189 protein-coding genes, 1 tRNA gene and 1 pseudogene (2 of these 191 only partly in view) are annotated in these 230,686 nt (G+C 58.7%); 120 read left to right on the forward strand and 71 right to left on the reverse strand.

The window, feature by feature from the left end; genetic code table 11:
- From mutY to GTQ55_RS01500, 6 genes are all read right to left on the reverse strand, one after another.
- Positions 1-536, reverse strand: the start of a protein-coding gene (mutY, locus tag GTQ55_RS01475; RefSeq protein WP_161857125.1) for an A/G-specific adenine glycosylase. It extends 589 nt beyond the left edge of the window; 536 of the gene's 1,125 nt are visible here — the first part of the coding sequence; it begins with the start codon at positions 534-536; its stop codon lies off the left edge, out of view.
- A 72-nt stretch (positions 537-608) separates the two neighbouring features.
- The gene (locus GTQ55_RS01480) at positions 609-2,723 is read right to left on the reverse strand and encodes an AsmA family protein (RefSeq protein ID WP_161857126.1); all 2,115 of its coding nucleotides are present in this window, start codon (positions 2,721-2,723) and stop codon (positions 609-611) included.
- A 153-nt stretch (positions 2,724-2,876) separates the two neighbouring features.
- A complete protein-coding gene (locus tag GTQ55_RS01485; protein WP_161857127.1) occupies positions 2,877-4,037 on the reverse strand; it encodes a lipase family protein in 1,161 nt (386 codons plus the stop codon).
- 30 nt (positions 4,038-4,067) lie between these two features.
- Positions 4,068-4,550 (reverse strand): DUF6795 domain-containing protein, encoded by a 483-nt coding sequence (locus GTQ55_RS01490; protein WP_237567767.1) that lies wholly within the window; start codon positions 4,548-4,550, stop codon positions 4,068-4,070.
- Positions 4,551-4,783: 233 nt separating this feature from the next.
- A complete protein-coding gene (locus GTQ55_RS01495) occupies positions 4,784-6,910 on the reverse strand; it encodes a TonB-dependent receptor (protein ID WP_161857129.1) in 2,127 nt (708 codons plus the stop codon).
- A gap of 114 nt (positions 6,911-7,024) precedes the next feature.
- Positions 7,025-7,315 (reverse strand): hypothetical protein, encoded by a 291-nt coding sequence (locus GTQ55_RS01500; protein WP_161857130.1) that lies wholly within the window; start codon positions 7,313-7,315, stop codon positions 7,025-7,027.
- A gap of 146 nt (positions 7,316-7,461) precedes the next feature.
- On the opposite strand from GTQ55_RS01500, the gene hisB reads away from it, so the two are divergent.
- From hisB to hisF, 4 genes are read left to right on the forward strand one after another with little or no spacing between them, the layout of a single operon-like run.
- The gene (hisB, locus tag GTQ55_RS01505; RefSeq protein WP_161857131.1) at positions 7,462-8,049 is read left to right on the forward strand and encodes an imidazoleglycerol-phosphate dehydratase HisB; all 588 of its coding nucleotides are present in this window, start codon (positions 7,462-7,464) and stop codon (positions 8,047-8,049) included.
- 23 nt (positions 8,050-8,072) lie between these two features.
- Positions 8,073-8,717, forward strand: a complete 645-nt coding sequence (gene hisH, locus GTQ55_RS01510; protein WP_161857132.1) for an imidazole glycerol phosphate synthase subunit HisH — start codon at positions 8,073-8,075, stop codon at positions 8,715-8,717.
- Between the two features lie 29 nt (positions 8,718-8,746).
- The gene (hisA, locus tag GTQ55_RS01515) at positions 8,747-9,490 is read left to right on the forward strand and encodes a 1-(5-phosphoribosyl)-5-[(5-phosphoribosylamino)methylideneamino]imidazole-4-carboxamide isomerase (protein ID WP_161857133.1); all 744 of its coding nucleotides are present in this window, start codon (positions 8,747-8,749) and stop codon (positions 9,488-9,490) included.
- Between the two features lie 27 nt (positions 9,491-9,517).
- On the forward strand, positions 9,518-10,279 hold the full coding sequence (gene hisF, locus GTQ55_RS01520) for an imidazole glycerol phosphate synthase subunit HisF (protein WP_161857134.1): 762 nt from the start codon (positions 9,518-9,520) through the stop codon (positions 10,277-10,279).
- Between the two features lie 113 nt (positions 10,280-10,392).
- On the opposite strand, the gene GTQ55_RS01525 is transcribed toward hisF, so the two are convergent.
- The 4 genes from GTQ55_RS01525 to gpmI all read right to left on the reverse strand — a co-directional run bounded on the left by GTQ55_RS01525 (position 10,393) and on the right by gpmI (position 15,050).
- The gene (locus GTQ55_RS01525) at positions 10,393-10,638 is read right to left on the reverse strand and encodes a DUF6316 family protein (protein WP_161857135.1); all 246 of its coding nucleotides are present in this window, start codon (positions 10,636-10,638) and stop codon (positions 10,393-10,395) included.
- Positions 10,639-10,767: 129 nt separating this feature from the next.
- Entirely contained in the window at positions 10,768-12,165 is a 1,398-nt protein-coding gene (locus GTQ55_RS01530; protein WP_161857136.1) for a S41 family peptidase, read from the reverse strand.
- 161 nt (positions 12,166-12,326) lie between these two features.
- Positions 12,327-13,472 (reverse strand): murein hydrolase activator EnvC family protein, encoded by a 1,146-nt coding sequence (locus GTQ55_RS01535; RefSeq protein ID WP_161857137.1) that lies wholly within the window; start codon positions 13,470-13,472, stop codon positions 12,327-12,329.
- A 33-nt stretch (positions 13,473-13,505) separates the two neighbouring features.
- Positions 13,506-15,050 (reverse strand): 2,3-bisphosphoglycerate-independent phosphoglycerate mutase, encoded by a 1,545-nt coding sequence (gene gpmI, locus GTQ55_RS01540; RefSeq protein ID WP_161857138.1) that lies wholly within the window; start codon positions 15,048-15,050, stop codon positions 13,506-13,508.
- A gap of 318 nt (positions 15,051-15,368) precedes the next feature.
- Here gpmI and GTQ55_RS01545 point away from each other — a divergent pair, with 318 nt between their 5' ends.
- The 6 genes from GTQ55_RS01545 (at position 15,369) to smrA (ending at position 18,837) form a co-directional block, all read left to right on the forward strand.
- Complete coding sequence (locus tag GTQ55_RS01545; RefSeq protein WP_161857139.1) at positions 15,369-15,779, forward strand: rhodanese-like domain-containing protein; 411 nt, start codon at positions 15,369-15,371, stop codon at positions 15,777-15,779.
- A gap of 49 nt (positions 15,780-15,828) precedes the next feature.
- Positions 15,829-16,080: a glutaredoxin 3 gene (gene grxC / locus GTQ55_RS01550; RefSeq protein WP_161857140.1), complete on the forward strand. Its 252-nt coding sequence runs from the start codon at positions 15,829-15,831 to the stop codon at positions 16,078-16,080.
- A 130-nt stretch (positions 16,081-16,210) separates the two neighbouring features.
- On the forward strand, positions 16,211-16,708 hold the full coding sequence (gene secB / locus GTQ55_RS01555) for a protein-export chaperone SecB (protein ID WP_161857141.1): 498 nt from the start codon (positions 16,211-16,213) through the stop codon (positions 16,706-16,708).
- 136 nt (positions 16,709-16,844) lie between these two features.
- Complete coding sequence (locus tag GTQ55_RS01560; protein WP_161857142.1) at positions 16,845-17,288, forward strand: acyl-CoA thioesterase; 444 nt, start codon at positions 16,845-16,847, stop codon at positions 17,286-17,288.
- A 39-nt stretch (positions 17,289-17,327) separates the two neighbouring features.
- The gene (locus tag GTQ55_RS01565) at positions 17,328-18,191 is read left to right on the forward strand and encodes an SDR family oxidoreductase (protein ID WP_161857143.1); all 864 of its coding nucleotides are present in this window, start codon (positions 17,328-17,330) and stop codon (positions 18,189-18,191) included.
- A 46-nt stretch (positions 18,192-18,237) separates the two neighbouring features.
- Positions 18,238-18,837 carry a DNA endonuclease SmrA gene (smrA, locus tag GTQ55_RS01570; RefSeq protein WP_237567768.1) on the forward strand — a complete coding sequence of 200 codons (600 nt, stop codon included), beginning with the start codon at positions 18,238-18,240 and terminating at the stop codon, positions 18,835-18,837.
- Between the two features lie 211 nt (positions 18,838-19,048).
- Here the strand turns inward: smrA and GTQ55_RS01575 are convergent, their stop codons facing one another.
- The 3 genes from GTQ55_RS01575 to GTQ55_RS01585 form a co-directional block, all read right to left on the reverse strand.
- Positions 19,049-19,588: an META domain-containing protein gene (locus GTQ55_RS01575; RefSeq protein WP_161857145.1), complete on the reverse strand. Its 540-nt coding sequence runs from the start codon at positions 19,586-19,588 to the stop codon at positions 19,049-19,051.
- A 156-nt stretch (positions 19,589-19,744) separates the two neighbouring features.
- The gene (locus GTQ55_RS01580) at positions 19,745-20,233 is read right to left on the reverse strand and encodes an META domain-containing protein (RefSeq protein ID WP_237567769.1); all 489 of its coding nucleotides are present in this window, start codon (positions 20,231-20,233) and stop codon (positions 19,745-19,747) included.
- Between the two features lie 678 nt (positions 20,234-20,911).
- Positions 20,912-23,101, reverse strand: a complete 2,190-nt coding sequence (locus tag GTQ55_RS01585; RefSeq protein WP_161857146.1) for a TonB-dependent receptor — start codon at positions 23,099-23,101, stop codon at positions 20,912-20,914.
- Positions 23,102-23,281: 180 nt separating this feature from the next.
- Between GTQ55_RS01585 and GTQ55_RS01590 the strand changes: the two genes are divergently transcribed.
- The 5 genes from GTQ55_RS01590 to GTQ55_RS01610 all read left to right on the forward strand — a co-directional run bounded on the left by GTQ55_RS01590 (position 23,282) and on the right by GTQ55_RS01610 (position 31,588).
- Positions 23,282-26,674 carry a hybrid sensor histidine kinase/response regulator gene (locus GTQ55_RS01590; protein ID WP_161857147.1) on the forward strand — a complete coding sequence of 1,131 codons (3,393 nt, stop codon included), beginning with the start codon at positions 23,282-23,284 and terminating at the stop codon, positions 26,672-26,674.
- Positions 26,675-26,741: 67 nt separating this feature from the next.
- Positions 26,742-27,941: an MFS transporter gene (locus GTQ55_RS01595; RefSeq protein ID WP_161857148.1), complete on the forward strand. Its 1,200-nt coding sequence runs from the start codon at positions 26,742-26,744 to the stop codon at positions 27,939-27,941.
- Positions 27,928-28,875, forward strand: coding sequence for an alpha/beta hydrolase (locus GTQ55_RS01600; RefSeq protein WP_161857149.1), 948 nt, complete (start codon positions 27,928-27,930; stop codon positions 28,873-28,875). The genes GTQ55_RS01595 and GTQ55_RS01600 overlap by 14 nt, the downstream gene beginning before the upstream one ends.
- A gap of 109 nt (positions 28,876-28,984) precedes the next feature.
- Positions 28,985-29,623: an HdeD family acid-resistance protein gene (locus tag GTQ55_RS01605; RefSeq protein WP_161857150.1), complete on the forward strand. Its 639-nt coding sequence runs from the start codon at positions 28,985-28,987 to the stop codon at positions 29,621-29,623.
- A gap of 162 nt (positions 29,624-29,785) precedes the next feature.
- On the forward strand, positions 29,786-31,588 hold the full coding sequence (locus GTQ55_RS01610) for an aminotransferase-like domain-containing protein (RefSeq protein ID WP_161857151.1): 1,803 nt from the start codon (positions 29,786-29,788) through the stop codon (positions 31,586-31,588).
- Between the two features lie 23 nt (positions 31,589-31,611).
- On the opposite strand, the gene queG is transcribed toward GTQ55_RS01610, so the two are convergent.
- Entirely contained in the window at positions 31,612-32,733 is a 1,122-nt protein-coding gene (gene queG / locus GTQ55_RS01615; RefSeq protein WP_161857152.1) for a tRNA epoxyqueuosine(34) reductase QueG, read from the reverse strand.
- Between the two features lie 108 nt (positions 32,734-32,841).
- On the opposite strand from queG, the gene GTQ55_RS01620 reads away from it, so the two are divergent.
- The 14 genes from GTQ55_RS01620 to GTQ55_RS01685 all read left to right on the forward strand — a co-directional run bounded on the left by GTQ55_RS01620 (position 32,842) and on the right by GTQ55_RS01685 (position 48,991).
- The gene (locus GTQ55_RS01620; protein ID WP_161857153.1) at positions 32,842-34,368 is read left to right on the forward strand and encodes an NAD(P)H-hydrate dehydratase; all 1,527 of its coding nucleotides are present in this window, start codon (positions 32,842-32,844) and stop codon (positions 34,366-34,368) included.
- Positions 34,369-34,379: 11 nt separating this feature from the next.
- Entirely contained in the window at positions 34,380-34,892 is a 513-nt protein-coding gene (gene tsaE / locus GTQ55_RS01625; RefSeq protein WP_161857154.1) for a tRNA (adenosine(37)-N6)-threonylcarbamoyltransferase complex ATPase subunit type 1 TsaE, read from the forward strand.
- 58 nt (positions 34,893-34,950) lie between these two features.
- Positions 34,951-36,306, forward strand: a complete 1,356-nt coding sequence (locus GTQ55_RS01630) for an N-acetylmuramoyl-L-alanine amidase (RefSeq protein WP_161857155.1) — start codon at positions 34,951-34,953, stop codon at positions 36,304-36,306.
- 111 nt (positions 36,307-36,417) lie between these two features.
- The gene (gene mutL / locus GTQ55_RS01635) at positions 36,418-38,322 is read left to right on the forward strand and encodes a DNA mismatch repair endonuclease MutL (RefSeq protein ID WP_161857156.1); all 1,905 of its coding nucleotides are present in this window, start codon (positions 36,418-36,420) and stop codon (positions 38,320-38,322) included.
- 129 nt (positions 38,323-38,451) lie between these two features.
- Positions 38,452-39,411 carry a tRNA (adenosine(37)-N6)-dimethylallyltransferase MiaA gene (miaA, locus tag GTQ55_RS01640; protein WP_161857157.1) on the forward strand — a complete coding sequence of 320 codons (960 nt, stop codon included), beginning with the start codon at positions 38,452-38,454 and terminating at the stop codon, positions 39,409-39,411.
- Positions 39,412-39,591: 180 nt separating this feature from the next.
- Positions 39,592-39,876 carry an RNA chaperone Hfq gene (gene hfq / locus GTQ55_RS01645; RefSeq protein ID WP_161857158.1) on the forward strand — a complete coding sequence of 95 codons (285 nt, stop codon included), beginning with the start codon at positions 39,592-39,594 and terminating at the stop codon, positions 39,874-39,876.
- A gap of 186 nt (positions 39,877-40,062) precedes the next feature.
- Entirely contained in the window at positions 40,063-41,400 is a 1,338-nt protein-coding gene (gene hflX / locus GTQ55_RS01650) for a ribosome rescue GTPase HflX (protein WP_161857159.1), read from the forward strand.
- A 111-nt stretch (positions 41,401-41,511) separates the two neighbouring features.
- The gene (gene hflK / locus GTQ55_RS01655; RefSeq protein ID WP_161857160.1) at positions 41,512-42,663 is read left to right on the forward strand and encodes an FtsH protease activity modulator HflK; all 1,152 of its coding nucleotides are present in this window, start codon (positions 41,512-41,514) and stop codon (positions 42,661-42,663) included.
- Between the two features lie 11 nt (positions 42,664-42,674).
- Positions 42,675-43,553: a protease modulator HflC gene (hflC, locus tag GTQ55_RS01660; RefSeq protein ID WP_161857161.1), complete on the forward strand. Its 879-nt coding sequence runs from the start codon at positions 42,675-42,677 to the stop codon at positions 43,551-43,553.
- 228 nt (positions 43,554-43,781) lie between these two features.
- Positions 43,782-43,967 (forward strand): DUF2065 domain-containing protein, encoded by a 186-nt coding sequence (locus tag GTQ55_RS01665; RefSeq protein ID WP_161857162.1) that lies wholly within the window; start codon positions 43,782-43,784, stop codon positions 43,965-43,967.
- 63 nt (positions 43,968-44,030) lie between these two features.
- Positions 44,031-45,221, forward strand: coding sequence for an ATP phosphoribosyltransferase regulatory subunit (locus GTQ55_RS01670; protein ID WP_161857163.1), 1,191 nt, complete (start codon positions 44,031-44,033; stop codon positions 45,219-45,221).
- A gap of 118 nt (positions 45,222-45,339) precedes the next feature.
- Positions 45,340-46,662 (forward strand): adenylosuccinate synthase, encoded by a 1,323-nt coding sequence (locus GTQ55_RS01675; RefSeq protein WP_161857164.1) that lies wholly within the window; start codon positions 45,340-45,342, stop codon positions 46,660-46,662.
- Between the two features lie 291 nt (positions 46,663-46,953).
- A complete protein-coding gene (trhA, locus tag GTQ55_RS01680) occupies positions 46,954-47,622 on the forward strand; it encodes a PAQR family membrane homeostasis protein TrhA (protein WP_161857165.1) in 669 nt (222 codons plus the stop codon).
- Between the two features lie 139 nt (positions 47,623-47,761).
- Positions 47,762-48,991 (forward strand): lytic murein transglycosylase, encoded by a 1,230-nt coding sequence (locus tag GTQ55_RS01685; protein WP_161857166.1) that lies wholly within the window; start codon positions 47,762-47,764, stop codon positions 48,989-48,991.
- Positions 48,992-49,112: 121 nt separating this feature from the next.
- Here the strand turns inward: GTQ55_RS01685 and GTQ55_RS01690 are convergent, their stop codons facing one another.
- Positions 49,113-50,132, reverse strand: coding sequence for a succinylglutamate desuccinylase/aspartoacylase family protein (locus GTQ55_RS01690; protein WP_161857167.1), 1,020 nt, complete (start codon positions 50,130-50,132; stop codon positions 49,113-49,115).
- A gap of 178 nt (positions 50,133-50,310) precedes the next feature.
- Here GTQ55_RS01690 and GTQ55_RS01695 point away from each other — a divergent pair, with 178 nt between their 5' ends.
- From GTQ55_RS01695 to GTQ55_RS01720, 6 genes are all read left to right on the forward strand, one after another.
- Entirely contained in the window at positions 50,311-51,507 is a 1,197-nt protein-coding gene (locus GTQ55_RS01695) for a multidrug effflux MFS transporter (protein ID WP_161857168.1), read from the forward strand.
- Between the two features lie 390 nt (positions 51,508-51,897).
- Complete coding sequence (locus tag GTQ55_RS01700; protein WP_161857169.1) at positions 51,898-52,152, forward strand: hypothetical protein; 255 nt, start codon at positions 51,898-51,900, stop codon at positions 52,150-52,152.
- 182 nt (positions 52,153-52,334) lie between these two features.
- On the forward strand, positions 52,335-52,700 hold the full coding sequence (locus GTQ55_RS01705; protein WP_161857170.1) for a DUF2750 domain-containing protein: 366 nt from the start codon (positions 52,335-52,337) through the stop codon (positions 52,698-52,700).
- 159 nt (positions 52,701-52,859) lie between these two features.
- Positions 52,860-53,303, forward strand: a complete 444-nt coding sequence (locus GTQ55_RS01710; RefSeq protein WP_161857171.1) for a hypothetical protein — start codon at positions 52,860-52,862, stop codon at positions 53,301-53,303.
- A gap of 116 nt (positions 53,304-53,419) precedes the next feature.
- On the forward strand, positions 53,420-53,797 hold the full coding sequence (locus GTQ55_RS01715; RefSeq protein WP_161857172.1) for a hypothetical protein: 378 nt from the start codon (positions 53,420-53,422) through the stop codon (positions 53,795-53,797).
- 179 nt (positions 53,798-53,976) lie between these two features.
- Positions 53,977-54,882, forward strand: coding sequence for an alpha/beta hydrolase (locus tag GTQ55_RS01720; RefSeq protein WP_161857173.1), 906 nt, complete (start codon positions 53,977-53,979; stop codon positions 54,880-54,882).
- A 212-nt stretch (positions 54,883-55,094) separates the two neighbouring features.
- Here GTQ55_RS01720 and GTQ55_RS01725 read toward each other — a convergent pair whose 3' ends face one another.
- The 3 genes from GTQ55_RS01725 to GTQ55_RS01735 form a co-directional block, all read right to left on the reverse strand.
- The gene (locus GTQ55_RS01725; protein ID WP_161857174.1) at positions 55,095-56,552 is read right to left on the reverse strand and encodes a lytic polysaccharide monooxygenase; all 1,458 of its coding nucleotides are present in this window, start codon (positions 56,550-56,552) and stop codon (positions 55,095-55,097) included.
- A gap of 184 nt (positions 56,553-56,736) precedes the next feature.
- Entirely contained in the window at positions 56,737-59,889 is a 3,153-nt protein-coding gene (locus tag GTQ55_RS01730) for a DUF6531 domain-containing protein (RefSeq protein ID WP_161857175.1), read from the reverse strand.
- A gap of 277 nt (positions 59,890-60,166) precedes the next feature.
- Positions 60,167-61,033: a Stp1/IreP family PP2C-type Ser/Thr phosphatase gene (locus GTQ55_RS01735; protein ID WP_161857176.1), complete on the reverse strand. Its 867-nt coding sequence runs from the start codon at positions 61,031-61,033 to the stop codon at positions 60,167-60,169.
- A gap of 290 nt (positions 61,034-61,323) precedes the next feature.
- Here GTQ55_RS01735 and GTQ55_RS01740 point away from each other — a divergent pair, with 290 nt between their 5' ends.
- The 17 genes from GTQ55_RS01740 to tssH all read left to right on the forward strand — a co-directional run bounded on the left by GTQ55_RS01740 (position 61,324) and on the right by tssH (position 84,852).
- Complete coding sequence (locus GTQ55_RS01740) at positions 61,324-62,022, forward strand: transposase (protein ID WP_237567770.1); 699 nt, start codon at positions 61,324-61,326, stop codon at positions 62,020-62,022.
- The gene (locus GTQ55_RS01745; RefSeq protein WP_161857178.1) at positions 62,019-63,545 is read left to right on the forward strand and encodes a type VI secretion system contractile sheath domain-containing protein; all 1,527 of its coding nucleotides are present in this window, start codon (positions 62,019-62,021) and stop codon (positions 63,543-63,545) included. Before GTQ55_RS01740 ends, GTQ55_RS01745 begins: the two co-directional genes overlap by 4 nt.
- Positions 63,546-63,617: 72 nt before the next feature.
- Complete coding sequence (gene tagH / locus GTQ55_RS01750) at positions 63,618-65,393, forward strand: type VI secretion system-associated FHA domain protein TagH (protein ID WP_161857179.1); 1,776 nt, start codon at positions 63,618-63,620, stop codon at positions 65,391-65,393.
- A gap of 46 nt (positions 65,394-65,439) precedes the next feature.
- Complete coding sequence (tssJ, locus tag GTQ55_RS01755; RefSeq protein WP_237567771.1) at positions 65,440-66,036, forward strand: type VI secretion system lipoprotein TssJ; 597 nt, start codon at positions 65,440-65,442, stop codon at positions 66,034-66,036.
- Between the two features lie 78 nt (positions 66,037-66,114).
- A complete protein-coding gene (tssK, locus tag GTQ55_RS01760; protein WP_161857181.1) occupies positions 66,115-67,452 on the forward strand; it encodes a type VI secretion system baseplate subunit TssK in 1,338 nt (445 codons plus the stop codon).
- A 1-nt stretch (position 67,453) separates the two neighbouring features.
- Positions 67,454-68,305, forward strand: coding sequence for a type IVB secretion system protein IcmH/DotU (gene icmH, locus GTQ55_RS01765; RefSeq protein WP_161857182.1), 852 nt, complete (start codon positions 67,454-67,456; stop codon positions 68,303-68,305).
- 52 nt (positions 68,306-68,357) lie between these two features.
- Positions 68,358-71,897, forward strand: a complete 3,540-nt coding sequence (tssM, locus tag GTQ55_RS01770; RefSeq protein ID WP_161857183.1) for a type VI secretion system membrane subunit TssM — start codon at positions 68,358-68,360, stop codon at positions 71,895-71,897.
- A 7-nt stretch (positions 71,898-71,904) separates the two neighbouring features.
- Positions 71,905-72,576, forward strand: coding sequence for a type VI secretion system-associated protein TagF (gene tagF / locus GTQ55_RS01775; RefSeq protein WP_161857184.1), 672 nt, complete (start codon positions 71,905-71,907; stop codon positions 72,574-72,576).
- Positions 72,577-72,845: 269 nt separating this feature from the next.
- Positions 72,846-73,637 (forward strand): hypothetical protein, encoded by a 792-nt coding sequence (locus GTQ55_RS01780; RefSeq protein WP_161857185.1) that lies wholly within the window; start codon positions 72,846-72,848, stop codon positions 73,635-73,637.
- Between the two features lie 73 nt (positions 73,638-73,710).
- The gene (gene tssA / locus GTQ55_RS01785; protein WP_161857186.1) at positions 73,711-74,994 is read left to right on the forward strand and encodes a type VI secretion system protein TssA; all 1,284 of its coding nucleotides are present in this window, start codon (positions 73,711-73,713) and stop codon (positions 74,992-74,994) included.
- Positions 74,995-75,118: 124 nt separating this feature from the next.
- Positions 75,119-75,637 carry a type VI secretion system contractile sheath small subunit gene (gene tssB, locus GTQ55_RS01790; protein ID WP_161857187.1) on the forward strand — a complete coding sequence of 173 codons (519 nt, stop codon included), beginning with the start codon at positions 75,119-75,121 and terminating at the stop codon, positions 75,635-75,637.
- Complete coding sequence (gene tssC / locus GTQ55_RS01795; RefSeq protein WP_161857188.1) at positions 75,637-77,124, forward strand: type VI secretion system contractile sheath large subunit; 1,488 nt, start codon at positions 75,637-75,639, stop codon at positions 77,122-77,124. Before tssB ends, tssC (GTQ55_RS01795) begins: the two co-directional genes overlap by 1 nt.
- 85 nt (positions 77,125-77,209) lie before the next feature.
- Positions 77,210-78,730 (forward strand): type VI secretion system contractile sheath large subunit, encoded by a 1,521-nt coding sequence (tssC, locus tag GTQ55_RS01800; RefSeq protein WP_237567772.1) that lies wholly within the window; start codon positions 77,210-77,212, stop codon positions 78,728-78,730.
- Entirely contained in the window at positions 78,727-79,200 is a 474-nt protein-coding gene (gene tssE, locus GTQ55_RS01805; RefSeq protein ID WP_161857189.1) for a type VI secretion system baseplate subunit TssE, read from the forward strand. The genes tssC (GTQ55_RS01800) and tssE overlap by 4 nt, the downstream gene beginning before the upstream one ends.
- Entirely contained in the window at positions 79,200-81,029 is a 1,830-nt protein-coding gene (gene tssF, locus GTQ55_RS01810) for a type VI secretion system baseplate subunit TssF (protein WP_161857190.1), read from the forward strand. The genes tssE and tssF overlap by 1 nt, the downstream gene beginning before the upstream one ends.
- Positions 80,993-82,132, forward strand: a complete 1,140-nt coding sequence (gene tssG / locus GTQ55_RS01815) for a type VI secretion system baseplate subunit TssG (protein WP_161857191.1) — start codon at positions 80,993-80,995, stop codon at positions 82,130-82,132. The genes tssF and tssG overlap by 37 nt, the downstream gene beginning before the upstream one ends.
- 62 nt (positions 82,133-82,194) lie before the next feature.
- A complete protein-coding gene (tssH, locus tag GTQ55_RS01820; RefSeq protein WP_161857192.1) occupies positions 82,195-84,852 on the forward strand; it encodes a type VI secretion system ATPase TssH in 2,658 nt (885 codons plus the stop codon).
- Positions 84,853-85,126: 274 nt separating this feature from the next.
- On the opposite strand, the gene GTQ55_RS01825 is transcribed toward tssH, so the two are convergent.
- From GTQ55_RS01825 to GTQ55_RS01840, 4 genes are all read right to left on the reverse strand, one after another.
- Positions 85,127-85,420 (reverse strand): PAAR domain-containing protein, encoded by a 294-nt coding sequence (locus tag GTQ55_RS01825; protein ID WP_161857193.1) that lies wholly within the window; start codon positions 85,418-85,420, stop codon positions 85,127-85,129.
- 6 nt (positions 85,421-85,426) lie between these two features.
- Positions 85,427-86,002, reverse strand: a complete 576-nt coding sequence (locus GTQ55_RS01830; protein ID WP_161857194.1) for a DUF6931 family protein — start codon at positions 86,000-86,002, stop codon at positions 85,427-85,429.
- A gap of 11 nt (positions 86,003-86,013) precedes the next feature.
- Positions 86,014-87,918, reverse strand: coding sequence for a type VI secretion system Vgr family protein (locus GTQ55_RS01835; RefSeq protein ID WP_161857195.1), 1,905 nt, complete (start codon positions 87,916-87,918; stop codon positions 86,014-86,016).
- Between the two features lie 198 nt (positions 87,919-88,116).
- Positions 88,117-88,605: an Hcp family type VI secretion system effector gene (locus GTQ55_RS01840; RefSeq protein ID WP_161857196.1), complete on the reverse strand. Its 489-nt coding sequence runs from the start codon at positions 88,603-88,605 to the stop codon at positions 88,117-88,119.
- A 578-nt stretch (positions 88,606-89,183) separates the two neighbouring features.
- Here GTQ55_RS01840 and GTQ55_RS01845 point away from each other — a divergent pair.
- From GTQ55_RS01845 to GTQ55_RS01855, 3 genes are all read left to right on the forward strand, one after another.
- Positions 89,184-91,769, forward strand: coding sequence for a bifunctional serine/threonine-protein kinase/formylglycine-generating enzyme family protein (locus tag GTQ55_RS01845; protein ID WP_161857197.1), 2,586 nt, complete (start codon positions 89,184-89,186; stop codon positions 91,767-91,769).
- Positions 91,770-91,870: 101 nt separating this feature from the next.
- On the forward strand, positions 91,871-93,856 hold the full coding sequence (locus GTQ55_RS01850) for a ShlB/FhaC/HecB family hemolysin secretion/activation protein (RefSeq protein ID WP_161857198.1): 1,986 nt from the start codon (positions 91,871-91,873) through the stop codon (positions 93,854-93,856).
- A 62-nt stretch (positions 93,857-93,918) separates the two neighbouring features.
- A complete protein-coding gene (locus tag GTQ55_RS01855) occupies positions 93,919-103,122 on the forward strand; it encodes a two-partner secretion domain-containing protein (protein ID WP_237567773.1) in 9,204 nt (3,067 codons plus the stop codon).
- 116 nt (positions 103,123-103,238) lie between these two features.
- Here GTQ55_RS01855 and GTQ55_RS01860 read toward each other — a convergent pair.
- Positions 103,239-103,325 (reverse strand) — tRNA-Leu (locus GTQ55_RS01860).
- Positions 103,326-103,639: 314 nt separating this feature from the next.
- Here GTQ55_RS01860 and rnr point away from each other — a divergent pair.
- The 11 genes from rnr to dnaB all read left to right on the forward strand — a co-directional run bounded on the left by rnr (position 103,640) and on the right by dnaB (position 115,251).
- Positions 103,640-106,498 carry a ribonuclease R gene (rnr, locus tag GTQ55_RS01865; protein ID WP_237567774.1) on the forward strand — a complete coding sequence of 953 codons (2,859 nt, stop codon included), beginning with the start codon at positions 103,640-103,642 and terminating at the stop codon, positions 106,496-106,498.
- Positions 106,499-106,501: 3 nt separating this feature from the next.
- Positions 106,502-107,260, forward strand: a complete 759-nt coding sequence (rlmB, locus tag GTQ55_RS01870; protein ID WP_161857201.1) for a 23S rRNA (guanosine(2251)-2'-O)-methyltransferase RlmB — start codon at positions 106,502-106,504, stop codon at positions 107,258-107,260.
- A 306-nt stretch (positions 107,261-107,566) separates the two neighbouring features.
- Entirely contained in the window at positions 107,567-108,133 is a 567-nt protein-coding gene (locus tag GTQ55_RS01875) for an RNA polymerase sigma factor (RefSeq protein ID WP_161857202.1), read from the forward strand.
- 84 nt (positions 108,134-108,217) lie between these two features.
- Positions 108,218-108,880 (forward strand): anti-sigma factor family protein, encoded by a 663-nt coding sequence (locus GTQ55_RS01880; RefSeq protein ID WP_161857203.1) that lies wholly within the window; start codon positions 108,218-108,220, stop codon positions 108,878-108,880.
- Positions 108,881-108,920: 40 nt separating this feature from the next.
- Positions 108,921-109,520: a hypothetical protein gene (locus GTQ55_RS01885; protein ID WP_161857204.1), complete on the forward strand. Its 600-nt coding sequence runs from the start codon at positions 108,921-108,923 to the stop codon at positions 109,518-109,520.
- Positions 109,521-109,617: 97 nt separating this feature from the next.
- Entirely contained in the window at positions 109,618-110,928 is a 1,311-nt protein-coding gene (locus GTQ55_RS01890) for a tetratricopeptide repeat protein (RefSeq protein ID WP_161857205.1), read from the forward strand.
- Positions 110,929-111,554: 626 nt separating this feature from the next.
- Entirely contained in the window at positions 111,555-112,004 is a 450-nt protein-coding gene (gene rpsF / locus GTQ55_RS01895) for a 30S ribosomal protein S6 (protein WP_161857206.1), read from the forward strand.
- Between the two features lie 12 nt (positions 112,005-112,016).
- Positions 112,017-112,247, forward strand: coding sequence for a 30S ribosomal protein S18 (rpsR, locus tag GTQ55_RS01900; protein WP_010133305.1), 231 nt, complete (start codon positions 112,017-112,019; stop codon positions 112,245-112,247).
- Between the two features lie 46 nt (positions 112,248-112,293).
- On the forward strand, positions 112,294-113,130 hold the full coding sequence (locus GTQ55_RS01905; RefSeq protein ID WP_161857207.1) for a hypothetical protein: 837 nt from the start codon (positions 112,294-112,296) through the stop codon (positions 113,128-113,130).
- A gap of 34 nt (positions 113,131-113,164) precedes the next feature.
- Positions 113,165-113,611 carry a 50S ribosomal protein L9 gene (gene rplI / locus GTQ55_RS01910; RefSeq protein WP_161857208.1) on the forward strand — a complete coding sequence of 149 codons (447 nt, stop codon included), beginning with the start codon at positions 113,165-113,167 and terminating at the stop codon, positions 113,609-113,611.
- A 194-nt stretch (positions 113,612-113,805) separates the two neighbouring features.
- On the forward strand, positions 113,806-115,251 hold the full coding sequence (gene dnaB, locus GTQ55_RS01915) for a replicative DNA helicase (RefSeq protein WP_161857209.1): 1,446 nt from the start codon (positions 113,806-113,808) through the stop codon (positions 115,249-115,251).
- 218 nt (positions 115,252-115,469) lie between these two features.
- Here dnaB and GTQ55_RS01920 read toward each other — a convergent pair whose 3' ends face one another.
- Positions 115,470-115,961, reverse strand: coding sequence for a L,D-transpeptidase family protein (locus tag GTQ55_RS01920; protein WP_161857210.1), 492 nt, complete (start codon positions 115,959-115,961; stop codon positions 115,470-115,472).
- Positions 115,962-116,317: 356 nt separating this feature from the next.
- Between GTQ55_RS01920 and bioD the strand changes: the two genes are divergently transcribed.
- From bioD to GTQ55_RS01940, 4 genes are all read left to right on the forward strand, one after another.
- Entirely contained in the window at positions 116,318-117,019 is a 702-nt protein-coding gene (gene bioD, locus GTQ55_RS01925) for a dethiobiotin synthase (protein WP_161857211.1), read from the forward strand.
- Positions 117,020-117,198: 179 nt separating this feature from the next.
- Positions 117,199-118,974 (forward strand): acyl-CoA dehydrogenase C-terminal domain-containing protein, encoded by a 1,776-nt coding sequence (locus GTQ55_RS01930; protein WP_161857212.1) that lies wholly within the window; start codon positions 117,199-117,201, stop codon positions 118,972-118,974.
- A 117-nt stretch (positions 118,975-119,091) separates the two neighbouring features.
- Complete coding sequence (locus GTQ55_RS01935; RefSeq protein WP_161857213.1) at positions 119,092-119,319, forward strand: DUF3094 family protein; 228 nt, start codon at positions 119,092-119,094, stop codon at positions 119,317-119,319.
- Position 119,320: 1 nt separating this feature from the next.
- Positions 119,321-119,989 carry a nitroreductase family protein gene (locus GTQ55_RS01940; RefSeq protein ID WP_161857214.1) on the forward strand — a complete coding sequence of 223 codons (669 nt, stop codon included), beginning with the start codon at positions 119,321-119,323 and terminating at the stop codon, positions 119,987-119,989.
- A gap of 13 nt (positions 119,990-120,002) precedes the next feature.
- Here the strand turns inward: GTQ55_RS01940 and GTQ55_RS01945 are convergent, their stop codons facing one another.
- Positions 120,003-120,467, reverse strand: coding sequence for an EVE domain-containing protein (locus GTQ55_RS01945; RefSeq protein WP_161857215.1), 465 nt, complete (start codon positions 120,465-120,467; stop codon positions 120,003-120,005).
- Between the two features lie 134 nt (positions 120,468-120,601).
- On the opposite strand from GTQ55_RS01945, the gene GTQ55_RS01950 reads away from it, so the two are divergent.
- Positions 120,602-121,690 carry a sensor histidine kinase gene (locus tag GTQ55_RS01950; protein ID WP_161857216.1) on the forward strand — a complete coding sequence of 363 codons (1,089 nt, stop codon included), beginning with the start codon at positions 120,602-120,604 and terminating at the stop codon, positions 121,688-121,690.
- 52 nt (positions 121,691-121,742) lie between these two features.
- Positions 121,743-122,555: a LytR/AlgR family response regulator transcription factor gene (locus tag GTQ55_RS01955; protein ID WP_161857217.1), complete on the forward strand. Its 813-nt coding sequence runs from the start codon at positions 121,743-121,745 to the stop codon at positions 122,553-122,555.
- Positions 122,556-122,581: 26 nt separating this feature from the next.
- On the opposite strand, the gene GTQ55_RS01960 is transcribed toward GTQ55_RS01955, so the two are convergent.
- The 5 genes from GTQ55_RS01960 to GTQ55_RS01980 form a co-directional block, all read right to left on the reverse strand.
- Positions 122,582-123,202 carry a response regulator gene (locus GTQ55_RS01960; RefSeq protein WP_237567775.1) on the reverse strand — a complete coding sequence of 207 codons (621 nt, stop codon included), beginning with the start codon at positions 123,200-123,202 and terminating at the stop codon, positions 122,582-122,584.
- A gap of 41 nt (positions 123,203-123,243) precedes the next feature.
- On the reverse strand, positions 123,244-124,029 hold the full coding sequence (locus tag GTQ55_RS01965; protein ID WP_237567776.1) for a 3-hydroxybutyrate dehydrogenase: 786 nt from the start codon (positions 124,027-124,029) through the stop codon (positions 123,244-123,246).
- Positions 124,030-124,140: 111 nt separating this feature from the next.
- On the reverse strand, positions 124,141-124,527 hold the full coding sequence (locus GTQ55_RS01970; protein WP_161857219.1) for a hypothetical protein: 387 nt from the start codon (positions 124,525-124,527) through the stop codon (positions 124,141-124,143).
- A gap of 96 nt (positions 124,528-124,623) precedes the next feature.
- A complete protein-coding gene (locus GTQ55_RS01975; protein WP_161857220.1) occupies positions 124,624-124,860 on the reverse strand; it encodes a hypothetical protein in 237 nt (78 codons plus the stop codon).
- Positions 124,861-125,083: 223 nt separating this feature from the next.
- Positions 125,084-126,175: a hypothetical protein gene (locus GTQ55_RS01980; RefSeq protein ID WP_161857221.1), complete on the reverse strand. Its 1,092-nt coding sequence runs from the start codon at positions 126,173-126,175 to the stop codon at positions 125,084-125,086.
- 140 nt (positions 126,176-126,315) lie between these two features.
- Between GTQ55_RS01980 and serB the strand changes: the two genes are divergently transcribed.
- Positions 126,316-127,329, forward strand: a complete 1,014-nt coding sequence (gene serB, locus GTQ55_RS01985) for a phosphoserine phosphatase SerB (protein WP_161857222.1) — start codon at positions 126,316-126,318, stop codon at positions 127,327-127,329.
- A gap of 38 nt (positions 127,330-127,367) precedes the next feature.
- Here the strand turns inward: serB and GTQ55_RS01990 are convergent, their stop codons facing one another.
- The 7 genes from GTQ55_RS01990 to epmB all read right to left on the reverse strand — a co-directional run bounded on the left by GTQ55_RS01990 (position 127,368) and on the right by epmB (position 139,891).
- Entirely contained in the window at positions 127,368-127,544 is a 177-nt protein-coding gene (locus GTQ55_RS01990) for a hypothetical protein (protein WP_161857223.1), read from the reverse strand.
- 142 nt (positions 127,545-127,686) lie between these two features.
- Positions 127,687-130,806, reverse strand: a complete 3,120-nt coding sequence (locus GTQ55_RS01995; protein ID WP_161857224.1) for an efflux RND transporter permease subunit — start codon at positions 130,804-130,806, stop codon at positions 127,687-127,689.
- Positions 130,803-131,888 carry an efflux RND transporter periplasmic adaptor subunit gene (locus GTQ55_RS02000; protein ID WP_161857225.1) on the reverse strand — a complete coding sequence of 362 codons (1,086 nt, stop codon included), beginning with the start codon at positions 131,886-131,888 and terminating at the stop codon, positions 130,803-130,805. Before GTQ55_RS02000 ends, GTQ55_RS01995 begins: the two co-directional genes overlap by 4 nt.
- 269 nt (positions 131,889-132,157) lie before the next feature.
- Positions 132,158-134,167, reverse strand: coding sequence for a M1 family metallopeptidase (locus GTQ55_RS02005; protein ID WP_202620653.1), 2,010 nt, complete (start codon positions 134,165-134,167; stop codon positions 132,158-132,160).
- A 277-nt stretch (positions 134,168-134,444) separates the two neighbouring features.
- The gene (locus GTQ55_RS02010; protein ID WP_161857226.1) at positions 134,445-136,529 is read right to left on the reverse strand and encodes an EAL domain-containing response regulator; all 2,085 of its coding nucleotides are present in this window, start codon (positions 136,527-136,529) and stop codon (positions 134,445-134,447) included.
- 243 nt (positions 136,530-136,772) lie between these two features.
- Positions 136,773-138,656, reverse strand: coding sequence for a hypothetical protein (locus GTQ55_RS02015; RefSeq protein WP_237567777.1), 1,884 nt, complete (start codon positions 138,654-138,656; stop codon positions 136,773-136,775).
- Between the two features lie 185 nt (positions 138,657-138,841).
- Positions 138,842-139,891, reverse strand: coding sequence for an EF-P beta-lysylation protein EpmB (epmB, locus tag GTQ55_RS02020; protein ID WP_161857228.1), 1,050 nt, complete (start codon positions 139,889-139,891; stop codon positions 138,842-138,844).
- Between the two features lie 119 nt (positions 139,892-140,010).
- Between epmB and efp the strand changes: the two genes are divergently transcribed.
- A complete protein-coding gene (gene efp / locus GTQ55_RS02025; protein ID WP_161857229.1) occupies positions 140,011-140,583 on the forward strand; it encodes an elongation factor P in 573 nt (190 codons plus the stop codon).
- Positions 140,584-140,713: 130 nt separating this feature from the next.
- Positions 140,714-141,667, forward strand: a complete 954-nt coding sequence (gene epmA, locus GTQ55_RS02030) for an EF-P lysine aminoacylase EpmA (protein ID WP_161857230.1) — start codon at positions 140,714-140,716, stop codon at positions 141,665-141,667.
- Between the two features lie 25 nt (positions 141,668-141,692).
- On the opposite strand, the gene GTQ55_RS02035 is transcribed toward epmA, so the two are convergent.
- The 3 genes from GTQ55_RS02035 to GTQ55_RS02045 all read right to left on the reverse strand — a co-directional run bounded on the left by GTQ55_RS02035 (position 141,693) and on the right by GTQ55_RS02045 (position 144,510).
- On the reverse strand, positions 141,693-142,556 hold the full coding sequence (locus tag GTQ55_RS02035) for a GNAT family N-acetyltransferase (RefSeq protein ID WP_161857231.1): 864 nt from the start codon (positions 142,554-142,556) through the stop codon (positions 141,693-141,695).
- A 63-nt stretch (positions 142,557-142,619) separates the two neighbouring features.
- Complete coding sequence (gene cysE / locus GTQ55_RS02040) at positions 142,620-143,438, reverse strand: serine O-acetyltransferase (RefSeq protein ID WP_202620654.1); 819 nt, start codon at positions 143,436-143,438, stop codon at positions 142,620-142,622.
- A gap of 55 nt (positions 143,439-143,493) precedes the next feature.
- Positions 143,494-144,510: a serine/threonine protein kinase gene (locus GTQ55_RS02045; RefSeq protein ID WP_161857232.1), complete on the reverse strand. Its 1,017-nt coding sequence runs from the start codon at positions 144,508-144,510 to the stop codon at positions 143,494-143,496.
- A gap of 109 nt (positions 144,511-144,619) precedes the next feature.
- On the opposite strand from GTQ55_RS02045, the gene GTQ55_RS02050 reads away from it, so the two are divergent.
- Positions 144,620-144,934, forward strand: a complete 315-nt coding sequence (locus GTQ55_RS02050; RefSeq protein ID WP_161857233.1) for an antibiotic biosynthesis monooxygenase family protein — start codon at positions 144,620-144,622, stop codon at positions 144,932-144,934.
- 10 nt (positions 144,935-144,944) lie between these two features.
- Here GTQ55_RS02050 and GTQ55_RS02055 read toward each other — a convergent pair whose 3' ends face one another.
- Entirely contained in the window at positions 144,945-145,130 is a 186-nt protein-coding gene (locus tag GTQ55_RS02055; protein WP_161857234.1) for a CopG family transcriptional regulator, read from the reverse strand.
- A gap of 115 nt (positions 145,131-145,245) precedes the next feature.
- Here GTQ55_RS02055 and dauA point away from each other — a divergent pair, with 115 nt between their 5' ends.
- Together dauA and GTQ55_RS02065 are read left to right on the forward strand one after the other, a co-directional pair.
- Positions 145,246-147,021 (forward strand): C4-dicarboxylic acid transporter DauA, encoded by a 1,776-nt coding sequence (gene dauA, locus GTQ55_RS02060; protein WP_161857235.1) that lies wholly within the window; start codon positions 145,246-145,248, stop codon positions 147,019-147,021.
- Positions 146,990-147,220 (forward strand): hypothetical protein, encoded by a 231-nt coding sequence (locus GTQ55_RS02065; protein ID WP_161857236.1) that lies wholly within the window; start codon positions 146,990-146,992, stop codon positions 147,218-147,220. Before dauA ends, GTQ55_RS02065 begins: the two co-directional genes overlap by 32 nt.
- Before the next feature lie 69 nt (positions 147,221-147,289).
- Here the strand turns inward: GTQ55_RS02065 and GTQ55_RS02070 are convergent, their stop codons facing one another.
- Positions 147,290-148,435: a beta-ketoacyl-ACP synthase III gene (locus tag GTQ55_RS02070; RefSeq protein ID WP_202620655.1), complete on the reverse strand. Its 1,146-nt coding sequence runs from the start codon at positions 148,433-148,435 to the stop codon at positions 147,290-147,292.
- Between the two features lie 198 nt (positions 148,436-148,633).
- The gene (locus GTQ55_RS02075) at positions 148,634-149,356 is read right to left on the reverse strand and encodes a ComF family protein (RefSeq protein WP_161857237.1); all 723 of its coding nucleotides are present in this window, start codon (positions 149,354-149,356) and stop codon (positions 148,634-148,636) included.
- Between the two features lie 210 nt (positions 149,357-149,566).
- On the opposite strand from GTQ55_RS02075, the gene bioB reads away from it, so the two are divergent.
- The 3 genes from bioB to bioC are packed head-to-tail and all read left to right on the forward strand — an operon-like array spanning position 149,567 to position 153,455.
- Positions 149,567-150,634, forward strand: a complete 1,068-nt coding sequence (gene bioB, locus GTQ55_RS02080) for a biotin synthase BioB (RefSeq protein ID WP_161859959.1) — start codon at positions 149,567-149,569, stop codon at positions 150,632-150,634.
- Between the two features lie 14 nt (positions 150,635-150,648).
- Positions 150,649-151,854 carry an 8-amino-7-oxononanoate synthase gene (gene bioF, locus GTQ55_RS02085; RefSeq protein WP_161857238.1) on the forward strand — a complete coding sequence of 402 codons (1,206 nt, stop codon included), beginning with the start codon at positions 150,649-150,651 and terminating at the stop codon, positions 151,852-151,854.
- On the forward strand, positions 151,851-153,455 hold the full coding sequence (gene bioC, locus GTQ55_RS02090) for a malonyl-ACP O-methyltransferase BioC (RefSeq protein ID WP_237567778.1): 1,605 nt from the start codon (positions 151,851-151,853) through the stop codon (positions 153,453-153,455). The genes bioF and bioC overlap by 4 nt, the downstream gene beginning before the upstream one ends.
- On the opposite strand, the gene GTQ55_RS02095 is transcribed toward bioC, so the two are convergent.
- On the reverse strand, positions 153,452-154,240 hold the full coding sequence (locus GTQ55_RS02095) for a cyclase family protein (protein ID WP_161857239.1): 789 nt from the start codon (positions 154,238-154,240) through the stop codon (positions 153,452-153,454). The two genes, bioC and GTQ55_RS02095, sit on opposite strands and share 4 nt — an antisense overlap.
- A 69-nt stretch (positions 154,241-154,309) precedes the next feature.
- On the opposite strand from GTQ55_RS02095, the gene GTQ55_RS17820 reads away from it, so the two are divergent.
- On the forward strand, positions 154,310-154,456 hold the full coding sequence (locus GTQ55_RS17820) for a hypothetical protein (protein WP_237567779.1): 147 nt from the start codon (positions 154,310-154,312) through the stop codon (positions 154,454-154,456).
- A gap of 142 nt (positions 154,457-154,598) precedes the next feature.
- Here GTQ55_RS17820 and GTQ55_RS02100 read toward each other — a convergent pair whose 3' ends face one another.
- The 6 genes from GTQ55_RS02100 to GTQ55_RS02125 all read right to left on the reverse strand — a co-directional run bounded on the left by GTQ55_RS02100 (position 154,599) and on the right by GTQ55_RS02125 (position 161,894).
- Positions 154,599-155,249: a DUF6515 family protein gene (locus tag GTQ55_RS02100; RefSeq protein WP_161857240.1), complete on the reverse strand. Its 651-nt coding sequence runs from the start codon at positions 155,247-155,249 to the stop codon at positions 154,599-154,601.
- 172 nt (positions 155,250-155,421) lie between these two features.
- Positions 155,422-156,294 carry an agmatinase gene (gene speB, locus GTQ55_RS02105; protein ID WP_161857241.1) on the reverse strand — a complete coding sequence of 291 codons (873 nt, stop codon included), beginning with the start codon at positions 156,292-156,294 and terminating at the stop codon, positions 155,422-155,424.
- A gap of 45 nt (positions 156,295-156,339) precedes the next feature.
- A complete protein-coding gene (gene nspC / locus GTQ55_RS02110; protein WP_161857242.1) occupies positions 156,340-157,533 on the reverse strand; it encodes a carboxynorspermidine decarboxylase in 1,194 nt (397 codons plus the stop codon).
- Between the two features lie 69 nt (positions 157,534-157,602).
- A complete protein-coding gene (locus tag GTQ55_RS02115) occupies positions 157,603-158,796 on the reverse strand; it encodes a saccharopine dehydrogenase family protein (RefSeq protein WP_161857243.1) in 1,194 nt (397 codons plus the stop codon).
- Between the two features lie 105 nt (positions 158,797-158,901).
- Entirely contained in the window at positions 158,902-160,824 is a 1,923-nt protein-coding gene (gene speA / locus GTQ55_RS02120) for a biosynthetic arginine decarboxylase (protein ID WP_161857244.1), read from the reverse strand.
- 329 nt (positions 160,825-161,153) lie between these two features.
- Positions 161,154-161,894: a DUF6515 family protein gene (locus tag GTQ55_RS02125; protein ID WP_161857245.1), complete on the reverse strand. Its 741-nt coding sequence runs from the start codon at positions 161,892-161,894 to the stop codon at positions 161,154-161,156.
- A gap of 239 nt (positions 161,895-162,133) precedes the next feature.
- On the opposite strand from GTQ55_RS02125, the gene panC reads away from it, so the two are divergent.
- From panC to GTQ55_RS02145, 4 genes are all read left to right on the forward strand, one after another.
- The gene (gene panC, locus GTQ55_RS02130; protein WP_161857246.1) at positions 162,134-162,982 is read left to right on the forward strand and encodes a pantoate--beta-alanine ligase; all 849 of its coding nucleotides are present in this window, start codon (positions 162,134-162,136) and stop codon (positions 162,980-162,982) included.
- Positions 162,983-162,998: 16 nt separating this feature from the next.
- Entirely contained in the window at positions 162,999-163,388 is a 390-nt protein-coding gene (panD, locus tag GTQ55_RS02135) for an aspartate 1-decarboxylase (RefSeq protein WP_161857247.1), read from the forward strand.
- A gap of 325 nt (positions 163,389-163,713) precedes the next feature.
- Positions 163,714-165,594: a bifunctional acetyl-CoA hydrolase/transferase family protein/GNAT family N-acetyltransferase gene (locus GTQ55_RS02140; protein WP_161857248.1), complete on the forward strand. Its 1,881-nt coding sequence runs from the start codon at positions 163,714-163,716 to the stop codon at positions 165,592-165,594.
- 2 nt (positions 165,595-165,596) lie between these two features.
- Entirely contained in the window at positions 165,597-166,523 is a 927-nt protein-coding gene (locus GTQ55_RS02145) for a histone deacetylase family protein (protein ID WP_161857249.1), read from the forward strand.
- 64 nt (positions 166,524-166,587) lie between these two features.
- Here GTQ55_RS02145 and GTQ55_RS02150 read toward each other — a convergent pair whose 3' ends face one another.
- Positions 166,588-166,941, reverse strand: a complete 354-nt coding sequence (locus tag GTQ55_RS02150) for a cupin domain-containing protein (protein ID WP_161857250.1) — start codon at positions 166,939-166,941, stop codon at positions 166,588-166,590.
- 295 nt (positions 166,942-167,236) lie between these two features.
- Here GTQ55_RS02150 and acs point away from each other — a divergent pair, with 295 nt between their 5' ends.
- From acs to GTQ55_RS02170, 4 genes are all read left to right on the forward strand, one after another.
- Positions 167,237-169,174, forward strand: a complete 1,938-nt coding sequence (gene acs / locus GTQ55_RS02155; RefSeq protein WP_161857251.1) for an acetate--CoA ligase — start codon at positions 167,237-167,239, stop codon at positions 169,172-169,174.
- Positions 169,175-169,347: 173 nt separating this feature from the next.
- The gene (locus GTQ55_RS02160; protein ID WP_161857252.1) at positions 169,348-170,199 is read left to right on the forward strand and encodes a universal stress protein; all 852 of its coding nucleotides are present in this window, start codon (positions 169,348-169,350) and stop codon (positions 170,197-170,199) included.
- Between the two features lie 152 nt (positions 170,200-170,351).
- Positions 170,352-170,768, forward strand: coding sequence for a hypothetical protein (locus GTQ55_RS02165; protein WP_161857253.1), 417 nt, complete (start codon positions 170,352-170,354; stop codon positions 170,766-170,768).
- A 93-nt stretch (positions 170,769-170,861) separates the two neighbouring features.
- Positions 170,862-171,236 (forward strand): VOC family protein, encoded by a 375-nt coding sequence (locus tag GTQ55_RS02170; protein WP_161857254.1) that lies wholly within the window; start codon positions 170,862-170,864, stop codon positions 171,234-171,236.
- 169 nt (positions 171,237-171,405) lie between these two features.
- On the opposite strand, the gene GTQ55_RS02175 is transcribed toward GTQ55_RS02170, so the two are convergent.
- Positions 171,406-171,948 carry a PadR family transcriptional regulator gene (locus GTQ55_RS02175; RefSeq protein ID WP_161857255.1) on the reverse strand — a complete coding sequence of 181 codons (543 nt, stop codon included), beginning with the start codon at positions 171,946-171,948 and terminating at the stop codon, positions 171,406-171,408.
- A 337-nt stretch (positions 171,949-172,285) separates the two neighbouring features.
- Here GTQ55_RS02175 and alaE point away from each other — a divergent pair, with 337 nt between their 5' ends.
- From alaE to GTQ55_RS02195, 4 genes are all read left to right on the forward strand, one after another.
- A complete protein-coding gene (gene alaE / locus GTQ55_RS02180) occupies positions 172,286-172,858 on the forward strand; it encodes an L-alanine exporter AlaE (RefSeq protein ID WP_161857256.1) in 573 nt (190 codons plus the stop codon).
- A gap of 42 nt (positions 172,859-172,900) precedes the next feature.
- The gene (locus GTQ55_RS02185; RefSeq protein ID WP_161857257.1) at positions 172,901-173,608 is read left to right on the forward strand and encodes an aspartate/glutamate racemase family protein; all 708 of its coding nucleotides are present in this window, start codon (positions 172,901-172,903) and stop codon (positions 173,606-173,608) included.
- Positions 173,609-173,878: 270 nt separating this feature from the next.
- The gene (locus GTQ55_RS02190; RefSeq protein WP_161857258.1) at positions 173,879-175,273 is read left to right on the forward strand and encodes an ATP-binding response regulator; all 1,395 of its coding nucleotides are present in this window, start codon (positions 173,879-173,881) and stop codon (positions 175,271-175,273) included.
- A 100-nt stretch (positions 175,274-175,373) separates the two neighbouring features.
- Complete coding sequence (locus GTQ55_RS02195) at positions 175,374-175,727, forward strand: DUF4870 family protein (RefSeq protein ID WP_161857259.1); 354 nt, start codon at positions 175,374-175,376, stop codon at positions 175,725-175,727.
- A gap of 144 nt (positions 175,728-175,871) precedes the next feature.
- On the opposite strand, the gene GTQ55_RS02200 is transcribed toward GTQ55_RS02195, so the two are convergent.
- The 10 genes from GTQ55_RS02200 to hutC form a co-directional block, all read right to left on the reverse strand.
- Positions 175,872-177,131 (reverse strand): DUF945 family protein, encoded by a 1,260-nt coding sequence (locus tag GTQ55_RS02200; protein ID WP_161857260.1) that lies wholly within the window; start codon positions 177,129-177,131, stop codon positions 175,872-175,874.
- A gap of 77 nt (positions 177,132-177,208) precedes the next feature.
- Positions 177,209-178,129, reverse strand: coding sequence for a hydroxymethylglutaryl-CoA lyase (locus tag GTQ55_RS02205; RefSeq protein ID WP_161857261.1), 921 nt, complete (start codon positions 178,127-178,129; stop codon positions 177,209-177,211).
- A gap of 2 nt (positions 178,130-178,131) precedes the next feature.
- Positions 178,132-180,144, reverse strand: a complete 2,013-nt coding sequence (locus GTQ55_RS02210) for an acetyl/propionyl/methylcrotonyl-CoA carboxylase subunit alpha (protein ID WP_161857262.1) — start codon at positions 180,142-180,144, stop codon at positions 178,132-178,134.
- Between the two features lie 196 nt (positions 180,145-180,340).
- Positions 180,341-181,138 carry an enoyl-CoA hydratase/isomerase family protein gene (locus tag GTQ55_RS02215; protein ID WP_161857263.1) on the reverse strand — a complete coding sequence of 266 codons (798 nt, stop codon included), beginning with the start codon at positions 181,136-181,138 and terminating at the stop codon, positions 180,341-180,343.
- Between the two features lie 179 nt (positions 181,139-181,317).
- On the reverse strand, positions 181,318-182,925 hold the full coding sequence (locus tag GTQ55_RS02220; protein ID WP_161857264.1) for a carboxyl transferase domain-containing protein: 1,608 nt from the start codon (positions 182,923-182,925) through the stop codon (positions 181,318-181,320).
- 199 nt (positions 182,926-183,124) lie between these two features.
- Entirely contained in the window at positions 183,125-184,294 is a 1,170-nt protein-coding gene (locus tag GTQ55_RS02225; protein ID WP_161857265.1) for an isovaleryl-CoA dehydrogenase, read from the reverse strand.
- Between the two features lie 59 nt (positions 184,295-184,353).
- On the reverse strand, positions 184,354-184,746 hold the full coding sequence (locus GTQ55_RS02230; RefSeq protein ID WP_161857266.1) for a MerR family transcriptional regulator: 393 nt from the start codon (positions 184,744-184,746) through the stop codon (positions 184,354-184,356).
- A gap of 163 nt (positions 184,747-184,909) precedes the next feature.
- Entirely contained in the window at positions 184,910-186,460 is a 1,551-nt protein-coding gene (gene hutH / locus GTQ55_RS02235; RefSeq protein ID WP_161857267.1) for a histidine ammonia-lyase, read from the reverse strand.
- 82 nt (positions 186,461-186,542) lie between these two features.
- Positions 186,543-188,216 carry a urocanate hydratase gene (hutU, locus tag GTQ55_RS02240; protein ID WP_161857268.1) on the reverse strand — a complete coding sequence of 558 codons (1,674 nt, stop codon included), beginning with the start codon at positions 188,214-188,216 and terminating at the stop codon, positions 186,543-186,545.
- Between the two features lie 259 nt (positions 188,217-188,475).
- Positions 188,476-189,216: a histidine utilization repressor gene (gene hutC / locus GTQ55_RS02245; RefSeq protein WP_161857269.1), complete on the reverse strand. Its 741-nt coding sequence runs from the start codon at positions 189,214-189,216 to the stop codon at positions 188,476-188,478.
- A gap of 179 nt (positions 189,217-189,395) precedes the next feature.
- On the opposite strand from hutC, the gene hutI reads away from it, so the two are divergent.
- Positions 189,396-190,625: an imidazolonepropionase gene (gene hutI, locus GTQ55_RS02250; protein WP_161857270.1), complete on the forward strand. Its 1,230-nt coding sequence runs from the start codon at positions 189,396-189,398 to the stop codon at positions 190,623-190,625.
- The gene (gene hutG / locus GTQ55_RS02255; protein WP_161857271.1) at positions 190,609-191,562 is read left to right on the forward strand and encodes a formimidoylglutamase; all 954 of its coding nucleotides are present in this window, start codon (positions 190,609-190,611) and stop codon (positions 191,560-191,562) included. Before hutI ends, hutG begins: the two co-directional genes overlap by 17 nt.
- A gap of 13 nt (positions 191,563-191,575) precedes the next feature.
- Here the strand turns inward: hutG and GTQ55_RS02260 are convergent, their stop codons facing one another.
- Entirely contained in the window at positions 191,576-192,166 is a 591-nt protein-coding gene (locus GTQ55_RS02260) for an NUDIX hydrolase (protein WP_161857272.1), read from the reverse strand.
- Positions 192,167-192,352: 186 nt separating this feature from the next.
- On the opposite strand from GTQ55_RS02260, the gene ampC reads away from it, so the two are divergent.
- From ampC to GTQ55_RS02320, 12 genes are all read left to right on the forward strand, one after another.
- Positions 192,353-193,564: a class C beta-lactamase gene (ampC, locus tag GTQ55_RS02265; RefSeq protein WP_237567780.1), complete on the forward strand. Its 1,212-nt coding sequence runs from the start codon at positions 192,353-192,355 to the stop codon at positions 193,562-193,564.
- A 144-nt stretch (positions 193,565-193,708) separates the two neighbouring features.
- Complete coding sequence (locus GTQ55_RS02270; protein ID WP_161857273.1) at positions 193,709-194,482, forward strand: 4'-phosphopantetheinyl transferase family protein; 774 nt, start codon at positions 193,709-193,711, stop codon at positions 194,480-194,482.
- A 157-nt stretch (positions 194,483-194,639) separates the two neighbouring features.
- Positions 194,640-196,373: a phytoene desaturase family protein gene (locus GTQ55_RS02275; RefSeq protein ID WP_161857274.1), complete on the forward strand. Its 1,734-nt coding sequence runs from the start codon at positions 194,640-194,642 to the stop codon at positions 196,371-196,373.
- A 190-nt stretch (positions 196,374-196,563) separates the two neighbouring features.
- Positions 196,564-197,271, forward strand: coding sequence for a TetR/AcrR family transcriptional regulator (locus GTQ55_RS02280; protein ID WP_161857275.1), 708 nt, complete (start codon positions 196,564-196,566; stop codon positions 197,269-197,271).
- A gap of 123 nt (positions 197,272-197,394) precedes the next feature.
- Complete coding sequence (locus GTQ55_RS02285) at positions 197,395-198,627, forward strand: iron-containing alcohol dehydrogenase (RefSeq protein ID WP_161857276.1); 1,233 nt, start codon at positions 197,395-197,397, stop codon at positions 198,625-198,627.
- Positions 198,628-198,685: 58 nt separating this feature from the next.
- Complete coding sequence (locus GTQ55_RS02290; protein ID WP_161857277.1) at positions 198,686-199,126, forward strand: acyl-CoA thioesterase; 441 nt, start codon at positions 198,686-198,688, stop codon at positions 199,124-199,126.
- 156 nt (positions 199,127-199,282) lie between these two features.
- Positions 199,283-199,945: a pseudouridine synthase gene (locus GTQ55_RS02295; RefSeq protein WP_161857278.1), complete on the forward strand. Its 663-nt coding sequence runs from the start codon at positions 199,283-199,285 to the stop codon at positions 199,943-199,945.
- Between the two features lie 213 nt (positions 199,946-200,158).
- Positions 200,159-200,803, forward strand: a complete 645-nt coding sequence (locus tag GTQ55_RS02300) for a TetR/AcrR family transcriptional regulator (RefSeq protein ID WP_161857279.1) — start codon at positions 200,159-200,161, stop codon at positions 200,801-200,803.
- Positions 200,800-201,585, forward strand: a complete 786-nt coding sequence (locus GTQ55_RS02305; RefSeq protein WP_161857280.1) for an enoyl-CoA hydratase/isomerase family protein — start codon at positions 200,800-200,802, stop codon at positions 201,583-201,585. Before GTQ55_RS02300 ends, GTQ55_RS02305 begins: the two co-directional genes overlap by 4 nt.
- A 57-nt stretch (positions 201,586-201,642) precedes the next feature.
- Positions 201,643-203,166: an acyl-CoA synthetase gene (locus tag GTQ55_RS02310; RefSeq protein WP_161857281.1), complete on the forward strand. Its 1,524-nt coding sequence runs from the start codon at positions 201,643-201,645 to the stop codon at positions 203,164-203,166.
- Positions 203,167-203,192: 26 nt separating this feature from the next.
- Positions 203,193-203,594 carry a MaoC/PaaZ C-terminal domain-containing protein gene (locus GTQ55_RS02315; RefSeq protein ID WP_161857282.1) on the forward strand — a complete coding sequence of 134 codons (402 nt, stop codon included), beginning with the start codon at positions 203,193-203,195 and terminating at the stop codon, positions 203,592-203,594.
- Entirely contained in the window at positions 203,591-204,022 is a 432-nt protein-coding gene (locus tag GTQ55_RS02320) for a hotdog family protein (protein ID WP_202620656.1), read from the forward strand. Before GTQ55_RS02315 ends, GTQ55_RS02320 begins: the two co-directional genes overlap by 4 nt.
- 92 nt (positions 204,023-204,114) lie before the next feature.
- Here the strand turns inward: GTQ55_RS02320 and GTQ55_RS02325 are convergent, their stop codons facing one another.
- Together GTQ55_RS02325 and GTQ55_RS02330 are read right to left on the reverse strand one after the other, a co-directional pair.
- Positions 204,115-204,849, reverse strand: coding sequence for a hypothetical protein (locus GTQ55_RS02325; protein WP_161857283.1), 735 nt, complete (start codon positions 204,847-204,849; stop codon positions 204,115-204,117).
- 61 nt (positions 204,850-204,910) lie between these two features.
- Positions 204,911-206,305 carry a carbohydrate-binding protein gene (locus GTQ55_RS02330; RefSeq protein ID WP_161857284.1) on the reverse strand — a complete coding sequence of 465 codons (1,395 nt, stop codon included), beginning with the start codon at positions 206,303-206,305 and terminating at the stop codon, positions 204,911-204,913.
- 533 nt (positions 206,306-206,838) lie between these two features.
- Between GTQ55_RS02330 and GTQ55_RS02335 the strand changes: the two genes are divergently transcribed.
- Positions 206,839-209,022, forward strand: a complete 2,184-nt coding sequence (locus GTQ55_RS02335; RefSeq protein WP_161857285.1) for a heparin lyase I family protein — start codon at positions 206,839-206,841, stop codon at positions 209,020-209,022.
- Positions 209,023-209,151: 129 nt separating this feature from the next.
- Here GTQ55_RS02335 and GTQ55_RS02340 read toward each other — a convergent pair whose 3' ends face one another.
- Positions 209,152-211,503: a Tex family protein gene (locus GTQ55_RS02340; RefSeq protein ID WP_161857286.1), complete on the reverse strand. Its 2,352-nt coding sequence runs from the start codon at positions 211,501-211,503 to the stop codon at positions 209,152-209,154.
- Between the two features lie 296 nt (positions 211,504-211,799).
- Between GTQ55_RS02340 and GTQ55_RS02345 the strand changes: the two genes are divergently transcribed.
- The 5 genes from GTQ55_RS02345 to GTQ55_RS02365 all read left to right on the forward strand — a co-directional run bounded on the left by GTQ55_RS02345 (position 211,800) and on the right by GTQ55_RS02365 (position 218,200).
- Positions 211,800-213,044, forward strand: a complete 1,245-nt coding sequence (locus tag GTQ55_RS02345; RefSeq protein WP_237567781.1) for an efflux RND transporter periplasmic adaptor subunit — start codon at positions 211,800-211,802, stop codon at positions 213,042-213,044.
- Positions 213,045-213,046: 2 nt separating this feature from the next.
- Positions 213,047-216,181: an efflux RND transporter permease subunit gene (locus GTQ55_RS02350; RefSeq protein ID WP_161857288.1), complete on the forward strand. Its 3,135-nt coding sequence runs from the start codon at positions 213,047-213,049 to the stop codon at positions 216,179-216,181.
- A gap of 202 nt (positions 216,182-216,383) precedes the next feature.
- Positions 216,384-217,136 (forward strand): 16S rRNA (uracil(1498)-N(3))-methyltransferase, encoded by a 753-nt coding sequence (locus tag GTQ55_RS02355; protein WP_161857289.1) that lies wholly within the window; start codon positions 216,384-216,386, stop codon positions 217,134-217,136.
- 23 nt (positions 217,137-217,159) lie between these two features.
- A complete protein-coding gene (locus tag GTQ55_RS02360) occupies positions 217,160-217,522 on the forward strand; it encodes a hypothetical protein (RefSeq protein ID WP_161857290.1) in 363 nt (120 codons plus the stop codon).
- A gap of 18 nt (positions 217,523-217,540) precedes the next feature.
- Positions 217,541-218,200 carry an HAD family hydrolase gene (locus GTQ55_RS02365; RefSeq protein ID WP_161857291.1) on the forward strand — a complete coding sequence of 220 codons (660 nt, stop codon included), beginning with the start codon at positions 217,541-217,543 and terminating at the stop codon, positions 218,198-218,200.
- A 37-nt stretch (positions 218,201-218,237) separates the two neighbouring features.
- On the opposite strand, the gene GTQ55_RS02370 is transcribed toward GTQ55_RS02365, so the two are convergent.
- A complete protein-coding gene (locus GTQ55_RS02370) occupies positions 218,238-218,990 on the reverse strand; it encodes a hypothetical protein (protein WP_161857292.1) in 753 nt (250 codons plus the stop codon).
- 182 nt (positions 218,991-219,172) lie between these two features.
- On the opposite strand from GTQ55_RS02370, the gene GTQ55_RS02375 reads away from it, so the two are divergent.
- Complete coding sequence (locus tag GTQ55_RS02375; protein WP_237567782.1) at positions 219,173-219,781, forward strand: OmpA family protein; 609 nt, start codon at positions 219,173-219,175, stop codon at positions 219,779-219,781.
- A gap of 55 nt (positions 219,782-219,836) precedes the next feature.
- On the opposite strand, the gene metF is transcribed toward GTQ55_RS02375, so the two are convergent.
- From metF to GTQ55_RS02395, 4 genes are all read right to left on the reverse strand, one after another.
- Positions 219,837-220,676 (reverse strand): methylenetetrahydrofolate reductase [NAD(P)H], encoded by an 840-nt coding sequence (gene metF, locus GTQ55_RS02380; RefSeq protein WP_161857293.1) that lies wholly within the window; start codon positions 220,674-220,676, stop codon positions 219,837-219,839.
- Positions 220,677-220,771: 95 nt separating this feature from the next.
- Positions 220,772-222,148, reverse strand: coding sequence for an adenosylhomocysteinase (ahcY, locus tag GTQ55_RS02385; protein ID WP_446425741.1), 1,377 nt, complete (start codon positions 222,146-222,148; stop codon positions 220,772-220,774).
- 81 nt (positions 222,149-222,229) lie between these two features.
- The gene (gene metK / locus GTQ55_RS02390; RefSeq protein WP_161857295.1) at positions 222,230-223,450 is read right to left on the reverse strand and encodes a methionine adenosyltransferase; all 1,221 of its coding nucleotides are present in this window, start codon (positions 223,448-223,450) and stop codon (positions 222,230-222,232) included.
- Between the two features lie 84 nt (positions 223,451-223,534).
- On the reverse strand, positions 223,535-224,512 hold the full coding sequence (locus GTQ55_RS02395; protein WP_237567783.1) for a metalloregulator ArsR/SmtB family transcription factor: 978 nt from the start codon (positions 224,510-224,512) through the stop codon (positions 223,535-223,537).
- Positions 224,513-224,822: 310 nt separating this feature from the next.
- Between GTQ55_RS02395 and tkt the strand changes: the two genes are divergently transcribed.
- The 5 genes and pseudogenes from tkt to GTQ55_RS02420 form a co-directional block, all read left to right on the forward strand.
- Positions 224,823-226,823 (forward strand): transketolase, encoded by a 2,001-nt coding sequence (gene tkt / locus GTQ55_RS02400; RefSeq protein WP_161857296.1) that lies wholly within the window; start codon positions 224,823-224,825, stop codon positions 226,821-226,823.
- Between the two features lie 218 nt (positions 226,824-227,041).
- Positions 227,042-228,058 carry a type I glyceraldehyde-3-phosphate dehydrogenase gene (gene gap / locus GTQ55_RS02405; RefSeq protein WP_161857297.1) on the forward strand — a complete coding sequence of 339 codons (1,017 nt, stop codon included), beginning with the start codon at positions 227,042-227,044 and terminating at the stop codon, positions 228,056-228,058.
- 50 nt (positions 228,059-228,108) lie between these two features.
- Positions 228,109-228,660 carry a DsrE family protein gene (locus GTQ55_RS02410; protein WP_161857298.1) on the forward strand — a complete coding sequence of 184 codons (552 nt, stop codon included), beginning with the start codon at positions 228,109-228,111 and terminating at the stop codon, positions 228,658-228,660.
- A gap of 178 nt (positions 228,661-228,838) precedes the next feature.
- Positions 228,839-229,421, forward strand: a pseudogene (locus GTQ55_RS18090) (transketolase-like TK C-terminal-containing protein); the annotation flags it as partial.
- Between the two features lie 96 nt (positions 229,422-229,517).
- Positions 229,518-230,686: the 5' end (the start) of a TonB-dependent receptor gene (locus tag GTQ55_RS02420; RefSeq protein WP_161857299.1), read on the forward strand. The gene runs 1,462 nt beyond the window's last position; only the first 1,169 of its 2,631 coding nucleotides appear in the window; its start codon is at positions 229,518-229,520; its stop codon lies beyond the right edge, outside the window.

Here is a 230,686-nt window from a genome sequence, read left to right on the forward strand (position 1 = left end):
CGCTCGGCTATCTCCCACATTCGATTTGCCACGGCGGTCTGTCCGGGCCAGCCGTCGATCGCGTGAATCCGGGCCAGCACCCGTTTGACGTTGCCGTCCAGGATCGCCGCTTGCAGGCCCATGCTGATACTGGCAATGGCGCCGGCGGTGGAGCGGCCGATGCCGGGCAGCGCAGACAGGCCCTCGACACTTTGCGGAAATTCGCCGCCGTGCGCATCGACCACCGTCTGCGCGCATTTATGCAGGTTGCGCGCGCGCGCGTAGTAGCCGAGGCCGCTCCAGTGGGCGAGTACCCGATCCTGGCTGGCAGCGGCTAGCGCCTCTACCGTAGGAAAAGATTCCATGAAGCGTTGGAAGTAGGGAATGACGGCGGTGACCTGGGTCTGTTGCAGCATGATTTCCGACACCCACACCCGGTAGGGGTTGATGTCCTGCTGCCACGGCAGATCGTGACGGCCGTGCTGATCGAACCAGTCAAACAGGGTTTTCTGGAAGCGCGCAGGCGTCTTGGGCTTGATGGTGGAATTGGTGGGCATGTGTATAAATGAAAAGTGGGCACCGCGAAGGGTGCCCATGCTACCGGTATACAGGCGCGATAGGTAGCGCGATCAGTCGTCCCGGTTGAACAGGCCTTTGAATTTGTCCTTCAGCTTGTCCTTCAGTTCTTCGGTCTTCTTTTCCACCTTGTCACCGTACTTCTTCTCGGCTTTGTACTTCAGCTCCTCGCGGATCAGATCATCCAGGCGACGACTGTCGGGCTTGCAGGTGGTGGCGCCGGCCTCGCTGAACTTGGCTTTGCAGCGCAGTGGCAGGGCGCGATTGCGCCAGCGCTCGTTCTGCACGGAGCAGCCGTTGCCAGAGGTCTTCTCGCCGACCAGCGCCAGGCCAAGGGCAAAGTCGAAGTCCTGCTGTTCGAGGTTGACGGTGCCATCACCGGTCAGGGCGATGTTCTCGATGCCGGCATTGATTCCTTCCACCTTGGCCACGTCACCATTCAGGTTGATGCCGGCGCGCAGGTCCTGCAGGCGTGTTTGCTGGGGCCATTCCCGCTCGGGCATCGCGGTCTTCTCCGCGTAGCTGACCAGCTGACACATGCCTTTTTCCAGATTGAAGGGAGACAGCGCCAGTTCCGCGGCGTTGAGCTGTACTGCGGCGCGCAGGTTTTTCTGCAGGGCGAGGGTATCGGCACCGCGGGTCTGGCCTACCCAGGTGAGGTCGGTTTTGCCGGACAGGGTTACCTTTTTCTGGTCGGCGGCTTCCGGTTCGTCGCTGGCAAACAGCGCTTCCTGTACCTTGGAGATCTCGACCCCGCTGAGGCCGCCGCTCAGTTCTCCGCGTGCGGAATCCCCGCGGGCATTGAAAACACCAGTGCTGTTCAGGGTGCCGCCGTAAAGGCCGGCGGCCAGTTTGTTCAGCTGGTAAAGGCCGTTGTTTACGTTGACTGCCAGCTCCGGTTTGTCGATTTCGAAATCCAGGGCGTGTAGTTTTTTCAGGGTCAGATCCAGTTTGGCGTTGAAGCCGCGCATGGATTCCAGCGGCAGTTCCACCGGCTGTGCCGCCGCCACATCCGCACTCAGCTCGTCCTGTTGTGGTGCCGCGACTGGCGGTGGCAGGTAGTCATCGACATTTAGTTCACCACCATTCAGGGTGAGCGATACGCTGGGTACCGCCTTTGCAGAGGTGCTGGCCTGGTAGCTGGCGCTGCCATCAAAGCGGTTACCGTCCAGTGTCAGTTGCAGTGGTTCCAGAGACATCTGCTTGTCGGTGCCGCTTATATCGGACTCGATATGCAGTGTTTTCAAGGCGCTGCTGCTCTGGGGTTTGTACTCGCTGCCCACCGCCGCGAGCCAGCTGGTAATCGGCTCCACCTCCACATTCAGGTTGAGCTGGATCTGCCAGGGCGCATCTGCCTTGGCGTGGCGCACGTTACCGCGCAGATTGATCTCGGCCTTCGCGCCTTCGGCACTGGTGAGTTTGATGTTGGCAGGTTGCAGGCGCAGGCCGTGCAGACCGTCGTCGATGGCCAGGGTGCTGCGAATATCCAGACTGACCGGCTCGGGGAGGTCGCTGCCCGCCAGTTCGGCGCTCAGGCGTACGTCACCGGGTTTGCCGCCGGGCACCAGATTGTCTGCGGTAATACGCAACTTGTTGATCGCGTATTCCGTGCCGGCTTGCCTGTCGGTGTAGCGCAGCACGCCGTCTTCAAGGCGCAGTTTTTCCAGCGCCAGCTCCAAACCGCCAGAGGTCTGCTTTTCCTCTTTGGGAATATCCAGGGGTGGCGGGGTTTCGCGTTGCTGCTTTTCATCCAGCTCGGCTTTCGCTTCCATGGCGTCGGTGATCAGCTCCCAGTTGCCCTTACCGTTCTTGTCCACGGTCAGAGCTACCTGCGGGCCGAGCAGTACGATCTCTTTGGCTTCGATGCGCTTGTCGAGAAGCGGCATCAGCGCCACGCCGACGGCCACCTTGTCCGCTTCAAGCAGAGATTCACTCGGCAGGGCCAGCGGCGCCAGTTTCACGCCTTCGAGTTTGAGCGCGACATTGGGCCAGATCTGCCAGCCGATATCGCCGTCGAGGGTAAGGGCAATACCCTGCTCGGCAGCCAGCTGCACGATCTTGGGTTTGTACTGATTGGCGTCGACACCGGAAAGGAACCAGGCGACAACACCGGCGAAGAGAGCAAAAAGAATAACGAGGGTGATAAGTCCGCGTTTGATCCAGGCCATACAGGGCGCATCCTTATTCTGGAAATGGCGAGAAGGGGGCAGCGCCCGGAACCCGTGTTGCGGACGCTGCGGATGCGACTATTGAAGCAGTTGCCGGTCAGAAATGAAACCTCGGAGGGCGCTGTGCATGAAGGGGCGCGCCGGACCAGGTGATCAGTGATCCATGTGGCGCCCGGCACGCAGCACCAGTTCAGACACGGCGTTGTGCATGCGGATAAAAATTGTCCGGATCAGTGCGATGGTGATGTTGCTGCCGTCGGTCACCACGATGCCGATCAGTCTGCCGAGCCGGATCAGCAGTCGCGTGACCCAATGGGAAACCTTCTTGCCAAAATCGTGGGCTTTCTTGAGGAAAATCGCCAGCTGGTCCATCAAGGTAAATGTCGTGGACCCTCCGAGTACCAGCGCGATCCCTGCCAGCTCGACCACTTTTTTCAGCACCCACATCACCGCTTCTGCGGCTACCCAGGCGGTACTGAGGGTGAGCGAAAGCGGGCCGTCTGATTCGAGCCAGCTCTGAATACTCCGCTGAATGGGGGTCGGCGGCCGCTTCTTTCTCACCAGCGTCCAGTTGTGCTTCTCCTCGGTGCCTGACAGGGAAGCGATGTAATTGGCCATTTTATGGTATTCAGCCGGGTTGAGTGCCGCACTGGAGTCGAGCAGCAGGTCCCCGGGGCCGCTATCGGGGACATGCATAAATGGCCAGGTCGGCACCATGGGGACCGGATCGGTGCGGTGATACACGCGGAAGATGTTTTCACTTCCCAGGCGTCGACGGGCGCCGTCAGAGAAGAAATTCAGGCCCACGCGGGGGCTGCCAAAGGTGTACAGATTTACGGCCCGACCGCTTTTCGCTTTCAGGTAATCCGCGGTCAGCGTGGCGAGAGCGCCACCGAGGCTATGGCCCACACAGTGAATGGTGTGGATATTCTCGGGAATATTGCTGACGAAGCGATCCAGATCTGGAAGGAATGTCTGAAACGCGTAATAAAACCCCTGGTGGACCAGTCCTCCGGTTTTGAACTGTTTCAGGCCTGCGTTCAGATCGGTGAGCGCATCGTAGCCGTTGGAGGTGCCTTTCAGAGCAATCAGGGCCTCCCCTTTGCGCTGCTTGATCCCGGTGGCTGCGAGTCCCAGTGACTGCTCTTTCTTCAGCAGAATAAAAGCGCCGGTCTTGCCGCTCAGGTCGCTGTCCGTATCGAAGTTGAACTGGTCGGAATAGAGATCAAAAAACAGCTTGCGAGTATTTTTGTTTTTGATCAGGTAAATATCATTGGCGATATTGGCGCTGAGCTCTGGAGTAAGGTGTGCCACGTGAATTCCTTTTCAGCGTAAATGGTAGAGTCAGTTTTCGTTTTGCCAGGTGCAGCGTGTTCCCAGAATGGAGCCGAAAGCCCGTTGGGTTTTTGATTCGTCGGTCAGTTCGCAGGTGAGGCGTAAGGGCGAACCCTGCATTTCACTGTTGAACTCTGCATCCCGCTTTGCGTAATTCCAGATTTCGTACTCCTCACCCTCATATTGCACCGTCACATACTGCGCCGCGACAAACTCCATGGGGAAGGCTTTGAGAAGGTGGTTCTCGAATTCCGCGGGAAGGGTGACACGGCCATTGTCGTCTGCGGTGAACTGGTCGGTGTGCTCTTTCTTCCATTCGATAGTGCGGGTAATGGTTGCGCCTTTTGCGGGCTCACCCTTGAACAGAATGGAGATTTCCATTTCGGAAAAAGTGCAGGCTTTCAGTGGATTCATTTTCGACATGGCAGCTCCCGGCCAGGGCAGTGAAAGAATCAGAAGTGCTGTGATCAGGATGATGAAAAATTTTTGCACCGATTCCTCGTCCGTGATTTTAGGTTCAGCTGGTGATTGTAAGGCGAAATGCGCACATGTCGAGAGGTGAGTTGTCGGATGGTTTAGGTGGTACTTTCGTGCAATGCATTATCGTTTGTACTTTGGGGTGGAGAGTGCGGAAGGTGGGGAGATTTCAAGGCGAGGAATTAAAGGGAGATACAAAAATGCCCGCGCAATACCAGTCGGCGTTGCGCGGGCAGGATTAACGCGCGTTAGAAGTGGAGGCGCACACCTGCTTCAATACTGCGTCCCGCTTCCGGCGCGAAGTCGCGCAGCAGGGAAGTCGCGTTGCGGATCTCTTCGTCCAACAGGTTGCGGGCGTTGGCGAAGACGACGGCGTCGTTGCCGGCCAGCTTGAAGTTGTACTGCGCGGTTAGGTCCATGCGGGTGTAGGCGTCGGTAGTTTCTTCAAAGGCGCCGGGGCGCTGCTGGGCGGTGGCGTGGGTGTTGCGCCATTGCCAGTTCCAGTTGGCGTAGTCGCCACCCAGTGCAAAACCATAACGCAGTGGCGGCAGGCGCGGCACTGACGTCGACTGGCCGGGGATGCGGTTGTCGAAGCTCGCGCGCACGCTGTCACCAAACAGGGTCAGGCTCAGGCCGCTGGCGAGCGGAAACTGCACCGAAGCCTCGGCGCCATAGAAGGTGGCGTCGCGGTTCTGGTAACCGTAAATGGCGAACTCGCTTTCCTCGTCTTCCAGGCCGGTATTGGCGGCATAGATGTAGTCACCGATGCGGTTGTAGAACACATTGGCTTCCACTTTGGCTGCATGCCAGCCACTGGCATCCTGGTTGTGATGGTGGTAACCGAGCTCCAGGTTGACGGAGTTTTCCTTGTCGAGATTTGCGTCGCCGATCAGGTAGCGGGACTCCGCCAGGTGTGCGCCGTCGGCAAACAGCTCTTCCGCGACCGGCGCGCGCTCGGCGCTGGTGAGGCCCACACTCAGGTGCTGGTGCTCGGCAAGGAAGTACTGCAGCGCACCTGACAGGGCGACCAGGTTGAAGTCTCGGTCGCTGCCGTATTCCGGATCAATGGTGACATTTTCCAGGCGTGCGCCCAGGTCCAGGTGCCAGTTTCCCCACTCGCGCTCTTTCATGCTGAAGGCGCCGATGCTGTCGGTGATGGACGGGCGAATGAACGCCTCCTCGCCAATCGCCGCGAAGTCCTTGCGGGACAGTTGCAGGCCATAGGCGCCACGCCACTCACCGCCGGCGTCGTGCGTCACTTCCACGCGACTTTCCCAGGCGTCGTTGGTGAAGCGGGTGCCTTCATGGAAGTGACCGTCGTGTCCCTCCAGCTCCACATGCTCGTAGTTGTTGTGGCCGAGGCGGAAGCTCACCTTGTCCCAGTACTCGCTGTTGAAGCGGTGCTCGCCTTTCAGGTCGTAACGGGTCTGGGCCAGATCAATGCGCACCGGTTCGGCGCCGTGCTCTTCATGTTCATCGTGCCCCTCTTCCAGTGTGTGTTCGTCACCCTCGTCCTCGTGATGAACGTGCGTGCCGAGGGGGATGCCGTAATTGTTTTCCAGCCGATTTACGGACAAGCCAGCAAAACCACTTTCGGTCACCCAGGACAGGCCAGCACTGCCGCTCTTGGCGCGCGCGCTGGTATTGCCCACAAAGCCGTCGGTGTTGAACGCCTCTTCGTGCTGTTCGACTACCGCGTGTTCTTCGTGGTCCTCGTGGGCATGGATAGCGAGACCGGGGATACGGGTGTTGCCGTTCTCCCGGTAGACCCCGTCCAGGTACCAGGCCAGGTTGCCGGCACCGCCCTGCAGGCGGAATACGCCAGCGTCCTGGCTGTTGGCAGTGTCGTGGCGCATTTCAACCGCGCCGTCCATCTGTTCCGGCACCGCGGTTGGGATACGCCCATCGATCACGTTCACCACGCCACCGATGGCGCCGCTGCCATAGCGCAGAGTGGCAGGTCCGCGCAGGATCTCGATACTCTCGGCCAGCAGGGGCTCGATGCTGGCGGCATGGTCAGAGCTGGTGTTGGAGGCGTCGGCGGTATCCAGGTTGTCGCTCAGCACCTTCACCCGGTTGGCACTCTGGCCCCGAATCACCGGCAGGCCCACACCGCTACCGAAGGCGGCGTTGGCCACGCCCAACTGGCTGTTGAGGGTCTGGCCCAGGGTAGAGGCGGCCGCCTTGCGCAGCTCGTCGCCGCCCAGTACGGAAACCGGCGCCGCCACCGCGTCTGCGGGCTTGGCCAGAGGCGAGACGGTGACATTCACCTCCTCGATGGACTCATTGGTGGTGGCCTGGGCGGAAACCGCGGAAGACACAGCAGAAGACAATGCGCAGGCAACGGCCAGCGCCAGAGTATTTACTCGGTACATTTCGAATTATTCCTGTCAATCACGGGCAGCGGCCATCCACAAAGGCCGGTGCCGCAATACATAAGCGTTAGTACCGCTAACCCGGTCGTTGTAAGTCTGGGTTGGCGGGCGTGATCAGCTGAGTGACAGGAGTGCGGGCGGGCCGCGGGCGGACTGGCGTTCCGGCTGGCAATCGAGGGCCACCGGGGCCTGCTGCTCGATATACAGCGGGGCCAGGTCTTCGGTAGAGAAGGTAAATTCACTGCCCACGGGCGCGGGCGTGTGGTTGTGGGACAGCTCGCACAGCTCGTGCGACTTGTCATCGATATGGATATGCTCCGCCAGCACCGGCTGCGCGAGCATCAGCGCGAACAGCAGTACAAGGCTGACCCACACGGGGGTCTTGTGGCGGGGGTACATAGTCATGGGGCGTATGATATTTGATCTTTGCAGCGAATCAAGTTTCATCTGACACTATCGCCCAAATTCCGGTGCATTTGGGCGTATAATTCGCGCCTTCTGTCCCAGCGGGGCCATTGCATGCCCCAACCGTCATCAAGGATGTAAAGCCCATGCGCACCGCCAGCGTCACTCGCGACACCCTGGAAACCAAAATCAAGGTCAGCGTCAATCTCGACGGCAAAGGCACCGGCAAATTCGACACCGGTGTGCCCTTCCTCGAGCACATGATGGACCAGATTGCCCGCCACGGCATGATCGACCTGGACATCACCTGCGATGGCGACACCCATATCGACGATCACCACACGGTGGAAGATATCGGCATCACTCTCGGCAAGGCCATCACCGAAGCCGTCGGCGACAAGAAAGGCATGACCCGATACGGCCACAGCTACGTCCCCCTGGACGAGGCGCTGAGCCGTGTGGTTATCGACTTCTCCGGCCGCCCGGGCCTCACCCTGAATGTGCCGTTCACCCAGAAGCGCATCGGCAACTTCGACACCGAGTTGTTCTATGAATTCTTCCAGGGCTTCGTCAACCACGCCCTGGTCACCCTGCACATCGACTGCATCCGCGGCTTCAACGCCCACCACCAGATCGAAACCGTGTTCAAGGCCTTCGGCCGCGCCCTGCGCATGGCCCTGACCCCGGACCCGCGCATGGAAGGCGCCATGCCCTCCACCAAAGGCGTACTGTAAAGTCAGCAGGAGGAGCCAGCACCATGCAGAAGATCGTCGTCCTCGACTACGGCATGGGCAACCTTCACTCGGTTGCCAGCGCCCTGCAAAAAGTCGCCCCCGGTGACCAGGTCGTTCTCGCCACCACCCCGGAACAGGCCGAGGGCGCCGACCGCCTCATCGTTCCGGGCGTTGGCGCCATCCGCGATTGTGTGGAGGGATTCATTCGGCCGGGCTTCGTGCCGCTGCTGAATCAGTGCATCGAATCCGGCATGCCCATTCTCGGCATCTGCGTCGGCATGCAGATCATGATGGCGCGCAGCGAAGAAAACGGCGGTGTCGATTGCCTCGGTATCTTTCCGCAGCCGGTAAAGTTTTTCGGTACCGATCTGCATGAAAACGGCGAGCGATTGAAGGTCCCGCATATGGGCTGGAATCGCGTGTACCAGAAAATCGACCACCCGCTATGGCGCGATATTGAAAGTGGTAGCCGCTTCTATTTTGTGCACAGCTACTATGTGCCCGCGGAGGGCAACGACGCCGTTGCCGGCGAGACCGACTATGGTGTTCAGTTCGCATCCGCGATTACCCGAGATAATATTTTCGCCACCCAGTTTCACCCGGAAAAAAGTGCGGATGCAGGCATGCAGCTGCTGAAGAATTTTGTCGGTTGGAACGGCAGCAATTAATAAAAGCTGGCAACAGGAAGTTAAACAAAATGATCGTAATCCCGGCCATTGACCTTAAAGACGGCGAATGTGTGCGCCTGCGTCAGGGTGAAATGGAAGATGCCACCGTCTTCTCCGACGACCCCGTCGCCACCGCCGAACACTGGCTCAACCACGGTGCCAAGCGACTGCACATTGTCGACCTCAACGGTGCCTTTGCCGGCAACCCTGTCAATGGCGATGCCGTCAATGCCATCGCCCGCCAGTTCCCACAGTTCCCCATCCAGATCGGCGGTGGTATCCGCGATCTCAAGACCATCGAATGGTATCTGGACGCCGGTGTCAGCTGGACCATTATCGGCACCGCCGCGGTAAAAAATCCCAAGCTGGTGCGCGAAGCCTGCCGTGAGTTCGAAGGCCATATTATCGTCGGCCTCGACGCCAAAGACGGCCTCGTGGCCACTGAAGGCTGGGCCGAGGTCTCCGACGTAAAGGCCACGGAACTCGCCAAAGAATTTCAGGACTGCGGTGTTAGTGCCATCGTCTACACCGACATTGCCCGTGACGGCATGATGCAGGGCGTCAACCTAGAGTCCACCATGGACCTCGCCCGCGCTGTGCAGATTCCGATTATTGCCTCCGGCGGTGTCAGCAGTATCGAAGACATCGAAAAACTGCTCCAGGCAGGCGACGGCAAAACTGAAATTTTTGGTGCCATCACCGGTCGTGCCATCTACGAAGAAAAGCTCGATCTGCGCGCTGCGCAGGAACTGTGCGACAACTGGACCAAGTAATTAAAATTAGGTAAGCGGAACAACTCAATGGGCCTCGCCAAACGCATTATTCCCTGTCTCGACGTCGACGCCGGCCGTGTGGTCAAAGGTGTTAATTTCGTCGACATCCGGGACGCCGGTGACCCGGTGGAAATCGCCCGTCGCTACAATGAAGCCGGTGCCGACGAAGTTACCTTTCTCGACATTACCGCCACCCACGAAGGCCGCGACACTACCTTGCACACCGTGGAAAAAATGGCCTCCCAGGTATTTATTCCTCTCACGGTTGGTGGTGGCGTGCGCGAGCTGCAGGATATCCGTAACCTGTTGAATGCAGGCGCCGACAAAACCGCAATCAACTCCGCCGCGGTATTCAATCCGGACTTTGTGCGCGAAGCCGCCGACCGCTTTGGTAGCCAGTGCATCGTCGTCGCCATCGATGCCAAACAGGTAGGGGAAGGCAAGTGGGAAATCTTCACCCACGGCGGGCGCAAACCCACCGGTATTGATGCGGTGGAGTGGGCGAAAAAAATGGACAGCTACGGTGCCGGTGAAATCCTGTTGACCAGTATGGATCGTGACGGCACCAAGAACGGATTCGACCTGGCCCTTACCCGCGCCATCTCGGACGCTGTCACGGTGCCGGTGATCGCCTCCGGTGGTGTGGGCAACCTGCAGCATCTCGCCGACGGCGTGCTAAAGGGGGGTGCCGATGCCGTACTCGCCGCGAGCATTTTCCACTTCGGCGAATACACAGTGGGCGAGGCCAAGCAGTTTATGCAGGATGCCGGCATCGAAATGCGGATCTGATTACGGTGAGGCAGCCTGGCGTGAGCAGTTTGATATAGGCCGGCTGGCGGGGGGCAGAAACCTGTCGGGCTAAGTCGCGAGCATTCCCGCGTTTTTTTCCTTAAATCGGTATTTCAGAATTTGTGCGCATTATGCCAGCGCCGTGCGCGCAGACTGCCAAACGGGCGTACATTGCCGGTATATTTCTTGAGTGGGTTGAGGAAGTTGTCTACCGCGTTTTGCGCCTCTTCACGGCAAGTGTAGGGGCCGAAGGTCCTGCCTCCGCGCACGGTGAAATACCAGTCGTTATCCAGTTTGAAAAAACGATCTGCGCGAGGTGGGATGGATCCTCCCTGTTCGCCACGACGATACTGCTGCATGACAACCTCCCACCGCTACATCTGATACCACTTTCGCCGTTTCCACCGCTGGGTGTTCAGCATCGGAAAACCGCACCCAATTAAAAGACTAGCCAATAATCGGGTGCCGGCCTCTACATCTGGCTGAATTTACAGGTCTTCAGCGCGAATCTGCGCAACTTGATCCTTTTTCGCCGGTGAGCTGCTTTCCTCGCTGCCTTGCGGGGCGCGGCGAACATAAAGGTTCAGGCCTTTGAGTACATTCAGTGCTTCAAATACCTGGTTGTCGCGGCTGTACCAGTCGTCCTGACCGGCCTTGGCTTTCTTGCGATCTTCTGAACCGCTTTCCTTGCCGCCATTGCCATTACCCAGATGCCCGGCCAGGTCCGCTTCGGTGGTGCGCGCACGACCATCCAGGCGGGTGACCTGCACGCGTTCCACGGTGATATCCGGCTTGATGCCCTGAGCCTGAATCGAACGCCCCTTGGGCGTAAAGTACAGGGCCGTGGTGAGTTTGATCGCGCGGTCTTCGTTGATCGGGATCACCGTCTGCACTGAGCCTTTGCCGAAGCTGTCGGTGCCCATCACTACGGCGCGACGATGGTCCTGCAATGCACCAGCCACGATTTCCGCGGCGGAGGCGGAGCCGTCGTTAATCAGTACCACCAGCGGTGCACCGTTGGTGATGTCACCGGAACTGGCGGAGTAGCGCAGGTTGGAGGATTCGTTGCGACCCTCGGTGTAGACCACCAGACCGTCTTCAAGAAATGCGTCGACAACTTCCACCGACGACTGCAATACGCCACCGGGGTTGTTGCGCAGGTCCACCACCAGGCCCTTGAGCTCGCCTTCCTTCTTGAGCTTTTTCATTGCCCGCATCAGGTCGCCACCGGTATCCAGCTGGAACTGGCTGATCCGCAGGTAGCCGTAGCCGTCTTCGAGCATCTCGCCACGCACACTGTACACGCGCACCTTGTCGCGCTTGACGGTGACATCGAAGGGCTCCTTGTGCCCCTTGCGGCCGATGGTCAGGACCACCGACGAGCCGACCGGGCCGCGCATTTTTTCCACCGCCTGGTCTAGGCTCACACCGCGCATGGATTTTCCCGACATGCGCAGAATCACGTCCCCGGCGCGCAATCCTGCGCGCTCGGCTGGAGTGTCGTCCATCGGGGTAATGATGGTGATGTAGTCGTCTTCGATGCCCACCTCGATACCCAGGCCGGCAAATTCGCCGGTGGTATGGGCTTGCAGGTCGTCGAAGGAGCGACTGTCGAGATAGGCGGAGTGCGGGTCCAGCCCCTGGAGCATGCCCTTGATCGCGTATTCCAGCAGGGTGCTGTCGTCCACTTCATTGACGTAACCCTGGCGGATCTGCTCGAACACTTTGGCAAAGCTGCGCAGGTCTTCCAGTGGCAGGCGGGATTCGGCTTCAAGCGAAGTGCGCTCGGCACTGTCGCCTTGACCGCCCTGGCTGAGTCCCATCAGCGGCAGAGCGGTGAGAGCTGCGGCACCGATCACGCGGGCCACCATTTTCGGGGTGAACATAGTCTGCACGTCCTTGGCATTTATCGTTACTGTCCAAGAAGAATTGTAGACCCGGCACTCCCTAGGGGTTTGAACTTGGCGGGGAAGTAAACTGGCGTGTGTGCGGAGGGAATATAAAGTGCAAAGGGATCTGTGCTAGGGCGGGGCGCTTGAGCGCCGGCTCAGCCCCGGCACCAGATGGTCGGATCCTGCGGTTTGCCGTGGCGGCGAATCTCGAAATACAGGCCCGGCTGGCTGAGGCCGCCGGTATTTCCCACTTTGGCGATGGTGTCACCGCGCTCCACCCATTCACCGATAGCGCGGGTAAGGGACTGGTTGTGACCATACAGGCTCATGTAGCCGTCACCGTGGTCGAGAATGATCAGCATGCCCTGGCCGCGCAGGTAATCGGCAAACACCACCCGGCCGCGGTGAATCGCATTGACCGGTGCACCTTCGTTGGCGCGAAGGGTTATCCCGGTCCAGGTGATGCCGTTGGCGCGGCGCTGGCCGAAGGCATTGGCGCGGCGGCCGCTGGTGGGCCACTGCATGCGCCCGCGCTGCTTGGTGAAGGGGGTCTGGTCGCTGGGGTTGATCAGGCTGGCGATGGCGCGGCCGACCTCGTCCACCAGGCGCTGCAGTCGGCTGCGGTCGCTGTGTAGCTGGTTCAACTCGCCGCTTTTGCTGGCGAGCTGCTGTGCGAGTTTGTCCAGGGTGCGCTGGCGGCTCTGCTGGGCACTTACCAGGGCGCGGCGCTTGTCCTCCAGCTGGCTGCGCTCACGGGCAAGGGTGTCCTGCTCACGCTGGATGCCGGAGCTGACGGTGCTGAGCTGGCTGAGGGTGCTGACGTAATCGTCGATGACGCGGCTGCGTTGTTTGAGGAAGTAGTCGTGGTAGCGGAGTTGGCGGGCGATGTGCTGGGGATCTTGCTGGTTGAGGAGCAGTTTGATCTGCTCCTGGCGACCGAGTCGGTAAGCGGCGGCGACTTCCTGCTCGACCCGCCGCTGCATACTTCGGCGGGATTCCTCCAGCTGTTTTTCTTCCCGCTTCAACTCCTGCAGCTTCTCGCCGCGGCTCTGCATGTCCGACTTGATCTTGTCGATCCGCTGCAGCAGCTCCGAGATGTCTTTCTCGTTGGATTCCAGGTCCTTGAGCAGCTGGTCGCGGTCGCTTTTGACCTGGTTGAGCTCCTGCTGCAGGGACTCGATACGTTGCTTGATTTCCGCCAGTCGCGCCTGCTGTTCTTCGTCCGCCGCCTGCGCGAAGCAGGCGGGGACCAGTAGCAATGAGGACAGCAGGGCTGCGATGACAACTGCAGAAATTTTCATGGAGACTGTTTTACCTCGTGGGATCAGTCCGGATTAATTCAGTTTTACCAGCGGCTCGCCGGTCATTTCCACCGGCTGCGGCAGGCCCATCAATGCCAGCATGGTGGGTGCCACATCCGCGAGGCTACCGCCATCGCGCATGGTCACATTGCGCTCGCCCACATACACAAAGGGTACCGGCAGGGTGGAGTGCTGGGTGCTCACCTGGCCGGAGCCGGCGTCGAACATCTCCTCCACATTGCCGTGGTCGGCGGTGATCAGCACCTCGCCACCGGCAGCCAGCGCGGCCTTGGTCACACGGTCCACGCAAACGTCCAGCGCTTCCACCGCCTTGACCGCGGCCTCGAACACGCCGGTGTGGCCGACCATGTCCCCATTGGCATAGTTGCAGATGATGGCGTCGAACTTGCCACTCTCGATCGCGGCGACCAGTTTATCGGTTACTTCCGGCGCGCTCATCTCCGGTTGCAGGTCGTAGGTGGCCACGTCCGGGGATTTGATCAGGATACGCTCTTCGCCATTGTAGGGCTCTTCGCGGCCGCCGCTAAAGAAGAAGGTCACATGCGCATACTTTTCTGTCTCGGCGATGCGCAGCTGGGTCTTTTCCTGCGTCTGCAGGTACTCCCCGAAGGTGTTCACCAGGTTTTCCGGTGGGAAGGCACAGCTGGCGTCGATATTGGCGGCGTATTCCGTGGTCATGACGAAATCGGCCAGCTTCGGGGTCACTTCGCGCTCGAAGCCATCGAAGGCCGGGTCGGTAAAGGCGCGGGTCAGCTGACGCGCGCGGTCCGGACGGAAATTCATGAAGATCAGGGCATCGCCATCCTTGACCGGGGCGGCTTCACCGATGCGGGTCGGGGCAACAAATTCATCGTTTTCGTCGCGGGCGTAGGCGGCCTCCAGGGCGGCCAGGGCACTGGCGGCGTGGTGCTCGGCTTTGCCCTGGGTAATCAGGTCGTATACGGGCTGTACCCGGTCCCAGCGGTTGTCGCGATCCATGGCGTAGTAGCGGCCGGCGACGCTGGCGATATGCGCATTGCCGAGGGCATCGCACACCTGGGTCAGGCGCGCCAGTGGGGTTTCCGCGCTGCGCGGCGCGGTGTCGCGGCCATCGGTGAAGGCGTGAATGTACACCGCCTTGGCGCCGCGCTGGGCGGCCAGGGTGGCCATGGCAACGATATGATCGTCGTGGCTGTGCACTCCGCCGTCGGAGGCCAGGCCCATGATATGCACGGCGCCGTCGTTGGCGATGGCCTTGTCCACTGCGGCGGTATAGGCGGGGTTCTTGAAGAACTCGCCGTCCTTGATGGCCTTGTTGATTCGGGTGAAGTTCTGATACACCACGCGGCCAGCGCCCAGGGTCATGTGGCCCACTTCGGAATTACCCATCTGGCCTTCCGGCAGCCCCACAGCCATTCCGGAGGTGTGGATCAGGGTCTTGGGGCGGGTGGCCCAGATGTTGTCCCAGACCGGGGCATTCGCTGCCGCAATGGCGTTGTGCTCGGTGTGCTCGCTGTGGCCGAAGCCGTCGAGAATCAGCAGTACCAGGGGGCGTTTGGGCGAAGACTCGGATGCCATGGGATCGGAATTCCTGTGTTGGGTTGATGGAAGATCATTTGGCGTCATTGCCAGGGGACGGAACTCGCGAGGGAGTTTTGCCGCAGGTGGCGGATTTTAACCTGTTTCCGGCGCCCGGGTCAGTAATTGAGCAGTGATTGCGATGAAAGTGGCGCGATAGTGAGGCGAAATTGCTGGTTAAGAATTGGCCATCATCGTGTATACTGCGCCACCTTCGAGTCGCTGGCACGCATGCTATACAATGCCCGGCGTAAACGTGACCGACTGATGCGTCATCGGTCTCACTTAAAACAACAAATGTGAATTTCTGGGGGCGAAGTGGATTTTTTCGTCTTTATCAGCGAGCAGTGGCTGCTGGTGAGTCTGTTGGTGGCGCTGATTTACGCGCTGGCGATTACCGAACGTATCAAGGCGGGTAAGCCCGCGTCGGCCCATGAGGCCACCCTCCTGATTAACACCCAGGATGCACGGGTGGTGGATCTGCGCGATCGCTCCGAGTTCGCTGCCGGGCATATTGTGGATGCCATCCACATACCCCACGGCGAGATCGAGAAGCGCATCGGCGAACTGGCACCCTATAAAGAGAAGACACTGATCCTGGCGGACAAAATCGGCCAGCACGCCGGACCGGTGGGGCGCCAGCTGAAGAAGGCAGGCTACACTGTACGCCGTCTTGAGGGCGGCATGTCCGAATGGTCGAATCAGAAGCTGCCGCTGGTGAAAGGCTGAGCCGGGGCGCTGAACCCGCTCTACCGAGAAGCAAAGAGGTTATCCGGTTGTGAAAGAAGTCGTTATCTACACCACCCGCTTCTGCCCCTTCTGCGTCCGCGCGAAATATCTGCTGGATAACAAGAACGTTCCGTACACGGAAATTTCAGTGGATGGTGACCGCGCGCTGCGCGCAGAAATGACCGCGAAAGCGGGCAGACACACGGTGCCGCAGATCTGGGTCGGTGACGTGCACGTGGGCGGATGCGACGAGCTGATGGCTATCGAGCGCAGCGGTGAGCTGGACAAGTTGTTGGCGTGAAACCGGCCTGAAGAATTTTCAGTGATATGCCTTGAAAGGGTATTTCGAGGCCCCCATAAGTAAGACCCATACAGGGAGTCTTTCTTTCAGGGAAGGCAGACAATAATCTATTTTTACGACAGGCAGTGACATGGCTGAAGAACAAAACGGCGCAGCAGTAAACGGCGAAGCGCAACAAGTACAATTCGCAATGCAGCGCATTTACCTGAAAGACCTCTCCTTTGAGACTCCGATGGGCGCCGAGGTTTTCAAAAAGCAGTGGAAACCGGAAGTTAATCAGGAACTGAACACCAAGACCGCGAAGATCGACGAAGATCTGTACGAGGTCGCCCTGACCCTGACCATCACCGTCAAGGTGGAAGGCGAAACCGCTTTCCTGGTGGAAGTGCAGCAGGCTGGCCTGTTCGGCATCAAGGGCCTGGAAGGTCAGCAGCTGGCTCAGGCGCTGAACACTGCCTGCCCGAACATCCTCTTCCCCTACGCGCGCGAAGTGGTAGATAACGTGGTAACCAAGGGCTCCTTCCCCGCCCTGATGCTGCCGCCGATCAATTTCGACGCCCTGTTTGCCGCCGCTCTGCAGCAGGCGCAACAGCAGGCCGCGCAAGGCGAAGAGAAGACCGACGCTTAAGTTTCGGTACGCTCAGAAAAAGGCTCCTTCGGGAGCCTTTTTTGTGCCTGACGTAATGGTTTGCAACTGCCGGGTCAGTTAATTTACCTGGCCCGGTGGCAACGCTGCCAAAGACCGATCAATGGAGTGTTACCCCATGAAGTGGGACTTCCCGCAACCTTTCGTACACAACATCCAGGTCAAGCCCGCGCACGTCGACGGCCTGCACCACGCCAACAATGCCGAATATGTGCGCTGGTGTGAGCGTGCCGCCTGGTTGCACAGCGTCGAGCTGGGCCTGGATGTCACCAATTACCAGTCCATGGACCGCGGAATGGCCATTCGCCACGCGGAGTACGACTATATACTGGCTGCCAGAGAGGGCGACGAACTGCAGATCGCCACCTGGCTGACCAGGGTCGATGGCCGGCTCAATATGACCCGCAAGTTTCAGGTGTACCGCGCCAGTGACGAGGCCCTGGTGCTCCGGGCCACCTGGCAGATGGTGTGCATCGAGCTCTCCAGCGGCAAACCCAAGCGGATGCCGCAGACCTTCAAGGAAATCTACTGTCCCGCCGTAGTCAGTGCCGAGGGCGGGTAACGCGCCCACACACAATCACAACTCCCAGGGAGTGCCCGTATGAGCGACACGATTACCCTCACCAAGAACACCGGCGCCCTCAAAGGTAAAACCATTTTTATCACCGGTGCCAGCCGGGGTATCGGCCGTGCCATCGCGCTCAAGTGTGCTGCCGACGGTGCCAATATCGCCATTGCGGCCAAGTCTGCCGAACCTCACCCCAAGCTCCCCGGTACCATCTTCACCGTGGCCGAAGAGATCGAGGCCACCGGTGGTGTGGCCCTGCCGATGCAGGTGGATGTGCGGGAGGAGGAGCAGGTGGCCGAGGCGATGAAGAAAACCGCTGAGACCTTCGGTGGCATCGACTGCGTGATCAACAATGCCGGCGCCATCAACCTCACCAGTGTCGAGTCCACGCCGCCCAAACGCTATGACCTGATGATGGATGTGAACGCCCGTGCCGTGTACCTGACCGCTCACCTGGCCATCCCCTACCTCAAGCAGTCGGAGTGCGCCCATATCCTCAGCCTGTCGCCGCCACTGAATCTGGAGCCGCGCTGGCTCGGCCCCTTTGCGCCCTACGCGCTGTCCAAGTTCGGTATGACCATCCTGAGCATGGGGCTGGCGGAAGAGCTGAAAAAGACCAGTATCAATGTCGCTACCCTGTGGCCGCGCACACTGGTGGCCACGGCGGCCATTGAATTTGCCGTGGGCAACCGCGAAATGTTCGAGCAGAGCCGCAAACCCATAGTGATGGCCGATGCCGCCTACGAGGTGCTGATCACCACCAATCGGGGCCTGAACGGTGCCCAGCTGATCGACGAGGCACTTTTGCATGAACGCGGGGTGGAAGATTTCACCCAATATGCGCACAATCCCGCCAAGGCCGGCGAGCTGGCGGTGGATCTGTTTCTCGATCCCTGACCAGGCTTGCCAGTGCGTACTGGCAGAGAGGTAAGTGGGGGGCGTTGTGGACAAGAGCGATCTGGAAGATTTTCGCGGTGCGATGGGGGCGCTGGGAGACGTAAAACCACTGGCACCCAGGCATCGGCAGTCCGCCTTCAAAAAGGATGCGCACCATGATGCACTCAACCAGCGTGCCCGTCGCGAAGCGGCCACCGCGCAGACCGCGCGCGAACTGAACCCGCTCGGTGGCGAGTATGTAGAGCCGGTGGACCCCTGGGACCCGATCGAATTCAAGCGCGATGGTGTGCAGAATGGGGTTTACCGCAACCTGCGTCTGGGCAAATACACCGTGGACGCACGCCTGGACCTGCACAACCACACCATCGAAATGGCCCGCAGCGCCCTGTACCGGTTTGTAAAGGATTGCGTGGAAGCTGACGTGCGCTGCGCGCTGGTTACCCATGGCAAGGGCGAGGGGCGCAAGCAGCCCGCGCTGCTGAAAAGCTGCGTCAATGCCTGGCTGCCACAGCTCCCGGAAGTGCTGGCGTTTCACAGCGCGCAGAAACAGCACGGCGGCCTGGGGGCCACCTATCTGTTGCTACGCAAGAGTGAGCGCAAGCGGCAACAGAATCTGGAGCAGCACCAGCGCCGCTCCCGCCCCTGAGGTAAAAACCGGTCAGTGCGTGAAAAATTCCTGCTTCGTCATCTGTTTGTCACGTCTGGCACTTACTCTATCGCCACAACGAAATTGAGCTTGTCCGGTTGTTTCATCCCGTAACCGAACGTTTTCGTTGCTCTTCTTGAATAGTGCTTGAAGCGGCCCTGGTGGCCGCTTTTTTTTATCGGTGATGTGCAAAGCTGTCGTGAGGCAGGGGTCAGGTGGCGGGTGGAGGCACTTCACCGGTCTGCTTGAACTCGAGACGGGTGCCGTCGTCACCCTCGAGAATCAGGATGTCGCCACTGGTGCGCGCGTGGGTGACCCGCGGTAGTGCGAGGAGGAAGTCCTGCTCCAGTTCGCTGCTGTCACGACGGCCCACCATGCGCGAGATTTTCGGCGGCTTCAGCCATTTGATGGCGCCGCTGTCGCTTAGTCGAAACTTGCCCAGATAGGGGTTGGAGCCAGCGCTGCCACGGACAAAGCCGAATTTGTCGCAGCCGAGGTAGGGGCGGTCGCGCCACATCTTCTGCCAGAACATGCGCGGCTTGTGCTCGCGCCCGTCGATCGAGAGATTTTCCAGTAGCCACTGGCGGTCGCAGATGGCGTCACTGCCGGTCCCGCTCATCGCCGCCGGGCGGGTATCGCTGCTGCCACAGCCGGTTGCTGTAAGAAAAACAAGGAATAACGCGAGTACACCGACACGCAGGCAGCAGGTGCGAGTGGCGTTGAACTGTGGCAGCAGAATCAGGCGATGCATGAAGTCCATCCGGTGGCAGTTTGCGCCATTTAACACCAATTGGCGGCTGGCGTCTGTGACCCAGCCGGTCTATACGGTGCCCTACTTTTGCGTCGGTTCAGGGAGTGAAGGTTGTGCGGGAGGGAGGGGTTGCTGATCGAAAATGGCGGGACGCCGTCAGCTTCCCGCCTTGATGTACTCGATATAGATGTCCCCGGGCACATCCCGCAGGATCAGGCGGCCGCCACCACTTTTCACGAATGCCTGGCGGGTCCCTGACAGGGCGCGCAGGTACTGGGTTTCCTGCTCCATCAGCTGGGGTGGTCCAGCCATCTTGGTGGAGGCGAAGCTGTCAGTATCCCACAGGATCTGGCCGTTGGCGGTGACCTGCATGGCGCCGCGGTAGGTATTGATGCCGCTTTTGCCCATGGACTCGCCATCGCTGTTGCACAGGAAGGTGAACTCCTGTGGCTGGTCCACGGGGATGGCCTGGCCATTAATGCGCAGCAGGCGCATTTCCCATTTGTGGCCGCAAACACTGCTCATGGAACCCGGGTTCTGGGTTGGCCCCGAGTCTTTGTCATCCATGTTCATACATCCGGCGATAACAATGGCGAGGCCGCCGAGCCACACCGGAATCACCTTGTTGAATCCGTTCCGCATCATTCCTTTTTTGCTCCCTCTTCCCGCTCCCTGCTTGCAGATAGATCAAGCTTAGTCAGCTGCGGCCTTTACGAGAGGGCTGCGGCGACAGCTTGTGGCGGAAATGGTCACAGTTTTCGGTATCAGCGGGCGCCAGGGCCCGCGTCGGTTCCTGCTGGTCGGATTACGACTGTCGCACGCAGCGCACCACAACCTTGGATTCCAGCTCCTGTTCGAAACATCGGAAGCGGGTGCCGTTGACGTTCAGGGAGCGGGGCGCATCGCGGCTACCACTCCTTGGCCTGCGGTCCGAAGACCTGACCGACATATGTGCCGGGTCCATGTGCGGGGGGACTGCGCTGCTGAAAGCGCGGTTTGCGTGACTATCCCTGGGCTCGGTTGACGTACAACCGGCAACAAATCCTGTCGCTATCGCCGCCGTCAGCAGAATACTTCTCAATTTCTGCACGCGGGTACCTCGATGGCTGATCCGAGAAGCGGCGTCACTGCCGCCCTCACTTTTCAGAGTAGAAGAGTTGGCTGCCAAAGAGTGGATAAGTGCGCCAATTTGAGAAAGCGTGCGCCGGGATGGTGGTTCTTGTGACAGGTGTGGGGGTTTACAGGGCTGGAAATCTAAAACAAAAAAGGGGCCCAAAGGGCCCCAATAACAATGCAATGTACAACAAATGCGAGAGATGAGTCTTAGAAGTTGTAGCTACCTGTGAGAGCAACGGTGCGGGGGTTGCCGTAGTAGCCGGTCACCCAGCCAAAGGCGTTGTAGCCGGCGTTGCGGTAAGTCTCATCGTTGAGGTTCTTACCCTGCAGGGAAACCTGCCAATCGCCGTTGCCGCTGAAGTAGGTAGCACCGGCGTCAACCAGAGTGACGGAGCCTACATCCAGGTCGCTCGGGGCGGCGTAGATCTGGATCGAATCGCGGTAGGATACAGAGCCGTTCAGTACCAGCTCGCCACCGGCCATGTCCATGGCGTAGCTCAGCTGGCCGAGGCCTGTGCGCTCTGGGCTGTACTGGAAGTTCTTCCATACGTCGGCCACGTTGACGATGCTGTCGCTGGCGGCATCATAGGTCAGTACTTCCTTGTAGTCGGCGTCGGTGTAGCCCAGTACCACGTTCGCAGTCAGGCGATCGGTAATACTTGCCAGCATCTCCAGTTCCAGGCCCTGGATCTTCGATTGGCCGGCGTTAACCACGGCACTGGTGAAGTTCTGTGAGGCCTCGTCGAAGCTCTGAACCGTAACCTGCATGTCTTCGTAGTCGGTGCTGAAGGCGGCCGCGTTCAGGCGGACGCGATCATCCAGCAGCTGGGTCTTGATACCGAGTTCGAAGGTTTCGGCGGTTTCCGGATCGTAACCGTCGACGGTGGACGGAGTCGCAACCGCGTCGCCGCGCATGTCGAAGCCACCGGACTTGAAGCCGGAGCTGAAGCTGCCGTACACCATGGTGTCGTCATTGATCTGGTAGTTCAAACCGGCTTTAGGATCGAACTGGCTCCAGGTCTTGCTATTGGAGTAGTCGGTGAGGATGGCGTAAGGCGTGCCTCCTGCCGGGGTGCCGTCGTAGCGATCGGCGAACATCGGTGAGTACAAACCGAGGTAGTTACCCTTGAACACCTCTGCAGACTTCTCGTCACGGGTGTAGCGACCGCCCAGCGTCATGTTCAGCTTGTCGGTCAGGAAGTACTCGTAGTTGGCATAGGCGGCGAGGCTTTGGGTGTCCACATTGCCGCTCACGTTCTGGGTGATGCCGAACATACCAAGTACAGCGTCGAAACCGCCCTCGGCATTGCCGTCATAGTAGTAGAGGCCTGAGACCAGGTTGAACTTGTCACCGCTCCAGTTGACCTGGAATTCCTGGGTGAACTGCTCGTCCTTGTAGTAGGCGGGCACGTCGAAGTCCGGGCGGTCGACGGAGTCGAAGTCGATGGCGGTGTCGGTATCGCCGCTGCGGCTAGCGGTGATGGACTTGACGGTGACGCTGTCTGAAACATTCCACTCGGCTGTCAGGGACATGCCGCTGGTCTCTACAGAGTTGTCCGGGGACATGTTGGAGCGATTGTCGTAAACGTCGTCAAGTGGTGTTTCGGCGCCGGTCGGAGCGTCGAACATCAGGTGGCCGAAGCGCGCGTTGGAGTCGTCCTGCGTGGTGTCCGCAGCCAGGCGGATGAACAGGTCTTCGTTCGGGTTGAACTCCAGGGAGACGCGGGCGCTCAGGATGTCCTTGTTGTAGTTTTCTGCGCCGGTGTTGACGTTTTCGCCGAAGCCGTCGCGCTGGTAACTGGCTACCGCGAAGCCGATGGCCGCGGTGTCAGACAGACCGGTCTGGCCGCTCAGCACCAGATCGCGCTGGTTGTAGGAACCCAGACCGCCGCGGATGCGGAATTCGGTGTCGCCGCTCAGTTTTTTGGTCACATATTTGACCGCGCCGCCGATGGTGTTCTTGCCGTACAGGGTACCCTGCGGGCCGCGCAGTACTTCGATACGCTCTACGTCGAACACGTCCATTACTGCACCCTGCGGACGGGCAACGTAGATGTCGTCTACATAGATGCCCACTCCCGGCTCGAAGCCCCACAGCGGATCCTGCTGGCCGATACCGCGAATATAGGCGGTCAGGGTGGAGTTGGTGCCGCGGCTCACCTGCAGGGTAGTGTTGGGGGTGAGCTTCTGAATGTCGGTCAGGTCGGCAACGCCGTTTTCCAGCAGCTGGTCTTCACCGAACGCGGTGACTGCTACTGGCACTTCCTGCAGCGACTGCTCGCGCTTCTGCGCGGTTACGGTCACTTCTTCCAGCTGACCTTGTGCCTGTACGAGGGATGCACCGCAGGCAAGCATGATGCCCGCGGCGATGGGATTAAATTTCATTATTTTGCGCATGGCTCTCTCCGATCACCAGTTTATGGTTTTTATCTAAGTTCCGGATTTGCACTGTATCTTCTGTGATGTCCCTTGCCTGCTAGACCAAGGTATGACCCGGGTCTGAAACAGAGAGCAGGACAAAAAACAGTCAATCGGTTAATCTGTGCATAATAAACCAAATAATGAATGAGGCGCCATTTGTTCAGTCTCCCCCTGCTGGCCGCCGTGGGCCTGACCTATTTGCTGATGCTGTTTGCCATCGCCTTCTGGGGTGACCGGCTGCCGGCTGCGCGTATTCGACCGATCAAACCCCTGCTGCTGGCTCTGGCTGGCACCTACACCAGCGCCTGGATGTTTTTCGGTGTGCCCGCCCAGGCCGTCACCGAAGGGTGGCTGCTGCCCCCTACCTTTGTAGGCGCGAGCCTGGTGCTGATCTTCGGCGCGCCGCTGCTGATGCGCTTTGTGCGCCTGACCAAGCAGCAGGGGTCCACCTCCATTGCCGACTTTATCAGCGCCCAGTACGGCGGCTCCCAGTGGCTGGCGGCGGTGGTGGCGCTGCTGGCGGTGGTCGCGATCGTTCCCTACCTGTCCCTGCAGCTGCGCGCGGTGGCAGACAGCTTCCTGCTGCTGGCGCAGAGTGTGGAAGACAGCGATATCCGCGCTTCGGTGGTGACCGGGGTGGTGAGTGTGACCCTGGGCCTGTTTGCGGTGCTGTTCGGTACCCGGCATATCGACAGCAGTGTGCACCGCAACGGTATGCTGCTGGCGGTGGCGTTCGAGGCTCTGGTAAAGATCGGGGCGCTGATCGCGGTGGCCTGGTTTGTGGTCTACAGCGCGTTTGATGGCACCGCCGATCTCGCCCGCACGGCACTGGCAAGCGACAAAGTCGCGGCCATTGCCGAGGCACGCCCGGCAGATACCGGCTACTTCGCAGTGGTGGTGCTGGGAATGGCAGCCATTTTTTGCCTGCCGCGCCAGTTCCATATTCTGATGATCGAGAGTGACGACGAGCGCGATATCGGCCCGGTACGCAAGCTGATTCCGCTTTATCTGGCGGTCGTGTCGGCCGCCGTACTGGCGGTGGGTTACGGCGGCATGCTGTGGCTGCCGGAGAGTTACACCAATGCGGAGCGGTTTGTGCTCGGCGTGCCGCTGGAGAGCGGTATCCCGTGGCTGGCGTTGCTGGCATTCGTGGGCGGGCTTTCCGCCGGCTCCAGTATGGTCATCATCGCCACCATCGCCCTGTCTACCATGATTGCCAATACCATGATCGTGCCCTGGTGGCTCAAGCGCCTGCAGCAGCGTCCCGCCGGTGTGGCGCTGGGCAGTGACCTGCGCCGGGTACGGCGGGCGATCATTGGCCTGTTGATGCTGGCGGCCTTCGGGGTAAGCGAGCTGATTGGTTCCGGGGTCAGTCTCGGCACCTTCGGCCTGCTGTCCCTGGCACTGGCGGCGCAACTGGCTCCGGCAATGGTCGCCGCGGTGACCTGGCCGGCGCGCTGGCCGCGGTTGCGCGCGGCGGCGGTGGTGGTGGGGCTGCTGCTGGGAACCCTGGTGTGGGCACTGTCGGCGCTGCCGGCGGCGCTGGGCGGTGAAGACTGGGTTGCCACCACACTCGGACTCAGCTGGAACCCACTGTCTATTGCCTGCGTCTTTGGGCTCGGAATCAATGCCGCGGCGCTGATCGGCTGTTCGCTACTGCAGCAGCGCTGGTTTCCCGGAAGTGCCGCCGCGGAAGTGGCGCCGGTGGACCGCGCGCGTCTGGGTGAATTATTGGCGCGCTTTGTCGGCGAAGACGCGGCAGAGCGCGCGTTGGCGCCGCTACAGGAAAACCCTGAAGCGCAAAGACCGCGCGCCTCGGCGGAACACTATCGCGATGCAGTGGAAAAGATCCTCGCGGGTATCGTCGGCAGCACCAGTGCGCGCCGCCTGGTGCGCCAACAGGGCGAGCCGGAAGTCACCGCGCAGCAACTGGAGCAGGCGTCGGACATTTATCAGTTCGGCCGCGGCCTGTTGCAGAGCAGTATCGACAATATCGACCAGGGCATCTCGGTGGTGGATGCCAACCTCAACCTGGTCGCCTGGAACCGGCGCTATCTGGAGCTGTTCCACTACCCTGCGGAAATGATTTATGTGGGTCGCCCGGTAGCGGAGCTGGTGCGCTACAACGCCAGTCGCGGCGAGTGTGGCCCCGGCGTGGTGGAAGACCATGTAAACAAGCGGGTGGAGCACCTGCGCAACGGCACCGCCTACCGGGTGCAGCGCCACCGAACCGACGGTACGGTGCTGGAGATCCGTGGCAATCCTCTCCCCGGTGGCGGCTTCGTGACCACCTATACGGATGTCTCCGATTACCAGCGCGCACTGGCGGAGCTGACCGATATCCGCAATTCTCTCGAGCACAAGGTGGCTCACCGTACCGCCGAGCTGGAAAGTGTCAACGACGAGCTGCAGACGCTGAACCACGAGCTGCAGGAGGCCAGTGCCGGCAAGACACGCTTCCTCGCCGCCGCCAGCCACGACCTGGTGCAGCCGCTGAACGCCAGCCGACTGTTTATCGACGCCCTTGCCGCCCACGCCCTCGAAGACGGCAGCCGCCAGCTACTCACCCGTGCTGACAGTGCCCTGGCCGCCGCCGAGCAGCTGATCACCGACATGCTGCAGATTGCGCGAATGGATGCCGGTGATATCAAGCCCAGTTTCGCACCGGTTTCCCTCGACAGTATTCTCGACGATGCCGTCGCCCAGGCGCGCCTTGCCGCCGAGGCCCGCGGTATCCGGTTGCGCTACCGCCGCAGCCACCTGTGGGTGCAGAGCGATGAAAGAATGCTGCGGCGGGTGGTGCAGAACCTGCTGGATAACGCGGTGAAATATACCCGCGAGGGCGGGGTGCTGATCGGGGCCCGCCGCAAGGGCAGCGGCGTTTCCCTGGAGGTGTGGGACACCGGTGAGGGCATTGCGCGGGACCAGCAGCAGGCGATATTCCGCGAGTTCTGCAGGCTCACGCCGAAAGATTCCAGCGGCCAGCGCCAGCACGGATACGGGCTGGGTCTCGCTACCGTCGAGCGGCTGTGTCGCCTGCTGAACGCACCGATCGGGCTGTCTTCGGTGCCAGGGGTCGGGAGCGTGTTCCGGGTGCGCCTGCCGCGAGCGGCCGCGCGTGTGAATACCTTGCGCCCTGCGGTGAGCGCTGCTGGTCGCGGTGCCGCATTGAATCTTGAGGTTCTGTGTGTGGACAACGAGCCCTCGATCCTCGAGGCGATGGCGGCACTGCTCAGTGGCTGGGGTTGCACCGTGCACTGTGCGCAGAATCGTGAACAGGCACTGGCGGCCGGCGAGCCGGACCTGCTGTTGATGGACTTCCACCTGGACGATGGCGACAACGGCATCGACCTGGCCGCGGACCTGCGGGCGCAGTGGCACAGCGATGTGCCCTGCGTGATCATTTCCGCGGAGAACACCAACACGGTCAAGACCCGCGCGCAGGATGCCGGTTGGCAGTTCCTGCAGAAACCACTGCGCCCGGCGGCGCTGCGCGCGCTGTTGCAGCAGAGTCTGCGGCGCACGTCCGCTGCGACCAAGGTCGTATAGGCAGGGGGCGCCCGTGCGCGCAGTCTGAACGGTAATATCCGGAATAATAAAAAGTGGTATCAGAGCAATGAAAAAATACCTGTTGGAAATCCTTATGTTCAGCGCCTATGCGCTGTTCGCGGCGAGCTGGGTATCCGGTGCAATCCTGACCCCGGCGATCCAGGCGTCCTTCGGCGAGGAGGGCTTCGCCAATGCCACCTGGGGCAGCAATGTCATCACCATCGCCAAGATCGTGGGTAACCTGGCCGCCGCGGCCCTGCTGGTCCGCCTCGGCGCCAAGCGCGCTTTCGTCCTCGCCATCATCCTGATTGCCGCCGGTGGCCTGGGTGCCCTCGCCGGCAGCTACGGCGGCTGGCTGCTGTCGCGCCTGGCGCTGGGACTCGGTGGTGCATTGGCGATTGTCTACTTCGCACCGGTGGTGATGCACTACTTCTCCGCTGAGGAGCGTCCGCTGATCAACGGTATCAACGCCGCCGCGTTCAATACCGGCAACCTGCTCGCGTTGCTTTCCACCACAACCCTGCTCGCCTGGCTGGGTAGCTGGCAGTCGGTGATGGTGTTGTACGGGGTAATGGTGCTGGCGCTCGGCGTGCTGTGGTGGCTGAGTGCAGAAAACTTCTCCCTGTCCGGTGGTGGCAGCAAAGAAGAGGAAAACTACGGGTTCAAGCAGGGCATCAAGGAAAGTTTCAACTGGTGGCTGCCGTTGGCCTACTGTGGTGTTCTGTTCTGCTATATCTCGGTCTTTGCCCTGTTCCCGCTCATCGACGGCTTCGCAGTGGCGAGCAGCCACCTCTCTGCGGTGATGATTGCCGCGGGTATGGTGGGGACTGTGGCGGGCATCATCGTCACCAAGCGCTATGCACTGCGCCTGCCGGTACTGCGCTATGCGGGGCTGGCGCTGGTGGGGTTCGCCGCGCTGATGGTTACCAGCCGCGACCCGCTGATTGCCTACACGGCCGCCGCGCTCGCGGGCTTCTGCATGTTCCTGCCGATGACCGCACTGGTTACCCTGCCGCAGGAGCTGCCGGGCATGACGCCGGGACGAATTACCGTCACGTTTGCGATGTTCTGGTCGATTTCCTACGGGGTGGAAACGGTGCTGATGTATGGCGCAGGACTGCTTGCGGATATGACCGGCGAGCCGGCCACCGCAGCCTATTTTGCCGTGGCCTGTTCCGCGTCGCTGTTCGTATTTTCTTTCCTGTTGCCGGAGAGTGGTAAAAAAGTCGTTGTAGAAAAACTGGAGGCCAGTGATGCGGCAGCTTGATCCCAAACTCAGTGAATGGCTGGCTGCGGTCAATGCCCAGGTTGCCCAGCTGAAAGCGGCAGGTTTCGAGCCGACGCCCATCTCCGCGCGCGAAAGCCTCGCCAACCTGACCCGGAATTTCGTCGAGCCCGGTCCGGAAATGCCGGTATGTGAAACCGTGGTGCATGGTGGCGAATACGCCGTGCCGGTGCGTATCTACCAGCCGGCCAATACCCGGCCCGAAGGTGACGCCGATAGTGCCGCGATCATTTACTGTCACGGCGGTGGCCATATGGCGGGCAGCGTGTCTGTCTACGACCCGATTTGCCGCCGCTTTGCCGAGGCGTGCGGTCGCACGCTGATCAGTGTTGAATACCGCAGGTCCCCGGAAAACCCCTATCCGGCGGCGCTGAATGACCTGCTCAGTGTGGTGCGTCATCTCGGCATGGCGCTGGACAGAAAAAATATTGCACACAATGGTCGCTGGATCCTGATGGGTGACTCCGGCGGCGGTGCACTGTGTGCGTCCGCAACCCGCCTGCTGCAACATCAGCCGCACACGATCGACGCCCAGGTGCTGATTTACCCGAGCGTGGATTACACCCTGCAGATGCCAAGCATCGAGGAAAATGGTCGCGGTTACCTGTTGGAGAAAGAAAAGATCCAGTGGTACTTCGAGAACTACCTGCAGGGTGCCGAGAACCCCAGGCAGGTGTCGCCGCTACACGGTGAGTTCACCCGCAACCTGCCGGCCAGTCTGGTGATCACCGCAGAATTCTGCGCGCTACGCGATGAGGGCGTGGAATATGTGCGCAAGGTTCGCGAGGGCGGCGCCAATGCCGAGCACCTGAACTTCGGCGATATGATCCACGCGTTCCTGAATGTCGAGAATCTGGTGCCGGATGCCTGCGCTCAGGTCTACCGCCACACTGCGGAGTTTCTGCGCGGCGTCTAAGTCCGTTTACACCGCGCTTTTACGAGCGAGGGCGGAAAATAAACTCGTTACCTGTGGCCTGGGAGGCTAAAACTCCAACTTTCGTGGAGCTTTTAGCCAGGAGAACCCCATGGCCACAGAGAACGATCCAAACCTTCCCGGGTCCTCGGGGGCATCCGCCCCCGGCCAGGTCAATTTATCCACCCGCCCCCTGCTGCGCGCGCTGGCCGACAACTGGTGGATCGCGCTGGTGCGCGGCCTCTTCGCAATCCTGTTCGGGGTGCTGACCTTTGTCTGGCCCGGTATCTCGCTACTCAGCCTGGTGATCCTGTTCGGTGTGTATTCGCTGATGGACGGGGTCGTCGCGCTATACGGGGCTGTTACCGGTCGCGGCAAGGTCAGTCGCTCGTCGCTGTGGTGGCTGCTGTTTGTGGGGATCACCGGGATTGCCGCGGGGATTGTCACCTTTGTCTATCCGCAGGTGACGGCGCTGGTACTGGTGATCTTTATCGGTGCCTGGGCGCTGGTCCGGGGCATCTTCGAGATCATTGGCGCGGTCCGCCTGCGCAAGGAAATCGAACACGAGTGGCTGCTGATCTTTGCCGGACTCATGTCGGTGCTTTTCGGGCTGGTGCTTCTGCTAAAGCCCGGTGCCGGCGCACTGGCGTTGCTGTGGTTGATCGGTGGCTACGCCATTGTCTTTGGTATCACCCTGGTCTGGCTGGCGCTTCGCCTGCGCAAGTTGGCACGCAATGCGCATGACCGCTGACAGCCTGTGGGCGCGGGCAACTGGCGGGGCCGTCCCGCCTCTGCCCGGCGGAGTGCCCCTCCCTTGAATGTCGTGGTGGCGCGGGGCAAACTGCCAGGGCCACCAGCGTAATCCAGGGCCACCAGCGTCATCGCAGGCGATAACAAATATAACGAGCCGAACATGAGCGAAGCATTGATCGTTCTCGATCCTGCGGCAGAAAAAAGCCTGCAGCAACAAATCCGTGAAAAACTGATACAGGGAATCCTCTCCGGGAGTATCCCGGCTGGCCACAAGATGCCGTCGTCCCGGCGTATGGCAGAGCAGCTGGGGGTGGCCCGCAACACGGTGGTACTCGCCTATCAGCAGCTCGTGGATGATGGCTTCCTGGTGACCCGTGAGCGCAGCGGGTTTTATGTCAGTGAAACCGTTTCCCAGCAGGGCGTGATCAGTCACGGTGCCGGCGATATTCCCCGTCAGGACGAGGATGACCGCAGCTTCTGGCGCGAGCATTGCAACCCGGTTTCGGTCAGCCGTCGCGCGCTGCAAAATCGGCCGGCAAACTGGTTACAGTATCCCTTTCCCTTTGTCAGCAACGAATACGATCCTCGCCTTTACCCCGGCAGTGAGTGGCGCGAGTGTACCCGGGATATTTTTACCGCGCGGGAAGTGGCCCAGTGGGCCACCCTCGGCAACAACGAAGATGATCGGCACCTGGTCGAGCAGATCTCCACTCGCCTGTTACCGCGGCGGGGAATCTATGTGGACCCCGGCCAGATACTGCTGACCAGCGGGATGGAGCAGGCCTGCTATCTGCTGGGCGAGTTGCTACTTGGTGTCGAGCGCAAGCTGGCGCTGGTAAGGCCGGCGGGGGGCGAGACCGGTGAGATATTCCGGCGCACCGGCGCACAGTTGCTGCCGCTGTCCCAGGACGCCGATGGCCCGATGCTGGACGACCACCTCAGGCAGGCCGACTGTATCTACCTGCAACCCAATGTGCACAATCCCACCGCGGTGACCACCACCCTGGAAAGGCGGCGCCTGCTGCTGCAGCAGGCCCGGGAACAGCGTGCAGTGGTGATCGAGAACGACTGCGATCACGACTTCTGTTACCACGGCAATTCCCTGCCGCCGCTAAAGAGCATGTCGGGCGGTAGCTCGGTCATTTACCTGTACGAATTTCCCAAGGTCATCGACCCAGGCATGCAACTCGCGTTCGTGGTGGCACCCAAGCCGGTGATCCAGCGCCTGCGAGCGTTGCGCTATACCCTGCGTGAGCGAGCGCCGGCACTCAATCAGCGTCTGCTGGCCAAGTTTGTCGCTGCCGGGCATCTGGATGCGGCCCTGTTCAAGATTACCCAGCAGCTGAAAGAGCGCTGGGCGGCACTGGGTGAGGCGTTGATGTACCACCTGCCGAAACTCAAGGTGCGTCGCTCCAGTTGCGGCACGGCCTGCTGGCTGGAGCTGCCCGCACATATTGATGCTGCGCAGTTACAGGTGCGTGCCGAGCAGAATGGCTTGCTGCTGGAAACCGTGAGTGACGGCAGCGCGGTGCGCCTGGGTTTTTCGGCGATCGATGCCGACAAAATCGAGCCCGGTATAAAAGTACTGGCGCAACTGATCAATGGTGAGCTGCGCGCGGAAGAGGAAACGCTTGCCACGGCGAATGGCCGCCGCCTGAGCGTGCGCGAGCTCAAGCAGGAAATGCCCGGCGCGGTATTTCTTGGTACCAACACGCTGGGTGAATCCTACCGTATCGAGTTGATGCCCGATGGCACCATGCTGGGGTATTCCCGCAACGATGTGGAAGTGGATGAAACAGATACGGGCCGCTGGTGGCTCGACGGCGATCAATGGGTGCGCCAGTGGCGTAACTGGTCCTACGGGCGCAAGGCCAGCTTTTATGTGGTGACCGACGGCCATCGGATCAAGTGGTTCAATGAGGCGGGCAAACTGATCGACACGGCGATTATTGCCAGTGAATAACCGAATGTAATCTGGCGGGCTTGTTAAGGGGCGGCCGGGTTGCGAATTTTTCGCTTTCGCCGCCGCCCACTTCGCAAGCGTGCCAGCGCCCATTCAATGTGTTCCTGCACCAGCGGCGTCGCCGTTGGCTGCGCCTGTTCCAGCTCGGAGATGATTTCCGGCGATGCGTCGGCGTTGCCCAGCGCTACCGCCAGGTTGCGCTGCCAGCGCTCAAACCCGATCCGGCGGATGGCAGAGCCCTCGGTCTTTTGAAGAAACTCACTTTCCGTCCACCGGAACAGCTCCACCAGCTCGCCGCTATCCAGTCCGTGACGCGGGTGAAAATCCTGTTCAGCGGTGGGCTTGGCAAACTTGTTCCACGGGCAGATGATCTGACAGTCGTCACACCCGAACACCCGGTTGCCCATGGGCTCGCGGAACTCTTCCGGAATCGGCCCCTTGTTCTCGATGGTGAGGTAGGAAATACAGCGGCGCGCATCCAGCGTGTAGGGGCCGACGAACGCGTCCGTGGGGCAGACCTTCAGGCAGGCCGTGCATTCACCGCACTGGTTCGGTTCCTCGCTCACGTCCACCGGCAGCGGCAGGTTGGTATAGATCTCGCCGAGAAAAAACCAGCTGCCGGCGGTGCTGTTGATCACCATGCAGTTCTTGCCGATCCAGCCCAGTCCTGCCTTTTCCGCCAGTGCCCGTTCCATCACCGGAGCGCTGTCGGTAAATGCGCGGCCGCTGGTCGCGATGCCGCGTTGTTCACAGTAGCGGTCTACCTGCTGTGCCAGCTGCGCGAGCCGCTTGCGGATCAGCTTGTGGTAGTCGCGGCCGTTGGCGTAGCGGGAGACGTATGCCTTGGTCGAATCCTTGAGTACCTGTACCGGTTGGGTATCGGGAGGCAGGTAGTCGAGGCGCACGCTGATCACCCGCAGGGTGCCTTCCTCCAGCAGCTCCGGCCGCCAGCGTTTTTCACCGTGGGCGCCCATCCACTCCATGTCGCCGTTGTAGCCGGCGTCCAGCCACTGTTGCAGCCGCTCGCCGTGCTGTTCCAGTCTGCAGTCGGTGATGCCCACCTGCTGAAAACCCAGCTCCCGCCCCCAAAGACGAATCTGTGTGGCCAGGTCTTGCATGATTTGTGGGTCGGGAATGGCACTCATGGAAATCGGGGTGGCCCTGTTTGCGGCGATTCGGGGGTTGAAGCGGTATAATTGCCGGTATTTTGCCACAGTTTAAAAATTGACCACAGCTGGAACGTAGTAGGCACCATGGATAGTCAGACACTTTCTCCCAAATCGGCCCCGGCGATACCCTCGGCCCCGCAAAGTCTCTACAGCGCCGAGTCCGTGCGCCAGCTGGATCAACTGGTCATCAGCCAACAGCAGATTCCCGGGCTCGCCCTGATGAAGCGTGCCGGGCGTGCCGCCTACGACTGCCTGCGCCAGCGCTGGCCGGATGTAAACGCACTGCAGGTGTTCTGTGGTGGTGGCAACAATGGTGGTGATGGCTATGTGATTGCGGGCCTCGCTGCCCAGCGCCAGCTGCCGGCCTGGGTATTTGTGGGCGTGCCGGTGGAAAAACTCAAGGGAGAGGCGCTGGAGGCCTACCGCTTCGCCGAGCGCGAAGGGGCCACGCTGGTTTCCAGCCTGCAGGAGCTGCCGCCGATAGAAAAAAATACCGTGCTGGTGGATGCGCTGCTCGGCACCGGCTTCAGTGGCGCGCTGCGCGCGCCCATGGACAGCGCCATAGGTTATATCAACCAGTCCGCTGCACCCGTGCTGGCGGTGGACCTGCCATCCGGCCTGCACGCCGACAGCGGTACCGCCGACGATGGGGCCGTGCAGGCAGACATTACCGTGACTTTTATCGGCCGCAAGACCGGGCTGTACCTCGGGCGTGGCCCGGCGCTCACCGGCGAAGTGATTTTTGACGACCTTGGTGCGGCACCGCGGATTTATGAGCAGGTGCCGGCGCTGCTGGCTCGCCACAGCGGCGACAGTATCGAACGGCTGCCGGTGCGCTCTGCAGACAGCTACAAAAATCAGTTTGGCCACGTAATGGTGGTTGGCGGAGACCACGGTTACGGCGGTGCTGCTCTGATGGCATCGGAGTCGGCTGCCCGTGCCGGCGCCGGCCTGGTCTCACTCGCCTCGCGTCCGGAACATGTGGCGGCAGCGCTGACCCGCTGCCCGGAAGTCATGGCGCGTCCGGTGGTCTCTGGCCAGGAGCTCGAGCCGCTGCTGGCAGCGCCGGATGTGATCGCCGTCGGCCCGGGCCTGGGGCAAAGTCCCTGGAGCGAGCAGCTGCTGGCCCGCGCCGGCCGCGCCGAGGCGAAGCTGGTGCTGGATGCCGACGCTCTGAATATTCTCGCCGGTGGCCGCGTGCTGGCCGGGGTAAAACGCGATGACTGGGTACTGACTCCCCATGTGGGGGAAGCAGCGCGGTTACTGGGTGTGTCCAATGCAGAGGTGACCGCCGATCGTGTGGCCGCCGCCAGGGCGATTCAGCAGAAATTCAGCGGCGTAGTGGTACTTAAGGGGACCGGAACGCTGATTGCCCACAGTGGCGGAGTTGAGCTGATCAACAGCGGGAACCCTGGAATGGCATCCGGCGGCATGGGCGACCTGTTGACCGGCGTTATCGCCGCACTGATCGGGCAGGGGATGGCGTTGCCCGCGGCGGCGCGATTGGCGGTATGGTTGCACGGTGAGGCCGGCAACCGCGCAGCGCAGAACGGCCAGCGCGGTCTGCTTGCCACCGACCTGCTGCCGCATATCCGCGCGCTGGTGGATTGAGGTATCGAGAGGTGAACGCACTGCCTGTGGAGAAAACACTGTATCTCGCCGACGAGGCGGCCACCGTCGCCGCTGGCGAAGCGTTGGGCAAAGCCTGTAACGAGAGAGGCATGGGTGAGGGGCTGGTGATTTTTCTCGGTGGCCAGCTGGGCGCCGGCAAGACCACCTTCAGTCGCGGTGTGCTGCGTGCATTCGGCCATCGCGGCGCGGTTAAAAGCCCGACGTATACTCTGGTAGAACCGTATGAGTTTGCGCCGGGCACCGAGCGGGAGCGACGGGTATACCATTTTGACCTCTACCGCCTCGGCGATGCGGAAGAGCTGGAGTACATGGGGGTGCGGGATTATTTCGGCCCCGGAAGCCTGAGCCTGGTGGAGTGGTCGGAGCGCGGCGCGGGCGTACTGCCTGAGCCGGATATCGAACTGGCACTGGTACTGCAGGGCGAAGGGCGTGAGTTGAAACTGGTGGCGCTCACGCAAGCGGGTGCCCGGGCGCTGGAACAGGCGCAGTTCTCACAAGTTTGATAGATACTGAAGTGTATTCAGAGACGGAAACTGCAAGGGATTCGACGGGGCAATAATAATGATCGGAGCAGGGTTGCCGGTGCGACTGAAAACAAAACTGAAAAGAAAGCTGACGGATGCGGTACTGGCGGTGCTGGTTGCGCTGCCGGTTGCCCAGGTAAACAGTGCGGAAGTGGAGGGCGTGCGCCTGTGGCGGGCGCCCGACCATACCCGCCTGGTGTTCGACCTGGATGGCCCCGCCGAGCACAAACTGTTTACCCTGAAGAACCCCGATCGTGTGGTGATCGATGTGACCGGCGCAAAGCTGGCGGCCGGGGTTGACGGCCTGCCACTGGCGGATACGCCGATTGCCAGTGTGCGCCATGCGGTCAAGAACAAGCGCGACCTGCGTGTGGTTCTGGACCTCAAGCAGCCGGTCAAACCCCGCAGCTTCGCCTTGCGGCGCCACGAACAACTGCCGGACCGGCTGGTGATCGACCTGCACGATGGCGGCAAGGTGGAGGAGAAAACCTTTGAGCAGGTGCAGGTGAGCGGCGAGCGCGACATCATTGTTGCCATTGATGCCGGCCACGGTGGTGAAGACCCCGGTGCGCTTGGCCCCGGCGGCCTGCGCGAGAAAGACGTGGTACTGGCGATTTCCCGCTACCTGCAGAAATCCATCAACGGGCGCTCGGGCTTTTCCGCCAAACTGGTGCGTACCGGTGACTACTATATCCCGCTGCGCGAGCGGGTGAAGAAGGGGCGCCAATTGCGCGCGGACCTGTTTGTGTCCATTCATGCGGATGCATTCACCCGCAAGGATGCACGGGGTGCGGGTGTGTACGCGGTGTCCTCCCGTGGTGCCACCAGTGAAACCGCACGCTTTCTGGCGCAGCGGGAAAATGAATCCGACCTGATCGGTGGTGCCGGCAGCCTGAGCCTCAGTGACAAGGACGATACCCTGGCGGGCGTATTGCTCGATCTCGCCATGACCGCCACCATGAATGCCAGCCTCGATATCGGCACCAGCGTGCTGAGTTCCCTCGGCAGTTTTACCCACTTGCACAAGAAGAAGGTTGAGCAGGCGAACTTCTCGGTACTGCGCAACCCCGATGTGCCGTCCATCCTGGTGGAGACCGGTTTCATTACCAATCCACAGGAAGCCCGTCGACTCCGTGACCCCTCGTTCCAGAAGCGTATGGCGAACAAGCTGGGCGATGGCATCGTGGCCCACTTCACCGCGCGCCCCCCGGCGGGCAGCTGGCTGGCGGCCAACGGCAATCGCATTGATCGCAAGCATACGATCACCCGGGGTGATACCCTGTCCGGCATCGCCGCCCGCTACAGTATTTCCATCGCGGACCTGAAAAGAGCCAACGGCATGCAGACATCCATGATCCGGGTGGGGCAGACTTTGACGATTCCGTCGAGTTGAGCGTTGGCCTGGTTATACCCGCGTATAACCGCCGCTCTGGCGCCACCTTTTTAGCTCAGGGCTCCGTGCGAGCTTTCCGGGTGGTACACAGTAAAGACAGCACAAGACCCAATGCCTGAAAATATCCAGTTACTCTCCCCAAGACTTGCCAACCAGATCGCCGCTGGTGAAGTTGTCGAGCGGCCAGCATCTGTCATTAAAGAATTGCTGGAAAACAGCCTCGATGCCGGAGCCACCAGGCTCGAAGTGGATCTCGATGCGGGTGGGACCAAGCGCATCATGGTGCGGGACAATGGCAAGGGCATCGAGAAACAAGACCTGCATCTGGCGCTGGCCCGCCATGCCACCTCAAAGATTCATGCCCTCGAAGACCTCGAGGCGGTTGCCACTCTCGGTTTCCGGGGAGAGGCTCTCGCCAGTATTTCGTCGGTCGCCCGCCTGACACTCACCAGCAGCCGCGATGACACCGGCAAAGGCTGGGTGGTATCCGCCGAAGGCCGCGAGATGGAAACACAGCTGGCGCCTGCCGCACACCCGCGTGGCACCACCGTCGAAGTGCGCGATCTCTTCTTCAATACCCCCGCGCGCAGAAAGTTTCTGCGCACGGAAAAGACCGAATTCAACCGCGTCGATGACACCATCAAGCGTCTCGCCCTGTCGCGCTTCGATGTTTCCATCAGCCTGCGCCACAACGGCAAGGGTGTGCACAACCTGCGCGGTGGCACCAGTCGTGCGGAGAAAGAGCGGCGGGTGGCGCAGCTGTGCGGGCCGGCATTTATGCAGAACGCACTGCACATCGAAATGGAGCGCAGCGGCTTGCGCCTGTGGGGGTGGGTGGCTGAGCCGGCATTTTCCCGTTCCCAGGCCGACCTGCAGTTTTTCTACGTCAACGGCCGCGCCATTCGCGACCGCGTGGTGAGCCACGCGGTGCGCCGGGCGTTTGCCGATGTGCTGTATCACGGGCGGCACCCCGCGTTCGTGCTGTACCTCGAACTGGATCCGGCATCGGTGGACGTAAACGTGCATCCGACCAAACACGAGGTGCGTTTCCGTGATAGTCGCCTGGTGCACGACTTCCTGTTCGGCTCCCTGCACCGGGCGCTGGCGGACGTGCGACCCGGGCAGAAGGAAGAGCACTACGCAGAGGCGGCACAAATTTCCGGTGTTGCCGCCGGCGAATTCGCCGGGCAGGAGCGGATGTCCCTGTCCCAGGCGCCATCTCAGGCATCGCCCGCGCAACCGGCGGTATCGCCAGGTGGCGGGTTTTCGCCGCCCGTATATGGCGAACGCGGCTCCCCGGAGCGTATCCAGCAGCAGATGCAGGGCTATGGCGAACTGCACAAACCCCATGGCGGCGGTATACAGGAAGCGCCGGCTGCCGGCGCGCAATCAGCCTGGGGGCAGTCTGTTGCACCGGCGTCCGATGAGGAGGCGCCGCCGCTGGGCTTCGCTGTGGCACAGCTGCACGGCATTTATATCCTGTCCCAGAACCAGCACGGTATGGTGGTGGTGGATATGCACGCGGCACACGAGCGTATCGTGTACGAGCAGATGAAGGCGGCCCACGCCGCCGGCGGTATTCAGGCGCAACCGCTTCTGGTGCCGGTGAGCCTCGCGGTGAGTGAAGGTGAGGCAGATTGCTTTGAAGAGCGTGAGGAAGTGTTCACTGCGCTCGGGTTTGTACTGCAGCGCGCTGGCCCGGAGACGCTGATGGTTCGCCAGGTGCCCACCATGCTGCACGGCGCACAGGTTGAGCAACTGGTGCGGGATGTCCTGTCCGACCTGCTGGCGGAAGGCAGCAGTGATCGTATCGGCAACCAGATCAATGAAATTCTTTCCACCATGGCCTGCCATGGCTCTGTGCGCGCCAACCGCAAACTGACTATCCCGGAGATGAATGCGCTGTTGAGGGATATGGAACGCACCGAGCGCAGTGGCCAGTGCAACCACGGCCGACCAACCTGGACACAGGTCAAACTGTCCGATATGGATAAATGGTTCATGCGTGGCCAGTAAACCTACTGCGCACGTGCCTGGCGGCGCCCGGCGGTGCTCGGCTGCTCATGTACTAAAGTACACTCCGCGGCCTCCGCTCCGGCGGTCACCACCAGGCACGCGCTCGCTACGGTTTCCAGAGGCGTCTTGATGACTTTTTCAAATCGTCCCCGCGCCATTTTTCTGATGGGGCCTACCGCCTCCGGCAAGACAGACCTGGCGATGGCAATCAGCGATCATCTGCCAGTGGAGCTGATCAGCGTGGATTCCGCGCTGGTGTATCGCGGCCTGGATATTGGTTCGGCCAAACCGACCCCGGAAGAACTTGCCCGCTACCCGCACCGACTGATCGATATCTGCGACCCCGCGGAGAGTTATTCTGCCGGGCGTTTTCGTGAAGACGCGCTGAAAGCGATGGCCGAGATTAGCAGCGCAGGAAAAATTCCGTTGCTGGTTGGCGGAACAATGCTCTATTTCAAGGCTCTACTGCAGGGGATGGCAGAAATGCCACAGGCGGACCCGGAGTTTCGTGCGCAGATTGAGGCGCGTGCAGAAAAGGAGGGCTGGCCGGCATTGCACGCCGAGCTGCAAAAGGTCGATCCCGCACTGGCTGCGGAGCTGCACCCGAACCACTCGGTGCGTATCGAGCGAGCATTGGAGGTCTACCACCTTACCGGCAAGACCATGACCCAGCTGCGGGCGGAGCAGGACAGCGAATCACTGCATACCCAGTACGACATCCAGCAGCTGGCCATCGTGCCCGACGACAGGTCGATTCTGCACCGGCGTATCGCCGAGCGCTTTGAGCGCATGCTGGAAAACGGCTTTATAGAAGAGGTAAAGGCACTGCGTGCGCGCGGCGACCTGCACCGGGATTTGCCGGCAATCCGCGCTGTTGGGTACCGGCAAGTGTGGGAGTACCTCGACGGCGAGACCGATTACCAGCAGATGGTGGATGCAGGTATCGCCGCCACCCGCCAGCTGGCCAAACGCCAGCTTACCTGGCTGCGGCGCTGGCCGGACCTGAAGTGCATTCACGCACAGGGGCCTGGCGGTAAAGTCCGCAATATTGATGAAATGTTGCTTGAGGCCTTGAAATTTATCGGTTGAGCAGCCATAACGTGAGTGGGCCGGTGTATCCGTCCCATTTCAGTCAGTTATTCACAGAGCCGCGTTTACTTTTGGCTCTTTTTTGTACGCCGCATCACCATGGCCGTTTCTTAGTCCGCGGAATTCGCGGGCGCGATCGTGCGTCATCTGGCGACTTATCTTTTGGCAAGGAGAAAAAAGATGTCAAAAGGGCACAGCTTACAAGACCCTTACCTGAATGTTCTGCGTAAAGAGCGTATCCCCGTTTCCATCTATCTGGTCAACGGCATCAAGCTCCAGGGCCAGATCGAATCCTTTGACCAGTTCGTAGTGTTGCTGAAGAACACCGTGAGCCAGATGGTCTACAAGCATGCAATTTCCACCGTTGTTCCCTCCCGCGCCGTGCGTGTGCCGTTGATGAACCCGACTGCACCGGGTGGTGAAGGCGCAGCACCCGAAGGTGGTGAACGCGATACTTTCGGCTGATATTGATTGTGCGCTGCGCCGGGTTGTCGCCAGCCGGAGCCTGCTGAAGAGCATGCCCTGGCCAGGTGCACAGGTGTGGCCAAGCCGTTATACAATGCAGTAATAAACAGCGCCCCGGCTTGTCCGGGGCGTCTGTTGTTCGGCGCCAGCCCATTGGCGCATATTTTGAGCCCAAGAGAATAATCATTGTTTTTTGATCGCCCGGAATCCGGTGAATTGGCCGTACTGGTCCACCTGGAACTCTCCGCCATCGACAGCCCCGAAGACCCTCGGGAATTTGAGGAGCTGGCACTCTCCGCCGGTGCTGACCCGGTGGCATTTATCTTCGGCCAGCGCGCCACCCCAGACCCCAAGACGTTTGTCGGTCGCGGCAAGCTGGAAGAAATCCAGGACATCGTGACCAAGCACGGCGCCGAGCTGGTAATTTTTGATCACACCCTGTCACCGAGCCAGGAGCGCAATATTGAGCGCGAGCTCAAGTGCCGGGTGCTCGACCGCACCGGTTTGATCCTGGATATCTTTGCCCAGCGCGCACGCACCCATGAGGGCAAGCTGCAGGTTGAGCTGGCACAGTTGCGCCATATGTCTACTCGCCTGGTGCGGGGCTGGACGCACCTTGAGCGTCAGAAGGGTGGTATTGGTCTGCGCGGCCCAGGTGAAACCCAGCTGGAGACCGACCGTCGTCTGCTGCGGGCGCGCATCGATTCCATCGAAAAGCGTCTCGATAAAGTGCGGCGCCAGCGCGAGCAGGGCCGACGTGCCCGCTCGCGAGCCGAGGTGGCCACGGTCTCTCTGGTGGGCTACACCAACGCCGGCAAGTCGACCCTGTTCAATCGCATCACCAGTGCTGAGGTCTACGTGCGCGATCAGCTGTTCGCCACCCTCGACCCCACCATGCGCCGGGTAGAGCTGCCCAACGTGGGCGCGATGATCCTGGCGGATACGGTGGGGTTCGTTTCTCACCTGCCGCACCGTCTCGTGGAGGCCTTTCGCGCCACACTGGAAGAGGCGGCCAATGCCACGTTGCTGCTGCATGTCGTGGACGCCGCCGCGGAAAACCGCCTTCACCTGATTGAAGAGGTGCAGACAGTACTTGAGGAAATAGGCGCGGCGGATTTGCCCCATCTGCTGGTGTACAACAAACTGGATCTACTGGCGGATGCGGAGCCGCGTATCGACCGGGATGACCAGGGCGTACCACGGGCAGTCTGGCTGTCGGCGGCAACCGGTGCTGGTTGTGAGCTGCTGGTGGAGGCCATCGCCGAACGTCTCGGTGAGCAGATGGTGAGTGGTTCACTGGTGATTCCGCCACAGCATGCACGTCTGCGTGCGCAGTTGTTTGCGGGTAACGCGGTTCAGGGTGAGGAATATCACGACAACGGCGATGTGGAATTGCAGGTATTGTTGCCACGCTCCGAGCTACAGCGGCTGATGGCGCCCTTCCGGGAAGTCGGCAATCCACCGCAGTGGCTGCCGGAAAAACCCGACGAAGAACCCAAACCGGAAGACTGGGAAATCGACTGAGCGATTTTCCTCGTAGAAGAATACAGACCTGTGCGCGGATACCTTGCGGCAATCAATGCTAGAATTTCGCGACAGCTAACGATCAATAAGTTGAAGAGTTGGAGTAAATAAATGGCCTGGAACGAACCGGGTGGTAATAACAAGGATCCCTGGGGTGGCGGCAATCGCAACAATGACGGCCCCCCCGATCTCGACGAACTGCTGCGCAAGATGCAGCAGAAACTGAACGGACTGTTTGGCGGCAAGCCTTCCGGACCCGAGGATGGCCGCCCCGGTGGCGGTAGTTTCCCCTGGTCGCTGGTGCTGATCGTGCTCGCGGTGGTGTATGGGTTGTGGGGTTTTTACCAGGTCGACGCCAACGAATCCGCCGTGGTGCTGCGACTGGGTAAATACCACAGCACAGAAAACTCCGGTCTGCACTGGAATCCACCACTGATGGATAACGTCACCAAGGTGAACATGACCGAGGTGCGTACCGAACGCACCACCGGCCAGATGCTGACCGAAGATGCCAGCATTGTGGATGTGGTGCTGCAGGTGCAGTGGCATATCAACGATGCCGAGTCCTTCGTGCTGCGTGTACGTGACCCGCTGAAGAGTCTGCAGGAAGCGACCGACAGTGCACTGCGCCACATTGTGGGTTCGCAGACGCTGAATGGCGTTATCTCCCAGAACCGTACCCAGGTTTCGGCCGATACCCAGGTGCGTTTGCAGGAGTACCTGGACCTGTACCAGACCGGTATCCGCGTCGACGTGGTCAACCTCACTGATGCCAAGGCGCCACGGGAAGTGCAGGACGCATTTGATGACGTGGTACGTGCCCGTGAAGACGAAGTGCGTTTGCAGAACGAAGCCCAGGCCTACTCAAACCAGGTTATTCCGGTAGCCCGCGGTCAGGCCCAGCGTATGATCGAAGAAGCGGAAGCCTACAAGGCCCGTGTAGTCGAAAGCGCCCGCGGTGAAGCGGCGCGATTCACGGCATTGCTGGCGGAATTCCAGCAGGCGCCGGCCGTGACCCGCGAGCGGATGTACCTTGATGCGGTGCAGGAAGTGATGACCAACACCTCCAAGGTCATGGTGGATGTCGAAGGCGGCAACAACATGATGTACCTGCCGCTGGACAAGCTGGCGGAGGGCAGTGCATCAAGCGCCGCTCAGCGTCAGCAGATTTCTCCGCAGGTAATCGACGAGATCTCCCAGCGGGTGATCAACCAGTTGCGCACGGAAGTTAACAACAATCGTCGCAACCGCGAAGTGCGATAAGGGGGGTTGCAATGAACAACAACAAATCGCTATTCATCATCGCGCTGGTTCTGGTCGGTTTGCTGATCCTGTCCGGCAGCGCGTTCGTGGTGAAGGAAACCGAGAAGGCCGTACTGGTCCGTTTCGGTGAAGTGGTGCGGACCGATTACGAGCCGGGTCTCTATTTCAAGATCCCGCTGGTGCATGAGCTGCGCAAATTTGACGCCCGCATCCAGACTGTGGACTCGCAGCCTGTGCGGATGTTGAACAGTGAAAACAAGTTCATGATGGTGGACTCCTATGCGAAGTACCGTATCTTCGACGTGGGCCGCTTCTATGTCGCGACCCGCGGTGACGAGCGCAACGCGGTACGGCTGCTGGCGGAGCAGATCAACAACCGTCTGCGTAACCAGTTCGGTGTGCGTGACCTGCACGAAGTGGTGAGCGGTCAGCGCGATGAGCTGATGGCCGAGATCACCAAAAACCTGAACGAAACGGCGCAAACGGACCTGGGCGTGGAAATTGTCGATGTGCGTGTAAAGCGGATCGATCTGCCGCCGGAAGTATCCGAGTCGGTATTCCAGCGTATGCGCGCTGGCCGTGAGCTGGAAGCGCGGGACCACCGTGCGAAGGGTCAGGAAGCCAGTGAGCGCATTCGCGCAAACGCCGATCGCCAGAAGGTGGTTATCGAGTCCGAGGCCTACCGCAAAGCGGAAGAGGTCCGCGGTGCCGGCGATGCCGAGGCAGCCAAGATTTATGCGGAAGCCTTCAGCAAGGACCCCGAGTTCTACCGCTTCTCACGCAGTCTGACTGCCTACAAGGAGTCTTTCAAAAGCAAGAGCGATATGCTGCTGATGGAGCCGGACAGCCAGTTTTTCCGCTACCTGAAGGATCCCGAAGGCAAAGAATAGCCGGGATGTACCTGGAGGGCTGCTGGAGGGTTACTGGATTGAAAGCGCCGCCCGACACCGCCACAGCGGTTTAAATCGGGCCCGCAAGTTCCCAGAGACTGGCCACAGCCCTTCAAATTAGTGGTAAAATCCCCAAAACCGGGCCGGCGCCCGGTTTTTTTGTGCCGGCCCGTTTTTATTGGACCCTATATTGAACCTGTGAGCTGAACAGCGACTGGAGCTGCTGCCGTGTGGGACGAGCTGGTCCGGGCCCTGGGCCTGGTACTGATCATCGAAGGCATACTGCCTTTTCTCTACCCCCGCCGCTGGCGTGCACTGGTGCAGCAGCTGGCATCTGTGGATAATCGCAGCCTGCGCATGGCTGGGCTGGTATCCATGCTCGCCGGCACAGCCCTGCTGATGCTCTTTGGCTGAATGCCAGGACTGAGGTTCTCCCGGCCGCGATGGCCGCACTGTTAACTGTCGAACGCCCACATCATGACCCAAGCCGAACGCTGGATGCTACCGGATGGCATCGCCGAGATTTTGCCCGCAGACGCCAAGCGGGTTGAAACCCTGCGCAGAAACCTGCTGGACCTCTATCATCGCTGGGGCTACGAGCTGATTATTCCGCCGATGGTGGAATTTACCGATTCCCTGCTGATTGGCATGGGGCGGGATGTGGACCTGAGTACCTTCCGGGTAACCGATCAGTTGTCCGGGCGCAGCCTTGGTATCCGCGCGGATATCACGCCGCAGGCCGCGCGTATCGACTCCCACAGTTTTCCCCGCAGCGGCGCAAACCGGCTGTGTTATGCCGGCCAGGTGCTGTACACGCGGCCGCGCGCGCCAATGGGCCCGCGTGCACCGATTCAGATTGGTGCCGAGCTGTACGGTGTGGAAAGCCTGCAGGGTGATATCGAAGTCATCAGCTTGATGATCGAGACCCTGCGCGCCGCCGGTATTCGGGAAATTCACCTGGACCTGGGGCACGTGGCCATCTTCCGCAGCCTGGCGCAGGCCGCCGAACTCGACGAAGAGCAGAAAGGTGACCTGATCGCGCTGCTGCAGAGTAAAGCTGTGGCCGATATCGAGCGCTGGGTGGATGAAAACATTTCCTCCGCGGAGGCCGCCAACTGGCTGCGCATGCTGCCGCGTCTGGCGGGGGGCACCGAGTGCCTGAACCGCGCGCGGGAGGTGTTCGCCAATGGCCCGGATGCACTGAAACGTGCCCTTGAAGAGCTGCAGCAGGTGGCCGACGCGGTCGCACGCCGCTACCCGCAAGTGGCACTGTTTTTTGACCTCGGTGAAATGCGTGGTTACGACTACGAGACCGGGCTGGTATTCGCCGCCTATTCACCGGGCTATGGGCAGGCGCTGGCAAACGGTGGCCGCTATAACGGTATTGGGGCCGTATTCGGCCGCGACCGCGCAGCCACCGGATTCAGTACCGATCTGGCGGCGATCAATGCACTTGGCGACAATGGTGACCGCGAAGCCGGCGCCATTCTGGCGCCCGCCAGCGACTGCGAGCAGCTGTGGCAGACTGCCGAGTCCCTTCGCGCAGAAGGTGAAGTGGTGATCAGCCTGATGGCTGATTCCGGGGACGACGACAGTGAAACCCTGGCCCGCTGCGACCGCGAGCTGGTGCGGGAGGGGACTGCCTGGGTGGTGAAGCCACTCTCGTAAACCCTAAGCTTTGCAATTGGCCCAAGCCAGTTGATCTGATTTCCCAGGCCGCACGACGGGCGCGGCCGACTCTCTTTTTCCGCCCGTCTACTGAACTGACGACACGAGATTTACGCACATGGGCAAGAATGTAGTGGTGCTGGGCACCCAGTGGGGCGATGAAGGCAAAGGCAAAATTGTCGATTTGCTGACCGAGAAAGTCGCGCTGGTGGTCCGCTTTCAGGGCGGTCACAATGCCGGCCACACTCTGGTGATCAACGGTGAGAAAACGGTGCTGCACCTGATCCCCTCCGGTGTGCTGCGCCCCGATGTCACCTGCCTGATCGGCAACGGCGTGGTGCTGTCCCCGGAAGCCCTGGAAAAAGAGATGGGTGAGCTGGAAGCCGCCGGCGTACCGGTGCGCAAGCGCCTGCGTCTATCCCCGGCCTGTCCGTTGATCCTGCCGGTACACGTGGCTCTGGACCAGGCCCGTGAAAAAGCCCGCGGTGACAAGGCGATTGGCACTACCGGCCGCGGTATCGGCCCCGCCTACGAAGACAAGGTCGCGCGTCGCGGCCTGCGTCTGGGCGACCTGTGCAACTGGGACAATTTTTGTGCCCAGCTGAAAGAGCTGCTCGAATATCACAACTTCGCCCTGACCGAGTACTACAAGGTAGACCCGGTCAGCTACGAGGAAACCGTCAAACTGGCGGAAACCTGGCGCAAAGAGCTGGTGCCGATGATTGCCGACGTGGCAGACATACTGCACAAGGCGCGTGAAAATGGCGAACACATCCTGTTCGAGGGCGCCCAGGGCTCCCTGCTGGATATCGACCACGGTACCTATCCGTTCGTGACTTCCTCCAATACCACTGCTGGTGGTACCGCCACCGGTTCCGGTTTTGGCCCGCTGTACCTGGACTACGTACTGGGTATTACCAAGGCCTACACCACGCGCGTGGGCGGTGGTCCTTTCCCCACAGAGCTGGGTTGCGACGTGGGTCGTCACCTGGGTGAGAAGGGCCACGAGTTTGGCGCGACCACCGGTCGCCAGCGTCGCACCGGCTGGTTCGACGCCGTCGCTGTGCGCCACGCCATCCGTATCAACAGTATTTCAGGCCTGTGCCTGACCAAGCTGGATGTACTGGATGGCCTCGAGGAAGTGAAGATCTGTGTCGGTTACCGCAACAGTGCCGGCGAAGAGATGCCAATTCCGTTCGATGCCGCCGGTTGGGAAGACGTGGAGCCGGTTTACGAAAGTATGCCCGGCTGGAGTGACACAACCTTCGGCGTCCGCCGCGAAGCGGAGCTGCCCAAGGCCGCGCGCGACTATATCGCGCGTATCGAAGAGCTGGTGGGCGCGCCCATCGACATCATCTCCACCGGGCCGGATCGCATGCAGACCATCGTGCGCGAAACCTCCGCCCTGTGCGAAATGGGCATCCACAACGCCAGCGTCTGATCGTATGTCCCCCCTGGAGCCGGCGGGTGTCCGCCGGCTCCAGTTACTCTTCCCAGTCAGGCTTCCCACCTCCCCCTTTGTCTGCCCCGCTTCCTGCGAACCATGCACTGAGGCGCGCTAATATACAGCGCCGCCGTACCGGTCCCTGTCCGATGCACTGGATACTCACCGGTCCGAAACTTTGCTTGTCAGTGGGCGCTGAAGCCCGGATGATGAGACTTAATTTTAATTTTTGGTCACATTTCCCTGCCATAATGGCGGACGGAAGAAGGTCACATTCGGGAATCGAGCATGTCCAGCAGCGTTTCAGCCAATAGCAGCCACCGCTACAGTGTTGCTGAAGAGGTCGCGAACAGTATTACGCACGGTATCGGTGCCGTCCTGGCCATCGCGGGCCTGGGGGTCCTGTGTGGTTTTGCTGCCCTGCGTGGTGACGTATGGCATATCGTCAGCAGCAGCATTTATGCGGCGACCCTGATTCTTTGCTTTTCCGCGTCAACGCTGTACCACAGTGTTACCCACGCGGGCGCCAAACAGGTGCTGCGAACCCTGGATCACTCCTCAATCTTCCTGTTGATTGCCGGAACCTACACCCCGTTTACCCTGGTGACGCTGCGCGGTCCATGGGGCTGGTCGCTGTTCGGCGTTATCTGGGGGCTGGCGCTGATAGGCCTGATCATCCAGTTCACACCGCTCAAAAAATACCGCGGCCTGTCGATTACCCTCAGTGCGTTGATGGGCTGGGTGGTAATTGCCGCAATCAAGCCGCTAATGAACAACCTTGCGCCCGGTGGTCTGTGGCTGCTGGTGCTCGGCGGGCTCTGCTACACCGGCGGTATCGCATTTTACCTGTGGAAGAGTTTGCGCTTTTCTCACGCCATCTGGCACCTGTTCGTGCTCGCCGGCGGCGTGCTGCACTTCTTCGCAATACTCTTCTATGTGATTCCGCCGGCGGCCTGATCAGTCGCGCCTTCCTCGCGCCAAAAGATGAAAAGAGTGTCGGGCCGGTCACAGCCTGAGTGACTGGCGTTAATCCTCCCTTTCCGTTACCTGTCTTCCGTTCTACCCTTGAGCGAGCTGATTTTGCCAAGGAGTTGTTATGGGCCAGGTTCCCTCGATGCCGCCGGTGCGCCGTACCGGTTTTATTTCCATTCTGCTTGCGTTTTTATGTGCACTACCGCTCGTCGCGGGCGCTGCCGCAGATCCCGGCTTTGAAAAGTGGAAAAAAGAATTCCGCAAGACCGCCATGAAGGAGGGGATTACTGCGGAGACGTTCGACCGTGCTTTCAAGGGCATCGATTCCCCCGACCAGTGGGTGCTGGACAAGGCGAGTTACCAGCCGGAGTTCAAGGCGCCAGCGTGGCAGTATTTCGACAATCGCATCACCAAGTATGCGGTCAAGCGCGGGCGTGCGAAGAAGCAGGAGCTGAAGCCGTGGCTGGATAAAATCCAGAAGCAGTCTGGAGTGAACCCGAACATCTTGCTCGCCATCTGGTCGATGGAGTCGAGCTTCGGTGCAATTCTGGATAACCAGACGGTGATGCGCAGCGTCATTCGCTCTCTGGCAACACTGGCCTATGCGGACCCCAAGCGTAAAAAGTTCGGTCGCAGCCAATTGCTGGCGGCGCTGAAAATTCTGCAAAGTGGCGATATTGATGAAAGCCATCTTACAGGCTCCTGGGCAGGCGCGATGGGACATACCCAGTTTATCCCGACCAGCTACCAGGCTTACGCCGTGGACATGGATGGTGACGGCAAGCGGGACATCTGGAACTCTGTACCCGATGCACTGGCGACTGCGGCCAATCTGCTGAAGAAAAACGGATGGCGCTCCGGGGAGACCTGGGGTTATGAGGTGACCATTCCCGAGCGTAAATTGCCGGCGGGCAAGCTGAAGATTTCGGAGTGGGAGAAGCTCGGGGTCAAGCGTGTAAACGGCAAGCAGTTCCCGCGCCCGAACGATATAGCCGAGTTGAAGGTTCCTGCGGGCCGCAAGGGACCGGCGTTTCTGATGCTGAAAAATTTCTTTGTGATCAAGCGCTACAACAATTCGGACCGCTATGCGGCGGCGGTGGGGATTCTCGCCGACCAGATAGGTGGTGCGTCACCGTTGACCAAAGACTGGAAGCGGCCGTTTACCAAGCTGGATCAGGATGAGGTGATCGAGCTGCAGACCAAGCTCAAGGAAAAAGGGTTCTACGACGGCGAAATCGACGGCAAGGCCGGTGGCGGTACGCGCAAGGCGATTCTCAAGTTTGAAGAGGAAGCTGGCGTCGAGCTGCAGGGATTCCCGAGTAAAGAGGTCCTTGAGCTGCTGCGTAAGCAGTAGAGCCTTAACAGCCTATCGGTACACTGCGTCGGCGACGTGCTGTCGTCGACGCTTCTGAACTACTGCACCTGAATACCCTCATCCGGTGCCCTGCCGCCAAGTTGTCCCTGTGCGCGTCACGCTAGAAGTTTTCTTCAGGCAGTAAGGAGTCCTGCAACAGCTCCAGGTTTTCCAGTACTTCATTGGGTTCCTGGAAATAGGCTACGTGGTACATCGCCTCTCCCTCCTGCGCCAGCGGGATATTCTGCTTGCCGATGATGATCCCGTCGGCGTCGGCCAGTACCTTGTCCAGCTCGTTGCCATACAGGTCGGCAATGGTCGCCAGCACCTCTCCTTTTTTGACGTGATCGCCGAGCTGCCGCTTGTGATTGACGATGCCACTATCGCCAGCGCGTAGCCAACCGCTCTTCCTGGCCACAAAAGGCTCGATCCCACCATGCTTGCTCTTGCGTGCCGGCAGCATCTGCAAGTGCCTCAGCACATTCACTACGCCTTTCACGCCGGCGCGGATACAGAACTCATCGAAACGCAGCGCCTCACCGGCCTCGTACAGGAGTATTCGCACGCCGAGGTCGGCGGCCGCCTGGCGCAGGGAGCCGTCGCGCAAGGTGGCGTTCAGAAGAACCGGTACGCCGAAGGCACTGGCCATCTCCCGAGTTTCGTGGTCGTCGAGATTGGCGCGTATCTGCGGCAGGTTGCTGCGGTGCATGGCGCCCGTGTGCAAGTCGATTCCGTAGTCGCACTTGGAGACGACCTGTTCAAGGAATACGTGGGCCATACGCGCTGCCAGGGAGCCCCGCGCGGATCCGGGGAAGGAGCGGTTGAGGTCGCGGCGGTCCGGGAGGTAACGGGACTGTTGCAACACGCCGTAAACGTTCACTACCGGCACCGCGATAAGTGTGCCGCGCAGTGATTTTAACGACTTGCTGTTGATCAGTCGGCTGATGATTTCCACTCCGTTCAGCTCATCGCCGTGAATCGCGGCGCATACGAACATGGTGGGGCCGGGCTTTTTGCCGCGGTGCACGTATACCGGTATCGCCATTTCCGTATCGGTATAGAGGCGCACGATGGGTAGTTCTATCTTGCGCGTTTCGCCACGGGGCACGCTGATACCGGCGATCTCGAAGGAATCCTGCATGAATGCTTCAACAATAAAAAATGACTTGTCGGTTATTGTAGTTGTGACCCACTGCTGCAGGGAAGTCAGTTCACTGGCTTTCTGTTGGTGGCTTGGACTGTTGCGGAGTGCTGTTAGAATCGGGGACGTGTTCGGGCGGTGCAGTCCGGCGGTACCATAAACCCGATTACGAGAACCCATGAAGCCCGAATTGATCAAAATGGCGCTGATGCTCGGCCTGCTGAGCTGCGTCGGCCCCTTTGCCATCGATATGTACCTGCCGGCCATGCCGGCGATGGCCGAGGACTACGGCGTGCCGACTGCCATGTCCCAATACACCCTGGTATCTTTCTTTGTTGCATTTGGTGTATGCCAGCTATTCTATGGGCCGGCCGCGGATATGTTCGGACGCAAGCCACCGCTCTACTTCGGCTTGGTGGTTTTTCTGCTGGCATCGGTGGGCTGTGCGCTGGCGCCGACCATCGAGTGGCTGATTGCGCTGCGCTTTGTCCAGGGGATGGGGGCGGCCTCGGTGATGTCTATTCCACGCGCCATCATCCGCGATCGCTATACCGGCACCGAGGCTACCCGGTTGATGACAACGGTAATGCTGGTCATCTCCATTTCACCAATGCTGGCGCCGCTGGTGGGTAGCCTGTTAATGGCCCCCTTTGGCTGGCCCTCAGTCTTCTATGCGGTGGCACTGGCAACGGTGGCAAGCCTGCTGCTGATTCGCTTTGCCCTTCCGGAAACTTTACCCGTACAGCAGCGGGTACCGGTGAAAATTACCACGATGTTTGATGCGTTCCGGGTACTGTTCCGGGATGCCTATTTCATGGGTATGACGCTGATTGGCGGCATGGGTATGGCGAGCTTTTTCTCGTTTCTTTCGATTGCCGCCTTTCTCTATACCGAGTACTACGGTTTGTCACCAACACAGTTCAGCCTGGCATTTGCGCTGAACGCCCTGGGATTCTTTGTCGCCAGCCAGTTCGCTGCAAATCTGTGCGAGCGTTTTGGCGGTGTGGCCGTGGTGAAGTGGGCGGTAACGGGTTTTACCGTGAGCGCTGCGGCAAATCTCGCGCTCAATCTGGCAGGGGTTGACGACTTTGCGATTCTGGTCGGATTGCTGCTGCTGGGAAATTCATTTCTGGGCTTGGTGGTTCCAACCACGATGGTGTTGTCACTTGACGATCACGGGCCGATTGCGGGTACCGCAGCGGCACTCGGTGGCACCCTGCAAATGATGCTCGGCGCGGCAGCGATCGGCATAGTAAGTGCGGTGTTTGATGGTACTCCGTTGATCCTGGTGGCGGCCATCGCCAGTTGTGGTGTGGTGGCCTCGTTACTGTTTGCTGTGACACTGCGACAGTCCGCACAGCCCGTCGTTAGTTGAGCTGAATCGTGTGGACTTTGGATTTGCCAGCCAAATGGCGCCAAGGACTACCTACGAGAAATTGTCGATTCCACTGAGCTGTATTAGATGCCAACATCAGAAGCCTTGGGCTTGTGTGCACAGAATAGGATAGGCTAAGCAATTGATTTATAAAGGGTTGGCCAGAATAAAATTGCCAACCCAGAAAAATGAACACAAGCCGTAGGCTTGTTTTGTATTTCGACTTTGGTGAAGTTGTACTGTTAAGTTGCTGTTTTTTAAAGGAAGTATTCTTAATGGGGGTTTAGCGCGCCATGCAGCGCTGCTCGTAGAACAAAAGCCTATGGCTAATGAATAAAACTGTTATGTGAGTCCAGTAGTCGAGTTATTTAAGCTTTAAAGGAACCTAAATTGAAAGAGCCGATTCCAAATAATAATGAGTTCGAGGCGGCGGAAATTGCCTTGAGGAAAATTGGTTCAAATTTGTGGTTTTCAAGCCTTTCCGCCGAGTGGCAAGATTTTCTCGTGTCAAACACTTTAGAGCATTTTGATACTTACGATCTGTCTATGCATCAGGCTGCTACAAGTATGATTTCTGTCTTCCAAAAAATAGTAGAAATGAACCCAGCCATACTAGAGAAAAATCCATGGGAAACTACTATGTAGTAGTTGCTTTTTTGGCTATGTGCCAGAGCTCACATAACAAGCGCAAGCAGTTTGCTACGGCCCTTTGGGCCTCCGCGGGACGCCCAACGCTATGCACATTTTGTGCGGGTCGCTGCGCTCCCAGTTTCGCACAAAACGTGCATAGCATTGATCGCCCCTGTTGCGGGCGTTAGGAGGAAATCATGGAAGACTCTCCGCAATTGGCCTACGCAAGGCACGATATATTTGTCAGAGAAGTGAGTAAAAGAGGTTCGATGTGGGCTCTTCATGTTATCGATGGGGAGGGTTGGGGAAATTACGGAGTAGAGGGTGGCGGTACAGTATTCCCTTTGTGGAGTTCAGAATCGCTTGCTACAGCGTGTGCTTCAAGATCTTTTCCTGGCTATGAGGCCAAAGAGGTCAATTTAAAGGAATTTATTGAGCTCTTTATTCCTTCATTAGTTTCCCAAGACATATGGATAGGATTGAATTTGTCGGAAGAGCTAGCTGGGTTAGACATACCAGCACATAGATTTGAAGAGGTTATTTCCATGGGAGCGGCCTCCTAGCAAGGCAGGGCAAATAGCTCCGGGCCTTCGGCCCTCCACGGGACAGCTTACCTTGTGCACCTTTTGCGCAGGTCGCTGCGCTCCCATTTTTGCGCAAAACGCGCACAAGGTAAGCTGCCCCTGCTGGCGGCGTTAGGTACTAGGGTTGGAAATTGAACCATGAGATTTATGACAATGGAGTATTATTTTTTAATACTCAATAGGACGTTTGAAATCACCGTCGACGAGAATGGGGTGCATGGTGCTATCGCCGGACATTTAATGTCGGCAACGAACTCTAAAGCTCTCACTGCATCTGCTACAGGTAATGCGTACGATCTAGTTTCAGCTTCCAAAATTTCACCATCACATACCTGCTCTGCAGGTAGCCATAAGTACCTGAAGCTTTCTTTTTCTAACTTTAGCTATTCAAAAGATGAGATCGTGAAAATTAGCTACGATCGAAGAAGCAAGTGGGGTATGGGTCCGGTTCCGCACACCGGGAAATTTTACCTGACACTCTCAAATGGTAAGCAGAGAGAGTTAATTGTTTTAGGTAGACCAGAGATTCCGGCTCTTGTTAGTGGCATAGAGGATCTAGGGTATACCGTTCACCATACCTAACAAAGCACTGCAAGGATACGTCTTACATTGTGCACTTTATTGCGCGGTCGCTTCTCTCCCATTTTTGCACAATAAATTGCACAAAGTAAGCCGCCCCTGAGCGCGGCGTTAGAGCAATGAAATCGATCATAGCAATTTTTTTATCCGGTATCGCAATAGGAAGTGCTGCCTCATACTTCATTATGGCTTATCAGTGGGCGATTCATCATGATGCAAGTGCATTAACCACTCGAGGTAGAACTATGGTCGCAATTTCAGATCTACTTTTTGAGCCACAGAAAAAGCAAAGTATATCTATTACACAAGTTCTGGAGAAATATGTCTGCGATGAATATAGAAGGCAAAAATCTATCTCAGAAGGTGCAATAGACTGGGAATCTTATGGTCTAAGCGGGCGTGCTAAAAAGGAGGCGATGGAAAACTCCATGAGGTATGTTATGCAGGCAGATGCGTATAATCCTCCGTTGATGGAGCGCTGTGGTACCTCGCTCTAACAAATGCAGGCAGTTTGCTCTGGCCCTTCGGGCCTCCGCGGGACGCCCAATGCTGCGGACGTTGGGCCCCCAGTTACCCACGAAAATAATAGTTACAGACCTAGTTATTCGAGTAAACAGCGTACTTAAACAGCCTGAAAATAAATCTTCCCCCTTAAATTCATAAGTTTGAATTTACTATGATCAGAAAACTCGTATTCATATTTATATTATCCTTGATGGCTGTTAATACAGTTGCCGATCAACAAAGGTATGTTAACGAGGTGTTCGAAGAAGTTATTCGCACTTCGGATATTCAATACGGGCAAAATGATAATGACTTGAGTCATCAGAAAGAAAATCTCACATTTCGCTTATTCGAACCCAAGGGCGATACCAACGAAGCTCGCGTATTGTTGATCCTTACGCCTGGCGGGGGGTTTGTTAATCACGATGACCACTGGATGGATGATTTTGGCATAGCATTCGCGAAAGCAGGTTATGTGGTTGCCATCAATCGATTTAGATTGTCAAAGTCTATCGATACCGATAGTAATTATTATAATGCAATTTATAAGGCACAATCAGATCAAAAAGCGTTAATCCGTTTTTTCATAAAAGATAATGAAGGCAAAAACAAGTACCGTATTGATGTAAATAATATATTTATTGGCGGGCATTCGGCTGGGGCAACAACGTCCATGTTCGTCGCATATGCGGATCCAAAAGACAAAATAACCGAAGCCATAGAAAAGCACGCGATAAACTATGCTGGATTAGATGGTAATAGTGGAAACCCCGGATTCTCTTATACAATTCGCGGCGTTGTGAACCTCTCGGGAATCGTCTCCGACCCAGATATGTTTAAACATTCTAATGTACCACTGTTAAGTATTCATGGAGAAAAGGATAACATCCTTCGGGTTGACGAGAACGGTCTTTATCATGCAGCAATTAGCATTCAACAACGTTTTAATGCGTTAGGCATGAAAAATAAACTCTATATTATCGACGAAGCTGGGCATAATGATTCGGCAAGCACACAACTATGCCCTGAATGTGTCCCGATTATTCGACGGTTTATGGCGGTTAACATCGTTAAGTAAAGGACCATGAAAAAATAGATAGGCACTGCAGAGTGAAAATACGATAAGCCACGACTATGTGGGGTAATTGAGTGCCAATAAGTAGCGCCTATCCTTGGAGACCTTCTTGGAAACCTCCTTGGAATCCGTGTATGAAGCGCCCTCTTCATTTGAAACAGAAACGCCCGGCTTAGGCCGGGCGTTTCTGTTTCAGGTTCACGAATTTTTGCTTATCAGAGCCTGGTCCAGGCGTCGCTCCAGTTGGTACCGGTAGCGGGTGCGTAGTGGAAGGCGCTGTTGACGTTGCACCACTGTCCTTCCGGGAAAGGGCGGCACTGGTAGCGGTTCCCATCGCTGGCCAGTACGACAGTTTCTCCGGGTACATAGCTACCGATACCTTCGGGGTAGATGTGGTCGTAATCGTCGCCGCCGGATGCCGGTGTGTGCAGGATGCTCACGCGGCCGGTGTCGGTTGCCTGACCATCGGAGACTACCAGCTCAACCACAACGGTCTGTGCAATCTGGGGCGCGCTCAGATCCAGCACTACATCCACTGCGGTAGTGCTGCTGAGGGTGGCACCGGCACCACTGATGACTTGCCAGCGATAGCTTAGCGGATCGCCGTCGGGATCGATGGCGTTGGCCGCGGAGAGATTGACCGCGCCAGCTCCCGTCACGCTGCCCGGGGACGCAACGATGTCCGCCGTAGGTCCCCGATTGGTGTCAGCGGGCTGGATATCCACCTCATGACTGAGGTCCAGATCCGCCCGGGTATACACGCGGTTTTCGGACGCACTCAGAACCGGCGTAACGGTGTCGCTGGAGGGATCAAGGGTACCGATACGTGCATACTGGGACTGGGTGTTTACGGTATTGGCAAATGCGTAAGCCCACTCTTCGGCAGTCGAATCCTGCTCGACCCGGTGGGTGATGGTTTCCATATCGTTGCCGCTACCGTTGAACAGGCGCAGGGTGACCTGGCTGCCGGTCTCGAGGCTTGAATACGCCTGCAGCGCACCCTCATCGGCCCACATGCTGGGGCTGCCGTTACCGAGCACTACGTCGGTACAGGTGTAAAAGGCTTCGGGACTGTCCGACCGCTGCCAGGTGGTGTAAATGACATGCTTGCCGGTCAGTTGTGGGAGGGGGCAGTTCAGCGTGTAACGTTTGTCTGCGCCCACGGGTACGTTGCCGAGCCGGCAGAATTCAAACAGGTCATCCCACTGCAGAGGCTCTGTACCCGTGTAGCCGGAGCGGGTGATATAAAACACCCATTCATTGGTGGAATGTGGCGCGGTAGCCCAGAAGGTGAAGTCAAAAGTGCCATCGGCTTTGGGCGTGATGGGGGTTGCTTGCCAGTCGCTGCGGGCCAGATCCATACCGGCATACTTGCTGCGACCGCCAGAGCACAACTGCCCATCCGGAATCAGCGCGCGATGATCGCCTGCCGCATTTGCCTGGTTGATCTCGTTCCAGTCGTAGAAAGGCTGCGTACCGCCGACCGCTTTGGCCGCGGCACAGGCGGGGTCGGACGGGTTTTCAGGGTTGTTCAGAAAGCAGTTATAAATGCGGCTCTCCGGTATTTCCATGGTTCCGTGCGCACTGGATTCGACGCTGGGCAGCGCACAGAGCGCGAGCAGGGCGGATGCCGCCAGTGGCGCTTGACGCGGCTTGCGGATGGTGTGATTCATGGCAGATTTCCTGTAATTATTGTTGATTATCGATTGCGAATTGAAAGGAGCGAGGCAAAAGCTTTATTTTTGACAGCGCTGTCTTTCGCGCGGCATGCTAATGGAAGTTACCGGTGTGTGAAGGGATTAGTGCGTCAAAAGTTGCTGGGCCCGAACTGGTCGAAGTTGGTTGTGTGACCGGTCGCTAACTTTGCGGTTCGCCTGTCGTCCTCGCCGTGTTGGGTTTACCGGGAACCTGAAGGTCACGCTTCTCCGGCGGCGTGACCAGGTAGCGCTGGCCACCGTCTAATGGTGCGCCGAGACTCGGTACTCTGGTGCCGTTTTCCCGCTGGATTAACTCGGGAATGAAATGCCGGAAATGCCGATAGAACAGTCGGGTGTCACCGTCGTAAGTTCCCAGCTTTCCCTGATAACTGCCGGGACACAGCAGTGGCGCGTTGCAGTCACCGGCCTTTTCAGGTTTGAATCGCCAGGCCGGAACAATCGGGGTATCCGGATCCGATTGTGTTGGGGTATCTGGAAGGAGTGCCAGTAATTGACCATCGTCTCCCGCCACAAAGAACTCACGGTGTTCCGGTACTATACCGGTGGTGTCTCCATTGCCAGCGAGCTGGAATGACACTCGCCCAAGTGCTATTCCCCTATTGGGATGGTGCAAAAAGATTGTGCTCGAGCGCCCACTGTCATGATGATTGGTTTCACTCCACAGGCCGGTGCCGGACCAGTGACTGGCGATACGGCGCTGCCGCCCGGAGTGGCGGTGTGTGCTGATTTTCATCAGGCGCCTTCCAAACGGGTCGTAACGCAGCCAGGTTGTAAAGTCTCCGCATTCAACGCTGTGCAGCAGGCCCCAGCCGTCATACTGATAACGATAAGTTGACGGGGAGCTCCCTGCGCGGCCGCTATCGATACGGGCCGTGGCAATGATGTTGCCGTGCGCGTCGCGCGCTGTTTCAGCGGAGCGCGGGGCCGGGGAAAATAAATCGAGAACGGGAAGGAGTCCCTGGATGGCGTTCGAGGTTGGCGGCACTTCCAGCTCACCAGTCTTGCCGAAGTCTAGCGATTTCAATACGCCCTGCTGAAAGGTTTTTATAACCTGATTGCTGCCCAGGGAAAGAAATTCACGATGTGGTTGGTCGTTACTCTTCTGTTCATTCGCCGGTATCTCACTACGTACAGCCATAGCCCCATTGGTATCGATGCCGTATAGCCTCCCTGCCGGGGAAAAGGTAAATGCGATATTTATACAGTCTGAGCAGGAGCTTTTCAGCCAGCCACGGCTGTCATAACTGTGGTTGATGCTGACGTTGTCGGCTGAATTTTCGCTGTCCACATCGTGATGTTCGGCGATCAGCAGCCCGCGTGCGTCATAGCGATAGCGCAGGTTGCAGTATTCATTGGCGGCCTGTGTCAGGCGCCCGAGGGCATCAAAATGAAATTGGCAGATTAGCCCGCTGTTATTGCGTATCTGCACAAGGTGGCCCGCGTCGTTGTACTGCAGGTACCAATGGCTGTCGCAATCGCGGAACTCTCGCAGTTGACCGCCCGCAGCATGATGCCACTCGAGCTGCGGGCTGCGTTCATCATCGAAGCTTGCCAGTTGGCCGAACTGGTTATATCGCCAGCGATATTGTCTGTCGTCGCAGCGCAGCGTGGATAACTTTCCCTGTGGGTTGTAGCCGAGATTGAGTGCCGGGCCGAAAAATTGCTGTATACACCGCACACGACCACAGCCGTCATACTGCCATTGCAGCACGGGTTCACTGTTGTGGCTGAGGGTGCATGGGCGGCCGTATTCATCCGTACTGACAGTAAGGGTGTAATCACCAATCGTCAAGCGTTCGAGCTTGCAGTGCTGATCGTAAAGCCATTTTCTGGCAGCGAGCCTGGTGCCCGTTTGTGCCACGATATTTCCCTGGCTGTCGTACTCCCAAGTGAGAACGCGATCACCGTGAACAAGCCTGGACAACTGACACTCGGCGTTCCATTCGAGTGAAAGTTGCCCGTGCTCAGGATCCGTGAGCGTCCGCAACTGACCGCGTTCGTCGTATTCACATTTCCATACACCTCCGGCGGGATCGATGATGACGGTGGGGCGGCGATCGGTCGCGGCATATCTGTATTTCCACACGCGGGTACCGGTATCCCCGACGAGGTTTCCAGCGGCAATCAGCCTTCCTTCATCGTCATAAATATAGTGATTATTTACCCCGTTTCGGGTGCGCCTCCGCAGTCGTCCGTATGCATCGTAGCGGTACAGGGTATCCTGTCCGAGTGCATCCACGCTGTGGCAGAGGTTGCGGTATAGGTCAAACCGCCAGCGCTGGCTGCGAGATTCCCGGGTTGACTCAATCAGATTACCGCAGGTATCAAACCGCAAATGGGTTTCGCACTGACCGCGTGTGGTAACAATGCACCGTTGTGTGCCTGATCGCCAGCGTAAATTCCACACCATCTGGCGGTCATCTTCTATGTCGTTCGGCTGGACGGCATCTTCGGAGCGGCAGACCTGTCTTACCCGTTGGAACCTATCGTAAGTGAACGTCAGCCGCCCCAATTCGTGATTGGTCAGTGAGCTGATCTGTCCGCCGCTAACGGTAAAGCGTTCCTGTACTAACCGATTGCGCGTAGCTACAAGACACCCCTCTGCGTCGTACTGGTAGTCAGCCAGCGCTGGGGCCTTGTCGGAACGGCGATCAGTTATCCGGGCGAGCCGACCGTTCTCATGCTCGAACTCCAGCGTCGTTCCCCAGGATGTGACAATTTTTTGCGCATGACCATTGCGATAATCCACGCTCAGTGTGTTGCCAAACGCGTCGCGAATTTCACTTAAGGGTGCGGTTTTACCCGCGCCATCTGCTCGGAAAATTTTGTCTGGTGTATCAAACGCCGATAAACGAAAGCTGTGCAGGCTCTGGCGAAGCAGGTGCAGGCGCTCGCTGCGGTTGTAGCTGGCATTGCCGATCGCGGGAAGGTCAAACGCCACGAGTCGACCATCTGCGGTATGTAATAATAGTTTCTGTTGTTTTCCGGGCCTGGTCTCCGGCAATTGCAAGTGTTCGCTCAGAGTGTGGCGCCATCCGGGGCCGAGGCCGATGTCGCGTTCCTGCCCCTGGCGGTAGTACCTTTGCCAGCGAAACGGAAATGGTCCGTGCAGCGTGAAGTCTTCGCGACAAAAAGCGAGTTCACCATTGGCGGCAATCACGTGACCGCCAATCTGGTGGCAATCATGCAGGGCCGGAAGTGCATCACCTTGCGGGGTATAGGCCGGGTAATTGCAAAATCGCACGAGCGTGGAAGCTGGTACATTCAACTCCGGCATAGTTGCAGCACGCACGAGACTGTATTCCGTAGCGTTAATCTGTGGTGCTTCTGGCCAGAAGTCGTCGGGGAATCTATTTGGTACCACTGTCTCGTTTGAGTTTTCCCGCTCTCTGCGAGAAATTTTCTGGAACCATTTGCAGATACCTATTGCATCACCAGCCGTGTCCGGCATGGCAGGGGGTAACAACCAGTCGATAACGGTAGGGATAAATTCGACCAGACGATCCGGTGTCATGTCGCTTTCTCGTAGATTGGGCTTTTAATTTGGTGAGAGCGTTGACCGTGAGGCATCAGCGTCTGGATTTTCGCACCGTAATGTCATGCGTGGCTTTTGGTTGCAAGGTGATTGGATCCCCGGAGAACTCCGTCACCGCTTCCGGGCGGTTGCAGAATTCGATGATACCGGCACTGATGTTGTCGCGGCCGCCACGCCGGTTGGCGTCATCTATAAAATGATAAACACATTCCAGTGCCGGCCGATAGGTGGCCAGTACACGTTCGATAGTGTGATCGTCAATGTATTCGGTGAGGCCATCGCTACACAGTAACAACAGTGCACTTTCCGTTAACGTCCAGCTGTTTACTGTGGCTTCGACGGGCTCGGAAATTCCCAGTGCACGTGTTATGTGATTCCTTACCTGGGACGTCTGTGCCTGTTCTGCGGTTAACTGCCCGGCATCAATCATTTCCTGAACCACGCTGTGATCCCTGGTGAGGCGTTGCAGTCCATAATCATTCCAGAGGTATGCACGAGAGTCGCCGATATGTGCGACGATGAGAAAATCCATCCAGATTGCCGCCGCCACCAGAGTGGTTCCCATCTGGGAAAACTGTGGGCGAGTTTTTTTTGTCTCCAGTATTTTTCGGTTACAAATGCCAATGCCTTCGACAAGCGCGGTCCTCAACATGATGTGCTGGCGTTCGCGAGAGCAGGTGAGGAAGGGGGTGTCGAGTAGCTTATCGAGTTCGCCTTGCAGGGTGTCCGCTGCAATATCACTGGCCGTAGCGCCGCCGCTATAGCCTCCCATGCCATCGGCTACGACAATATAGGCAAAGGGGTGATCTGGATCACTATGGCAGCGAATACTATCTTCGTTTTCGTCTCGTACCTGACCGATATCCGTGCGGCCGTTTACTGCCAGCCTGATGGGCTCCATGTCTGTCACAACTCCATGACATTTCCAGATTATTGTGGCGCCGGGAAACCAGAAATCGGTTCAGTCTCCATGACTTCCGTATTTTTTGAGACAGTAATGTTAACTTGCTAACGCATCAGGTTTGAATTTTTTTTAAATCATTTGCCATAATGCCGACCCCTGCAGGGTTTCAGGAGTGCAGTTGGTACACCTGTGCAAATTAAAAAGGACTTTTTGGCAAGATGCCCCGTCTTCCGAGACTAAATCTAATCGATATTCCTCAACATATTGTGCAAGTCGGGCACAATAATTTGCCGTGTTTTTTTGATGAGGAAGATTATCAATTTTACCTGGACAGCCTGCGCAATGCGGCCGATCAATATCGGGTGGACGTGCACGCCTATGTCCTGTTGCCCAACCTGATCCAGATTATTGCCACACCCCGGGTGCCTGATGGTATTTCATCGATGATGCAATCCCTGGGGCGCAGATATGTCCAGTTCGTCAATCACCGCTATCGACGCTCTGGAACACTTTGGGCCGGGCGTTATAAGTCCAGCCTGATCGACTCGGATTCCTACCTCCTCACCTGTTACCGCTATGTTGAGTCTCGCCCAATCTATCTGGGGCTGGTGGAATCCATGAGTGAGTACCCCTGGTCGAGCTTCCGCCATCACGCGAATATCGAACAGAGCAATGTGATCAAGGATCACCGTCTGTATCTTGTACTGGGCAAAACGCCGCAAGCGAGGGCCGAAGCCTACCAGGAGCTTTTCCGCTACCGCTTTGATCGGCGGCTACTGGAGTACATTGCTGAGACCATCAAGCTAGGACAGGTTCTCGGAGGCGATGTGTTCAAAGACAAAATCGAACAGATTTCCAATCAGCGGGTCAGGCCACTGAAACGCGGGCGTCCCAAAAAAAATACCAAAATTAAAGTTGAGAATGCGGCGGTTGAGGCAGAAAGTGAGCCTGACACAAAGTCCGTAAATCTGGAGGCCGGGGCGTGAGCAGGGCAAATGTACGAGCGGAAGCCGCTATTTTTAAAGCGGAGCAAGCGGACGAACCTTTACGCAAATGGCACCCAGGTGCCAAATACCGCGTTGCCATCATCGGCGATTTTAGTGGTCGCGTCAGCCGATCAATCTGTGAACCGGAAACCATCCGTGCACGTGCGGCCTATCCGTTGCGAAAAGATAACTTCGAGAAGGTGTTTGAACGTCTGCAGGTTGCGGTCAGCCTCCCATGTATGCCGGAGCCACTTTCTCTACTGGAGTTCGATGACCTGCACCCAGACTACCTCTATCAACGCGTCCCGCTATTTAGTCACTTTATCCAGCTCAAAAATCGGCTTTTAAACCCATCGGAATTTCCGCATGCGGCCGAGGAGATTCGGCAGTGGCGGCCAGACCTGGCAAGTCCGACGCAAGGCTCGCAGGATGCTACAACGAAGAGTGATACGGCATCGAGAGATACGGCGTCGATGCTCGACAGGATTCTGTCCGGCACAAGTTCCCAGGCTCAGTCGCAGATAGAAGCAGGGGCCCAGATCGATCAACTGATCAAGGACATTGTCGCCCCCTACGTGCAGAAGAAGCCAGACGGAAATCGGGATATTTATCTGGATGCGGTCAGCGAAGCAGCCTCGGAAGCAATGCGCAAAATCATGCACCACAGTGATTTTCGTCAGCTGGAGGCCAGCTGGCGAGGCCTGCACTTACTGCTTCGACGCCTGGAGGATCACCGCGGGTTAGAGCTTCATCTTCTGGATATCAGCAAGGCAGAAGTGCTCGCCGATCTTGCGCAGGCAGAAGGCGATCTGGAGCAGTCGGGACTCTTCAAGTGTCTGGTAGAGCGCCATACCGTAGCCGGGAGCGCGCCCTATGACCTGATTCTCGGCGACTTTACCATCAATGATGATGAGCGTGATCTGCATATGCTGATAGATCTCGCAACCATCGCCGAAGCCGCGGGCAGCACCGTGGTCATGGGCGGTGATTGTCGCCTTGCCGGGTGCCCCAGTATGGCCGGAGCAATGGATCCAGACGACTGGGGCTTTCCACTTTCAAGCGAGTTTACCCAGAGCTGGCAAGCGGTGCGTGAGTACCAGGCTTGTGCACATCTTGCCCTGGCCGCGCCCCGCTTTTTGTTGCGACTACCTTATGGCGCAGATGCATCGCGCACCGAGTCATTCTCCTTCGAAGAGCTGAGTCCCGAACTGGGGCAGCGCTACTATCTGTGGGGCAACAGTGCCTACCTGCTGACTTTGTCTATTTGCAGCGCGTTTGTTACCGCCGGTTCGCCGCAGCCGGTAGTAGCGGATCACTACCGGGGACTTCCACTCCATCTGCGCAAGTTGCCTCAGGGAGAGTGGCTGACCCCGTGTGCTGAGGCCTGGATGACAGATGGTGCCGCCGCGCGCTTCGACAGCGCTGGTCTGAGCACGCTTCGTTCCATACGGGGGCGTGACGAGATTCTTTTACCGAGACTGCAATCCATCGCCGGCACACAACTGAAAGGTCCGTGGGCCTGAAACGCAATACCGAAAGTTCCTGTTTAAGGCAGCGGGCGAGCCGATGCCAACCAAACGACGAGCGAAACTGACATGGATCTACTGCTTTCTGTGGTGTCTGACCCTGAAGGGGCCAATATGCTGAAGCACACCAAACTGTTTAACCGCGAGGGTGGCAGTGTGGGGCGCGCCGATAGTAATGACTGGGTGTTGCCAGATCCGCAGCGGGTAGTGTCCTCGCGCCATGCGGAGATCAGCTTTGTAGAGAATCGGTATTTTCTGACCGATCAGAGCACCAATGGCACGTTTCACAATCAGTCGTCGGACCCGGTTGGCAAAGGTAACCGAATCCCCCTGGCCGATGGCGACCTTGTCTCACTGGGCGACTATCAGCTGAAAGTTTCGGTACGTAAACCAGCGATGGATAGCGGTATTCCGGAGGGACTTGGCAGCGCAGATTTTCTCGATAACTCCGATCGCACTACTTTCAGTCCCGCTGCCGAAGCAAAAATGCAAAGTGCCAGAGACGCCAGCGAGCTCGACAGTTGGCTGGAGCCTGCGGGCGACACGAAGGGTAGTCAGAGTGGTGAATGGGGCTACCTGGTGTCGCCAGGCGGCGGGAGTGAAGGTGCAAGTTCGCTGGATAGCCTTCTTGGTGTGGAGGCTCCCACAGACCCGCTGCAGGTCCTGGATCCTGCAGACAGCTTCGGATCGATCGGTGGCGCCGGCACTGGTCATACGTCTGCCGGTCAGTGGGCAGGTGACGACGCCTGGTGGAAAGATGGCAGTGAGCAGGACCACGCGCCCGTAGATAGCCACGCAATGCAGCTGTCAGCAATACGGGAGCCAGCGCCGTCCCCTTCGCCACTTCCGCAAGTACAGTCAGTGCCTGGTGTGAATCCGCCGGAACCACCTGGCGTTATCAATACGCCAGTGATGCCGATGGACCAGCAGCCGGATTATCCCACCCCTGTTGCGCCTGCTCATGAGCAAAATGCGTCGTCTACTACTGACAATCCGTTTGCTGAATCCTTTTCGGCAATGGCGGGAAGCCAGGTCGAAGGGACGCCCGGGTTTGCCACGCCGAATTCCCCTCCCCAACAGGCTCCGCTTCGCGCTTCGGCCAGTGATGCTTTTGCCAGTGGATCACAACAGTTTACGCCTCCAGCGATGAACGCCGGCATTCAGCCAGCACCCCAGCCTGCAGAGCGCGAGCAACAACCGGCTGCACAAGTTCCCTCCCAGGTTCGCCCGCAGCAGAAATCGACCGCCGGATCACCGGGTGTGGCGGCGGCATTGGCGCAGGAACTTGGCTTAAACCTCGATAGCCACCAGCTCGCAGAATTGGATACCCAGGCCGCGGCCATTGTCGAGGAATCAGTGGCACGACTGATTGATTTACTACGCGCCCGTACCAGTATCAAGAATGAATTGCGTGTACAGCGCACCATGATCCAGACGGAAGCCAATAACCCACTGAAATTCAGTGCAACGGCCAGAGATGCCCTGGGTGCAATGTTTGCGGGTACCAGCGCGTTTATGTCGCCAGTAGAGGCGGTGCGAGATAGCTTCGATGACCTGTCGGATCACCAGGTGGCCGTGCTTTCAGGAATGCGTGCAGGCTACGAAGCGATGTTGCGATTTTTTAGTCCGGAAAATATTGCGAAGCGAGGTGGTGCACATAACGGCGTTTTTACCAGTAAAAATGCGCGTAACTGGGAAAGCTTTGTCGATTCATACCGAAAGATGGTGAGCGACCCGGATGCCTGCTATCGACAATTGTTCGGAGAAGAGTTTGCGACTACCTATGAACATCAGCTTTCAGAGCTGAAGAATGCGCGAAAAATGAACCATTTTAATCGCCGATGACAGCCTCGCTGCTGCGCCCGTGGATTTTGGATATTGGGAGAAAATCGTGAAATATAGAAACTGTATGAAATTGGTGTTGATAGCGGCACTCGCGATCACCGTGGCTGCTTGCCAGACCACACGCCGTACTTTGAATTTCGATACCAGCGTAACGCTGGATATCGATATCGAGCACAACGTAAACCCCGATAGCGATGGTCGCGCGTCGCCAGTAGTTGTAAGGGTTTTCATGCTGGCCGATGACCGCCAGTTTTCGCGCGAGGAATTCCTGAATCTCTATGAGAACGCTGAGTCCCGTCTCGGCAAGGATCTCCTTGATACCGTGATCCTGAAGGAGTTTGCGCCGGGAGAACAACGGGTTGAAGAGTTGTCGCTTACCCCGGAAGTAAGATATATCGGCTTGCTGGCGGAGTTTGTCCAGTACCGACGGGCGGAGGCATTGATGTTGTTACCGATCACGGAATACAAGAAAAATACCTACGGTATTACGCTTGAGGGTACCCGCATCGCCTCCACGCAAGCCCTGGACATGCGGCGTCGCACTGCCGAAAAAATTCGAGACGAAAGCAAGGAGGCGACCGTTACCATTTCCAGTGCCGAGTACGAGCGTTTACGTGAGTTACAGAAAACTGGTAAGCGGTGATTCCGTTTGTTAATCCATAACGCAAATTGCGATTAAAGTTCGTAAGGCAACGTCCTTGCGCCGCAACAGGGAAATTGTATGTCGGCAAATAATAAGGTGATATGGAGCGAGGGAATGTTTCTGCGCCCTCAACATTTCCAGCAGCAGGATCGATATCTGGAGCAGCTGTTGGAAGCGCGCACTTCAGCGTTCGGCCCTTATACCTGGGGGCTTGCAGAGCTGGCAATTGACAGTGAGCCTCTTGCCATGGGCAAGCTGTCCATCTCGCGCGTCAGCGCCATATTTCCTGACGGTACCCCCATGCTGGCGCCAGAAAATGAGCAGCTTCCGGATGTGCTGGATGTTCCCGTGAACACCCGGGATGAAATCGTCTACCTGTGTATTCCCATGCGGCGTCCGGGCAGCCAGGAATCGGTCAGGGATCAGGAAGATTTTGCACAGGCCCGTTATCAGGCGTTCAATTTTGATGCGCGTAATAGCGCCTCCACCTCGGGTGAGGCTGCACGTATTCAGGTCGGAAAATTACGCACCTGCCTCAAGCTAGGTAGTGAAGACCTGGGAGGCTACGCGGCCATTGGCGTTGCACGTATCCGTGAAAGGCAGCCGGAAAAGCCGGTAGAGCTGGATGCCGAATATATCCCTCCCTTATTGAATGCAGATGCGTCTTCGGTCATCAAGGCGTATATCGAGGAGGTTAAAGGGCTTCTGGATCATCGTGGAAGTGCCCTCGGTCATCGGCTCAGCGACAGTGGCCGCAGTGGGTCTGCAGAAATAGCGGACTATCTCTTGTTGCAGGTAATCAACCGCTTTGAGCCATTGCTGAAACAGATTACCGGCCAACCCCGCCTGCATCCGCACAACCTCTATCTTGAACTTCTGCAGCTTGCGGGTGAGCTATCCACGTTTACCGCAAGTAATAAGCGCCCCCCGGAAATTCCACGCTACATGCACGAAAACCTGCAGCAGAGCTATACCGGTCTCTTTTCTGCACTGCGCCAGTCGTTGTCGACAGTTCTTGAGCAAACCGCAATTCCGATGGACCTTGTGCAGCGAAAGTTCGGTATCTACGTAGCACCAATTACGGACCCATCACTGGTGAAAACTGCGAGCTTCGTACTCGCCACAAAAGCGGATATGCCCGGAGATATACTCCGGAGTCGTTTCCCGAGTCAGGCTAAAGTGGCGCCGGTAGAAGCCATCCGCGAACTAATTTCTGCGCAATTACCGGGACTTTCCGTACGCGCACTTCCGGTGGCCCCACGACAGATACCATATCACGCAGGATTTACTTACTTTGAACTCGAACGCACAGGCGAGCTCTGGCAAACGATGCAGCGCTCCGGCGGCTTTGCCGTTCATCTCGGTGCAGAATTCCCGGGAATAAACATGGAACTCTGGGCGATCCGGAATAATTGATATGACCAATGATGCCTATACGCCGCCTTCAGCGGACGACCGAACCGTGATGGTGCCAACACCCGGAGCTGCCGTTGCTGCAAGCCAGCGGCCTAGAGCACAGAATTTTTCTACCGGTGACGGTGGTCCAGAGCTGCAGATCCGTAACAGCCTGAATCCACTCATTTCTGCGGCATCCAAATTGCTCGGTGCCATTATCAAGCTACGCACAACCATGAGTCACGGTAACGTACCGGATCTGCATAAGCGTCTGACCCGCGAGATACAGAGTTTTGAGCGGGAGGCGCGTCAACTATCGCTGTCGCAGGACACTGTCCTGACCGCGCGCTATCTATTGTGCTCAGTGGTTGATGAGGTCGTACTCACCACGCCCTGGGGAACAGCAAGCGGCTGGAGTCAGCATTCGCTGCTAAGCCTGTTTCACAAGGAAACATTTGGCGGTGAAAAATGCTTCCAGATATTACAGCGCACACTGGAAACGCCCGGTTACCACATCGAGTTACTTGAGCTTTTTTATCTCTGTCTTAGCCTTGGCTTTCAGGGTAAGTATCGATTAGTTCAGCGAGGCTACGAACAGCTAGAGCAGATCCGCGAGAATCTTTACCGCACCATCGAAAGCCATCGTCCTCCGATGGATCGGGACCTGTCACCGCGGTGGCAGGGCTGTGTCGAACGCAAAACTCGGCTACATCAGTATGTGCCGTTATGGGTCATTGCCAGTGTCGTGCTCGGGATCCTGATGGCGACATTCAGCGGCTATCGCTGGTGGTTGTACCAGAGTGCAACACCAGTCGCCAACGAAATACAGGCGCTAAAAATCGATAGCGCAGGTCCGAATACCAAGCTGCGCTGATTCGCAGACGTGAATTGCCCGCCGATTCCGGTTGTGGTTATTGGAGTGATACATGAGACGTTTGGCTAATTTCTTTGCCAACAAGTGGGTACTGGGCCTGATCGGCCTGGGGGCTCTTGCGCTGTTGATCTGGTTTGGCGCCGAGTACATAAAGTTTGGCAGTGATAACGCGACCCTTTCCAAAGGGGCGCGTATCACGATCATCGCATTCCTGTTTGTTATCTGGCTGGTGTGGAATCTCAGCCAATGGCTGGTAGAGCGGCGGCAGAATCAAGCACTGATCGAGGGGATTGAATCAACGCGAGATGAAGAAGTTGATCCGGACCAGGAGCGTAGCCAGGAGGAGCTGCAGGCGCTAGCCGACCGTTTCCGTGAAGCTATGCAAGTATTGCGCAAGGCACGCTTTCGTTCCCAGCGGGGACAGCTTTCCCTGTACCAGCTACCCTGGTACATCATTATTGGCCCGCCCGGGTCTGGTAAAACCACCGCGTTAGTCAACTCGGGGCTTGAGTTTCCACTTGCACAGAGCCACGGTAAGGAGGCGCTTGGCGGGGTGGGAGGCACTCGCAATTGCGATTGGTGGTTTACCAATGACGCAGTGCTGATAGACACCGCTGGTCGCTATACCACGCAGGATAGTCACCGGGTATACGACAACAGCGCGTGGCGTGCATTTCTCAGTTTGCTGCAAAAATATCGTCGCCGCCGGCCAATCAATGGTGTATTGGTGGCCATCAGTCTCCAGGATTTGATGGTGCAGACCGGGGAGCAGCGCGCACATCAGGCCAAAACGATCCGTGCGCGAATCAATGAGCTCCAGCAAAAGCTCGGTGTTCGTTTTCCTATTTATCTTACATTTACCAAATGCGATCTGGTTGCCGGGTTTAGCGAGTTTTTCGACAACCTGTCCCAGGCTGAGCGTGAACAGGTTTGGGGCGTCAGCTTCCCGGAAGAGTTGAGAGTGGGAGATGGCGCCCCTCTGGAAGAGTTTTCTGCAGAGTTTCGCGCGCTGATCTCGCGTCTGAACCAGCGAGTCTTGTGGCGTATACACCACGAGCGCAACCTGGAAAAGCGCGCGTTGCTACAGGGATTCCCGGCACGGATGGAAAGCCTGCAAGGTGTGATCACGGAATTCGTCCATCAGACGTTCGGCGCCAATCGTTACGACACCGTGCCCATGGTGCGCGGTGTCTACTTTACCAGCGGCACACAGGAAGGCAGCCCGATCGATCGCATGATGGCATCGATCAGTTCCGACTTCGGCCTTGAGCGGGATATGGGTAAAAAGTTTCAGGGCGCCGGAAAAAGCTATTTCCTCCATCGGCTGCTGAAAGATGTGGTGTTTCCGGAGGCGGAACTGGTGGGCGTCAACCGTCAGTTCGAGCGCGCTACACACTGGGTACGTGGCTCAGTCTATGCGGCGTCGGTGTGCATGCTTGTGGCTGCCTTGACACTTTGGACAGGCAGTATTACCCAGAACAAGTTATATATGGGGGAAGTCGAGGAAAATCTGAATGCTTTTAAACAGTATCAGCGCGAGTCTGACGGCCGCCCCATAGGGCCGGTTGATGCACTGGCATTACTCGATCCACTTTACACGGCGTCCACCGTCTATCAAAAGGAAGAGCACCCATGGCTGAATAATATGGGGCTCTATGACGACCGGGTCGACGAAGCCGCTGACGCCCTGTATCGCGAGAAGCTGAATGAGATATTTTTGCCGGCGTTGCAGCAGGAGTTGGAGCGAAAACTGGCCCGATTGGACAGTGCGGATGCTGAACTGACACCGACGCTGAAAACCTATCTGATGTTGTTTGACGAAGAGAAGCGGGATCAGGAGGCGTTGAAGTCATATTACCAGCATGCCTGGTCCGAGAGCCTTAGTGGCAATGCGGAAAAGCAGGAGAAATTAGTCGCACACTTAGACCGGCTGCTTTCGCAGCAACTTCCTGCAGGTCGTACCCCGAATGACCGCGTGGTGGCTGTGGCACAGCAGCAGTTGCGTCGCATACCGGTTGCGCAGAGACTCTATGGGCAGTTACAGCGCGGCGAACTGGCTAACACTCGCGTCGATCTGTACAGCGATGTCGGAGGAGACACCGCTCGGCTTTTCGGTGTACAGCCAGGTGATCAGCGGTTTCAGATCCCTTACCTCTACACTCGGGCAGGTTACAAGGATGTGGACTTCGGAGCCGACTCACCGCTGCTCAAAAATCTGTCGCAGGAGCGCTGGATCTATGGCGGGAATCTTGATGGTGAAGATTTTTCCGAGAAAGATCTTGAGAAGCTCGGCGAGCAGGTAAAAGGCCTTTATCTCGCTGAATATCATCAACGTTGGCAATCCTTCCTTGCGAGCTTTTCCTTGAAGGGGTATGACTCGACGCAGGAAGCATTCGAGGTTTTGTCCACGCTTTCGGACCCGGTGTACTCTCCCTTACTCGCGCTATCTGAAATTGCCGCGGACAATACGCGTCTAACGCCTCGCCCAGAACTACCTGTGGATGCCAATGGCGTACCCCTTCCCGTTTCAACCACCACCCGACAGCTGGGTGGCACAGCTGCCAGCAGCGCCATCAATGCGCTTGCCGACCAGTACCAGCCCACCATGGTGGATGTCCGCTTTGAAGCGCTTCACCGGTTGACACAGAGTGTAAAAGGGCGGCCTGCTCGTATTCAGGAGTACCTCGCTGCAATTGCTCAAGTGCAGGGCTACGTAGCTGAAATTGATGGCGGTGTTGATTCGAATGAAATTGCCTTCAACAAAGCAAAAGCGCGCTTCCAGGGTGCGAGCGATGCCATCAAGCAGCTACGGGTAAAAGCGGCCAACGCGCCCTTCCCATTTGATGGCTGGCTGGAACAGGTGGCGGATAATACCTGGGCGCTGGTCATGGCAAAAGCCAAGGCCCATGTTGACCGAGCGTGGCAGCAGCAGGTGTACGACACATACCAACGTAGCCTTGCGCAGCGATACCCCTTGTGGGCTGGCAGCTCACTGGATGCGCCAATGATGCAGTTCAATGAATTTTTCAAGCCGGGAGGCGTAGAACAGCAGTTTGTACAGCAGTATCTAAAGCCATTTATCGATACTCGAAACTGGAAACCTCGGGTGCTCGACGGCAGGAGCCTTGGCTTGTCCAGTGCGGCACTTTCGCAAATGAAGCGTGCCGAAATTATCAGGAAGACGCTGTTTAGCACCGGAGAGCAGGCCGCATACGATTTTCGAATCGAGCCAACCAAGCTGGACTCTGGGGTCCGTTTATTTGCTCTGGAATTGGGGGGGCAAAGGGTGCCCTATTCTCATGGCCCTCGTACCAGCCGCACGCTGGATTGGCGAGGTGGCGAATCAAATCGAGCGCGAATTATTTTTGAAGATCTGAATGAGACGGTCCACCGCCAGCATTTCGAAGGTGACTGGGCGTGGCATCGACTGATCGCCAAGTCGAGTCTGGAGCGAGGTGGCAGCAATAACGAGCATCTCATCACTTTCACTGAATCGAGCCGCTCCGCGCAATTCCGATTAACGGCTTCTAGCGCTTACGATCCATTCGATAAAAACCTGTTGTCGGCCTATCGCTGCCCACAGCGGCTGTGAGTGTGCGATGAATATGACGGTTTGTGGCATATATGGAAAGCTGCCTGCACACGGTGACTTTGTGCAGCGCAGCCTGCCCGGTAGCTTTGTATCCATCTGGGATGCATGGCTGCAGCAGGCTGTGTACGGAGCCCAAGAGGCGCTGGGGAGCTCGTGGCTGGATTATTACATGACGAGCCCTATCTGGCGCTTTGCCTTTAGCCCTGGGGTCATCGACGCACATTTGTGGTCTGGAATTCTCGTGCCGAGCGTCGACAGCGTTGGGCGATATTTTCCGCTGACACTGGTAGCTTCCAGGCCCGCCAATGAAAACCCCTTTTCAATCATGAATGATGATGAGGCGTGGTATCAGGCGCTGTCCGATCTGGCGATTGAGGCATTGCAGCGCAATCTGATGGTTGATGATGTACTTGAGAAATTCCCTGCCTTTGGAGGTCCATCGCCTGTTGTCACATGCAATGCGGATTGCAGCGAAATGATCACTCTGGAAGGTGGGATCTCGCCGGCACATAGTTATCCAGGGTTATTGAAAGTATTAGCTCAAAATGAGATGAGTAGTTTCAGCTTATGGTGGTGCGCAGGGTCGCCGCAATTGATGCCCACAACAATGCTATGTCCCGGTTTGGTCGACCCGGATAAATATCGATCCATGTTGGGTGCCCAGAAATATACACAGTAATTATCACGTCCTCGTACCGCCAATGACTCGAGTTGATTTAATTTTGAGTAAATTGGTAAATATGTACCAATATAATTTCTGCTTTTTCCTGAAATAGCGTTGCCTGTCTGGTTCAATAAAAAACGTATTTCGATAGAATGTTGAGTAGATTTTTTTACAAGAGGTACGCTTGTGCCACTTGTATCGATTAACTTCGGGAAATGAATTCCGAAAATTATTTTATATGTGTCACCGGATTAAGTTCTGGAGGCCGGTTTCAGGGACAGGGAATGTCGACGAAATCTTTTCAGGTTGTATTCACTGGAAAATTGTGTTCGGGGAAAGACCGTAGAGAGGCAATAGCGGAGTTGGCGAATCGCTTTCGGCTCGACTTCAAGCGAATAAACCATCTGCTTTCTTCTGATCGTGTCATAGTGAAGCGTTGTGCCAGTCAGGCAGAGGCTGCGAGTCTTGTACGTGCATTCGCGAAAACTGGTTGGGAGGCTCAAGTTCACGAGTCTCCGGCGGTTACCGGCGATGAGAAGATTGCCGGCAAGGTTGACTCGGTAAAGGAGGCGTTTCGAACCATTACCGCGAGTGATGATAGTTGTGTATTAAAAGTGCCCACGCACTGGCAGGCCATGGAAGGGCTGAATGACGGCGCAATTATTCAAGCGGGCAGCCTGGTCGAAAATGTATTTTGTGTGGTGCTATCCCAGCAGGTAAGTCTTTCAGAAACTGACGAATCTCTGAATGATTACTGTAGCGCTCAGTTGCAACAGTGTGCAAAACAGGTGTCGAGTGGTGTAGTGACACGCCAAACAGAAAAGCTGCCTCCAGAAGAGGGAGGGGGCTGCGTCGGCGAGATCACTGCAGAGATAGGCGGCGTTCCAGTTGCCTATCTGGTGGCCTGCGTCAGGCGCGGTAACAGGATATTTACGCAATTCCTGTGGTGTGAGTTACGTGAGTACCGTCACAAAAGGAAACTGTTGAGAAAAGTGTCGGCAAGTTTCGATGTGTTGGCACAGTCGGTGGGCGACAGGGAGGCGCAGCCGCACGCGAAAGTAATACCTCTCTATTGAGGCCAGTGCTTATAAACTGCTTCAACAAAGTGTAATTGACTGAAATACGAAGACAGAGTGAGAAGGAATTCAAATGGCGTTTGCCAATGTAATTGAAATCGATTCCCTGCTTGCAGAAATCAGTGGCGAGAAGCCTCAGGGCGCGGATATTCGCGAGGATCGCTCGCCGACATCCGACTACTATACGATCAAGGATGCCAGAAATAGTGCGAGGGCGGCCGAACGCTCCGCAATGTTCGACGATAGCGACAGTGACCTTCTTGCTCCGTGGCGGGAGGTGGCGGCTACGGCCGAAAAAATCCTGCGAAACCACAGTAAAGACCTTGAAGTAGCCGCTTGGTACGCTGAAGCGCTGATCCGCCTGTATGGTTTTTCAGGGCTGCGGGACGGCTTTCTTCTGATTGGCGGCCTGGTCGAAAAGTACTGGGATGGCCTGTATCCGGAGCCAGATGAAGATGGGCTTGAATCCAAGGTGGCGCCGCTTGCCGGTCTAAATGGCGACGGCGCTGATGGTACTCTGCTGTTGCCGATTCGCAGTGCGGAGATTACCCCCGTGGGTGATTTCGGGGGCTTTACGTTTTTCCAGTACCAGCAGGCTCGCGACGCTGAAAAAATCGTCGATGACGATGCAAAGTTAGCCAGGATCGAGGCGCTGGGCTATAGCCTCGCTGACTTTGATCAAAGCGTAAGTATTGCGGCTCCGGAATGGGCTCAGAGTCTCGTAGAGACCCTTGATGAGTGCTTGACCACCTACAAAAAACTTAACGAAAGCCTGCGTGCTCACTGTGGGCAGGACGCTCCGCCGAGCACCAGCATCAGCAGCCTTCTAGATGAAGTCCTCCGTACCATCCGCTTTATTTATAAAGAAAAGCTGGAGTCGCTGAACGTGGTCGAAGAGCAATCTGAGCCCACAGAAAACACTGAGGACGCGTTTGTATCTGCCTCTGAGCTCGCCGGCACTGGTGCTGGTCACATATTCGCAGTGCCCGGGGGGGCTGTCACTTCTCGCGAAGATGCACTCATGCTGCTGGAGAGAGCGGCGAAGTACTTTCGTACCTATGAACCCCACACGCCTTTGGCGCCGGGACTCGAGCGGCTGCTGAGCTGGGGCCGGATGACGGTAGCAGAGCTCATGTCAGAATTACTTCCGGATGAGCACTCGCGTGCAATGTACTCACAGCTCACTGGTGTAAAGCTGGACGGGAGTGATAGCCAGCGTTACATCGCGCCCCCGAAAGTTACAGCTTCAAGTGAACCGCAGCAATCTTCCGTCGAGCCTGCCGCTTCATCCGATAGCGGGGCGGGCAGTGGCTGGGGTGAGGAGAATAAGGAACCCGCTGAAACCACGGGCTGGTAGGCAGACCTTGAAAATGTGCCCGGCAGTCGGCCAGCCAGATACATATACCCAGGCGAATCAATAGCTTCAGATTCCGGAAGCTTAATAATCATCGAGATTCCAGTTTAGAGGAAAGGAGACCCAGATGTCCGAGAGTATTCACAACAAACTGAAACGTGTACGCAAGCCCAGAGTGCATATTACGTATGACGTTGAAACAAATGGCGCAGAAGTAAAAAAAGAACTGCCTTTTGTCACTGGCGTAATGGGGGACTACTCCGGAGACAACACTGAGAACCGTAGGCCACTCAAGGAACGGAAGTTTGTTCAAATCGATCGCGACAACTTCAATGATGTAATGGGCAAGGTCAATCCGAAGCTGAACCTGCAAGTCGAAAATACCCTCGCAGGTGATGGTAGTAAGTTGGCTGTGGACCTCGATTTCAATCATATGGACGACTTTTCCCCGGAGCAGATTGTCGATCAGGTGGAGCCCCTCAAGCAGCTTCTGGAAGCGCGCAGCAAGCTGCGTGACCTGCTTAGCAAGGCAGATCGATCCGAAGATCTCGAAAAAGTACTCGAGGATATCCTGAAGAGTACCGAAAACGTCAGTGCGATCTCGGAGCAGCTTGGTCTCGGTGAAGAGAAGGGGGAGGATGCATAATGAGCACAGAAGTTGAAAACGTAGTAGAACAGGAACTGGAAGAGCAGTCGGTTAGCTTGCTGGAGCAGGCGATCTCAGCCACGAAGCAGACCCAGCCGGACGAAGCTCAGGATTTGATTGCGAATCTCACTCAGCAAGTACTCAAGGGCACTGTGACCTGGGATCGTAACCTTACCCAGACTATCAATAAAGCGGTCCAGGCAATCGACCAGGCTATGTCTCGCCAGTTATCTGCCATCCTTCATGATCAGAAGTTTCAGAAGCTGGAGGGTTCCTGGCGCGGCTTGAACCATCTGGTTATGAACAGCGAAACTGGTTCTACGCTGAAAATTCGCATGATGAACCTCTCAAAGCGAGAGCTGTTCCGCGACCTCGATAAAGCGGTCGAGTTTGACCAGAGTCAGACCTTCAAGAAGATTTATGAGGAAGAGTTTGGTACCGCGGGTGGTGAGCCATTTGGGTGTGTGATTGGGGACTTCGAGTTCACCAGCCACCCAGAAGATGTGGAATTGCTTAGTAAAATGTCCAATGTCGCAGCCGCGGGATTCTGTCCGTTTATATCGGCGGCGGGAGCGGGCATGTTTGGCTTCAATGACTTTACGGAGCTATCCAAGCCAAGAGACCTTGGTGGAATATTCGAATCTGGCGAATACATCAAATGGCGAAGTTTCCGCGATAGCGATGATTCTCGGTTCGTGACGCTGGTGATGCCGCGGACACTTGCGCGCACGCCGTATGGAGCGAATACCAAGCCTGTCGAGTCCTTTAATTTTGAAGAATTTGAAGTAGACGAGTCCGGAGTCTCAAGACCTGCGGATCATGAGCAATATTGCTGGATGAATGCATCTTATGTCATGGGTACCACGCTGACACAGGCATTCGCCGAAAATTCCTGGTGTACTGCCATCCGCGGTGCCGAAGGTGGCGGTAAAGTACAGGGCTTGCCCACTCATGTATTTAAGAGTGACGACGGCGATCTTGACCAAAAGTGTCCCACAGAAATCGGTATTACCGACCGCCGTGAGGCAGAATTGAGTGCGCAGGGATTTCTTCCGCTGTGTCATTACAAGAATACCGACTACTCTGTATTCTTCGGGTCGCAGAGTGCGCAAAAGCCAAAGGTGTTCGACGACCCGGATGCCACGGCCAATGCGTCAATTTCTGCACGCCTGCCTTACCTGATGGCCACTTCACGTATAGCGCACTATCTCAAGGTGATGGCGCGGGATAAAGTGGGATCATTTATGGAGGCCGGCGACTGCGAGCGCTGGCTGAACAAGTGGATTTCCCAGTATACCAATTCAAATCCGGAAGCAAGTGCCGAGATGAAAGCCAAGTATCCGCTGGCCGAGGCGCGAGTCGAGGTGAAGGAAATTCCTGGCCAACCCGGCTGCTATAGCGCCGTTGCTTACCTGAAGCCCTGGCTGCAAATGGAAGAGTTGACGACTTCCATGCGCATGGTTGCCAATATTCCCTCAGCTGGCTGATTCGAGCGGGGTCGGTATACGTGCCGACCCCGTTTATTCACCAATGAATTTCTGATCGAATTTTTCACCTCTCCGGGAGTCCTTCTTGCCTGCCACTTTCTGTGGACTACCTGCAGGTCAGGTAGATCGCTCACTACGATATGACATCGCATCAGCGGAAGGAAACTGGCTGCAGCAGTTTCTTGATGAGCCTGACGACCTGTTTGCATTTGAATGCCTGGTTGCCGCTTGCGTGGCCGACGTACGCCGTCGCCAGAGCAGTGTGCGACAGTGGATCAGCGGCGTTATTTCGGAGTTGGACGAACTGATCTCGCAGCAGGTTAACTGCATTATTCACGATCGAAAGTTTCAGCAGTTGGAGGCAAGCTGGCGAGGCATATCACTTCTGGTGAACCAGGCGCCGAGTGCAGAAAATGTAAAGATCAAGCTGTTGGATTTAAGCTGGAAGGATCTCAGTCGCGACATCGAGCGCGCGCCTGACTTTGACCAGTCTGGTTTTTTTCATCTTATTTATAATGAAGAGTTTGGTACGCCCGGTGGTCAGCCTTATGGGTTACTGGTTGGCGACTACTACGTCGCCCATCGACCATTTGATGGACATCCACACGACGATGTATTCACCCTCCAGGGGGTGGCGCATACTGCGGCTGCGGCATTCGCCCCCTTTATCTGTAGCGCCGCACCTCAGCTGTTCGGTGTGGATAGCTACGATGATCTTGCCAAACCGATGAACTATGCGGAAATATTTCGGCAGAAGCAGTACATTCGCTGGAATAGTCTCCGCGACCTTGAGGATAGCCGGTTTATCGGGATTACATTGCCGCAGGTGCTGCTGCGGGATACGTACAGCGGGAGCTCCAGTTCGCTGCGCGGGTTGCACTTCCGTGAGGAGGTGGGCGGGACCGACAGTAAGCGGTATTTGTGGGGAAACAGTGTTTTTGCGATGGCCGCAGTGCTGGTGCGGGAATTCGACGAAGTAGGCTGGTTTTCCCATATTCGCGGTGTCGCAAGGGATCACCTTGGTGGGGGGTTGGTAACACAGCTGCCTTCCGTGGGTTTTGGTGTGGATAGCAATTCACAGGTAGTCAAAATGTCCACTTCGATTCTGGTGACCGACTTTGCGGAGCGGGAGCTGAGCGATCTCGGTTTTATCTGCCTGTGCCACTGCTACGACACTCCCTACAGTGCCTTTAACAGTGTTCCCTCTTTGCAGCGGCCAAAGCAATACAGTACGAAGTCTGCGACGGCCAATGCACGGATCAGCAGCATGTTGCAGCAGATACTCTGTGCCTCCCGGTTTGCGCATTACATCAAGGTCATGATTCGTGACAAGGTCGGCGCGTATATGAACGCTGCTGACTGCGAGCGGCAGCTACAGCAGTGGATGGACCGGTATACAACTGGAAGAGAAGATCTTTCGTGGGACATGCTGGCTCGGTATCCGTTGCGGGAGGCGCGGGTAAAAGTGATGGATGAGCCGGGAAAAATAGGTAGTTACCAGAGTGTAATTCACCTGAAAACGCACTATACCGTAGACCACCTGGTATCTGAGCTGAAGCTAACTACCGCCCTGTCACAGATTGGCGTAGGAGCGGTTAGCGGATGACCGGGGAAAAGCGTTTACTGGCTCCGCTGCTCGACCGCTTGCTGGATTCCTCGAGCCAAATTGATATGCACCGTCCTCATCAGGTGCTCAGGCAACTGCGCGAGGCCGTGCGACGTGATCTAGAGCACCTGTTTAACACACGCTACCGGTGCCTGTCCCACCCCCCCGAATGTGAAAACCTGGAAACTTCGAACATCAATTTCGGTCTTCCTGATCTTTCCACGATCAACTTGACCTCTGCTGATAGTCGCAAACGGTTTTGCCGGGATATCGAGCGAACCATACTCGATTTCGAACCACGCATTCGCTCTGTCAGGGTATCGGCTCAGGACAAGGTGGATACCGAGGACCCGAGTATCCATTTTCGTGTGGAAGCCGTACTGCAGGTGAATCCTGCCTCTGAAGTGATTGTGTTTGATTCCACGCTGAATCCGGTCACGCAGCTTGTGGATGTTTCGGAGATTGTTTGATGAGTGAAAAACTGATCGATCTGTACGAAAAGGAATTGGCTTTCGTTCAGCAAACTGCGGGCGAATTTGCACGTCTTCACCCGGCGGCTGCATCCCGATTGCAGTTGGATACCGATGCGGTAGATGATCCGCTGGTGGGCAGGCTCCTTTCCGGCTTCGCCTACATGAATGCCCGAGTCCAGCAAAAGCTGAATGACGACTTCCCCGAGTTGACGGACGCCGTGCTGGAAACCCTGTATCCCCATTACCTGCGCCCGATTCCATCGTGTGCCATTGCGCAGTTTGAGCCGGAAGCCGATCTGGACAGTATTGTAAGTATCGAACGCGACCTGCTGCTCGAAACAGAAACTTTTCAGGGGCAGAATTGTCGTTTTACCAGCTGCTACCCCGTGACGATCAGTCCGGTACGCGTCGAGTCCGCCAGCTTGATGCCGCGGCCATTTATTGCGCCGGGCTGTAACGATGTGCCGGGTGCCAACGCGGTACTCAAGCTGTCACTGAAAACGCTCTCTGAAGAAATTCGGTTTTCGGACCTCAAGCCTGATTCTCTGCGTTTTTTCCTGCGTGGGCTTCCCAGTCATATTTGTGAATTGTACGACCTGCTTTTCACCCGCTGTGTGAAGCTGGTGGTAGCCAACGGTGAGGGCGATCCAAAACCGGTGATGTTGGAGCCGGACTTGCTGAAACAGGTCGGCCTGGATCCGGACGAGGCACTACTACCCTACCCTGATTCCGCCTTTATGGGATATCGCCTATTGACGGAATACTTTGCCTTCCCTGAGAAATTCCAGTTTATCGACGTGACCGGACTTGGCGAGGCGCTGGACACTCACTACGGCGATACGCTTAATCTCTATTTTTACCTGTCTGAAACACATGATGAACTGGAAAAGCAGGTCGCGCCCGAGATGTTCGTGCTCGGATGTACTCCGGTCGTCAATCTTTTCCCGCAGAGCGCGGATCCGATCCCGGTGAATCACCGGCAGTACCAGTACCAGGTTGTGCCGGACGTGCGACGTAGTGGCGGACTCGAGGTGTACTCCATCGATCAGGTCAACGGAACTGACAGTGCCGGAAATACCACGGCGTACCGCCGCTTCTACGGGCTTCAGCACAGCCAGATACCGGGTACGCAAAGTGCCTTCTGGTACTCGCGTCGGCGAGATGTGGTTGAGGGCGAGCATGGTAATGAGTTGGCTTCAGAGATGGATATTACGCTGGTCGACCTGGAGTTCAACCCGTACCGGGCGGGAGGACAAACACTTGACCTGAGTCTGACCTGCAGCAACCGCAATCTGCCAAAAAGACTGCCGACAGGGAATGCTCAGCCCCACCTTTGCATTGTTGATGGAGATGCGCCTACCCGTCGCATCAGCTGTACGGTAGCGCCGACTGAAACCTTACGCCCCCCGCGTCGCGAGCGTGGGTACTGGAGACTGATTTCGCACCTCAATCTTAATCACTTATCACTAAGTGGTGAGGGTGGTTGCGAAGCGTTTAAGGAAATTCTACGACTGTATGACTTCCGGAATTCTGGCAGCACCCGAAATATGATTGAAGCACTGCTGAAATTGGATACCAGACCAATAACAGCGCCAATTCAAATTGATGGCGGCGTCGTTCTATGCCGTGGAACGGAAGTGATCATCGAGCTTGACTCTATGATGCTCAAAGGAACCAGCTCATTTCTTTTTGCCAGCGTGATCGAGCGCTTCCTCGCGTTGTACTGCTCGATCAATTCATTTACGAGGTTGATCGCAAAACAGAGCGGTCGAGACGGAGAACTGAAGCGATGGCCACCTCGCGCAGGCGACAAAGCACTGTTGTAATCGATAATCTGGAGAGCGCTCCCTATGAGTATGAGTTTTTCCAGGCAGTCCGCCTTCTGGAAATGGCGGCATTGCAAGACGAGCATCAATCCCATGGGGTGAGTGTTGGCGATTCTGCGCCGCCATCGCGTGAATTTATACGCTTCAGCGCGCAGACCTCGCTGTCGTTTGTAAGCGCCGATGTGCTACGTCTTGAAGGACCAGGAAGGCGTAAAAAAAATACTGAATCTGGTAGCGAAGCGTGGTGTCAAAAGTGGGAGATGGAAGTTGGTTTTACTGGTCTGGCTGGTAGCCAGGGGGTTCTCCCATATTACCTGACTGAAACATTACAGCGTGAACTTAAAGCGAAGAACTCTGCGCTAAAAGAGTTTCTCGATATATTTCACCATCGCCATGTCTCCCTTTTATACCGGGCGTGGCAAAAATACCAGATGCCTGTGAATTATGAGATTGCCAGGCTGCGAGGTGACAAAGACCCGGATCTTTTCAGTCAGGCAATCTCCTCTGTAGCGGGCCTGGGTACCAGTGAAATGCGCTACCGCCTGCCGTTGCCGGATGATGCGCTTCTCGGGATGGCGGGGCTTCTCGGCCGCCAGCAGTGTTCAGCCGTTTCCCTCAAGCATATGATTCGCTGCTATTTCGGCCTAGAGGTAGCGATCGAGCAGTTTCAGGGGCGGTGGGACGCGTTGCCCGAGGACGTGCTAACCAGGCTTCCCTGTGATCAACATCCGCAGGGTGTGAACAATCGCCTGGGCCTAGACACCATTGTCGGCACGCACTGTTTTCAGGCCCAGAACAAGTTCCGGGTGGTAATAGAGCCGATGGGGTACGAAGACCACATGGCTATGGCGCCGGGCGGGCGCAAGCTGGAAGCGCTGAAAGCGTTTATTCAGTTAAGCGCCGGTGTTGAAATGGATTTTGAAATAGCAGCGACGTTATACACCGAGCAAGTGGCGCCAGTTCAACTTTCATTGAATGCCGCGACGCAGCCGCTTCTGGGTTGGAATTCGCACATGGCCGCAGAGCAGAAGGATGGCAAGCCGGTCATTATCAGTCTCGGCGCGGATCAGCTTTCTCCGGACGAGGCTCTACCAACGGCGTGAGCCGGCATTAACGAGTACAGCGAATCTGGAAAAACACGGACTACCACGAGGGAATATTCAGGATGATTAATCTGGATCTGAAACGACTGATCGAGACGATGACGCCGCATATGCGTAACTCACTCGAGGGGGCGGCCGGTCTATGCCTGGCACAGAATCAATACAATGTTGAAATAGAACACTGGTTATTGAAGTTGCTGGATCAATCGGATACCGATCTTTTCCACCTTCTGGAAAAGCACGAAGTGAACCCGTCCAATCTGGCCCGGCAGCTGGCGACGGCGATTGCCGGGTTTAAATCGGGTAGTAGCAGGCCGGCGGCACTGTCGCCTGCTATCGTCGACCTGGCCAAGAACGGATGGATGCTGGCCTCCATCGACTATGGACACCCGGCAGTCACGTCCGGTCACTTGCTCGCGGCACTGCTGCTTGAGGAGTCTTCCCGGCGCCAGATACTGGATTCCTGCCCGGAATTGAAGGGCATTGCGCCTGAATCCATCCGCGAAACGGCCCGTGCCATGTTCACCCGAACCGGTGAATCGAGTCATCTGGCGGTGGACAGGGAAGCGGGTAATGCTACTCCCGCACAGGTCGCCGCCAGCAAGGCGCCATCACTGGACAAGTACACGGTAAATCTTACCGAGCGTGCACGAAAGGGAGAGATAGACCCTGTACTGGGGCGCGATGAGGAAATCCGGCAATGTATTGATATTCTGACTCGCCGCCGGCAGAACAATCCGATTCTGACTGGCGAGGCCGGTGTGGGCAAGACGGCAATTGTAGAAGGCTTGGCGCTGAAAATCAGTACCGGCAATGTTCCTGAGCCCCTCCGCGACGTTGCGGTGCGGACCCTGGATCTTGGGCTTCTGCAGGCGGGCGCAAGCGTAAAAGGCGAATTTGAAAACCGGCTCAAGTCGGTAATCCAGGAAGTGCAGGCTTCCACTACCCCAATTATCCTGTTTATCGACGAGGCGCACACAATGATCGGCGCGGGAGGAAAGGAAGGGCAAGGTGATGCGGCCAACCTTCTCAAACCTGCGCTGGCAAGAGGTGAGCTTCGGACGCTTGCTGCTACAACCTGGGCCGAGTACAAGAAGTATTTTGAGCGCGATCCGGCGCTTACACGTCGCTTTCAGGTAGTGAAAGTAGAAGAGCCAGATGAAGCCAGCGCTGTGGATATGATGCGTGGTGTCGCGACAAATCTGGAAGAGCACCACAAGGTGCGTATTCTGGATGAGGCGATTGTAGCGTCAGTGAAACTTTCGCATCGCTACATACCGGGTCGGCAGCTTCCGGATAAATCCGTCAGCTTGCTGGATACCGCCTGCGCCAGAGTCGCCCTGAGCCAGTCCTCCACGCCAGCCGCGATAGAAGATGCACAGCGAACCATCGAAAGTACTGACAGGACTATCGAAAAGCTACGTAGGGAGCATGCTGCTACAGGCGCGCATGAAGAGATCCTTGAGAGCCTGGCGGCGACAAAGAGCGAAGCTGAAAACCGTATGGAACTTCTTGGCGGCCAGCACCGGCGGGAACTCGAGCTGATTTCCAGGATTCGGGCTCTGCGCGATCAGATTGACGATGCCTTCAACGCAGGTGAAGGGGCAAAAAGCCTGGACGATTCTGTTGTTGGTGATTTCAAGCAAGAACTGGCAGAGCTGACAGCACAGTTGCGTGAAGTTCAGGGTGAAGCGCCGCTGACGCAGCCGGACGTGGATGAGCAGGCGATTGCCGAGGTGATTGCCAACTGGACAGGGATTCCGGTTGGAAAAATGGTGTCCAATGAAATTCAGGCGGTTCAGGCATTGGCCGAGCGGCTCAATGAAAGAGTAATTGGCCAGCCCCACGCGCTGGAAGCCGTAGCACAGGCGATACGAACATCTCGCGCCGGACTCACTGATTCGCGCAAGCCGGTCGGAGTATTCTTGTTTTGTGGCACCAGTGGCGTCGGCAAGACGGAAACCGCGCTGGCATTAGCGGACACGCTATTTGGTGGCGAGCATAATATCACGACGATTAACATGTCTGAGTTCAAGGAAGAGCATAAAGTATCAATGCTGCTGGGCTCTCCACCCGGGTACGTAGGCTTTGGTGAGGGTGGGGTACTGACGGAAGCGGCGCGTCGAAAACCTTACTCGGTCATTCTTCTGGATGAAATGGAAAAGGCCCACCCGGGCGTTCAGGACATTTTTTATAGTCTTTTCGACAAAGGCACCATCAAAGATGGAGAAGGCCGGGACATCGACTTCAAGAATACCGTGATTATAATGACTTCAAACGCCGGTGAGGACGCAATACGGGCGATTTTCGATCAGGTTGAAGAAAAACCTGAGCCGGATGTATTGATGGAAAATATACGTCCATATCTACTAAAAAAATTCAAGCCGGCTTTCCTGGGCCGTGCAAACGTAATTGCTTACTATCCGCTGGATGACGAAAACCTGGTGGAAATCTGCAAGATCAATATGCGCCGTATTGAAAAGCGTGTTCGCGATCACTATGGTGCCCGCTTCAGTTACGACGACGACGTGCTTATCAATATCGTTGCCCGCTGTCAGGAGGCCGACACCGGTGCACGTAATATTGAAGTAATTCTAAACCGCACATTATTGCCGTCACTGGCAAGCGAGTGTCTGGATAAAATGGCCAAAGGTGAGGAAGTGACCACTATCCATGTGGGTGCCGACAATGACGGTGGATTCACCTATGAAGTAGGCTGATAGTACACCGGCTGACCTGGCATTATCGCTGCCAGGTCAACCGGCGTCATGAGAAAAAAGTAGTGCACGGTTCTACTGGCACGGGAAAAGCGCTGCTTCATATTTGCGAGTTGTTGCGGCATTTCTGCCAGAATTCTGTAAAAGCACTCGCGAGACTTGCCACATCCTTATATTAAATTGGCTATCCCGTGTGCTTCCTCAATTCTCCAAAATACAGTTTGTAGCGATAGAGTGCAGCATCAAGTGAAAAAATCTTGCGTCACCGGTCAGCCATTTAACCCCCGATAAGTACCGTTGGACAGCCGACAACTATCTTCCCACCGTGTGTTGTCGAGTCCCCCATGCGGGCGGCGGGCTTGCCCTGGATGAGCACCGTCGCGCTACCCATGGCTATGGTATCCGGGGGGCCAATACAGGTGCAGGTGCTGCCAGCAGTCGCTGCAGGCAGCTTGCCGACGAGCACTGTAGGGCCGCCCGGCGAGAGTATTGGGCCTCCCACATGTGGCACGGTGCCTGTGGTCATGGGGCATACATGCATATCGGTAATTCGTGATGCGGGCTTTCCCATCGTCGATTACTCTGGTTTCCCGCTACCGCCGCGGGCAAGGCTGAGACCCATTTGCAGGTAGCGATTGAAGGCCTGCTCGGGGTTTACCGGGTCTGAAATGGAAGCAGAAAGGATGACACTTCCGGCGACCGCATGGGCATAGAGGTGTGCGGGTGGTTCGATCACCGGCTCACCGGGCGCGGCAAGGCTACCGTGGCACCAGGACGCGGCGGTTGCTGCCCAGCTTGCCGGGGTCTTATGGCCGGTAATCTCACCCAATTGTTTGCAGATCAGCCGGCGTTCTTCAGTGGGTTTCTTTACCCAGCTCTCCGCGGCGATCAATGCTTTTACGTTGTTTTCATCGGTGGCCGGGGTCTGTATGTCTCTGGTGGAAAGGCAGGCCCACCATACAGACTCACGCTTGGGTAGCCCGAGTGCAAGTAGCTTGATGGCGTCGGCGTAGCAACCTGCTTCGAGAAGTCGAAGAATACTGACTTCCGGCGCCGTATCCGGCACCAGAACCGGCCGCCCCTCGTCGCTGATGTCGATGTTTTGCAGCAGCTGCTCTGTAGTTACTGCCTCTACTTTAACCAGATCGGTCATATCTCAATCCATTAGTTGATCTTGGTTATACCGCCATTCAGGGTAAGCATCGCCCCCGCTTTTACTTCAGCGGTCGCATCTCCCTTACACGAGAGCATCACTCCCTTAATCTTGATACCAGAGGGGCTGATCGAGATGGTATTACTACCGACCTTCAGGTCAATTGATGTTTTTGACGTGATTTTTATCGCACCCATCACATCAACGCTCTGAGTACCGGTTTTTATCGCTACTTCCTGGTTTCCAGAATCCAGGGTAATCGAGTGATTGCCTTTTATCCTGGTGGTCTGATTGCCCTTGGCGAGGGTGATGCTCTCATCCCCCTCGGCGATGGTAACGTTTCGGTTCTTCTTGATTTCAAGCGTCTGGTTATTGTCGATTTTGCCACACTGGTCGTTATGAATCAGAAAATTGTGATCTTTTCCTGCCTCCATGTAGACCTCTTCACTGCCTTTTTTATCATCAAACCGCAGTTCGTTGTACATGCTGTCTTTAATCTGGGTCTTCCAGCCACTTTGTGTGGCGGTATATTGGGGGCCGGGATTGTCACTATTGAAAACGGCGCCAGTCACCAGCGGTCTGTCCGGATCGCCGTTGATATAGTTGATAACGACTTCCTGGCCAACGCGGGGTACAAAGTTTGCGCCCCAGTTCTTTCCGGAAAACGATTGCATGACGCGGATCCAGCAGCTGTTCTGCTTTGAGTTCCACGGAAACTTGACCTTGAGCTGGGTATAGCGATCTTCCGAGCCAGATGATTCCGTGGCTTTAACGTTCACCACTTGCGCGACTTGCGGGGAATGAATTTTCTGTGTGGCAACAAGCGGATCAGGGCGAGGCATCACATTTTCGGGAATACACCTGAATGTATTACGGAATTGCGAATCCTCACTATTGCTGTCCGTCGCGGACAGGCGGACCGAGGTTATCAGGTACTTCCCTTTTTCGGATTTCAGGGTATGTGCGAACTTAAAACGCCCACCGGCGCTGAATGGGCTGAAATCGCTTGTTCCCGTTGCCACGTCGAAGCCACTTTCCTGTGCCTCCATTGCGCGCTTTGTCAATTCTTTGTGGTAGCCATCTTTAAAGGCGTGGGTGCCATCACCGTTGTCTTCAAAGTGGTTCATGCCGTACAAATTCCGGATATACCCTTGAACGCTGTTCAATTTACTCGTGGTGGTGACGTTCTGCATATTGTCTTTATCTGGCGTGAACTCGTTGTAATCTTTGAGCTCAAAGCCGCCACCATGATAGTTGAAGCTGCGCTGCCAGCTGTGCACCGAATGTTTGGTTGGATGACTCCCGCCGCCGTCATATTCGATATTTTCTGTGCTGCTATCGTAGAAACTCTTATGATCGTCGCAAAGCACCATCTCGTGTTTGCCATCGGTCTGAATGAAGTAGTATGCAATGCCCTCTTCAGACATCAGGCGAGTAACAAACTGGAAGTCACTCTCATTGAACTGTACGCAGTATTCTCGAGTAAGGTATTCACCGTTCAGTTTGTCGGCGAACGTAACTACGCTGGCGTACTCCCCGAGTACTTCTTTGATGATGTCGCGCGCCGACTTTTTCTCAAAAATTCGGTTTTTGCCGCCAAGTTGAGAAAACCAGAATCCAGGTTGAATGACTGCCGAGTATTCGCGTAAGCCTTCCGCATTCACATCGAGAAGGAAGAAGTGAGTAACATATCCGTGGATGAACTTTTCGGACGGTCCGTAATGGATGCTCACAGTAAATGTCTTGCCGACGATGGCATCCTGGGTAATATCGTGGTTGTCGGACAGTAGGCGTATTTGATAGCGATAGGTGCCTGAAATGTGCTCTTCGCCGGAAATCGCCGTGCCAATAAACGTATCTTGGCCAATTGGGCACTTGGTCCGGATCATGCGTTTATCTTGATTGAGTACAGACATGTCAGCCCCTGGTCATTATCGATGCCATAAGTCCATTAATTCGCTAATCCTCGTTCCCGCTCATGTGACCATGGCGGCCATGTGTCTGGTTCACGATGGACTTCTTTGTTGTTACACACGCTCGACTTCTGGTAACGACAAAAACCGGACTCGACAGAGCAGTTCTGCAGAGCCCGGCTTGATATTAATGTGACTTGTTTACAGCGGAGATGCGGTAGTAAGGTCGTATCCGACGCGCATGTTTTTCGGGTTCTTGTTGGTTTTGTCAGCGTGTGCCAAGTCGGCTTCAATTTTTGCGAAGCTCAGTGAGATAGACTCGGCTGGGGCACCGCCAGCAGATGCGGAAATGCTGTAGGAAGAAATCAGAACATCTTCCAGGGTGTAAACGGCAAATTTCTCGACGGAATTTGCACCGGTCTGAACAACGTGAATTTCTACCTTAACACCCTCGTCACCAGTTACAGATGACTTGAAAAGACCACCGGACGCTGCGTCGATACGTTTCGTTACCGTTACTTCACTCAGGCTTGGGCGAGTCGCTTCGCGATTGGCTACCGCTCCGGCCTCCATGGAAATTCCGCGACCGACACCAAAGCTGAAGCTGTCAACTTCAATCCAGTTCTCATAACCTTTTGCAGTCACATTGCCTGCAGGTGTATTGCTGTTGAAGTTCATGTAAATAGCCATTGTTAATCCCTCAATATGGTATGTGGACGATTGTGGAGGTCCCTGCGCTGCGGGAATTGCAGAATCTTCAGGGGTGCCGTATTCGGCAGGCGGAGGAGATTTAAGCAGAGCATTCCTCAAAAAAAAACCACATTCTGTAACTATAAAATCGACTCTGGCACCAATTTATATTCTTTCCCTGAAGATATCCGGATGTTTAATGGCGCGAATAAATTGGATCTGGTACGAATAAATTTCGTAATTCTAAAATAATTAGACGGAATTCTGGTGGGCGTATGGCGGGGTTTTAAATTGTACGTTAGTTCCAGGTCTCTAAGTTTTGTCGTTTTTGTTGGTACGTATGTGTTAGTTGCGTCGCAAGTAGATATGTATGTAAGAAAGTGTAATCAGAAAAGCGATAATTTAAGAGGTAATTAATTGTTGGTGTTAATGGCCTTCGATATACTTCGCGGCCTTCAGGCATGTGCCTGTTGAATATTTAGGTGTTGATAAGTCGCGGATATGGTTTGTATGCCGGGGCTAGCTAATACCTTGTCGGTGAGAGGGACCACCGTCCAATTTGCGCCAGGGAGATGGTAGTGAATGACAACACCCGCATAGTCAAAACCGCTGCGGAAAACCTTTCAGCATGTGACGACGCAGATGTGACGGTATTCGTCGGTAACGAGAATACCGGTGCTAACGATCATCCGCCCATCGGGCGTAATCCCGGCCTGGTACCTTCGCGACCTGGCCAATCAGCCGGTACCCCTGATAATCCGGACTCAACCGTTATTGTGGATGGCGGCGGCGTCCCCGGCCCTCTGCCCCGTCCAAGAGAGGCCGTGCACTTCGAACCTTCGACTTCGCGTGAGGGTGCGGTTACCAAAACCGTCATCAAGGGGCGCTTCGAGCTCGATAAGTTACTCGGCGTTGGCGGTATGGGTGCCGTGTACAAGGCCCTTGACCGCCGAAAGCTCGAGGCGAGTGATAGCGACCCCTATGTCGCTATCAAGCTGCTGAATGAAGACTTCCAGAAGCACCCGGACGCTTTCATCTCCCTGCAGCGGGAAGCGCGAAAATCCCAGACGCTGGCGCACCCGAACATTGTTACGGTATACGACTTCGACCGCGAGGGCGATCGGGTCTTCATGACAATGGAGTATCTGGAGGGTTCACCTCTGGACAAGCTTCTGCGCGAGCGAGTCGGCACCGGATTCGATAAAGAGCGTGCAGAGTCGATACTTCGTGATGTTTCCCGCGCACTGATATACGCCCACTCCCACCGGATCGTGCACTCAGATTTCAAGCCCGGGAATATTTTCATCACTGCGAAGAAGGGCGCGAAGGTTATCGACTTCGGTATCGCCCGAGCGGTCTCCGAAGGTGGCATCGCGGCTAAGGCCGGTGAGAAGACGGTTTTCGATGCTGGCACGCTGGGTGCCCTGACGCCTGCCTACGCCAGTCTCGAGATGCTGAATGGGGGCGAACCGCAGCCCGGAGACGATGTGTTTGCGCTGGGTTGCGTGGCTTACGAGCTGTTCAGCGGACGACACCCATACGGGCGCATACCGGCAGACAAGGCACTCGAGAAAAAACTCAAGCCCGCTCGTATCCGGGGTCTTAGTCGACGTCAGTGGCGCGCGCTTGAGTCTGCGCTCGCGTTTCGCCGCAAAGATCGGCCGGCTGCGGTCGAAGAATTCACCCAGCAGTTCTTTGGTAGCAACCGCTGGAAGTGGATCTCTGGAAGCCTGGGTGTTGCCACGATTGCTGCAGCGGTTGCCGGATATACCTATCTGGAGCGTGAAAATACGGCGGAGCAGAACCGTGTCCGGATCGAGCTTGAGCAGAAGCACGAAGTTGAATTACTTGAAAGCAGGATTGCTGACAAGCGGGAGGCAATTGATCGGCTTGTCGAGCTGAGTGTACTAACTCCGTCCTGGGAGCGGGACTTGCGAGTAGAGATCGATGAGTACACCGGGCTGAACCCCGCGGATACCGATTATATTGAGGCGGTGATACAGCGTGTCTCGGAGCTATTTGTTTCCGCTGCGACAGGGCAGTTAACGCTCGGCAACCTGGATGAGACTGAGCGGATGCTCGAACGCGCCGCTGACTGGAACTACTCCGGTGATGCAGCGCAACAGGTAGAAACTGCCCTGAACCAGGAGAGGGCGGAGCTGAGGCAGCGACTTGAAGCCGAGCGTATTGCGGCAGCGCGCGAAGCGGAGCGTTTACGAGCACAAGAAGCGCTTGCTCGCAAACGGCAGGCCGAGCTTGAAAAGCAGCAGAGAATCGACGCTATCGTAGACGACCTGGAAGTCGCCCTGCGTTGCCGGTTTTCGATGGATATCCCCGTGGGCGTTGGTACACCACTGCGGCAACTGGCAGCGATTGATCAGGTAAAGGGTATCCAGATTCGGCCCGTAATTGCCGATGAGCTGGGAACTTGCCTGAAGCACCTGGCGGGCAGAAGCCCCACCCGGACCTCCCCCCTGCTGGCGGACTCCCGTGCGCTATTGCCCGCGCAACAAGTGCTGCAGAATTTTGACCTCGATTACTGTGCGCATCTGCAGCCCGGAAGTGGTGGTCGTGGAGATCGCTATAGCTGCGCAGACCCACTTGTTTCCGGTGGCGAGGGCCCTGAAATGGTGGTGGTAAATGGTGAGGGGGGGCGGCCATATGCGGTCAGCAAGTATGAGGTGAGTACCGCAGATTTTCGGAAGTACTGTCTCGCCAACGGTGATTGCTCCACTTCATTTGTGGGCGCGCCCGAGCTGCCGATCCGGAACATCAGCCTTGAACAGGCACAGGGCTACCTTGCCTGGCTGAGCGGCCAGACCGGCCGCGAGTACCGCTTGCCAACTGAGCGCGAATGGTTCGCCGCTTCCAGTGTCGATGGCAGAGGTGAGGTTGCTGACCGAAATTGCTTTCTGACCTATGGGGGCATCAGCAAAGGCAGCGAGCTGGTTGCCGTCAAGGCCGGTACCGGCAACCCATTCGGGTTGCTAAACACAGTCGGCAACGTGCGCGAATGGGTCTGGGGGGCTGACGGGCGGCTCATTGCCGCGGGCGGAAGTCGTCTGGACCCGATGAGCCGCTGTCTGGTTACCTCAAAGGTCTTTCATAGCGGCGCACCGGATGATGTCACGGGATTCCGTGTGGTGCGTAACCTCAGCCGCTGACTTCGCCTGGGGGCCTCTGGGCGAGCCGCGTTTCATTCTTTATTGATATCGGATCAGCTCCGCAATGTGCGGAGCGATGCATTGTTACAGGGAATTTGCCAATGTCGTCGCAATATAAGCGATATCCGCTGGGAAGTGGTGTCTGTCTTTTTCTACTGTCACTGACCGCTTTGGCACAAGACAGTGGTGCCAACTTCAGGAATCGTGTTCACGCTGCGTTTGAGCAGGATGTTCCGGTAAATCAGGATGTGAGCGAAGAGTATCGCAAGCGTATGCAAGAGGCGCGCGATCCCAACCTGGATACCGATATACCGGAGTTTTCCGGTCGGGAGTTGGGGCCGCGTATCACCGTCAAAAAAATTCGCTTCCACCGATTGGAAGAATACCCGGAATTCGGAATCACCAAAGAAGTACTCGAGGAGCTGGCGGAATCCCTGCGCGTCCGGTTCATGAAGGAGGACGAGATCGTTGCCGCCGGCTTTACCCAGGAGAACCTTAAAGAACTGGCGGTTCTACTGGATAACATGGGTGCGCGCTTTGGCAGCGACGGTCTCGGTCCTCAGCAACTGCGTCGTTTGGTGACTACGGTAGAGCGGCAGAATGCTGAACGTGGCCTGACCTACGCGGACCTGGAGGAGATAGCGGCCGAGTTGACCCGCTTCTATCGCGAGCAGGGTCTGTTTCTCGCCCAGGTGCAGATTCCCGCCCAGGAAGTAAAGGACGGTGTGGTGACATTTGCCGTGCGGGAAGGGGTATTGGGGCAGATCTCCATTGCCGGCAACGAGCGCTACTCCGAGCGCCGGCTGTCGCAGCCATTTAAAAGTCAGCTGGGCAAGCTGGTCAATCATGAAGACGTTGAGCAATCGCTCTACCTCTTGAACGACCTGCCGAGCCTGAATATCAATGGTTATTTCAGCCCGGGTGATAACCCCGGGGAAACTCGTTTGAACCTGAAGGTACGCGATGCCAGCAGCTGGCAGATTATCAGTCGCTACGACAATCACGGCTCCACGTTTACCGGCGACCAGCGGATGTATACCTCATTTGACTGGGGTAATCCGCTAGGGATTGGCGATGAGCTGACGCTGGCCTACCTGAAATCGACCGATGGAGAAAGTTTTGGAGGTGACCTGGGGTCGGACCTCGGACAATTCCGCTATAGCCTGCCCGTTTTTGGCGCCCGCACAAGGTTGCAGCTGACCGCTGACTACAACCAGTTCAACCTGTTTGACTCGAACAACAAAAAAAACGCGATCAACTCACTGGAAATCGAGGGTGTCAATAAAAGCTTCGGTGTGTCCGTCGATCATAAGTTTATCCGCTCGCGAGAGTTCAACATCACCGGCACCTTCGGTCTGACGCAAAAAGAATCAGAAATCGAGGCGGCAATTACCCTGCCTGACTCGGGAGATGATGTCAGCGGAGCAGAAATGGGGCTGTACTTTGACCGCCTTTCCGATGGTGTGATCCCCATGTTGAATGTGGTGAACACCCGGTTCCAGTACGGCGAATTCAACAACGAAATTGACCTGGAGCGTGATGCTGAGTTCTTCAAGTTTGCTGCGGACACCAGTTCACTTCTTTTCGTGCCGTCGCTGTTTACCGACAACAAGTCCCGCCTGATTGTTAAAACCCGCTCGCAATACAGCGAGAGTGCGCTGCCGTCCTTCGAGCAGTTTTCCCTGGGCGGCGCCAATGGTGTGCGCGCCTTCGACGTGCGGGACTTCTCTGCCGACCAGGCCGCCGTGGTATCGGCGGAGTGGTATCCGGATATGCCTTCCATATTTAACCCGCACCTGTTTGACGGACGCCTCAGTGACATCCTGCAAGTGGCTGTGATCGCCGATGCAGGCTACGGCGTGGCGAACAACTACGAGCGCGACATCTTCGGAAGTGGCGAGGTCATTCCCAATGACTGGGCGGCGCTCTCCGGTGCTGGCCTGCTGTTCAAACTGAACTGGAAAGAGAGCTGGGCCGGGCAGATATCCGTCGCCTGGCCCACCATGTCGATTTCTTCTATCGACGGCACCGGTGACGATGCCGATGCGCCCACCGTATACGCTGACTTCACCTACTTCCTGTATTGAGCTGTACCCGACATCAAGGACAGGGCGATTACGGCCCGCTGGATACGATCATCATGATGAACATGAAAAAGAAACAACTCGCCAAAGCCATCACGTTAGCGCACCTTACCTGGTGTGGAGCATTGATTTCTCCAGTTGTAATGGGCGCACCTACCGGTTGGAATGTAATTAACGGCACCGCGAGTGTATCTCAGGGTTCGCCGAGCACCCCGAACTCGACCAACGTGGATATATCCACTGATTTTGCAGAAATCAGCTGGGAGACTTTTGATATCGAGGTAGGGGAAGATGTCGATTTCAATTTTAACTCTGAGGTTGCTGATCCAAGCAGTGGGATCGTGGTCAACAAGGTGCTTCAGGCCGGATCGTCTATTTCGGGGAGCTTGACCTCCAATGGCCACGTAGTACTGATCAACCCGCGGGGGGTTTTGTTTAACGACGGAGCTTCGGTAGACGTCGGTGCGCTTACAGTGTCTACGCTTGGCGGAACCATCTCTGGCCGCGACGGCAGTTTTTCGCTTGAATTCGATGAAACCGGGCAAATCGGTGACGGTGATCACTATTTTTCTCCCGGCACTATCGAGAATTCCGGAACATTACTGGCCGACAGGGGGATTACCCTGATTGGCCGCAGTATTCAGAACCTTACCGTGGAAGGGGGACTTGGAAGTGCACGTATTGAGTCTGCCACTATCGACCTGGTGGCAGCAGATTCGGTAACCCTGAGCCTGGATTCTCAGTCCGGCCTGTATGGTGTGGAAGTCACTTCGGCTTCACTTGCGGACGAACTCATCGTCAATGGCAACGATGCGTTGATCTCCGGTTCCAAGGTGTTGATGACCGCAGCGGCGTCTGATGCCATCACGGCTACGGCAGTCAATAACAGCGGTACGGTAGAGGCTAAAGGGATTGACCTGTCTGGCGGCGTGGTGCGCCTGACCGGCTCCGGTGGTGGTGCCATCAATAATACCGGCACGATTACAGTTTCTGCTGATGCCGCGGCAGCACAGGACGTAGCCGCGGGTTCGATCTTGATTGAAGCCGCTGAAATCACCCAGAGTGGGACTATTTCTGCAAGCGCGGTGACCGATCGCAGTGGCGGCAACATTACGCTCGCTGCAGACGACAGGCTTGAGGTCAGTGGAGCGGTAACCGCGGCGGGTAGCGGTGCGGGGAATTCCGGTGGCGCCGTGGTAACCACCGTTACAGCGTCCACCGGGCAACTGGTGTTGAGTGGTAGCCAGAGTCCCGTCAATACTGCAGGGCAGAACGGTTCCGCGGACGGATCCTGGGAAATTTCCGCCGAACGATTGGTGGTCGACGAAATTACCGGCGATCCCACTCAGGATTGCGGCAGTGGCTGTATCGATGGGGCTCTGCTATCTGATGCACTGGCTGATAACGCGACCGTTACATTGATGGCGTCTGGCACGCAAAACGACACCGGTATTTCCATTCGTGACCGGGTAACCTGGTCGAGTGACGCTACATTGGTGCTGAAATCCGAAGCCGCAGTCGAAGTCCAGGATTTCATTAATGGACAGGGGCAATCAGAGCTCGCTGGGGGGAACCTTTCCGTTGAAGCCGAGAGTGGGTTTTTAAATGCCGGCGCTATTGCGGTATCCGACTTCGATTTACGCGTGGGGCGCGCAGGCTCCAATACGAACAGTGAATTAGGTGATTTATCCTATACCGGAAGCTTTTCGGTGGCGGGTGGCTCTGGGTTCGACAGTGTATCGTTTTCGGATATGGACGGGGCACTGGCATTCTCGGCAACGGATAGTTCAGAAGTTTCGCTGAGTAATGGTGCGCTCTCGGGAACGCTGACGGACATCGACGCCGTCGTCGCGGAGGCTGGCGATACACTGTCTGGTACCGCTGGAGGGGACACTTTTACCCTGATTGGTGCGGGTGGTGTTCAAAGTAACGGTATCAATTTCACCGGCATCGGCACCCTGGATGGTGGCGATGGTACTGACACACTAATCGGTCAATCCGGTGTCGCCTGGTCGCTGACGGAACTTGCCCAGAGCGAGCAGGACGGCGTTGAGCTTGTCGATGTAGAAATATTGCAGGCCAGCAATGCCTCCCTGACGGGAGTGAGCAATGGCGAACAGATCGCGGTTGACGCGGACTCGGAAGTGACGGTGTCGAGCCTCTCCGATTTCCGCTTTACCAATCTCGCCACGCTGGATGTAACCGGTATTGCGAATGTTTCGCTTGATACAACAGCACTCGGGAGCCAAGCACTCTTCCTGCTCGACACCGCGGGCACGGTCTCCACGACGGAAAATATTGCCGATGGCATCGGCTTCAGCGGGTTCTCCACCGTTGCAGTCAACGTGCTCGACGCGACTGCGCTCGGGGTAAGCCCTCTTTATTTCCGCAACCTTTCCGGAGCCAGTTTGTCCACCGCTTCTGGTGGAGGCACGGTATTTAGTGGCCTGAGTACGGTTACTGTTGCATCACTTGATAGCGACGGCTTTGCCGCTGATCTTGCCCTGGTAACGGCGGATGGCCGGGTTACTTCTGGCGCGGGGGCTGTCGAATTTTCTGGTGTAGACACATTCCGGGGTAGCGACGGCTCCAGCGTTAGTGGTGGCAATAGTTGGGCCCTGGGTAGCGACGGCACCGTCACGGAGAGCGTAACGGGTATTCGCTTTGATGGCGCCTGGGAGGTAACTACTTCCGCTGATGGTAGCCTGGCCGATGGAGGCAGCGGCAGTGCATTCACGCTGGATTCTGGCGTTGTCAGTATCGCCAATTCCGATCTCGTGTTTAGCGGTCTCGCCTCGGTCAGCGGGGTTTCAGGAAGCAGCCTGAATGCTCTGTCCCTTGCGGGGGACGCTCTCTACCTGACAGATGCCACTGGCACTATTGCCACTGCCGAGGACGGTAGCGGGATCACGTTTTCCAGCTTCACCGACGTATCGGTGGCGCGGCTGGATACGGTCTCCCTGGGGGGCGGGGAGCTGTTCCTTAGAAATAGCCAGGGCACCAGCGCGTCCACCGGGGCGAGCAGTGGCACCCTGTTTAGTGGGCTGGAAAGCGTTGCCGTCAGTGTTCTACACACAAATGGGCTCTCCCCGCTCTTTGATATCAGCGGCGCCGGTTCGATTCAGATTCAGTCGGATGGAACGATATTCAGTCAGTTATCCGAGGTCACAAGCAGTAGCGGAGCGGAAATTTTCGGTGGCCCAAGCTGGGCGCTGGATGTCGATGGAAATACGTCGGAAGCCGGCAACCAGGTGACTTTCAGCGGTGCATGGACCGTCAATGCATCAGAGGGTGCGACGCTCACCGGTACCGATAGTGTCGAAAACTTTACAGTCAACAGCGATGGCGAATTAGAGGTCGGTTCAAATCTGATTTTTTCTGGCCTGGATTCGGTCTTGGCCGGCGCCGGGGCCGATACCCTGTCGGTGAACAACTTCACGCTTACCCTCGAAAATAATAGTGTTGTCACCGTTGATGACGTTGACCTGGCGTTTCAGGGGCTTTCCAGTGTAACCGGCGGCGGTACGCTGAATGGTGGGAGTGACTGGCAGCTTGGTGGCAATGGTTCGGCTACTGAGCTTGTCAGCGATATTACGCTCTCGGGTACCTGGGCTGTGAGCACCGTAAACAACGCAACCTTGACGGACAGCGGCACCGGCAGTGCATTTACCCTGGCGAATGGCGATGTCGGCATCGTGAATTCCGGACTGCAGTTCAGCAACCTTGGTTCGGTCACCGGGGTAGTGGGAAGTAGCCTGGATGCTTCAGCTCTCGGCGATGCCGCGCTGTACGTTACCGATGCCGCCGGTACTGTCGCTACTGAGACAGACGGCAGCGGTATCGAATTTTCGAATTTCTCCGGCATCTCAGTTGCCCACCTGGATGCAACCACCCTGGCGGCTGGTGAGTTGTACCTCCGCAACGCAGCGGGGAGCAGCGTATCAACGGGCGCGGCAAGCGGTACGCTGTTCAGTTCGCTGGAGCAGGTTTCAGTAAACCGCCTGTTCACCAATGGCCTGGCGGTCAATTTCGACATTGCCGGGGTGGGATCCATACAGGCCCAGGGTGGCGGTACCGTCTTCACCGAGCTTTCTGAAGTCGCGGGCAGTAGCGGTGCGGAGATTTCCGGAGGCGGTGACTGGACCCTGGACCTCGCGGGAGGTACGCGGGAAAGCACCAGTTCAATTCTGTTTAGCGACCTCTGGTTTGTTGATGCAACGGGTGGATCGCTGACAGGCACCGCGAATACTGACATTTTCAGCCTCGACGGCAGCGGCGATCTGGCAGTGGGCACACTCACATTCACTGGCCTGGCATCGGTGAGTGGCGGTGGTAGTACCGATACCCTGGATGCAACCGGATTCGCGGATGGTGTGAAGCTGGAAAACGGCAATGACAGTGTCTCCACCGCGGGTATCCTGTTTGGTGAAGTCGAAACCGTCGAAACGATTGCGGTAACCGGCGCCGATGCCGGCACGGCGTTCAGCCTCGTCGGTGGCGGTGTCACTGTGGATGGTTCGAGCCTTAATTTTGTAGGTGTCGAATCGGTCGATGGTGGCAGTGCAAACAGTGCCCTGGATGCCACCTCGCTGGGTGCAGCTCCGCTCTATCTCCTAAATGCTTCCAATTCTCTGGTGTCTACCGTTGTCGATGGCAGCGGAGGCATCACTTTTACCAACTTCGGTGGCATAACCGTAAGCCAGCTTGACGCGACTGGAATGGGAAGCGCCCCGCTCTACTTGCGCAATGCTTCCGGAACCCAGGTATCTTCCACGCGCACCGGAGGCACGCTGATCAGCGGGCTGTCCGGCGTTCAGGCCAGTCGTCTGGACTCCAATGGCAATGCCGCCACCCTCAGTATCTCCGGGGCCGGAAGTCTCGCCACGGCCGCGGTAACCTTCAGCAATGTGATGGAATTTTCCGGTGGAGATGCGTCCACCGTCTCCGGCGGAACCGGCTGGAGCGTACTGGCCGGCACCGGCGTCGAGGAAAATTCCAGCGGAATTGACTTCAGTGGCAACTGGATTGTCGACGCCGCCGGTTTGAGCCTTTCGGGCTCCGATAGCGGCGACACCTTTGTGCTGAATGCGGACGGTTCGGTGGAGGCCGAACAGGTGACCTTGCGAAATCTTACCGCGGTACTCGGCGGCAGCGGACAGGACACTCTGAATGCTGCGGCCTACGCGGATACGTTAAACCTGATTGGCACTGCCGGTGCACTCGATACCGCCACCGTTGTATTTCGTGAAATCGAAGATGTCTCCGCGACTTCTGTGAACGCGGCGACCGCCGGCACAGACTTTGCCCGCGTGGGTGATTTGATTGTTGCCGACGGGTTGAATTTCTCCGGCCTCGCCAAGGTAAACGGTGTCAGTGCGGTGGATACCCTCAGCGGCGCAAACGCGTTGTTTTTGCGTGCCGATAGCGGTGGCAACTACTTTGCCGATGACAGCGGGGTTGAATTCCGCAATATCGACGCTTTCAGCACGGTGAGCGGTTCACTGACCGATGAGGTCGGCGCTGCAGGCTATGTATTGCTGGGGCGCAACCGGATTTCTGTCGACGGCATCGATGTGTCCGGTCTGTCACAAGTCACAGCCACAGGCAGCGGTGTTCTCGATGCTTCCGGCTACGCCGATGGTGTATGGCTCAGCGGCGCCACGGGTGAAGTGGTAACGGCATCGACCGGTGGCCTGACATTTTCCGGTATGGGTAGCGTAACCAGTGCACTGGTCACCGGAAGCGGCGGTGGTGAAAGTTTCAGCGCGACCGGCACAGGGACACTCAGTGTGCTGGGTATGACCATCGATGGTGTCGCCGAGGTTTTTGCCGGAAGCGGCGCCGCGCAGGTGACGGCGGCTTCCGGTCAGGACTGGGAATTGGTGGCAGGGGCAAACGGGGCTGCGCTCGGCAATACGGCGTCCACCAGCGGTATCGAATTCACCGGCTTTACCACTCTGGTCTCTCAGTCTGCGGCGTTGTTGGGAACGGCGGGTGACGAAGCGTTTACCCTGACCGGTAGCGAGGAAAGTGGACAGCTTGTCGGCTTTGGGGATATGCAATTCTCCGGTCTTGGGGAAGTCTACGGCGGGGGCGGGTCCGATTCCCTGGATGCCACGGGATATACATCGATTGTTTCCCTGACCACAACCGATGGACAACTGGCGGCTGGCGATCTGGTTTTTTTCGATTTCTCAAGCGCGCAGATGTTCACACTCTCGAGTGATGACGGTAATGAGCACAACTTCCACGTAACCGACGTGGGTACCGTGTCGGTCGAGGGAATGACGATCTCCGCGCTGAATAATGTCCTTGCTGATGAATCCGATATTGTTGCATCGGACGGCACGGTGATCAGTGACGAAGGGCCAGGATTCGAGACCCTGGGTATCCAGTTCAATCGTGTGGGGCTGGTCAGTGGCGAACTGATTGCAGCAACCCGTAATAATGATGAAATCAGTATCTCTGCATCCGGTCTGGTCACGATCAATGGTCGGGAGATGGGATTTTTTGCCCGCGTAGACGGCCTCGAGGGTGAGGACACTATAACCGGGTTCGACGGCCAGGACTGGACCATCAGTGGCTTGAACAGTGCCACAAGCCTCGGTATTGAATTTGTCAACTTCGAGCACCTGGTCGTCGATAATGGCGGGCTGATTGGCTCGGTCGATGCGGAGGTGTTCACGCTGTTGGATGACGGTCGCGTACGCGTGGGCAATATCCTCGCTGAGGGTATGGCCTACATCGATGGTGGCGCTGGCGGTGTGATCGACCAGCTCGACGCCAGCAGTTTTGACCGCGGACTGCAGCTGACCGGCACCGATGGTCTGTTGCTGGCCGACGGGCTGGAAGTGCGCGGGTTCGAAACCGCGATCAGTCCATTACTTCTGGGCGGCAGTGCGGCCGAGGTATTTACCCTCGGCGACAGTGGCCTCGTGGCCGGCGGTATCACCTTCAGTGGCTTGTCTACGGTAAATGGCGGTGGCGGTAATGACCGCCTCGACAGTGACCTCGATCAGGACTGGTTGCTCGGTAGCGCAGGCAACACGTTCAGCCATGCCGGTGTTGAATTCGCGGGTATTGAAACCGCTGCCGGTGGCAGCGGCGCCATGCAGGGTGGCGCCGCGGATAGCGAATATACCCTCGGCAATGGCGTGCTGCAGGTAAGTGCCGTCGACTTCGAGGGCGTAACCAGTGTCGATGCCGGTGCTGGTCGGGACACTGTTGCCACAGAGGCCGGCCTTGTCTGGTCGCTGGACGGTACCGCGGCAACCGCCACTGTCGATGGTGTGACCTTCCGTGGCATCGAAACGGTTTCCACCGTCGACGCCAGCATCGATACGTCTGCCGCCAGCGGGCCACAGGTATTTGAGCTGGGCAGCGCAGGGAGGCAGGTGTCGATACTGGACATCCTGTTTTCCTCGGTATCGTCGGTTGTGGCGAGCGACGGCAATAATGGCGATACCGTGGTGAGTGCGGCGGATCAATGGCAGCTGCAGGGTAGTCGGAACAGTATCGCCGCCAACGGTGTATTGTTTTCCGGAATTGACAGTGTCGAAGGTGAAGCGGCGGAATTGATCGGAACCGCCGGGGCCGATGAATTCCAGCTTGCCAGTGGCACGAATAGCCTTGCGGCTGCGGGCATAGCGTTTTCCGGGGTCGAGCAAGTCTCTGGTGCCGGTGGTGCGGATACCCTGGTGGGTACCGGTAGCGATGATACGTTCAGTGTGGCCGCTAACGGCGATATCCGTGCAGCCGCGATGCAATTTACCGGGCTGGCCGGGGTCGACGGTGGTGCCGGTAGCGACGTCGTTGATGGCGCCGCCGCTTCCTGGACTTCTGCGACGGACCCCGGTGGCCTTGTTTCCGGTAGTGCCCTTGCAACAGTGGACAGCGTCACGGTTGTGTTTGAGAACCTTGAGCGCGTGGAAAATACCGGCGACTACTCCGGGCCTGCCGTGGCCGACGACTACTATCTCACCGGGCCGGACAGCCTGAATATGGGGGGTGTTGAATTCGCTGGCCTGCAAACACTGGCTGCCGGTAGCGGTGCGAATACACTGTACGGTTTCGATGCGGATATGACCTGGCGCCTGGGGCGTGATCAGGGCGTCGTCAGTGATGGCCAGTCCAGCCTCGCATTTTCCGGGTTTGACACCATCATCGCCGGCGGCGGTGCCGACCAGTTTGAATTGGGTGATGCGGTACTCGCGTCTCTGGATACCGGCGCGGGAGACGATTCCGTCCAGCTCCAGCAGGCGCAACTTGCACAGCTCTCCCTGGGCGCCGACAACGATGTGCTCGTTGTCTCTACTGCCGGGCAGTCTTTGGCAGTGGCCGCAGGGACCGGTGAAGACCGGTTGCAGGTTGAAGTTGAGGGTCAGCGCTGGTTGATTGATGGTGATATTGCTGAATTCAATAGCGTCGGTTCCCTCGACTTCAGAGGCTTTGAATTGCTCGCGGACACGGGCGGCGGGCTCGATCTGAGCACGAGTCTGGCGTTCGATTTTTATGGCAGCGCCGACCCGGCCACTGCTGGCATCGAGTTTTCGACGACCGGCATGACGCTCGCGTATGACCCGAGTGGGGACCTGAACCTGGTGAGCCGCACGGCAAATCCCATTGGTGGCGAGCTATACGCTCGCAACGCGGCGCTGACGCTGGCCGGGGATCTCGATATTGTCTCCAATGTCGAGGTGTTATCACTCTTCTCTTCCGCTGGCGACATCGATGCCTCGGTTGTCGCCACGGAAGACCTGATCATTGGTCAGATTGATATCGGCCGCGGCCACCTTTCCCTGTTGACGTCCACGGTTGGTGCGCTTTACGGGCAAAGTATCGATGATCTGCACATAACGGCCGGGAGTGTCGAGCTGGGAAGGGGGGATCAGCGCTGGGAAAACATCGGTACTGCTTCTGTGCCCCTGCGGGTCGATATCCGTGATTCCCTTGATATCGTTGCGTTCAATTTCTACGAGCCGATTTTTGAGGGTGGCTTCCCGGTGGTTACTGCCACTGGCGAGGGGATACCCTCGCTGATCAGCGCACAGGCGTCCCAGGGTTTGAAGTCTGCGGTGCAGCGCCCGACAGAAGATATTGCCCAGCTTGACCCGGGAATCTTCGATGAAGTCACGCCGTACAGTCTCGGTATGAATACCCTGAATGCACCGGAAATGCGCCTGACCGCAAGCGGGCTGAAACCCGCCGAGGAAGAGGACGAGGAAGACGAGGAGCGAGAGGCCGAAACCGCGCCCGTCGCCGGAGAGTGACGCGGAAAGCGAGTAATGCTGGAGGGAGGCGCCTGTTGTGGCCTTCCGTTCCCGGGCACAGGGAAGGGGCAATAAAAAAGGCCGACTCTTGCGAGTCGGCCTTTTTTATACGGATATGGTGCCCAGGAGAAGACTTGAACTTCCACGACCTTGCGGTCACTAGCACCTGAAGCTAGCGCGTCTACCAATTCCGCCACCTGGGCAATTCAACGGTGTGCCCCGTTGAGGACGCGCACTATATTGATTTGGGTCGGGGGTGTCAACGCTTTTTGTGGTTTTTTGCGCCATTGCCGTCGGTGCCCACTGGGACGGGGAAGCCGGGCGGGGTCGCGAACCGCAAAACGGGTCGGGAATTGCCCTCAAATCGCTTATACTCGCGGCACTGTGCAACGTATCGGGTGGCCTGCCGCCGCTCCCGGCATTCGCCACTTCTGGTTGCACCCACTCATACCACTGCGCCGGGTGTACACCGGGTCCGCCCATATGCGCGGTCAATCGCAGAACATTGGAAGCTGATTTGAATCAAGACAAACCTAACTCCCCCTCCGCTGACAGCGCTGGTCCGGTTGCCGATCCACATGCCGAGCGCGAGGCGGAGAAATACGAAAAGCCCGTTCCAAGCCGGGAGTTCCTGCTGGACCTCCTTGAGCAACAGCCTGGCCCGGTGGCCTGGGAAGCGGTTGCGGACCTGCTGTCGATTGACGACGAGGATCGTCGCGAAGGGGTGCGCCGCCGCCTGATTGCCATGTCCCGGGACGGCCAGATTGCGAGTAACCGCGCCGGTGATTTCGGTGTGCTGGATAAAATGAGCCTGGTGCGCGGGCGTGTGATCGGCCACCGGGATGGCTTCGGCTTCGTGTCTCCGGGCGATGGCAGTGATGACCTGTTTCTGTCCCACCGCCAGATGCGCAAGGTATTTGATGGTGACGAGGTGCTGGTGAGGGAAACCCCCGGCGGTTTTCGCGGCAAGCGAGAAGGCGCTGTGGTGCGCGTCATCAAGCACAATACCCACCAGCTGGCCGGCCGCATCTATCGGGAAGACGGCATCTGCTTTGTGCGCCCGGACAACCCGCGTCTGACCCTCGATGTGATGGTGCCCGAGGGCAAGTGTGCGGACGCGGAAAGTGGCCAGTATGTGGTGGTCAATATCACCGCCCAGCCCGGCCGCAATACGCTGCCGCATGGGGAGGTCGCGGAGATCCTCGGCGATCACCTGGCCCCGGGTATGGAAATCGATGTTGCCATTCGCAACTACGGGATTCCCCACGCCTGGCCGTCGGCCGTGCTGGCGCAGGTGGAAGGGATCGCCGACGAGGTACTCGAAGAAGATAAAAAGGCGCGCATTGACCTGCGTCAGCTACCACTGGTGACCATCGACGGTGAAGACGCGCGGGATTTTGATGACGCGGTTTTTTGTGAAGTGCTGCCGGATGGCAATTGGAAGCTGCTTGTTGCCATTGCCGATGTGTCGCATTACGTCGGGGTAGGTACGGCTCTGGATGTGGAAGCGCACCAGCGCGGCAATTCCGTGTATTTCCCGGATTTCGTTGTGCCGATGCTGCCGGAGAAGCTCTCCAACGGGCTCTGCTCATTGAATCCGGAAGTGGATCGCCTGTGTATGGTGTGCGAGATGCGCATCGACGAATCCGGCAATATTCTTGGTTATCAGTTCTTTGAAGGGCTGATGCGCAGCCATGCCCGCTTTACCTATACCCAGGTCGGTGAAATTGTGGAGGAGCGGGACAACCGCCACAGTGGTATTCGCAAGCAGTTTGCCGCGCTCACCCCGCATGTCGACAACCTGCACGATCTTTACCGGGCGCTACGTCGCGCCCGTGACCGGCGTGGTGCGATCGACTTTGAAACCACTGAAACGCGGATCATTTTTGACGCTGCGCGCAAGATCGAGCGTATTGTGCCGGTGCAGCGCAATGACGCGCACAAGATGATTGAGGAGTGCATGCTCGCCGCCAATGTATGCGCGGCGGAGTTGATGGAAATCGCGGAGCTGCCTGCGCTGTTTCGCGTGCACGATATCCCCAAAAAGGAGCGCCTGGAAAACCTGCGCGAATATCTGGGGGAGCTGGGGCTGCGCCTGGAAGGTGGCAGCGAGCCCCAGCCCAGTGACTATCAGGAATTGCTGGCACAGGTGGATGGTCGCCCGGATTTCCACATCATCCAGACCATGTTGCTGCGCTCCATGAACCAGGCGGTGTATCAGCCGGAAAACCGCGGTCACTTTGGTCTCGACTACCAGGCATACGCGCACTTCACGTCGCCCATTCGTCGCTACCCGGATCTGTTGTTGCACCGCGGCCTGCGCTGGCTGATTCGCAACGGTAGCGCCAATCCAGCCCCGGTTGCAGAAAAAGTCCGTCAGGCGCCCGGTGCCCATGCGCTGGAGCGGGAGGACATCCTGCCCTACAGCACTGTCGCCATGGTTGAGCTGGGCGAGCACTGCTCTATGACCGAGCGCCGTGCTGACGATGCCACCCGGGATGTCGTGAGCTGGCTCAAGTGCGAGTACCTGCAGGATCATGTGGGCGAGGTCTATCGCGGCGTGATCAGTGCGGTGACCGGCTTCGGACTGTTCGTTGAACTGGACGACCTTTACGTGGAGGGGCTGATACACGTGACTGCCCTGCCCAAAGATTACTACCACTTCGAGCAGGCGCAGCAGCGTCTTGTCGGCGAGCGCAGCGGAACACGCTTCCACCTCGGCGACGGTGTCACCGTGCAGGTCGCGCGGGTCGATCTGGATGAGCGCAAAGTGGACTTCACCTTTGTGGAGTTGCACCCGCGCCCGAGTTACCAGAACCCCAAATACCGCAAGCCGAAGTCAAACAAGAAATCCGCGAGACCGGATGGAGAAGTTGAAAAAATGCCTAAAGCAAAAGCTGAGGCTCCCAGTGCCGCCAAATTAAGCAAGGGTGAAGAGTCGACAAAAGTGACTGGTCGCGCGATGGAGTTGGCGGTGGAGTTCCAGAAGGAGCGCCAGCGCCGTGGCAAGTCGGACTTCAGCTCGGAAGAAAAGAAAGCCAGCCCGTGGGGGGGAGGCCTCAAGAAGAAAACGCCATCGGACGAGGCGGATGAGCCGCGTCCGATCCGCAAGCGCAAGGTCGGCACTGACGAGACTGAGGTTGTCCCTCCCTCAACGGAATTGCCGGAAGAAGCTCCCGCCAGTGAAGGCGAGGCACCGAGGAAGCGCAAGCCGAAAAAAACGCAGCCCCGAAAAGGCGGCAAGCGTCCCGCGGTGGCGGCACGCAAGGCTGCGCAGAAGGCGGACAAGGCTGAATCGGCAAGACGGTCCGCGAAAAAAGCGGCGAAGAAAAAACTGAAGAAGAAATTGGCGAAAAAACCGGGTGGGAAGAAATAGGCCGTGGCACAGCAATTGGTATATGGCCTGCACGCCGTGCAGGCATTGTTGAAGAGTTCTCCCCAGCAGGTGCAGGAGCTGTTGCTGTTGCGCGGTCGTAAAGACCAGAAACTGCAGAAAATTATTCGTCAGGCGGAGCAGAATGAAATTTCCATTCGCTTCGTGGACCGTCGCGCACTGGATGAAAAAGTCGGTGACGATGGCAATCACCAGGGGGCGGTGGCGGTCTGTGTGGGCGATACGCAGATCTACGACGAACAGTTCCTGAAGTCTCTGCTGCAACAGCTTGACGAGAAAAGTGAGGCGCCGTTTCTGCTGGTGCTGGATGGTATTACCGACCCCCATAACCTCGGCGCCTGCCTGCGCTCGGCAGAAGCCGCCGGCGTGCATGCGGTCATCGCGCCCAAAGACAAGGCTGCCGGGTTGACCCCGGTTGCGCGCAAGGTAGCCTGTGGCGCGGCGGAGGTCCTGCCATTTGTCACTGTCACTAATCTTGCCCGCACACTGCAGATGCTGCAGCAGGCGGGCGTCTGGTTATACGGTGCCGCCGGCGAGGCGGAGCAGAATATTTACCAGACTTCCCTCACCGGCCCCATTGCGCTGGTCATGGGGGCTGAAGGCCCCGGGTTGCGCCGCCTGACCCGTGAAAACTGCGACCATTTGGTAAATATTCCCATGGCGGGCGAGGTTAGTAGCCTGAACGTATCGGTCGCTACTGGTGTCTGCCTGTTCGAGGCGGTGCGCCAGCGCTCAGCCGGTTAACCCCTCTTTTCGTCCCCCTCCTTTTGCGTCAGCAAAAGACTTTTGCCCGCTATTGTCGCTGCCGGGCGCAGTGGCGACGCGGGCCGCTCCTATCCTGCTGCGCCCCGTGTTCTCATTAAGCCTGTGCTCGAGCAATTGAGTGCCTGTTTTTTTGTGCATTTGGCGGATTTCCTTCTCCACCCCGCCTCTCCCCCTCGACACTGTCACCAATCGCGCTATGTTTGCGGGAACCTTTTGTGGGGCTGCTGCGTGTTAATGGGCAATTCATGAAAAACGGTACTGTAGGAATGGGAAAGGAGTAAAGGGGTGTCCTTGATCGAATTTTTTCGCGGGCGGGCGGCAAAGGAAGACCGCTTTACCGCGCTGGTGCGTCCGCATCTGCGCCTGATGCACCGCATGGCCTACCGCTGGACGCAGGATCGGGCAGATGCGGAAGATCTGGTGCAAGACGTGCTTACCCACCTGTTTTCCCGCACCGACGAGCTGGATGCTGTGGAAAAGCTGGGGCCCTGGTTGGTAAAGGTGCTCTACCGGCGCTACGTGGACCTCTTCCGCCGTCGCGCCAACTCTCCTATTGATGAGACTGCGGTCTGTATCAGTGATGATGCGTTTTTTCAGGAGCGGCTCGAGGATGGCCGCAACCGCTATCAACAGCTGGAGCTGCAACGGTTACTCAATAACGCATTGTTCACCCTGGATGCGTCCTGGCGGGATGTGGTTTTGCTGCACGACGTCGAGGGTTACACCGCTCTCGAGGTGGCCGAAATACTCGATATCAATGTGGGTACCGTGAAGTCCCGTTTGCACCGGGCGCGAAAAAAATTGAGATCGGTGCTGGAACCGGGAACCGTTGAAGCCTTTGCCGCGTGTTAGACAGTAGAGACCAGCGGTAGAGCAATAGATACAGCAGCACAGACGAAGAGCGTCTTGGGGCTGCACACTGAAGGATTGAGGAAGATGATGAACTGCTGCCAAGCCCGACGCGAACTGGACTTGATGCAAAGGGAAAACAACAGCGCGCTGCTGAGACACCTGCATCGCTGTCGCGAATGTCGCGAATACGCTGAAGAGCTGCGGCTGGTAAACCTGCTGCGCACCATGCCGGCGCCACCGCCGAGTGAGTATTTCGAGGAGCGTGTGCTGAATGCCGCGCTGCCGAAGCGGAGCAGCTCGGCGCTGGGCAATGTGCGCAAGTGGCAGCTGGCCACCGCCGCGAGTGTGCTGTTCGCCGTCGTTGCAGCGCTACCGCACTGGCAACCGGCAGCGCCCGCCCCGGAAGCCGCGGCGATTCAGGCGGCGGTGCCGGCAACACTTCCGCTGCGTGTGTCTGTGGATGCTGCGCGCGCAATGGAGGGGGCGGTGATCAGTGTCTCTCTTCCGGAAAATCTCGCGCTGGAAGGTTACGGCGACCAGCGGGAGCTGCGCTGGCGCACCAATCTCGATGCGGGCGCGAATCAGCTGACGCTGCCGGTGCGCGCACGCAGCGGGCAGCGCAATGAGATCCTGATCCGTATCGAGCACGAAGGTGCACGCAAAGAATTCTATGTGCCGGTGGATTTTCCCGCAGGCGGGGGATCGCCCGGAAAGCAGGGTGCGGCACCGGGGCCGCAAACGATCTGATTCCAAACACAACGCTGAAAGACACAAATGAGGTAAACCTATGAAAACATTGAAAGCATGGATGGCACTGGGCCTGATTGCCGCGGCGCCCATCAGTGGCACAGCACTGGCGAATGATGTCGACGTCAATGCTGATCTGGACGTGGATGTTTCCGTCGTCGACGCCGAAGCCACCGCCGCCGACGCGATCAATTTGATCGAGCTTCCGGAAGCCGCGAGCAGCATCGCCGCGGACGCCGCTGCCGCAGGACTGGAGACCGCGCAAGCGGCAATCGCTGCCAGCGCGGACGGGGAAGAGGCACAAGCCGAGGTGCGCGCAGCTGGCAAGCTGAAGGCGGAAGAGGTCGCAGCCCTGATCGCCGACGCCATGGCGCAGAGCGAAGCTGCGATCGCTGAAGCCAACGCAGCGGCGCTGAGCGCCCAGGAGAATGCCGCGGCCGCCCGTGAAGCTGCCGAAGAAGCCCTGAAAAATGCGCTAAGCGGTGCAGATTACGAAGGTTCAATGGCGGACGTGCAGGCCATCATCGACAACCTGCCACAAGATGTGAAAGACCGTTTGCCGGTTGATCTGGATAGTCTGCTTGAGCGGGTGATGGACTTCGATCCGTCTGCTGCCGCAGACGTTGGGGTGGAAGGCTGACGAGTACGGATGTAACAGCTGTGGTCTGTTAGAAGGTTTATTTGTCTTGAGGCTGGGCGCCTGTGCGCCCGGCCTGTTGTGTTTGGAGGTATTGTAAATGGATCTGACATCAAAGTTGTTTGCCGGCCTGCTTTGCTGGGCTGCCGCAACGACGGCTGCGGCGGAACCTTTTGCCAGTGGCACCGCAGCTTTCCGGGAGGGAGACTACGAGCGCGCACTGGCGCATTTTGAAAAGGCCCGCCAGTCCGGGCAGCAGGGGGCCAGTCTGACCTATAACCTGGGCGTGACGCTGTTCAAGTTACAGCGCTACCAGGCGGCGCAGGTACAATTTCAGCAACTGTTGGGTGACCCTGAATGGGCAGACGTGGCGCGCCTGCAGCTCGGGTTGTTGGCAGAAAAGCAGGGGCGCCCGGTGTCCGCCGTTGCGCACTATCGCGTGCTTACCGACAGCGAATCCCCCAAGCTTCGCGGCCTGGCGGTCGCGCGGCTGACCGAATTGGCGCGCGCTCCCGGTGTGGAATCGGCACCAGAAGAAGATCGCGGGCTGGCGCTGATCAGCCTGACGTCCGGTTTCGACAGCAATGCCTACTCACTGCAAAATGAGCTGCTGACCGACGATTCGGTGGGTGAAGACACCTACACCGAGCTGTTCGCCTGGGGGCAGTACCGATTGCAGGGCACGGCAGAGAATGGCTGGCGTCTGCAGGGGTTTGCATTCGGGCGTCGTTACAGTGAACTCGAGAGTCTGGACCTTTCCAGTTTCAACCTGGGGGTTTCCCGGCACATTCCCTGGCAGGGATGGCTGGTGGAAGTGGGTGGCGTCGCCGAAACCGCTTCTCTTGGCGGGGTGCGGGTTACCAACGAATGGCGCTTCGTGGGGCGGATGCGGCAGGTCTTTGGCAGTGGCGTTCTGACACTGGCTTACCTGCCCAGTTATTTCAGTGCGGCGGATAATTACCAGTATCTGGATGGGTGGCGCCAACGGGTTGAAGCGCGCTGGAGCGCACCTCTGGCGAACCTCGAGGTTGATGCCCTCTACCGCCTGGACTTGGATGATCGCGAGGACCTGACTACCGCGGACGATGGTTTTTACAGCTACTCACCGCGCCGGCAGACGCTGGGGCTTGAGGTGGAGCTGCCTGTGGCGCAAGGCTGGACCCTCAATGCTGGCACACACTATCGCACGAGCAGTTATAGCGGGAGTAACCGGTTGCAGGATAGCGACGGGGCGTTCAAGGCTCAGGCCCGCGATGGCAATCGCCTGCGCAGCTGGATTGGTACCGAAGTGCAGTTGTTGCCGCGTCTGCAGCTGGATGCGCGGGTAATCCATACCGACAATGAAGAGAACTTCGATATCTATACCTACGACAAGACCGAGGCCAGCCTGGGCATACGCTACGTTTTCTGAGGCTGATCAGCGCTGTTTACCCGGGGCCTTCGGGCCCTTTTTTGTGCCCGTAGTGCGCCCTGTGGCAGGGTCAATGCGCAGCATGCGAACTGTCGGGAGGGGCGGCCCCGGGGAGCTGGTTGTGAGTGTTGAGCAGGTGCCAGAGCTGGCGGGGGAAAAGTGGAGGGGCGTGTGACCGCCCCTCTGCGGATTAGGTCCTGATTGTTATTCTTCGGTCCCTGGAGATTATTGTTATTTTGACTGGGATTCTTATACCGGAATCTTGGATTCCGTTTATTTTTGCGAGCTTGTACGGGTAAGACGACCGCCTCTCCCTCCCCCTCAATCACAATTTGCAAAAATTTGTGACTGGAGTCGCGCCTGGAGTGCCGGACGCCTCTCGCTGTGACTGCTCCGCTCGTCACGCGCAAGCTTGACCGGTGCGTCATTCGTCCCGCGCTGCTGCAGACGCACCCTCTCACTTGCGCTGAATTGTTCAACTTGCAACCAGTCCTTGGGGCGCATAGAATACGCCGCCCGCAATGCACCCGTCTGGGATGCTATTGCGCACTCCTTGCCTCACCGGGCAGCCACCGCACTAACGCTGTGGCAAGCCAGGAGGCTGTGTTAACCCGTAAGGAGCAAAAATGCGTCATTACGAAATTGTATTCCTGGTTCACCCGGACCAGAGCGAGCAGGTGCCCGGCATGGTCGAGCGCTACACTGCGACCATCAAAGAGAGCGGCGGTGAAGTACATCGTCTGGAAGACTGGGGCCGCCGCCGTCTGGCTTACCCGATCAACAAGATCCACAAGGCTCACTACATCCTGCTGAACGTTGAATGTACCGAAGAAGCACTGGCGGAACTGACCACCAACTTCAAGTACAACGATGCCGTGATCCGTAACCTGGTGATTCGTGAAGACGAAGCCATCAGCGAAGAAAGCCCGATCATGAAGGCCGAAAAAGAGTCCCGCGAGCGCAAAGCAGCGCGCGCAGAACGCTCTGAGCGTCGCGAGCGCGCCGACAAGGAAGAGTCTTCTTCCTACGACGCTGATGAAGACAAGTCTTCCGAACAAACTGAAGACGAAGAGTAAGGGGATAATCTGATGGCACGTTTTTTCCGTCGTCGTAAGTTCTGCCGTTTCACCGCCGAAGGCGTCAAGCGTATCGACTATAAAGATCTCGATACCCTGAAAGCCTACGTTTCTGAAACTGGCAAAATCGTACCGAGCCGTATCACTGGCACCAAAGCCAAGTATCAGCGTCAGCTGGCCACTGCGGTCAAGCGTGCGCGTTACATTGCGCTGCTGCCGTACACGGACAGCCACGAAGCCTAAGCTGCGCTTTGCTTCGTACGTATTGTTTTAATAGAGAAGCTATCTAGTGCGCGCCATCGCTGAATTTGTCATGCGATCGCGCATGAATGCGGTACTCCTTACCCTGGTAGGGATCCCGCTGGGTTGCCCGGCAGCGCTGGCGCTGGTGGGCTTGCGCCGCGGCAGTGGTGACGGCCTGTTTGTTCTGGCCTTGGCACTAATGCCGGTGGTGGCCGCCGCGAGTGTTGGCTATTTGTCGCCACTTGTTTCCGGTCTGCTCATTACGCAACTTGTTGCGTTGCTGATCGGAGCATTGGTGCTACGTGCCACACGATCGTGGAATCTCGCACTGGTTGCACTAATGATTGGCGTGACCGTAGGGACTGTAATCAGCTCGCGGGTTTCAGGTGGAATACTGGAGAGCCTGCTCGACACGTTTGAGCGAGTCTTCGGTATTGATCCCGAACAGATGAGAGAGCAGTCTTTTGGCGAGATGCAGGCTATTGGATACCAGACATGGGGCCTGCTGGTAAGCAGCACGCTGATGTTGCTGCTGGCGCGCTGGTGGCAGGCCCTGCTCTACAATCCCGGCGGTTTGCGGGATGAGATGTATCCGCTGCGCACGCCTTTCCTTCTGGCTGGCGCTGGAATGCTGGTGTGGGTGTATTGCCTCGTAAATGAGCATCTAATGTTCTGGGGTATGATCGCCGCTTTCCCCATGGTGGTGGCGGGCATCTGCCTGATCCACTGGCTGGTGGCCCAGAGGGGCTGGGGGCGGGGGCCATTAATTGCCATGTATGTGATGCTGGTCATCGCGACCCCGGCAATAGTTGGCTTCCTGTGTGGGTTGGCCCTGATCGATAGCTGGATTGATATTCGCGCACGCTCGAGCAACAACCGCTGAGCGGCGCACAAGAACTGAAACTGAGGGTTCCGAGATGGAAGTTATTCTGCTCGACAAAGTAGGCAAACTGGGCAATGTGGGCGACCGCGTTGACGTTAAATCCGGTTTTGGCCGCAACTTCCTGCTGCCTACCGGTAAAGCCGTTCTGGCAAACGCAGCAAACATTGCTGAGTTTGAAGCCAAGCGCGCTGAGCTGGAAGCGGCAGCTGCTGCCAAAATTGGCGAAGCTGAAGGCCGCGCTGCCAAGCTGGAAGGCCTGGTCGTTACCATCGCTGCCAATGCTGGCGACGAAGGCAAGCTGTTCGGCTCCATCGGCACTCGCGACATCGCCGAAGCGATCACCGCTGCTGGCATTGCCGTAGAAAAGGCCGAAGTGAAGCTGCCGGAAGGTGCACTGCGTGAAGTGGGCGAGTTCGACGTTGACGTGCAGCTGCACTCTGACGTGATCACCGCCGTTAAGGTTGTTGTAGAAGCCGAATAAGCTTCTGCTACGGTCTGCACGCCCAAGCGTGCTCGGGGTGAACGGAATTGCCCGTTCTACCCCGAGCCGCGCTACAATCAGGCGCTGGATTTCCCCTGTGGGTCTTGGACCGACACTGGAAGCCCAGCGCCTGACTTGTTTCTGAGTCCGGTAAATAGTTTCTGCGCCCGGAAAAACTGCAATATCCCCAGAACATGAACGAATACGTCCCGTCTGAACAAGAAGTCCAGGAATCCCAGTCCAGCTCGCCGCTGCCGCACTCGGTAGAGGCCGAGCAGTCCGTACTGGGTGGCCTGATGCTCGACGCCAGTCGTCTCGATGCGGTGGCGGAGCAGTTGAGTGCTGAAGACTTCTTCGTGGCCAACCACCGGATTATCTTCGGGGTGATGCTGGAGCTCTCCAGTGGTGAGCAGCCGCTGGATATTGTCACCCTCGCCGAGGGCCTTGCCACCCGCGACCTGCTCGCGGATATCGGCGGCCCGGCGTATCTGGCCGAACTGGCCGAGAACACCCCGTCCGCCGCCAATATCGTCGCTTACGCCAAGATCGTGCGCGAGCGCTCGATGCTGCGCCAGCTGATCGCCGCCGCCGGCGAGATCAGCCGCACCAGCTTCAACCCGGGCGGTCTGGGCTCTGCCGACCTGCTGCAGATGGCCGAGCGCCGGGTGGCGGAGATTGCCGAGGGCCGTGCCAAAGAAGGCGGGTTTGTCGGGGTTGATACGCTGCTGAAGAAAACCGTCGAGCGTATCGACGAGCTGTTCAAGTCCGAGGGCGACCTCACTGGCCTCAGCACCGGCCTCACCGAGCTGGATCAGCGCACCTCGGGTTGGCAGCCGGGGGAGATGATCATCCTTGCCGCGCGTCCGTCCATGGGTAAAACCGCACTGGCACTGAACTTTGTCGAGGCGGCGATGCTGAGTCAGCACAAGCCGACCCTGGTGTTCAGTATGGAGATGCCGTCGGACAGCCTGGTCATGCGGATGCTGTCGTCCATCGGCAAGATTGACCAGGGGCGTATCCGTAACGGCAAGTTGCAGGAGGAAGACTGGCCGAAGCTTTCCAGCGCGGTGCAGAAGATGAAGGGCAAGGGGTTGTACATTGACGATACCCCGGGCCTGTCACCCAGTGAGGTGCGCGCGCGGGTAAAACGCACAGTGCGCGACCACACCAACAAGCTGATGCAGGCGGATCCGAAGCTCTCCCGCGAGGAGGCGGAGCGTCGCGCAATGCCGGCGATGGTGATGGTGGATTACCTGCAGCTGATGCAGGTGAAGGGCAGCACCGAGGGGCGAACCCAGGAGATCTCGGAGATCTCGCGGTCTCTGAAGGCGCTGGCGAAAGAATACGAGTGCCCGGTGATTGCGTTGTCGCAGTTAAACCGGGGGGTGGAGCAGCGCCCGAACAAGCGGCCGATGAACTCGGACCTGCGGGAGTCGGGGGCGATCGAGCAGGATGCGGACGTAATCCTGTTTATCTACCGGGATGAGTATTACAACGAGGACAGCCCGGACAAGGGCCTGGCGGAGCTGATTATCGGCAAGCAGCGTAACGGTGAGATTGGTACCTGCCGGGCCGCGTTTGTGGGCAAATACACCCGCTTTGATGATCTGGCGCCGGAATATTATCAGGAAGAGCACTGAGGCTCTGAGCTTCGTAGTCTTTTTGGGTGCGGTCGTAGCTTGTTCGGTGGCGGCCAAGCACCGGGTGCGGGGTTTCAGGACCGCTGTGTATACATCCCTGTACGCTGCGTCGGCGACCTCCCTGTCGCCGACGCTCCTGAAACCCCGCTCCCGGCACTTGGCCTTCGATTTCTACTTTCGAGATTTACCCACCAATTTGGGGTGCCCAGTTTTCAGGCTTAAGGGAAAATCTCAATCGGGGTACCGGTATCCACCATCGCCCAGATCTCGTCCATCTGCGGGTTGGTTACCGCGATGCAGCCATCGGTCCAGTTCATCTTGGTCAGGTACTGCTCGATATTTTTCCAGTGCGGCTTCTGACCGTGGATCATGATGGCCCCACCAGGGCTGCGGCCGAGCTTTTTCGCCCGCGCGCGGTCCTGTGCGTTGGGGTAGGACACCTGGATGGCGCGATAGTAGGTGCTGTTCTTCTTCTTCCAGTTCAGGGTATAGCGGCCCTCTGGGGTGCGCGAATCGCCCTCGTACTGTTTGTGCCCCACCGGATTTTTGCCGAATACCACCTTGTAGCTTTTCACAACTCTGCCGTTGCGTTTCAGCTGCATCAGGTGCTTGGACTTGTAGACCACGACCTCGTCAACCGGCTTGATCTTGGCGAGCGCCAGGGTCGGCATCAGGAAAAGGGCTATCAGGCTGAGTTTTAAATATCGCATGGCTCTCATCGGTAGTAGTGACTTTCCGGGGCTAAACAGTCAGCTTCCGTGCTCTCGCACTTCCACATCCCTGCAAAAAGCGGGGAGGCTTGCCTCTGTGGCGAACCCGGTTCGCGCTCAGAAAGCAATGTGGTTGCGCGGTGCGACTCGGTAACGCAATAGCGTCATGACAGCGCTGTCCTTTGATGCCACCCCGAACCACGTTCGGGGCGATTATTAGGCAATTATCCTAACCCGAACCGTATAATGGCGAAGTGGGTTGTATGATTAATGCTCTGAGTGGTCAATTTATCATCAAGTAGACCACGTTTAAAGAGGCGTCAATAAAAAAGACCGAACAGATTGAGGAAGATTCCGTGACCCGTACGTTTTTTGTAACTGGCACCAATACCGAAGTGGGCAAGACCTATGTGACTGCCGCGCTGCTGCACAAGGCCGCGGAGCAGGGGCTGCAGACCGCCGCGGTGAAACCGATCGCTTCCGGCTGCGAGCAAACCCCGGATGGGCTGCGCAACAGTGATGCCCTGACCCTGATGGATGCCATGACTCAGGACCTGGAATACCAGCAGGTAAACCCGATTGCACTGGAGCCGGCCATTGCACCGCATATCGCCGCCATGGAGGCGGGCAAGCGGCTGGATACTTCCCGGCTGGAAGGGATCTGCCGCGGGGTGATGAGCGGCAAGGCCGACCTGGTGTTGATCGAGGGCGCGGGCGGCTGGCGGGTGCCACTGACACCGCGTCAGTTTCTGTCCGACCTGCCGAAAGCGCTGGAGTTACCGGTAATCCTGGTGGTGAACATGGAGCTGGGGTGTATCAACCACGCGCTGCTGACGGCAGAAGCGATTCGTCGCGATGGCCTGCCATTGGCGGGCTGGGTGGCAAACTTTGCGCGCGGGCCGCAGGGCGAGATGCCGCGGGCGGAAGAAAACCTGATGACCCTGCGCGCACTCCTGCCCGCTCCCTGCCTGGGTGTGGTCGCCCATGATGAACATGGCGACTACCGCAATGGCGCCGCCCACCTCGACCTCTCCCCGCTGCTATCTTCTTCCGAATAAGCCCTCGCGAACAGGCTGGACCCCGGGTTCAGCCTGTCTTCCCCCCCCTATAAGGGGCTCCCGGCTTGACTTGGGGAGTGCTTGGGCCTAGATTTCAAACATCTGTTTGAAACAAACGATTGAACTAATCTGTTCTACGATTGATTCAGTTACCCGAACACAACCGGAGAGGCGAGATCATGGCCGAGTACAAGGCACCACTGCGCGAGATGAATTTCCTGCTGCACGAAGTATTTGAAGCGGACAAACTGTGGGCGCGCCTGCCGGCGCTGGCGGAGACCGCCGATCGCGAGACCGCCGATGCGATCCTGGAAGAGATGGCCAAGCTGGCTGCCAATACCCTGGATCCGATTAATCGCTCCGGTGACGAGGAAGGCTGTCACTGGAACGATGGTGTGGTCACCACGCCCAAGGGGTTCCCGGAAGCGTATACCACCTACTGTGAGGGTGGCTGGGGTGCACTGGTGGGCAACCCCGAATTCGGCGGTATGGGGATGCCCAAGATGCTCGGTGCCCAGGTGGAAGAAATGCTTTGCTCCGCGAATATTTCTTTTGCCCTGTATCCGGTGCTGACTAACGGCGCCTGCCTGGCCCTGGACGCCCATGGCAGTGAGGAGCTGAAACAGAAATATCTGCCGAACATGTATGCCGGCACCTGGGCCGGGGCCATGGACCTGACCGAGCCCCATGCCGGTACCGACCTCGGAATGATCCGCACCAAGGCGGAGCCGCAGGACGACGGCAGCTACCGCATCACTGGTTCCAAGATCTTTATCACCGGCGGCGACCACGACCTGTCCGAAAACATCATTCACCTGGTATTGGCTAAACTGCCGGACGCGCCCAAGGGGCCGAAAGGCATTTCCCTGTTCCTGGTACCGAAGATTCTGGTGAACGAGGATGGCAGCCTGGGCGAGCGCAATGCGGTGACCTGTGGCTCCATCGAGCACAAGATGGGTATCAAGGCCTCTGCCACCTGTGCCATGAACTATGACGGTGCCAAGGGCTGGCTGGTGGGCGAGCTGAACAAGGGCCTCGCGGCCATGTTCACCATGATGAACTACGAGCGCCTGGGTGTGGGTATCCAGGGGCTCGGTGCCTCTGAGCGCTCCTATCAGAGCGCCATCGAATACGCCCGCGAGCGGGTTCAGAGCCGTTCACCGTCCGGTGCCCGGCAACCGGAAAAATCTGCCGACCCGATCATCGTACATCCGGACGTGCGCCGCATGTTGCTGACCCAGAAGGCCTACATTGGCGGCGCCCGTGCGCTCTCAACCTATGTGGCCAGGTGGCTGGATCTGGCGAAGTTCTCCGAGGGTGAGGAAAAGCAGCAGGCGGAAGCAATGGTGGCGCTGCTGACACCGGTCGCCAAGGCGTTCTTCACCGACAAGGGCCTCGACTGCACCGTGCTCGGCCAGCAGGTATTTGGCGGCCACGGCTATATCCGCGAGTGGGGCCAGGAGCAGCTGGTGCGTGACGTGCGGATCACCCAGATCTACGAGGGCACCAATGGCATCCAGGCGCTGGACTTGATCGGCCGCAAGACCGTTGCCAACGGTGGCGCTTACTTTGAGCTGTTTGCCGCCGATGTGCAGGCATTTATCAACGCCAATGCAGAGAATGAGGCGCTGGCCGAATTCATTTTGCCGCTGGCCACTGAGCTGCAGCGCCTGAAGAATGTGACTGCGGCGGTGATCGAGGCGACGAAGGAAGATCCGAACGCCCCGGGTGCCGCCTCCGTGGAATACCTGCACCTGTTCGGTTTTGTCGCTTACGCCTACATGTGGGCGAAAGTCGCGAGCGTCGCCGCCGGCCGGGATGACGACTTCTATCGCAGTCAGATGAAAACTGCGCGTTTCTACTATGCCCGCCTGCTGCCGCAGGCTATGGCGCTGGCCACGAGCGTGGAAGCCGGAAGTGCCACATTGATGGACCTGGAAGAGGAGCTGTTCTGACCCTTCTCCGGTGACAGCACACCCTGCTGGCCACGAAGCCCCGCTTATGCGGGGCTTTTTTCGTTTCGCTGAATCTCCTACACTCGGTTCATCACAATAAAAAAGTTCCGGGTGACCATGTCTGCAAGAGAGCCTGCATCAAAACCTGAAGCCGATGCGCCAATCCCGCCGAAGAAACTCTCCGACCAGGATCAGGCCCGCGTCGATCAGTACCTGAAATCCGGGTACAACGATGTGGAGCGCAAACCCTTCCGCCCGTTCCTGCTGCTGGGCGTTATTGTCGGTGTCCTTACTTTGCTGTCGCTCCTCAGTCTGTTCATTGCCCGCACCAAGGGTGTGGTCTGATATGGCCGACTCAGCGGGTTTTGTGCCACTGCAGTTCGAGCGTCTCGATGACGACACCATGGGCGAACGTGCACAAGCGTTTTACCAGCGGATGCGCACGCGCCGCTCGGTGCGGGATTTTTCCGCGGCGCCGGTACCGCGCGCGGTCATTGAAGATGCCCTGCGCACTGCCGGCAGCGCACCGAGTGGCGCCAACATGCAACCCTGGCACTTTTGCGTGGTGGAGTCTGCAGCGGTAAAACGTGAAATTCGCCTGGCGGCGGAAGCGGAGGAGCGGGAGTTTTACCAGCGGCGTGCATCGGAAGAGTGGCTGGATGCCCTCGCCCCGCTGGGGACTGATGCGCACAAGCCATTTCTGGAAACGGCCCCCTACCTGATCGTGATCTTCCTGAAGAAATTCTCCGAGGGCGAACAGGGCGCACAGCGCAAAAACTACTACACCGCAGAATCCGTGGGCATCGCAACCGGCCTGTTACTGGCGGCGCTGCACAATGCGGGGGTGGCGACGCTCACCCACACCCCGAGCCCGATGAAGTTTCTCAACAGCATCCTCAAGCGCCCGACCAGTGAGCGGCCCTACATGATTGTGGTGGCCGGGCGACCGGCAGATGGGGCTCAGGTGCCGGCGATCGACAAAAAGCCCCTTGGGGACATCGCAGAGTTTTTCTGAGTGGCGGATTGTTTCAGCTGGCACCGCCCAGTCTGCGCAGAAGTGACCACTCATCGGCGGTCACCGGCTGGATCGACAGTCGGCCCTGCTTTACCAGCACCATTTCCTCGAGCGCCGGGTTCTGCTTGATTTCCTTCAGGGCCACCGGGCGCGCAAACGCGCTCTGCCACTCAATGTCGACGCAGAACCAGCGGGGATTCTCAGGGCTGGCCTTGGGGTCGAAGTATTTGCTTTCCGGGTCGAACTGCGCCGGGTCCGGGTAGGCGGCGCGCACCACGCGCGCGGTGCCGACCACGGCCGGAACCTTGCAAGCGCTGTGGTAGAAGAGGACGCCATCTCCCTGCTGCACCCTGTCCCGTAAAAAATTTCGCGCCTGATAGTTGCGGATGCCATCCCAGCGTCCGATATGACCCGGTTCGCTTCTCAGGTCATCGAGGCTGTACTCGTCCGGTTCCGACTTGAATAGCCAATAGTTCATCCAGAATTCCTGTGCTGGGCCGCTTTCTGCGGCAGTCCGTCAGATTGCTGCGTTTGGTGGTATTTCGCCCACGCCCGCCGTCATTTAGGCTATTTTCCCAGATTGGCGCATTCTCTGCGCATTTTTGGAGATTTATGGGTACTTCTGTTTTTAACTGGTTGTCCGAGTGGCTGGCCTCCGAGCGCAACCAGTACTGGGCGCTGCAGTGGAGTGGCTGGGCGGGTTACACCCTGCTGACGTTTATCGGCGGCTTTTTCTGGGTGGAGAACCACTGGCTCTACTCGGGCTATATCGCCGTGGCCACCGCCTCCGGTATCGCAATATCCGAGGGTATGCGCCGGGGTTTCCAGCGCCTGTGGGACAAGCCACCGGCGCAGCGCCTGCTGGGCACACTCGGAGTCATCATCCTGGGCGCGGTAATGTGGGCGGCGATCAAGTACGGCGGCAACCTGTGGCTGTACGGGAAGGAGAGCGATGAGCATCCCCTGGTGATGGCGGTCTACTGGTTCTCCTATTCGTTCCTGATCTATATGACCTGGACCGCGCTGTACTATGGCATCAAGTACTACCAGGCATCGCTGTTGCAGCAGGAAAAGGCGCTCAGGGCGGAATCCATCGCCCACCAGTCACAGCTCAAGATGCTGCGCTACCAGCTTAACCCGCACTTCCTGTTCAACACCCTGAACGCGATCTCGACCCTGATCCTGGATCAGGACGGCAAGACCGCGAACAGCATGGTGACGCGCCTGTCCCAGTTCCTGCGCCACTCGCTGGACAATGACCCGATGCAGAAGGTGACCCTGGCGAAAGAGGTGGAAGCGCTGATGCTGTACCTGGATATTGAAAAGGTACGCTTTGCCGACCGTCTGCAGGTGAGTGTGGACCTCGATGGTGACGCCCCGCATGCACTGGTTCCCAGTCTGCTGTTGCAACCCATCGTGGAAAACGCGATCAAATACGGTATCTCCCAGCGCGAGTGGGGTGGTGAGATCACCATCAAGGCGCGGGTTTTTGCCGGTGAGCTGCTGCTGGAAATCAGCGACAACGGTCCCGGCGTGCCCGAGGCGGAGCTGGCGCAGCTGGGCAAAGGGTCGGGTGTGGGTATCCGCAACACTTGTGAGCGGCTGCAGGCCCTTTATGGTGAGGAGCAAAAGACCCGCTTCTGCAATCGCCCACAGGGTGGGCTCGCGGTACATTTACGAATTCCCTTTGAGCGGGATTAGCACCTTGGTCGGGGCGACAGGGAAACGGTATTCATAGGTGGAGTGATGAGCGGTGAGTAGCGACAGTTTGAAAGTCATTATTGTGGACGACGAGCCCCTGGCTCGCCGGGGGCTGCGGTTGCGCCTGGAACACCTCGGTGGCGTCGAGGTGGTTGCCGAGTGCGGCAATGGCCGCGAGGCAAAAGAGCAGATAGAAAGCCTCAAGCCGGACGTGGCCTTTCTGGATATCCAGATGCCGGGTGTGACGGGCCTGGAGCTGGTGCAGTTGTTACCGAAAGAGGAAATGCCGCAGATTGTTTTTGTCACCGCTTACGATCAATACGCGGTAGAGGCCTTCGAGGTCAACGCGGTGGATTACGTTCTGAAACCCATTGAGGAAGATCGTCTTAGCCGCGCCCTGCAGCGGGTGCGGGAAAAGCTCGGCAGTGAGAATCTCGCTGCCCAGCGCGAGCAGCTACTGGAGGCGGTCGCGGATCTCACCCAGGAATCCCCGGCAGCGCTGGAACAGAAGCTGGCCGCAGGTGAGCTCGGCAGCAGTCGCTACCCGGAAAAAATTGCGATCAAGGATTCCGGGAAAATCACTCTGGTACCCGCGCGGGAAATTGACTGGATTGACGCTGCCGGTGATTACATGTGCGTGCATGCCAATGGCGAAACCCACGTAATGCGCATCACCATGAAAGAGCTGGAGCAGCAACTGGATCCGAAAGTTTTCCAGCGCATTCACCGTTCAACCATCGTCAATCTGAGGCGCGTGCGCGAGATCTGCGCACACATAAATGGCGAATACCATCTGGTGCTGAATAACGGTGAGCGGTTGAAAATGAGCCGCAGTTACAAGAACAAGGTGCAGCACTTTATTTGATATGAGTGCTTCAGAGTCGGCGTGGCTCAGATCTGGATCAGGGCCTGGGCTTCGCGGATCAGCTGTTTGCGGTCGCGCAGCTCGAGCTTGCGCAAAATGGCCGTGACGTGGCTTTTTACCGTCGGCTCGGTGATATCCAGGTCGTAAGCAATCTGCTTGTTCAGCATGCCTTGGGCAATCATCTGGAAAATTTTCAGCTGCTGCGGTGTGAGCTGGCCTAGCTTTTCCGCCAGCGCACTTTCACTCTCCGCCTGTAATGCCTCTTCGCTGAACCACTGATCCCCGGCCAGCACACACTCGATACACTGCACGATTTCCTCTGGCCGCGCGGTTTTCGAGAGAAAGCCGCTGGCGCCGAGCCCCGCGGCCTGCTGGATGACGGCGTGCCGGTCGCTGCCGGAAACAACCACCACCGGTACCGCAGGAAAGTCATTGCGAATCCGCGCCAGCCCGCTGAAACCCTCACTGCCCGGCATATTCAGGTCCAGTAACAGCAGATCGACTTCGGTGCGACAGAGGCGATCCAGGGTGGATTCCAGGTCTTCGCTCTGCAGCAGGTCGGCATTGGGGAAATGCGGGGTAAGGGTGGTTGCCAGCGCATCGCGATACAGCGGATGGTCGTCGGCAATCAGCAGTTGGTAGTTCACGGCAGCACCCTGAAGAATAAATGAACTGGGTGCGATGGATACTACTGTGCGCTCCATCCACCGTCCACCGGTAAGGCCGCACCGGTAATGGTGTTGGCGAATTCTCCACACAGGTATAGCGCCAGTTCACCGATGGCACTGGGGTTGGTAGCCCGTGCCATTGGCTGTTTGGCACCGACCAGTTCTGCGCGTGCGGTGTCCAGGTCCACCTGCTGCTCCCTCGCGATATTTTCGATCTGCGGCTGGATCAGCGGTGTCTCCACCCAGCCGGGGCAGATGGCATTGGCGGTGATGTTGCGGTCGGCGTTTTCCAGGGCAAGTACTTTGGTCAGCCCTACCAGGCCGTGCTTGGCGGCACAGTAGGCGGATTTGTGTTCGGACGCTACCAGGCCGTGTACCGAGGCGATATTGATGATGCGGCCCCAGCCATTGCTGCGCATTGCCGGCAGGAGGTCACGGCTGAGAAAAAAACCGGCACTGAGGTTGATGGCCAGAATCTGCTGCCATTTTTCGGCGGGAAATTCGTGCGCGGGTGCAGTGTGCTGGATACCGGCATTATTGATCAGAATCGAGGGGTTGCCGATGGCTTCGCGGGTGTCTGCCACCAGCTGGGCGCAGCCGGCCTCGGTGGAGATGTCCGCCGCGCTGAATCCCTGGTTGCCGGAATAGCCGGCAAACTCGGCGCGCAGTGCCTGTGCGGTTTCATCGCTGGCAAGGCCATGCAACATCACATGGTGGCCGGCACGTGCGAAACAGTGGGCAATGGCGAGTCCGATTCCACTGGTGGAACCAGTGATCAGGACGGAGTGTGATTGGTTCTGCTGCACGGTGAACTCCCGCAGATGCTTATTCTTTGGATGAATCCTAGCAGCGGCGGGAGTTGCGGGTCTGTATGACCAAGGTATGAGTTAACTCATACCCTGGTCCGGGTGCCGGGCTTAGCGGCGATGATGCCCACCATGACCGTGATGTCCGGGACGATGTCCGGGACGGTTGTAGTGCGGACGGTTGTAGTGCGGACGGTTGTAGTGTGGACGATTGTAGTAGTGGCGGCCGGGGCGATGGCCGGGACGATTGTAGTAGTGACGGCCGTGATAGCGATAGTAGCCACCGCGATAGTAGCGGGGATGACCGTACCGGTAATAGCGCGGCGACGAATAGTAGAAGGAGACACTACCGGATGGATACACATATGGCCGGGAGTAGGGATACGTCGAATATCCGGTACTGCCGGAACTGTAGTAACCATCGGAAACACAGGCACCCAGGGTAAGGGTACCGAACACGGTGACGGCCAACAGGCCTTTTTTGACAATGCTCTTCATAGGGGACCTCCGAGGGGCATGCAACGGGTATTCTCAGCACGGACGCACTGTGGATACCGGTTTTCTGTTGTCGGTTTGACTGTGTTTAGTGAAGGCTCAGCGAGGCTGAGTGACGCGGGGCCGCGACATGTGCGAACGGTACTGGCCGCCGCCCATGTAGTAATTGGGATGCCGGACGTTGTGACAGCGTCCGTTTTCATGACAGTGGTAGTAACGACCCTGCACCGAGTAGTAACCCGGCCGGTCCTTGGTGAGATTGACGGCCGTTGTGGTGCCGGTCATATCCTCCATGCTGGTACAGCCGGACAGGGCCAGAAGAGCTGTGGCTCCCAACCCGCAGGCCAATCCTGCGTAAGAACGCTTCATGAAAACCTCCACGCCGCGAGGGCGGGCGAACCTTTTTATTTTCGATTTGCTCACCGGTCGAAAGCGGCAGGCGACAAACCGAAACCCAAGTGGAGGGTATTAAAGGGTCGCGAAGACCCGATCACGAAGATTTATAGGGGAAAGCAACAACTAATATGCGATTAAAACGGGGCGGGATATAAGCGTTAGGTCATCCGGCAGACACCAGCTGCTGCAACTGGTTGTCGAGCAGTTGCTGGAGCTTCGGGCTGAGCCCGGTAATCTCGGCGCCCCAGCTGGTCGTGTGGCACTGGATGCGGTCCTCGAGGGATTCGTCACCCTGTAGCTGCGGGTGTAGCGCCAGCCCGCGTGGCTGGCTCAACAGCTGTTCGCCGTTAAAGTCGATCTGCTCTGGCCTGGTGGGAAGAACCGCCAGCGCCAGTTGCAGGCCTGTGGCGCGGCTCGACTGCTGTAACCCGCGCAATAGCAGCCCCGCACACACCGCGCGAAAGGCCGCGTCGTCGCCGGCAAACCCCAGCCCCACGAACGGGCCTGAGCTGGGTAGGGGACGGGCGTCGTAGATGCGGGTCAGCAGCTGCAGGCGCTGTTCAAGTTCCGCCTGCAGGCTGTCGACGGCGCTGCGGGACAGCTGGTTGCCCAGCTGAGCCCAGTTCAGCGGACGCAGGTACAGGCCGGCGGTGACTTCCGGTGGTGGTTTGGGTTTGGCTTTGGGGGCAATCAGCGGTTTGCGCGGCTGTTGTGGCCTGATCTGGGTCACCGCGAGGGCGCAGGCGGCGCTGAACGGCAGTGCGAAGATCAGGCACAGCAGCAGGCTGGCCCAGGGATAGGAGACCGACGCTCCCGGCTGGATATTCAGGGCCACACTACCCGCAAGGCTGTCATGCAGCACCACTGGCTGGGTGATCATCTCGCCGCGATCACGTGTGCCCGCCTGTGCCAGCGGATTGGAATCCACATCCTGAATGGTCACCCCGCGCACCGAGGGTAGTGCCAGTGCCTGTTGGGCGAGCATCTGCAGGCTGATGCGGTCGCCGGCCACGATCTGCTCCAGGCTCTGGCTCGCCAGCAGTTTTGCCGCCGCCTCGGCGCTCGCCCGGTCGCGGGCGAAGGCTGCGGACTGTTGCTGGCCGTACGCGTGGCCGAGGGTGGCCAGGCAAAAACCGGCCAGGGTGAGCCAGATGGCGGCCGCCAGCAACTGGCGCTGCTGTTTGCGGGTGAGTCCGGCGAGCCGCTGGGGCAGGCTGCTGGAGAATTCGGACAGGCTGGCGAGAAAGTTTTTCATCTTGTTATGGTGTCGCTGGCAGTACAGGGGCTGATTTTATCCCACTTCTTCAGCGAAAAAAGGCGCCGGGCTATAATGCGCGGTCTTTTCCCGGTGCTCTGGTCGCCCAGTGCCCGCCCCAACGCCAAAAAGAGTCAGTCATGGACGCAGTTACCTACTCCTCCCTCGCCGCCCTCAGCCAGCAGGTTTTCCCGGTCTCCCATACGGACAACATGCCCGATTCGCCCGCTGCGGTGACCGCGCCCTGGTGTCTGACCCTGCTCGCCGAATGTGTGCAGGAAGCCCAGCTCAGACAGCTGAAAGCGTTTCTGGATAACCGTGGCTGGCCGGTGCGTGGGCTGGATATTCTCGCCTGCCGCCCCGACTGCAGCGCGCTCCGCCTGCAACTGGACGGTGAGCTGGATTTCCACGATGCACGGCTGGCGCTGCTGGAGCTGGCCGGGGAGCTCGGCGTAGAGCTGACGCTGCAGCCCGGCGGTACCCAGCGCACGCCGCGCCTTGCCTGCTTTGATATGGATTCCACCCTGATCCAGGCGGAGGTTATCGACGAGTTGGCCAAGATTGCCGGCGTCGGCGATCAGGTGGCTGAGATCACCCTCGCTGCCATGCGTGGGGAGCTGGATTTCCAGCAGAGCTTCCGCAAGCGGATGGGGCTGCTGAAAGGCTTTACCGAGACTAGTCTCGCCGAAATCGCCCCGCAATTACCGGTTATGCCCGGTGCCCCGCGCCTGCTGCGCGCGCTGCGCGCGCTCGGTTGTAAAACCGCGATTCTCTCGGGCGGCTTTACCTATTTCGCCAATTACCTGAAAGACAATCACCTGGCGGTGGATGTGATCCATGCCAACCAGCTGGAGTTTGATGGCGGCGCGCTGACCGGCGGCGTGATCGATCCCATTGTGGATGGTGCGCGCAAGGCGTCTCTGCTGCAGGAAATTGCGGAGGAGATGCACCTGTCGCTGGAGCAGGTGATTGCGGTGGGTGATGGCGCCAACGACCTGCCCATGCTGTCTCTGGGTGCGCTGGGTATCGCGTTCCACGCGAAACCCAAAGTGCGCGCGGAGGCTCCACAGGCAATTGATGGGTTTGGGCTGGATGCGGCACTGTACCTGTTTGGCCTGAATGACCGGCAGATAGGCAAATTGCTGGGAGAATAAGGCAGCCGACAGAGCCTGAGGTTGCTCGTTACGGGCGATCAGTAGGGGTGGATCAGGCTTAGTACTGGACTGAGGTCGGTTGCGGTAGAGGCAAACGGCATTGGCGGCTTTCGTTTGCCGCTATTACCATCCTGATAACAGGCCTGCTGGTCACAGGCCGCCATGACCAGTGCCAGAGTGATCAGTGCAATGATGGCGGTAAGTCGCTTGCCCATGGGTATCCCTGATTGCGGTTTGCAGTGTCTTCCTGAAGTACTGCCAATTAGACGAGCGGGCGCGAAAAAAAGTTGCGCCCGATCGCAAAAGATTAAAAGAAATTTGTCGATGCGGATACCCCTGCGCAAAAAGAGCCGCCACTCAGTCGCTGTTCTTCACCGGGTGTTGCGCATCGAGCGCTGCCACATCCCGCGCTACCTGCCCTGGTGAGCCGGTACGGCGCGCCAGCAGGTCGTAGGCCACAGGCACGATATATACCGTGAACAGTGTTGCCGCGAGCACTCCGAACAGCACCACGGTACCGATCACCGCGCGGGTTTCCGAGCCGGCGCCGGACGACAGCAGCAGTGGCAGAGAACCTGCGGCGGTGGTGATGCCGGTCATCAGGATCGGGCGCAGTCGGGTTTCCGCGGCCTGGCGCAACGCCTGGCCGAACTCCACCCCGCGGTCCCGCAGCTGATTGGCGAACTCCACGATCAAAATCCCGTTCTTGGCCGCCAGTCCTACCAGCATGATCAGTCCCACCTGGCTGTAGATGTTCAGGGACTGGTTGGTGAGCAGCAGGCCCAGCAGGGCGCCGGCCATGGCCAGGGGCACGGTGAACATGATCACCAGCGGGTGGATAAAGCTCTCGAACTGGGCGGCGAGGACCAGGAACACCACCAGTGCGCCAAGCAGAATGGCAAACAGGATGGTGTTGCTGGAATCCTGGAAGCTCTTCGACTGGCCCTTGTAGTCGATCACCGGAGTGCCTTCGAGGTTTTCGTCCACCAGGTTGTTGAGGTATTCCAGCGCCTCACCGAGTACCAGTCCATCCGCGAGGTTTGCGTCCAGGGTGATGGAGCGCACCCGGTTGTAGCGCTGCAGCTGCGGTGAGTCCGCGTATTCGGAAACTTCCACCAGGCTCTGCAAGGGGATCAGCTCACCGGTGGTAGAGGAGCGGACGTAGAGGTTTTCCAGGCTGTCCGGGGTGCGCTGTAACTCCCGCTCCCCTTCCAGAATCACATCGTACTCTTCCCCGTTATTGATGAAGGTGGTGGCGCGCAATGAGCCGAACATGGTCTGCAGGGTGGTGCCCACATCGCTGACCTGCACGCCCAGGTCCGCGGCGCGCTCGTAGTCCACATTGATACGCAGCTGCGGCTGGGTCTCCTTGTAGTCCCAGTCGACGCCGAGCAGCCCGGGGTTGGACGCGTCGATCGCATTGTTCAATTGGTCCCGCCACTGGGTCAGTTGCTCGTAGCTGCTACCGCCGAGCACAAATTGCACCGGTTTGCCGAGACCGCCGCCGAAGCTCTGGCGCATCACCGGAAAGGCGCGCACCCCGCTCAGGTCACTCACCGTCGCGCGTACCTGGTTCATCAGTTCAAACGCCGACGGACGCTCGCCCCAGGGCGCCAGGGTGAAGATCACCATACCGGTATTGAAGGTGGCGGAAGTGCCGAAGGAGCGCGGTGAGCGCACCAGGAGCCGGTTGACGTACCCCTTTTCCACCAGCGGCATCAGCCGCTCCTCGATGGTGTCCATATATTCCTGCATGTACTGGTAGCTCGCGCCCTCGGGGCCATTCACCAGCAGGAAAAAGGAGCCGCGATCTTCCCGCGGCGCATACTCGGTGGGGATCATCCGGAAGGACAGGGCGGCGAATAGCATGACCGCCACAAACGCGATGCCGGCGATCCAGTGCTTGCGCAGCAGGACGTCCAGCCCGCCGCTGTAGCTGTGCTGAACCCGGGTCAGGGTCTTGTCCATAAACCGCGTGGCCGCATTGTGCTGGTCGTTGGGCCGGATCAGTTTCGCCGCGAGCATCGGTGACAGGGTGAGTGCCGTGATGGAGGAGAAGATCACTGCGGCCGACATGGTCAGCGCAAACTCGGAAAACAGCCGCCCGATATCTCCTTCCAGGAACGTGATCGGCACAAACACTGCCACCAGCACCATGGTTGTGGCCACCACCGCAAAGCCCACTTCGCGCGCGCCGCGGTAGGCGGCCAGTAGCGGAGGCTCACCGTATTCGTCCATGCGCCGGAAAATGTTTTCCAGCACCACGATCGCGTCGTCCACTACCAGGCCGATGGCCAGCACCAGTGCCAGCAAGGTGAGCAGGTTGATACTGAAGCCGAAGGCGTACAGCAGGATGGAGGTGGCGATTAGCGAGACTGGCACGGTGACCGCGGGCACCAGGGTCGCGCGCCAGTTGCCCAGGAACAGGTAGATCACCAGCGTCACCAGGATCACGGCGATCACCAGCGTGGTGTATACCTCCTTGATCGCTTCGGATACAAACACCGAGGCGTCGTAGCTCTGGCTCAGGTGCATACCGTCGGGCAGGGTCTTGTTGACCTTGACCATCTCCGCCTTGGCCGCTTCCGCCACCGCGACAATATTGCCGGTGGACTGGCGGGTGATGCCGATACCCACCATGGGTTCGCCGTTGCCGCGGAAGGTGGAGCGATCTTCCGCGGAACCCAGTTCCACCCGTGCTACATCCCCGAGGCGCACCACATGGCCGCTGTCGCCGGTGGCGATGGCGAGGCGGGCGAAATCCGCGGCGCTCTGGAACTGGCGCTGCAGGCGCAGGGTAAACTGGCGATCGGTGGACTCCAGATAGCCCGCTGGCAGCTCGCGGTTTTCCGCCCGCAGCGCCTGTTCGATATCCGCGCTGGTGACGTTGTGCGCGGTCATGGCGCCGCGGTCCAGCCAGATGCGCATGGCGAAGTCCTTGGCGCCGCCCACCCGTACCCGGGCTACGCCGTCCAGTACCGAGAAGCGGTCTACCAGATAACGGTTGGCGTAGTCGGTGAGCTCCGGCACCGTCATCCGGTCGGAAGTCAGGTTCAGCCAGATCACCACGTCATCGCTGCTGTCGACCTTCTCGATCTCCGGCGGATCTGCCTCTACCGGCAGGTTGTTCAGCACACCGGAAACCCGGTCGCGGATATCGTTGGCCGCGCCGTCTACGTCCCGGTTGATGTTGAACTCGATGGAAATCCGCGAGCGCCCGTCGGTGCTCGACGAGTTCACTGTCTTGATGCCTTCGATACCGGCAATGCGGTCCTCGATCAGGCGGGTAATGCGGGTCTCGACAATATCTGCCGAGGCACCGGGGTAGTTGGTGTCGATGGACACGATGGGCGGGTCGATATCCGGGTATTCCCGCAGCGCCAGCCGGTCGAAACTGATCAGGCCGAACACCACCAGCAGCAGGGACAGTACCAGCGCAAAAACCGGGCGTTTGACCGCCGTATCACTGATGATCATTGGTTGGCAGCCCCGCGTTCAGATTGCACGGTAACCGCCTGGCCGTCGCGGATATGCAGCGTGCCGCGGGTCACGACCTGCTCACCCTGGGCGAGCCCCGAGAGCACTTCCACCTTGCCCTCATAGCGGTGGCCCAATTCCACATCGCGTCGCTGCACCATATGCCCGCTCTGGGTTTTTTTCACCACAAACACCGACTGGTCCCCGGCCATGGGTACCAGTGCGGCCTCGGGAATGGTCAGTGCTTCGCGGGGGTTGCTGACGATCCGCACGCGCAGCAGCATGCCCGGTTTCAGTTGTCCATCGGGGTTGTCGAGGCGACCGCGCACGGTAAAGGCGCGGGTCTGCGGGTCCACCCGCGCTTCGACAATCATCACCTCGCCGTTGAATACGCGCTTGGGGTGGGCCTGGCTGCGGGCTTCAATCTTCATGCCCCCGGAGATGGCCGACAGCTGCCGCTCCGGCACCGTGAAATCCAGTTTCAGCCTGGAGATGTCCTGAATGGTAGTGATCTCGGTGGTGGGGGTGGCTAGGCTGCCGACGCTGATATTGCGCAGCCCCAGCTGGCCGTCGAACGGTGCGCGGATAATGCGGTCGTCGATGCGCGCCTGCAGGCCGTCGATCAGTGCGCGGCTCTCGGCCACCTGGGTTTGCGCGACCTCCAGCTGCTCGCGGGTGGTGAGGTTCTTGCCCACCAGTCCGCGCAGGCGCTTTTCGTCGCGCTCGTAGCGCTGCAGGGTGGCGCGGGCGCCCGCCAGTTCCGCCAGCTCTTCGCCGTGGCTCAATTCCACCAGTACATCACCGGCCTTGACCCGCTGCCCGCTCTCGAAATGAATGCGGCTGATATGTTCTGTGACCCCCGCGCGCAGGGATACGAACTCCCAGGCCCTGGTGGTGCCCAGTGCCTCCACCGGGTTGGAGATCTGCTCCAGCTCTACCGGTGCCGTGCGCACCGGTACCGGCCCGCTGTTCGGGCCACCCTGGGCGAGAAGGGCGGTAGGGAAAATAAGGGTGGCAAGGAGTGCGAGTGCCGCACGCGCGGGGCGAATAACGCCCGGACTGAATACGCCGTTGGAATTCATGGGTGTGTGAAATACCTGGATTTTTGAAATTCGCTGGACCGTGCACCGGCCAGTTCCGAACCTGCCGACCACAAGGATACGTTGGCACGCCCAGAACAGATTGCCGAAGCAACAATTGCGCCAGAATAAATGACAGCGCTGAAAGGGTGGGAATATTTACATAAATTTGCCTCCAGCCGCGTGGCGGACAGGAGGCAAATCGACGAATCGCCCATTCCCCGGGGTTGTCCGAGTGGGAATGGGCTCTGCGTAGCGGATGCGAGGGGCGATCAGTCGCCGTAGATGATTTTGCTGTTCACCTTCACGGTCAGCGGGTGGTAACCGGGCTTGGCTTTTTCGAAAATCCGCTTGGCGGTTTCTTCCTGGCCATTTTCCATCAGGTTGCGGTACAGCGGGCGCAGGAATTTATTGCGGCCGATGCTGGTGAGGAAATCTTCCAGGCGCGCATCTGCAGGCTGGTACTGGTTGCGCACGGCAATCATCAGCCAGCTGAATGCGATTTCATTGTTCTTCGACTGTGTCAGGCTGAACGTGCTGTCCAGTTCCTTCAGCTGGTCTTCGCTCAACTTTTCCGGCATGCCGTCGAGGAAATATTTCCACTGGTGGAAAGTCCAGTCCTTGGTGTCGATATCGCTGGCTTTGATCTCGCCGTTCAGCCACTGCTTGCGGATCGGGTCGAGCTTGGTGAAGGCGTCGGAAGTGGGGTGCGGGGCACCTTCGGGAATGCCGGGCTGGAAGATCCACTCGTTGATGCGGGCTTCGTCCAGCTTGTCCGGATACTGCTGAAGCAGGGTTTTCTTCAGGTAGGCAACAAAGTCTTCCGTGGTGATGCTCTGGAAGGCAAAGTGGTTGAAGTACTCCATCAGGAACTTGTCGAAGTTCTCGCGGCCCACCTTCTGCTCCAGCTCGTACAGGAACAGGGAGCCTTTCTCGTAGGGGATGTTGGAGAAGACTTCGTCGGGGTCGCGGCCGCGCAGGTCGATGGCCATGATCTCGTCTTTGTCCGGACGGTCTGCCAGGTCCGCCTGCAGGTCGTCGTAACCGAGGGCCATTTCCATCTGGTAGCGCTCGTCACCGTACACAAACTGCATGATGCGATTGGTGAGGTAGGTGGTGAAACCTTCGTTCAGCCACAGGTCGCGCCAGCTGGCGTTGGTGATCAGGTTGCCGGACCAGGAGTGCGCCAGCTCATGGGCGATTAGGGCCACCAGGCTCTTGTCGCCGGCGATGACGGTAGGGGTGATAAAGCTCAGGCGTGGGTTTTCCATGCCGCCGAAGGGAAAGCTCGGGGGCAGGATCAGCAGGTCATAGCGGTCCCAGCGGTAGGGGCCGAAGTTTTCCTCGGTAACCTCGAGCATGTCTTCGGTGTCTTCGAATTCTTTTGCCGCGGCTTCCAGCAGTTCCGGCTCGGCGTAGACCCCGGTGCGCTCGCCCATGGGTTTGAAGTCGAGGTTGCCGATGCCGATGGCGATCAGGTAGGAGGGAATCGCCTGGGGCATTTCAAACTCGAACACGCCGTCCAGTTCCGCTTCCGGGTCGTTGTTGGCACTCATCACTGCGCGCAATGCTTCCGGGGTGCGGATGGTGGCCTCGTAGGTCATGCGCACCTGCGGCGTATCCTGCAGGGGAATAAAGCTGCGCGCGTGAATGGCCTGGGCCTGGGTGAACAGGAAGGGGTGTTTTTTGCCGGCGGTCTGTTGCGGTTCCAGCCACTGTACGCCGGAGGCGCCGGGGGCGGTCTGGTACTGGATCGCGACCCGGTTGGCGCCCTTGGGCAGCTTGATTTTCAGCGGAGTGCCGAGGTGTGGGTCTTTTTTGCCGAGACTGAATTTTACCTCTTCAAGGCTGTCGCCGATGCCAGCGCGTACCGCGGTGACATCGATGTCACGGGTATCGAGGATCAGCTCAGGATTTTTCGGGGTGAGCCGCTTGATATCGAGAATGGCTTCGCCCTTGAGGATCTTGTTGTCGAAGTCGGCGGTGAGGTCGAGATCGAGGTGTTTGACGGTGTAGTCGTTGGTGTTGGCAAAGGAGTGGTAGTCGACACCGGATTCCGGGGCGGCTTTTGCTGCCATGGCTCCTTCATTTTTCTGGTTTTCGGCCGCGGCCTGTTGCGGGGTGCCGTCGCCGGTCTCGGTGCTGGCGGGACGCTGTTCGGCTGGCTTCTGGCCCGATACGTCTTCGTTTTTACTGCAGGCGCTCAGGGTGGCAAGGCTGCAGGCAAGCAGTCCGGCGCCGATCAGGCGGCCGAGGTTGGGGGTGAACAATTGGGGCAGCATGTGTGGCTCCGTGATTGTTGTCGTTTTAAAGATAGAACTGGGTAAATTCTTCGCGGCAAAGAATACCCAATAGACAGGGTGGCGGGGAAACTGGATTTCTGTTTTGGTCCTAGGTTAGACCGGAATTGACGGTTTTGCCGTGGATACGAGAGGGTGCTCGGAATGGGGGCAAGCAAGGTGCCGCCCCCGGCTGGCGACACCTTCTTGTCGGGGCTTGCCCGAGTTTGCTTGTCGGGGCTTGCCCGAGTTTGTCCGGGCGCGATGCTGTAGCGAGCAATCAGTCCAGGCTGAAATCAAAGTCCATCTGTTCCCCGGGGGGCTGCACGTAATAGCCCTGGATGTAGTCGGTGCCGGTCTGCCACAGGGTGGGCAGCATGTTGGCCTGTTCGACGTGGGGGACGATGACCTGGGTATCGATTTCCTTGAGCTGGCCGACGAGTTTGACCAGCGCTTCGCTGTCTTCCCCTTCGTCCTGCACTTCGCGCACGAAAGAGGCGTCGATCTTGGCGATGTCGACGTTGACGTGCTCCAAGGCCTTGAATGGGCTCAAGCCGGTGCCGAAATGGCACACGGCGACGCGGCAGCCCATATCCTGTACCAGTTTTGCAAAGTCGCGGGCGGCGTGGAGGTTACTGTTGATGTCTTCGGCGCGCAGCTGGAAGGTGACGGCCCCAGGCGGCACCTTGGCAGCCTTGAAGGCAACCCCGAGCCAGGCGGGCAGGCTGGTGTCTTTCAGTGACGCAACAGTGAGGTGCAGCAGTACCGACGTCTGGTTGCCCGAGGCGCGCTGTGCGGCGGCGGCCTTGATGGCATTGAGGATCACCCACCGGTCCATCTTGGTGGAGAGACCGGCGTCACCGAGGGCCTCGAGGAAGGCCATGGGGGCAAGCTCTTCCTTGCCGTCCACCAGACGCACCAGCACCTCGTAAATTTTCTCGCCACTGCCCTGCAGGCTGAGGATTGGCTGGTACAGGAGTTTGAGGTTGCCGGCTTCGAGAGCCTGGGTCACGCGGGCGCGGTGGTAGGTATCGGCGTCGCCCTGTTGCTCGCTGTCTGGCTCGTACAGCGCGAAGCTGTTGCCATTGCCGCTCTTGAGCGCCTGGTCGTGGGCCTTGGAGGCCTGCTCCAGTACCTTGTCGGCATTGCCGGAGGTTTCACTCAGCAGCGAGATGCCGATGGACGCGGTAATGTGCAGGGTTTTGCCGGCGGCCTCAAAGATGGTATCAGCAACTTTCTGCAGGAGCTCTCTGGAGCGGGTTTCGGCGCTGTCGGGAGTGGTCTCCGGCATCAGCAGGCAGTAGTTCTCTTCGCCGTAGCGCGCGAGGATATCGCCGCGGCGCACACTGCTTTGCAGTAACTGGGCAAATTTCCGGTGCAGGTCGTCGGCACCGGCGACGCCGACGATCTGTTGTACGGACTCTTCGAAGCGGTCGATTTCGATAAACATCAGGCCGCCGGTACGCTGTGAGCCGGCGGCGGACTGGATGGCGTTATCCAGCAGCTGGACGAAACGCTGGCGGTTGTAGAGGCCGGTGGCGGCGTCGCGGTTTTTCGCTTCATTCAGCTGGGCTTCCAGCTCTTCGGTATTGCCGCTGCTGGAGGCGATGCGGATCTGCAGGCAGCGCTCCTCATCGTAGACGGTGGAGAGCACTTCGGCCTTGGTCCCGAGAGGGGTGCCGTTGGCCGTTTTGGCGGTGAACTGCCATTCCTGGGCTTCCACTTCATTGCTGTTGATGGCGCACTGGCGCAGGAACTCGCGGGCGTCTTCCTGCTCGCCTTCGGTGAGCATGTCGATCAGAGGCTGGTATTCGATATCGTCGGTATCGCTGTAACCAAAGCGCTCGGCGAAGGATTCGTTGGCGTAAACGATCAGGCCGTCAGACACATAGGCGATGGCATCCTTGGAACTGTCGAGCAGCTCTTTGGCGCGGTTCAGGGTGGCGTGGTAGCGGCGGTCGTGCATTCGTGCCTGGCGCCGTTCTTCCAGGGCGGTCAGCTCGCGCTGGATCACCAGCAACAGGTGCTGGTCTTCGTCCACGGTGACCACGTCGCGAGCGCCGGTCTTGAGTCCCTCTACCACCGGCTGGGAACCCTCGCGCTCGGTGAGCAGGATGGTGGGGACGTCTTTCTGCAGCTTGTTGATGGTGCGGATGGCCGTGGTGGCTTCAAGCTGTTTGCCCTGCTCGGCGGCGATCAGCAGGTCCCAGGTATGTTCTTGCAGAAGCTTGGTCAGGGCCGCCTCACTGGCGACGTGCTGGGCCCGGTTGGGGCGACCGGCGTTGTGCAGCATGCTCACCAGTCGCTGGGCTTCGGCGGGAGTGTCGTTGATCAGAAGTAGGCGGATCGTGTTGTCGCTGCTCATTGTTTTCCTGTTGTACTGCGTCGCGGAAGTGTTGCGTAACTCGGCTGTTTAATTCTGTGTGTAACCGCTTCCATGCTGTACCTGAGACTCGCTACCGGTTGTTGGTCAACCGTCAGGTATTCCAGGAGTCCGCGAACCGGGTAGTGTAGGCCGTGTGAATCAGCGCAAACAAGTGCATAGTCGGCACTCTGGGAGATGGTTCCAGCATCCCATAGTAAAACGACGATTCTGGCGCAGCTTTCCTCAGGAAAACTCGAAAATAGCGAGACTGCCGGTGGCGAGGCTCTGCGTATGCAGCGTCACCGTGCGTGTCTGTCCTGCGTTGACAATATCGACTGTATCGCCGGATTGGAACAGGGGGATGGGTAGAACGAGCTCCGGAGGAAGGCCGGCGTCGCCGGTGAGAAGGCCGGCCATGGGGTCTGTGCGACGGCCATCGCGGGTGCGCCGGTGAACCTGTACCGCACTGGTATAGCCGCCAAAGAACTCCACCCCGACCCGGCACTGGTCCGGCAGTCCGTATTGCCAGCGAATCAGCGCGACTTCCCAGCGGTCTTTTATCCACAGGGCGGCGAGTTCTCCGCAGCGCAGCCGGTCCTGTGTATTCGGGGGTAAACGAAGGCCGGCACCGCCACTGCTGGTGTTGAGCAGGGTGGCGGGGATCGGCTGGTAGCGTTGACGCGCTGCCTTGTCATTGCCGGAGCGCGACACCGAAGGTGCGCTCGGCAACAGGTTGTCCAGGGAGTCCTGGGCGGAGACCTCGTAACTAGGGAGGGTGCGGCCCGAGTGGAAATCAACGGTGTCGACGTCCATCACCAGGCTGTTGCCCCCGGTTGCTCCGCTCTTGCTAGCGTCAAACGTGGCCGCGATTTCCGGGGCGGTTTCGTTGCCGAGCTTCAGATGATGGCAGATGGCACTGATACCGATGACAACCTGACAGCGGATATTGACTGGGGTGCGCTGCCCGCTGCGACTCTTTTCACCGGCCCAGATGGATTGCACCTGCTGCAGCATATCGGTGGGTATATCCCCGGGGTGACGCAGCCGGCGCTGCAACTGTTGCAGCGGGTGATTCAGGTCAACAGACCATCCCTGTGGAGCGGTGAAGTGCCCCCTGTCCACCCGGCTGTGCTGCAGGCGTACCGCAGGGATGGGCGGCTGGTCGAGCTTGAGGCTGGCGAGCAGCGTCTGGGCGCCGGCGCGGGGGGTGTCGAGCAGTGACGTTTTGGCGGCCCAGCGACCGCAGCACTGCCATAACTGGAGCTGTTCAGCGGTAGCCAGTTGCATCGGGTTGGCGCTGGCGAACAGCGCGGTCTGCAGGTAAACCTGAGAGATTTTCCCCCAGCGCAGGCTGCCGGCCACGGGATCTGCAAGACGGTCTGACACCCGTCGCCTGTCCACGTGTTGTTCCCGGGCCAGTTGCAGCAGTCGCTGCATACGCCCCCAGCTGCCTTTGGGGCTCGCCAGAAAAAATAGATTGCTGATAAAAATCTGTCGGCGGTAGCCATCGATTCCGCGGTGCAGGGCTATGGCCAGGAGCCGCCGGGCAAACAGCTTCGGCGGTGCCGTCGCAAGTTGTACACAGACACTGGAATACGCCTGTGCCAGGTGCTGGAAAAGAATCACCGCGGTGAGCAGGTCGCGCCGCTGTTCCTGAGTCTGCGCCGCGCCCGGGGTTTGGCGCACCTGGTCGAGAAGGGGGTTCATCAGCTGCTGGTAGTGGGCCAGCACGATCGGGCGCATGACCTCGAGGCTCGCCAAGCGGTGGCGGGCGGTTGCTTTCCAGCGGGTAAGTTCTGTCAGCAGGCTGCGCAGAGTGCCGGCGTTGCGCTGGGCCCTGTCCTCCATGGGGTTTTGCTGGAGGTAGCTGGTGACCCAGCGCTTTAGTTGGCGGGCGGTGGTGCAGCCACAGGTCAGGGCGGGCAGATCGCGTGGTGCCGGGGACAGCCGCTCGAGTAATGATTGGGGGGGCGCTTTGGCAGTGGCGCAATTGGGGGCGGACTGCTCGCCTGCCATACGGGGTTCGAAAGCGCTGGGCTGCGATGCTGGAGTATGTGCGTGTGGTTGTCCGGCGGCATTGCCGGTTCGGGTTTTCCCCGCAATCTGAGTATCGGCTGCTTCCTGCATGACTCTAACCGGATTTTATCTCTCAGCAGTATACGAGACATGCGCGCATAAACAATCGAGCGCGTTGAAAGCGGCGACAGTAGTGTGCGGTTTCCCGCTGTGTTGCTGTGCCGGGAGTCCGGGTGCTGGCGGTTATTGGCTCGTTTTGGGGGTGCTTTCCCTGCGTGCAATTCTGTTGCGTTGGTTCAGAGCGGGGTCTTTGATTTCTCTGCGGGTACTTCGCGCACCAGCTTTGGCACCAGATAGCCGGGCAGGCGATGGCGGAGCTGTTCCACGAGGGTGAGGGCATGCTCATCGCTTACTTCAAAATGGGCCGCGCCCTGCACCCGGTCCAGCTGGTGCAGGTAGTAGGGCAGAACACCGGCGTCGAAGAGTTTGTCCGACAGGTCTGCGAGCGTCTGCTGATTGTCGTTTACGCCTTTCAGCAGAACTGATTGGTTCAGCAGGGTGACGCCGGCGGCTCGCAGCAGGCCAAGCGCGTCCCTCACGTGCTGGTCGATCTCGTTGGCGTGGTTACAGTGCAATACCAGCACGGGTTTCAATCGGCTGGTAGTAAACCAGCCCAGCAGTTCGCGATTGACCCGCGATGGCGCCACGATGGGCAGGCGCGTGTGGATGCGCAGCTTGTCCAGCTGGGGAATGCCAGCGAGCTCCCTCGCGAGCCAGCCGAGCTGGCGGTCGCTCATCACCAGTGGGTCGCCACCGCTCAGAATCACCTCCCTGAGGTCTGACTGCTCGCGAATATAGGCCAGCGCCTGTTGCCACTGGCTGCGGTTGAGGTGATTGTCACTGTAAGGGAAGGCGCGGCGAAAGCAGTAGCGACAGTTGACTGCGCACTGGCCGGCGGTGATCAGCAGCAGGCGGCCGCGGTATTTATGTACGACACCGGGCACCGGGTTGGCGCTGGCCTCCTGCAGGGGGTCGTCGCTGAAGCCGGGGGTGGGCTGCAGTTCGGCGGCACTGGGCAACACCTGTAGCAGCAGCGGGTCCAGCGGGTCACCGGGCCGGATACGCCGGAGGTACGGGCGCGGGACCCGCAGCTGGAACAGTCCCGAGGCCGCGGCCAGCTGGGGCAATTGGTGCGGATCCAGCTGTAACAGGTCCAGCAGCTCTTTGGGATCCGTAACCAGGTCCGCCATTTCCTCCTGCCAGCGGCGCGCAGCGGCGCCTTCCCCATCGGAGGTGGCGATTTCGATGCTGCTTATTTCACGGGGAGGCTGGCGGTGCTGTATCATATTGGGCTGTTTTTTGGCGCGGTCGGCGGCGGTACTGCTGTTTTGCTGACGCTCCCCGTATTGGGGGCGCGCGAAGTTTAATCAATTTGCCAGCGTAATGCTGATATTTCGAGGAACTCATGGCTAGTTATTCCACCAACGAATTCAAAGGCGGTCTGAAGGTAATGCTGGACGGCGACCCCTGCTCCATTGTGGAGAATGAGTTCGTGAAGCCCGGTAAGGGCCAGGCCTTCAACCGTGTGAAGCTGCGTAACCTGAAAACCGGCCGGGTCTGGGAGCGCACTTTCCGTTCCGGTGAGAGCCTGGAGTCTGCGGATGTGATGGACCGCGACATGGAGTACCTCTACAACGATGGTGAGTTCTTCCATTTCATGGAGCCGGAAACATTTGAGCAGCACCAGGCGGATGTGGCCGCTGTTGGTGATGCGGCCAAGTGGCTGAAAGAGCAGGATACCTGTGTGGTTACCCTGTACAACGGGTCTCCGCTGGCGGTGACACCACCGAATCACGTGATTCTGGAAATCACCGATACCGATCCGGGTGTGCGTGGTGATACCGCACAGGGCGGTACCAAGCCGGCGACCCTGGTAACCGGTGCGGTGGTCAAGGTGCCCCTGTTCCTGGAGATCGGTGAGACCATCAAGGTCGACACCCGCACCGGTGAATACCTGGGCCGCGCCAAGGAAGACTGATTTTTCCTGTTTGAGCGATTTTAAAGGGCGGGTACTCTGGTATTCGCCCTTTTTCGTTTTGGCAGCTATGGTGCCGACCCGGTCGGTGCGGTGGCGGCTAAACTGACTCAACATCTCAGTTGAATTGTCCATGTCTGATGCTATCTGGCAGCCCTCTGCCCCTCTACAGAACCTCCGCCGCCGCGCCACCCTGCTCGCGGATATCCGTCGTTTTTTCAGCGAGCGTCAGGTGCTGGAAATGGAAGTGCCGATTCTCTCCCGTCGCGCCACCAGTGATCCCCATATCGATTCCATCACCGCCGAATGCGGTGGCGAGACCGCCTACCTGGCCACTAGCCCGGAGTTTGGCCTGAAGCGCCTGGTGGCGGCAGGTATTGGGGATTGTTATTACCTGGGCAAGGCATTTCGCAATGGCGAGGCCGGGGGCCGGCACAATCCGGAGTTCACCATGCTGGAGTGGTACCGGATGGGCTGGGACGACCATCGGCTAATGATCGAGGTGGGCGAGTTTTTGTCGCATATCCTGAAGATTTCAAAAGTGCACTCCTACAGCTATCGCGCGTTGTTCCTGCAACAGCTCGGGGTGGACCCGCACCGGGCGAGTTTTGAAGAGCTGAAGGCGACGGTGGCGAAGGTGCTGGAGCTGTCGTTTGAGCCGGCGGGGCGGGATGAGTGCCTGGACCTGCTGATGAGCCACCATATTGAGCCGGGCATGGATGAAGGCATTACGCTGGTCTACGACTTCCCCGCGACCCAGGCGGCGCTGGCGCGAGTGGAGGACGATGAGCTGGGGGTGCCGGTGGCGCGGCGGTTTGAGGCGTATGTGGGCGGTATGGAGCTGGCCAACGGCTACTGGGAGCTGACGGATGCGCCGGAGCAGCAGCGCCGGTTTGAGGCGGATCGCTGTTACCGGGAGGACCACGGTGGGCCGGTTTATCCGTATGAGGACCGCTTGGTGCAGGCGCTCGAGGCGGGAATGCCCGACTGCGCCGGGGTGGCGCTGGGAGTGGACCGCCTGCTGATGCTGGCCTGCGGGGCCGGGCGCATCGAGGATGTGATTGCGTTTCCGATCGAGCGCGCCTGAACGGGTACATGGCCCCACGCAGGCATCAGGCGCTCTGGCGGCCCTCGCCGAGGTCGCCGTTCTGTGCTTCGTCGCTGACGATATGCGCGCTGCCCCGCTCCGGGGTAAATTCGTAATGCGCCACTTCCCCTACCGCATAAAAACCGGCATTCAGCCAGATATCCTGCTGGTCCTCGCCCACAAGTGCCACGGCGTGCTTGTGGTGGCTGTGCAGGACTTCGTTGATCAGGTGTTGCAGTAGGGTGCTGCCGATGCCGCGGCCGCGGTATTCGGGCAGGGTGGCGAGGTCGTAAAAACCGAGTGAGTCCGCCGATGAAAACAGGGTGCCGGTGGCGACGGCTTTGCCCTGGAACTCGGCTAAAAACAGTTTCAGTCGGCTGTGTTTGTGCTCCGGCAACTCGGACAGCTGCTGGTAAAACTTTTTGATCTGTGCGCTTTCCCGCGGGCACTCCTGCATCTGCGCGATCAGTTCGCCGAAGGCGAGAATCCCTTCCGCAGTGGTGACCGGGTTTATTTCCAGCCCCTCGATCTTTTTTTCCTCGGTGGCAAGCTGTTTCACTTCGGCGGCCACGGCGATCTGTGGCGCCAGCCGCTTCAGGTTCAGCGCTTCCAGTGCCTGGTCGTCGAGCGGCTTGCTGGCACAGTGCCACAGGGAGAACGGGCTGTGGCGCTCGGCGAAGTAGTCCACCACGAAACGCTGCAGGATTCGCGGCTGCATTACCGAGTTGCTCACCACCTGGTTGAAGCGGGAGGAGAGCAGGCCGCTGTCGGTGCGCAGAAGACCGGTAATTTCCTTGCTCTGCTTGGGGTTGAGGAGGTCTGCGCAGTACCCGGCTTTGTTTTCCAGGTTGCGACAAACGAGGTTTTTCGCGCTGAGACTGTATTTCATGGTTACAGAATAGTCCTGCCGGTGAGTGGCCGTATCTATAGTTCGCAACCTGTGACAGCAGAATCAGCGCAATTGATCCACCTGCGACAGCGCACATTGATTCATCGACAGCGCCGGCTGGTCGCAGCTTGCCGTGCCGATCACTTTGGCGGGCACGCCGGCGACCAGGGATTTTTCCGGCACGGCCTTCAATACCACACTGCCAGAGGCAATCTGCGAACAGCGGCCAATCTCGATATTGCCCAGAATCTTGCTGCCGGCACCGATCAGCACCCCGCAGCGGACCTTGGGGTGGCGGTCGCCGGATTCCTTGCCGGTACCGCCGAGAGTGACGGACTGCATGATGGAGACATTGTCTTCCACCACCGCGGTTTCACCGATAACGATGCCGGTAGCGTGATCCAGCAGAATGCCCTGGCCGAGCTGCGCTGCCGGGTGAATATCCACACCGAACACTACCGAGATTCGATGCTGCACGAACAGCGATAGCGAGCGGCGATTCTGTTGCCACAGCCAGTGGGCCACTCGCCAGGCCTGCAGGGCGTGAAATCCCTTGAAGAAGAGGAAGGGCTCGTACAGGGACTGGCAGGCACTGTCCCGCTGTTCCACCGCGGCCAGGTCGGCGCGTGCCGCGATGCCGATTTGCGGGTCGGCCTCCAGCGCTTCATCGATGACTTCGCGGATCAGCAGCGCGGGAGCCACCGGGCTGTCCAGCTTGTTGGCCAGGTGGAAGCTGAGTGCCGACTCTAGGGTGCTGTGGTTGAGAATGGTCGCGTGCAGGAAGCTCGCGAGGATGGGCTCCCGCTCGACCTGCACAGCAACGTCGCGGCGGATGCCGCTCCAGAGCTCGTCCTGTTCCACACAGGGTTGTACGCTTTCCACGTTAAAAATCCTTTCTTTCCAGTGCCTGGTCTATACAAAAAACCACGCTTTTCCTTTATATCGCGCCGAGGGTGAGGGTAGGTTCCTGCAGGGCCGAGAGTTGCTCCCGCAGGGCCAGAATATGTTCCGCCCAGTAGCGCGGGCTATTGAACCATGGGAACGCCATGGGAAAAGCCGGGTCCTCCCAGCGCCGGGCCAGCCAGGCCGCGTGGTGCATCTGCCGCAGGCAGCGCAGCGGCTCCACCAGCTGCAACTGGGCCGGATCAAAAGGGTAGAAGGTTTCATAGCCTTCCACGACGGTGTCGAGATAAGCGGTCTGTTCCGCGCGGTCACCGGAGATCAGCATCCAGATATCCTGAATCGCCGGGCCAGTGAGGCAGTCGTCCAGGTCCACAAACCAGGGCGTCTCGTCCCGCCACAGGAAGTTGCCACTGTGGCAGTCGCCGTGCAGCCGCAGGGTCTGCCAGGGGCGGTCGAACACCGGTGCAATCTGCTCGATGATATGTGCGGTGGTGGTCGCGTAGGCCTCCACATTTTCCCGCGGCAGGAAGTCGCCGGCGAGGATGAATTCGCGGCTGTCGATGGCGAAGCGCTGCAGGGTCAATTCCGCCCGGTGCTCGAAAGGTCGCGCCGCGCCAATGGCGTGAATCCGGCCGAGCATGGTGCCCACCTGCTCCAGGTGCTCGAAATTGTCCAGTTCAACCTGGCGCCCGCCGCGGCGGGGAAACAGCGCAAAGCGGAATCCGTGTGCCGAGTGCAGGGTATCGCCATTGATGTACATGGGCGCAACTACCGGGATCTCGGCGTCCGCCAGTTCTAGGGAGAATTGGTGCTCCTCGCGGATCTGTGCATCGCTCCAGCGCCCCGGGCGATAAAACTTGGCGATCAGCGGCTGCGCCTCATCGATTCCCACCTGATAGACACGGTTTTCATAGCTGTTCAGGGGGAAAATACGCGCATCAGACAGCAGCCCCACACTTTCCACGCAGTCGATCACCCGGTCGGGAGTGAGGGTGTCGTAGGGATGTGCAGAAGGCTGGAGATGTGAATGGTCATTCACAGAATCGGTCATGGAGGCGCTCCGTTGGCGTGGGGCGCTATGCTAACGCGGTTAGGTAATACCACCAAACCCGTCCGCAGCGGCTTGCGCGCGGGCGATTGCCGTGGAGAGGGAGGCGCACATGAAATACATCTTCGAAGTACGGATAAAACAAGGCCATACCGCCGAGGAATACGCCGACGCCTGGGTGCGCGCCTCGGCGCTGATCCAGCGGGCGCCGGGTGCGATGGGAACCGAGCTGCATCGCAAAATCGGTGAGCCGGACAAGCTGATCGCCATTGCGCGCTGGGCCAGCAAGGAACAGCGCGACGCCATGGAGTCAGAGCACCACCCGGAGATCGCGGCCATTATCCGCAGCGCCGCGCCGTTTGTGGAAATCCGCAGTCTCGGGGCTTACGAGGAACCCGAGTGGGTGGTGTTGCCGCCGGGCAAGTGAGCGCCGGGGGTTAGACCTCATCGTCCCCGAATACCTGCTCTTTCCAGTCTGTACCCAGCCTCTGTTCGATATATTCGCGGATAAATTGCCGTACCTTCTGCGATGGGGTCACATCGTCCTCCGCACACAGCTTTTCGAACAGGGCTTTCTTTTTCGGGTCGATCAGTAGCGTCAGACGCGCAGTACGGTTTTCCATCTCTCGTTCATCCGGGTAAAAACATGTTAATCAAATTAACATTGAAGATGTGTCTGATGAGAGGATAATTCGAATGCCCCCTCTTCTCAAATAGCGCCCCGCGGAGCGCACGCATATGGCACATCGCCGACACCTCTTCTCTCTGCGCCTGGGGTACGCCCTGCGGGAGGTGTTGGCCGGCTCCCGCTATGGGCGCACGCAGCTTGCCAGGGACCTCGTTGCCGGGGTCACGGTGGGCATCATCGCCATTCCGCTGGCGATGGCGCTGGCGATTGCCATCGGTGTGGCGCCGCAATACGGCCTGTACAGTGCGTTTATCGCTGGCTTTCTGATTCCCCTCGCCGGCGGGTCACGCTACAGCGTGTCGGGGCCGACCGCGGCGTTTATCGTCATCTTGGTGCCGGTGGTAGAGCAGTACGGGCTGGCGGGTCTGCTCATCGCCAGTATTCTCGCCGGCGCGATGCAGATGCTGATGGCCCTGATGCGTCTCGGCCGCTATATCCAGTACATCCCGGAGTCCGTCACCCTCGGTTTTACCGCCGGTATTGCGGTGGTGATTGCGGTGCTGCAGGTGAAGGACTTCATGGGGCTGGATATCGCCGCAATGCCCCACAGTTTTGCCGGCAAGGTGGCGGCTCTGGGCGAGGCGCTGCCGACAATCGCCCTCCCCAGTCTGTATGTGGGGCTGGCAACGCTGGCGGTGATGCTGATGTGGCCGCGCCTGAAAACCCCGCTGCCGCCACACCTGCCGGCGGTGCTTGTCGGCACGTTGCTGGCCGTTGCCCTCAACAGCCTCGGGCTGGACGTGGCGACCATCAGCTCCACTTTCCACTACACCCTGCCGGGTGGCACAGAGAGCGCGGGTATCCCGCCAGTGTTGCCGGATTTTCAATGGCCCTGGTTGCGCACCCAGGCGGGAGAGGAATCGCTTACGTTCAGTTGGTCGCTGGTGCGGGACATGCTGTCGGCAGCGTTTGCCATTGCCATGCTGGGTGCCATCGAATCGCTGCTATGCGCGGTGGTGCTGGATGGCATGACCGGTAAAAAGCACAGCGCCAACAGCGAGTTGATGGGACAGGGTATCGGCAATGTGGTGGCGCCGTTTTTTGGCGGCATTACCGCGACCGCTGCCATCGCCCGCTCCGCCGCCAATGTCAAAGCGGGGGCGCAGTCGCCGCTGGCGGCGATGGTGCACGCGCTGGTGGTACTGGTTGCACTGGTTTCCCTCGCGGGGCTGCTGGGCTACCTGCCCATGGCCAGTATGGCCGCACTGCTGGTAGTGGTGGCGTGGAACATGAGCGAGGCGCCAAAGGCGCTCAAGCTGCTGCGCAATGCACCGTTCAGCGATGTGCTGGTGTTCGGTGTGTGCTTTGTGCTCACGGTCGCGATGGACATGGTGATCGCCATCACCGCCGGGGTGGTACTGGCCTCACTGCTGTTTATGAAAAATATTGCTGAGATGACCCGGGCCAAGGACGTGAGCAATGACCGCAAGCTGGTGGATACCGATGTGCCTGAGGGCTGGAAGGTATTCAAAATCAACGGACCGTTGTTCTTCGCCGCCGCCGAGCTGGTGTTTGCCGAGCTGTCTCTGCTCTGCCGTGGCCAGCGGGGAGTGGTGCTGTACCTGGACTCGGTACCGATACTGGATGCGGGCGGCCTGTCGGCGATGCAGCGTTTTTTAGGCGAGTGCGCAGAGAGCAGGACCGATGTTTACCTGGCCGATTTTCAGTTTCAGCCATTAAAAACCCTGGCCAAGGCGCGTTTCAATCCCGCTGAACACGGCTGTCAGGTATTCCCGACGCTGTCCTCCGCACTGGCACGGCTTGAGGAGCGAGCACAAAAAATAGGTACCAGAAATGAAAATTTGCCAGGCAGCGCAGCAGTTTAAGAAGGGCGCGCTCGATGAGATTCAGCTCCGGAAAAACCCCAGTGATGTAAACCAGTGGTTTGTGATGCTGCGTAAGCAAAACGGTGACCTGCTGATGCTCGCGGATGAACAGGACGAACCCATTGTGGACGGTGACCTGACGCGGCTGATGGGCGTGCTGAAAAGTATCGGCTGCAAGGAGGCGCGGGTCTTTCTTTGATCGTGCCGTTAAATAGCGTGGCGGCCCCGGGATACAGGGCCGCCCAACCGCAAAAGAAAAGGTGCCGGATCAGATGGCGACTTTTTCCAGCGCCAGGCTGCCGATCGAATAACCCGCCCCGAAGGAGCAGATCACGCCTTTGCTGCCCACTGCCAGATCATCGCTGTTCAGGTTGAACGCAATTACCGAGCCGGCACAGCCGGTGTTGGCGTATTGATCCAGCACGATCGGCGCGCGTTCCGGCGTGGCTTCATCCCCCATCAGTTTTTTCGCGATCAACTGGTTCATGTTGATGTTTGCCTGGTGCAGCCACCAGCGGTCGATGGCGTTGGGCTCAAAGCCAACTTCCCGCACCTGGCTTTCCAGGTGCGCAGCCGCCATCGGGCAGACTTCCTTGAATACCTTGCGGCCGTTCTGGCGGAACAGCTTGCCCTCACCGAACGGATCCACATCCGCGGCGCGGGAGGTGTAGCTGACGTTGGAGCGGATATTGTTGGAGAACACGGTTTTCGCCTTGGTGCCGAGAATTTCCCAGGCGGTGTCTGCGTTGCAGCTTTCCTTGCGTTCCACCACCGTGGCCACCGCCACATCGCCGAAAATAAAGTGGCTGTCGCGATCGGTGAAATCCACCTGCGGTGAGGCCAGCTCCGGATTGATCACCAGCACCGCTTTGGCGGAGCCGGAACTGATCGCATCCACGGCGCGCTGCAGGGCAAAGGTGGCGGAGGAGCAGGCCACTTCCATATCGAAGGCAAACCCGTCGATACCCAGCTCGCCCTGAATTTCGATAGCGATGGCGGGGTAGGCGCGCTGCAGGTAGGAGGCACCCACGATCACCGCGTCGATGTCTTCGGGCTTTTTGTTGGCTTTTTCCAGCGCCAGCTTCGCTGCCTTCAGGCCCATTTCCGCCTGCAGGCACAGTTCCTCGTCGGCGCGCTCGGGCAGGTAGGGACGCATGCGCTCGGGGTCGAGGATGCCCTCTTTGCTGATCACATAGCGGTTTTTGATGCCGGAGGCCTTCTCGATGAATTCCGCGGATGAATAGGGCTTGGCTTTCACCTGGCCGGATTCGATCGCATCGGCGTTTTCGCGGTTGAATTTTTCCGCGTGGGTGTTGAGGGCCTGCACCAGCTCTTCGTTGCTGATGGCGTCTGGCGGAGTCCACAGTCCGGTACCGCTGATCACGATCCCGCGGGGCATCTGGAAATCACTCATGTTCAATATCCCATCATCCTGTGCTGACCACCTGTCGAGGCGCGCGGCCGGGTCAGGTGGACTTCTTTTATAACGTTAGCAGCCGGTGGATTTTTGCGCAGCCGCTGAAAAGGGCGACTATTGTGCCGATAGGAGTCACGTTGGTCTATGTATCGGCACAGGAGTACCGCTTGGTCACGGAGGGGGATCGGCTGAGTGTCAGGGCGTTCTGGCCAGGGCGTAAGCGCTTACCCGGGTTGCGCCTGCCGTGCACAGGGCCTGTGCCGCAACCTCCAGCGTCGCGCCGGTAGTGATCACATCATCCACCAGGCCCACATGCAGCCCGGCTACTTTATCGGGCCGCGCGGTAAAGCTGTCGGCCAGGTTTTTCAGTCGCTCGCTGCGTCGCAGTTCCTGCTGGCTGCCGGTGGGGGTGACTTTGCGCAGTGCCCCGGTGTGTACGGGGATGTGCCACTGGCGGCCGAGCCGGTCCGCAATCAGTTGTGCCTGGTTGTAGCCGCGGGAAATTTGCTTGCGCCAGTGCAGGGGCACAGGGACCAGAATGTCCGGCCTGTGGGCCTCAGGCTGGAACCGGAGGGCGGCCAGCTCGGCCAGGGTGCGGCCGGCGGCGAGATCGCCCTGGTATTTGAAACGCTGGATCAGCTGCGCCACCGGATAGGCGTAGTACCAGCAGGCACGGCTGCGACATTGGGGTGGCGGTTTTTGCTGGCAGCGCGGGCATTGACGGTCGGCCGGGTTCGGCAGCGGTAGCGCACAGGTGGTGCAGGCGTGTTCCAGCGCGGGCAGCTCTGCCTCGCATGGGGCGCAGATGCCGGCGCGGATATGCTCGTCACTGCGGCACAGGATGCAGACCGCCAACCGGGCGTCGATGGTGCGGCCGATCGAGTGCTCCCACAGCCGCTCCAGCAGGCGCAATGTCATTTTTCTCTCCTTGCTGCGGATCCATCCTTCCGTGATGGGCGGTGACTGCCGGACTTGTAAACCAGATTCGGTTCTCTCGGTTGACAGCCAAGGGGCCACCGCTAAACTGGCAGGCCTGATGGAAACCCGGTTGTGAAACCGATCCCGACGCTGTGACCGATCCGTCCCGTCGCCCCGAGGAGAATAATTCCTGTGACTGCCAACCCGCAAATGTCCCAAGCCACTTCCGTTTACGGCGGCGTTCGCCACGACTGGACCCGCCAGCAGGTTCTGGACCTGTTCGCGTTGCCGTTCAATGACCTGCTGTTTACCGCACAGACGGTGCACCGCCAGCATTTTGACGCCAACCGGGTTCAGGTCAGCACCCTGTGTTCCATCAAGACCGGCGCCTGCCCGGAAGACTGCACCTACTGCCCGCAGAGCGCCCGCTACGATACCGGCCTCGAGCGGGAAAAGCTGATGAAGGTGGAAAAGGTGGTCGAAGAGGCCCGCGCCGCCAAGGCCGGTGGTGCCACCCGCTTTTGCATGGGCGCCGCCTGGCGCTCGCCAAAGAAAAAAGACATGCCCTACGTCACCCAGATGGTGAAGGAAGTGAAGGCGCTGGGCCTGGAAACCTGCATGACCCTCGGCATGCTGACCGACGAACAGGCCAAAGATCTGGCAGATGCCGGTCTGGACTACTACAACCACAACCTGGACACCTCGCCGGAGTACTACGGTGAAATCATCACCACCCGCACCTACGAAGACCGCCTGAAAACACTGGGCAATGTGCGCGCGGCGGGCATGAAGGTCTGCGCCGGCGGCATTATCGGTCTGGGTGAAGGGGAAAAGGATCGCGCTGGTCTGCTGATGCAGCTGGCCAACCTGCCGGACCACCCGGAGTCGGTGCCCATCAATATGCTGGTCAAGGTTGCCGGTACACCGCTGGCAGACAACGAAGACCTGGACCCGTTCGAATTTATTCGCTGCATCGCCGTGGCCCGTATCATGATGCCCAGGTCCCATGTGCGCCTTTCCGCCGGGCGCGAGTCCATGAACGACGAAATGCAGTCCCTGGCCTTCCTCGCCGGCGCCAACTCAATTTTTTACGGGGAAAAACTCCTCACTACCGGCAACCCGGAAGCCAACAAGGATATGCAGCTGTTCAATCGCCTCGGTATCAAGCCGGAGGAATTTCAGCAGCACGGCGATGAGGAAGCGGTGGAAGCCGATTTGGAAGCCCGCATCAGCGAGCAGCAGAACGACCCGTACTTCTACGACGCCGCCAAGGCGTAAGCGCAGTCGATGTTTTGACCCGTCTTCCGGAGTTCCTGCAAGCGCGCCTCGCCGAGCGCCGGGCGCAGCAGTTATACCGCAGCCATAAAACCCTCGCCGCCGCCCCCGGGCCGGTGGCGCTGGTGGATGGGCGCGAACTGGTTGCCTTCAGTAGTAACGACTACCTCGGTCTCGCCGCCCATCCGGAGGTTATTGCCGCCCAGCAGCGGGGTGCCGCGCTGGGCGCCGGTGCCACCGCGTCCCACCTGGTCAATGGCCACTTTGCGATTCACCAGCAACTGCAGGACAAAATTGCCGAGGTAACCGGCCGCGAAGCCGCACTGCTGTTCGGTAGCGGCTACATGGCCAATGTCGGCGTGATCAATGCGCTGGTTGGACGCGGCGATACCGTGGTGCAGGACAAGCTCAATCACGCCTCGCTGATTGACGGTGGCCGTCTCTCAGGTGCGCAGTACCTGCGTTTTATCCACAACGACCTGGATGCACTGGAAGTGCAGCTCAGGCGCGCACGGGAAAAGGGAACTGGCAACATCCTGCTGGCGGTGGACGGGGTCTACAGCATGGATGGCGATACCGCGCCGCTCGCGCAGATGGCGACACTTTGTGCGCGCTACGACGCCTGGCTGATGGTGGATGAGGCCCATGGTTTTGGTGCCATGGGCAGCGATTTATTTCCCCATGCCGGCAGCGTCGCCGCCGCCGGTCTGGATCAGGACAGCGCGCCCATCGTCATGGGAACCCTGGGCAAGGCCGCCGGCAACGCCGGTGCCTTTGTGGCGGGTTCAAAAGCATTGATTGATTACCTCACCCAGTTCGCCAGAACCTATATCTACACCACCGGCATGCCACCGGCGATAGCGGCCGGCTGCGTGCGCGCGCTGGAACTCATGCAGGAGCTGCCGTTGCAGCAGACCCTCGTTGCGCGCATTGCCTATTTTCGCCAGCGCGCGGCGGTGCTCGGTCTGCCGCTGGAGGCATCCGCCAGCGCAATCCAGCCGCTGGTGCTGGGCTGCGAAAAAACGGTATTGCGGGTATCCGAAGCGCTGCAGGCGTCTGGCTATCTCGTCGGTGCCATCCGTCCGCCGACGGTCCCGGCCGGCACCGCGCGTTTACGCATAACCCTGTCCGCGCTGCACAGCGAGGAGCAGATCGACGGCCTGCTAAATGCATTGAACTCGGCACTGCAGCGAGAGAAAAATGCCGCGGGAGAAGCGTCATGATCCCGGCGAGTGGTGAGAAAATGCGTGGTGAGATAAAAAGTATCGCCCTGCTGCACGGCTGGGGCGGTGACGCCCGCTGCTGGGCGCCGCTTGTGGAAGCGCTACATGGGGTACCCCAAAGCCTGCACTGTATTGACCTGCCCGGTTTTGGACGCGATGCCGAGCGGGACTGGCCGCAGACGGAACAGCTGCTGGCGGATCTGGATATGCAGCTGCCGGAAGACTGTCTGTTAGTGGGCTGGTCCCTCGGCGGCATGCTCGCGGTACAGCTGGCCGCACGCTCGCACAAGGTCCGCGCACTGGTCACCATTGCCGCCAACGCCAGTTTCACCGAGCGCGCCGACTGGCCGGGTATGCCGCAGCCCGTGTTTGAAAGTTTCTGCGCGGCGCAGCAGCAAGAGCCGGTAAAAAACTGGCAGCGCTTCTGTGGCCTGGAAGCTCGCGGTGACCGCGATATGCGCAGTCTGTTGAAAGTGCTCAAGCGCTGGCAGCCGGAGACCATCCCTGCAAGCTGGGGCGATGCGCTGGCCTGCCTTGGCAGCCTCGACAACCGCAGTATTCTCGCCAGCCTGGCTATTCCCTCTCTGCATATTTACGGTGCCGGTGATGCACTGGTGCCGCTGGCGGCGGCGGAAAAAATGCAGGCCCAGAATTACCCGGTAAATATCCTCCGGGATACCGGCCATTGCCCGCACCTCTCTCGCCCGGAACAAGTGGCGGCGCTGATTCGCTCAGTGCTGACGGACAGTAATTCTGAGTCCATGGCCCCGCCTCTGGATAAAGCCGCAGTCGCGCGGGCATTTGGCCGTGCGGCCGGCAGTTACGATGCCGCCGCCCATTTACAACGCGCGGTGTGCCGCGAACTGTTGGGGCGTGCGGAAAAAGACAGCTCGCCAAAGCGGATTTTGGATCTCGGCAGCGGCACCGGCTACGGTAGCGAATTGTTGCGCCGGCGCTTCCCGGATGCGGAAATCGTCGCCCTCGATATCGCCCCGGCGATGCTGGCGTATGCACGCAGCCATCGACCGGTGGCGGATGCGTATATCGCCGCGGATGCGGAGCAGTTGCCGTTGGCCGATGGGTCCATCGACCTGGTGTTTTCCAGCTTTGCCCTGCAGTGGTGTTACCGCCTGCCGCAACTGTTCGCAGAAATCCGCCGTATTATGGCGCCGGGTGCCCGCGCGCTGGTTTCCACGCTGATACCGGGAACCCTTGGCGAACTGGAAGACAGTTGGGCGGCGGTGGATAAGGCGGTACATGTGAACCGGTTCCTGCCCGCGGAAGCCTGGCAGCGGGCCTGCACGGCCAATGCGCTGGATTGTACGCCGGGTACCGAGCAGCGGGTGTTGCATTTCGATAGCGTGAAGACGCTGATGCGGGAACTGAAAAGTATCGGCGCCCACAACGTCAATCACGCCGCGGGCAAGGGACTGTTGAGCCGCGAGCGCCTGCGCCGGCTGATAGCCGCCTATGAACAAAAGCGCACCGAAGCCGGTTTGCCGGCGACCTACCAGGTGCTGTATCTCGACCTCGAAAACCGCGCGTCCGCTGCATCCGCTATGGCGCTGGAGACCCCTTCTGGCCAGTGTGAAAGCGGTTAGTCCGGGACCAGGGCCACAACCCGGGTTGGCCCGCCGCTCCCTCCGCGAATCTTCATCGGCAGGGCAATCACGGTAAAACCCTTGTCCGGTAATGCGCCCAGGTTGGCGACATTTTCCAGCGCCGGGACATTGTGCTCGAACAGGATGCGGTGGGTTTTGAACAGCTGCGACCCGCCAAAATCGATACTCGGGGTGTCCAGTCCCACGGCCTTGATGCCGCGTTTTTCCGCCAGATAAAGGGCCGCATCTGGACCCAGCCCGGGGAAGTTCAGTTTTTCCACCGCGGCCTCACCGCGCTCGGCGGTCCCCATGTATTTCACCGGGTCCGGCCAGAAGCGCGCGCTACCGGTATCGAGCAGCACGATGCTGTTCTCCGGCACGGTCCCGTGTTTTTCTTCCCAGCGCTGGATATCCGCAACGGAAATCTTGTAATTGCGGTCCTTGCCAATGCGGTCCGCTACCCGGATCACCACCCCCTGACCGATCAACTGTTCCAGCGGAATCTTGTCCACAGACAGTTTGTTGCGGGCAAAGTGTACCGGTGCGTCCACATGGGTACCGCCGTGTTCGGCGGCTGCCAGATTGTAGGCGGAATAGTAATAGCCCTTGTCGGTTTCGCCGGCAAACACCGTGGACTTGGCAAATTTATCCGCGGTCGGCCAGTAAATTGTGTCTTCGGCAAAGTCATGGGAAAGGTCTACCCAGCGCCCCTCCGGCAGCGCGCCCGCCAATAGACTGGCGGGCAGGCAAGCGAATAGAAACAGAATGCAACGCCCTTGGCCCATAACAAACTCCTTGTTTACTCTGTGCGGCTCTCGCGATCCCATGCCGAGCCCGACAGGGAAACCTGATCCTTGAAAGCCTATACCAAAGCGCTACCACTGCCAGCGGATCGCGCGCGGGCACTGGTGCTGGCGCGCCAGCATGTCCATGCCCCTGGACCGATGGGGTGGCCAGGACGCGGAGGTGCCGGGACCGGTTTGATGGGGTTGTGGACCTGAAAGCGGACCGTGCGGAGGGCGCCTTGCGGGTCAAGGCTCTGCACTGGAGGGAAACAGCCAGCAGCGGATTGCTGGCGGGCTTTGACAAAGCGCTCGGCGACCCTGTCCGCTTTCACGGGCTGGGCGCCGAAGCGGCATAATCTCAGATCTGGACCACCACGTAGACTTCGCGGCCATCGCGCTGGGTGGGCATGAAGTAGTGTTCGCCGTAGCGGTAGTACTGCACGCCGTTGACCACTTCCGCGGTGTAGCCTGCCGGCAGGTTGTCCAAGACCTGGCCGGGGTTATAGGCGCTGGCGACAGGACCGCCAGTGGTAGTCACCGTGGTGGTTGTGGTGGTCGTGACACCGGCCGGGGCAGGCACCACCACATAGCGATTCACTTGCGGCTGCCACTGATAGTAGGCGCCGCCGTACTGGTAGTAGCTGAAGCCACCGATCTGAACCTGCACTGCGCTGCTCGGCAATGTCAGCACGGATGCGCCCAGCGGCGCCGAAACCACCACGTAGCCTGAGGGGGCCGGGCGGTAGAAATAACCGCCGCCGTAGTAATAGGGGCGTCCACCCACAGCCATATTGATGAAGCCACCCGGCAGCACGGGCACGGTAAAGCCGATGCCAATTCGCGGTCCGCGGCGGTAACGCGGGCCCCAGTAGTCGCGTCCGTGACCATAGCCGTGGCCATGGTGGTGGCCACGGTGCCCGCTGTGGGCGTCCGCCGGCGCGGCAAAGGCGAATGACAGCAGCGTTGCCAGTCCTGCACCGAAAACTAAAAATTTGACTGCGTTCTTCATTAAATCTCCCGCGAAGCGAGTGCTTACTATTGTGCAAATAATAAACGTATCCGGGCGGCCGCGCTACATCTGACAGGAGCCTGACCGTTAAGAATTGTCACTTAGCCGTGGCGGGAGCGGGTGACCCGGCAGCCAACTACTGGCGCATGTTGGTGATGCCGGGCTCCCGGGGTCATTTGCGGTTGCGCTGAACAATCCCCATCAGTTTGTACAGCAGCTGCGCAGCGCCGAACTCGTAGGCGTGGAAACCTTCGATGGGGGCAAATTCGAGCAGGTCGAAGCCGATGATCTCCCGCTGTTTCGCGACCGATTCGAACAGGTTCAGCGTCTGGTACCAGCCGAGTCCGCCTGGTACCGGGGTGCCGGTGGATGGGAAGACTGATGGGTCCATGCCGTCGATATCCAGGGTAAAGAACACCTGGCGGGGGAAGTCGTCCGGCAACTGGATAGACTGCACCTGGTTGGGCACCAGCTGGTGGGCGTCCATGTAGCGCACGTTGTACTCCCTGCGCGCGTCCATTTCCTCCTCGCAGTAGGCGCGGATACCCAACTGATAAAGCGGCACCCCGGCCTCACACACCAGCCGCATGACACTGGCGTGGCTGTGCCGCTGGCCCTCGTAGCGATCGCGCAGGTCGGCGTGGGCATCGATCTGTACCACCCCGAAGTCGGTGTATCCGGCGTCCAGGTAACCTTTGATGATGCCCCAGGTGACCGAGTGTTCGCCGCCGATACCCACAGGCATTTTGCCGAGGGTGAGAATCTCGCGGGTGGCGTTGGCGATGTTCTCCATGACCTGCTCGGCCGGGCCGCTGACGTCGACGGCGTCCCGGGTGTAAATACCAAGGTCGCAGGGTGAGGAGAAGTTATCGAAAGTCTCCAGCTGATGGGACGCTTCAATAATTGATGCCGGCCCTTTGCCGGTGCCGCCGCCATAGGAGACGGTCTCCTCATAGGGGATCGGCAGGATATGGAACAGCGCGTCTTCGGGCTTGGGTTGCTCGATTTCGGAGCCCAGAAAAATATTGGGGTCTTCTTGGTGCATGGGACTTCTTTAAACCTTTGGTGGTGGCAGAGCACCGGATCAAGCTCAGGACAGGCGACCTTTAAAGTCTTCGTATCCGAATGTTTTTACAATTTTCAGTTCATCAGTATCGGAATTCCACAGTGCGATCGAAGGCAGTGGAATGCCGTTGAATGTATTGGTCTTGACCATGGTGTAGTAGGCCATTTCCTCGAACACGATGCGGTCGCCGATATGCAGTGGTTCGGCGAAACTGTACTCGCCGATTCTGTCACCGGCCAGGCAACTCTGCCCGCCTAACTGGTAGCTGTGCGGCAGTTCTTCCGGCAGCGAAGCGCCGGTGATTTCCGGGCGGTAGGGCATCTCGATCACATCCGGCATATGGCAGGTGGCGGAGACATCGAGAATGGCCTGGTTGCTGCCATTCCAGGTCAGGTCCACAACCTCGCCCACCAGTACACCACAGAACAGTGCCACCGCCTCACCCGGCTCCAGGTACACCTGTACGCCGTGTTTCTCGGAAAATGCCTTTACCGCGGCAACCAGCTCGTCCACCTGGTAGTCACAGCGCGTGATGTGGTGGCCGCCGCCGAAATTGATCCACTGCATCTGCGGGATCAGGTCGCCGAACTTTTCTTCCACCGCCTTGATCGTGCGCTCCAGGGGTTTGAAGTCCTGCTCACACAGGGTGTGGAAGTGCAGGCCGCTGATGCCAGTCAGGTCTTCTCCGTCAAACAGCGAGCGTACGATGCCCAGACGTGAACACGGGGCGCAGGGATCGTAAATCGGTGTGTGACCCTCGGAGTGCTCGGGGTTGATACGCAGGCCGAACTGCAGCTCGGGTCGTTGCTTTTGCGCCTCCAGGCACAGCTCGCGGTAGCGCTTCCACTGGGAAAAGGAATTGAAAATCACGTGGTGGGCAAACCCCAGGATTTCTTTCAGCTCCGCTTCCTTGTAGCCGGCACTGAATACATGTACCTCTTTGCCCTGATCCTTGCCGCCGTACTCCTCAAAGCCCAGCTTTGCCTCATTGATACCACTGGCACAGGTTCCGGAAAGGTACTCGGCGACGATAGGCCCGATGCTGAACATGGAGAACGCTTTCAGTGCGGCAAGCACTTTTGCGCCGCTGCGTTTCTGCACATCGGCGAGTACTTCCAGATTGTCGCGCAGGGCAATTTCATCCACCACAAAACAGGGCGTGGGGACGCGGGTCGGGTCGAATTCACCGAAGTAGTCTTTGCGGGGAGTCAGATCCATGGTGTTGTATAGGGGCCTCTTGAAAAATCCCGGGCATTTTGGCCCGGGATTTTCTGCACATAAATAAAGTTATACGAACGGTTTGTCGAGCCAGGTTTCCTGCCAGGGCAGGCCGTACTTGTTCAGGTCTTCCATGAAGGGGTCCGGATCCAGCTGCTCCATATTCCATACGCCCGGCTTCATCCACTTGCCTTCCATCATCATCTTGGCACCGATCATGGCCGGTACACCGGTGGTGTAGGAAATCGCCTGGGACTGAACCTCTTTATAGGCTTCCTGGTGATCGCAGATGTTGTAGACGTAGTAGATCTTGTCTTCACCGCCTTTCACACCCTTGATGATGTTGCCAATACAGGTTTTGCCCTTGGTCAGCGGGCCAAGACTTGCAGGATCCGGCAACAGTGCTTTCAGGAACTGTATCGGTACAATTTGCTGCCCCTGGAATTCAATCGGCTCGATACTGGTCATGCCCACGTTCTGCAGTACCTCGAGGTGTTTGAGGTAGCTGGCTCCAAACGTCATCCAGAAGCGTGCGCGCTCGATTTCCGGGAAGTGCTTGGATAGAGATTCCAGCTCCTCATGGTACAGCAGGTACAGGTCTTTCTCGCCGATACCTTCCGGGAAGTCGAATACCCGCTTTTCTTCCATGGGCTTGGTGGTGACCCACTTGCCATCTTCCCAGTAGCGGCCGTTCGCGGTGATTTCGCGGATGTTGATTTCCGGGTTGAAGTTGGTGGCAAACGGCAGGCCGTGGTCGCCGGCGTTACAGTCGAGAATGTCCAGGGTCTTGATGCGGTCGAAGTGATGCTTCTTGGCATAGGCAGTAAATACACTGGTAACGCCCGGATCAAAGCCACTGCCGAGCAGTGCCATCAAACCCGCTTTTTCAAATTTTTCCTGGTAGGCCCACTGCCACTTGTATTCGAACTTGGCCTCTTCCGGCGGTTCGTAGTTGGCGGTATCCAGGTAATGCACGCCGGTCTCCAGGCACGCGTCCATGATATGCAGGTCCTGGTAGGGCAACGCCACATTAATCACCATGTCCGGTTTGACCTTCTCGATCAGCGCGACCATTTCACTGACGTTATCGGCGTCCACTTCCGCGGTGTCGATCTTGCGCGACAGCATATCGGCGATCTTGTCACATTTGGATTTGGTGCGGCTGGCGAGGGTGATGTTCTCGAAGACTTCCTCTACTTGTGCACACTTGTGTGCAACCACCTGACCGACGCCACCGGCGCCTACTATCAACACATTGGCCATCTATGTATCTCCTTATTCTTGGGTGTTTCTTAACACGCAAAATTTTTAGTGCCCGGAGCTATGCCGCCACCTGTCCAGCGATAGAGCCTACCGCCGGGTCCTGATCTATTTCTCGAAGTAGGTATATCCGCTCATGCTTGCAGTGTACGTGTGCAAAATATCCTTACGCTGTTGCGCGGTAATCCGCTTTTCCTTTACTGCCCGCTCAGCCAGCTTGCGGAAACGCTCGAAAAGGTCCTGCGGTGAATACTCCACGTAGCTCAGCACATCGGCAATGCTGTCGCCGTGAATCTCGCGGCTGTAATCCACCTGGCCGTCGTCGTCGATACGCACACTCACCACGTTCGTATCACCAAACAGGTTGTGCAGGTCACCCAGAGTTTCCTGATACGCACCAACCAGGAAAGTTCCGAGAATATACTCTTCGCCATCCTTCAGAGGGTGCAGCGGCAGCGTCTTGCGCACATCCTGTCGGTCGATAAAACGGTCGATCTTGCCGTCGCAATCGCAGGTGATATCCGCGATTATCGCCGAGCGGGTCGGCGCCTCATCCAGGCGGTGAACCGGCACCAGCGGGAACAGTTGATCGATCGCCCAGATATCCGGCAGCGACTGGAACACGCTCACATTCGCGTAATAAATATCGGACAGAACCTCCGGCAATGCCTGCAGGTCCACCGGCACCTGGTCCACCTCATTCAGGAGTTTGCGAATACGCTGCGCGCACTGCAAAAACAGGTTCTCCGCCAGTGCACGATCGCGCAGGCTCACCTGGCCGTGCAGGTAGAGCGCGCGGATTTCATCCCGATAGTAGAGGCCATCGTTGTAGCTCTCCTGCAGGTTTTTGGGCGTCACACTTTGCAGCGCATCCTGCAGGTTCTTCAACATCGGGTGTGTGTCCTCGCCGATGCTGTCTTCCTCCAGCTCGATGGGCTCGAAACTGGTGGTGTCCAGAATGTTGAACAGCAATACCGATGAATAGGCTACCGTGGCACGGCCCGACTCGGTGATGATCACCGGGTGCTCCACGCCCTCGCTGTCCAGCGTGCCCATAATGGCTTCCACCACGTCGACACAGTATTCATCCAGCGAATAGTTCTTGGAGTGGGTGTAGTTGGTCTTGGAACCATCGTAGTCCACCGCCAGGCCACCACCGAGGTCGAGGTAACCCATGGCCGCGCCTTCCTCTACCAGGTCGGCATAGTAGCGGCAGGCCTCCAGCACGCCCGTGCGGATGTCGCGAATGTTCGGTACCTGCGAGCCCAGGTGGTAGTGCAGCAGCTTCAGGCAGTGCAACATGTTCTGGTCGCGCAGTTTATCGACCATCGCAATCAGGTCGTTACTGCCGAGGCCAAAAATACTGCGGTCGCCACTGGTGGCGTTCCAGTAGCCACCCACCTTGCTCGCCAGTTTTATCCGCACACCAATATTCGGCTCCACCTGTTCGCGCTGGGCGCAGTGGATGATGGTGTCCACTTCCGAGGGTGTCTCCACCACGAAGAATACCTGCACGCCAAGGCGCTGCGCCTGCAGGCCGAGGTTGATGAACTCCTCGTCCTTGTAGCCGTTACAGACGATCAGCGCGTCGGTGTTGTCGAGGATCGACAGCGCCGCAATCAGTTCCGCTTTGCTGCCAGCCTCCAGCCCATGTCCAAACTGGCGTCCGGCACGGGCGATTTCCTCGATCACCTGGCATTGCTGGTTCACCTTGATGGGAAAAACACCGCGGAACACGTTGTTGTAACCACTGCTCTCGATGGCGCTGCGGAATGAATTGTTGATCCGCCCGATCTGGGCATCGAGCAGGTTTTCAAAGCGCACCAGCAACGGCATGCCCAGACCGCGTTCGGTGGCGCCGTGGGCGATATCCAGCAGTGAAACGGCATGCAGTTCACCGGCGTCGTTTTTCACTTCAACCGTGATCTCGCCAGACTGATTCAAATTGAAATAGCCGGCGCCCCAGTTGCGGATGCCGTAAAGCTCTGCGGAGTCCTCGCAGGTCCAGTTTTCGATCTGTTCTTGTTTCATGGCGCCTCGTTATTGGTTGAGGAACGGTCGGTTTTCAGGGGCGCGAATCTTGGGGCCAGAGTTTGTGGAAAGCAATAACTATAGAAAAGAAAAATAGCCTTTTTTTAATGCTTAAAATTAAATTTTTGTTCGGTTTTTTAGCCGGCTCGTATATATAAACATTGATGGCGCATCAATTGCCACAATAGGCAGGTTAACAGAAATAAATTAGCAGAAATAAAAAAGGCGACTCCGTGGAGTCGCCGAGGGGCAATAACCGAATTTTAATTCGGTTGTTGGGGTTGGGAGATACGTTGGTTACGTTGAGCGATTGGGCCCGCCGCCTGGCTTCAGAAGAAGCCGGGGTTGGAGACAACCAGGTAGCCGCGGCGGTGGTGATCCCAGCGGTAGTAGGTGTCGTAAGCGACGTAGTAGTTCAGGCCGTTGAAGCTCACGCTCATCGCGGTCCCGGGCAAGCTGTGTACAAAGGCGCCGATAGGGGCCTGGGCAACCACGTAGCCGGCACCATAGGGACGGTAGAAAATTCCGTCACTGAAATAGTAGCCCAGGCCGCCAAATGTCAGGCTGATATAGCGCTTGGGCAGGCGGCTCCAGCGGTAGCCGTAACCGTAGTGCGCCGGGCGCCAGCGATGCTTGTGCGGACGGTGGTGTGGACGATGGGGGCGGTAGTGGCCCGGGTGGCGATCACCATGCCCGCCGCCGTGTCCGTGGTTCTTCCCGTGCTTCCTGTCGTGGCGGTTTTTGTCGTAACGACGGTCGTAGCCCACGTACTTGAGGTACTTGTGGTCGTCCCGGCGCTTGTCGCGACGCTGCTCCCGGTCGTTGCGGTACTGGCGGCGCTCTTCGCGGACGTGCTCACGGTCTTTGCGGTCATCAAGGGCTTCCCGGCGCCTGCTCTCAATATCCCGCACCTTGGTGTGGTGATCGCGCTGTTTGCGGTTGTCGCGCTGTTGCTGCACGAACTTACGGCTGTGATCATTCCGGTGGTGGCGGTCGTCCCGGTCCGCCAGTGCCGGACCGGTAACCAGCAGCAGGCTGGCGGTGGTGAGGGCTGTGATCAGTGTCTTCATGGTCGTTCTCCGCGGCCACCGGGGTGACCTTTCAGGGCCCCTGTTTCGGGCTTTCTGTGAATATGGGAGCCAGTTTGCCCTGAGTACACTGAATCTTTCCTGAACCAGATCGATGATATTGTTAACCCGGTCGCGAAAACCGAACCTGACCACGGTTTTTGGTCGGGTCACGGTATTTGTTCCGACCGGCGCCGGGAGGTAATATGCCGCGCGTGTAAACCTCTGGCGGAACCCCGGCAATGCAAGTCTTTCACCATGTGGCCAGCCTGCGCAAAGCGCTGGCAGAGGCCCGCCGCGATGGCAAGACCATCGGTTTCGTGCCCACCATGGGCAACCTCCACGCCGCGCATATCGAGCTGGTCAACCTGGCCCGGCAGCAGTGCGACGTGGTGGTGGTATCCATCTTCGTCAACCGGCTGCAATTCGGCCTGAACGAAGACTGGGACACCTATCCCCGCACCATGCAGGAAGACATGGCGAAGCTCCGCGCCGCGGACTGCGACTTCCTGTTCCATCCGGAAGAGGCGGAAATCTACCCGAACGGGATGGACCAGCAGACCAGGGTGATCTGCCCGGCGATGACCGATGTGCTGTGCGGCGCCAGCCGCCCCGGGCACTTCGAGGGGGTTACCACCGTCGTCGCCAAGCTGTTCAATATCGTGCAGCCGGACAAGGCCGTGTTCGGCATCAAGGATTTCCAGCAGCTGGCGGTCATCCGCCGCATGGTTGAGGACCTGTGTATCCCGGTGGAGATCGTGGCTGCTCCGGTACATCGTGAGGATGACGGCCTGGCGATGAGCTCGCGCAACGGATATCTGACTGAAGAGGAGCGCCCGAAGGTGGCGGTGCTGAACCAGTCCCTGAACTGGGCGCGTAGCGAGATCGAGAACGGTCGCCGGGATTTCGCGGCACTGGAGGACGAAGCCAGGATGCGTATAGAGACTGCAGGTTTCAAGGTGGATTATTTCTCCATCTGCAACAGCAAGGATCTGCAGCCGGCGGCCCATGATGACCGCGAGATTACGCTGCTGGGCGCCATGTACACCAGCGGTGCCCGCCTGATCGACAATGTTTCCTTGAGTATGTGACGGCAGGAGTCTGTTTATGCAAATCGAGATGCTGAAAGGCAAGCTGCATATGGCGGCGGTCACCCAGGCGGAGCTCTGGTATGACGGCTCCTGTGCGATCGATGAGGATCTGGTGGAGCTCGCTGGACTGCGCGAGTTCGAGAAGATCGATATCTACAATGTTTCCAATGGTGAGCGTTTTCACACCTATGTGATTCTTGCCGAGCGGGGCTCGGGGATTATCTCCATGAACGGGGCTGCAGCCCGTCGGGTGCAGGTTGGCGATCGCATCATCATTGCGGCCTATGCACAGTTGTCGGAGTCCGAAGCGGATTCCTTCAAGCCGAAGCTGGTTTATCTGGATGAGAAAAACCGGGTAGAGCGGAGTACTAATACCATTCCTGTGCAGATGTCTGAGCCTGCCTGAGTCGTACTTTTGCGGTTCCGTTTTTAGCGGGTTCGGTGGCGGCAGAGCGCCGGGGATTGTAGCTTTGTACTTAGTTAGCCTTGTTAAAACAGAGCACTGAACCTGACGTTAAGGCTGGGTGCCGGGTGCGGGTTTTCAGGAGCGTCGGCGACAGGGACGTCGCCGACGCAGCGTACATGGATGTATTCACAGCGGTCCTGAAAACCCGCACCCGGTGCCCGGCCGTCACCGAGCTACCTTAGACGGAACCACGAACCGAACTTGTGACCCGAAAGCCACCCGCCTACCATAAGCCCAAAACCAAGGTAGGAATCCTCCCAACCCAATGTCATCCCTGGCAAACCCCAAAACCAATGAACCCATTAATTGGGATCAATTGCTGAAAAGCGGCTGCCGCATTTTCCTCGGTTCTCACGCCGCGGTTCCCAATGAGTTGATGGCGGATCTGGTGGCGAACAGTCGCGGCCTCAATGATATTGAGGTGACGCACGTATTTACCCTGTCCGACAATTTCTGGGCCGAGCGCAAATACGCCGAGCTGTTTACCGTCAACGCCCTGTACATTGGTGGCACCGCGGTGCGCAATGCAGTGGCCGAAGGCCGCGCGGATTACACGCCCACGTTCCTCTCCGAAGTGCCAAAACTGTTCAGCGATCACGTGCTGCCACTGGATGCCGCATTGATTATGGTCAGTCCGCCGGATGAGCTGGGCTACTGCTCACTCGGCGTGAGTGTGGATGTAGTTTCCTCTGCGGTGAAAAATGCCACCACCGTGATTGCCCAGATTAACCCGAGTATGCCCCGTACCAACGGCCATACCTTTATCCACCGCGACCAGATCCACGCCTGGATGACTGCCGAAGCGCCCATACCCGAGTCGCCGCCACCGGAAATGGATCAGGCAGTAGAGCAGATCGGGCAGTATGTTTCCCTGTTGGTGGAAAACGGCTCCACCCTGCAGATCGGTATGGGCAAAGTCCACGATGCAGTATTGCGCTACCTGGGGAACCACAAGGACCTGGGCGTACATTCCGAAATGATGTCCGACGGCATCGCCCGCCTGATGAAAAGCGGGGTGATCAACAACCGCAAGAAAACCTTCCACAGAAACAAGACCATCACCAGCTACTGTATGGGTTCAAAGATGCTGTACGACTTTGTCGACGGCAATCCCCATGTGGAGCTATACCCCGCAGAGCATGTCAGCTCGCCGGTAAAGATCGCCCGCAATGACAAGATGGTGGCCATCAACAGTGCCATCGAAGTCGACCTGACCGGCCAGGTGGTTTCCGATTCCATTGGCCGACTGCTTTACAGTGGCATCGGTGGCCAGGTGGACTTTATTCGCGGTGCGGCTTTGAGCAAGGGCGGCAAGCCGATCATCGCGCTGCCATCCACCGCAAAGGATAAAGATGGCAAACTGATTTCCCGTATTGTCGCCTCGCTTACTCCCGGTAGCGGCGTGGTCACCTCGCGCGCGCATGTGCATTACGTCGTCACTGAATACGGTATCGCCTCCCTGCGTGGAAAGAGTGTACGTGAACGGACGCTGGAAATGATCCGCATCGCCCATCCGGACTTTCGGCGTGAACTGTTGGAAAAAGTACGCGAGTTTTACTGGGTGCCGGAATATCAGGAGCAGGCTCCCACCTCGGTCCCAGAACTTGGGGCGGTGGAGCAGAAGCGCTACACCTTTGGCGGTATCGAGTATACATTGCGCCCCCTGCGTCCCGCCGACGAGCGCAGGCTGCAAGAATTTTTCTATACGCACAACAAAGAAACCCTGATGATGCGTTACAACCACCATGTGACGCAGATGTCGCGGGAGAAATCCTGCAGCCTGGTGAGTGTCGATCAGCGCCGTGACCTGGCGCTGTGTTTTATCGATAACGACGGTGGGCGCGAAGTCATTCAGGGCGTCGGGCGTTACTATTTTTACGAGGCGAGCAACAGCTGTGAAGTGGCCTTCGTAATCAAGGAAAGCCGCCGGGGAAAAGGGATCGCCACCACCCTGCTGAAAGAAATGGAAGCCATCGCACAGGCGCGCGGGATAGAAAAGATGTTTGCCTGCGTACGCCGCGACAACAAACCCATGCTGGCAATTTTTGAAAACAATGGATTTACCGCGGAGCCCGGTGATTCAATGGATGAGCTGCACCTGGTGCTGGATCTCCAAAGCCCCAATTCTGCCAAGGAAAAGGACTGAACATGCCCACTGTCGGATTTTTTACCAGCCCCGCCTGCGGCCTGCACGAAATGGGCGAAGAGCATCCGGAATGCCCGGCACGCTTGGATGCCATCCAGGACCAGCTGCTCAGCAGCGGCATGGAATACGTGCTGCGCTTTTTCGATGCCCCGAAGGCCACGCGTGAACAGCTCGAGCGGGTGCACACACCCGAACATGTGGAGTCTATTTTTGCCCGCGCCCCGTCCGAGGGTGTTGAAGTGCTAGACGAAGACACCCGCATGAATCCCCACACACTCGACGCCGCGCTGCATGCCGCCGGTGCCGCGGTGGAGGCTGTGGATAAGGTCATCGCCGGCGAAATCGGTAGCGCCTTCTGCTCGGTGCGTCCCCCGGGCCATCACGCGGAACGGGACAAGGCCATGGGCTTTTGCCTGTTCAACAACATCGCCATTGCCGCCGCCCACGCCCGCGAACAGCACGGCCTTGAACGGGTCGCGATCCTCGACTTCGATGTCCACCACGGCAATGGCACCGAGGATTTTGTCGCCGGCCGTGAGGGCTACCTGTTGTGCTCCAGCTTTCAGTCACCCTATTACCCATTTTCCGGCACTGGCGAGTTGCCAGATAACGTCATCAACACCCCGCTGGAAGCGGGTGCCGAAGGCGTCGCGTTGAGGGAACTGGTGGAAAACCAGTGGCTGCCCGCCCTGCGGGACTTCCAGCCACAGATGCTGTTTATCTCCGCCGGCTTTGATGGGCATATTGAAGACGCCATGGCCCAGCTGCGCTTTCGCGAAGAGGACTACCAGTGGGTAACGGAAAAGCTGCGGGACTTCGCAGATAAACACTGTGATGGGCGGATTGTATCCGCGCTGGAAGGTGGCTACGCACTGTCTGCGCTGGGGCGCAGTGTGGTGGCACACCTGAAGGGGTTACTCGGTAACTGAAGCCTCCGCTACCCGGTGCCATGACGGCACCGGGTAAGCAACAGGTCATCGCCGGTGTCCGGGATCACTCCTCGTAAATCGCGTAAAACTTCTTCACCGAGCCGATTGTTTCCCAGGTGCCTTCAAATCCCGCCGGAATGCAGAACGCATCCCCCGCAGATACCTTTTCCGCGGTGCCATCGGCATCGGTGACAATCGCCTCACCCTCGATGATGTAGCAGAACTCGTCCTCACTGTAAGTAAGTGTCCACTTGCCTGAATCGGAAGACCAGATGCCGCAAAAGAAATTCTTCTTCGCATTGGTAAAGAAGTGTTCCGTCAGCTGCTGCGGCATACCTGCGAGCACCTTCTCCTTTGCCACCGGCCCCGCTTCCCGCTCTCCGTCACCCTCACGAACGCGCAACAACTTCACCGACATAAATTCACCCCTAAAATGTGATCACTTTTATGGGTATTGTGCATCGCCCAGACAAAAATGGCACGGGATTCCAGCCGCAGAGTGGGAATCCGTAAAGAGGGCAGGCTAAGATGGTACGACAGGACGCGTGACAGCGTTGTCATTTGGCGACTGCCAGTGGTATAACTTATCGGGATAAATGCCCCGGTTACTCCGGAGGCGCCAGTGCCAAGAAGCGCACGGCGATGGTCAGGCGCCGCAGAGCCCGCCCACGGGAAGGCGCAGCAGCCCGATAATTCTAATAAGGGAGAAAACAATGTCTGAAGTGCACACCTACCCGGTGCCGGAAAAATTTGCCGCTAATACCCTCGTCCGCAACGAGGACTATGAGCGCATGTACCGCCAGTCGGTGGAAGACCCTCAAGCATTCTGGTCCCAGCAGGCCAATGACTTCCTGCAGTGGAGCAAGCCATTCACCAAGGTGATGGAGGAAGATCTCAAAAAAGGCCACGCGGCCTGGTTCGCCGACGGTGAACTCAATGTCTCGGTCAATTGTATCGACCGCCATCTGCCCGCTCGCGCCAGTCAGACCGCCTTTATCTGGGAGGGCGATGACCCCGCCGACAGTAAAACCATTACCTACGGTGAGCTGCATGAGCAGGTGTGCCGCCTCGGCAACTTGCTGAAAGAGCGCGGTGTTAAAAAGGGAGATCGGGTATGTATCTATATGCCGATGATTCCCGAAGCCGCCTATGCCATGCTCGCTTGTAGCCGCATCGGTGCCGTGCACTCTGTGGTTTTCGGCGGCTTTTCTCCCGACTCGCTAAAAGACCGGATTCTCGATTCCGACTGCCGCCTGGTGATCACCGCCGACGAAGGCGTGCGCGGTGGGCGCAAAGTGCCGCTGAAAGCCAATGTGGACAAGGCGCTCGCCAGCTGCCCCAACGTGCACACTGCCATCGTGGTGAAGCGTACCGGCGCCAATATCGATTGGGATAGCAAGCGCGACATCTGGTACGCCGAATCTGTTGCCGAGCAGGCCACTGACTGTGAACCGGAAGCGATGAACGCGGAAGACCCGCTGTTTATCCTGTATACCTCGGGTTCCACCGGCAAACCAAAAGGGGTTCTGCATACCACGGCAGGCTACCTGTTGATGTCCACCATGACCTTCAAATACGCCTTCGACTACAAGGAAGGCGATGTGTTCTGGTGTACTGCGGATGTGGGCTGGATTACCGGCCACAGCTACATCGTGTACGGCCCGCTGGCCGCCGGTGCCATCTCGCTGATGTTCGAAGGTGTGCCCACTTATCCCGACGCCTCCCGCTGCTGGCAGGTGGTGGAAAAGCACAAGGTGAATACCTTCTACACCGCGCCTACCGCGATCCGCGCATTGATGGGTGCCGGCGACGACTTCGTCACCAAATGCGATCGCAGTTCCCTGAAGCTGCTGGGTACCGTGGGTGAGCCGATCAACCCGGAAGCCTGGGAGTGGTACTACGATGTGGTGGGCGACAAGCGCTGCCCGATTGTGGACACCTGGTGGCAGACCGAAACCGGCGCCCACCTGATCACCCCGCTGCCCGGCGCCACAATGCTCAAGCCCGGCTCCGCCACACGTCCGTTCTTCGGTGTTCAGCCGGCACTGCTGGATGACAAGGGGCATGAAATTGATGGCGAAGGCGAGGGCGCACTGGTGATGAAGGCCAGCTGGCCGAGCATGATCCGCAGCGTCTATGGTGATCATCAGCGGATGATCGATACCTATTTCTCCACCTTCCCGGGCTATTACTTTACCGGTGACGGTGCTCGCCGCGACGCCGATGGTTACTACTGGATTACCGGGCGTATCGATGACGTACTGAACGTATCCGGCCACCGCCTGGGCACAGCGGAAATCGAGAGTGCTATCGTGTTGCACGAGGACACCGCCGAGGCCGCTGTGGTTGGATATCCGCACGATATCAAGGGCCAGGGTATTTACTGCTATGTGACCCTGAAGAATGGTCGCGAGCCGTCTGAGGAATTGCGCAAGGAGCTGATCGACCTGTGTGTGCAGGAAATCGGCCCCATCGCCAAGCCCGACATCATCCAGTGGGCTCCGGGCCTGCCTAAAACCCGCTCCGGTAAAATCATGCGCCGTATTCTGCGCAAGATTGCCAGCAATGAGCTGGACACCCTGGGGGATACTTCCACGCTCGCCGACCCTTCTGTGGTCGAAGATCTGGTGGATCGTCGGGCTAACAAGTAACGGCGGTCTATGCCACCGGGTGCCGTCGATGGTGCCCGGTGGCAACCAAAAAATCCCCCATATCCTTCCTGACACAATCCACTCTCTTGATCAGGCGCAAAGACAAAACCCGGTTCTGGTGATTTAATTGCCTCAAAGGCATTGAATCAGATCCCAGCAGCACCGGAGGCCGCATGCAGAGTATTCTCGTCATCCTCGATAAGCCCAAACACGAACAGATCGCCCTGCAGCGGGCACTCGAGCTGGCGGACAAAACGGGAGCGAAACTGCATCTTGTAAGTTTCGTGTACGAGCCCGTGGTAGCCATCCCGCTGCTGTCCGGCTCGATTCTGAACGTCAGCGATCAGATACAAAAAGAGCGGAGGCAGTGGCTGCAGGAACTGCAAAGTGAATACACACTCCCGCAGGGTTCATCTGCAGAAGTCGTCTGGCACCATGACATTCCCTCTTGGACGCTGGCATACCTCGACGCGAACCAGTGCGACCTTGTGGTGAAGACCGCCCAGAAACAGTTTGGCCGCGGTGGCTTTGGTTCCATTGACTGGCGCCTGATCGAACACCTTCCCACACCATTGTGGCTTGCCGTCAGCACCCACTGGATCAAGCGCGACCGTATAGTGGCGGCACTGGATCCTGCGGTAGAAAATAAACTGCACGTCGAGCTGAACCAGCGCGCCCTCAAACTTGGGGAGCGCTTCAGCCATGAACTGAACGCGGACCTGGAGGCAGTTGCCTGTGTGCCGGCGTCGGATGAAATCAAAGACCTGGAAAAATTTCGCGAGCAGGCTGGTGCATTGTTGCAAGCGGTGGACAAAGTGATCGCCGACAGTGGCGTGACCTGCAAGAAAACCCACTTCGTTACCGGCAAACCCGCCGCTGAAGTCAATCGTGTGGTGGATCGCAATAAGGCGCGCATGATTCTGGTGGGACGCGGTGTGCGCAAGGGACCGAAAGGTTTTCTGCTGGGAAATACCGCCGAGCGAATTCTGGGGCGTGCCAACACCGATATATTGGTTGTTCCCTGAGTAAGGGCTCAATGTTATGGGTGCTTCCGAGCATAAAAATAATTGTGAGAGATAATAGTGCAGTGGGGTTGCGGGATACTTCCGGCTCCACTCGCGCATTGTCAAACAGAAGCCGTGCCCGGGTGCGTCGCGGTTGTTAAAGGATTCCTGAAGTGAACGAACAGCAGTACCTGTGTGAGCACTATCGCTTTAATGCAGAGCAGCGCCTCAAGGCATTCAATTTTTTTGTGGTGCTTTCGATGTTTGCCGATGGTGGTGTGTTCACCGCCGTGGAGAAGGGATTCCACCCGTTGATACTGGTCCTGCTGGGCGGGTTCGTGGTGATTGTTTCCTGTGTGTTCTGGGTAATGGATTTGCGTAGCCGCGAACTGCTGAATCTGGCGGTGCCCGGCTTGCGTGCTATTGAGCAGGACCTGCCGGAAGAGGCACGGGTATTCAGCCGGGACCTGCGCACCCAGCACCGGTTTATCCGGTATACGTTCGCCATTCGCGCCCTTATTCTGGGGCAGTTTCTCTGCGGCAGTGCCGTGGTTACCTACGGTACGCTCTCCGCTTTCGGAGTTCTCTGAGTCACCTTCCCGCCGGCCCCTCCATCGCCCCGCCTTCTATACTGAATTCGCGTTAACCGGAATCAGAATTGGCAGTGCAACGGAGATGAATACATGCTGGATCATATTAGCCTGATGGTACACGACTACCAGCGCAGCAAGATGTTTTACCAGTTGGCGCTGGCGCCGCTGGGCTACGAGCTGGTTTCGGAAATGGCCGGTTGGGCGGGCTTTGGCTGGGGTGGTAAACCCCAATTACTGATCAAGGGCGGCTCCAGCACCACTCCGGCGGTACATATCGCCTTCAGCGCCGAAGACCGGGAAACGGTACAGGCGTTCCATGATGCGGCTATGGAGGCCGGCGGGAAAGATAACGGCGCCCCAGGTTTGCGCCCGGAGTATCACGAACATTATTACGCAGCCTATGTGCTGGACCCGGACGGAAACAATATCGAAGTGGTATGCCATATCCCCGCAGATGCTTTCTAGGCTGAGAGCGACTTCAAGTATTTCCCACGAGCTGCGTCAATTGACCCGAGAATGACTCTTCCTGTCCTTGCAGAGTCGCCGGCCTCGATTACCGTGATAGTTTGACCGGGCGTCCCCCTGGCATATCTATATCTGCCCGCGCGGGATAACACATAAAGAAACCGAGGTATCAGTGGCTGGTGTCATCCAGCCTCTCCAGCAGCTGTTCCGCCCAGCGGATCCAGGTCTTCTCGGTCTCGATGCCGAGGAGCAAAGGCTGGTGGGCGAGCCAAAGGCGCTCCTGTTGTTCGACGGGGCGGTTGTAGAAGCGCTGGTTCTGGGCTTCGTAGGTGGCGAGCATGTCACGGTGTTCCTGTAAATGGCGCTCCACCTCCGCGCGCAGTTGCGCATCGCTCAGATGGTGGCCGGCAAACAACTGGATCAGGAAGGGCTCACGGATCTTCTGCGCGGCAGCGGGTTTTGCGGCCCATTCCGCGAGTGCGCGGCGGCCGGAATCCGTCAGGCTGTACACCTTTTTGTCGGGGCGGCCTTCCTGAGCCTCTTCCATGCAGTCCAGTAGACCCTCCGCGTGCAGTTTGTGCAGCTCGCGGTACATCTGTTGGTGACTGGCGCTCCAGAAGTAGCTGACGCTGCGCTCAAAGCGGCGCTTCAGGTCGTAACCACTGCCGGGTTCGATATCCAACAGGGTCAGTACGGCAAATCTCAGTGACATGGTGCGGGTGCTGGCTCAATCGTAATATGCAGCAAGTTGCATAGGAATTAGCATGGTTTGGCGCAGTGTACTGTCTGAATGGCCCCCGGGCACGGATTACGTGGATACCTGGTAGGCGGCGCGAGGACCATTTAAATGGACGAAACCGGTATGCCCGTTTCCGTAAGCGTTGATATTTAGGATGGTTGTACGGGAAATAATAGATATATAACTTGGTGGGCCTAGTATTTGCGTTTTTTGTGGATATAATCGCCGGCGCCACCAAAAGTGGTTGAATAGTGTCCAATAGCAATTTCGACGGGTTACCCTCCTGTCGTATATCGGGTCAATTGTCGCCATGTCACCGCAGTCCCTGTCCCAGGCTACCGAAGCCATCCCTGTTTCCCCGCCAGTGCTGGTGCTGGAGGATGAGCAGCCGGTAGAAACCAGCCAGTCCACCAATACCCAGCTGAATGAGCGACACAATCGCCGCACCCGCCGCGATGAATGGCTGCTGGACATCTTTGCCATGAACAGCTTTTCGTGGGTGATTGCAATTCCTATCGAGCTGCTGCTGGCGGGGATGAGCTGGCGTGAGCATATTCAGGTGCGCTTGCTGGCGGTGGTGTTCAACACCGTGATTGCACGCCCGTTCAGTATCTATCGCAACTGGGTGGTGGAGCGCTTTGGTCGCGGCGGCAGTTTGCACAACTATGCGGTGGACACCTTCGTGTTCCTCAGCTTCCAGCTGCCGCTGTACACCCTGAACATGATCCTCGGGGGGGCTTCCGCCGGCGAGATCGCGACGGCGTGTATCACCTTTGTAATGATTGCCGGTGCGCTTGGCCGCCCCTATGGGGTTTACCTCGACTGCTTGCGCCGCTTGTGGCTGAATAGGCGCCCGGCGGCGGATACGGCGTCTGCCAGCTGATTCGCCTTCAACACCAATCGCGTAGCGCGGAGTAACCCGGGTATGCACACTAAACCTATCGAAAACAACGGCATACAGGGCGGTGCTCCGGCGATCGGTATTATTGCCGGCACCGCAACCGATACGCGCTTCGGACTCGATTTCCTCGCCGCCCGACAGGTGCCGGGGATCGGCCTTGCCATTTCCGCCTCACCACAGGCCCAGACCCAGCTACAGGCACTGGGGCGGGACGAGTTGACTCGCCAGCTGATCGATGCGATTGCGCGCCTGGAGAACGCCGGTGCCAGCGCGGCGATGATCTACTGCAACTCGCTTTCCGGCGCGGTGGATATGACCGCGGTGCGCGCGGCAGTGCCCATTCCTGTGATTTCGCCACTGGACGTGTATGCGGAGCTGACCCAGCGCTACCGCAACTTTGGCCTGCTGGCAGCCAACTGCCAGAGCTGTGCCAATATCGAGCGCGAGATTCTGGCCGGCAACCCCTCTGCCAAGGTGATCGGTATCGGCAATCTGCAGATTGTGGAAGATATCGAGGACGGCATGCCGGCGAGCATGATTGTGCAGCAGCACGCGCTGGACGACCTGGCTGCGGCGCTGGTGAAGAGCGGCGTGCAAATTCTTATCCTCGGATGCACCCATTTCGACTACTTTTATGAAGAGCTGCTTTTGCACTGTGACGGGATTCGGCTATTTCTGCCTTCGGAGCGGATGCTCGCAATCCTGCAGGAAAGAGTCGTTCAGGCAGCCTGAATTTTGTGCGATCCAGTTGGTACGGGTGTTTATTTGCGCCGTGTGCCACATTTTTACACTGTATTTTCTGCCAAATGGCGTAAAATAGTCTTGTTCGCACCCTGAGGTTGGGGTATTAATCGCGCGAACAAGCGTGCATTCACGCTCGAATAATATCGGAATGGCCGCCCGGCGTTATACGCCGGTGCCTGTAGTATGCAGGCGAAGCCATCCGACCGGGTCGCAGGAATGACCTGGCACATAAATTGGTTTTCAAGGATGAATACAGCCATGACCTTTCACGGCTCCGTCGGTCGTTCCCTGTTCCGTTTCCCCGCTATAGGTGTGTCAGTGCCTTCGTTGAAGGCTCCTGCAGTGCTTGTTGTGCTGGCCGGATTCTCATTACCTGCATCCGCATTCCCGGGCGAGTCATTGCTTGTGGACACCCAGGTTCCCTTTTTCTGGGTACTCCTTCTGGTAGTGTCCACGGCGGTATGCGCCTTTGGCTGGACCGTAGCGCGCGCCAAGACCCGCGCAGCGTTAGACGCCGGAGCGGCTCAGGCCACTGACCTGCAGGCGGAAAACGCCAAGCTGTTCCGGCAGGTACAGTCCCGGGTGCACGAGCTGATGACTCGGGACAAGTTGCTCGAAGAGGCCAAAGCAGAGGCGGAGCAGATGCGCGAGGAGCACTGCGACTTTCTCTCGATCACCGGCCACCGCATGCGCAAGCCACTGGAAACCCTCGTGAGCACGGTGAACCTGCTCGCGCGCGGGACCGATGGCGAAGTTCGCCAGCTGGCGGAAGCGGCAATGGGGCAGTGTCGGGAATTGCGCGGCAGCATTGAAGATATCCAGCGCGCGGGGCAGATTGCCGCTCAGGGCATGCCCGCCGCCACGGCGCGGGAAACAGTGCAGCGAGAGCTGGAAATCCTGCTGATCGAAAACGACACCCATCCGTCACTGCGCAGCCGCCTGGAAGCGCGCGGTCACCGGGTGCGCCGGGAAACGAATGGTGTGGATGGCGCCGATGCGGCCTTGCGCGGTAAGTTCGACCTGGTACTGGTCGATGTACGGCTACCGTTGATCGACGGAGTGGAAACGGCGCGCAAGATTCGGGGTGACTTCGGCAATACGGACTTGCTGATCTTCGGCATGCTGCCAGATCTGCGCAAGGGCGACCGGGAACGCTATATGGAGCGCGGCCTGACTGGAATACTGCCGCTTCCGGCCAGTGATCCCCAGTTGTTGCAGTTGCTGAGCTGGGTAGAGCAGAAAACCCGCGACTCGGCACCGGCCAGCAAGCCCGCGCGTGCGGCAAAGGTGCTGAACCCCAGTACCCTGGAGCGCCAGCGCGATACGCTCGGCCACCTGGCTTTTGCGGAACTTCTGGGTGATCGCCTCGCCAATATGCCGAAGAAGATTACCGCCTTCACCAGCTCACTGACTGGCCGCCACTGGCTCGATGCCCAGCACCAGGCCCAGGCCATTGCTGCAGAGGCGGAGAGCGTTGGCCTTGAGGTCGTGGCCAGCCGGCTCAAAGCGCTGTCGGCGCGCCTGTCCATCGACGGTGAGCGGGATTACTGTCGGCACCAGCGCACCGAGATCCTGGGGTTGATGCGCACCTCTATCCAGCAGTTGAAGTCCTGGCGGGAGAAAAATGTTCACACGGAGTGGGCCCTGAGATAAACACCGTAGTTGCCGCGGCAGGGGGAGGCAGCACAGCGTTATCTTTCCTGCGGTTTGCGCATACACTAACGGCTGAATTTTAGAACGGAACCTTTAGCCCATGTCTGAGCAGTATCCCGCCCCACAACAGGTTGAGCGCGAGCGCTCGGCCCGCGATATCGCCACTCTGGTGTACCTGATCCAGGCGATCAGCCTGTTTACCGCCGTACCATTTTTTGTCGGTGTGCTGATCAATTATGTAAAGCGCGGGGATGTGCGCGGCACGCTGGCGGAATCCCACTTCCGCTGGCAAATCCGTACCTTCTGGTACAGCCTGCTGTGGTTTGTGGTGGGCTGGGCCACGGTGTGGATTCTTGTGGGTTTCGTGGTCTGGGGCATCAGCTGGGTATGGATGGTCTACCGCGTGATTCGCGGCTGGCTGGCCCTTTCGGACAACCGCCCGGCCTATGCCTAGGCCTGGCCGGGCAATGCAGGAATCAGGAAATTGAGGTAAAGCCGGTAAACGGTGAGAGGAAGGTAGGCGAAAAATTGATGAGAGAAATGTGAGCGGCCATGTGGCCGCTCTTTTTTTGCCTGTCGAAGGCCGGTTCCACAGGGCTCAGAAACCACCCATCAGGGCCAGTACAAACAGGTCGGCCGGTAGCTGCTGGCCATTGACCTCCAGGTTACCGCGGTCCAGCTGCAAGTGCATGCTGAGCAGTCCGTTATTTTCCTTGAGGAAACCGTACTGCTTGAGCGCGCTCGCCTGCATGATCAGCGGTGACTGCATCAGCGCCTGCTCGGCGGCGGTGATATTGGCGGTACCATTCAGGTTGTCGAGCCAGAACAGCTTGTCATTCTTGACCTGCCGGCTTCCCGGCATCCCCTTCCAGTCCACATCCATCTGCAGCTGCATCGGGCCGTTGGCACTTTCGATATCCAATTGCTGTTGCATTTTCAGCGGGCGATGGAATACCTGCGGCCAGCTGCGCTCGGCCGCCGGGGTGAGCAGGGCGGTGTACAGGTAGTGGTGCAGGTCGTCGTAGCTGATTGCGGGCAGGTTGATCTGCTGGGTCAGTGTGCGCGCGGGCGTCGAGGACTGGATCTCTGGCAGTTTGATGGAGGTCTTTACGTTCAGGGTGCGAGCGGCCACCAGCTCGCCGGTGTAGTCGACCTCCACATCACGCAGCTCCAGCGGGCCAGAATCGTTGTTGGCACGCACCAGTGGCAGTTTCGCGTGCAGGGTGCCGGCGCCGCTGGGCGCGAGCTGGAAGTCGCCCTTGGCGGACTGCAGGTACAGGGATTCGCGGTGGCCGTCCATGCGCACGAATTCGCCCAGCTCGAATTGGCTGCCCTGTTGTTGTCCCTGGTAGTCGGTCACCAGCTGGATACGCGCGCCGTCAAACTGGATCTGCTGGTCTGCCTCGTTGCGGTCGATGGGGAGCAGGTGCAGGGTGTTGGTCACACGATCGTTGGTGCCGACGAGAGTCTCCACGATCACGGGGCTGTCTTCCAGCTCCGTGCCAATGGGACCGTAGAAGGCTTCCAGCTGGCGTCGCAGAGCCGGCTCCAGCTCTTTACCGGTGAGGCGGGTTTCACCGTAGATCACGCCGACACGGGGGCCGCTGCGGGTGAACAGCACCGGGCCATGCTGGATGTCGGTGTAGGTCTCGGAGGCGCCATCCTTACCCTTGAGGCGGGTCAGGGCCTCGGCGCCGAACCAGCCGCGCTGGTAACCGGTGAGCTCGATATTGGGCTGGTTGGCCAGCTGTTGCTGTAACACTTCCTCGACCTTGGGGCCGATCAGGCGCGGGGCAATGAGGGCCACCAGCAGCAACAGGGTGGAGAAGGCGATCAGGATAAAACGTAAGGCTTTCATGCGGTCAAATTTCAGACGTTTGAATCGAAGCGCCCGATGGTAGCAGATCGGGCTGCGAGCCGTGACCGCAATTCATCTCAATCCCCTTCGATGACCCCGCATTCACCAGCAATCGCGCGGGCGACCTTGGAGCCACTTTCACGACCAAGCGCCCGGGAGATAAAGTTTCCGGCCTTGGCCAGGCGGGCGAGGTCGATACCGGTGTGGATGCCGAGCCCATCCAGCATATACAGCACGTCTTCACTGGCCACATTGCCGGAGGCGCCCCGGGCATAGGGGCAGCCGCCGAGCCCGGCAACCGCGGAATCCACCACCTTGATTCCGGCCTGCAGGGCCGCGTAAATGTTCGCCAGGGCCTGCCCATAGGTATCGTGGAAGTGTACCGCGAGTTTTTCCATGGGTACCTGCTGTGCCACCGTCTCGATCATATAGCGGGCTTTTTCCGGAGTGCCGACACCGATGGTGTCGCCAAGGCTGATTTCATAGCAGCCCATATCCAGCAGTGCTCTGCTCACTTCGGCGACTTTCTGTGGCTTGATCTCTCCCTCGTAGGGGCAGCCAAGTACGCAGGAAACGTAACCGCGCACCGGAATGCCGTCGGCCCGGGCCTGCTCCGCCAGCGGGCGGAAGCGTTCCAGGCTCTCTTCAATGGAGCAGTTGATGTTTTTGCGGGTGAAGCTTTCCGACGCCGCTCCGAACACCGCCACCTCGTCGGCCCCGGCGTCGCGGGCGCGTTCGTAGCCGAACATATTGGGGGTGAGTGCACTGTAAACAACGCCGGGTGCGCGCTGGATGCCGGCGAGTACTTCTTCGCTGGACGCCATCTGCGGCACCCATTTGGGGCTGACGAAGCTGCCGGCCTCAATCACTTGCAGGCCGCTTTCACTGAGCAGGTCGATCAGCTGGACCCGCGTAGCCACGGAGATGGGCTGCTTTTCATTTTGCAGGCCATCGCGCGGGCCCACTTCGACAATTTTCACGCGATCTGGCAGGGACATGCTCAGGCCTCTTTTGTTTCTGCGGCTTCGGCGGTGAAGTCGATCAGCAGGCTGCCACCATCCACCAGTTCACCGGTGGCGCAGAAGAACTGGTCGACGATACCGTCTGCGGGTGCGCGCAAGGTGTGCTCCATTTTCATGGCTTCCATCACCAGCAGTGGCTGATCCCGTTTCACCCTGGTACCGGGCTCGGCGAGCAGGGTCACAATGGTGCCGTTCATGGGCGCTTCCAGTCCGTGGCCGGCTTCACTGGCTTCGCCGGTGTCCGGTGGCAGGATCCTGAAATCCACCTGTTCGCCGCTGATGAATACTGAGCCTTCATCGCCGCGGGAGACGCTGGTGTAATTCACCCGGCGGCCGTCGAGGATCGCCACGCTCTGCCCGTGGGGGCAATTGATCGTTCCGCTCTGGGCGTCGATGGCGGCGTCGCAGCGCCACTGCAGGCTGTCGCTATCGCCGGAAAAATGAATTTCGATTTCGCGACCGTGTACTTCCACCCTGCGGCTACGCCACAGGGTCAATCCATTGCGCCAGTTGTTGCCGCTGTGCCACGGCGAGAAGGGGTCGGCCCTCGGGGCGCTGCGATGCTGCGCGCGGGTTTCGCCGTGATGCAGGAACGCGGCAATACCGGCACATTGCTGTGAGCGCAGTTGCTGTTCCTGCTGCAGAATTTCCTGTTCGTGGTCTTCGATAAAGTGAGTGGTCACACGGCCATTCACAAATGCGGTGTGATTGACCACCCGGCGAAGGAATTCGATATTGTGGCGCAGGCCGGCGATCTGGTACTTCTGCAGCGCGCGGTCGAGCTTGCCGAGCGCTTCGCGGCGGTTGCGGCCATGCACGATCAATTTCGAAATCATCGGGTCGTAGTGCACGCTGATCTCGTCGCCGGTCTGTACGCCGGTGTCCACACGCACGGACTTGTCTTCGCGCGGGGGCTGGTGACGCAACAGTTTCCCGGTCGCGGGCAGGAAGTCGTTGTCCGGATCTTCCGCATAAATACGCACTTCAAATGCGTGGCCGATAATGTGCAGGTCGTCTTGCTCCAGTGGCAGCGGTTCACCGGCGCCCACGGCCAGCTGCCACGCCACCAGGTCCTGGCCGGTGATCATTTCAGTCACCGGGTGCTCCACCTGCAGCCGGGTGTTCATTTCCATAAAGTAGAAGGCACCGCTGGCATCCAGCAGAAATTCCACGGTGCCGGCGCCCACATAGCCGATGGCGTGCGCGGCGCGCAGGGCCGCCTCGCCCATTTTCTTGCGGGTCTCAGTGGAGAGCCCGGGCGCTGGTGCCTCTTCCACCACTTTCTGGTGACGGCGCTGTACCGAGCAGTCGCGCTCGAACAGGTAAACGCCGTTGCCCTGTTTGTCACAGAACACCTGGATTTCCACGTGACGGGGATTGACCACGTAGCGTTCGATCAGCATCACATCGTCGCTGAACGCGTTCTGCGATTCGCGTTTGGCGGCATCCAGAGCTGCGTGGAAGTCTTCCGGCTTGTCGACGCGGCGCATGCCTTTACCGCCACCACCGGCGGCGGCTTTGAGCAGTACGGGGTAGCCGATGCGGTTGGCGTGCCCTTCGAGAATGCCGGGATCCTGGTTGGTGCCATGGTAACCGGGTACCAGCGGAACTTTGGCTTCTTCCATGATGCGCTTGGCGGCGGACTTGGAGCCCATGGCCTCGATAGCGCCAGCGGGTGGGCCGACGAAGATGATGCCGGCTTCTTCACAGGCGCGGCAGAAGTGGGCGTTTTCCGATAGGAATCCATAGCCGGGGTGAATGGCGTCGGCGCCGGTCTGCTTGGCAGCGGCGAGGACCTTGTCGATGTCCAGGTAGGATTCTTTGGCCGGCGCAGGGCCGAGGCGGACGGCTTCGTCGGCCTGCTGGACGTGCAGGGCGTTGGCGTCTGCGTCTGAATAGACCGCAACGGTGGCGACGCCGAGACGGCGCGCAGTGCGGATAATACGGCAGGCAATTTCGCCGCGGTTGGCGATCAGCAGTTTGCGAATCATAGCTGGCTCTGTGTTTCGTGCTCTGATTTGAGTCTGTGGCGGCCGATCACCGGGCGGAAGTTTTCAGGACCGCTGTGAATACATCCCTGTACGCTTCGTCGGCAACATCCCTGTTGCCGACGATCCTGAAAACTCCCACCCGGCGCCCGGCCTTCGGATTAAATTTCAGTTCTTCGTAAGCTTCGCTTTGGCTTAATTAATCTTCGCTGGTATTCATCCAGCTCGGAGCGCGCTTCTCCAGAAACGCGCTCAACCCTTCCTGCCCTTCCGGGGAAACCCGAACTGCGGCAATCAATGCGCTGGTCTGTCCCTGCAGTTCCTCATTAATCACACGGTTGGACATGGACATCGCCAATTGCTTGGCCATGGTGACGGCGTTGGGGCCGTTGTCGACAATACTGTTCACCAGTTTCTGTACCGTCAGATCCAGTTCACCTTCCGGAACCACCTCCGAGACCAGACCGATTTGCTGCGCGCACTCGGCGGAGAAGCGCTCGGCGGTGACGAAGTAGCGGCGCGCCTGGCGTGTGCCGATGGCATTGATCACGTAAGGGCTGATGGTGGCGGGTAACAGGCCGATTTTTACTTCGCTCAGGCAAAAGCTTGCGCGCTCGGAGGCGACCGCGATGTCGCAGCAGCTGACCAGACCTACGGCGCCGCCAAATGCGGCACCCTGCACCCGCGCGATGGTGGGCGCAGGAAACTGGTCGAGCTTGTGCAGCATGGCTGCGAGGGCGGCGGCGTCTTGACGATTCTGCTCTTCGCTGTAGTCCGCCATGCGCTTCATCCAGTTGAGATCGGCACCGGCGGAGAAGTTTTTTCCGTTGGAGGCAAGAATCAGCGCACGCACACCGCCACTGCGGGCGAGGTTGTCGAAGGTCTCGCCGAGCTGGCGAATCAGGTCGTCGTCGAAGGCGTTGTGAATTTCCGGACGGTTCAGGGTAACCGTCGCGACGCCTTCGCTATCGATTTCGCACAGCATTTTTTCGGTCATGGTGATTCCTTAAATTTGGCAATAGCTACGAAGTCGGAAAGGTTCTGGTGCCGGTATTTGTTTGCTGGACCTTCAAAAACATGGATGTTTTTGCAGAGCCCCCAGGGATGGGTTTACGGCGTGTCCAGCAAACAAATACCGGCAGCAGGACCCGCACCATACTATCCCCGTGCACAGAACTACATTCGGAAGACCCCGAACTTGGTCTCCTCCGGCTCCTTGTGCGTCGCAGCCGCAAGGCATAATCCCAGCACGGTACGGGTGTCTTTCGGATCGATCACCCCGTCGTCCCACAGGCGCGCAGAGGCGTAATAGGGGTGTCCCTGGTGTTCGTAGTCGTCGATGATCGGCTGCTTGAACTTTGCGATTTCTTCTTCGCTCCAGTCCTCGCCGTTGGCCGTCATCTGGTCTTTCTTCACCTGCGCCAGCACGCCCGCCGCCTGCTCGCCGCCCATCACGGAGATGCGCGCGTTGGGCCACATAAACAGGAAGTTGGGATCGTAGGCGCGGCCGCACATACCGTAGTTGCCGGCACCGAAAGAACCGCCGATCAGAATGGTGATCTTCGGTACCTTGGCGGTGGCAACCGCAGTCACCATCTTCGCGCCGTGCTTGGCAATGCCGCCGGCTTCGTACTGCTTGCCCACCATAAAGCCGGTGATGTTCTGCAGGAACACCAGCGGGATATTGCGCTGCGCGCACAGCTCGATAAAGTGCGCGCCTTTCTGCGCACTCTCGGCAAACAGGATGCCGTTGTTGGCCACGATGCCCACCGGGTAGCCATGAATCCGCGCGAAACCGGTCACCAGGGTGGTGCCATACATCGCCTTGAATTCATCGAACTCAGAGCCATCCACAACACGTGCAATAATCTCGCGCACGTCGAACGGCTGGCGGGCATCCTTCGGCACCACGCCGTAAATGTCTTCCGGCGGGTAAATCGGCTCGATCGGCTTTTGTATATCCAGTCCCGGGTTCTTGACCCGGTTCAGGCGCGCAACGGAGTTGCGGGCAATCTCCAGCGCGTGGGTATCGTTATTGGCAAAGTGGTCCGAGACCCCGGACGTCTTGCAGTGCACCTCCGCACCGCCCAGCTCCTCTGCGGAAACCTCTTCACCAGTCGCCGCCTTCACCAGTGGCGGACCGGCAAGGAAAATCGTCGCCTGCTCCTTCACCATGATGGACTCATCCGCCATCGCCGGCACATACGCACCGCCGGCAGTACAGCTGCCCATCACCACCGCAATCTGCGGAATATTTTTCGCAGACAGGTTGGCCTGGTTGAAGAAGATACGGCCGAAGTGTTCACGATCCGGGAACACATCGTCCTGGCGCGGCAGGTTGGCACCGCCGGAATCCACCAGATAAATACACGGCAGATTGTTCTGCTCGGCAATTGCCTGCGCGCGCAGGTGCTTCTTCACCGTCAGCGGATAGTAGGTGCCACCCTTCACCGTCGCATCGTTCGCCACAATCACACAGGGCTGTCCGGCCACGGTGCCGATACCGGTAAGAATACCGGCCGCCGGTACATCTTCGCCGTACACGTCGTGCGCCGCCAGCTGGGAGAACTCCAGGAAGGGACTGCCCGGATCGAGCAGGGTGTCGATGCGGTCGCGGGGCAGCAGTTTGCCGCGGGAAACATGCTTCTCCCGTGCGCGCTCGCTGCCGCCTTTGGCGATGGTTTCCAGCTTGTCCCGCAGGTCGTCGACGATCTTCTGCATCTGTTCGCGGTTTTCCGCAAAGGCGGGATCGCGGGGATTAATCTTGCTTTGAATCTGATTCATAAAATCTTACGAAGTTGATTCGCGCTCAGCGCTCAAAAGTGAAGGCGCTGATGCCGGTATTGGTTTGCAGGACCTTCTAAAACAGGGATGTTTTAGAAGAGCCCCCATGGATGGGTTCACGGCGTGTCCTGCAAACCAATACCGGCAGCAGGGCCGCCACGGAACTTGCAGCGAAGCTCACGCGGACCCACATCTGAACTTAGCGAGTCTCGTTAAACAGCTCGCGCCCGATCAGCATACGACGGATCTCGGAAGTGCCTGCGCCAATTTCATACAGCTTGGCATCGCGCAGCAGGCGGCCGGTGGCGTACTCGTTGATATAACCATTGCCGCCGAGGGTCTGGATCGCCTGCAGCGCCATCTGCGTTGCGCGCTCCGCAGTAAACAGGATTACCGCCGCAGAATCCTTGCGTGAATCCTCACCGCGGTCACAGGCGCGGGCCACCGCATACAGATACGCACGGCTCGCATTCAGATCCGCATACATATCTGCAATCTTGCCCTGCATCAGCTGGAACTCGCCGATTGCCTTGCCGAACTGCTTGCGGTCGTGGATATACGGCACGACGACATCCAGGCATGCCTGCATAATGCCCACCGGGCCTCCAGACAAGATCGTGCGCTCGTAATCCAGGCCGCTCATCAGCACGCGCACGCCGCCATTCAGCTGGCCCAGAATATTTTCTTCCGGCACCTCGCAGTCCTCGAACACCAGCTCACAGGTGTTGGAGCCGCGCATGCCCAGCTTGTCCAGCTTCTGCGCCTGGGAGAAACCTTTGAAACCACGCTCGACAATAAACGCGGTAATACCGCCAGAGCTGACACCCGGCTCGGTGCGCGCATAGATCACATAAGTGTCCGCATCCGGACCGTTGGTGATCCACATCTTGTTGCCGTTCAGAATAAAACGGTCGCCTTTTTTCTCCGCCTTAAGCTGCAGGCTCACTACATCGGATCCGGAGTTCGGCTCGCTCATCGCCAGCGCACCCACATGCTCACCGGAGCACAGCTTTGGCAGATACTTCATCTTTTGCTCATGGGTGCCATTCTTGTGGATCTGGTTTACACACAGGTTCGAGTGCGCGCCATAGGAAAGGCCGACAGAGGCGGAGGCACGAGAGATTTCCTCCATCGCCACCGCGTGAGCCAGGTAGCCCATATTCGTGCCGCCGTACTCCTCATCCACGGTCATACCCAGCAGGCCCAGCTCGCCGAACTTTTTCCACATATCGGCGGGGAACAGGTTTTCTTCATCAATCTGCGCCGCGCGCGGGGCCAGTTCTGCCTGACAGAACTTGTAGACCATATCGCGCAGCATATCGATGTCTTCACCGAGGCCGAAGTTGAGAGTGGGGTAAGGAGTATTCATGGCGTGCTCCGCTTTGAATCAGTCAGAGAGTTTGAAATTGTGGATGTTCAAGCTGTTGGTTAATCGGTCTGTTGTTTCAGCGCCGCCCGGGTGCGGGCGGTGGCCTCGTCCAGCTGGGACAGGACCTTCTCGATATCCCGCTGCTGTTGCAGCAATTGCTGGCGCTTGGAATCGATGCGTTCGAGGAGGCGGTTGAGCTGCTCGACATTGCCGTGGGCCGGGTCGTACATGTCGATGATTTCGCGGCTCTCGTCCAGCGAGAAGCCGAGACGCTTGCCGCGCAGGATCAGTTTCAGACGCACCCGGTCTTCCGGGGTATATACCCTTGTCTGGCCACGACGCTCGGGGCTCATCAGTCCCTTGTCTTCGTAAAAGCGGATAGTCCGGGTAGTAATCCCGAATTCCTGGGCCAGCTCGGAGATGCTGTAACTGTCGGCGGTGGTGCTGCTCATGGGGCCATTCCTCAGATCTGCCCGAAGTCTAGTTGACGTTTACGTTAACGTAAACGTCAATCTGGGCCGAATTGTGACCAAAACCTGAGAAATGGTTCTTCTATGATGGCGGAGAGGCCCTGTCCGGCGCTGATCGCCGGACAGGAGAGGCGGTGGAGGGGGGTTACTGATTGCTCGGTAGCATTTCTGTGGCCAGATACTTACGGTAGTAAGCGCTCGCCAGCAGCTGCTTTGCTTCCTCGATATCCGGCGCGAAGTAGCGGTCCTTGTCGTAGAAAGGGACGCGCTCACGCAGCGCAGCCTTCGCGCTTTCCAGTTTCTCTGTGGTTTTCAGTGGGGCGCGGAAGTCCAGGCCCTGGCAGGCGGCCAGCAATTCCACCGCGAGAATGCCACAGGTATTGTCGGCCATGTCGCGCAGGCGGCGTCCCGCGAAGGTGGCCATAGAAACATGGTCTTCCTGGTTGGCGGACGTCGGCAGGGAATCCACGCTGGCCGGGTGCGCCAGGGATTTGTTCTCACTGGCCAGGGCCGCGCCGGTGACCTGGGCGATCATGAAGCCGGAGTTGACCCCGCCATTGTCCACCAGGAAGGGCGGCAGGCCGGACAGGTTGGAGTCGATCAGCAGGGCCATGCGGCGCTCGGACAGGGAGCCGATTTCCGCGATCGCCAGTGCCAGGTTGTCGGCCACCATCGCCACCGGTTCCGCGTGGAAGTTACCGCCGGAAATAATGTCGGAATTTTCCGGGTTTTCAGTGTCGGTAAACACCAACGGGTTGTCGGACACGCCGTTGGCTTCCGCCAGCAACACTTCAGAGGCAAAGCGGATCTGTTGCAGGCAGGCACCCATGACCTGGGGCTGGCAGCGTAGTGAATAGGGATCCTGTACTTTTTCGCAGTCTTCGTGGGACGCGCCAATTTCGCTGTGATCACCGAGCAGGTTGCGGTAGCTTCCGGCTACATCCCGCTGGGCCTGCTGGCCGCGGGCGGCGTGGATGCGATCGTCGAACGGGCGGCGCGAGCCCTTGGCGGCTTCCAGGGTTAGGGAGCCGGTCACTACCGCACCGGCGAACAGGTCTTCGGCGGAGAACAGGCCCTGTAGCGCAAAGGCGGTGGATGCCTGGGTGCCGTTCAGCAGTGCCAGACCTTCCTTTGGCGCCAGTACCAGCGGGCGCATTTCCGCAAAGCGCAGGCCTTCGGCAGCGGACTTGCGCTCGCCATTGATAAAGCATTCGCCCTCACCCAGCAGTACCACGCTCATGTGCGCCAGCGGCGCCAGGTCGCCGGACGCGCCCACGGAACCTTTCTCCGGGATCGCCGGGTAGACACCGGCGTTGACCAGTTTGATCAGCGCTTCGATCACTTCCAGGCGGATGCCGGAAAACCCGCGGGCCAGGGAGTTGATCTTCAGCACCATTAGCAGGCGCACGGTGTCTTCACTCATGAAGTTGCCGGTGCCGGCGGCGTGCGACAGTACGATGGCGCGCTGCAGGGTTTCCAGGTCTTTCTTTTCGATACGGGTGTTCGCCAGCAGGCCGAATCCGGTATTGATGCCATACACGGTGCGGCCCTGTTCCAGCACATCGGCCACGGTTTTGGCGGATGCTTCGATCGCCGCGTGTGCGTCACTGTTGAGGCTCAGTCGCACCGGTTCGCGGGCGACGCGGCGCAGTTGTTCCAGGCTCAGTTGCCCGGGAGTAATGTCCAGTTGGTACATAATTTTTTCACCGAAATGAGGTTTACATCCGCCATGCCGGTTGTGCACGGCATGGCGGGAAGGAATTTGGAACCGTTGCGAATCAGTCTTTCAGCATGGGCAGGTCGAGGCCCTGCTCGCGCGCACAGTTTTTGGCAATGTCGTAGCCCGCATCCGCGTGGCGCATGACGCCGGTGGCAGGGTCGTTCCACAGTACGCGACCGATGCGCTTGGCGGCGGCCTCGGTACCGTCGCACACAATGACCACGCCGGAGTGCTGGGAGAAGCCCATGCCGACGCCGCCGCCGTGGTGCAGGGAAACCCATGTGGCGCCGCTGGCGGTATTCAGCAGCGCGTTCAGCAGTGGCCAGTCGGAGACGGCATCACTGCCGTCGAGCATGGATTCGGTTTCGCGGTTGGGGCTGGCGACGGAGCCTGAGTCGAGGTGGTCGCGGCCGATCACCACCGGGGCTTCCAGTTCGCCGTTGGCGACCATCTCATTGAAGGCCTGTGCCAGGCGCGCGCGGTCTTTCAGGCCAACCCAGCAGATACGCGCGGGCAGGCCCTGGAACTGGATGCGCTCGCGCGCCATGTCCAGCCAGTTGTGCAGCTGCGGGTTGTCCGGGATCAGTTCCTTTACCTTGGCGTCGGTCTTGTAGATGTCTTCCGGGTTGCCGGACAGCGCCGCCCAGCGGAAGGGACCGATGCCTTCGCAGAACAGCGGGCGGATGTACGCCGGTACGAAGCCGGGGAAGTCGAAGGCGTTTTCCACGCCCACTTCGAACGCCATCTGACGGATGTTGTTGCCGTAGTCGAGGGTGGCGGCGCCGCGCTCTTGCAGTGCCAGCATGGCCTGTACCTGGATACCCATGGACTTCTTGGCCTCACGCACTACAAGTGCCTCATCCTGTTTGCGCATTTCGGCGGCCTGGGCCATGGTCCAGCCTTTCGGCAGGTAACCGTTCAGCGGATCGTGGGCGGAGGTCTGGTCGGTAACACAGTCCGGCAGGATGCCGCGCTCGACGATTTCCGGGAACACGTCGGCGGCGTTGCCCAGCAGGCCGACGGAGATGGCTTCACCTTTTTCCATCGCTTCGTTGATCATTGCCAGCGCTTCGTCGAGGCTGGTGGCTTTCTTGTCTACGTAGCCGGTGCGCAGGCGGAAGTCGATGCGGGTTTCGTCGCACTCGACGGCGATCATGCAGAAACCGGCCATGGTGGCGGCCAGTGGCTGGGCGCCGCCCATGCCGCCGAGGCCACCGGTGAGTACCCATTTGCCTTTGGCTTCGCCGTCGAAGTGTTTACGCGCGACTGCGGCGAAGGTTTCGTAGGTGCCCTGGACGATGCCCTGGGAGCCGATGTAGATCCAGGAGCCGGCGGTCATCTGGCCGTACATGGCCAGGCCTTTTTTATCCAGCTCGTTGAAGTGTTCCCAGTTGGCCCAGTGGGGGACGAGGTTGGAGTTGGCGATAAGGACGCGGGGGGCGTCGGCGTGGGTTTTGAACACGCCCACCGGTTTGCCGGACTGGACCAATAAAGTTTCGTCGTCCTCTAAACGTTTCAGCACTTCGACGATTTTGTCGTAGCACTCCCAGTCGCGCGCGGCGCGGCCGATGCCGCCGTAGACAACCAGGTCTTCCGGGCGCTCGGCGACGTCCGGGTGCAGGTTGTTCATGAGCATGCGCAGGGGTGCTTCGGTAAGCCAGCTTTTGGCGTTCAGTTTGGTGCCGGTGGGTGCGGCAATCTTTCGGCTGGGGTCGTGGCGTTTATCGGTCATGGTTGCCTCGTCTATTTCCAAATTCTGTGGGTAACTTTGAATCGGATTTTTTGGTTGGGCTTTTGGCCCAGAGTTTTAAATCAAATTTGTGGCGGCGGGTTACCGGGTGAAAGTTTTTGAAACCGCTGTGAATACATCCCTGTACGCTGCGTCAGCGGCGTCCATGCCGCTGACGCTTTCAAAAACTTTCACCCGGCACCCCGCCTTCAATTCATACTTCTGTGCTTCGAATCCCGTCATCCCGGTAGCGGAGACGGGGCTAAAACCTAAGTTGCGCGCCCAGCCGGTATCGGTTTCCCGGGTGCACCAGTCGCGCAAAGCTGACTGTGCCGGTGCGGCTTTTGGTGCGGCGCCAGATCTGTAGGCAGGCAGAGCCTGTTTTGACTTCCAATGCCTTGCCTACCGACTCGTCCGCAGCAATCGCTTCGACCGTGGTGTCCACTTCCGTGAGCGGTGCCACGCGGGTCAGGTATTCGTTGGGCGTGGTCGCGCTGAAGTCCTGGCGCAGGTATTCCGGCACCAGTGTGGGGTTGGTATAGCGTTCCTCGAACTGGATCGGCAGGCCGTTATCCAGGTGCACGATAATGGAGTGGTACACCGAGGCCCCTTCGGCCAGGCCGAGGGCGACGGCGACTTCGGTGCTGGCGGTGGTTTGCTCGAGTTTGAGGATGCGGTTGGCGTAACTGTGACCACGGGCTGCTACTTCGTCGGCTATGTTGCGTACTTCCAGCAGGGAGCCCGCGGGGACCGGTTCGGCGACGAAGGTACCCAGGCCCTGGGAGCGGACAAGGACGCCTTCATCGGTGAGTTCCGAGAGCGCCCGGCGGGCGGTCATGCGGCTGACGTTGAAGTCCTGGGCGAGCTGGTTTTCCGAAGGCACGCGGAAATGCGCCGGCCATTGGCCGGATTCGATCTGGGCGCGGATATGGGCCTTGATCGCGGCGTAGCGGGGCTGGCTGCCGGTCTCCGGGGGCGCTGTGTTTGAAACCTGACTACTCATACTTGTGTGGTCTTCGCCTGCTCGGGTAAAGTGCCTTTCCAGTTGTACATTCTTGTATATACAAGCTGGTCGATTGCGAAACTATGGATTCGAGACGGATTTCTGTCAAGAGTGAGAATCCGCGCCAAAACGTCCCAACAGGGCTATCGTTACAAATAACGCCAATTCAGTGAGCGACTATGACCGAACGCTGTGATCTGCTGATTACCAATGTCCACGCGGCCACCATGGATCCATCGCTGCCCGGTGCCTATGGCGCGGTGGAAGATGCTGCGGTGGCGGTGACGGGCAACAAGATTGTATGGATAGGCCCGCGCCAGGAGCTGCCCGAATGTACCGCCGATCAGGTTGTCGACGGCGAGGGCCAGTGGCTGACCCCCGGGCTGATCGATTGCCACACCCATCTGGTCTACGGTGGTCACCGTGCCGGCGAGTTCGCGCGTCGTCTCGGCGGCGAAAGTTATGAAGAAGTCGCCCGCGCCGGCGGCGGTATCCTCTCCACTGTGCGCTCCACGCGCGCCGCCAGTGCCGAAGATCTCTATCGCAAGGCGGAACCGCGCCTCAAGGCCCTGATGAGCGAGGGTGTCACCACCGTCGAGATCAAATCCGGCTATGGCCTGGAGCTGGACACCGAGCTGAAACAGCTGCGGGTCGCGCGCCGGCTCGCGCAGCACTATCCGGTGAACATCATTACCACTTGCCTGGCCGCCCACGCGCTGCCGCCGGAATACGATGGCCGCGCCGATGAATATATTGATCTGGTGTGCAATGAAATCCTGCCGGCCGTGGCCAGGGAGCAACTGGCCGATGCGGTAGATATGTTCTGTGAAACGATCGCTTTCTCGGTAGAGCAGTGCCGCAAGGTGATCGCAGCGGCACAGAAGCTTGACCTGCCGGTTAAGGTTCACGCCGAGCAGCTGGCTTCCACTGGTGCCACCCGCATGGCTGCCAATGCCGGTGCCCTGTCTGTGGAGCACATTGAATACATTACTGACGAAGACATTGCCGCCATGGCGGAAAACGGCACTGCCGCGGTACTCCTCCCGGGGGCTTTCTACACCTTGAAAGAAACCCGCGTGCCTCCTGTGGAAAAGCTCCGTGCAGCCGGCGTTCCCATCGCACTGTCCACTGATCTGAATCCCGGTAGCTGTCCGATTGCCTCACTGCGGCTGATGATGAATATGGGTTGTAACCTGTTTGGTCTCACCCCGGCGGAGGCCCTCGCAGGTGTCACGCGCTCCGCGGCGCGTGCCCTCGGCGTGTGCTGTTCGCGCGGGGTGCTGCACGCGGGCTTGCGCGCAGATATGGCCCTCTGGCCCATGGAAACACCGGACCAGCTCGCCTATGAAGTGGGCGCGCTGAAACCCGCAGATATCTTTGTTGGGGGACTACATGTTACAGCTGGCTGATATGCGTCTTTGGAGCGGACGCGTCGATAGTGAGGATGGCAAGGCCGGCAAGCGCTGGCACCAGGATATCGTACCGCTGCACCTCGACAGCCCCCCGGGGCTGGCGATTCTCGGCTTCGCGTCCGACGAGGGCGTGCGTCGCAACAAAGGGCGCATCGGCGCAGCGAAGGGGCCGCGCATTCTACGCCTGGCACTGGCGAACCTGCCCAAAACCTTCGGTGCACCGCTGTATGACGCGGGCAATGTACGGGTGGAAAAAGACGACCTGGAGTCCGGCCAGTCTATGCTGGGGGCACGTATTACCGACCTGATGACCGCCGGGCATTTTCCGCTGGTTCTCGGCGGTGGTCATGAGATCGCCTTCGGTAGTTATCAGGGAATTGCCCGCTGGATGCGCGAGCAGCAACGGGAAAAGACGCTCGGCATCATCAATTTCGATGCGCATCTCGACCTGCGCCTGCCGGCACCGAAAGGCTCATCGGGCACGCCGTTTTTTCAGATCGCCGAGCAGTGCGATGTTAATGGCCGCCCATTCAATTATCTGTGCGTGGGTGCCGCCGCCACCGCCAATACCCCGGCGCTGTACCACCGCGCCGAGGAGTTGGGGGCGCAGGTGATTTCCGACCGCGAAATCGTGCCCTGGCGGATCGAGCTGGTACAGAAACAGATCGCGGACTTTATCGAGCGGGTGGACTTCGTCTATCTCACCATCGACCTGGATGTGTTCCCGGCGGCGGTAATGCCTGCGGTTAGTGCCCCCGCAGGGCGTGGCGTGGCGTTTGAGCTGTTTGAGCCGCTGTTGGATACGGTCCTGGAGTCGAAAAAAGTGTGTCTGGCAGACATAGCTGAGTTCAATCCCTACTTTGATATCGAAGATCACGCCGCGCGCACTGCGGCGCGAGTGGTGTTTCAGATTGCCAACGGTATTAAAGGCTAGGGTTGTTCGGGGCTCAGGGAGACTGTCGTTCCGGCGGTGTCGACGGGGCCGGCTCTTCCGGCGGTAACTGACGAGGCGGTCGGCGGGCCTCCAGATAACGCTTGATATACGGCTTGTGGGTGTAAATCACATCATCCGGCAGGTGGTGCAGGTCGAAGAAGCGGTAGCCGTAGATTTCCCCGTCGCGGATGGTGACATGCTTTTCCTTCAGGCGCCCGCGGATGGCAATATTGATGATCCCCGAGCGCGGCACCTTGTTCACCTCCAGCACCTCAAAATCATCAATCTTGATATTCAGTTCCTCGTCCAGCTCCCGTCGCGCAGACTCCTCAAACGATTCATTCCGTTCCACCCAGCCCCCGGGCAGTGCCCACTTGTCCTGGTACGTATGGCGCACCAGTAACAGCTGGTTGTTGCGCTCCACGAAGTACACCATACCGACCACGAACTTGTCGGTAAGGGCATAGGAAATGTTCCAGCGCATTTTGGGCGGCAGTTTGCGATAGATCTCATACTTGAGGCCCGGGAATGCCACGAACGTCACAGCTACCAGCACAGCGAGGGCCAGTAGCAGAAGAACGGCTTTTTTCAAAAATGATCGCATGGGCCCGGAACTGCTTTCACTGCAAATAGGGAATCCGAATATCTAAGGTTAAAGTGTATCCGAGGCACGGCTGGGCTTTCGAGTACTCTGTCACCAAGGCGAGGTTTATCGCTAACAAGAGTGCACTAATTGGCACGCCGATAGTCAGACACAGACAATAACCAACAGTTTCACAGGGAAGTCTCCATGCCGCCATCAATCACCGTATTTAACTTGCACCAGAAGGTGCCGCTATTGATTGTCCTGGTTTTCGGGGCGTATATGTCGATAACTGCGCCAGCTATCGCGAACGCGGAGTCGATAACTCCGGAGCGACTGGAAGAGGCTGTCATCGATGCCGTCCAGCCGTTGGTGGAGAAACACCGGGTGCCAGGCATGGCTCTCGCCCTGACAATCGAGGGTGAGCCCTATTTTTTCAATCTGGGCGAGACGGCATTGGAGGGCGGTGAGCCGATCACGGAGCACACGCTGTTCGAAATAGGCTCGGTCAGCAAAACCTTCACCGCAACACTCGCGGCCTATGCCGAGGTAAAAGGGGCGCTGGACTTCAACGAGCCGGTGAGTGGCTACTTGCCCGCACTGCGGGGCACCGCGATGGACTCGGTCGCGGTGCTGAACCTGGCCACCCACACCGCCGGACATTTCCCGCTACAGGTGCCGGCGGAGGTGCGCAGTGAAGATGCGTTGCTCGAGTATCTCCGCAACTGGGACCCTCAATATGCGCCCGGCAGCAAGCGCACCTACGCCAACCCCGGCAGTGGCCTGTTGGGGGTGGTCGCCGCACGCAGTCTCAACCAGCCGTTCGCCAAAGCCATGCACGAATCCGTGTTTCGCGGGCTCGGACTCTCGCAGACCTTCGTGAAGGTTCCTGAGGATCAGATGGCCCATTATGCCGAGGGACACAACAGCAAGCACCAGCCGGTGCGGGTGAACATCGGCCTGCTGGGAGAGGAGGCCTATGGGGTGCGCTCCAGCGCCGCGGATCTTACCCGCTATCTCGCCGCGCAGATGGAGCTGGTCAAGGTTGCCCCGGCACTGCAGCAGGCGCTACAGACTACCCGCCAGGGCTTTTTCCGCACCGATTACTATGTGCAGGATATGGTGTGGGAGCAGTACGCGCTGCCATTGAAAAAGGACACCCTGCTCGCGGGCAATTCCCGTAACATGATCAGTGGCGATCGTCCGGTAACCGCAATCTCGCCACCGCTGCCGCCGCAGCGCAACGTGCTGATCAACAAAACCGGCTCCACCGGCGGTTTCTCCACCTACGTGGCATTTATCCCGGAAAAACAGTTTGCCTTTGTGCTGCTCGCCAACAAGTACTTCCCCAACGATGAGCGAGTAGCCATGCTCTACGGAATTCTTGAGGACATTTTGCCCGGTGTTGTTGCAAAGTAATGGGGTACTCGTAGTTAAATCGGCGGACGAGGTGTAGTCAGGGAATGGTTATGTTGATGATTATTGGCACGATGTGTGCGTCCGGTAGAAACATGCTTGCCGTAAAAGGCGGGAATGACTTAGGTAGTGCCGGGGAAAAGCCACATGCAAGAAGCAGCCGCAAAGATTATGCCGCGGGTTGATCGCCAGTTTATTGGCAAGGTTCACTCGGAAGTGCATGCAGGCACAGGCGTGTGCCTGGTCACTTGTGAATTCGATTTGGCCAGTTACCAGCCGGAGCTATTTGTCGAACTGGGTGTCGCCATGCCCGAGTCCATTGCGCGCTCGGTGCCCAAGCGGCAGGCGGAATTTCTCGCCGGGCGCTACGCCGCGGCGCTGGCACTGCAGCATCTCGCGCCGGTGCGACACCAGGATGTGCAGGTGGGTATCGGCGAAAAGCGCAATCCGCTGTGGCCCACAGGCGTGGTCGGCTCTATCTCCCATGTGGATGGCATGGCGGTATGTGCGGTAAGCCACACCGCGGACAAAGACTACCTGGGAATTGATGTGGAAGTGGTGATGTCCACCCGGGTCTGTCGAGAGGTGGCGAGAATCGTCTCTACCCGGCAGGAGCGGGAACTTCTCTGCGGCCTGGGACTGTCGGAACGGGTGGCGCTCACCCTGATCTTCTCTGCCAAGGAGAGCCTGTTCAAGGCGTTATACCCCTCCGTGCGCGATTACTTTGGCTTCGAGGTGGCCGAGGTTACTGAATTGCATCTTGAGGAGCAGACGCTGGTACTGACGCTGACCGAGCGCTTTGCCGCCGGGCACAAGTTGCCGCAGGATTACCAATGCCAGTTCACCCAAGGGGAGCACTGGATACAGTCGGTTACCTGTGGAAAATTCCATGGGCGCGCCAACCTGAAAGCGGTTCCCTGATCCATTTTCGTTCCTTGCTCTAATCAAATTTTCAATACCGCTGCCGTCACCCGTCGTGGGTGGCTGCAGTACTGTGCAACTTGTTGCATACACCCTGATGGGCGGCTAATGTGGGAAAGTAACCACATAATAAACAGAGCACAGCTCAAGGCGCCCCATGTCCACGTCAGAATCTTCAGTCTCTGCCAACCGTTCCGCTCCACAAGCGAGTCGTTTGCGTATAGGCCGCCGCTACCGCGCGGGCCGGCTCGACGGCCCCTACGATGCCATCGTTATCGGCTCCGGTATCGGCGGGCTCACGACTGCGGCACTGCTGAGCGCCGCAGGCAAAAAAGTGCTGGTGCTGGAGCAGCACTACACCGCCGGTGGCTTTACCCACGCATACGATCGCAACGGCTACGAATGGGATGTGGGTGTTCACTACATTGGCGATGTGGGTGGCCACCCCACCATGACCCGCAAGCTGTTCGATTTTATCTCCGGCGGTCAGCTGCAGTGGGCGCCGATGGACAGCACCTACGACCGTATCTGCCTGGGCCACCAGCAGTACGACCTGGTGGCGGGGCGCGATGCGTTTGTGGCGGAGCTCGCCCGTCGCTTTCCCGGTGAGAGGCCGGTCATTGAAGCCTATCTGGAGCGGGTGATGGCGGTGGCAAAGGCGATGCCGGTGATCACGCTCGAAAAGCTGTTTCCCGGCTGGTGCGAACCGCTATTCCGGCTGTACAAAAAACTGCGCTGGCCGGACTACCTCAACAAGACTACCTACCAGGCACTGCGAGAGCTCACCGACAATGAGGAGCTGATCGCCGTACTCACCGGGCAGTGGGGCGACAACGGTATGACGCCCAAAACCGGCAGCTTTATCATTCACGCTTTGATCGCCAAGCACTACCTGTACGGGGGGTATTACCCGGTGGGTGGGGCCAGCAGGATGGCGGAGACCATTATTCCGCAGATCCAGAAGTCCGGCGGTGAGGTGTTTACCTATGCCCGTGTAGATACTTTGTTACTGGATGGTGCGCGGGTTACCGGTGTGCGCATGGCGGACGGTACTGAAATCACCGCTCCGGCGGTTATTTCCAATGCGGGCGTATTCAATACGTTCGAAAAACTGTTGCCGCAAAGCGCCGCGAGTGCGGCCGGTTATCATCGCGCGCTGAAGGCGGTGAAGCCCTCCATGAGCCACCTCTGCCTTTACATCGGGTTGCGCAGCACCGCCGCGGAACTCAGGCTGCCGAAGACCAACTACTGGCTGTACCCGAGTGCAGACTACGAAGCGGACACCGCGGCGTTTTTGGGTGACCAGAATGCGGAGATCCCGCTGGTTTATATTTCGTTCCCGTCTGCCAAGGATCCGGATTTCGAGCGACGCTATCCGGGGCGTGCGACCATCGAGATTGTCGCACCGGCCAAATACGAATGGTTTGAACACTGGCAGCAGGAAACCTGGGGCAAGCGTGGGGAGGAGTACGAAGCGCTCAAGCAGCAGTTCAGTGAGCGCCTGCTGGAGCACCTCTTCAAGCACTTCCCCCAACTGCGTGGTCAGGTCGATTACTGTGAACTCTCCACGCCCCTTTCCACCCGGCATTTCTGCGAATACCGCCGCGGCGAAATCTACGGGCTGGATCACGATCCCGACCGGTTTGCCCAGACCTGGCTGCGGCCCAAGACCCGGATTCCCGGGCTTTACCTGACCGGTCAGGACATCATGAGCTGCGGCGTCGCGGGTGCCATGTTCGGCGGACTGGTGACCGCGCAAAGCCTGCTGGGGTGGCGAAAGGGTGGCGCGTTGATCGGGCGGGTTTTCAGTGCAACTTCCGCAGAAAGTGCGGGGAGCAAAGTGGCGCAACGGTTGTCTGATGATACCGGCGATCGACTTCAGGGCTCCTGACTGGCAGGTCCGGTTGACGCAGGGAGGCACTGTTCTTCGCGGGCGTTACTTCAGCGGCGAAACACGAGGCACAGAAAATAGTTAGGACGACAATTCGGGCTGTTATTGGCGCTCTACTTGTACGATTGACCAATAATTAACCGTTGTATAGGGTGCGCCATTGGCGTCCCTTAACACCCGTACCTAATTTATGTCTGAGGCAGTCAACATGGTTTCCAGCAGCGACGCTGGCGAGATCAATTCCGGGGATCCTTCCCGTAAGACTTCTGTGGCCAACAGGAAGGCCGAGAAGCGTGAGATTGCCAAGGCCAAAATCCTCAAAGCCACTCTGGATATCATTGCCAGCAAGGGGCTGGCAGCGCTGTCCCATCGCTCAATCGCCAGTGCTGCCGGGGTTCAGCTGGCGATGACTACCTACTATTTCGGGACCATGGATAATATTCTGGTCACGGCGTTCCGTGAATTCTGCAACTCCATGGAGCCGATCAACGCGGATCTGGTCCGCGATAGCGACGCGCTGCTGGCCGAGCTGCAGGGCGCCGATGGCGAGTTGAAAGACTGCGACCGGTACATTGAGGGTGTGGCAGATATCTTCGGTAACCTGATTGATACCGGACCGACTTGCCGGGTGTGGCAGCTGAGCATCGAGTGCGCGTACTTGTTTGAGCAACATCCTTCCGAGGCGCTGGCGAAAGAGATCCAGGAGTACAACGATGGGCTCGCGGAAATTGCGCTGCGCTTTATACGGCCTATCGGCGGCAAGAATCCGGAGCTGGATGCGCAGCTGTTTCTGTGGACGGTGCAGTGCCTGGAGTTCTCCGCCGTAAGTAGCGTGGCGATCAAGGGGGCTTCCAACCGCGAGGCCCTTTTGCGCCTGCTGCGGGGCTTCTGTAGCTGACTCTGGGCCCGGGCTGATCGCGCTCCCCGTTCCGTCGCAAACCGCTTTCGCCAGAAGTCCGAGGTAATGGCCAATCCCTGCTTTGGGCCGTTCAATGGATTCCCTGTGTTTAACGGGGGTCCCATGCAAGATTTCACCTTTTCCACCACCAGAACCATCGTCTGTGAGGCTGGAGCCGCCGCAAAATTGGCGGAGCACTGCCGTGCCGCCGGCGCTGGCCGGGTGCTGTTGGTGACCGACAATGGCATTGTCAACGCCGGCCTGCTGGACGAAGTGTTGCCCGGGTTTGATTGCACCGACCTGCGCCTCGGGATCTTCGACCGGGTCGAGGCCGATCCGAGGAATGCCACCGTCGAGGCCGCCGCACACGCCGCGCGCGCGCTGGGGGCGGAAATGATTGTGGGCTTCGGCGGCGGTAGCTCCATGGATGTCGCCAAGGTAGTAGCGGTGCTCGCGCACCCGGATTGCCGTCAGTCCCTGGACGAGCTGTACGGTGTCGGCAAGGTGCGAGGGCCGCGCCTGCCGCTGCTACAGGTGCCGACGACTGCGGGCACCGGTTCCGAGGTAACCCCCATCGCCATCGTCACTACTGGCGAGACCACCAAGGCCGGGATCGTGTCCCCGCACCTGCAGCCGGATACCGCACTGCTCGATGCCAAACTCACACTCGGCCTGCCAGCAAAAGTGACCGCGGCTACCGGCATTGATGCCATGGTGCACGCGATCGAGGCCTACACGTCCGTTCACAAAAAGAATCCGGTATCGGATATGCTTGCCCGCGAGGCGTTGCGACTGCTCGCGTCGAATATTGCCAGTGCGACCCATCGCGGAACGGACCTGAAGGCACGCGGCAACATGCTTTTGGGCGCCCTCTATGCGGGCCAGGCTTTTGCCAACGCGCCGGTGGCAGCGGTGCACGCACTGGCGTATCCCCTCGGTGGCCACTTTCATATTCCCCACGGCCTGAGCAACTCTCTGGTATTGCCCCATGTGCTGCGCTTCAATGCGCCCGCCGCAGCCGCGCTCTATGCGGAGCTCGCGGAGGTTCTAGACGGTATTGGTGGCATCGAAGGTATTGAAGGTATTGAAGGTATCGATGCGGGTATGCTGGCGCAAAAGCCGGGCAGCGGTGCCGAGGCTGAAGGCGACGAGGCAAAAACCGAAGCGCTGATCTGCTGGCTGGAAAACCTGATCACCGGGCTGGGACTGCCGGTGCGCCTGCGGGATTGTGGGGTTACCGAAGAGAGTCTGCCGCAACTGGCTGCCGATGCCATGGAGCAACAGCGCCTGCTGGTGAATAATCCCCGCGAAGTCTCTGAGCAGGATGCTTTGGCAATATACCGCGCCGCGTTCTGATCAATGGATATGACCCGGTCACTACAAAGCCCAGCTCCGCAAATACAGAAGAGAGCCGATGTCACAGCCATCTCAACCCGATAATTTCACCCGGGAACATTACCGGGTGTTCTACCCGATCACCACCCGCTGGCACGACAACGATATTTACGGGCACGTAAATAACGTGACCTATTACAGCTACTTCGACAGCGCGGTAAACCGCTACCTGATCGAGGAGGGCGGGCTGGATATCCACAACAGCGATGTCGTTGGCTTTGTGGTCAACTCCAGTTGCGACTACCGCGCACCACTGGCGTATCCACAGCAACTGGAGGCGGGTATCCGCGTGGAAAAACTCGGTAACAGCTCGGTGGTCTACCGGGTGGGCATTTTCCGCGTTGGTGCAAACCAGGCTGCAGCGAGCGGCAGCTTTACCCATGTGTTTGTCGCGCGCGCCGAAAATCACTCTGTTCCCATTCCGGAAGCGATCAGGCAGGCACTATCCCGGATCGGCTAGTTGGTTAGAAGGGGCTACGGTATTCGCCGGCACCCGCAAACGTTTCTGGTCTGCGGATTTTCTCTGTGAAACCCTTCCCCGGGGTTATGTCCACATTGCTGGAAATTGCGTAAGCTTCGCCCCCCAGCTTGCAGCCCCGATACCAGAGCCGACGTTTTGCGACCCTATAGCCCGCCCACCGATCCCTATCTTGATGTCGTCTATCGCGACGCCCACCTGCTCGTGCTCGACAAGCCAAGTGGCCTGCTCACCGTGCCCGGTCGCGACCCGGCGCACAGAGACAGTCTCGCCAGTCGCGCCCAGGAGGGCTATCCAGGCGCGCTGATCGTGCACCGTCTGGATATGGATACGTCGGGACTGGTGGTGATGGCGCTGGGAGCGGAGGTGCATCGCCAGCTGAGCGGGCTATTCCAGAATCGCCAGGTGGAAAAGTCCTATCTGGCGCGCGTTTGGGGCGAGCCCGAGGAGGACGAGGGTGAGGTCGATCTACCGCTGATCTGTGACTGGCCCAACCGGCCGAAACAGAAGGTTTGCTTTGAATCTGGCAAGCCTTCCCTGACCCGCTGGCAGAAGCTAGACAGGGATGGGGAAACCAGCCTCTTGAGACTGATCCCGGTCACCGGCCGTTCGCACCAGTTACGGGTGCATATGCAGGCCATGGGCTACCCGATTCTCGGCGATCCTTTCTATGCGCACGAGCTGGCGCTAGCCGCGGCGCCGCGGTTATTGCTGCATGCGCAGGAATTGGGGTTTGAGCACCCCATACTCGGGAAGCCGATGAACTTTCTATGTAATCCGGGAGCCGAATTCCCGGTATAGCGGATTCTTCTAGTTCGATTCTTCACCCGAGCCGGCCTGTAACTCACAGGGTGGCGCTGCGCCATTTCTTCCTGTCCTCGATACTTGTCTCCAGCGGGGGCCATCGCCGCACTGTCTGTATGACCAAGGTATGACTTACGCGCGTGCGTGCCTGGCATAACATGAATACCGATTCAGGTTTCATATAAAGCCAGCGAGTAACGTGCCTTGCCCATGAGTTCTACTGCCAACGCCACCCGTACCGACGGCTCCGCGCCGGGCTCCCCCAAGACCGCCCGTGGCGCGCGCACCCGCGCGCGCATTCTCAAGGCCGCGGAAGAGGCGTTCGGCACCACCGGCTTTCACGGCACCGGTATCGCGGACATCACCCGCGCGGCCGGGGTAGCGCTGGGTTCCTTCTACACCTATTTCGGCGGCAAGGAAGACGTCCTGCGCGAGCTGGTACAACACATGGGGCGCCAGTTGCGCGCACACCTCGAGGCGGAAACGGCAGGTGCCGGCGATCGTCTACAGGCCGAGGAGCTGGGACTGCGCGCTTTCCTGCAGTACCTGTGCGCCAATCCGGCGCTCTACCGGGTATTGCAGCAGGCCCAGTTTGTGGACGAAACCATTTACCGCGATTACTACCAGGCCTTCGGCGAGCGGTACTTGGAGATGCTCGCCAGTGCCGCCGGCAACGGCGAGATTTCCCCGGGCAACAACGAAGTGCGGGTATGGGCGCTGATGGGCATGTCGAACTTCCTGGGTATTCGCTATGCACTGTGGAACCGGGATGTACCGGTGGACGAAATTGTGGCGACGGTTTCCAGCCTGCTGCGCAGCGGGCTGAGTCCGCAGGCCAGTGGGGGGGAAGCATGAATACAGCATCGGTGAAATACCAGCTAGCCGAAGGGGTGGCTACCCTGACCCTGAACCGCCCACAGCGTCACAACGCACTGGTGCAGGAGATGCTCGATGGCCTGCGCGATGCACTGGCGCGCTGCCGGGAAGACAGGCCCGCGGCACTGCGACTGCGTGCCGAGGGACGCTCCTTTTCCAGTGGCGGCGACATCGCCGCTTTCTATCAGGTGCCGCGCCCTGCGCGGGCCGATTATGCCCGGCGCCTGGTCGGCACGCTCAACGACGTGATACTGGACCTGCTGCACCTGCCGGTACCTACGGTGGCGGAGGTGCACGGCATGGTCACCGGCGGCTCCCTGGGGTTGGTACTGGCCTGCGATATCGTGGTGGCCGGGCCCCGCGCGCATTTCGCGCCCTGGTATACCGCTGTGGGCTTCAGCCCGGACGGAGGCTGGACCGCACTGATGCCTGAGCGTATCGGTCGCGGTCGTGCACTGGAAGTACAGCTGACCAATCGCCGCATCGAGGCGAAAGAGGCCCTTGCCTGGGGACTGGTGAATTATCTGGCGGAAGATGGATGCGTGGCCGAAATGACCGACGAAGTCGTCGCGCGCCTGCGCACCGCCAAAACCGCCAGTGTGCGCAATACCCTGGCGTTGACGCGCCCGTACCCGGAGCGTGTGGCGCGCGGACTTCAGATGGAGCTCGAGCAGTTTGTGGCACGGATTGATAGCGACGAGGCAGAACTGGGTATGGCCGCCTTCCTCGAGCGTACTGGAACCCGGAAAACCAACCGATAACAAACCCGGTGACGGCACTGAGCCTCACAGGAGAACAATAACGATACGGAGGTAAGCATGGAGATGTTTGACCTGCTGGCGCAACGGGCGCGGGTAACACCGGAACGGCCGGCGCTGGAAGATCTGGAGAGCGGCGAGCACTACAACTATCGCGAATTCAATGAGCGCGCCGCGCGCCTGGCGGCAGCCGCGCGCGAGCACTGGGGCCTGCGCGAGGGAGACCGCCTCGCCTACCTTGGCCACAGCCGCGCGGAGTTTTTTGCGATGCTGTTTGGCTGCGCCAAGGCGGGGCTGATCCTGGTGCCGATGAACTGGCGCCTGGCGGTGCCGGAGCTGGAGGTGCTGATGGATGACTGCACCCCCGCCGCGCTGGTGTTCGGTGGCGAGTTTGCCGATGAGGCTGCAGCACTGGGCGCGCGCTCGTCTTCCCTCGCCCTGGTTGCGCTCGATAGCGCGGGCGCGGGGCAGCGCGATTATCACGGTGACCTGGCAGCGACCGAACCGGATCTGTCTCCGCATCCGGAAAAATGCCCGGACACGCCCTGGTATCTGTTGTATACCTCCGGCACCACCGGGCGGCCCAAAGGGGTGATCCAGACCTTCCGTATGATGCTGGCGAATCATTTCAACGTCGGCCTGGCGGTGAACCTCACCGCGGACGATGTGCTGCTGAACGTGTTGCCGCTGTTCCACACCGCCGGCATCAACCTGTATTCGTCCGCGGTCTTCCTGGTTGGCGGCTGCGTGCTGGTGGCGCGCAATTTCGACCCGACCCGGGCACTGCAGGAACTGGAAAACCGCGCCACCGTCTTTTTTGGCGTGCCGGCAGTGTATCAGGCGCTGCTGGATCATCCGGCGTTCGATGGCAAACGCCTTGGCGGCGTGCGCTCCTGGGGCTGCGGCGGTGCGCCGCTGTCGCTGCCGGTGGCGCAGCGCTACGTGGACCAGGGCATCCGTATCCGCACCGGCATGGGTATGACGGAAACCGGCCCCACGGTGTTTCTCCTCGACGAGGAGCTGGTGATCGACAAGGTGGGCTCCGTGGGCCGTCCGCAGCTGCTGACCGAGGTGCGTATCGTCGACCGCGACGGGCGCGACCTGCCCGCTGGCGAGGCCGGCGAACTGCTGGTGCGCGGCCCCAATGTCACCCCGGGCTACTGGAACCGCCCGGACGCCACCCGCGATGCGATCCGCGACGGCTGGCTGCACAGTGGAGACGTGGCGCGCTGCGATGAAGACGGCTGTTACTACATCGTCGACCGCTGGAAGGATATGTATATCTCCGGCGGCGAGAATGTGTACCCGGCGGAAGTGGAAAAGGTGCTCGAGCAGCACCCGGCGATTGCCGAGGTGGCCGTGGTGGGCATGCCCGACGACCGCTGGGGCGAAGTGGGCAAGGCCTATTTCGGCGTGCGCACCGGAGCCGTCGCGCCCGACGAAGACGCGTTGCGGGACTTCTGTCGCGAACGGCTGGCGGGCTACAAGGTGCCAAAAGCGTTCCAGCTTATGGACGCACTGCCGCGCAATGCGCTGGGCAAAGTAGTGAAACAGACGCTGCGCGACGACGCGGCAAAACGTTGAACCTTATTCACAGGACCACGCACGCAATGCAAGAAAATAGCTTACGGGCGATTACTCGAGACTTTGCCCTTACCCAGGACGACTTCAACCGCTTCGCAGACCTGAGTGGCGATCTCAATCCGATCCATGTGGACCCGGATTATTCCGCCGCGACCCGCTTTGGCGCCACCGTATCCCACGGCATGTTGCTGTTCACCGTACTGCGCGGACTGGTTCACATCCATTACCCCGGCGCGCGGCTGGAAGCCCAGGACCTGATGTTCCCGGCCCCGGCCTATGCCGACGAGCAACTCACCGCCACTCTCGTGCCCGCAGAAAAGTCCGCCGATGGACACATCGAGCTGGTGACACGGATTACCCGGGGCGAGGAAAAAGTCTGCCTGGAAGGGCGTTGCCGATTGGTGTTGGATGAAAAGGTACAGCCATGAGCGGGAATGAAACAGCCATGAGCGAAGGGGCAAAAGCCATGAGCGAAAAACTGCCGCGCTTTCATGCGCTGACCGTTGGCGACAGCGTCTCCGTAGGTCGCAGCTTTGACCAGCCAGCGCTGGCGGAATGGTGCCGGCTGGCGAAGGTGGGGGAGGCGGAGGGAGACTGGCGCGAAGTGCCCGAGCCGTTGATCGCGGCGCTGTTTTCGTACCTGCTTGGCGAGGAACTGCCGGGACACGGCACCAATTACCTGAAGCAGCACATGCAATTCCACACACTCGCGCGCGCCGGTGAGTCTCTCACCGCAACGGTCACCGTCACCCGCTTGCGCGCGGACAAGGCGCTGGTGAACCTGGAGACCCGCTGCACCGGGGAGGGGGGGCGACTGATTTGTAGCGGCGATGCACTGGTGCTGTTCCAGTGCTGATGCCGTACCCGGTCTCCCCGGGCCGCGGTACCCTGGATTTTTCTGCAGTGGCCCGGCATCGGTGGCGATGTTTTCCGACGTTGTTCTCAGTTTTACTGGTCGGGGGTATGACCCGGCGGGTAGACCGCGTCGGTTTCCCCACTGGTAACAAATAGCGAGCCGCTGGAAGCGATCCATCCGGCATCGTCGTGGGCCTGCAGCTGGTAGTTGCCGGAGGGGGTGTCGATGCCGCCAACGGTGAGGGTCTCGCCGCGGGTGAAACTGACCTGGTAGCGCTGCCCGTCGTTGCCGTCGATATGGCCATACCAGCTCACACTGTGGTAATCGTGCTTTTCGACACGGTCGATTACCACCTCGTAGGCGGTATTGGCCTCGGTGATATCCACCTTCACCGTGTCACCCGGTTGCAGGCTCTCCAGTTTTACCGGGCTGAACTGAACAAGCTGGCGGCCATCGTGTAGCTGCTCGTCCGCGAGCGGAATTTTGCTGGTGGCAACCTCCCCGGTTGACGACCACATATCCTCGCGCGCCATAGCCTGCTCCACTTCGGATGCGGTGTAGTTTCTCCCCGGCCGCCGCGCTCTCATGATTTCTACGCGCTCCTGCACTTCTTGCGATACCGCCCTGGCTTCCGTCTCGGATTTAGTTTTCCGGCGCTCTTCAGCACCTTTCGGGTCGGTGTCGGTTTCATTTTCTGGGGGGGCTGAAACCGCCACTTCAGTCTGTCTGGGAGCTGGTGTGCCAGCATCGGAAGTTCTTTCCAGCGACCACCAGATAGTGCCGATTACTGCGACCGCGAGGCACGCCGAATACACAATTTTTTTCATGTTGATATTTGCCTGAAGATAAATTGCCCGGCAAATGCCGGGCGCGAGGGGGCAACAAGTGTTACCGGCTGATGCGAATCCAGTTCAGGTTCCAGCCGCCGGCTTGTGCGTAGACACCAAAGTTGTAGGTGCCGGCCGGGATATACACGCTGTGCCTTACGGTTACCCAGTTCTGCCATCCGCCGGTGGCGGGCAGGCTCAGCTCGCCGAGGATGGTCGTGCCCCCATTCAGGTCCAGGGAAAGGCGACCGCCGCCGTTCAGGCTGGCCACACGATATTCCACCGTAAAGTTGCCGGCTTGCGGAATGGTAATACTGTTGTAGGCCATCCAGTCCCCGGTATCGATCCAGCCCACATTCTGGCCGCCGCCGGTGTCCGCGGTGTTTTCCAGCTGCACGCCGGCAGCGGACGAGTAGTTCTCAGCTTGCAGTGTCTGGTTGAAGCCACCAGTTGTGGAAATGATCAGGGAACTGGTGAGGTCGTTCATGCCGTCGTTGACCAGGCAATTATCGTCACCGGTTTTACTGACGACGTTGCCGGAAAAATTATTGTCGGTAAACAGGTCGGCTTTGTAACCGCTCTGTACACGGATCGAAGAAATGTCGTCATTCAGTATGCCGCGCCGGTTGAGTTCGGCCAGGTCGTAATTGCCTGCAGGCAGGCCCACGCTGTAGCCGCCGAAGTTGCAGTGCTGGGATACCACCACAGGACCGCTGGTGCCGGCGGTGGGTCGGAACGCGGCAATCTCGTCGCGCACGTTGTGAATGGCGAGCGCGCCGTAGGCTTCCTGCGGATTGCCTACCGGTATGCCGCAGGGGTAGCCGCGACAGGTGAGGTTGGGATTGGAGAAACGATTTACGCGGGTGGTATTAAATACGCCCTCGTAGGCCATGATATCCACGAACACGTTATCCACGCCGTAGCCGACGCCGTAACCGAAGCGCGCGCCGCTGGTATCACCCTGGCGGCGGGAGTGGTTCAGGCCCATGTTGTGGCCCAGTTCGTGCGCCATCACCATGGGGCCGCAACCCGGGTGTACAACGTTCCAGGTCCAGTTGCGGTCCACGGCCACATAGCCCACACCGCAGGCGCCAGTAGTATGCATCTGCGAGACGAAGTCGGCCCCGAGCTGGTCGCGCAGGGACTGCACGGCGCCATTCTGGCGCAGGTTGTTCAGCACGGCACCCTGGTCCGCGCCAACCTCTTCATTGTGGCGCACGCCGACCAAGCGCAATTGCAGGTCTATCTGGCTGTCGGCGTAGGCGGCGTTCATCTGGTTCACCCAGTTCGCCATGGCTGTCTGCGGATCGCCGGAGAAGTAGTTGGAAGAGTACTGGTCATAGAGCACCAGCAGGTCCACGGTTGCCGCCTGTGTGGAGCCGGCGGCGGTGGCAAGACAGGCTGCGGACAGGTAACGGGCTATACGTTTGATCGATATCCATCGTGGAAGAGCCATAAGATTTCCTTTTTCTTATTGTCGTTTTGTTTTCGTTGAATGCACCTGTTAAGCGTTCGGGAAGGGAGCGCGAAAATAAAGCTAGCACCGAAAAATGAAGGCTGTATACGCAGAACCGGTTCGGCTGAATCCCACTTTAAAGTGGGATAGGGGAAAGTGTGATCTATCTGACGGGAGTGTCAGCAATAAAAAAATCGGGTCAGAGTCGAATAATTAAGATTAAAAATAATCGGGATTAAAAAACACTAAATGGGCGCGGGGAAAATAAAAGAATCATTTGGGTTGGTCGGATATTTTGAAGATCTTCCCGAATTATCAAGCTGGAAGACAGGGGCGCCCTTTTTTATTACTGCAGTGTTCATTCTGGCGCAATTGCCATGGTTTGACGTGAAATACCTTTTTTGGGTTGGGGTCGCGTGCACTTGCGCGCCTAACTGGTATTACCACTTGACAGTCAGGCTGTTTTAGCGGGACAGTATGGCAGCCGACATAGAAATAAATGCGGTTTGCAAATAATAAACAGATGGTGATTTATGACCCTGCTCAAACAATTAACCCTGGCGCTTCTGTCAGGGTTGCTTGTCGCCTGTGGTAACGATATCTCACGCGACACGCCCGAAGTGGGCGACGGCTTGATCCCGATGAGCTCTTCCGGTGGCGCCTCCAGCTCCAGTAGTTCCAGCAGCTCCGGCGGCTCCAGTAGCTCCAGCAGTTCCAGTAGCTCCAGCAGTTCCAGCAGCTCCGGCGGTTCCAGTAGCTCCAGCAGTTCTGGTAGTTCCAGCAGTTCTGGAGGTACCGATGGCAGCGATGTCCAAGAGGCACGCCAGGGCTTTTTCGTCGACAGCGCGGTTGCTAATCTGGATTTCCAAACCAATTCTGTGGCCGGTGCTACTGCCGATGACGGTAGCTACCAGTATTTTTCCGGTGAAACGGTCACCTTCTCAATCGGTGATTTGGCGTTCCCCACCATTTCCACCGGACCGACTCTGACCCCGCTCAATCTTTTTGATACCACCGATGCCAACAGTAACGCGGTGCTTAACACAGTCCGTCTGATGCTGTCGTTAGACGTTGATGGCGATGCGAGTAACGGTATTACTATCCATGAGATGGCCAAAGGCGCGGCTACGGCCATAAATTTTGAGCAAGAGCCCGATGCCTTTACCGACGATATGGCCGTTATTAATTTATTGGCCAATTCCGGCTCAAGCAGCATGGCCCTGGTGTCGGTTGACGAGGCGCGCAGTCACTTCCAAGACACGTTGGAGTATGAGGTCAACGATCGTGTGGTCGTTTCCGCCGATGGTCCGGGCAATACCTATGAGCTGTTCAACAATAGTTTTGGCGGTGCGGCAGTCGAATCTCCGGTGTGCCCCGAAGACGCCACCGAAGACAATCGCCGCATTACCGAGGTGATGGATGAGGAGTTGGGTAAGCCGGTGTTTGAGTTCTTTATCGACACCGATGTCGATGGAGACCGGTGTCTGGATAGCATCACCGACCGTCAGCGTATCGAGGTAAAAACGTATAGTCCATCACCGTCTGGTGTCAAAGGCGACGAGGGTGAAATAACCACATATTCATGGAAGTTCCGCTTGCCCGAGGGCTTTCAGCCGTCGAGCTCGTTTACCCATATCTTCCAGATTAAAGCTAGCGGTGGCGATGATGGCCCACCCATTTTGACCTTTACCCCGCGCGCCGATTCACCCAATCGTTTGCAAGTGTTGCATCAGGCGAGCAGCCTGGTGAGTGTCGATGAGATTACAGCGGCCGAGTTGGATGCGTTTTTGGGTGAGTGGATTGAAGTATTCGTTCGCACACGTTACCAGGACGCAGGCCGTCTAGAAGTGCATATGAAGCGTATCAGCGACAATGAGACCTTGATCGATTACAGCAATAATGACATCGATATGTGGCGCGATAATGCGGAGTTTAATCGTCCCAAGTGGGGTATATATCGCAGCCTGAACAACGTCGAGATGCTGCGCGATGAGTATGTTCGCTTTAACGATTTTTGTATTGCCGAGGGCACTAACACGTGTGGCTCTGACGTCGACGTCGATGTTACGCCGCCGGACGGTGGTAATGGCGGAGACGGCGGTGATGGTGGCGACAGCAGTGTCCCCGACTTCGGCTTTGAGATGGATACCCTGGGCACCGCGCCCACGGGCTTTGACATCGACAGCGAGGGTGGAGAGGTAGTCGTCTCTGACGAAAACGCCGCCGAGGGCATTCAGTCTGTTAAATTCACCCACACCGGCGAAGGTCAGGTGCGTATGCGTCACGAGTTTGCCCTGGGTGCGATTAACACCGGCTCTGTCAGCGCGTCTGTGTTTATTCCCGAGGGCATCGATGTGGACACACTGGTGACCGTTTACGGTGATGAGTACAACTCGGCTAACCGCGTGATCGACAACTTGTTCAAAGACGGTGAAGAGTTTCGCGCGCGTACCGCGACCGATGGGCAAATAGCAGTGGCAATGTACAACGCCGGCCAATGGAACCGGTTAACCGTTAGCTGGGAGTCTGTCGATACCAGCAACGAGTACACCCTGGAACTTAATGGCCAGGTGATTGGCGTTTATGAAGTCGCGACACCGGGTGTAGTACCCGCACGGGTTGAATTTAAATTCGGTGGCAACAGTAGTGCCATTACGGATTATTCCGTCTTTGTCGATGCCATCTCTGTGGGCGATGCTTCTTCCGGCTCACCCTGAATACGCATTCCGATTTCTTCCCTGGCGCTGAATTTCAGTCCTGAAGTTATCGAGCGGTGGACGCATTGCGTCTATCACCCAATAAAAAGGGCGGCCAGTGGCCGCCCTTTTTATTGCTGCAGTGAGGGGTTACTTCTTGCCCTTCATCGCCGCCGCCAGCAGGTCGCCCATACTGCCGCGGCCGCCAGCGTTGCCACCGCCTTGTTGCTGGCGGCTGCGGTTGTTGTGTCGTTGCGCCTGGCGACTCTCGCGGTGGTCGCCTTTCTTGACGCCGCCGCTGCCCTGTTCACCGGGTTCGTCAGACATACGCATGGACAGGCCGATACGCTTGCGCGCCACGTCCACTTCCATCACCTTCACCTTGACGATGTCGTTCGCCTTGACCACTTCGTGCGGGTCTTTGACGAACTTCTCTGACAGCGCAGAGATGTGTACCAGACCGTCCTGGTGCACGCCGATGTCTACAAACGCACCAAAGTTGGTGACGTTGGTGACGGTACCTTCCAGCACCATGCCCGGGCGCAGATCCTTGATCTCTTCCACGCCGTCTTCGAACTTGGCGGTACGGAATTCCGGGCGCGGGTCGCGGCCAGGTTTTTCCAGTTCACTGATAATGTCTTTTACCGTGGGCAGGCCGAATTTTTCGTCGGTGTAGTCCATCGGGTTCAGCTTGCGCAGGAAGCCGGAGTCGCCAATCAGGCTGTTGATCTCGCGACCGTTCTTCTCGGCGATACGTTTAACCACGATATAGGCTTCCGGGTGCACACCGGACTTGTCCAGCGGGTCTTCGCCATTGTTTATGCGCAGGAAGCCGGCGGCCTGTTCAAACGCCTTGGGGCCGAGACGCGGGACGTCTTTGAGCTGGGCGCGATTCTTGAACGCGCCGTTCTGGTCGCGGTAGGTAACGATGTTGTTGGCGATGGACGCACTCAGGCCGGATACGCGGGACAGCAGCGGCGCGGAAGCGGAGTTCAGCTCGGCGCCGACACCGTTCACACAGTCTTCCACCACGGCATCGAGTGAGCGGGCCAGCTGGGTCTGGGACACGTCGTGCTGGTACTGGCCCACACCAATGGATTTGGGGTCAATTTTCACCAGCTCTGCGAGCGGGTCCTGCAGGCGGCGCGCGATGGAGATGGCGCCGCGAATGGTGACGTCCAGGTCCGGGAATTCACGCGCGGCAAACTCGGAAGCGGAGTACACGGAGGCCCCGGCCTCGTTCACCATCACTTTCTGTGCGGTGAGCTTGTACTGCTTGATGGTGTCGCCGACAAATTTGTCGGTCTCGCGGCTGGCGGTGCCGTTACCGATGGCGATCAGGCCCACATCGTATTTGTTACAGAAGGCGGCAATGACTGCGGCAGATTCCTGAATGCGGTTCTGCGGCGGGGTGGGGTAGATGGCGGTGTGATCCAGCACCTTGCCGGTGGCGTCGACCACTGCGACTTTTACCCCGGTGCGCAGGCCGGGGTCGAGGCCGATGGTGGCCTTCTGGCCCGCCGGCGCTGCCAACAGCAGGTCTTTCAGGTTGCGGGAGAACACCTTGATGGCTTCCTCTTCTGCCATTTCCCGCAGCTGGCCCAGCAGGTCGGTTTCCAGGCTGGTGAGCAGTTTGATGCGCCAGGTCCAGCGCACCACTTCGCCCAGCCACTTGTCGGCGGCACGGCCGTGGTCTTCGATCTCTACATGGCGGGCGATCATCACTTCGCAGGGGTGTGCCTGGGTGGCGGTGCGCTCTTCGTCGCCCTCCAGCCCCAGGTTGATCGCCAGAATACCTTCGTTGCGGCCGCGGAAAATCGCCAGCGCGCGATGGCTGGGCACCTTGGAGAAGGGCTCGGCGTACTCGAAGTAGTCGCGGAACTTGGCCCCGGCCTCTTCCTTGCCGTCCAGCAGCTTGGATTTGACCTGACCTTCGCGTTGCAAATAGTCACGCAATTTGCCCAGCAGCTCCGCATCCTCGGCAAAGCGCTCCATCAGGATGAACTTGGCACCGTCGAGGGCGCCCTTGATGTCTTTGACATGCAGGGCGGCATCTTCGTTATCGGTGTTGAGGTATTTCTGCGCCTCTTCTTCAGGGTTCAGGCTGGGGTCGGCGTAGAGTGCGTCGGCGAGGGGTTCCAGGCCGGCCTCGATAGCAATCTGGCCCTTGGTGCGGCGCTTGGGTTTGTAGGGCAGGTAGAGGTCTTCGAGGCGGTTTTTGGTGTCGGCGGCGTTGATCTGCTGGGTCAGCTCAGGGGTAAGCTTGCCCTGCTCGTCGATACTTTTGAGGATGGCGGCGCGGCGTTCTTCCATCTCGCGCAGGTAGCGCAGGCGATCTTCCAGGGTACGTAGCTGGGTGTCATCCAGCTCGCCGGTCACCTCTTTCCGGTAGCGGGAGATGAACGGTACGGTGGCACCCTCGTCCAGCAGGCCTACCGCGGCTGCGACCTGTTGCGGGCGTACATTGAGCTCTTCGGCAATACGGGCGTTGATATCCAACATCTTGTTATTTACATCCTCAGATGGTGCGCTGGCCACTGGCCATCAATCGAAAATCGGGCGCGCGCTTCAGCTTGATGGAGCAGCAAACTGTGGCGCGTAACGGTCAAAAAGAGGGCGGCCATTATGGGGCATGCGGCGGCGCGTACCAAGGCTGAATCTTCGGCGGAAATTGCACCCGATGCCAGTTTGCGGTCAGGCGCATTTTGATGCGACGGCTTGCATCTACAAGGCGTTCATTTGTCGTCGAACTCCAGTAGAATGCGCAACTAGTTAAATTTTGACCAATGGAAGCGTCTGTGAAGCCTTCAAGTAAAAACAAAGTTTTAGGGATCGTAATTGTCGCCGGTATCGCTGCAATAGCCGCTGTTATCCTGCTGGCACCAAAACCGGAGGAAAAAGTTGCGGATGCCGCGGTTCCGCCGGTTGCCGATATCCTCTACGCCGAGCCCGGACAGCACACTCTGCTGGTGCCCAGCCAGGGCTCTGTGCATGCCCGTCACGAGATCGAAGTGGTGGCGCGTGTGGGCGGTGTTATTGAAAGCGTCAATGACGCCTTTGTCCCCGGTGGCTTTTTCAATCAGGGCGATTCGCTCGTCCAGATCGAGCCCGCCGATTACCGCCACGCCCTCACCCGTGCCGAATCGAAGGTAGCCAGCGCAGCCGCGACCCTGGCCCAGGAGCAGGGTATGGCCAAGCAGGCCAAGCGCGAGTGGCGCGATCTCGGCGCGAAAACCGCCAATGACCTGTTCCTGCGCAAACCACAGCTGGCCGCCGCCGAAGCCGGGCTGGCCGCAGCTAAAGCGGATCGCGACCAGGCCAAGCTGGACCTGGCGCGCACCGCGGTACAGGCACCGTTTGCCGGCCGTGTGGTGGAAACCCTGGTGGATATCGGCCAATACGTAACCCCGGGCACCAAGCTTGCGCGTATTCACAGTGTGGGTGTGGCGGAAGTGCGTCTTCCTCTGACCGACCACCAGTTGTCCCTGCTGGAGCTGCCCCTTGGGCGCGCCCTGGATAACGGGCCAGCGGTACGCTTGTCAGCAAGCCTTGCCGGCAAGCAGCGCGAGTGGCGCGGCCAGATCGTACGCACCGAGGCGGCCATTGACCCCAACAGCCGCTTCGTTTACGCGGTAGCCCAGGTACAGAACCCCTATCAGGGCGAGGCGCCGCTGATCAACGGACTGTTTGTGGAAGCACACATCGCTGGCAAAACCTATGACGACATTTCCCTGCTGCCGCGCCAGGCGCTGCACGAGGGCGACCACATCCTGGTGCTGAATGAAGAAAACCAGCTCGGGTTCAAGGATGTGGAGCTGCTGCAGGCGGTGGGCGACAAGGTCTGGCTGCGGGGCGATATCGCCACCGGTGAAAAGGTGGTGATTTCCAGCCTTGGCTATTCCCGCGAGGGCATGGTTTTGAGTCCCAATCCCCTGAATGAAAAACCCTCCGGCCTGATCCTCGGCGAAAAGGCCGGCGAGGACAAAGAGGCCGAAGCAGAAAACTCCGGCAGTAGCACTGCCTCCGCCCAGGGAGCGATCTGATCATGCAGGGCATCATTGGATGGTTCGTCCGTAACAGTAAGGCCGCCAACCTGCTGATGATCATGATCATCATTGGCGGTCTTTATGGTGTCTTCAAAGTTGGGCGGGAAGTATTCCCGGCCATCAACCCGGGTATCGTGCGGATAGACATCAGCTACCCGGGTGCCGGCCCCGCCGAAGTGGAGCAGCAGGTTACCCAGCGGGTGGAGCAGGCCATTTCCGAAGTGAAGGGCATCAAGGAGATCAATTCCAGGTCTAGCCGCAGCCACAGCACCGTGGAAGTCAAGGCAACAGACGGCTACGACCAGCTGCGGCTGCTGAATGACATTAAGGTCCGGGTGGACTCGGTCAACACCTTCCCCAGTGATATCGAGCGCCCGGTTGTTGCCCTGCAAGAGTGGGAGCAGCAGATGATGATGATCGCCATCGGCGGTCCCGTCTCGCCGCGCCAGCTCAAAGACACGGCTCTGGACCTGCGCGACAAGCTGATGCTGTTACCGGGTGTTCGCCGTGTGGACGTGTGGGGTGATCGCGACGATGAGGTTTCCATCGAGGTTTCCGAAATCGACCTGCGTCGCTACAACCTCTCGTTCGACGATGTGGCCAATGCGGTACGCCGCTCTTCACTGGACCTGCCCGCCGGTATGGTGCGTTCCGACCGCGGGGATATCCAGGTGCAGACCCGCGGCCAGGCCTACAAGGGTGCCGACTTCGAACGCATCCCGCTTGTGAGTCGCAAGGACGGAACCCAGTTGCTGCTCGGCGATGTGGCCAAAGTGCACGACGGTTTCGAGGAAGAGGGGTCGGTGATCCGCTTCAACGGCAAGCCGGCGATGAACCTGCGGGTGATGCAAGGTGAGCCGCTGGACGTGGTGGCTACGGCAGAAGCCATCCGCGAGTTCATGACCGAAGCGCGCGAAACGCTGCCCCCAGGCATGCAGTTCGAGAGCTGGTTCGATTTCTCCGAAGCCTACGAAAGCCGCATGAGCATGTTGTTCTGGAATGCGGTAACCGGCCTGGCACTGGTGTTCGTGTTGCTGATGCTGTTCCTGCGCCCGGCGCTGTCAGTATGGGTGACCATTGGTATTTTCACCGCCTTTATGGGCGCCTTCTGGCTGCTGCCCATGACCGGCGTCACCCTGAACATGCTGTCGCTGTTTGCTTTCCTGATGATCCTGGGGATCGTGGTGGATGATGCAATCATCGTGGGGGAAGCGGTGCATGCCGCCCACGATCGCGGTGAAACCGGCCTTCAGGCCGCAGAGGCCGGTGTGAAAACCGTCTCCGCGCCGGTGATTTTCGCCGTGGTTTCCACCATGGTGTTCTTTGTGCCGATGCTCTTCCTGCCCGGCTATACCTCGCAGATGATGATGCCGCTGCCGGTAGTGGTACTGCTGTGCCTGTCTTTCTCTCTGGTGGAATCGCTGCTGATTCTGCCGGCGCACCTGGTGAAGCTGAAGCCGGAGCAGCCGGCGACCTCCGGAATCGGGCGCAAGCTGCAGGATGTGCGCGGCAAATTTGCCGGTGCCATGAAGACGGCTGGCGAGAAGTATTACCTGCCGTTGCTGGAAAAGTCCCTGAGCAATAGCCGTGCCACGGTGATGATCTTCTTCATGGCGCTGATCCTGTCGCTTGCGGTATTCAAAGGTGGCTACATCGGTTCTTCCTTCTCACCGGAAGTGCCTTCCGACCTGCTGGAACTGCGTACCACCATGGCCCAGGGCGAGTCTTTCGAAGAAACCAAGCGCGTGATGCAGCAGTTTGAGCGCGCCGGTGAGCAGCTGGCGAAAGATCCCGAAATGCTGGCGTTGAATGGCGGTAAAGACTTCGTGCGCAACACCATGGTGTTCTTGTGGCGGGGCAATGTCACCGTGTTGTTGCAGCTATACGACGGTGAGCAGCGAGATGTGACATCCGAGCAGCTGGCGCTCAAGTGGCGTGAGTACATCGGCAAGCTGCCGGCCAGTGTGGAAGAGATGAATATCCAGCACACCATCAACGATGGTGGCAAGGGCATGTCCCTGAACCTGAGCACGGCTTCCGGCGATATGAGCGAAATGCGCCGCGCCGCGGATGCGATCAAGAAAGAGCTGAATGCGTTTGCCGGTGTCTACGATGTGCGCGACAACCTGATCAGTGCGCGCCAGGATATCGAAATCCAGCTGAAGCCCCATGCCACCAATCTGGGCATTGGCCTCGCGGACGTGGCCAAGCAGGTGCGTCAGGGCTTCTACGGTGAAGAAGTCCAGCGTATTCCTCGCGGCCGCGAAGATGTGCGTGTGATGGTGCGCTACCCGAAAGAGGAGCGCGCGAATGAGGAGCAGATCGACCGTATCCGCATTCGCACCAATGAAGGGGAGATTCCTTTCAGTGCCGTGGCCGAGGCCTTGTACGTTCCGGGCTATACCACCATCCGCCGCAACGACCGTGAACGCACCGTGCAGATTACAGCAGAGCTGGTCCCGGGTACGGCCCCAGCGCACGAAATCCTGAAGGAGCTGCGCGACAAGAACCTGAAAAAATGGGAACGCCAGTTCCCGGGCTTCACCTTGAGAACTGCCGGTGAGATGCAGGAGGAGAACGATTTCGTGATCGCGCTCATTGCGTACTTCTTATTCTCCGTGTTTGTGATTTACGCCTTGCTGGCCATTGCCTTCCGCTCCTACTCGCAACCGCTGCTGATTCTCACCGCGGTACCTTTCGGGTTCTTTGGTGCAATCGTCGGCCATCTGCTGATGGGGTACAACATCAGCATCATGTCCATGCTTGGCTTCCTGGCCGCCGCGGGTGTGGTGGTGAACGACAATCTGGTATTGATGGACCGTATCAACCAGCTGCGTGCCGAGGGCATGGCCGTGATGGATGCGGTGGTGCAGGCGGGCCGGGATCGCTTCCGTCCGATTATCCTGACATCCATCACCACCTTTATCGGCTTGATGCCGATCATGTTCGAGCGCTCGATCCAGGCCCAGTTCCTGATCCCGATGGTGGTCAGCCTTGCGTTCGGCGTACTTTGCGCCACCTTCGTGACCCTGTTGCTGGTGCCAAACCTGTACAAGGTAATCGAGACACTTCGCCCCAAGCTGAAAGGTGACAAGTCCTCTGAACAAGTGCACGTCAGCGTTGAGAATGCCTGAATGAGGTTGTGCCGCCGGACTACTCTGGGGTTCGGTGGCACTCCCTGGTCGGGGCGGGGTAATCCGACACTCCACAACCTGACAGGTAATCGTTCCGTATCGATTCGCCCCGCCCCGATCAGGGGCTGTGCTTCAGCCCTACAACTTGTTCCCCGCCTGTATTACCCTTCACGCAACTCTGTTCCGTCCACAGGATGTATCGTTGCGTATTCCCCGTATTTTTTCCGCCGAGCCGCTGGCGGGTAAATCTGAAGTCCAGCTGGACGAAGCCGCGTCCCGCCATCTGGTCAAGGTGTTGCGCCTGGGCCCCGGCCGCCCGCTGATCCTGTTTGACGGTGAGGGAGGTGAGTACGAAGCCGAGTTACTGGAGGCGGGTAAAAAAGCGCGGGTGCGTATCGGCAGTTTTGCAGAAGATGACCGTCAGTCACCGTTGGCCATTACCCTGGCCATCGGTATCTCCCGCGGTGACCGCTTTGACTGGGTGATCCAGAAGGCCACCGAGCTGGGCGTGGCAGACATCCAGCCCCTGTTTACCGAGCGCTGCGAGGTCAGGCTCTCCGGCGAACGCCTGCAGAAAAAACTCGGCCAGTGGCAGCAGATCGCCATCAGTGCCTGTGAGCAGAGCGCCCGCAACCGTGTGCCGCAGATTCTGCCACCGAAGAAGTTGCCGCAATTTCTTGATGAGAGCCTCGCCAGTACAGATGACCATAATTCTCTGAATCTGGTGCTGCACCACCGCACCGAGGAAACGCTGGCACAGTTGGAGCAACAACTGGGCCGCCCGCAGTCGGCACTGTTGCTGGTGGGGCCGGAAGGGGGGCTTTCGGCGGCAGAAATCGAGTTGGCCCTGGCGCGTGGATTTCATGCGTTGAGACTGGGCCCGCGCGTACTGCGGACCGAAACCGCGCCAGTAGCGGCGCTTTCTGTGCTGCAATTTCAATGGGGTGATTTTTAGAGCTTTTTTGCAAGGAGCAAAAAATGAAAGCATTAGTCTGGTTGATCGGTGTAGCAATTACCGCCATGTCGATTCTGGTCATTCTCAAGCCGCAGATCGCCCGCGATATCGGTGAGCGGATGAACCCGCAGATGTTTTATTTTGGTGCCTGGGCACGAATCATTATCGGCATGATATTCCTGGCGATTTCCGATACCCGCAGTTGGGGCACCCTGTTCAATGTGCTGGGGATTCTGCTGATCGTGGTCGGAGCCTATGCGCTGCAGGCGGGCTACGAGCGCACGCGCGCGTTCGTGCTCGGTATCGTCCACGGCAATGAAAACCTGGTGCGGGTAGCCGGTGCAGTGGGGGTGCTGATCGGGATACTGCTTATTTCCGCGACCTGAGCTGTTTGAGGAAGTCTGATGGAAAACCCATTCTCACAAGCGCGCCTGGTAATTTTTGACTGCGATGGTGTGCTGGTGGATAGCGAGACCATAGTCTGTCGTGTTCTGGCCGAGGAGATGACCAGGCTGGGCATGCCGGCAACGGCGGAAGAGCTGGATGAACAGTTCAGCGGCCGCCCGTCAAAAGACTGTATTCTCGACATTGAAGCCCGTTACGGCGGCCCGCTGCCGGAAGCCTATTTTCACAATACCGAGAGCCGTATTCGCCGCGCGTTTCACGAGGAGCTGGAACCGGTAACCGGTATTTATGAGGTGTTGGAAAAATTGCAAACAACGGATCTGCAGTCCTGCGTCGCATCCTCCGGCCCGCATGCCAAGATGCAGATCACACTGAACAAGACCGGTTTGTGGGATTTTTTCGAGGGGCGTATTTTCAGTGCGGACGATGTGGGGCGCGGCAAGCCCTGGCCGGATCTCTTCCTGCACAGCGCTCGTCAGTTTGATATCGCTCCGCAACGCTGTCTGGTGGTGGAGGATTCTATTGCCGGGGTCAAAGCCGCGGTCGCGGCTGGCATGCCGGTGATCGGCTACAGCCATAACTTGGAGCGCGGCCGTCAGCTGGAAGCCGAGGGCGCGCGCGTGATCAACGACATGCAGTTGTTACTGGACTATTTATAACCGTCTATAACCGTTATTGCCCGGATGGTTACTGCGGTTACTGCGTCAGACGAATATCCACCGAGGCGCTGCGCCGGGTATCCTTGTCGTCCACGAAGGTGCGAGTGTAGCGCAGCTGGTATATGCCACTGGCGACCAGCTCATTCACCAGGCCGGGCGGAAGCATCACGGTTTCTTTCAAAGTGCTTTCCCCATCCGCCACCAGTGGCTGTGCCACCTCGTATACCACACGGTCTCCCACCAGAAACTGACCGCTCTCGGACACGGCATTGATACTGCCAATATCGCCATTGAGATTCCATGCCAGCATCATCTGCCGGGACTTTCCGCTCACCGTCTGGGTGGGGGGGGAAGCTTCCACTTGAGCCAGCCGTCCGCTGGCATCAAGGTCGAACAGGATATGGTTGGAGAGGCTGCCCGCGGCTCCGGCAAATACCCGGCGGTAACCCACGCGGCGAACGCCCTTGGCGTGCCAGCTGCGGGCCTGCTCCGGGGATATCTGCACCACCTCTGTTACTTCACCACGGTCGCCACTGAACTCCAGAATCCGGTCTACGACTGCCAGTTCTTTATTGTTGTCCAGATTGACAAAAACACCGCGGGGTGACGCCGCACCTCCTTTGCTGGCCACTCGCCAGGTGACCTTTTCCTGATAGCCCTCGCTGGCATTCAGCCAGCCATCGCCAGGGTCGACAGTAACGATCTGCTGGGCATTTACCGAGGAGCCGAAAATCCCGGCAATCACGATCGCGGCTGCACCGAGTAGCGTCAGAATTAATTGTTTGTTCATCGCAGTCTCCCTGGGAGTTAGGGCATTTTTACAGGGTAAGGTGGGCTTGATCATCTCAGAAATTACCCGTCGCGCCTATTTTTCTAATTTTTCGGCTGCGTCTGCGAGTGCCTGCAGGCTACGGAACCGGGTGGCACGATCCTACAATGCGGCGGACCCTGCAACCAAGAGGAGCCGGCCCTATGCCTGCACCCCTTAAGCCCGACAGCGGACAGCGACTCCGGCTGATGCCACTTTACTTCCTGATACCGGCGTTTCTTCTCAGCGGGTGTCCGGATCCCACCAAAAAGTACACGCTCGACCCGCGCGACCTGGTCAGCAACGGATTGGGTGAACAATCCGCACGCACTGCTGCGCCCTTCGGCGACGACATGGTGCGCTACCTGATGGGGCAGGCCCGGGATGAAGGCGATACATTTGTACTCGGCGTCGATTTCGAACCCGGCGGGTTTGCGCCGAAAATGGATACCCTGGGAGATGTAGAAGCCCTTCTGGTCATCATGCGGGATTTCCCCAACCTGAAAATCGTGGTGGAGGGGCACACGGATAACGCCGGTGACCCGAAGAAGAACCGCAAGCTCTCGCAGTGGCGGGCCGACTGGGTAAGACAGTTTTTGTTGGAACGGGGTGTCGACGAAAAGAGAGTCGAGGCTGCCGGATTGGGGGACTCGGATCCGATCGCTGACAATGATACCCAGCGCGGGCGAGAGAAAAATCGCAGGCTGGTAGTGCGCGTCATCGATTTTGATGGCAAGCCTATCCGGGTAGAGATGGGAAAACCGGGAAGCTGACTCAGGACTGCCCGGTATAAATAATCCCGGTGGCAATGACGCCACCGGGAGAGGGTCACGCTTCCTGCTTCAGGTCCAGCGCTTTAAGGATGCTCGCGGTGGGATCCACCGAATTCATGGTATAGAAGTGCAGGCCCGGTGCTCCGCCATCCAGCAGTGTTTCACACAGGTCGGTAACGATTTCCAGCCCTAATTTCTTCACATCTTCCGGGTCGCGGAAGCTTTCCATGCGGTACTTCAGCCAGCGCGGGATTTCGGCACCGCAGTTGCGGGAGAAGCGCGCGAGGTTGGCAAAGTTGGTAATGGGCATGATGCCGGGGTAAATGGGCGCGTCGATGCCGGCTTTCTCGCACTGGTCGAGGAAGTAAAAGTAGGCATCCGGATTATAAAAGTACTGGGTCAGGGCACTGCTTGCGCCGGCCTCGAACTTGCCTTTGAGGAAGCGGATGTCGTCGTCGTAGCTCTCGGCTTCCGGGTGGATCTCCGGGTATGCGGCTACTTCCAGGTGGAAGTGGTCACCAGTGTGACGACGAATGAATGCAACCAGTTCATTCGCGTACACCAGCTGCGCCACGGAGCCCATACCGGAAGGGATATCACCACGCAGTGCAACGATGCGGTCCACGCCCGCCTCTTTATAGCGCTCCAGCAGTCCGAGAACGGTCTCTTCGTTGTCACCGCCAAACGAGAGGTGCGGCGCAATGGAGATGCCATCCCTGCGCAGGCCGGTAACGATATTGGCCGTGGTGTCGCGGGTGGTGCCGCCGGCGCCATACGTCAGCGAGAAAAACTCGGGATTGAACGCCTGGAGTTGTTCCCGCGTGTCGTACAGTTTTTCCCGGCCCTGTTCGGTTTTGGGCGGGAAAAACTCAAAGCTGATACGTAAATCACTCATAGTTCTGTTCCATTCCCTCGGGGCTGGGATCCGGCCTGGCCGGATCGACGTGTACCGTCGTCCCGGGTTTTCCCCGGGACCCAGCGCGGAGGTCATTAATACTTGTAACTTTCCGGCTTGTAGGGGCCATCTACGGATACGCCGATGTATTTGGCCTGGTCTTCGGTCATGCGGGTGATCACGCCACCAAACCCTTCCACCATGTACTTGGCCACTTCCTCGTCCAGGTGTTTTGGCAGTACTTTTACGTAAAGCGCGGAAACTTTCTGGTCCGCCGGCAGGTCGGCAAATTTCTCGTTGAACAGGTGGATCTGCGCAAGCACCTGGTTGGCGAAGGAGCCGTCCATGATGCGGCTCGGGTGGCCGGTAGCGTTGCCCAGGTTGACCAGGCGGCCTTCAGACAACAGCAGCAGGTGGTCATTGGTTTCCGCATTGCGCACGATCTTGTGCACCTGCGGTTTCACTTCCTGCCACTCCCAGTTCTTGCGCATGAAGGCGGTGTCGATTTCATTGTCGAAGTGGCCGATATTGCACACCACGGCGCCGGACTTCAGCGCCGCCAGCATATGCGCGTCGCACACATTGACGTTGCCGGTGGTGGTAACGATCAGGTCGGTTTTGGCCAGCAGGGCGTGGTCGATACAGTCGGAAGTACCGTCGTTGACGCCATTGATGTAGGGGGACACCAGTTCAAAACCGTCCATACACGCCTGCATGGCACAGATGGGGTCAACCTCGGTCACCTTTACGATCATGCCTTCCTGGCGCAGGGAGGCGGCAGAGCCTTTACCCACATCGCCGTAGCCGATAACCAGCGCTTTCTTGCCGGACAACAGGTGGTCGGTGCCGCGCTTGATGGCATCGTTCAGGCTGTGGCGACAGCCGTACTTGTTGTCGTTCTTGCTCTTGGTCACGGCGTCGTTCACGTTGATCGCGGGCACTTTCAGCGTGCCGGCTTTCAGCATGTCCTGCAGGCGGTGAACGCCAGTGGTGGTCTCTTCACTGATACCGTGGCAGTTGTCCAGCAGGTCCGGGTATTTTCGGTGCAGCAGCTCCGTGAGGTCGCCGCCATCGTCCAGAATCATGTTCGGCTGCCAGCCGGCCACATCGGCACCGATGGTGCGCTCCAGGCACCACTCGTACTCTTCCTCAGTTTCACCCTTCCAGGCAAATACCGGAATACCGCTGGCAGCGATCGCTGCGGCGGCGTGGTCCTGGGTGGAGAAAATGTTGCAGGAAGACCAGCGCACTTCCGCGCCCAGTGCCACCAGGGTCTCGATCAGAACCGCAGTCTGGATGGTCATGTGGATACAGCCCATGATGCGGGCGCCGGCCAGCGGTTGTTCCGCGCGGTATTTTTCGCGCAGGGTAATCAGTGCCGGCATTTCGCCTTCGGCGATTTCAATTTCCTTGCGACCCCAGTCGGCGAGGTTGATGTCGGCTACTTTGAAGTCTTTAAATTCGGTGCTCATCTGGTTCATTACCTAAATCTCTGAGTAATCGCTTTGGTTTTGCCAAGCGCTTTGGGCGGGCTTGTGGCCCGCCTGTTCAATTCAAATTCCTGCCTGTGCGCGCAGGGTTTCCGCTTTGTCGGTTTTTTCCCACGGGAAGGCGGTAAAGGTTTCCGTCTGTTCTTTCCCGTTGCTGTCGACCCACTTGTACGTGTGCTCGAACGGCTCGCGGCCAAAGTGGCCATAGGCCGCGGTGAGCTCGTACATGGGGTGCAGCAGGTCCAGCGCCTTGGAAATGGCGTAGGGGCGCAGATCGAAGTTTTCGCGTACCAGTTCGATCAGTTTGTCGTCACTGACCTTGCCGGTACCGAAGGTGTTGATGGATACGGAGGTGGGCTCCGCTACACCGATGGCATAGGACACCTGGATCTCACAGCGATTGGCGAGGCCGGCGGCGACGATATTCTTCGCCACGTAACGACCAGCATAAGCCGCGGAGCGGTCCACTTTGGACGGGTCCTTGCCGGAGAAGGCGCCGCCGCCGTGACGGGCGGAGCCACCGTAGGTGTCGACAATAATTTTTCGTCCGGTGAGGCCGCAATCACCAACCGGGCCACCAATGACAAATTTGCCGGTGGGGTTGATATGGTATTTGGTGCCTTCGTGTAGCAGGTCCGCGGGCAGTACGTGATGCACGATCAGCTCAAGTACCGCTTCACGCAGGTCTTCCTGGGTGACGTCTTCGTTGTGCTGGGTGGAGAGAACCACGGCATCAATCGCGCAGGGCTTGCCGTTTTCGTCGTAGCGGAAGGTCACCTGGCTTTTCGCATCCGGGCGCAGCCACGGCAGCAGTCCGGACTTGCGCGCTTCGGCCTGGCGCTCCACCAGACGGTGTGCGTAGTACACCGGGGACGGCATAAAGGTGGGGGTTTCGTCGGTAGCGTAGCCAAACATCAGGCCCTGGTCACCAGCGCCCTGGTCTTCGGGTTTTACCCGGTCGACACCCTGGGCGATATCCACCGACTGTTTGCCGATGACGTTGATCACACCACAGGTTTCGCCGTCATAGCCGACGTCGGAGGAGGTGTAGCCGATATCGGTAATCACCTTGCGCACCAGGTCTTCGAGGTCGACCCATGCGGAGGTGCTGATTTCACCGGCGATAACGGCGATCCCGGTTTTCACCAGCGTCTCACAGGCAACACGGGCATTTTTGTCGCGCGCCAGCAGGGCGTCCAGAACCGCATCGGAAATCTGGTCGGCGATTTTATCCGGATGGCCTTCGGAAACGGACTCCGAGGTAAAGATGCTGTATTCACTCATGTGATTTCTCCATTTGCGCCACCGGCGCGTCCTTTTCCGCTATTGACGGAATACAAAACTTACAAAGTGTTAAACCCGCGAAACTCAGGGTTTAACAAATTCCTGTATCTGAATCTGGAACCCATTGCGTAAAGCGCTGTGCACGCTGCGTCCTTTATTCAATCCTGCCTCCGATGCCCATGTGACCAACTGTTGCGGGGCAAAACCGAGCCACAAATCACCGCAGGCATCCCTGGCCCAGTCCTGCCCGTGATCGTGCAGTTCCGTTATCAGCAGCTGGCCACCAGGCTTCAGCGATTTCTGCAGGTCGTGAAAAATCTGCGCCGGTTCCGGCGTGTGGTGCAAAACCATGTTCACCACAATGCAGTCTGCGCTTTCCGGGCGCGCGGCCGCCGCGCGGGTGTCGTCGCATACAAATTCAATGTTCTGCAGCCCCTTCTCGTCCGCAAATGCCTGTGCCCGCTCCAGCATGGCTTCTGAAAGGTCCAGAGCCGTCACCGTGCCAAAGCGGTTCGCCAGTTCTTCGAGGAACTCACCCTCGCCGGGGCCGACCTCCAGAGCGTGGCGCCCCGGTTTCAGCAGCTGTGCTACCTGTGGTCCATACACGCTATAACTGGCGATCAACTCCTGCTGTTCGCGGAAGCGGTTGCCGTAGTCGGCAAAAAAACGGCGCGAAGCCTCTGCACGTTCCGCGGCGATACCGGCCACGGTTTGTGCGCGGGCGTGGGTGAGGGGCAGGCGGTCCAGGCCGCTGAACAGCTGTTGTAGTAGCTCGCTGCCAGCGGAGCGGCGGTAGAACAGGTTATTGCCCTCGCGCCGCTTGCTCACCAGTCCCGCCTGGGCGAGCACTTTCAGATGGTGTGAAAGTGCCGGTTGGCGCAGATCGAAGATGCGACAGAGCTCCAGCACACTGTAGGAGTCCTGGGCCAGCAGGCGCAGGATCTCCAGGCGCAGCGGATCGCCAGCGGCCTTTAAGGTCGCTGCCAGTTTTGGGATCTGGTCGCTGGCGTAGATTTCGCCGCCCTCTGAAGGGGATTCAGGGGCATTACTGGAGTCAAGCATGGCGCGAAGTCTAGCAGTGCCTGGCCTCTATATCAAAATATTTTGATTTAGCTGCATCGAATTATTTTGATGCAGGTGCGGCCAAATCCCTGAGGAGGGACAAGATTGCGATTTGTTAGGAAAATGTTGCTCCCCAGAGGAAAGATTTGGGCCCGGAGCCTTTGCGCAAGGCGGACGATTACGGGAAAATACTGCCCCATTTTGCCGCCGGCGGATTGTCGGGGCACAAGTGGATTCGCGGTAAACTGGCCGTCAGAGCCGGGCCCGCAGCGCATCTGATGAACCGAAGATCCCAAACCGAGAATTCCTTATGTCTTCTACTCCGTCTCGCACAGAAAAGGCCAACGCCATCCGCGCCCTCGCCATGGACGCGGTCCAGAAAGCCAAAAGCGGCCACCCGGGCGCGCCCATGGGTATGGCTGATATCGCTGAAGTGCTGTGGAACGACTATCTGAAACACAATCCGGCCAACCCCGAGTGGGCGGACCGCGACCGCTTCGTGCTGTCCAATGGCCACGGTTCCATGCTGCTGTATTCGCTGCTGCACCTGACAGGATATGACCTGTCCATCCACGAGCTGCAGAACTTCCGCCAGCTGCACTCCAAGACCCCCGGCCACCCTGAGTACGGTTACGCCCCGGGCGTTGAAACTACCACTGGCCCGTTGGGCCAGGGCATCACCAATGCCGTGGGCTTCGCACTGGCCGAGAAAGTGCTCGCCGCGCAGTTCAACCGCGAAGGCTACGAGCTGGTGGACCACCACACCTATTGTTTCCTGGGCGACGGCTGCCTGATGGAAGGTATCTCCCACGAGGCCTGTTCCCTGGCCGGCACCCTGGGCCTGGGCAAGCTGGTTGCGTTCTACGACGACAACGGCATCTCCATCGATGGTGAAGTGGAAGGCTGGTTCACCGACGACACGCCCAAGCGCTTTGAGTCTTACGGCTGGCACGTGATTCCGAATGTGGACGGTCACGACCCGGCTGCGATCAAGGCCGCCATCGAGGAAGCCCGCGCGGAAACCTCCAAGCCCACCATCATCTGCTGCAAGACCGTGATCGGTTTCGGCTCCCCCAACAAGCAGGGCCGCGAAGAGTGCCACGGTGCCCCCCTGGGTGACGAAGAAATCGCGCTGGTGCGCGAGACCCTGGGCTGGAAGTACGAGCCCTTCGTGATTCCCGAAGAGCTGTACCACGCCTGGGATGGCCGCGCCAAAGGTGGCGAGCAGGAAGACGAGTGGAACGACATCTTCGAAGACTACAAAGAAGCGTTCCCAGAGCTCGCGGACGAGTTTGTGCGCCGCATGAAGGGTGAGCTGCCTGCTGACTTCCTCGCCAAGGCCGATGAGTACATCAAGCAGTGCCAGGCCGATGCCGAAAAAGTCGCTTCCCGTAAAGCCAGCCAGAACACCCTGAATGCCTACGGCCCGCTGCTGCCGGAATTCCTCGGCGGCTCCGCCGACCTGGCCGGCTCCAACCTCACCATCTGGTCTGGCTCCAAGGGCATCAGTGCCGACGACGCCAGCGGCAACTACGTCTACTACGGTGTGCGTGAATTCGGCATGAGCGCCATCATGAACGGCATCGCCCTGCACGGCGGCTTCGTGCCCTACGGCGCCACCTTCCTGATGTTTATGGAATACGCCCGCAACGCCGTGCGCATGGCCGCGCTGATGAAGCAGAAGGTCATCTTCGTCTACACCCACGACTCCATTGGCCTGGGCGAAGACGGCCCCACCCACCAGCCGGTCGAGCAACTCACCGCCCTGCGTTCCACCCCGAACCTGCAGACCTGGCGCCCCTGTGACGCCACCGAATCCGCAGTGAGCTGGAAAATGGCCGTATCCCGCAACGACGGCCCCAGCGCCCTCATCTTCAGCCGCCAGGGCCTCGCCCCGCAGGCGCGTACCGATGAGCAGCTGGCCGCAATCGAAAAGGGCGGTTACATCCTGCGCGATTGCGACGGCGAGCCCGAAGCCATCATCATCGCCACCGGCTCCGAAGTGGAGCTGGCGGTTGCCGCCGCCGAGCAGCTGAGTGGCCGCAAGGTGCGCGTGGTCTCCATGCCCTGTGCCGAAGCCTTCTCGGCGCAGAGAGCCGATTACCGCGAATCCGTACTGCCCTCCAGTGTGCGTGCCCGTGTAGCCGTAGAAGCTTGCCACAAGGACTACTGGTACAAGTTCGTCGGCTTCGACGGCGCCATTGTCGGCATGGATACCTTCGGTGAATCCGCGCCGGCGGGCGACCTGATGAAGCACTTCGGCATCACTGCCGAGAAGGTTGTGGAAGCGGTTGAAGGACTGCTGAAGTAACTAAGTGCTGGCTACTGCTACCCCGTACGGAGTGCAGTGGTCAGAATTGAAGGTCAGGCACGGGGCAAGGGTTTTTGGAAACGTCGCAAACAGGATGTTTGCGACGCTGCGCCCAGGGATGGGTTCACAGCGATTCCGAAAACCCTTGCCGCGGGCCTGACCGCCACCACACTGGAACAGAGCAAACCCGAGGGTGGTGGATCTAGCCCGAGGTATGCATGCCCACACCTATTAGACTGGCAATAAACGGCTACGGCCGCATCGGACGCTCCGTTTTACGCGCCCTGTACGAATCCAACCTGCGCGACCAGCTGCAGATCGTCGCCATCAATGAGCTGGCCGACTGCGCCACCATCGCTCACCTCACCAAATACGACACCGTCCACGGCCGCTTCCATGGCTCTGTCGCCGTGCACGACGACATGCTGCACATCAACGACGACATAATCGCCGTAACCCATCACGAACAGCTCGAGCAGCTCGACTGGCGCGATCCCCAGGTCGATATCGTGCTCGAATGCACCGGCAGCTTCACCGAGCGCCAGCGTGCCGAACTGCATCTCAAGGCCGGAGCGAAAAAAGTCATCTTCTCCCAGCCGGCCCAGAGTGATGTCGATGCCACCATCGTCTACGGCGTCAACGACACCGCACTGACTGGCAACGAGACCATTATCTCCGCCGCCTCCTGCACCACCAACTGCAGTATTCCTGTCATCGCCGCCCTGGAAAACGCCTTTGGCATTGATGCCGGCGTCATCACCACCATCCACTCGGCAATGAACGACCAGCCGGTAAACGATGCCTACCACCACACCGACCTGCGCAAAACCCGCTCGGCGATCTCCTCCATCATCCCCGTGGACACCGGCCTCGCTCGCGGTATCGAACGCATCCTGCCCGACATGGCCGGCAAATTCGAAGCCCAGGCCATGCGCGTGCCCACCGTTAACGTCTCCGCCATCGATCTCTCGGTACAGCTGCACAAAAGCGTCACCCAGGCGGAAGTGAACTCGGTATTGAAAAGAGCGGCGGAGACCCGTTTCGAAGGCGTGCTGGGCTACACCGAAGAGCCGCTGGCTTCCTGCGACTACAATCACGACCCGCGCTCCGGCATCGTCGACGCCAGCCAGACACGGGTTGCTGGTGGCCGATTGGTAAAAGTGCTGATCTGGTTCGACAATGAATGGGGTTTCGCCAACCGTATGCTGGACGTCGTCCGATCGCTGGTGAAATAAAAAAGACGCGGCCCAGACCGTGCCATTGAATAATAAATACGAGACCAATTATGGAAATCTGGAAAATATCGTATCGCGACCTCAAGTGCGTGTTATTGGCATGCTTGCTGCAACCGGCGTTCGTCTCTGCGGAATTTACCACCGGCCCTGTTGTGGAGAGCTTTGGCCCGGTGGCCGATGTCGAGCAAACGGTGCCACTGACGGGCCGGGAACATTTCAAAATAGTATTTGACGCGAGCGAACAGGGTAAAGGCGACAAGCGAAACCGCAAATTTGAAAGTCTTGCTCGCTTTCTTAATATGCAAGCCCGTGCGGGTGTGAAGCCGGAGCAGATTGAGCTGGCGCTGGTCGTTCACGGCGGTGCGGGCTTTGATGTACTAAACGATACTGCGTATCAAAAAAAATTCCAGCGTGATAACCCCAACGTTGATTTATTGGCGGCATTGCAGAAAAACCGCGTTCGCATCATTCTCTGCGGGCAATCTGCTGCTTATAACGGGATCGGGAACAAAGACTTGTTGCCCGGTGTAGAGATGGCGCTGTCCGCAATGACTGCCCACGCCTTGTTGCAGCAACAGGGCTATACACTCAATCCTTGGTAAACACTGGGAAATCGATTAAAAACCCCAGAATGCAGATTGTACTCCTGACCCACGAACGCGAACTGGAGCGTCCAAGCAACATCGCTAATCTGGTGTTGTCTGCGATCGTTGGTGAGGAGGTCAGTGTCAAATGGGTGGTCTGGAGTCGTACAGCCTCGGACAAGGCACTTCTCGTGATACCCACGACTACATCGGCCTCGGTGAAGACGACCCGGCGCACCAGCCGGTAGAGCAGCTGACCGCGCTGCGTTCCACCCCGAACCTAAAGACCTGGCGCCCCTGTGACGCCCCCCCGGAAGCCATCATCATCACCACAGGCTCTGAAGTGGAACTCGCCACCGCCGCCAAACGCCTGTCTGGCCGCAAGGTGCGTGTGGTCTCCATACCCTGTGCCGAAGCATTCTCGGCGCAGAGCGCTGAGTACCGGTGCCTTCCGACGTGCGCGCCGCGTGGCGGTAGAAGCTGCGCACAAGGACTGCTGGTACAAGTTCGTCGGCTTTGACGGTGCCATCATCGGTATGGAAACCTCCGGTGAATCCGCACTCAGCAGTGGGCCACCACCGCACTGGGTCAGAGCAAAGCCGAGGGCGGTGGACAAAGCCAGAGGCCTACATGCCCGCACCTATAAGAATCGCAATAAACGGCTACGGCCGCATCTTTTTCGCACATTCCCACATTCGCACGAGTCGCCGATCTTTTGGCGCAAAAACCATCCTCAATGCTGCCTTTTTGCCAAATTATTCTTGAAATGTATCCGCTAATGAATAATTCTTTCGTTGTGGTAAAAATAGAATATTTTATTTTGCCGGTGGTTGAGTCCCGCTGCCTGCCAAAACAATAAGCATAAGGAGAGGTTGATGAACCAACTGCAACGGGCCATACGACTGGCCAATATTTCACTCTTTACCTTCGGTGCCCTGGCTGCCGTTCCGGCCCTGGCGCAGGAGAGTAAGGGGGAAGAGTCTGCAAAGCTGGAAGAGGTGGAAGTAACCGGTTACCGGGGTTCGGTTAAAAAGAGCCTGAATATCAAGCGCAATGCCGATGTGATGGTCGACGCGATTTCTGCAGAAGATGTGGGCAAGTTCCCGGATCAGACCGTGGCAGATGCACTGCAGCGGGTTGCCGGGGTGTCGGTGGAGAAGTCCGAGGGCGAGGCAGACCGGGTCAGTATCCGAGGCACTGCCCCGCATCTCAACCTGACCCTGTTTAACGGCCAGCATGTAGCGACCGCAGAGGCTTCTGCCAGTGTGCTCAACCCTCCCAGCCGTAGTTTTAACTACTCACTGCTGCCCTCCGAGTTGATTGACACGCTGGAAGTGCACAAGTCTGCCCAGGCAAAAATTGAGGAAGGATCCGTCGGTGGTACGGTGATTATCAAAACGCGCTCACCGCTGCAGACCGAAGCCAATCATGTCGCCTTTTCGTTGAAAAATATCTATCAGGAATCCAGCGGCGAGAACAGCCCGTCCATTTCCGGGTTTTATAACTGGAAAAATACAGAAAATACGCTCGGCTTCAACCTGGGCTACGTACGCCGTGACAATCGCATTCAGCGGGATACTCAGGGCATGGGCTATCTGGGGTATCAACCGGTGAATGATGCCGACGGCAACGTGGACTATTACCTGCCCAATAATGTGCGCGCCACCCGCTTCCGCTCGGAGAAAGATCTCTCCACCGTGACGGCAAACTTTGAGTGGCAAGCCTCTGATCAGCTGAACCTCGAGCTCACCAACCTCTTTTCAAAGGTTGACCGCGTAAACCAGTCCATCTCAAACGGTATTCGCACCCTGGGCGCAGCGGCGGGAGCCGGTATTATCAACCCTGTGATGGAAAACGGCGTGGTGGTTGCGGGTTCCCTCAGTGCAGACGGTAATAACGGCCGCGAACTGGAAGAAAGCTGGTACAGCACCAACAATAATGACGGTGGCTACGAGACCAGGGCCCACAACCTGGAGCTGAACTTTGCTGGCGACGGTTACACCCTGAGTGCGCAATTAGGTACTACCCAGGCCAAGGGCGATAT

It is taken from the genome of Microbulbifer hydrolyticus (genome assembly GCF_009931115.1).
Lineage (GTDB): Bacteria > Pseudomonadota > Gammaproteobacteria > Pseudomonadales > Cellvibrionaceae > Microbulbifer > Microbulbifer hydrolyticus.

Coding starts and splice junctions, on each gene's coding strand:
- queG (WP_161857152.1), bottom strand. CDS start 32,733: ATGAGTGCCATTCCCGACCCACAAATCATGCAAGACCTGGCCACACAG.
- tssA (WP_161857186.1), top strand. CDS start 73,711: ATGGCGTTTGCCAATGTAATTGAAATCGATTCCCTGCTTGCAGAAATC.
- GTQ55_RS01690 (WP_161857167.1), bottom strand. CDS start 50,132: ATGCAGGATTCCTTCGAGATCGCCGGTATCAGCGTGCCCCGTGGCGAA.
- gap (WP_161857297.1), top strand. CDS start 227,042: ATGCCCACACCTATTAGACTGGCAATAAACGGCTACGGCCGCATCGGA.
- GTQ55_RS01720 (WP_161857173.1), top strand. CDS start 53,977: ATGATCAGAAAACTCGTATTCATATTTATATTATCCTTGATGGCTGTT.
- GTQ55_RS02365 (WP_161857291.1), top strand. CDS start 217,541: ATGGAAAACCCATTCTCACAAGCGCGCCTGGTAATTTTTGACTGCGAT.
- GTQ55_RS01630 (WP_161857155.1), top strand. CDS start 34,951: ATGATCGGAGCAGGGTTGCCGGTGCGACTGAAAACAAAACTGAAAAGA.
- GTQ55_RS02075 (WP_161857237.1), bottom strand. CDS start 149,356: ATGACATTGCGCCTGCTGGAGCGGCTGTGGGAGCACTCGATCGGCCGC.
- GTQ55_RS01945 (WP_161857215.1), bottom strand. CDS start 120,467: ATGAACTATTGGCTATTCAAGTCGGAACCGGACGAGTACAGCCTCGAT.
- miaA (WP_161857157.1), top strand. CDS start 38,452: ATGACTTTTTCAAATCGTCCCCGCGCCATTTTTCTGATGGGGCCTACC.
- GTQ55_RS01580 (WP_237567769.1), bottom strand. CDS start 20,233: ATGATGCGGAACGGATTCAACAAGGTGATTCCGGTGTGGCTCGGCGGC.
- rpsF (WP_161857206.1), top strand. CDS start 111,555: ATGCGTCATTACGAAATTGTATTCCTGGTTCACCCGGACCAGAGCGAG.
- GTQ55_RS02205 (WP_161857261.1), bottom strand. CDS start 178,129: ATGTCCCTGCCAGATCGCGTGAAAATTGTCGAAGTGGGCCCGCGCGAT.
- dauA (WP_161857235.1), top strand. CDS start 145,246: ATGGCACATCGCCGACACCTCTTCTCTCTGCGCCTGGGGTACGCCCTG.
- GTQ55_RS02145 (WP_161857249.1), top strand. CDS start 165,597: ATGCCCACTGTCGGATTTTTTACCAGCCCCGCCTGCGGCCTGCACGAA.
- GTQ55_RS02340 (WP_161857286.1), bottom strand. CDS start 211,503: ATGTTGGATATCAACGCCCGTATTGCCGAAGAGCTCAATGTACGCCCG.
- GTQ55_RS02000 (WP_161857225.1), bottom strand. CDS start 131,888: ATGAATTCCAACGGCGTATTCAGTCCGGGCGTTATTCGCCCCGCGCGT.
- acs (WP_161857251.1), top strand. CDS start 167,237: ATGTCTGAAGTGCACACCTACCCGGTGCCGGAAAAATTTGCCGCTAAT.
- tssG (WP_161857191.1), top strand. CDS start 80,993: ATGGCCACCTCGCGCAGGCGACAAAGCACTGTTGTAATCGATAATCTG.
- GTQ55_RS01855 (WP_237567773.1), top strand. CDS start 93,919: ATGAAAAAGAAACAACTCGCCAAAGCCATCACGTTAGCGCACCTTACC.
- GTQ55_RS02395 (WP_237567783.1), bottom strand. CDS start 224,512: ATGCTTGACTCCAGTAATGCCCCTGAATCCCCTTCAGAGGGCGGCGAA.
- GTQ55_RS01920 (WP_161857210.1), bottom strand. CDS start 115,961: ATGCGATATTTAAAACTCAGCCTGATAGCCCTTTTCCTGATGCCGACC.
- GTQ55_RS01705 (WP_161857170.1), top strand. CDS start 52,335: ATGGAAGACTCTCCGCAATTGGCCTACGCAAGGCACGATATATTTGTC.
- GTQ55_RS01695 (WP_161857168.1), top strand. CDS start 50,311: ATGAAGCCCGAATTGATCAAAATGGCGCTGATGCTCGGCCTGCTGAGC.
- GTQ55_RS02360 (WP_161857290.1), top strand. CDS start 217,160: ATGAAAGCATTAGTCTGGTTGATCGGTGTAGCAATTACCGCCATGTCG.
- hutG (WP_161857271.1), top strand. CDS start 190,609: ATGTTACAGCTGGCTGATATGCGTCTTTGGAGCGGACGCGTCGATAGT.
- tagF (WP_161857184.1), top strand. CDS start 71,905: ATGAATATGACGGTTTGTGGCATATATGGAAAGCTGCCTGCACACGGT.
- GTQ55_RS01605 (WP_161857150.1), top strand. CDS start 28,985: ATGGCCACAGAGAACGATCCAAACCTTCCCGGGTCCTCGGGGGCATCC.
- GTQ55_RS02190 (WP_161857258.1), top strand. CDS start 173,879: ATGACCTTTCACGGCTCCGTCGGTCGTTCCCTGTTCCGTTTCCCCGCT.
- mutL (WP_161857156.1), top strand. CDS start 36,418: ATGCCTGAAAATATCCAGTTACTCTCCCCAAGACTTGCCAACCAGATC.
- GTQ55_RS02210 (WP_161857262.1), bottom strand. CDS start 180,144: ATGATTCGCAAACTGCTGATCGCCAACCGCGGCGAAATTGCCTGCCGT.
- rplI (WP_161857208.1), top strand. CDS start 113,165: ATGGAAGTTATTCTGCTCGACAAAGTAGGCAAACTGGGCAATGTGGGC.
- GTQ55_RS02320 (WP_202620656.1), top strand. CDS start 203,591: ATGAGCGGGAATGAAACAGCCATGAGCGAAGGGGCAAAAGCCATGAGC.
- GTQ55_RS01825 (WP_161857193.1), bottom strand. CDS start 85,420: ATGGGAAAGCCCGCATCACGAATTACCGATATGCATGTATGCCCCATG.
- nspC (WP_161857242.1), bottom strand. CDS start 157,533: ATGGATCTGACTCCCCGCAAAGACTACTTCGGTGAATTCGACCCGACC.
- panC (WP_161857246.1), top strand. CDS start 162,134: ATGCAAGTCTTTCACCATGTGGCCAGCCTGCGCAAAGCGCTGGCAGAG.
- hflC (WP_161857161.1), top strand. CDS start 42,675: ATGAACAACAACAAATCGCTATTCATCATCGCGCTGGTTCTGGTCGGT.
- hutU (WP_161857268.1), bottom strand. CDS start 188,216: ATGACCGATAAACGCCACGACCCCAGCCGAAAGATTGCCGCACCCACC.
- icmH (WP_161857182.1), top strand. CDS start 67,454: ATGACCAATGATGCCTATACGCCGCCTTCAGCGGACGACCGAACCGTG.
- GTQ55_RS02305 (WP_161857280.1), top strand. CDS start 200,800: ATGAATACAGCATCGGTGAAATACCAGCTAGCCGAAGGGGTGGCTACC.
- hfq (WP_161857158.1), top strand. CDS start 39,592: ATGTCAAAAGGGCACAGCTTACAAGACCCTTACCTGAATGTTCTGCGT.
- GTQ55_RS01935 (WP_161857213.1), top strand. CDS start 119,092: ATGTCTGCAAGAGAGCCTGCATCAAAACCTGAAGCCGATGCGCCAATC.
- GTQ55_RS02035 (WP_161857231.1), bottom strand. CDS start 142,556: ATGAAATACAGTCTCAGCGCGAAAAACCTCGTTTGTCGCAACCTGGAA.
- epmA (WP_161857230.1), top strand. CDS start 140,714: ATGTCTGATGCTATCTGGCAGCCCTCTGCCCCTCTACAGAACCTCCGC.
- tssF (WP_161857190.1), top strand. CDS start 79,200: ATGAGTGAAAAACTGATCGATCTGTACGAAAAGGAATTGGCTTTCGTT.
- GTQ55_RS01530 (WP_161857136.1), bottom strand. CDS start 12,165: ATGTTCACCCCGAAAATGGTGGCCCGCGTGATCGGTGCCGCAGCTCTC.
- GTQ55_RS02010 (WP_161857226.1), bottom strand. CDS start 136,529: ATGAGCAGCGACAACACGATCCGCCTACTTCTGATCAACGACACTCCC.
- GTQ55_RS02050 (WP_161857233.1), top strand. CDS start 144,620: ATGAAATACATCTTCGAAGTACGGATAAAACAAGGCCATACCGCCGAG.
- ampC (WP_237567780.1), top strand. CDS start 192,353: ATGCCGCCATCAATCACCGTATTTAACTTGCACCAGAAGGTGCCGCTA.
- GTQ55_RS01930 (WP_161857212.1), top strand. CDS start 117,199: ATGGCCGAGTACAAGGCACCACTGCGCGAGATGAATTTCCTGCTGCAC.
- tssC (WP_161857188.1), top strand. CDS start 75,637: ATGAGCACAGAAGTTGAAAACGTAGTAGAACAGGAACTGGAAGAGCAG.
- hutC (WP_161857269.1), bottom strand. CDS start 189,216: ATGAGTAGTCAGGTTTCAAACACAGCGCCCCCGGAGACCGGCAGCCAG.
- GTQ55_RS01850 (WP_161857198.1), top strand. CDS start 91,871: ATGTCGTCGCAATATAAGCGATATCCGCTGGGAAGTGGTGTCTGTCTT.
- hutI (WP_161857270.1), top strand. CDS start 189,396: ATGACCGAACGCTGTGATCTGCTGATTACCAATGTCCACGCGGCCACC.
- GTQ55_RS02055 (WP_161857234.1), bottom strand. CDS start 145,130: ATGGAAAACCGTACTGCGCGTCTGACGCTACTGATCGACCCGAAAAAG.
- bioC (WP_237567778.1), top strand. CDS start 151,851: ATGATCCCGGCGAGTGGTGAGAAAATGCGTGGTGAGATAAAAAGTATC.
- GTQ55_RS02015 (WP_237567777.1), bottom strand. CDS start 138,656: ATGCAGGAAGCAGCCGATACTCAGATTGCGGGGAAAACCCGAACCGGC.
- GTQ55_RS01585 (WP_161857146.1), bottom strand. CDS start 23,101: ATGCGCAAAATAATGAAATTTAATCCCATCGCCGCGGGCATCATGCTT.
- GTQ55_RS01710 (WP_161857171.1), top strand. CDS start 52,860: ATGAGATTTATGACAATGGAGTATTATTTTTTAATACTCAATAGGACG.
- GTQ55_RS01600 (WP_161857149.1), top strand. CDS start 27,928: ATGCGGCAGCTTGATCCCAAACTCAGTGAATGGCTGGCTGCGGTCAAT.
- alaE (WP_161857256.1), top strand. CDS start 172,286: ATGTCACCGCAGTCCCTGTCCCAGGCTACCGAAGCCATCCCTGTTTCC.
- GTQ55_RS01940 (WP_161857214.1), top strand. CDS start 119,321: ATGGCCGACTCAGCGGGTTTTGTGCCACTGCAGTTCGAGCGTCTCGAT.
- GTQ55_RS02225 (WP_161857265.1), bottom strand. CDS start 184,294: ATGAATACTCCTTACCCCACTCTCAACTTCGGCCTCGGTGAAGACATC.
- GTQ55_RS01610 (WP_161857151.1), top strand. CDS start 29,786: ATGAGCGAAGCATTGATCGTTCTCGATCCTGCGGCAGAAAAAAGCCTG.
- speA (WP_161857244.1), bottom strand. CDS start 160,824: ATGAAACAAGAACAGATCGAAAACTGGACCTGCGAGGACTCCGCAGAG.
- GTQ55_RS02285 (WP_161857276.1), top strand. CDS start 197,395: ATGCAAGATTTCACCTTTTCCACCACCAGAACCATCGTCTGTGAGGCT.
- GTQ55_RS01685 (WP_161857166.1), top strand. CDS start 47,762: ATGGGCCAGGTTCCCTCGATGCCGCCGGTGCGCCGTACCGGTTTTATT.
- GTQ55_RS02160 (WP_161857252.1), top strand. CDS start 169,348: ATGCAGAGTATTCTCGTCATCCTCGATAAGCCCAAACACGAACAGATC.
- GTQ55_RS01890 (WP_161857205.1), top strand. CDS start 109,618: ATGGATCTGACATCAAAGTTGTTTGCCGGCCTGCTTTGCTGGGCTGCC.
- GTQ55_RS02330 (WP_161857284.1), bottom strand. CDS start 206,305: ATGGCTCTTCCACGATGGATATCGATCAAACGTATAGCCCGTTACCTG.
- GTQ55_RS02315 (WP_161857282.1), top strand. CDS start 203,193: ATGCAAGAAAATAGCTTACGGGCGATTACTCGAGACTTTGCCCTTACC.
- metK (WP_161857295.1), bottom strand. CDS start 223,450: ATGAGTGAATACAGCATCTTTACCTCGGAGTCCGTTTCCGAAGGCCAT.
- GTQ55_RS02335 (WP_161857285.1), top strand. CDS start 206,839: ATGACCCTGCTCAAACAATTAACCCTGGCGCTTCTGTCAGGGTTGCTT.
- GTQ55_RS01675 (WP_161857164.1), top strand. CDS start 45,340: ATGGGCAAGAATGTAGTGGTGCTGGGCACCCAGTGGGGCGATGAAGGC.
- GTQ55_RS01970 (WP_161857219.1), bottom strand. CDS start 124,527: ATGAAGAGCATTGTCAAAAAAGGCCTGTTGGCCGTCACCGTGTTCGGT.
- tssM (WP_161857183.1), top strand. CDS start 68,358: ATGAGACGTTTGGCTAATTTCTTTGCCAACAAGTGGGTACTGGGCCTG.
- GTQ55_RS01500 (WP_161857130.1), bottom strand. CDS start 7,315: ATGACTATGTACCCCCGCCACAAGACCCCCGTGTGGGTCAGCCTTGTA.
- epmB (WP_161857228.1), bottom strand. CDS start 139,891: ATGATACAGCACCGCCAGCCTCCCCGTGAAATAAGCAGCATCGAAATC.
- GTQ55_RS02410 (WP_161857298.1), top strand. CDS start 228,109: ATGGAAATCTGGAAAATATCGTATCGCGACCTCAAGTGCGTGTTATTG.
- GTQ55_RS02350 (WP_161857288.1), top strand. CDS start 213,047: ATGCAGGGCATCATTGGATGGTTCGTCCGTAACAGTAAGGCCGCCAAC.
- tkt (WP_161857296.1), top strand. CDS start 224,823: ATGTCTTCTACTCCGTCTCGCACAGAAAAGGCCAACGCCATCCGCGCC.
- trhA (WP_161857165.1), top strand. CDS start 46,954: ATGTCCAGCAGCGTTTCAGCCAATAGCAGCCACCGCTACAGTGTTGCT.
- GTQ55_RS01525 (WP_161857135.1), bottom strand. CDS start 10,638: ATGCAGCAGTATCGTCGTGGCGAACAGGGAGGATCCATCCCACCTCGC.
- GTQ55_RS02140 (WP_161857248.1), top strand. CDS start 163,714: ATGTCATCCCTGGCAAACCCCAAAACCAATGAACCCATTAATTGGGAT.
- tssB (WP_161857187.1), top strand. CDS start 75,119: ATGTCCGAGAGTATTCACAACAAACTGAAACGTGTACGCAAGCCCAGA.
- speB (WP_161857241.1), bottom strand. CDS start 156,294: ATGCACCAAGAAGACCCCAATATTTTTCTGGGCTCCGAAATCGAGCAA.
- GTQ55_RS02065 (WP_161857236.1), top strand. CDS start 146,990: ATGAAAATTTGCCAGGCAGCGCAGCAGTTTAAGAAGGGCGCGCTCGAT.
- GTQ55_RS02115 (WP_161857243.1), bottom strand. CDS start 158,796: ATGGCCAATGTGTTGATAGTAGGCGCCGGTGGCGTCGGTCAGGTGGTT.
- GTQ55_RS01950 (WP_161857216.1), top strand. CDS start 120,602: ATGGGTACTTCTGTTTTTAACTGGTTGTCCGAGTGGCTGGCCTCCGAG.
- GTQ55_RS01980 (WP_161857221.1), bottom strand. CDS start 126,175: ATGAAAAACTTTCTCGCCAGCCTGTCCGAATTCTCCAGCAGCCTGCCC.
- GTQ55_RS01735 (WP_161857176.1), bottom strand. CDS start 61,033: ATGGAGCCCATCAGGCTGGCAGTAAACGGCCGCACGGATATCGGTCAG.
- GTQ55_RS01725 (WP_161857174.1), bottom strand. CDS start 56,552: ATGAATCACACCATCCGCAAGCCGCGTCAAGCGCCACTGGCGGCATCC.
- GTQ55_RS02100 (WP_161857240.1), bottom strand. CDS start 155,249: ATGAAGAACGCAGTCAAATTTTTAGTTTTCGGTGCAGGACTGGCAACG.
- GTQ55_RS02185 (WP_161857257.1), top strand. CDS start 172,901: ATGCACACTAAACCTATCGAAAACAACGGCATACAGGGCGGTGCTCCG.
- ahcY (WP_446425741.1), bottom strand. CDS start 222,148: ATGAGCACCGAATTTAAAGACTTCAAAGTAGCCGACATCAACCTCGCC.
- GTQ55_RS02170 (WP_161857254.1), top strand. CDS start 170,862: ATGCTGGATCATATTAGCCTGATGGTACACGACTACCAGCGCAGCAAG.
- hisF (WP_161857134.1), top strand. CDS start 9,518: ATGGGCCTCGCCAAACGCATTATTCCCTGTCTCGACGTCGACGCCGGC.
- GTQ55_RS01830 (WP_161857194.1), bottom strand. CDS start 86,002: ATGACCGATCTGGTTAAAGTAGAGGCAGTAACTACAGAGCAGCTGCTG.
- GTQ55_RS01885 (WP_161857204.1), top strand. CDS start 108,921: ATGAAAACATTGAAAGCATGGATGGCACTGGGCCTGATTGCCGCGGCG.
- bioB (WP_161859959.1), top strand. CDS start 149,567: ATGTCCCAAGCCACTTCCGTTTACGGCGGCGTTCGCCACGACTGGACC.
- GTQ55_RS01995 (WP_161857224.1), bottom strand. CDS start 130,806: ATGATCATCAGTGATACGGCGGTCAAACGCCCGGTTTTTGCGCTGGTA.
- GTQ55_RS02310 (WP_161857281.1), top strand. CDS start 201,643: ATGGAGATGTTTGACCTGCTGGCGCAACGGGCGCGGGTAACACCGGAA.
- rpsR (WP_010133305.1), top strand. CDS start 112,017: ATGGCACGTTTTTTCCGTCGTCGTAAGTTCTGCCGTTTCACCGCCGAA.
- metF (WP_161857293.1), bottom strand. CDS start 220,676: ATGAGTGATTTACGTATCAGCTTTGAGTTTTTCCCGCCCAAAACCGAA.
- panD (WP_161857247.1), top strand. CDS start 162,999: ATGCAAATCGAGATGCTGAAAGGCAAGCTGCATATGGCGGCGGTCACC.
- GTQ55_RS01480 (WP_161857126.1), bottom strand. CDS start 2,723: ATGGCCTGGATCAAACGCGGACTTATCACCCTCGTTATTCTTTTTGCT.
- GTQ55_RS01620 (WP_161857153.1), top strand. CDS start 32,842: ATGGATAGTCAGACACTTTCTCCCAAATCGGCCCCGGCGATACCCTCG.
- GTQ55_RS01560 (WP_161857142.1), top strand. CDS start 16,845: ATGAAGTGGGACTTCCCGCAACCTTTCGTACACAACATCCAGGTCAAG.
- GTQ55_RS02215 (WP_161857263.1), bottom strand. CDS start 181,138: ATGACCGAAAAAATGCTGTGCGAAATCGATAGCGAAGGCGTCGCGACG.
- secB (WP_161857141.1), top strand. CDS start 16,211: ATGGCTGAAGAACAAAACGGCGCAGCAGTAAACGGCGAAGCGCAACAA.
- efp (WP_161857229.1), top strand. CDS start 140,011: ATGGCTAGTTATTCCACCAACGAATTCAAAGGCGGTCTGAAGGTAATG.
- GTQ55_RS01835 (WP_161857195.1), bottom strand. CDS start 87,918: ATGTCTGTACTCAATCAAGATAAACGCATGATCCGGACCAAGTGCCCA.
- GTQ55_RS02370 (WP_161857292.1), bottom strand. CDS start 218,990: ATGAACAAACAATTAATTCTGACGCTACTCGGTGCAGCCGCGATCGTG.
- GTQ55_RS02270 (WP_161857273.1), top strand. CDS start 193,709: ATGCAAGAAGCAGCCGCAAAGATTATGCCGCGGGTTGATCGCCAGTTT.
- GTQ55_RS02070 (WP_202620655.1), bottom strand. CDS start 148,435: ATGAGTGATTTCCAGATGCCCCGCGGGATCGTGATCAGCGGTACCGGA.
- GTQ55_RS02005 (WP_202620653.1), bottom strand. CDS start 134,167: ATGCTGCCCCAATTGTTCACCCCCAACCTCGGCCGCCTGATCGGCGCC.
- GTQ55_RS01780 (WP_161857185.1), top strand. CDS start 72,846: ATGTCGACGAAATCTTTTCAGGTTGTATTCACTGGAAAATTGTGTTCG.
- GTQ55_RS02375 (WP_237567782.1), top strand. CDS start 219,173: ATGCCTGCACCCCTTAAGCCCGACAGCGGACAGCGACTCCGGCTGATG.
- GTQ55_RS02045 (WP_161857232.1), bottom strand. CDS start 144,510: ATGACCGATTCTGTGAATGACCATTCACATCTCCAGCCTTCTGCACAT.
- GTQ55_RS02175 (WP_161857255.1), bottom strand. CDS start 171,948: ATGTCACTGAGATTTGCCGTACTGACCCTGTTGGATATCGAACCCGGC.
- tagH (WP_161857179.1), top strand. CDS start 63,618: ATGGATCTACTGCTTTCTGTGGTGTCTGACCCTGAAGGGGCCAATATG.
- GTQ55_RS01575 (WP_161857145.1), bottom strand. CDS start 19,588: ATGCATCGCCTGATTCTGCTGCCACAGTTCAACGCCACTCGCACCTGC.
- GTQ55_RS02220 (WP_161857264.1), bottom strand. CDS start 182,925: ATGAATCAGATTCAAAGCAAGATTAATCCCCGCGATCCCGCCTTTGCG.
- hisB (WP_161857131.1), top strand. CDS start 7,462: ATGCGCACCGCCAGCGTCACTCGCGACACCCTGGAAACCAAAATCAAG.
- GTQ55_RS01495 (WP_161857129.1), bottom strand. CDS start 6,910: ATGTACCGAGTAAATACTCTGGCGCTGGCCGTTGCCTGCGCATTGTCT.
- tssK (WP_161857181.1), top strand. CDS start 66,115: ATGTCGGCAAATAATAAGGTGATATGGAGCGAGGGAATGTTTCTGCGC.
- GTQ55_RS02095 (WP_161857239.1), bottom strand. CDS start 154,240: ATGGGCCAAGGGCGTTGCATTCTGTTTCTATTCGCTTGCCTGCCCGCC.
- tssE (WP_161857189.1), top strand. CDS start 78,727: ATGACCGGGGAAAAGCGTTTACTGGCTCCGCTGCTCGACCGCTTGCTG.
- GTQ55_RS02325 (WP_161857283.1), bottom strand. CDS start 204,849: ATGAAAAAAATTGTGTATTCGGCGTGCCTCGCGGTCGCAGTAATCGGC.
- GTQ55_RS02200 (WP_161857260.1), bottom strand. CDS start 177,131: ATGAAAGCCTTACGTTTTATCCTGATCGCCTTCTCCACCCTGTTGCTG.
- hflK (WP_161857160.1), top strand. CDS start 41,512: ATGGCCTGGAACGAACCGGGTGGTAATAACAAGGATCCCTGGGGTGGC.
- GTQ55_RS02290 (WP_161857277.1), top strand. CDS start 198,686: ATGTCACAGCCATCTCAACCCGATAATTTCACCCGGGAACATTACCGG.
- hisA (WP_161857133.1), top strand. CDS start 8,747: ATGATCGTAATCCCGGCCATTGACCTTAAAGACGGCGAATGTGTGCGC.
- dnaB (WP_161857209.1), top strand. CDS start 113,806: ATGAACGAATACGTCCCGTCTGAACAAGAAGTCCAGGAATCCCAGTCC.
- hisH (WP_161857132.1), top strand. CDS start 8,073: ATGCAGAAGATCGTCGTCCTCGACTACGGCATGGGCAACCTTCACTCG.
- GTQ55_RS02125 (WP_161857245.1), bottom strand. CDS start 161,894: ATGAAGACACTGATCACAGCCCTCACCACCGCCAGCCTGCTGCTGGTT.
- GTQ55_RS02300 (WP_161857279.1), top strand. CDS start 200,159: ATGAGTTCTACTGCCAACGCCACCCGTACCGACGGCTCCGCGCCGGGC.
- GTQ55_RS02260 (WP_161857272.1), bottom strand. CDS start 192,166: ATGCGATCATTTTTGAAAAAAGCCGTTCTTCTGCTACTGGCCCTCGCT.
- GTQ55_RS02230 (WP_161857266.1), bottom strand. CDS start 184,746: ATGAGCAGCACCACCGCCGACAGTTACAGCATCTCCGAGCTGGCCCAG.
- GTQ55_RS01535 (WP_161857137.1), bottom strand. CDS start 13,472: ATGAAAATTTCTGCAGTTGTCATCGCAGCCCTGCTGTCCTCATTGCTA.
- GTQ55_RS02195 (WP_161857259.1), top strand. CDS start 175,374: ATGTCTGAGCAGTATCCCGCCCCACAACAGGTTGAGCGCGAGCGCTCG.
- GTQ55_RS01670 (WP_161857163.1), top strand. CDS start 44,031: ATGACCCAAGCCGAACGCTGGATGCTACCGGATGGCATCGCCGAGATT.
- GTQ55_RS01595 (WP_161857148.1), top strand. CDS start 26,742: ATGAAAAAATACCTGTTGGAAATCCTTATGTTCAGCGCCTATGCGCTG.
- tssH (WP_161857192.1), top strand. CDS start 82,195: ATGATTAATCTGGATCTGAAACGACTGATCGAGACGATGACGCCGCAT.
- GTQ55_RS01990 (WP_161857223.1), bottom strand. CDS start 127,544: ATGGGCAAGCGACTTACCGCCATCATTGCACTGATCACTCTGGCACTG.
- hutH (WP_161857267.1), bottom strand. CDS start 186,460: ATGTACCAACTGGACATTACTCCCGGGCAACTGAGCCTGGAACAACTG.
- GTQ55_RS02275 (WP_161857274.1), top strand. CDS start 194,640: ATGTCCACGTCAGAATCTTCAGTCTCTGCCAACCGTTCCGCTCCACAA.
- GTQ55_RS01565 (WP_161857143.1), top strand. CDS start 17,328: ATGAGCGACACGATTACCCTCACCAAGAACACCGGCGCCCTCAAAGGT.
- GTQ55_RS02280 (WP_161857275.1), top strand. CDS start 196,564: ATGTCTGAGGCAGTCAACATGGTTTCCAGCAGCGACGCTGGCGAGATC.
- GTQ55_RS01715 (WP_161857172.1), top strand. CDS start 53,420: ATGAAATCGATCATAGCAATTTTTTTATCCGGTATCGCAATAGGAAGT.
- gpmI (WP_161857138.1), bottom strand. CDS start 15,050: ATGGCATCCGAGTCTTCGCCCAAACGCCCCCTGGTACTGCTGATTCTC.
- GTQ55_RS02150 (WP_161857250.1), bottom strand. CDS start 166,941: ATGTCGGTGAAGTTGTTGCGCGTTCGTGAGGGTGACGGAGAGCGGGAA.
- serB (WP_161857222.1), top strand. CDS start 126,316: ATGGACGCAGTTACCTACTCCTCCCTCGCCGCCCTCAGCCAGCAGGTT.
- GTQ55_RS01840 (WP_161857196.1), bottom strand. CDS start 88,605: ATGGCTATTTACATGAACTTCAACAGCAATACACCTGCAGGCAATGTG.
- GTQ55_RS01880 (WP_161857203.1), top strand. CDS start 108,218: ATGATGAACTGCTGCCAAGCCCGACGCGAACTGGACTTGATGCAAAGG.